We start from the raw sequence: 228394 nt of genomic DNA on the forward strand, positions 1-228394 counted from the left end.
GTGTCAAGACCCCGGGGCCGCCGCGCCCCCCGGGGGGGGGGGGGGGGGGCCGCCCCCCCCCCGGCCCCGGCGGCCCCCCCCCCCCCCCCCCCCCCCCCCCCCCCCCGGTGACGAGACTTCTCTTTCAGCACGAGACGGCACGCATGCCGGGCTGTCTCATGCTGGAAGAGAAGTCTCGCGGCTTAGGCGGGGGCGGGGGCGAGCGTCAGGTCAGGGGTTTGAGGTCGGAGGTGCCCGGGACGTCGCCGGCGCGCACCGACGCGAAGGCGGTGTAACCGTCGGCGGCGGCCCGCTCCAGCAGCCCCTTGAAGTTCTTGTTGCGACGCTCCAGGCGTACCCGCCCGCCGTCCGGCAGGGAGCGCAGCAGCGCCGCCTTGTGTGCCAGCAGCTCGGCGACCGGCACGTCGGCGTCGTGCACGAGGACGACGGCGGGTGCGGCATCCGCCTCCCGCTCGGCGACGAGGTCGACGATCCGCTCGAAGCCGATCGAGAAGCCGACCGCCGGCACCTGCTGGCCGAGGAACCGGCCGATCATGCCGTCGTAGCGGCCACCGCCGCCCAGCGAGTAGGCGACCGACGGGTGGGCGAGCTCGAAGATCGTGCCTGTGTAATACCCCATCCCGCGCACCAGGAACGGGTCGAACACGAGCGGGATCTCCCCCTCGGATGCCGTGGCGCGGGCGGCCGCGACGGCCTCTCCCAGCGCGACGAGGTGCCCGACGATGTGATCCGGCGCGTTCTCGGGCAGCGCCTTGCGGATCTGCCGCTCGCCGTACGTGTTGTACTCCATCGTCTGCGGCCGGGCGAGGAAGGCCGCGAAGGCGTCCACGGCGCCTTCTGAGCTGGGTCCCTGAGCCTGTCGAAGGGCACGCTCGCGCAGCTCGGCCGTCACGCCCTCCGCCCCGATCTTGTCGAGCTTGTCGATGGTGATCAGCACGCCGGGGCGTTCGTCCTCGGTGAACCCGAACGATTCCAGCATCCAGTCCAGCACCCGGCGGTCGTTCACCCGCACCTGCCCGCCCTCGAGACCGAGTGCGTCGAGGGTGTCCAGCGAGGCGGCGAGCAGCTCGGCCTCCGCGCGGGCCGAGTCGTCGCCCATGATGTCGATGTCGCACTGCACGAACTGGCGGTAGCGGCCCTTCTGCGGGCGCTCCGCGCGCCAGACCGGTCCGATCTGGATGGAGCGGAACACGGTGGGCAGCTGACCCCGGTTGCTGGCGTAGAAACGCGCCAGCGGCACCGTCAGGTCGTAGCGCAGGCCCAGATCCGAGAGTGCGGCGGGGTCGTCGGCGGCCTCGCGGATGGCATCCGCATCGAGCCCGCGGCGCAGGATGTTGTACGAGAGCTTCTCGTTGTCGCCGCCGATGCCGGCGTGCAGGCGGTCGTACTCCTCCACCACCGGCGTCTCGATCTCGTCGAAGCCGTGCGCGCGGTAGCGCTCGCGGATGACGGCGAGCACACGCTCGCGCCGGGCCTTGTCAGCGGGGAGGAAGTCGCGCATGCCGCGCGGCGGGTTCACGGTTGCCACCCGTCCATCTTCCCAGGTCGCTCCGCCCGGCCTCGAATCGCACGGGTCGGGCGACCACGGCCGTCACTGCTCGGCGGCGCGCACCTCGTCCTCGAGCCGGCGCAGCCGCTCGCGGAGCGCGCGCTCGGCGTCCCAGCCGTTCAGATGCGCCTGCGCGACGAGTGCGAGCAGTGCGTCGCCGAGCTCGGCCTCCGAGGCCGGAGCGGCGGGCTGCCCGGCCGGTGCGTCGACGACCCGCGCAGCGCGGCCGAGGAGCTTCTGCGCGAGAGCCAGAGCGGGCATTCCTCGCGGCACCCCGTCCAGCACGCTGCGCCGCTCGCGCTTCTCGGCGGCCTTCGCCGCGTTCCAGTGCACGAGCACTTCCTCGGGGGTGGTGGCCACGGCGTCGGCGAAGACGTGCGGATGCCGTCGCACCATCTTCTCGGTCAGCCCGCGGGCCACGTCGTCGATGTCGAACGGCGCCTCGGGGTCCTGCGCAGCGATGGCCGCGTGGAACAGCACCTGCCACAGCAGATCGCCGAGCTCCTCTCGGAGCTCGGCGCGAGAGCCGTTCTCGACCGCGTCGATCACCTCGTGCGCCTCTTCTACGAGGTACGGGACCAGGTCGCGGTGGGTGATCCGCTGCGACCACACGCACCGTTCCCGCACCGCCCTCATGGTCTCGGCGGCGTCGCGCAGCGGGTCGTGCTCCACGGGTGCGGTCATGTCGGCCCTCACTCGCTCGCAGCGGAGACCTGGCGGTACCAGCGTGCGCGGAGCGACACGAAGACCGCGGCGAGGGCGAGGGCGATCAGCGAGCCGCCCAGCACGCCGAGGATCGCCTGATCGCGGATGCCGGCGTCGTCGGCGAACGCCAGGTTCGCGAGCAGCAGCGACACGGTGAAGCCGATGCCGCCGAGCGTGCCCGCGGCGATGAGGTCGGCGAACACCAGCCCCGGCGCCGTGCCGCGAGGACGGATCAGCATGCTCACCCAGCCGAACAGCCCGATGCCGATGATCTTGCCGACGGGCAGCGCGATCACGATCCCCCAGAACGCCGGGGACAGCTCGCGCGGCGAGACCGAGGGGATGACCACGAACGCCGCGACGAACGCGAACACCGGCAGGATGAAGCCGTTCACGGTCGGCTCGAGGGCGTGCCGCACGCGTTCGGCCGGCACCGGCGCCATGACCAGCCCGAGCATCACGCCGGCGATCGTGGCGTGGATGCCCGATGCCGCTACGAGCCCCCAGGTGAGCACGCCGACCAGTCCCATGGTGACGGCGATCCCGAGGTGACCCGACGCGTGCAACCAGCGGCTCAGCAGCCAGAACACGGCGACGCAGACCACCGCGAGCAGGAACAGCAGCCAGTCGACGTCGTGCGCGAACAGCACGGCGATGAAGATGATCCCGATGATGTCGTCGAGGATGGCGAGAGCGAGCAGGAACACCCGCACTCCGGAGGGCAGGCCCCTGCCGAACATCGCCAGCACGCCGAGCGCGAAAGCGATGTCGGTGGCGGTGGGGATGGGCCAGCCACCGGCGGTCTCGGGTCCGCCCGCGATCATCAGGTAGACCGCGATCGGCACGATCACGCCGCCGGCCGCGGCGATGGCCGGCTGGACGGCCTTTCGCACCGAATTCAGTTCGCCGTGGGTCAGCTCGTGCCGCAGCTCGATCGCCACCACCAGGAAGAAGATCGCCAGCAGTCCGTCCGAGACCCAGTGCGCCACGGACAGGTCCAGGCCCGTGCCCGGGATCGCGATGTGCGCGTGCAGCACTGCGGCGAGCGCGTCGTGGGTGGGGATGTTCGCCAGCAGCAGACCGAGTCCGGCGGCGGCGAGCAGGAGGAACGCGGGGAACTGCTGACCGCGGAGAGGGTTGGCCGAGATGCGCATCTCCCCCATGCTAGGTGCACCCGGCGGTGCGGCGTCATGCGGGGAGGGGCCCCGGGCCGACCAGGTTAGTCTCGGAACGTGACCCCCGCACACTCCTTCACCGAGCCCACGAACACCGAGGCCATCCGCGTCATCACCCGCTTCGAGGCGTCGAACGGCATCCCCGATGCCATGCGCGCCGACGTGCGGATGCTGGGCGGGCTGCTCGGCCAGGTCCTGCGCGAGTCCGGTACGCCGGGCCTGTTCGAGGACGTCGAGCGTCTGCGCCTGGCTGCCATCCAGGCCGCGGATGCCGAGAGCGACGAGGCCTTCGAGCGCGCCGCCGCCATCGCCGAGTCGTTCACGATCGAACGAGCCGACGAGGTCGCCCGCGCCTTCACCTGCTACTTTCACCTGGTGAACCTCGCCGAGGAGCACCAGCGCGTGCGGGTGCTGCGTGAGCGCGCCGGCCGGCCCGATTCGTCGTCTCGCTCGTCGACGCGGATGCCGGACACCGTCGCCAGCGCGTTCGCGCAGCTGCGCGACGAGGTCGGCGAGGACGAGGCAGAGCGCCGGCTGCGCGGCCTCCGCTTCCACCCCGTCTTCACCGCGCACCCCACCGAGGCCCGCCGTCGGGCGGTGTCGAGCAGCATCCGGCGCCTGTCCGAGCTGCTCACTCAGCACGACACGGCCAGCGAAGGCGGCGCCGAGCAGCGCCGCGCGCGGCGGCGGATGCTGGAGGAGATCGACACGCTGTGGCGCACCGCGCCGCTGCGCGCGCAGAAGCCGACGCCCACCGACGAGGTGCGCACCGTGATGGGCGTGTTCGACGAGACCCTGTTCACCACGGTCCCGCACGTGTACCGGCGGATCGACGACGCACTCCGCGGCGAGGCGTCGGGTGCCAGCGCGCCGGTCGTCCCGGCATTCGTGCGCATCGGCTCGTGGGTCGGCGGCGACCGGGACGGGAACCCGTTCGTGACGGCATCCGTCACCAGGGAGGCGGCCGACATCGCGGCCGACCACGTGTTGCGCGGCCTGGAGCGCGCCCTCGACCGCATCGGCCGCACCCTCACCCTCGACGTCGAGAGCACCCCGCCCAGCGGCGAGGTGGAGGAGCTGTGGCGGCGTTTCGAGCAGGCCGAGCCCGGCCTCGCGGCCGACATCGCCAAGCGCTCGCCCGGTGAGCCGCACCGCCGGCTGGTGCTGTCGTTCGCGCACCGCGTGCATGCCACGCGCGTCGGCGCGTCGGGCGGGTACGGCGCCCCTGAGGAACTGATCGATGAGCTGCGCACGGTGCAGCGCTCGCTGGTCGCCGCTGGCGCACCGCGGCACGCGTTCGGCGGCCTGCAGCACCTCATCTGGCAGGTGGAGACGTACGGCTTCCACCTCACCGAGCTCGAGGTCCGCCAGCACTCCAAGGTGCACGCGCAGGCGCTCGCCGAGATCGAGGCGGGCGGCCCGCTCAGCGCCCAGACCGAGGAGGTGCTGGAGGTGTTCCGCGCCATCGCGGACATCCAGCGCCGGTACGGTCTGCGCGCCGCCGGGCGCTACGTGGTGTCGTTCACCCAGTCCGCCGCCGACCTGGCCGCCGTCCACACCCTGGCGCGGCACGCGCTCGGCGACGACGCCCCGGTGCTGGACGTCGTGCCGCTGTTCGAGACGTTCGCCGACCTGCAGGCGGCCCCCGGCATCCTGGCCGAGGCGGTGCAGTTCCCGCAGTTCCGGGCCCGGATGGCCGAGACCGGCAACCGCCTCGAGGTCATGCTCGGCTACTCCGACTCGTCGAAGGACGTCGGACCCGTGGCCGCGAACCTGGCGCTCTACGAAGCACAACGCAAGATCGCGCAGTGGGCGAAGGAGTCGGGCATCGAGCTCACCCTGTTCCACGGCCGGGGCGGGGCCCTCGGGCGCGGCGGCGGGCCGGCGAACTCGGCGATTCTCGCCCAGCCGCCGCACTCGGTCGACGGGCGGTTCAAGCTCACCGAGCAGGGCGAGGTGATCTTCGCCCGCTACGGCGAGCCGGCGATCGCGATGCGCCACATCGACCAGGTCGCGGCCGCCACCCTGCTGGCATCCTCGCCGACCGTGGAGCAGCGCACCAGCGGCGCGGCAGAGCGCTACGCCGAGATCGCGCGCATCATGGACGCCGCATCGCGGGAACGGTTCTTCTCCCTCGTGCGCGCCGACGGGTTCGCCCCGTGGTTCGCGACCGTCACGCCTCTCGAGGAGATCGGGCTGCTCGCGCTCGGTTCGCGCCCTGCCCGACGCGGACTCTCGGTGGAGTCGCTGGAGGACCTCAGGGCGATCCCGTGGGTGTTCGCGTGGACGCAGGCGCGCATCAATCTGGCCGGCTGGTTCGGTCTGGGCTCGGCGCTGGAGGCCGTCGGCGACGAGCCGGCCCTCCGCGAGGCGTACCGGGAATGGCCACTGCTGCGCACCATGATCGACAACGTCGCGATGAGCCTGGCGAAGACGGACGAACGCATCGCGCGCCGCTACCTCCAGCTCGGCGACCGCGACGATCTCGCGCAGCTTGTGCTCGACGAGCTGCAGCTCACGACGCGATGGGTCGTCAGCCTCACCGGCGGCGAGCAGCTGCTGCAGAACAAGCCGATCCTGCAGCGCGCCGTGCAGCTGCGCACGCCGTACGTCGACGCCCTGTCGCTGTTGCAGCTGCGGGCCCTGCGCGCCCTGCGATCGCAGGCTGAGGAGCCCGCCGAGGACCCCGAACTGCAGCGCCTGCTGCTGCTCTCGGTGAGCGGCGTCGCGGCCGGACTGCAGAACACCGGCTGATCGTCGGCCGTGCGGCCCCGGCGGATCGTGCCGCTAAAGTGAGTACCCGCGCCCATCCGGCGAAGCACTGCGCGACACGATCGCCTCCTTCAATCCCCCGTTTCAGAAAGCTTCCCGCGTGACCGACACCATCGCCGACTTCCATCCGCTCACCGCTCCCGTTCAGCCCGTCTTCGACACCGTGCGCACCCGCAGTGCGCACGAGCCGGAGTTCCACCAGGCCGTGCACGAGGTGCTGCACTCGATCGGGCCCGTGCTCGACGCGCACCCGGAGTACGTCGAGAACGGCGTGCTGGAGCGACTGGTCGAGCCGGAGCGGCAGATCATCTTCCGGGTGCCGTGGATCGACGATGCCGGGCGCCTGCAGGTCAACCGCGGTTTCCGCGTGCAGTTCTCGTCGGTGCTGGGCCCGTACAAGGGCGGCCTGCGCTTCCACCCGTCGGTGAACCTGTCGATCATCAAGTTCCTCGGCTTCGAGCAGATCTTCAAGAACGCGCTCACCGGCCAGGGCATCGGTGGCGGCAAGGGCGGGTCGGACTTCGACCCGCACGGCAAGAGCGACGCCGAGGTGATGCGCTTCTGCCAGTCGTTCATGAACGAGCTGTACCGCCACCTCGGCGAGCACACCGACGTCCCCGCCGGCGACATCGGCGTGGGTGGGCGCGAGATCGGCTTCCTGTTCGGCCAGTACCGCAAGATCACCAACCGCCACGAGTCGGGCATGTTCACCGGCAAGGGCACCGGCTGGGGCGGCGCCGAGGTGCGCACCGAGGCCACCGGGTACGGCGCGGTGTTCTTCGCCGAGGAGATGCTGGGCGTGCACGGCGAGTCCCTGGACGGCAAGCGCGTGGGCGTCTCCGGCTCGGGCAACGTGGCGATCTACGCGATCCAGAAGGCGCAGCAGCTCGGGGCGACCGCAGTCACGGCATCCGACTCCTCCGGCTACATCCTCGACGAGGATGGTGTCGACGTCGACCTGCTCCGGCAGATCAAGGAGGTCGAGCGCGGCCGCATCGTCGAGTACGCCCGCCGCAAGCCGACGGCGCGGTTCGTCGAGGGCGGCAGCGTCTGGGAGGTGCCGGTCGACATCGCGGTGCCGTCGGCCACGCAGAACGAGGTCAGCGAGGACGACGCCGAGGCCCTGATCGCCAACGGCGTGCGCGCCGTGTCGGAGGGCGCGAACATGCCGTGCGTGCCGGAGGCCGTCGAGGCGTTCCAGAGCGCCGGCGTGCTGTTCGCCCCCGGCAAGGCCGCAAACGCCGGCGGCGTGGCGACCTCCGCGCTGGAGATGAGCCAGAACGCGTCGCGTCAGCGGTGGAGCTTCGACGCCAGCGAGCGCAAGCTGCGCGAGATCATGGCCGACATCCACGACGCGTCGTTCCGTGCCGCAGAGCGCTACGGCTCGCCGGGCGACTACGTCGCAGGCGCCAACATCGCCGGCTTCGAGCGCGTCGCGGCCGCGATGCTGGCCCAGGGCGTGATCTGACCCGTCATCCGGCATCCGTCGCGAAGTGCCGTCGTCCCGCTGGGATCTCGGCACTTCGTGACGGATGGAGGAGCGGATGCCTCAAAGCTGGCGGTCGGCGGCGTGCCGCGCCAGCGACGACCCGTACCGCTCAGTGAGCTGCACCATCAGGTCGGGCGTCTCCCGGTCGACGCCGAAGACATGGCCGGGGAAGTCCAGCTCGGGTTCCGCCGCGGCGATCTCCTCGGCCTGATCCGGCGAGAACAGCCGCACCGGATCGCCCACGGCGACCCAGCCGATCGGCAGCACGGTCCCTTCCGGCAGCACGGCACGGCGCATCACGATCGCGTTCACGCGGATCTCGCAGTGCGCACCGACCAGCGCGCCGTTGAACACCCGGGCGCCCGAGGCGAAGAACACCTCCTCGCCGACGGTCGCGCCCGCGATGCTCGCGAGGGTTCCGATGAGGGTGTGGTCGCCGATGTGCACGGCGTTCGCCGCGGTGGCCCTGATCAGCGCGTTCTCCATCACGATGACGTGCTCGCCGAGGGTGATCGGTCCGCCCTCCGCGGTGATCACGGCGCCGTGCAGCACCTGGCAGTTCGGCCCGATCTCGACGTCGCCGGAGATCACGGCGGTCGGGGCGACGACGGCGGTGTCGTGGATCCGGGGCCGAGCCCCGAGGTGCTCGTACAACATGCCGCCAGACTAGTCCCGCCCGATAGCCCGTGCGCAGTCTTTCTGGCGTGCGGTGTTTCTGGCGTGCGCGTGCGGAGTGCGCGTGACGAATCCCGGATCGACCGGCGCATGCCCGGCGTGTCGCGCGGCGACACGCCGTCGGGCGCGCATGTCGTCCGGGATCTCCGCCACCCGGTATCCCGGGGTCGGCGCCGAGGGCTCCCGCACCACGTGCGCTGCAGATTCCGGCATCCGCGCCACCGATCGATGCAGCGGATGCCGGAAACTGGCGCAGACACGTGACGACGAGCCCGACGGATGCCGGAAACTGGCGCACACGCGCGACGCCCAGCGCGGCGGATTCCGCCGTCTACGCGGTCGTCTTGACGGGCTCCGGGAACAGCGCGGTGAACAGGTTCCCGACCCACTCCAGCAGGTCCGGGCCGTCCGGGCCGGGCATCGGCACGACCAGGGCCTCTCCCCCGCCGACCAGCTTCGCCTTCGGGTACAGCCGCTGCAGACGCACCTTCATGGAGTCCTCGAAGCGCGCCGGGGCGACCCGCAGGTTCGACCCCATCGCCACCACGTCGGTGAGACCCGCGCGCGCGGCCCGGCGCCGCAGGCGCGCCACCTTCACCAGGGTCACGACCTCCTCCGGCGGCGTGCCGTACCGGTCGGTGAGCTCCTCCACCACCAGGTCGATCGCGTCGTCCGCCGCGGATGCCGTGGCCGACGACGACAGCTTCTGGTAGGCCTCCAGGCGCAGCCGTTCGCTGTCGATGTAGTGCTCGGGGATGCGCGCATCCACCGGCAGTTCCAGACGCAGCTCGGCATCCGTCGCGGTGTCCTCGCCGCGGAAGGTCGCCACGGCCTCGCCGATCATCCGCAGGTACAGGTCGAAGCCGACGCCCGCGATGTGGCCGGCCTGCTCCGCGCCGAGCAGGTTGCCCGCGCCGCGCAGCTCGAGGTCCTTCAGCGCCACCTGCATGCCGGAGCCGAGGTCGTTGTTCACCGCGATGGTCTGCAGCCGGTCGGCGGCCGTCTCGGACAGGGGCCTCATGTCGTCGTACAGGAAGTACGCGTACGCGCGCTCGCGTCCGCGGCCGACGCGTCCGCGCAGCTGGTGCAGCTGCGACAGACCGTACTTATCAGCGCGGTCGATGATGATCGTGTTGGCGTTGGAGATGTCCAGGCCGGTCTCGATGATCGTGGTGGACACCAGCACGTCGTACTTGCGCTCCCAGAAGTCGTCGACGACCTGCTCCAGCTGGTGCTCGCCCATCTTGCCGTGCGCGACCGCGATGCGCGCCTCCGGCACGAGTTCGGCGAGTTCCGCGGCCACGCGCTGGATCGACTGCACCCGGTTGTGCACGAAGAACACCTGTCCCTCGCGGAGGATCTCCCGGCGGATCGCCGCCGCGATCTGCTTGTCGCTGCGCGGCCCGACGAACGACAGGATCGGATGCCGGTCCTCCGGCGGCGTCTGGAGGGTGGACATCTCCCGGATGCCGGTGACCGCCATCTCCAGGGTCCGCGGGATCGGCGTGGCGCTCATCGCCAGGATGTCGACGTTGGTCTTCAGCTTCTTCAGGGCGTCCTTGTGCTCGACGCCGAACCGCTGCTCCTCGTCGATGATGAGCAGGCCGAGGTCCTTGAACCGCACCTGCTCGGTGAGGATGCGGTGCGTGCCGATCACCATGTCGATCGAACCGTCCAGCAGACCCTGCACCACCTGGCGGGCCTCCTTGTCGGTCTGGAAGCGCGACAGCGAGCGCACCTTCACCGGGAACCCGGCGAAACGCTCGGTGAACGTCTCCAGGTGCTGCTTCACGAGCAGCGTGGTCGGCACCAGCATGGCGACCTGCTTGCTGTCCTGGATGGCCTTGAACGCTGCGCGCACGGCGACCTCGGTCTTACCGAACCCGACGTCGCCCGACAGCAGCCGGTCCATCGGGATCGGCCGCTCCATGTCGGCCTTGATCTCGTCGATGGTCTGCAGCTGGTCGGGGGTCTCCGCGAACGGGAACGCCTCCTCCAGCTCTCGCTGCCACGGGGTGTCCGGTCCGAACGCGTGCCCCTTGGCGCTCATCCGCGCCGAGTAGAGCTTGACCAGCTCGACGGCGATGTCGCGCACCGCCTTGCGCGCCCTGCCCTTGGCCGCGGCCCAGTCGCTGCCGCCCATCTTCGACAGGGTCGGCGCCTCGCCGCCGACGTACTTCGACAGCAGATCGAGCTGGTCGGTGGGCACGAACAGCTTGTCGCCCGGATAGCCGCGCTTGGACGGCGCATACTCCAGCACCAGGTACTCGCGGGTCGATTTCACGGCATTGCGGCCGCCGCTGGACACCTCGCGCTTGGTCAGTTCCACGAACCGGCCGATGCCGTGCGTGGTGTGCACGACGAAGTCGCCGGGCTTCAGCTGCAGCGGGTCGACGACGTTGCGGCGGCGGGATGCGAGCTTCTTGACGACGCGCTGGTCGCCGCCGATCGTGCGCCCGTAGAACTCGTTGTCGGTGAGCACCGCCAGCCGGGCGTCCGCGACCTGGAAGCCGGACTCGACCGACCCGGTGACGAGGGTGGCGACACCCGCCTCGGGCGCCTCAGCGAGGTCGTCGACCATGCGCGCGGCGATGCCGCGGTCGCTGAGCACGTCGCGGGCGCGTTCCACCAGTCCGTGCCCCGACGCGATGACGACGACGCGCCAGCCCTCCCGCAGCCGCCCGTCGACGAACGAGATCGCCCCGTCGACGTTGCCGTGGAAGGACGGGATGATGGACGCGCCGAGGTTCGCGGCATCCGCGTCGTCGATGGCGAAGGGGCTCAGCCGCCACCACACGCCGTCACGGTCGCGGACGATCTCCCGCAGCCGCGCGATGGAGAGGAAGTCGCCGGCGCCGAGGTCGATGGGCGCGGACGCCCCCGAGGTCGCCGCGCTCCACGCCGCGTCCAGGAACTCGCGGTTCGTCTCGCCCAGGTTCTGTGCGCGCGCACTGGCCCGCTCCGGGTCGACGACCGCGGCGGCCGTCCCCTCGGGCAGGTACTCGGCGAGGCTCACGAGCGGCCCGGCGACGGCGGGGAGCAGCGACTCCATACCCTCCACGGGGATCCCCTGGGCCATCTTCTCCAGCATCCCGGAGATCGCGGGGAAGCCGCCGACGAGCTGCGCGGCGCGCTCGCGCACCTCGGGGGTGAGCAGCAGCTCCCGGCTGGCGGGCAGCTCGACGACGTCGATGTCGCCGGGCAGCGAGCGCTGGTCGGCGACCGAGAACGCGCGGATCTGGTCGATCTCGTCGCCGAAGAACTCCACCCGCACCGGGTGATCGGCTGTCGGCGGGAAGACGTCGAGGATGCCGCCGCGCACCGCGAACTCGCCGCGCCGCGACACCATGTCCACCCGGGAGTACGCCCGTTCGACGAGGCTCTCCACGGCCTGCTCGAGTTCGGTGCCGCGTACTCCGACGCGCAGCTCGAGAGGAGCCGCGTCGCCGAGGTTCGCCGCCAGCGGCTGCAGGGCCGCGCGGACCGATGCGACGACGACGAGCGGGCGGCTGCCGTCCCACGTGGCGATGCGGCGAAGCGTCTCCAGGCGGCGGCCGACGGTGTCGGGGCTGGGGCTGAGCCGCTCGTGCGGCAGCGTCTCCCAGGCGGGGAAGGTCAGGATCTCGGCGTCGGCGAGGTAGCTGCCGAACGCCGCGGCGACGGTCTCGGCCCGGCGTCCGGTCGGGGTGACGACGAGAGCGGATGCCGGCAGGCCGGCCTGTCCGCGCCGCTCCAGGAGCCCGGCGATGACGGGCACGTCGAGTCCGTCCACGACGGAGATGTCGGCGTCGGTCTTTGCCCAGGCGAGCGCGTCACGGTACAGGTTCGCCTCTTCCAAGGCGCGCAGAATCCCCGGAACAGTCACCGGACGAGTCTAGTCACCACCGCCGACACGGGGGCTGCGGGTGCGACGGAAACCATCGGCGGCGAGGATCGCGAGTGCGACGGCGAGGATGCCGTACACGATCAGGTCCGCGCCTTGCATGCGCTCCCCCAGCAGCAGCGCCACCACCACCAGCAGGACCGGCTCCGCGTAGCTGAGCAGCCCGAACACCGGCATCGACAGCATCGAGGATGCCGCCAGGTACAGGGTCATCGCCAGGGCGCTGGCGAAGCCGATGCCGAGCAGGGCCGCCAGTTCCGCGCCGGGCAGCGGTCCGGGTGCGGCGGTGGCGAGGAACAGCACCGCGACCGGCAGCATCGCGGCCGTCTCCGCGCCGAACACGATCGGCGCGTCGAGGCCGAAGCGCTGGCGCAGCACGAAGTAGAGGGTGTACGGGATGCAGATCACCAGCGTGACCCAGGACAGCTCCGGTGTCCCGGCGAGCTTCACGGCGACGGCGACCGCCGCCATGGCCACCACGAGCCACTGCATCCGGCTGACGTGATGGCGCATCAGGAACCGCCCGCCCAGCACGAGGCAGATCGGCAGCAGCAGGTAGCCGAGCGAAGCGTCCAGCGCGTGGCCGTGCATGGGCGCCCACATGAACAGCCACAGCTGCACGCCCACGATGCCGGCCAACAGGAGCGCGAGCAGCGGCATCCACCACCGCGAGCGCAGCCGTCGCCACAGCACCAGCAGCGCGAGCCGCGCCCCGGGGTGGACCAGCGCGGCGGCATAGCACAGCAGCGTGATGAGCACCCGCCACGCGAACACCACTTCCGCGGACGACGAGACCAGCCCGGCGAGGTAGAAGATGCCGCCGAACAGCGCCGACGCGATCAGTGAGACGGCCACGCCACGCGGCGATGAGTGCTGCACCGGCACGGCCGTCCTCCTTGGTCGTCACGGCCGGCGGCCGCTGTACGGACAAGCCTACGCGGCGGCGGGAGGGGTACCGCTCACTACGCTGGTGCGATGCGCCCCGTGACCCTGCACACCGAACGGCTCGTCCTCAGCATCCCCACCGGCGACGACGTGGATGCGATCACGGCCGCCTGTCAGGATCCGGAGGTGCCGCGCTGGACCACCGTGCCGAGCCCGTACACCCGCGAACACGGCGAGGAGTTCGTCGAGAAGGTCGCAGCGTGGTGGGACGAGGGAGCGGAGACCGTGTGGGCGGTCCGCCGCGACGGCGAGCTCGCCGGCATGATCGGGCTGCACCGCATCACCGAGCACCCGCACGGCGGCGACGCGGAGATCGGCTACTGGGGCGTCGCGCGGTTCCGCGGTCAGGGCGTGATGACCGAGGCAGCCCACGCGGTGGTGAAATGGGCGTTCGGCGAGCTCGGGCTGGTGCGGTTGGGCTGGCGGGCGGTCGTCGGCAACGTGCCGTCTGCGCGCACCGCGCGCGCCGTCGGATTCCGCTACGAGGGGACGCTGCGGCAGGGGCTCACCAGCCCGCGCGGCCGGGACGACGGCTGGATCGGCGGCCTGCTGGCATCCGACGACCGCACCCCGGTCGACTGGCCGGTGCTGTCCTGACTCGAACCGGCCCGGGTCGTTCCCGAAGTCGGATGCCGGTGGCAGGATGAACCCATGCCGGAGATGCCGGAGGTCCAAGGCCTGGTCGACTTCCTGTCCGCCCGCGCGACGGGACGCACCATCACGCGCGTCAGCGTGGGCGCGATCGCGGCGCTGAAGACGTTCGACCCGCCCGTGCACGCGCTGCAGGACGCCACGGTGACCGCTGCGGCCCGGTACGGGAAGTTCGTCGACCTGGCGTGCGGCGACGGCCTGCACCTGGTCTTCCACCTCGCCAAGGCCGGCTGGCTGCGCTGGTACGACGAGCTGCCGAAGACCCTCATCCGCCCCGGCAAGAGCCCGATCGCCGTCCGTGTCGCGTTGAACGACGGGTCCGGGTTCGACCTCACCGAGGCCGGCACCAAGAAGTCGCTCGCGGTGTACGTCGTCCGCGACCCGCAGGAGGTCCCCGGCATCGCTCGGCTCGGACCCGACCCGCTCGACCCGGGGTTCACGCGGGAGGCGTTCGGCGGGATGCTGGCAGGCAAGCGCACCCAGATCAAGGGGCTGCTGCGGGATCAGGCAGTGATCGCGGGGATCGGCAACGCGTACTCCGATGAGATCCTGCACGCGGCGAGGATGTCGCCGTACGCGATCGCCGCCAACCTGGCCGAAGACGACGTCGACCGGCTCTACGAGGCGATGCAGACGACGCTGACGGATGCCGTGAAGGCCGCCTCCGGCAAGCCGCCCGCCGATCTGAAGGACGCCAAGCGCGCCGGCTTCCGCGTGCACGCCCGGCGGGGCGAGGCGTGCCCGGTGTGCGGGGACACCGTCCGCAGCGTGTTCTTCGCCGACCGTTCGCTGGAGTACTGCCCCACCTGCCAGACGGGCGAGAAGCCCCTCGCCGACCGCCGGCTGTCCAGGCTGCTGAAGTGATCGACGGCGCCTTCCGCATGCACGGGAATGAAAACCGATCCCGCGCGTTGAGTACACTCGGAGCATCAACGTGCTCCGGGGTCGGTGAGAATCCGAACCGGCGGTGACAGTCCGCGAACGCCTGCCACAGGCGCCGATCCGGTGGAAATCCGGAACCGACGGTGATGCGAGCAACCGCTCGCTAGTCCGGATGAGAGGCAGCACGCAGCGCGACCGCGCTCGTTCGGCGATCCCCGGAGCCTCGACGGAGGACGACGGATGACAGTGACCGGGGCCGAACGCGACGCCATGTCGCGTGCGCTGGCGCTCGCACTGCACGGACCGCGCGGCGTCAACCCGCAGGTCGGGGCCGTCATCCTGTCCCCTGCCGGCGAGATCCTCGCCGAGGGCTGGCACCGCGGCGCGGGCACCCCGCATGCCGAGGTCGACGCACTCTCTCGGCTTGCCCCCGACCAGGCACGGGGTGCGACGGCCGTCGTCACCCTTGAGCCGTGCAATCACACCGGGCGCACCGGGCCGTGCGCGCAGGCCCTGATCGATGCCGGCATCGCCCGCGTGGTGTACGCGTTGGACGACCCCGGCGCGGCGTCCGGCGGCGGAGCCGATCGTCTGCGCGCCGCGGGCGTCGACGTGGTCGCGGGCGAGCAGGCCGGCGACGCGCACGCGGTCATCGCGGACTGGCTCGAGGTGCAGCGCCTGGGCCGCCCGCATGTCATCGTCAAGTGGGCGCAGAGCCTCGACGGCCGCGCCGCGGCATCCGACGGCAGCAGCCAGTGGATCACCGGACCCGCCGCACGGGCCGACGTGCACCGCCGCCGGGCGCAGGCCGACGCCATCGTCGTCGGCACCGGCACCGTCCTCGCCGACGACCCCGCGCTCACCGCGCGCGACGGCGAGCGTCTACTGCCCGTTCAGCCCGTCCCCGTCGTGATCGGGACGCGCCCGGTGCCGACGGAGGCGGCACTGCGGCGGCATCCGCACGCCCCGCTGCTCTACCCGCACCACGACCTTGCCGCAGTGCTCGCCGACCTGCGCGAGCGGGGCATCCAGACCGTGTTCGTGGAGGGCGGGCCCACGCTGGCCAGCGCGTTCATCGCCGCAGGCCTCGCCGATACGATCCTCGCCTACATCGCCCCCGTGCTGCTCGGCGGCGACCGGCTCGCGCTCACCGACATCGGCGTCACCACCATCGCCGACGCCCGCCGCCTCACCGTCGCCGAGTGGCTGCCGCTCGGCGAGGACCTGCTCGCGATCGCACACCCCGCCGGACGGGAAGAAGGAGCCTGATGTTCACCGGAATCATCGAGGAGATCGGCGAGATCGCCGCCATCACCCCCGCGGGTGACGGCTGGCGGCTCACCGTCCGCGCACCGAAGGCGGCATCCGACGCCGTACACGGTGAGTCGATCGCCGTGTCCGGCGTGTGCCTCACTGTCGTCGACTCCACCGCCGACACCTTCGCCGCCGACGTCATGAAGCAGACGCTCGACGTCTCGGCTCTGGGAGACGTCGCCGTCGGCTCGCGCGTCAACATCGAGAAGGCGATGCCGGTGGGCGCGCGCCTGGGCGGACACATCGTGCAGGGCCACGTCGACGGCGTCGGCGTCGTGCAGGAGGTGCGCCCCGGCGACCAGTGGCGCGTGCTGCGCATCGGCATGCCCGCCGACCTCGCCCCGCTCGTGGTCGACAAGGGCTCGATCAGCGTCGCAGGCACGTCGCTCACGGTCAGCGCCGTCAGCCCCGCACCTTCGCACGGCGCGGGCGTCCAGGCGAGCGCGCACTGGTTCGAGGTGTCGCTGATCCCCGAGACCCTGGAAACCACCACCCTCGGCGCCCTCGCCCCCGGCGACCGCGTCAACCTCGAGACCGACGTCCTCGCCCGACACGTGGAGCGCCTCCTCGCGTTCCGCACCGCTCCGGAAGGAGGCTCCCGATGAGCCTTGCCACCATCCCCGAGGCCCTCGACGCGCTGCGCGCCGGCCGGCCCATCATCGTCGCGGACGACGAGAACCGCGAGAACGAGGGCGACGTGATCCTGTCGGCCGAGCTCGCCACCCCCGAGACGGTCGCCTGGCTGGTGCGCTGGTCGTCGGGCTTCATCTGCGCGCCGATGCCCGCCGACCTTGCCGACAGCCTGAACCTGCCGCCGATGGTCGAGACGAACGAGGACGCCCGCTCCACCGCGTACACGGTGAGCGTGGATGCCGCCGAGGGCATCACCACCGGCATCAGCGCCGCCGACCGGGCCCGCACCCTCAACGTGCTCGCCGACCCGAACTCGACCGCCACCAGCATCATCCGCCCCGGACACGTGCTCCCGCTGCGCGCCGTGGACGGCGGCGTGCGCGAACGCAGCGGCCACACCGAGGCGGCGGTCGAGCTCATGCGCCTCGCCGGACTGCATCCGGTCGGCGCGATCGCCGAGGTCGTGGCGGACGACGGCAGCATGATGCGCCTGCCTGGCCTGATGGAGCTCGGCGAGCGCGACAACGTCCCGGTCATCACCATCGAACAGCTCATCGCGTACCTGAACGTGCACGAACCGCTGGAGCCGAAGGCCCCCCGCTCGCACCCGCGCCGCCGCGTCAGCCTGCGCGCCGACGCCACCGTGCCCACCGAGCACGGCACGTTCCGCTTCCTGGCGTACAAGGACCGCGTCACGGGCACCGATCACATCGCGGTCGTCTCCGGCGAGCCGGGCGAAACGTCGCTGGTTCGGGTGCACTCGGAGTGCCTGACCGGCGAGGCGTTCGGATCGCTGAAGTGCGAATGCGGCCCGCAGCTGCAGGCCGCGCTGGACGCGATCGAACAGGACGGCGGCGTTGTGATCTACATGCGCGGCCACGAGGGTCGCGGCATCGGCTTGATCAACAAACTCCGCGCGTACAGCCTGCAGGAGGACGGCCTCGACACGGTCGACGCCAACCTCGCCCTCGGCCTTCCCGCCGACGCCCGCGAGTACGCCGCTGCGGCCGGCATCCTCGCCGACCTGGGCATCTCGAAGGTGCGCCTGCTGACGAACAACACCGACAAGGTGAGCAAACTGCGCGAGCTCGGCCTGGACGTCGTCGAGCAGGTGCCGCTGATCGTGGGCGTCGGCCCCAACAACCACCAGTACCTCGAGACCAAGCGTGACCGCATGGGCCACATCATCGGCGAGACCGAGTTGGCCGAGGCGCTCGCACAGCGAAAGGATCGCGCATGAGCGGCGCGGGAGCACCGAAGCAGGGCGACATCGACGCGAAGGGCATGCGGGTCGTGGTGGTCGCCGGCACCTGGCATGAAACCATCACGGACGGGCTCATCGCCGGCGCGCAGCATGTGCTCGACGAGGCCGGTGCGTCGCACTCGCTGGTGCGGGTGCCGGGGTCGTTCGAGCTCGCCGTCGCCGCGCAGGCGGCGTTCGCGGGCGGCGCGGACGCGGTGGTCGCGCTCGGCGTGATCATCCGCGGCGGAACCCCGCACTTCGAGTACGTCTCGTCGGCGACCACCGACGGCCTCACCCGGGTGTCGCTGGATGCCGGGAAGCCGGTCGGCTTCGGGGTGCTCACCCTCGACGACGAGAAGCAGGGCCTCGACCGGGCGGGGCTGCCCGGCTCGAAGGAGGACAAGGGCGCGGAGGCGGCGGATGCCGCGCTGCGCACCGCTCTGGTGGTCCGCGAACTCCACGCCTGACCCGTCGCGGTCGTTGAGGGCGCCCGCTTTCGTAGTCGTTGAGCGAGCACGCGCGCAGCGCGAGCGAGACGAAACAGGCTATGAAGCCGTAGTGCCGCGCGGGAGGGCCACGGGATACGCTGAGGGCATGGAGACCCTGCGCCAGATCGTCGTGTTCGTCCACCTCATCGGCTTCGCCACGCTGTTCGGCGCGTGGGCGGTCGAAGCGTTCGGAGGTCAGCGCCGCTTCACCCGCCTGATGCAGATCGGCCTCGCGATCGCCGGCGTGGCCGGGCTCATCCTGGCGGCCCCGTGGGGCCTGGCCGAGGGCGCCGACATGAACTACGCCAAGATCGGCACCAAGCTCGTCGTGCTCCTGATCATCGGGGCGCTGCTCGGCATCGGCTCCGCCCGTCAGCGCCGGGGGGACGCGGTCGCTCCGGCACTGTTCTGGGGCGTCGGCGTGCTCACCCTGCTGAACGCCGGCATCGCCCTGCTCTGGGGCTGACTCAGGCGTCCGACAGGTACTCCAGCTGCGCGCGTGCGGACGCCTCCGCCGCGAACCGGATCCGCCCGTCGACCTCCGGGTAGACCACGTCCACGACCGCGCTGACCGTGTCGTCGTCCGCCGAGGCCGCCCGTCCCAGGGTGCGCAGCGCGGCTTCGATCTCGTCCAGCCGCGCGCGGCGATGCGCGAGCAGCTCGTCGCATATCGCCCGCAGGCTGGGCAGCCGCTCGCCGTGAGCGGGGAGCACCGTCACATCGCCGAGCGCCCGCAGCCGCTCGAGGGTACCGAGGTAGTCCCCCAGCGTGCCGGTGTCGGCGATCACCGTGGTGCCCCGCCCGAGGATGGTGTCGCCGGTGAGCACGCTGGTCCCCTCGTCGTCGCGCAGCACGAAGCACACCGAGTCGGCGGTGTGTCCCGGGGTGGCGAGCACCTCGATCCGGCATCCGCCTGCCTCGATCGCCTCGCCGTCGGCGAGCGGCTCCGCCTCGGCGACCAGTGCGCGGTCCGCCGCCCGCACCGGCGCCCCCGTGCGCTCGTGCAGGGCCGTGGCCGCTTCGACGTGGTCGAGATGGTGATGGGTGAGCAGGATGAGCTCGACCGGCCCGACCGCCAGTACGCGGTCCAGATGCGCGTCGTCCGCCGGCCCGGGGTCGACCACGACCGCGGACGGCGACGACGGATGCCGGATCACCAGCGTGTTCGTGCCGTCGAGCGTCATCGGACCCGGGTTCGGTGCCAGCACCCGCGTGACGAGCGAGCCCCATCGGTCGGTTCTGTCCGTCATCCCGGCGTCCTTCCTCGTCTGCCGCGGCTTCGCCTGCCAGCATAGGCGTCGGGTCCGCACCGAACGGCCCGCATCGGATCCAAGGAGGCATGGTGGAGTTCGGCGACTGGCGGCCGCACACGGTCCGCAGCCAGGAGACGGTCGACGCGACGCGAGTGGCGGGTCTGGCCGCGATCCTCGACGACGGCCTGCCCGCGCCTGAGACCGGCGAGCCGCTGCCCGCGTTGTGGCACTGGGTGGCGCTGCCGCGCTGGGCCGGCTCGGGCGAGCTCGGTGTCGACGGGCACCCGCGACGCGGCGGGCTCCTGCCGCCCGTCGATCTGCCGCGCCGGATGATCGCCGGTGGCGAGGTGACGATGTACCGCCCGCTCCGCGTCGGCGAGACCGTGCGGCGCGAGTCGCACGTCACCGCCGTACAGCGCAAGCACGGCAGGTCCGGTCCCTTCGTCCTCGTCTCGGTCGGCACCCGCATCGCGGGCGAGGACGGCGATTCTGCGCTCACCGAACGTCTCGACCTCGTCTACCGCGAAGCGCCGCGCGACCCGGCATCCGATCGGCTGCCCACCGACGCCGTCCCCGCCCCGCCACTGCACCGCGACGACGATGGCTGGATGCTGCGCACCGACGCGACACTGCTGATGCGGTTCTCTGCACTGACCGCGAACGCCCACCGCATCCACTACGACTGGCCGTACGCGACCGAGGTGGAGGGCTACCCGGGGCTGGTCGTGCACGGCCCCCTCCAGGCGGTCGCCCTGGCCGAGACACACCGACTGGACGGCGGGCGTCCCCCGGCCCGGGTCGGGTACCGTGCGAACGCTCCGCTGTTCTGCGGGCAGGGCGCGCGCCTGCGGCACGAGGCCACCGCCGACGGCATCCGTCTCTCCCTCGTCGCCGACGGCGCGGGCCGGCCGGGTTTCGTCGTGCATCTTCACGGATGAACGCCGGCACGTCCCGACCCGCCACTATGATCGAGCCATCGCCGGCAGGCGCGCGTCGATGAGGCAGTGCGCGCCACCGCGGCGCCGCCGACCGGCGACGCAGCCCGGCTCGCATACCCGTCCTCGCCGTCGATCGGAGCAACCATGCGCAACGTCCTTCGCACCGCAGTCGTCCTGTCCGCCTCCGCCCTCGTCCTCGCCGGGTGCAGTTCGACCGACGGGGGCGGTTCCGGCGACGCCGCCGAGGGCCTGAAGGGCACCGGCAGCGGCGAGAGCTGCACCATCGAGGGGACCGTCCCGGTCGGCGCCGCGCTGAGCCTCACCGGCGGCGCCGCCAGCTACGGCGAGTCGCAGCAGAAGGGTCTCGAGCTCGCACTCGAGGAGCTGAACGCCGCCGAGGGCGTGAAGTACGACCTCACCGTCGAGGACGACGGTACCGACCCGCGCCAGGCCATCAGCGTGTTCGAGGGCTTCGTCTCCGACGGCGCGAGCGTCATCATCGGACCGACCCTGTCGAACACCGCCTTCCAGGCGCAGCCCATCGCACAGGAGGCCGGCGTGCCCGTGCTCGCGGTCTCGAACACCGCCACCGGCATCACCGAGCAGGGCGACTTCATCTTCCGCGACTCGCTCACCGAGGCGCAGGTCATCCCGCAGACCATCGAGGCGGCGACCGAGAAGCTCGGCCTCGAGAAGGTCATCGTGATGTACAGCAACGACGACGCGTTCACCGAGTCCGGGTACAAGGTGATGCAGTCGTCGCTCGAGGATGCCGGCGTCGAGGTGCTCGACACCCTGACGTTCTCGGTGAAGGACACCGACTTCCGCAGCCTCCTCACCGCCGCCAAGGAGCAGAACCCCGACGCGATCGTGGTCTCCGCCCTGATCGAGGCCGCCATCCCGCTCGTCACGCAGGCGCGCGAGCTGGGGCTCGACCAGCCGATCATCGGCGGCAACGGCTTCAACAACCCGCAGCTGATGAAGGACGCCGGCGACGCGGCGGAAGGCGTCATCGTGGGTGCCGCCTGGAACTCCGCCTCCGAGAGCCCCGAGAACACCGCGTTCATGAAGGCGTTCGAGGAGAAGTTCGGCGCCGGTCCCGACCAGTTCGCCGCACAGGCGTACACCGGCTTGAAGATCATCGACCACGCGGTGCGGGCGAACTGCTCCGCCGAGCGCGCCGACATCCAGAAGGGCCTGTCCGAGGTGAAGGACCTCGCCACGCCGCTCGGCTCGATCAGCATCAACGAGAACCGCGACGCCGAGCACGAGGCGGTCGTGCAGATCGTCGAGGACGGCAAGTTCGCCGTTCTGGACTGACCCCGCTCTCGGCTGAGGGGCCACTCCCATGCAGCAGCTGCTGAACGGCCTGTTCCTCGGCTCGATCTACGCGTTGTTCGCCATCGGCTTCACGCTGGTGTTCGGCATCCTGGATCGGCTGAATCTCGCCCACCCCGCCGCGTTCGCCGCCTCGGCGTTCGTCGGCATCTGGCTCACCGACAGCCTCGACCTGCCCATCGGGCTGGTCCTGGTGATCGTGTTCGTGTTCGGCGCCGTGCTGGGCCTGCTCATCGAGCGGATCGCGTTCCGCCCGCTGAAGGACCGCCCCGACGCGCACTTCGCAGGGCTGATCTCGTCGATCGCGGTAGGCGGCATGCTCATCGCGCTGCTGCAGGCGGCGTTCGGACCCAACACCCGGCGCTTCCCGGCCGGAACGTTCCCGGACGGCAACGTCGAGTTCGCCGGGCTCACCGCCGGCTACCTGCAGCTGCTGATCCTCGCCGTCTCGCTGGGGCTGATGATCGCCCTGACCGTGCTCGTCAGCCGCTCGTCGCTCGGGCGCTCCATGCGCGCAGTCGCCGAGAACCCCGCCGCCGCGCGTGTGCTGGGCGTCAACGTCGAGCGGGTCACCGCCATCACGTTCGCGATCTCCACCGCGCTCGGTGCGGTGGCCGGTGTGCTGTTCGCGCTGAACGTGAACAGCGCACAGCTCGGCATGGGCGGCGCCATCGAGCTGAAGGGCCTCGCCGTGATCATCGTCGGCGGGATGGGCTCGCTCCCCGGCGCGCTGATCGGCGGGATCATCCTGGGCATCGCCGAGGTCTTCGCCATCCAGTACATCGGCACGAGCTGGCGCGACCTGATCGCTTTCGCCCTGCTCTTCGCGATCCTGCTGCTGCGTCCGCAGGGGCTGTTCGGCAAGCGCAAGGTGCGTGAGGTGTGATGCTGCTCAGCGAGTCGACCCTCGTCTTCATCGCCCTGAACGGCGTCTTCGCCTATTCGTTCTACGCGGTGCTCGTCGCCGGGCAGCTCAGCCTCGCCCAGGCCGGTTTCGCCGGCATCGCCGCCTTCACGGCCGCAACCATCACTCCGGCGCCGACGCAGTGGGGGCCCGTCCCGACGCTGCTCTTCGCGATGGCGGTCGGGATGCTGGTCGGCGCGCTGGCCGCCGTCATCCTGGGCCTGCCCACCATGCGGCTGCGCGGAGTGTTCCTGGCGATCGCGACGCTCGGCTTCGCGGAGGCGATCCGCATCTTCATCCTGAACGCCGAGTGGACCGGCGGGGCGCAGGGGATGCCGGTCCCGAAGATCATCACGCCGCTGATGGCGTGGATCGTGCTCGCCGTCGTCGCGTACTGGTTCTGGCGACAGGGCCGCTCCCGGTACGGGCGCGCGCTGGAGGCGATCAGGGAGGACGAGCTCGCCGCCCGCTCGATCGGCATCAACGTCGGTGGCCACCGGCTCAGCGCGTTCGTCGCCGCCGGCGTCCTGGCCGGTCTGTACGGCGTGATGTGGGCGTACTACCTCCGTCTCATCGCCCCCGAAGACTTCGCGTTCGACAAGGCCATCGACGGCCTGGTCACCGCGGTCGTCGGCGGCACCGCGAACTTCTTCGGTCCGATCCTGGGCAGCGGCTTCCAGACGCTGATCCCCGAGATCCAGCGCGCGATCGGGATCGAGGCCGGCTGGATCCGGCCGTTCCTGTCCGGTCTGCTGCTGCTCCTGGTCATCCTGTACCTGCCGGGCGGCATCGCCAGCCTGATCCCCCGCCGCCGCCAGCGCATCGACGTCGCCGCGCTCGACACCGGCGCCGTCGTCGCCGGGCGTGTGCACCCCGCGAAGGGTGAGGTCGTTGCGGAACTGAACGGCCTGGGCAAGGAGTACGGCGGGGTGCACGCGGTGCGCGGCGTCGAACTGACCGTGCGCAGCGGTGACGTGGTCGGCCTCATCGGGCCCAACGGCGCCGGTAAGACGACCCTGGTGAACATGATCAGCGGGCTCATCCCGCCCTCGACGGGCACCGCGACCGTACTCGGCGTTCCGGTCGGTCGCACGCCCGTGCACCGCATCGCTGCCGCGGGAGTGACCCGCACGTTCCAGCACTCCAAGCTGTTCAACCGGCTCACCGCGCTGGAGAACGTGCTGATCGGGGCGCACCTGGTCGCCAAGCCGACGTTCCTGCGCCGGCTGCTCTGGCTGCCCTCCGCCCGCCGCGACGAGCGCCTCGCCCTCGAACACGCAGCCCGCTGCCTGCGCCGGGTCGGACTGCTCGACAAGGCCGACGTCACCGCGAAGGCGCTGTCGTACGGCGACCAGCGCCGGCTCGAGATCGCCCGTGCGCTGGCCGCCGACCCGTCGCTGCTCATCCTCGACGAGCCCGCCGCGGGCATGAACCACGTCGAGGCGGAGGGCCTGTCCAGCCTGATCCGCTCCCTCGCCGCCGACGGCCTGACGATCATCTTCATCGAGCACAACGTCGGCATGGTGCTCGACACGTGCGACAGCATCGTGGTGCTCAACTTCGGCGAGGTGCTCGCCGAGGGCTCCCCTGCCGAGATCGCCGCGGACGAGCGGGTCATCGAAGCGTACCTGGGGTCTGCCGACTCGGACTCCGGCGCCTCGGAACCGCACACCGAGGGGAGGGACTGAGATGGCGGAGCCACTGCTCAGCGTGAAGGATCTCAGCGTGTCGTACGGGCGCGTCGAGGCCGTACGCGGGGTGACGTTCGACGTCGCCGCGGGTTCGCTGGTCACGCTCGTCGGCGCCAACGGCGCCGGCAAGTCGTCGATCATCAACGCCGTCTCCGGCCTGGTACGGCCCTCGCACGGCACGATCCTCTTCGACGGCCAGGACATCACCCGCACGAAGTCGCACCGGCTCGTCCCCCGCGGCCTGGTGCAGGTGCCGGAAGGTCGCCAGGTGCTGGCCACGATGACGATCGCCGAGAACCTGCAGATGGGCGCGCGCACCCTGCCCCGGCGCGACGCGGCTGCCGCGATCGACGAGATGTACCAGCGCTTCCCCGTGCTCGGCGAGCGCCGCGCCCTCCCGGCGGGGTCGCTGTCGGGCGGCGAGCAGCAGATGCTCGCCATCGCCCGCGCCATGCTGGCCCGTCCCCGCCTGGTGCTGATGGACGAGCCGTCGATGGGTCTGGCGCCGAAGATCGTCGACGGCGTGTTCGCGGTGATCGACGAGATCCGCGCGTCCCGTGCGACGGTGCTGCTCGTGGAGCAGAACGCCCGGCGGGCGCTGCAGGCGGCCGACGAGGGGCACATCCTGCAGAACGGTGAGATCGTGCGCTCCGGCGCGTCCGCCGACCTGCTCGCGGACGACGACATCATCCAGGCCTACCTCGGCACGGGCAGGGCGAAGGAGTGAGCGCACCGGAGCGCCGACGCGTGCGGCGGCGCATCCCCACCTGGAGTGCGGTCGCGCCGCTGCTCGGGTTCCGCCGGCCGGTGCTCGACCCGGTGGAGCGTCGGCTGCGCAGCGCCCTGACGGTGAAGGACCTCGCCCGCGTGGCACGCCGCACCACCCCACGCTCCGTGTTCGACTACGTGCACGGCGCCGCCGAGGACGAACTGAGCCTGCGCCGAGCCCGCGCGGCGTTCGCCGCCGTCGAGTTCGAGCCTCGCGTGCTCCGCGACGTCACGGCCGTGGACACCTCGACGACGATCCTGGGCCGTCGCGCCGCGTTCCCGCTGATCCTGGCACCCACCGGCTTCACCAGGATGATGCACCACGAGGGCGAGATCGCGGTGGCGCGCGCGGCCGCCCGCGCCGGCGTGCCGTACACGCTATCCACGATGGGCACCACCTCGCCGGGCGAACTGCGCCGCGCCGTGCCGGACGGCGAGAACTGGTTCCAGCTGTACCTGTGGAAGGACCGCGAGGGCACGCTGAAACTGATCGACGATGTGCGCACCGCCGGCTACGACACGCTGGTGCTCACCGTGGACACCCCGGTGGCCGGCAACCGGCTGCGCGACGCCCGCAACGGTCTCACCATCCCGCCGTCGCTGAATCTGCGCACCATGTGGGACTTCGCGACGCACCCGGCGTGGTGGGTCAACGTGCTGACCACCGACCCCATCGAGTTCGCCAGCCTGCGCTCGTTCGACGGGACCGTGGCCGAGCTGGTGGCGAAGATGTTCGACCCGGCTCTCAGCTTCGCCGACCTCGCCTGGCTGCGCGAACGATGGGAAGGCAGGCTGGTGGTCAAGGGCATCCAGTCCGTCGACGACGCGAAGCAGGTGGTGGATGCCGGTGCCGACGCCCTCGTGGTATCCAACCACGGCGGGCGACAGCTCGATCGCGCCCCGACTCCGCTACGTCTGTTGCCCCGGGTCGCCGACGCGGTGGACGGACGCGCGCAGGTGTTCCTCGACACCGGCATCCTCTCCGGCGCCGACGTGCTGGCCGCCGTCGGGCTGGGCGCCGACGCGTGCATGGTCGGCCGCGCCTACCTGTACGGGCTGATGGCCGGCGGCGAGCGCGGAGTCGATCGGATGCTGGAGATCATGCGCGCGGAGGCCGTCCGCACGATGCAACTGGCCGGGGTTTCGGCGATCGCGGAACTGCGCGGACGGGTGCGCCTGGACTGACTCCGCCGCTTCCGCGCAGGCCCTCCCACAGAACGGTGCCGCGCAGAACCCCCCTTGACCCAGGCTCCACGGCTCGCTAGACCGGAGATCGCCTCTCGGGTCCGTCCCGGGAGGACGAGACAAGGAGGTACCACCATGGACTGGTCCGAAGCCGGCGCCGGGATCGGCGAGATGCTCGCGAATCTGGGGCGCTTCGTGCTGCAGCTGCTCGTGTTCCTCGTCATCCTGCTCATCGGATGGCTGATCGCCAAGAGCGTGTCGAAGGCGCTCGAGTTCCTGTTCAAGAAGATCGGATTCCAGCGGCTGCTCGACAGAGCCGGGATCACCAGACTGCTCGCCCCCACCGGCATCGACCCGCTGACGCTGATCGTCAAGCTGGTGTTCTACTTCATCCTGTTGATCGCACTCTTGCTCGCGCTCGGCGCGTTCGGACCGAGCAACCCGGTCGCCGGCATCGTCGAATCGATCATCGCGTGGCTGCCGCGGGTGTTCGTCGCCATCGTGATCGTCATCGTGGTCGCGGCGATCGCCAACTTCGTCGGCGACATCATGCGCCCGGCCCTCGCGAAGTTCCGGTTCGGTGCCGTCCTGACCAGGATCGTGACCATCTCGATCGTGGCCATGGGAGTGATCGCCGCCCTCAACCAGGTCGGCGTCGCCGTCACCGTGACGATGCCGATCCTCATCGCCGTGCTCGCCACCCTCGCCGGCATCGCGATCGTCGGCATCGGCGGCGGCCTCATCCGCCCCATGCAGTCGCGGTGGGAGAAGTGGCTGGGCACCATGGAGTCCGAGTTGGCGACGGCATCCGTCTCCTCGGGGGCACCGTCGTCGAGGGGCTCGATGCCGTCGGCATCCGCTCCGCAGGCGACGGCATCCAGCGACCCCGGTGTCCCGCCGTCGGCCCCGCCCTCTCCGCCGCCCGCGCCCGGCACGCCGCCGGCGCCGCCGGCGCCCCCGGTGCCTCCGCAGGCCTGAGCCGCTGAGCCACCCACGGACGCGGCCCTCCTCCCCCTGCCGGGAGGAGGGCCGCGTTCGTACACGACGTCACGGGCGCTGCAGCGTGCCGGCGAAGTCGGCTGTCATCGTGCGCCCGACGCCGTCCAGGCTGACCAACCCACCGTACGGCAGGATCCACTGCGGACGTGTGTGCCCGAAGGGCACGCCGACGCAGACGACGGCATCCGGGTTGTAGCGAGCCAGCGCGGCGAGCACGACGTCGCGCTGGGCCCGACGCAGCTCCGCTCGCTCGAACGCGTCCGGGCGGACGTCGAATCCGCTCACCGGCGGGCGCGCCACGACGACGCCGGCGACCGCCGCGAGCAGTCCTCGCTCGCCGAAGGCGCGCAGCTGCTCCGCCACGGCCGAGGCGGGAGTGAGCCGTTCGCTGGTCTCCAGCAGCAGGATGCCGCCGCGTAACTCGTCATTGGACGGCAGGCGATCGGCGAGTGCGAGCTGCACCAGCACCTCCAGGCATCCGCCCCAGGTGTGCGCGGTGACACGGCGGGCGGGCCCCGCCCAGGTCCACGGCTCGGCCGGCTCGCGGTCGCCGAACGCGGTGAGCGCGTCCGGGCTGTCCCAGTGCCGCCCGAAGTCCTCGGACTCGCCCGGTTCGGTGACTTCCAGCACCCCGCCGTCCAGCAGCGCCGCGCGCAGGGACCACAGGTGGACGTCGTCGACGCCAGGACCCGCTCCCAGATGCACCTGGGTGGAGCCGCCGTGGAAGCCGGCGATGCCGTGGCGCCACAGCCAGTTCAGGATGTTGGTGTTGTCGCTGTATCCCAGGAACGGCTTCGGGTCCGCGGTCGCGAGCGCCGCATCCAGGTGCGGGGTCACGAGGATCTGATCGGAGCCGCCGATCGTGGCTAGGATCGCTCGGATGTGCGGGTCGCCGAAGGCGGCGTTGATGTCGGCCGCCCTCGCCTCCGGTGTCGCATCCAGCCGACGCGTGGTCGGGTACTCGACCGGCACCAGGCCGGTGATGTCGGCGAGCCGCTGCATGGCCTGCGCGTGGACGGCCGGTCCGGCGGCAGGCGCCGCGAACGCCGGGGAGAGCACCGCGACGCGGTCGCCGGGTCGTGCCTTGGGTGGGAGCAGCATCCGTCCATCCCATCACAGCGGCGGCGGACAGGCGGCGCATAACCGGCACGGAGGAAGATGGAGGGGTCCCCAGCAGAACGAGGTCCCCATGTCGCGCACGGCGCCCCCACGCCGCCGCGGACGCGGTGCGCAGGAAGGTCCGCGCGCCACGTTCCGTCAGCTCCTCCCCTTCCTGTTCGAGCACAAGAAGGTGCTCGCGCTCGTCGCCGCCCTGAGCGTGATCGGCGCGCTCGCGTCGCTTGCGCAGCCGTTGCTGGTCGGGCAGGTCATCGAGCGGGTCCAGCGCGGCGAGACGCTCGGGATGCTGGTGCTGCTGCTGGTCGCGTTCGTGATCCTGGCATCCGTCATCTCCGGCTACCAGCACTACCTGCTGCAGCGCACGGGCACCGCCGTGGTGCACTCCAGCCGGCGCCGGCTGATCGCCCGCATCCTGCACCTGCCGGTCGCCGAGTTCGACGCACGCCGCACCGGCGACCTCGTCTCGCGGGTCGGCACCGACACCACCCTGCTCTACGCGGTGCTGACGCAGGGTCTTGCGGATGCCGTCGGCAGCGCGGTCCTGTTCGCCGGTGCACTGGTCGCGATGCTGTTGATCGACCCGCTGCTACTCCTGCTGATCGTCGTGGTGATCGGCGGCTCCGTCGTGGTCGTCGTCGTGCTCAGCGGGCGCATCCGCACGGCATCCGCCGCGCAGCAGGAGAAGGTGGGCGAGCTCGCCTCCGGTGTGGAGCGGGCGGTCAGTTCGATCCGCACGATCCGCGCGTCCGGCGCGACGGAGCGGGAGACACAGGCTGTGACCGGGCTCGCCGCCGAGGCGTACAGCCTGGGCGTGCGGATCGCGAAGATCTCGTCGCTGGTGGTGCCGGTCGCGGGCATCGCACTGCAGCTGTCCCTGCTGGTCGTGCTGGGTGTGGGCGGGTTCCGGGTCGCGGCCGGCACGATCTCGATCGCGTCGCTGGTGACGTTCATCATGTTCCTGTTCATGCTGGTGATGCCGCTGGCGACGACGTTCGGCGCCATCACGTCGGTCAATCAGGCGCTGGGCGCGCTGGGGCGCATCCAGGAGATCCTCGACCTTCCGGAGGAGACGGCAACTGACGAGCCCGACGGCGACGCGGTCGAGGCGCCGGTCGTGGGTGCGCCGGCCCTGGAGTTCCGAGACGTGCGGTTCCAGTACCCGGAGAACGTCGTCGCGGCGCGCGACGCCGCCGCACGCGAAGCCCGCACGCTGCTCGCCGATGCGCACGTCGAGGCGGATGCCGCCCCGGAGCAGTCGGCCCAGCGGGAGGTGCTGCGCGGCGTCACGTTCGCGGTGCCCCGGGGAGCCAGGGTGGCCCTGGTCGGACCGAGCGGCGCCGGCAAGAGCACGGTGCTGAGCCTGATCGAGCGGTTCTACGACCCGACGGGCGGGTCGATCCGGCTCGCCGGGCACGAACTGCGGACGTATCTCCGTGACCGGCTGCGGGCGCACTTCGGTTACGTCGAGCAGGACGCCCCCACGCTCGCCGGTACCCTGGCCGACAACCTGCGGCTGGCGGCACCAGATGCGACGGATGCCGACTGCGAGCGCGTGCTGCGGGCCGTGAACCTGGGCGACGTGCTCGAGCGCGGCACGCTCGGCCTGCAGACTCCCGTGGGAGAGGACGGTGTGATGCTGTCCGGCGGCGAGCGTCAGCGGCTCGCCATCGCCCGCGCGCTGTTGACCGAGGCGCCGATCCTGCTGCTGGACGAGTCGACGTCATCCCTCGACGGGGTGAACGAGCAGCGCATGCGCGCCGCGATCGACGCCGTGGCAGAGGACCGCACCCTGCTGGTGATCGCGCACCGACTGTCCACGGTCGTGGACAGCGACCTCATCGTGGTGCTCGAGGACGGCGTGGTGGTCGGCCAGGGCACGCACGACGAACTCGTCGAGAACGTGCCCCTGTACCGCGACCTCGCGCGCCACCAGCTGCTGGCCTGAACGGGCGCACCCCTGCGCCCGCTGAGCCCGCTTCGCGCGTCGCGCGGCGACACCCCGGGTACCCGCCGCACCGCGCGGCGACACCCCGGGTACGCGTCGACACCCCGAGGCACTGACGCCCGCACCCCGGGGTGTCGACGGAAACCCGGGGTGTCCGCACACGGCATCCCCCCGCGACAGCACAAAGACGCGACGGCGGGATGCCGGGACCACTCAGCCATGATTCGTCCCTGACATCCCGCCGTCGCGGGTCTTGAAGTGCGAGTGTCAGCCCGCAGTGCTCAGGCGGTACCGCAGCGCCTCCAGCTCGCTGCGCAGAGCGGCGGGAAGACGGTCGCCGAAGATGCCGTAGAACTCCTCGGTCGAGTCCGCCTCGCGCTGCCAGGCGTCGACGTCGATGGAGAACAGCTCGGCGAGGTCCTCCTCCGGAATGTCCAGACCGTCGAGGTTCAGGTCCTCGATTCGGGGCAGACGACCGATCGGGCTGTCGACGGCGTCGACCTCACCCGAGATGCGGCGGATGATCCAGTCGATCACCCGTGCGTTGTCACCGAAACCGGGCCACAGGAAGCGCCCGTCCTCGCCGCGACGGAACCAGTTGACCTGGAAGATCCGCGGAGCGCGGTCGAAGCGCAGCGTCCGGCCGACCTTGAGCCAGTGCGCGAAGTAATCGCCCATGTTGTAGCCGCAGAACGGCAGCATGGCGAACGGGTCACGACGCAGCTCGCCGAGCTTGCCTTCCGCAGCCGCGGTGCGCTCGGACGAGATCGTCGATCCCAGGAACACACCGTGTGTCCAGTCGGTCGCCTCGACCACAAGGGGCACGTTCGTGGCGCGACGACCACCGAAGAGGATGACGTCCAGCGGCACACCCTCGGGCGACTCCCAGTCCTCCGCGATCTGCGGGCACTGGGCGGCCGCGACCGTGAACCGCGAGTTCGGGTGCGCGGCGGGCCGGCCGGACTCGGGGGTCCACGGGTTGCCCTGCCAGTCGGTGAGCTGCGCCGGCGGGGTGTCGGTGAGGCCCTCCCACCACACGTCGCCGTCCGGGCGGAGCGCGACGTTGGTGAAGATCGTGTTGCCCCACAGCGTCTCGACGGCGGTGACGTTGGTGGACTCGCCGGTGCCCGGTGCCACGCCGAAGAAGCCGGCCTCGGGGTTCATCGCGTACATGCGGCCGTCCTCGCCCGGACGGATCCAGACGATGTCGTCGCCGAGGGTCTCGACCTTCCAACCAGGGATGGTGGGGCGGAGCATGGCCAGGTTCGTCTTGCCGCACGCCGACGGGAACGCCGCAGCGACGTGGTACGCGCGCCCCTTCGGGTCGATGACCCGGATGAGCAGCATGTGCTCAGCGAGCCAGCCCTCGTCACGGGCGATCACCGAGGCGATGCGCAGGGCGAAGCACTTCTTGGCGAGGATGGCGTTGCCGCCGTACCCGGAGCCGAAGGAGTACACCTCGAGCGTGTCGGGGAAGTGCACGATGTACTTCTCGTCGTTGCACGGCCACTCCACGTCCTGCTGGCCCGGCTCGAGGGGCGCGCCGACGGAGTGCACGGTCTTGACCCACGGGGCGCCCTCGGCGATCTGCCGGGTGACGGCGTCGCCGACGCGGGTCATGATGCCGATCGACGCTACGGCGTACGCGCTGTCGGTGACCTGCACGCCGATGTGCGAAAGCTTGCCGCCCACCGGCCCCATCGAGAACGGCACGACGTACATCGTGCGTCCGCGCATCGAGCCCTTGAACAGGCCGTTCAGCGTCGTGCGGATCTCGGCCGGGTCGGCCCAGTTGTTGGTCGGACCGGCGTCCTCCTCCTTCTCGGAGGCGATGAAGGTGCGCGCCTCGGTGCGGGCGACGTCGCTCGGGTGCGAGCGCGCCAGGTACGAACCGGGCCGCCACTCGGGGTTGAGCTTGATCAGCTTGCCCTCGTCCACGAGACCGCGCAGCAGCGCGTCGTTCTCGGCGCGCGAGCCGTCCACCCAGTGGATGCGGGCCGGCTCGGTCAGCGCCGCGATCTCGTCGACCCAGGCACGCAGCTCGGCCATCGCCGGAGTGTCATACGTCGGGGCAGCTCCGAAGGTGCGCGCGGGCGCGACGGACAGGACGCGGGGGACGTAGGTCTCGGCGATGGCCATGTCTGCTCCTTCTGAGGGGGTATGAATCCATGGTGACGGAGATTTTGCCCGCCTTATCGCCAAATCGGAGCTAAAGAAGTCCGAATCTTTCGCTACCATCAAGGAATGGCAAGCAGCGCACTGGAACTGACCACCCTGGGGCACCGCATCCGGCACCACCGGACCGCGCGTGGGATGACCCTCGACGAGCTCGGCGCCCAGGTGGGCATCGCCGGCTCCCAGCTGAGCCTGATCGAGAACGGCAAACGTGAACCGAAACTGTCGCTGCTGCAGGCCATCGCCACGGCGACAGGCACCGACGTCGCCGACCTCATCTCCGGTGAGCCGCCGAACCGCCGGGCGGCGCTCGAGATCGAACTCGACCGCGCCCAGGCGAGTCCCGTCTTCCGGCAGCTCGGCATCGCCCCGGTCCGCGTGACGAAAGGCATGAGCGACGAGACCATCGAGTCGATCCTCGGGCTGCACCGGGAGCTGGAGCGCCGGGAGCGAGAGGCGATCGCGACACCGGAGGAGGCGCGTCGCGCCAACACCGAGCTGCGCCTGAAGATGCGCGAGCACGACAATTACCTGCCCGACATCGAGAAGCTGGCCGAGAAGCAGCTGAAGGCGGCGGGGCACGTGTCCGGCGCGCTCACGCACCGCACGGTGAGCATCATGGCCGAGCGCCTCGGTTTCGAGCTGCTCTACGTCGACGACCTTCCGCACTCGACGCGTTCCATCACCGACCTCGAGAACGGACGCATCTACCTGCCCCCGGCATCCATCCCGGGCGGTCACGGGCTGCGGTCCATGGCTCTGCAGGCGATGGCCCACCGTCTGCTCGGTCACACCCGCCCCACCGACTACGCGGACTTCCTGCAGCAGCGCCTGGAGATCAACTACTTCGCCGCGTGCTGCCTGATCCCCGAGACGGCGGGAGCGGCCTTCCTGCAGCAGGCGAAGAAGGACAAGAACCTCGCGGTGGAGGACTTCCGCGACGCGTTCGGCGTGACCCACGAGGCGGCCGCCATGCGGCTGACCAACCTCATGACCCACCACCTCGACATGCGCCTGCACTTCCTGCGCGTGGACGAGAACGGGGCCATCACGCGGGTGTACGAGAACGACGACCTCCCGCTGCCGATGGACATCACCGGTGCCGTGGAGGGCCAGCCGGCGTGCCGCAAGTTCTCGGCCAGGGCGGCGTTCACCCAGCGCAACCGCACCACCGAGCACTACCAGTACACCGACACGCCGGCCGGCACCTACTGGTGCTCGACGCAGACGGGTTCGTCCAGCGACGGCGGTTTCTCGATCACCGTGGGCGTGCCGTTCGACGACGCCCGATGGTGGCGCGGGCGCGAGACGACGCATCGCGCCCAGTCGACCTGCCCCGACGAGTCCTGCTGTCGCCGAGCTCCTGCCGAGGCGAGCCGCCGCTGGGAGGGCAAGGCGTGGCCGAGCGCGCGGGTGCACACACACATGTTCTCCCCGCTGCCCCGCGGCGCCTTCCCGGGCGTCGACGACAGCGAGGTGTACGCGTTCCTGGATCGCCACGCGGTGGAGTGAGCCCGCGGCGGCCGACATCGCGCGCCCGCCGTGGTGGGCTGTGGGACCGAACCGGATGCCGTCAGCGCGGCCGGATCGTGAGCGTCTGCGACGACGTGCCGAGCGGCCCGGCCAGGTCACCGAGGACGGACTCGGTGACTCCCACGCCATCCGGGCCGAACGACACCGACGTGTCGAGGGCGAGCCACTCCCCCTCGGGCTCGCGGAACATGCTCGCGGTCAGGTCGACGTTCGGGTACAGCGCCTGGCGCGGGTCGATCCTGGTGGCGATTCCGTTGGCGAAGTCCACGGCACCGAGCAGTCGCGCCCGCGCTGACACGGGCTCGTCGTCCAGCAGCGGCACGCGCGGGCGCAGCCACACGCGCGAGCGTCCGGGCTCCACGAAGTCCCGCCGCACGTCGATGGAGCGCACCGCTCCTCCGGCCCAGATGTCGCCCGGCGACCACGTCGGCAGGACGTCGATGGCGGGCATCTCGGGAAGCGGACTGCCGGCGATGGCACCGGTGTCGGAGCGCTGCAGCATCCAGGCCCGCATCGTCACCGCCGCCCGTCCCGCATGGGTGACGGTCGCCTCGACCAGCTCGATCGTGCGACCGGGGCGCACGACCCGCAGCGCGACGTCGAACGCGGACATCGGGATGACGCCGAGGATGTCGTAGCTCGCCCTTGCGAGCGCCAGCGGCGCGTCCGCACGCCGCGCGGCATGATCCTGCTCGACCAGATGGGCGAGCAGCCCCAGCACCGGCGCGATGTGCTGCTCGTCAGGGTTCCACGCACCGCCGACGTGCGCGGTGGGCTCGAAGGAGGCGGCGGACAGGCGTCGGAAGTAGGGCACGGGCATCATTCTGCCAACCCGCGCGCCCCCACTAGCGGCCTCGACGAGTCCGCTAGTCGCTCCCCGTGAACCGCGCGTAGCGAGCGAGAGCGGATGCCACGGCATCCGCGTCCACACCCGGCTCGAGTGCGTCCACGCCGCCCGACGCGGACCAGGTGCCGACGACCCTGCCGCCGGCGACCAGGATCGGGCGGACCATCCCGTTCTTGCCGGGGCCGACGGCGTCCGATCGCTCCGGCGGGCACACGACGGTGCGGTCGGCGTACGAGATGTAGTACTCCTCGAACGCGCCGAGCGCGAACACCGTGTGCTCCGGCCGCGACCGCCGGGGCGCACGTACCGCAGCGAACACACCATCCTCGATCTGGATGACGCGATCGGCGGCCCGCTCGACGGCCTCGCGGGCGGTGCCGAGGGTGAGGCCCGACCACCAGGCGAAGTCGGCCGCGCCGGCGGGGCCGTGCCCGTCGATGTAGCGCACGAAGAACTCGGAGAGCGGATCCGACGGCGTGGCGGGGTCGCGCACCCACTCCTCCGTCAGCATGAACAGCTGGTCGCGGCTCACCGCGCCCGCCCGCTCGATCACCGGCCCCTGGCAGATCACGCCGTCGAAGGTCAACGCCGCCAGCAGGTGCACGCCGCGCTGACCGCGCGGGTCGATGCCGGCATCCGCCCACGCCGCGAACGCGTCGGCCCGGCTGAGGCCGCCGTCGCGCAGCCGCGGCCGGATCACCCGCTCCGCGGTGGAGAGCAGGTCGGAGTCGATGCCGAGCTGACGGTGCCGCGCGGCGGCCTGCCGCCGTTGGCGCTCGGCGGTGACCGACAGCATCCAGCCGAGGTCGCGCGCGGGAACGATGTGCAGGGTGCCGCGCATCGTCCAGGCGCGGACCAGATCCCCGCGCGCGAACGCGGCGTCCAGCTGCACGATCGTCGGCGAGCCCGCGCTGCGCGCCGCGAGCGCCCAGCGGCCGGCCAGGAAGTCCTGGCTCTGCACCGCGAGCATGTGCGTCGCGGCATCCGCCACGGTCCGCGCCGGCGCGGTGAGGCGATGCGAACGGAGGCGCCCGGCGAGGAGCGCGGCATTCTTCATGCCACCATCCTGCCGGGCGCCTCCGACGTTCACATCAGGCGCGACCCGCTCAGACCGGCAGTGCGACCTCGCGCTCCTCGTGCAGCGTCACCTCGCGCCGCTCGGGCAGCACGACCGGGTGCGACCCGGCCATGACCTCGAGCACGCGGATCACCTGGCAGGAGTAGCCGTACTCGTTGTCGTACCAGACATACAGCACGACGTCGCGGTCGTTCGCGATGGTGGCCAGGCCGTCGACGATGCCGGCACGGTGCGAGCCGACGAAGTCGGTGGAGACCACCTCGGGCGACTCGACGTAGTCGATCTGCTGGCGCAGCTTCGAGTGCAGCGACACGCGACGCAGGTAGTCGTTCAGCTCGTCCTTCGTGGCCGGGTTCTCCAGCGTGAGGTGCAGCACGGCCAGCGAGACATCAGGCGTGGGCACGCGGATCGCCGACCCGGTGAGCTTGCCGGCGAGCTCGGGCAGCGCACGGGCGACGGCCTTGGCGGCACCGGTCTCGGTGATGACCATGTTCAGCACGGCGGAGCGGCCGCGACGGTCACCCTTGTGGAAGTTGTCGATGAGGTTCTGGTCGTTCGTGAACGAGTGGACCGTCTCGACGTGCCCGCGGACGATGCCGTACGCCTCGTCGACCGCCTTGAGCACTGGGGTGATGGCGTTCGTGGTGCACGACGCGGCGGAGAGGATACGGTCGCCGTCCTCGATGGTGCCGTGGTTGATGCCGTGCACGATGTTCTTCAGCTCGCCCTTGCCCGGCGCGGTGAGCAGCACCCGGGCGACGCCCTTCGACTCGAGGTGGCGGCTCAGGCCCGCCTCGTCCCGCCAGCGGCCGGTGTTGTCGACGACGATCGCGTCGCGGATGCCGTACGCCGTGTAGTCGACGGATGCCGGGTCGTCGGAGTAGATCACCTGGATGCGGGTGCCGTTCGCGATGATCTGCGAAGCCTCCTCGTCGACGGTGACGGTGCCCTCGAAACGACCGTGCACGGAGTCGCGCAGCAGCAGCGACGCGCGCTTCACGATGTCGTTGTCCGAGCCGCGCCGCACCACGATGGCGCGCAGGCGCAGTCCGCTGCCGCCGCCGGTGTGCGCGATGAGGATGCGGGCCAGCAGACGACCGATGCGGCCGAACCCGTACAGCACGACGTCGGTCGGCTCGGCGGGCTCAGCGCCCAGTGCCGGGGCCAGCGTCTCGCGCAAGTACTCGGTGAGTGCCTGACCGCTCTCCTTGTGACCGTCGATCAGGCGTGCCACGTCGAGGGAGGAGGCGCCGGGTGCGATCTCTCGCAGCGCTTCGAGCACCGCGAGGGTGTCGTCGAGCGCGATCTGCCCGTGCCCGAGCTGCGCCACCCGCTCGTGCACCTCGAGGATGCCGGTCGCCGACAGCCCGAGCAGTCGGTGTCCGTGCAGAGAGGTGACCACGTCGTGGTCGCGGTTGAGTCCCCCGACGAGCGGGATAATGCGCTCGGCGATCTCCTGCTTGCTGTTCCAATCGTCGCGGTGTGCCGCGAAGTCGTCCATGTGCGTCCTTGCATGGGTGTTCGGGCGCCGTCGGGGGTACCAGCGCGATGAGGTGGGTGAGGCGGATCCGCCCCGTTAAGGGTATTCGCTGTCGGGAGTGGTTGCGACACGCCCGTCTACGATGAGGGCATGCGACGTTTCCCCCGGTCCGTGTACGAGCGCGGCGAGGAGCCTGATCCGCGGTTCTCGCTCGCCAACGAGCGGACCTTCCTCGCATGGACGCGCACGGGCCTCGCGCTGATCGCCGGCGGTGTGGCGCTGGAGGTTCTCGGCCTCGATCTGCACGCGGGACTGCGGACGGCTGCGTCGCTCGTGCTCATCGTCGCCGGCACCGCGGTGGCGCCGCTGGCGTTCTGGGAGTGGATGCGCACGGAGCGGGCGCTGCGCGAGTCGCAGCCGCTGCCGGGCGCCTACTCCGGGGTGGTCCTCGCGGTGGTGGTGCTCGTCATCGGCCTGCTGGTGACCGGCGGCATCCTGTGGCGATGAACGGCCCCGCGGACGCAGGCCTCCAGCCCGAGCGCACCGAGCTGGCCTGGCGGCGCACCGCTCTCGCGATCGCCATCGGCTCGCTGCTCTCACTGCGCATCTTCCCGGCCGTGCTCCCCGCCGAGATCGCGGCCTGGGGGTTCGCGCCCGGCGCGGTCGGGGTGGCGGCCGCCCTGGCACTGTGGATCGCCGGTCGGCGTCGACGGGTGCGGTTCCTCGACACGATGACCGGCGCCCTGCCCCCATCGGGCACCCCGGGTGGGGCCGCGCTCTTCGGGCTCAGCGCGCTGTGCGTCGGGTTCGGCATCGTCGCGCTCGGCGTCGTCGTCGGCGCCGCCGCCCGGTGAGACCGGCGCCCGGCCGGCCGTAGGCTGAGAGCATGGCCCACAGCATCCGCGCCCGCGCCGTCCTGCTGGACATGGACGGCACCCTCGTCGATTCGACCGCCGTCGTGGAGCGGCTCTGGCTGGAGTGGGCGAAGCCGCACGGACTCGACGAGGCGCGGGTCCTCGAGGTGGTGCACGGGCGCCAGGGACATCAGAGCATGGCGATTCTGCTGCCTGAGCGCGACCACGCCATCAACCTGGTCGAGAACCAGCAGATGCTGGCGCGGGAGAGCTCCGACGTGCACGGGGTGGTGGAGATCACCGGCGCCGCGGCCCTGCTCGAGGCACTCGCCGACGTGCCGCACGCGATCGTGACCTCCGCGAACGTCGAGCTGATGACCGCCCGGATGTCGGCCGCCGGGCTGTCGCTGCCGCATCTGACCGTCACCGCCGAGAACGTGTCGGCGTCCAAGCCCGACCCGGAGGGGTTCCTGCTCGCGGCGCAGCAGCTCGGTGTCGCGCCGGCGGACTGCGTGGTGTTCGAGGACTCCGAGGCCGGCATCCAGGCCGCCAAGGCCGCGGGGATGCGGGTCATCGGCGTCGGCACAGGATCCGTGGCGCACTCCCCCGATCACACCGTGGCGGACCTCTCCGGCATCCGGATCACGACAGCCGAGGACGGCGTCGTGATCGACCTGCCCTGACCGCGGTCAGCTTCTCGAGAAGTCCTCGAAGATCAGCGTGGTGCGCGTCGAGCGCACCGACGGGATGGCCTGGATGTCCTCCAGTACGATGCGTCGCAGATCCCGTGCGTCCCGCGCGCGCACCAGCAGGATCACGTCGAAGTCGCCGCCGACGAGTGCCATGTGCTCGACCTCGGGGATGGCGCGCAACCGCTCCTGCACGTCCTGCCAGGTGGCCTGCTCGATCGCGAGCATGATGTACGCCGACGCGTGGTGCCCGAGCAGCACGGGGTCGGTGCGCACGGTGTAGCCGGTGATGACCCCGGTCTCGGTGAGGCGCTTGATGCGGGCGTGCGCGCCCGCCCGTGAGATGTGCACGGCGTCCGCGATGGCCGTCATCGACGACCGCGCATCGCGGCGCAGCTCGGCCAGGATCGCCTCGTCCACCTCGTCGAGCTCAGCCATGACTCCCCTTCGATCCGTCAGCAAATGCTGACACTCTGATCTCATCAAGCGCAAGCAGAGAGCAAACGTCCACATTCGCCAGCCGACTCTTGGACGACTGCGTCCCGGGGGCGCATCCTGTCATCATCACGTTCGGCGAGGAAGGCGGACACGATGCGGCACGAAGAACTGCTCCCGCGCGACGCACCGGTGCGGCTCATCGACGAGACCGGCACCACCGTCGATGACGATCACTACGCGCTGCCCGACAACGGCACGCTGCTGCGCGCCTACCGCGGGCTCGTCGAGGGGCGCCGCTTCAACGACCAGGCCAGCGCGCTGGTGCGGCAGGGGCGGCTGGCGGTGTACCCGTCGTCGCACGGACAGGAGGCCTGCCAGGTCGGCGCGGCGCTCGCGCTGAGCGACGGCGACTGGCTGTTCCCCACGTACCGCGACGCGGTCGCCATCATCGGTCGCGGCGTCGCGCCGGCCGATGCGCTGGTGCTGCTCAAAGGCGACTGGCACTCCGGCTACGACCCCGCCACACACCGGGTCGCGCCGCAGGCCACCCCGCTGGCCACGCAACTGCTGCACGCGGTGGGCTTCGCGTTCGCCGCCCGGCACCGCGGCGAGGACACCGTCGTGCTGGCGCTGTGCGGCGACGGCGCTACCAGCGAGGGCGACTTCCACGAGGCGCTCAACTTCGCCGCCGTGTTCCACGTACCGGTGGTGTTCTTCGTGCAGAACAACGAGTTCGCGATCTCGGTGCCGTTGTCGCGGCAGACGGCGGCGCCCTCGCTCGCGCACAAGGCGATCGGATACGGGATGCCGGGGCAGCGCGTCGACGGCAACGACGTCGCCGCCGTGCTGGCCGTGCTCGGCGAGGCCGTGGACCGCGCCCGCTCGGGCGGCGGCCCTTCGCTCGTGGAGGCGCACACGTATCGGATGCAGGCGCACACCAACGCCGACGACGACACGCGCTACCGCTCGCGCGACGACGTGCGGGCGTGGGAGCAGCGCGACCCGCTGCTCCGGCTGCGCGCCCACCTGCGCGGCGCCGGTCTGCTCGACGATGCCGCCGAGGAGCGGATCGGGGCGGATGCCGAGCGGCAGGCCGCCGCGCTGCGAGACGCGCTGAACACGGATGCCGAGCACGACCCGGAGGACCTGTTCCGGTTCGTGACGACCGGACGCTCCCCCCAGCTGGAGGAGCAGTGGCGGATGCTGCACGACGAACTCCGTAGGGCGAGTGCCGCGGAGACGGGAGGGACGCGATGACGCTCGCACACGACGACATCGGTCTGGAGCAGGCCATCTCCAGGCCGTACGTCCAGACCCTGACGATGGCCGGGGCACTCAACCTGGCCCTCGCCGACGCGCTGCGGGAGGACCCCGAGGTCGTGGTCTTCGGCGAGGACGTCGGCGCCCTCGGCGGAGTGTTCCGCGTCACCGATGGACTGACGGCTCGGTTCGGGGACCGCTGCTTCGACACCCCTCTCGCAGAGTCCGGGATCGTGGGCACCGCCGTCGGGATGGCCATGAACGGCATGCGCCCCGTGGTGGAGATGCAGTTCGACGCGTTCGCGCTGCCGGCGTTCGAGCAGATCGTCAGTCACGTCGCGAAACTCGGCAACCGCACTCGCGGGGCGCTGCGGATGCCGCTCGTGATCCGCATTCCGTTCGGTGGGGGCATCGGCGGCGTCGAGCACCACTGCGACTCGTCGGAGGCGTACTACGCGCACACGCCGGGACTCACCGTGGTGAGCCCGTCCAGCCCGCAGGACGCCTACTCGCTGCTGCGCGCGGCGATCGCCTCACCCGACCCCGTCGTCTTCCTGGAGCCCAAGAAGCTGTACTGGACGAAGGGCGAAGTGGACACGTCGGTGACGGCGGCGATCGGTCGGGCGCGTGTGGTCCGCGACGGGACCGACGTCACCCTGCTCGCCTACGCGGCCATGGTGCCGGTCGCGCTGGAGGCAGCCGAGATCGCGGCATCCGAGGGGCGCAGCGTGCAGGTGGTCGACATCCGCACGCTGTCACCGTTCGACGACGCCACCGTGATCGCGGCGGTGCGATCGACGGGGCGCGCGGTCGTCGTCGCGGAGGCACCCGGGTTCGCGAGCGTGGCCTCCGAGATCCAGGCGCGGGTGTCGGAGCGGTGCTTCGAGTACCTCGAGGCGCCGGTGCGGCGGGTGACCGGCTTCGACACCCCGTACGCGCCGCCCAAGCTCGAGCACTGGTACCTGCCCGATGCCGACCGCGTGCTCGACGCGATCGACTCGCTGCACTGGGAGGACGAAACGTGAGCACCGCGACGACGCGGGTGTTCCGACTGCCCGATCTCGGCGAGGGCCTGACCGAGGCGGGCCTCGTGCAGTGGCTGGTGCAGGTCGGCGACACCATCCGCACCGACCAGCCGATCGCCGAGGTGGAGACCGCGAAGAGCGTCGTCGAGCTGCCCGCGCCCTTCGCCGGAGTGGTCACCGCGCTGCACGGCGAACCCGGCGACACGATCGCCGTCGGCTCTCCCGTGCTGGAGGTCGCGGATGCCGTCGCCGCCCCTTCCTCGTCGCTGAGCGAGCCCGGCTCCCCACCCCGGTCGTCGGCCGAGCCCGGCTCCCCTCCCCGGTCGTTGAGCGAGCGCGGCTCCCCTCCCCGGTCGTTGAGCGAGCCCGGCGAAGCCGAGCGAGACGAAACGCCCCAACCTCACGCAGCTTCCGAAAAGGAGACCTACCGCACGGAGGAGCGCGCCGGCTCGGGGAACGTGCTCATCGGCTACGGCACGTCCGAGGGCGCGACAAGGGGACGACGGCGGCGGGCTCGGTCGGGCCCTTCGATCCCCACGCCCCCGTCGGGCCCTTCGACGAGCTCAGGGACCCAAGGGGTTCCGTCGACAAGTTCAGGGCCCCAAGAGCCGCGACGGCCCGTCGCGGTGCGCTCGCCGCTCGTGCGGCGCCTCGCCCGCGATCTCGGGCTCGACCTGCACGCGATCACCCCGACGGGCGCCGACGGCGCGATCACGCGCGGCGACGTTCTCCGCGCAGCGGTCGACAACGCCGTGGACGGCGTGGCGGCGGGATCCGCTGCCCCGGCGCGACCCGTCGAGGACGGGACCCTCGACGGACTCGAGGTGCGCTCCCGCGAGCGCATGACCCCGCTCCGCAAGGCCGTGACCGCGAAGCTGACCCGCAGCCGCTCGGAGATCCCCGAGGCGACCGTGTGGGTCGACGTCGACGCCACCCGGCTGTGGCAGCTGCGCGCCGAGATGGCGACCGACGACGTCAAGGCGCCCTCGCTCACGGCGCTCGTCGCCCGGTTCGCACTCATCGCTCTCGGCGACTTCCCCCTGCTGGCCTCGCGGCTCAGCGAGGACGGCGAGGAGATCATCTCGTTCGACGGGGTGAACCTGGGCGTCGCGACCGACACACCGCGTGGCCTGCTGGTGCCGGTGCTGCCGCGCGCACACGAGCTGAGCGTGCAGGAGCTGGACACCGCCCTGCGCGGGCTCGCCGAGACCGCCAGGACCGGAACCCTGCCGCCCGAGCGGCTGCGAGGATCGACCTTCACGCTGAACAACTACGGCGGGCTCGGCGTGGACGGATCGGCCGCGATCATCAACCACCCGGATGTCGCGATCCTCGGCATCGGTCGGATGATCGAGCGCCCCTGGGTGGTGGAAGGCCAGATCGTCCCGCGCCGCATCGCCCAACTGTCGCTCGTGTTCGACCACCGGGTGTGTGACGGCGGCTACGCCGCCGGCTTCCTCCGCCGAATCATCGAGCTCATGGAGCATCCGCTGCGCGCGTACGGTCGCATCTGACCGTCCGTGCACGACATGAGAGGAGGCCGGGGGGTCGTCCCCCGGCCTCCTCCGTTCTGATCAGCGTGCCGCGGTGCTGTGCGCGCGGACGTCGACGCTGTGCGTGTCGAGCGGTACGCCCCGCGTCTCCTTCACGACCGAGACCGCCACGAGCGAGATGATCGTGATCACCAGCACGTAGACACCGATCGACCACGACACCCCGGTGTTCTGCAGGAGCAGCTGGGCGATCAGCGGCGCGAACGCACCACCGAGGATCGCGCCGAGCGCGTAGCCGATCGAGACGCCGGAGTAGCGCACGTCGGCCGGGAACATCTCCGCGTACAGCGCGGACTGCGGCCCGTACGACAGCCCGAGTCCGATGGTCAGCACGAACAGCGCGATGAAGAACAGCGCCACGTTCCCGCTGTCGATCAGGAACCACATCGGGATCGCCCACACCGCGATCAGCGCGTAGCCGATCTGGAAGGTGCGCACCCGGCCGAGCCGGTCGGACAGCCAGCCGCCCGCCATCGTGAAGATCAGCCACCCGAACGACGCGAGCGTCGTCATGAGCAGTGCGGTGGGCTGCGGCATCCCGACCACCGTCGACACGTAGGTCGTGAAGAAGGCGATCAGCAGGTAACCGGCGGCGTTGTTGGCGATGAAGATCAGCGCCGTGAGCAGCACCTCGCGGCCGTGGTGCCGGAACAGGATCGCGAGCGGTGCCGAAGACTCCCGCTTGCGCTCCAGCAGCTCCTTGAAGATGGGCGATTCCTCCACCGCGCGGCGGATGATGTAGCCGACCACGATCAGGACGATCGAGAACAGGAACGGCAGCCGCCAGCCCCACGCCAGGAACGCCTCCTCGGTCATGCTCGACCGCAGCACCCACATCGTGAAGGTGGCCAGGATCATGCCGATCGGCACGCCGATCTGCGGGAACGCGCCGAACAGCCCGCGCCGCCCGACGGGAGCGTGCTCGACCGACATCAGGGCCGCGCCACCCCATTCGCCGCCGGCCGAGAAGCCCTGCAGCACCCGTAGGAAGACGAGCATGACGGTCGCCATGATGCCGATGTCGGCGTAGGTGGGCAGGACGCCGATGAGCGAGGTCGCCAGCCCCATCAGGATCAGGGTCAGCACCAGCATCCGCTTGCGACCGAGCTTGTCGCCGAGGTGACCCGCGATGACCGCCCCCAGCGGACGGAACAGGAACGAGATGCCCAGCGAGGCCCAGGAGGCGATCTGCCCACCCGTCTCGCCCAGCGGAGCGAAGAACAGTCCGCCGAACACGAGTCCGGCAGCCTGCGCGTAGATGAAGAAGTCGTACCACTCGATCGTCGTGCCGACGAGGGTGCCGGCGAGGACCCGGCGCTCTTCGCGCCGGCGTTCGACAGTGTTGGCCATGAGAACTCCATTGTTCGGGTAGGGCTGACTGAACGACCGGTCAGTAAATCAGGAGATTACACCAGCGGAGCCGCCTGCGCACGGGTGCACGCCGAGATGCTTGCGACGGACTCGTCACGATGTCATGATTTACTGACCGATGGGTTGGTAAATGACGCGCCACGATCGCTGACGATCGCCCACCTGCACGTTCCACGCAATGGAGATGGATCATGACGGACGCCTTCCTGGTCGGCGGTGTGCGCACCCCCGTGGGGCGATACGGCGGCGCGCTCGCCGGCGTACGGCCCGACGATCTCGCGGCCCTCGTGGTGCGTGCGGCCGTGGACCGCGGCGGGGCTCCAGACGATGCGATCGAGGAGGTCATCCTCGGCGCGGCCAATCAGGCCGGCGAAGACAACCGCAACGTGGCGCGCATGGCTGTGCTGCTGGCCGGTCTTCCTGACGAGGTCCCTGGCATCACCGTCAACCGGCTGTGCGCCTCCGGCATGTCGGCCATCGCGCTGGCGGCGCAGGCGATCCGCGCCGGTGACGCCGACCTCATCGTGGCGGGCGGCGTGGAGTCCATGACCCGCGCCCCGTGGGTACAGGCCAAACCGGAGCGGCCCTGGGCGAAGCCGGGCGAGGCGTTCGACACCTCCATCGGGTGGCGCTTCACCAACCCGCGGCTGCGCGAACGCGACAAGGCGACGTTCTCGATGCCGGAGACCGCCGAAGAGGTCGCGCGACGCGACGGTGTCACGCGCGAAGAGGCCGACGCGTTCGCGCTGCGCAGCCAGCAGCGCGCCATCGCGGCGACCGACGCCGGCCGCTTCGACGCCGAGATCCTCGCAGTGCCGACCCCGAAGGGCGAGGTCACGGTCGACGAGGGTCCGCGCCGTGACACCAGCCTCGAGGCGCTCGCGGCGCTCCGTCCGGTCGTACCAGGAGGCAGCGTCGTGACGGCCGGCAATTCCAGCTCGCTCAACGACGGCGCCTCCGCCGTGCTGGTCGCCAGCGCCGAGGCGGTGCGCCGTCACGGTCTCACTCCTCGGGCGCGCATCGTCACCTCGACGTCCGCCGCGCTCGCTCCAGAGATCATGGGCCTGGGCCCGGTGCCGGCGACAGAGCGTGCACTGCGCCGCGCCGGGCTGTCGGTCGCCGACCTGGGCGCCGTGGAGCTCAACGAGGCGTTCGCCACCCAGTCTCTCGCCTCGATCCGCCGCCTCGGACTCGATCCCGAGATCGTCAACGCCGACGGCGGTGCGATCGCGCTCGGGCATCCCCTGGGCTCGAGCGGATGCCGGATCGTGGTGACCCTGCTCGGACGCATGGAACGCGAAGGAGCGGGACTCGGTCTGGCCACCATGTGCGTCGGCGTGGGGCAGGGCACCGCGATGATCCTGGAGCGGGTGGCATGACCGGCCCGCTGCTCATCGAGCGCGCCGACGATCGGGTCGTGGCGATGCTGAACCGCCCCGACAAGCGCAACGCCATCGACCAGGACACCATCGACGCGTTGCACGCGCTGTGCGCGGAGCTGGAAGCCGCCCCGCGGACGCTCATCCTCACCGGCGCGGGCGGCGTGTTCGCCTCGGGCGCCGATATCGCCCAGCTGCGCGAGCGCCGCGCCGAGGATGCCCGGCGCGCGATCAACGCGACCGCGTTCATCCGCGTCAGCGAGCTGCCGATGCCCGTGATCGCCGCCCTCGAGGGGTACGCGCTCGGCGGCGGAGCGGAGCTCGCCTATGCCGCCGACATCCGCATCGCCTCCGCCACCCTGAAGATCGGCAACCCCGAGACCGGGCTCGGCATCATCGCGGCCGCGGGCGCCACCTGGCGGCTGCCCGAGATCGTCGGGGGTGCGCGCGCCGCGGAGCTGCTGCTCACCGGCAGGGTGCTCGACGCGGACGAGGCGCTCGCGTGGGGGTTGATCTCGGGCATCCATCCCGCGGACGGCCTGCTCGCCGCCGCGCACGCCATCGCCGACCGGATCGCCGCGAACGATCCGCTCGCCACCCAGTACACCAAGCGGGCGCTGCGCGCGCCGCGCCATGAGCACCCGGTGATCGAGCGGGAGCTGCAGGCCGAGCTGTTCGACAGCGCCGAGAAGATGCGACGCATGACGGAGTTCCTGGAGCGGAGGGCCCGCAGATGAGCGCACCCGAATCGGTCGGTGTCCTCGGCGGCGGGCGGATGGGCGCCGGCATCGCGCACGCCTTCCTGCTGGCCGGCGCGTCGGTGACGATCGTGGAGCGTGACGCGGCGAGCGCCGATGCCGCCGCGCAGCGCGTCGCGGAGAGCATCCGCCGCTCCGCCGAGCGCGATCCGTCCCTCGACGGGCAGGCGACGGCGGGCCGGCTGCGCACCGGCACGGATGCCGCGCTGTTCGCCGGTCACGGGCTCGTCGTCGAGGCCGTGCCAGAGGACCGCGCGCTCAAGGAGGAGGCCCTCGCCCGTGCGGAGGCCGTGCTGGGCGCGGATGCCGTGCTGGCGACCAACACGTCGTCGATCTCGATCGACGACCTGGCCGCGGGCAGGCGGCGCCCCGAGCGCTTCCTGGGACTGCATTTCTTCAACCCGGTTCCGGCGTCGGCGCTGGTGGAGATCGTGCGCGGCGCGGCGACCGACGAGCGAGTGCTCGACGCGGCACGCTGGTGGGTGCGGGCCCTGGGCAAGACGCCGATCGTGGTGCGCGACTCCCCCGGCTTCGCCTCCTCACGGCTGGGGGTGATGCTCGGCCTGGAGGCGATCCGGATGCTGGAGGAGGGCGTCGCGACCGCCGCGGACATCGACACGGCGATGACCCTCGGCTACCGGCATCCGGTCGGCCCACTGAAGACCACCGACATCGTCGGCCTCGACGTGCGGCTCGGCATCGCCGAGGAGCTCGCCCGGGAGCTGGGCGACCGCTTCGAACCGCCCGCGCTGCTGCGCCGCATGGTCGCCGAGGGGCGGCTGGGCCGCAAGACGGGCCAGGGTTTCTACGAATGGGATGAGGAGAACCGATGACCGAGTACCTCCCGAGCTACGTGCAGAGCCAGTGGTGGGCCCCGGACCCGGCCCACATGCCCCAGAGCGCGTCTGAGAGCCGCGCCACCGAGGTGCGGGACGCCTCCACCGGCGAGGTGATCACCCGCGTCTCCACCGACGGCCTGGATCTCGCCGCCGCGCTGGAGTACGGCCGCACCGTGGGACACGCCAGCCTCGGCGCGCTCACCTTCCATCAGCGCGCGGTGCTGTTGAAGCAGTTCGCGCTGGCGCTCACCGAGCGCAAGGACGAGCTGTACGCCTTGTCCGCACGGGCCGGGGCGACCAGGACCGACTCCTGGGTCGACATCGACGGCGGCATCGGAGTGCTGTTCTCGTACTCGGGCAAGGGTCGCCGGGAACTGCCCAACAGCCGCGTGTACGTCGACGGCGCGGTGGAACCGCTGTCGAAGGACGGTTCGTTCCTCGGCCGCCACGTGTACACCACGCTGCCCGGCATCGCCGTGCAGATCAACGCGTTCAACTTCCCGGTCTGGGGTTCGCTCGAGAAGCTCGCCCCCGCCTTCCTCGCCGGGATGCCGACCCTGGTGAAGCCCGCCACTCCCACCGGGTACGTGACCGAGGCGATGGTGCGCATCCTCGTCGAATCAGGGCTGCTCCCCGACGGGTCGCTGCAGCTGGTCAGCGGCAGCGTGCCGACGCTGTTCGAGCACCTGCGTCTGGGCGACCTGGTCGCGTTCACGGGCAGCGCCTCCACCGCCGAGAATCTGCGCAGCCACCCGGCGGTGCAGACCGGCGGAGTGCGGTTCACCGCCGAGACCGACTCGATCAACGCATCCGTCCTCGGCACGGATGCCGTCGCCGGCACGCCCGAGTTCGACGCGTACGTCCGCCAGCTCGTGGTGGAGATGACCAGCAAGGCCGGGCAGAAGTGCACAGCGATCCGGCGTGCGATCGTCCCGGCGGCGTCCGCCGACGACGTGGTCGAGGCCGTGCGGGCACGGCTCGCGGAGAAGACCCTGGTCGGCGATCCGCGCGCCGAGGGCGTCACGATGGGCCCGCTGGCCTCGACTGCGCAACGCGACGAGGTGCTGCGTCAGGTGCAGCGCCTGACCGCGGGCGGGGGCCGGATCGTGCTCGGCTCGACGGACGCACCCGAAGTGCGGCGGGCGGACGGCACGACCGGCCCGGCGGACGACGGCGCGTTCGTCGCCCCGATCCTGCTGCGCTTCGACGACGCGGATGCCGACGCCGTGCACACCGTGGAAGCGTTCGGCCCGGTGTCGTCGCTGATCACCTACGACACGATCGACCAGGCCGCCGACATCGTCGCGCGCGGCGGCGGTTCGCTGGTCACCAGCGTCGCGACGCACGACCCCGTGCAGGCCGTGGAGCTCGCCACGCGCATCGCGCCGTTCAACGGCCGGGTGCTGCTGCTCGACCGCGACGACGCCCGATCCTCGACCGGCCACGGCTCCCCGCTGCCGACCCTCGTGCACGGCGGCCCCGGCCGTGCGGGCGGCGGCGAGGAGCTGGGTGGTATCCGCGCCGTGCTGCATCACATGCAGCGCACGGCCGTGCAGGGGTCGCCGTCGATGCTGACGGCGCTCACCGGGGTCTGGCACGCCGGGTCCGCGGCGAACTCCGGCGGACGGCATCCGTTCCGAAAGTCGCTGTCCGAGCTGCGCATCGGCGACCAGGTGGTCTCGCCCTCCCGCGAGGTCACTCTGGAGGACATCGAGACGTTCGCCCACTTCACCGGCGACACCTTCTACGCCCACATGGACGAGGAGGCGGCAGCGGCGAACCCGTTCTTCCCCGGCCGGGTCGCGCACGGCTACCTGCTGGTGTCGTGGGCCGCCGGACTGTTCGTCGATCCAGAACCCGGGCCGGTGCTGGCCAACTACGGGCTCGAGAACCTGCGCTTCATCACGCCGGTCTCCCCCGGCGACAGCATCCGCGTCGAGCTGACCGCCAAGCAGATCACGCCGCGCGAGACCGACGAGTACGGCGAGGTGCGCTGGGACGCGGTCATCCGCAACCAGAAGGACGAGATCGTCGCGACCTACGACGTACTCACCCTGGTGAGCAAGGAGCCGGCCGCCGCCACAGAGGCGGTGCCGGCATGAGGGCGATGATGCAGCGGGATGCCGCCTCTGCCGCGCTCGGCATGGTCGTCGAGCAGGACGAGCCGGGTCGCGCGGTGGTGTCGATGCGGGTCCGAGAGGACATGCTGAACGGTTTCGCGATCACCCACGGCGGACTCGTGTTCACACTGGCCGACACGGCGTTCGCGATCGCCTGCAACGAGGACGAGCGGATCACGGTCGCCGCCGGCGCCGACATCACATTCCTGAAATCCACGCGGGCAGGGCAGACCCTGACCGCGACGGCCGTCCGCCGCACCGTCACCGGTCGGACGGGCCTGTACGACGTGACGGTCGCGGACGAGACCGGCGACGTGGTCGCCGAGTTCCGCGGCCGCTCGATCACCACCAACCGCCCGGTGGAGTGACACCCCCACCCTCACCCGAAGGGAACGCACCGATGTCGACGATGACCGGCCCTGCACTCTCCGCCCTCGACCCTGCCGAGCGGCTGTCCCGCTCCGAGCTCGAGGCGCTGCAGCTGGAACGGCTGCAGTGGACCGTGCGGCACGCGTACCGCAACGTGCCGCACTACACCCGCGCGCTCGACGAGGCGGGGGTGTCGCCCGACGACATCCGCTCCCTCGCCGACGTCCGCCGTCTGCCGTTCACCACCAAGGAGGACCTGCGGCGCAACTACCCGTTCGGCATGTTCGCGGTGCCGATGGCCGACGTGCGCCGCGTGCACGCCTCCTCCGGCACAACGGGCCGCCCCACCGTGGTCGGGTACACCGAGACGGACCTGTCGAACTGGGCGGACCTCATCGCCCGGTCGCTGCGCGCCTCCGGCATCCGACCGGGGATGAAGGTGCACAACGCCTACGGGTACGGCCTGTTCACCGGCGGTCTCGGAGCGCACGCCGGCGTGGAGCGGCTGGGAGCCACCGTGATCCCGGTGTCGGGCGGCCAGACAGCACGGCAGGTGCAGCTCATCCAGGACTTCGAACCCGACGCGATCCTGTGCACCCCGAGCTACCTGCTCACCATCGCCGACGCCATGGAGGCGGCGGGCATCGACCCGACCTCGACCTCGCTCAAGGTGGCGGTGCTCGGCGCCGAGCCGTGGACCAACGAGATGCGCACCGAGCTGGAGGGCCGCCTCGACATCGACGCCGTCGACATCTACGGTCTGAGCGAGGTGATGGGCCCTGGTGTGGGCAACGAATGCGTGGAGACGAAGGACGGCCCGCACATCTGGGAGGACCACTTCCTCCCCGAGATCGTCGACGAGGACGGCCGGCCGGTGCCGGACGGGGAGATGGGTGAGCTGGTGTTCACCTCGCTGACCAAGCAGGCGTTCCCGGTGCTGCGCTACCGCACCCGCGATCTCACCCGGCTGCTGCCGGGCACCGCCCGCCCCGCGATGCGGCGCATCGAGAAGATCACCGGGCGCAACGACGACATGATCATCCTGCGCGGGGTGAACATCTTCCCCACGCAGATCGAGGAGATCGTGCTCGGGATCGAACAGCTCACGCCGCATTTCGTGATCGAGCTCACCCGCGAGGGCCGGCTGGATGCCATGACGGTGCGCATCGAGCGGCACCCGGCGCTGGAGCGCGACGTGTGCGAGGCGGCCGCCGCGGTGCTCGCTCAGCGCATCAAGACGCACATCGGGTCGAGCGTCGCGGTACAGGTGGAGGAGCCGGGGGTCCTGCCCCGCAGCGAGGGCAAGTACAAGCGGGTGTACGACCTGCGGAAGTAGGTCCGCGCGACGGGCGTCAGCCCAATGCGTCGGATGCCACCGCACGCGCCTCCTCCGCCGTACCGGCGGCGACGGCGGCGTCCGCCGCGCGCACGCAGTCGTCGACGGACAGCGCGCCCAGCGCCAGGGACACCCTGCCCAGGGCACGCGGGGTCATGGACAGGCTGGTCACGCCGAGCCCGACGAGCACCGGCGCCAGCCGAGGATCCCCCGCGGCCTCGCCGCACACCCCGACCGGTGCGCCGACGGCCTGCCCGGCGGAGCCGACGGCGGCGATGAGGCGCAGCACCGCCGGCTGCCATGGGTCGTTCAGTTCGCCCAGTGCCGGGTGCATCCGATCGGCCGCCATCGTGTACTGGGCGAGGTCGTTCGTGCCGATGCTCGCGAAGTCGACGACCTGGAACAGCTCCTCCGCCATCAGTGCGGCCGCCGGCGTCTCGATCATGACGCCCACCCGCGGCAGCCCGGCCGCGCGAGCCGCCTCGGCGAAGCGCGAGGCCTCGTCGACGGTGGCGATCATCGGCGCCATCACCTCGACCTGCGCGCCCTCGGACTCGGCCGCAGCGGCGAGGGCGCGCAGCTGGTCGTGCAGCAGCGCCGGCTGACGGAGCCCGACCCGCACACCCCGCACGCCCAGGGCGGGGTTCTCCTCGTGCCCGGCAGCGACGAACGGCAGCGGCTTGTCCGCACCCGCATCCAGCGTGCGGACCACGACCCTGCGCCCGGCGAAAGCCGCGAGCACGGGGCGGTAGGCCGCGATCTGCTCGCCGACGTCGGGCGCCGCAGCGCGCCCGAGGAAGCAGAACTCGGTCCGAAACAGCCCGACGCCCTCCGCTCCGGCATCCGCGGCGACCGCGGCGTCCTCCGCCCCGCCCACGTTGGCGAGCAGCGGCACCGGAGTGCCGTCGACGAGACGCCCCGGCGGCCGGAACGGCGGCGGCTCGGCGGCCGCTCGCGCTTCGGCGATCGCGTCCGCGGACGGCTCGACGCCGACCTCCCCGCTCTCACCGTCGACCAGAATCGTCGCGCCGTCGGGGATGCCGAGCGCACCGGGCACCGCCACCACCGCGGGCAGCCCGAGAGCCCTCGCGATGATCGCGGCGTGAGACGTCGGTCCGCCCTGCTCGGTCACCAGCGCCGCGCACCGACTGTGCGCGAGCGCCGCGGTGTCGGCCGGTGACAGATCGGCGGCGACGAGCACGAACGCGTCGTCGCGCTGCGGGATGCCGCCCGCCGCGACGCCGAGCAGCTCGGCCACGATGCGGTCGCGCACGTCGCGGATGTCCGCCGCACGCTCGCCGGTGCGGCCGCCGATCGTCTCGAGCGCCGCCGCCTGCTCGGATGCCACCTCCCAGACCGCCCGTGCGGCGGTCACGCCTTGCGACCGGACGCGCTCCGCCGCCTCCGACATCAGGTCGGGGTCGGATGCCAGCATCCGCGTGGCGTCGAGGATGGCGCGCGTCTCGCCGTGGGCGGCCTCGGCGCGATCGGCGAGACGCTTGGCGACGGCCGAGGACGCCGGCGCGATCCGTGCGGCCTCGGATTCGCGGTCCGCGGCGGGCACCGTCCCGCCTGCGGGAGGCTCCCCGACGGGCGTGGCGAGACGCACCACCGGGCCGACCGCCACGCCAGGGCTGACCCCGCGACCGCGGAGCACGGCGCCGGCGGGCACCCGAGGGTCCGCGCGCGCGTACGCGCCGGCGTCTCCGGCATCCGCGCCATCGATCGACGCAGCGGGTGCCGTGTCCTGCCGCGCGTCCGGTGCCTCCGGCGTGGCGACCAGTTGCTCACCGAAGCCCTCCTCGAACAGCGCGGCGATGCGCGCGACGGCCGCCTCCGCATCGTCGCCCGCGGCGCGCAGCTGCACCTCGTCGCCGCCGCGGACGCCGAGCGTGAGCAGACGCGACAAGCTTCCCGCCGAGGCCTCCGGGCCGGCGGGGAGGCGCCGGAGGCGGACCCGCGCACCGCGGGCGGCATCCGCGATCAGGGCCGCCGGCCGGGCGTGGATGCCGAGCGCGTTACGCACCCGGACCGTCCGCACAACTTCCGGCGCGGCGTCGGCGGGTGGCTCCGTCGCCGTCTCCGGGATGCCTGGCATTGCGGCGGTGTCCCCGCCGAGCTGGGCGGCCTTGGCTTCGAGGGCCGAGGCCGCCTCGCCGGCGACCGTATCGAGGTCGGCGCCGCCGGATGCCGACACCATCGCCGCCAGCAGGCCCTCCACGAACGGCGCGGGCACCAGCCGCACCGGAACGTCGCTCGTCCGCAGCTCGAGAGCGAGCTCCGCGCTCATCACGGCCGAGCCGAGATCCATGAGCACCAGCACGCCGTCGCACTCGGCCGCGAGGTCGTCGATGGCGCCGGCGACCAGCAGCGCATCCGTGCCCAGGACCGCCGCACCGTCGGCATCCATCCCGGCGCCCGCGGCGAGCCGCAACGGCACGGCGTCGCCGGGCACCATCTGCAAGGCGAGCTCGCTCGCCGCCTCCGCGAGCCGGGAGCTGTGGGAGACGGCGACGACCCCGATCATCATCCGGCGATGGCGTCGGCGAGGGCGCGGAACAACAGGGCGGTGGAGGCCGCGCCAGGGTCGAGATGGCCGGCGCTGCGCTCACCGAGGTAGCTGGCACGTCCCTTCCGCGCGACCAGCGGTGCGGTGGCATCCCGGCCGGATTCCGCGGCGTCCGCCGCGCTCAGCGCCGCCTCGGCGAGATCGCCGCCGTCCCCGAGCGCGGCGTCGAAGGCGTCGACAGCCGGCGCCATGGCGTCGAACAGCGTCTTGTCGCCGGCTTCCGCCTTGCCGCGCGCGACGATGCCGTCCAGGCCTGCCCGCAGCGCGGAGGCGAGACCGGCGCCGTCCAGTTCCGCGGCCGCGCCCGCCGTCATCCCCATCCGCAGGAAGAACGTGCCGTACAGCGGTCCGCTCGCGCCGCCGACCGAGCTCACCAGCGTCATCCCGACACTCTTCAGTAGCTCGTCGCAGGTCGAGGCTGATCCGGCATCGATCTTGGCGACGGCGGCCGTCATCCCCCTGGCCATGTTCGCACCGTGGTCGGCGTCGCCGATCGCGGAGTCCAGCTCGGTGAGCCACTCGCGCTTGTCGGTGACCGCGTCCCGGAACCGGTGCACCCAGTCGGTGAGCACCGCCGTGTCGATGGTGTCTGGCATCTCGTCCTCCGCCCCGGTCACATGCCCCAGCGGAGTCCCGGCGTGCGTACCGGCGCGTCCCAGAGCCGAAGCAGCTCGTCATCGGCCTTCAGCACGGTGAGCGAGCAGCCCGCCATGTCCAGCGAGGTGATGTAATCGCCAACCAGGTTGCGGGCGATCTGCACGCCCGCCTTCTCGAGCAGCGCGGCCACCTCGCCGTACATCAGGTAGAGCTCGATCAGCGGCGATCCTCCCATGCCGTTGAGCATGACGATGGCGGGTCCTCCCGCCGCATCCAGGTCTCCCAGGATCGGTTCCACGAGCATGCGCGCGATCTCCTTCGCCGGCGCGATCGGCTCCCGGTGCCGACCCGGTTCGCCGTGGATGCCGATGCCGATCTCCATCTGGTCCTCTGGCAGATCGAACGTGGGCTTGCCGGCCGCCGGCACCGTGCAGCTGGTCAGCGCCATCCCCATCGAGCGACCCTGACCGTTGATGCGGGTGGCCAGTTCGACGATGGATGCCAGGTCGCGCCCCTCCTCCGCTGCCGCGCCGACGAGCTTCTCCAGCAGCACCGTCAACCCGACGCCGCGTCGCCCGGCCGTGTAGAGCGAGTCCTGCACGGCGACGTCGTCATCCACGATGACCGTGCCCACCTCGATGCCCTCGGCCGCGGCGAGCTCGGCGGCCATCTCGAAGTTCATCACGTCCCCGGTGTAGTTCTTCACGATGTGCAGCACTCCGGCACCCCGGTCGACCGCGTGCGTCGCCGCCTGCACTCGGTCGGGCGTGGGGGACGTGAACACTTCGCCCGCCACCGCGGCGTCCAGCATCCCGTGTCCGACGTAGCCGCCGTGCAGCGGCTCGTGGCCGGACCCGCCACCGGACACGACGGCGACCTTGCCCTGCTCCTTGGGGGTCGCGCGCGTGATCACGTGGTTCTCGAAGTCGACGGACAGCTCCGGGTGCGCGAGGCTCAGCCCGCGCAGCGACTCGATGAGCACGTCCTCCGGGGCGTTGATCAGCTTCTTCATACTCGATCTCCCTTGATCCGGGCCGGCGAGGGATCTCCTCGCGGACGCGAGATGTGCGAACGTCATACGTCCAAGCCGAATCTGCTCGGGCGGGCACCGAAAGTCAATACGCTCCGGGCTCGGCGGCCGCGTTGGCGCGCTGACCGCCTAGCCTGGTGAGGTGATCACACGAGAGCTCGCCAGGGATCTCCGGGATGCCGGGCTCGTGTGGCATCCGGCGGCCGGCGATCGGTTCCAGCTGGATCTGCCCGAGCATGTGGAGCTCGACGTGGAGGCCGACATCTTCACCGTCAGCGACATGACCATCGAGGCGCGGCAGACGCCGACCGGAACGATCCTCGCGTTCAACGGCACCACCGAGTGGGCGCTGGACTCGGTGACGATCGCCGACGCGGTCTGGCTGCCCGACGAGGAGCAGCTGCGCCGCCTGCTGGGCGGAACGTTCCGCGCCCTGCGGCGCGTCGGCGACACGTTCGTGGTCGAGATCGAAGTGCTCGGCGAGGACATGTCGTTCGAGCATCCCGACCCGGACGAGGCCTACGGCAAGGCGCTCCTCGCCCTGCTGCGCCGCGCCCAGTGACCGGCTGACACCCGCATCAGTCCGGGCGGAAAAGGGCGGGGTTGCTTGCGGCGACCGAACGGTGCGAGAATAACCTAACGATCGGTCAGTAAACCGCCGTGGGGAGTCGATGATGACCAGCACCGCAGACCTCGCGATCGCTCAGGGTCCGGACGACCAGGAGCGCTTCGACGAACTCATCGCGCACGAGCAGCGCATCGAGCCGCGTGACTGGATGCCGGAGGCGTACCGCAAGACGCTGATCCGGCAGATCTCCCAGCATGCGCACTCCGAGATCATCGGGATGCAGCCGGAGGGCAACTGGATCACCCGGGCGCCCAGCCTGAAGCGCAAAGCGATCCTGATGGCGAAGGTGCAGGACGAGGCCGGCCACGGGCTCTACCTGTACTCGGCCGCGCAGACCCTGGGCATCACCCGCGAGGAGATGATGCAGCAGCTCATCTCGGGCAAGGCGAAGTACTCCTCGATCTTCAACTACCCCACCCCGACCTGGGCGGACATGGGAGCGATCGGCTGGCTCGTCGACGGCGCCGCCATCTGCAACCAGGTGCCGCTGTGTCGCGCCTCGTACGGTCCGTACGGACGCGCCATGGTGCGCATCTGCAAGGAGGAGTCGTTCCACCAGCGACAGGGCTTCGAGATCCTGCTCACCCTCATGCAGGGCACCGCCGAGCAGCGCGAGATGGCGCAGGATGCCGTCAACCGGTGGTACTGGCCGAGCCTGGCCATGTTCGGTCCGCCCGACGACCAGTCCCCCAACTCCGCGCAGTCGATGGCGTGGAAGATCAAGCGGTTCTCCAACGACGAGCTGCGCCAGCGCTTCGTCGGGATGCTGGTGCCGCAGGCCGAGATCCTCGGCGTCACCCTGCCTGACCCCGAGCTGCGCTGGGACGAGGAGGCCGGCCGCTGGCACATGGGCGAGATCGACTGGGACGAGTTCTACGAGGTCCTGCGTGGCAACGGCCCCTGCAACGCCGAGCGGCTGGAACGCCGCCGCACCGCGCACGAAGAAGGCGCTTGGGTGCGGGAGGCGGCGGCCGAGTACGCCCGGCGTCGGGCCCGTCGAGCGGAGGCGGCGTGATGAACGAGGACGTCTGGCCACTGTGGGAGGTGTTCGTGCGCGCGAACCGGGGCTTGAGCCATGTGCACGTCGGTTCCCTGCACGCCCCGGATGCCGAGATGGCGCTGCGCAACGCGCGTGACCTGTACACCCGCCGCGGCGAGGGCGTCTCGATCTGGGTGGTGCCGACGGATGCCGTCACGACCAGCGACCCGGATGACAAGGACGCGTTCTTCGAGAGCCCGGAGGGCAAGAACTACCGGCACGCGGTGTACTACACCGCGTCCGAGGGGGTGCCGCACCTGTGACCGGGCAGCCCCACGACGTGCACGTCTCGGTCGACGAGCTCCACCTCAGCGCCGAGCTCGCCGGCGAGGGCGGCCGCGCGCCTTCGGCCGACGTCGCCGAGTACGCGCTGTGGCTGGGCGACGACGCCCTGATCCTGTCGCAGCAGCTCGGCGAGTGGATCTCGCGCGCCCCCGAACTGGAGGAGGACGTCGCCCTCGCGAACATCGCTCTCGATCTGCTCGGGCACGCCCGGTCGCTGCTGCGCTACGCCGGCTCGTGGGACGGCCACACCGAGGACGACCTGGCGTACTTCCGCGACGAGCCCGAGTTCCGGAGCAGCTGGCTCGTCGAGCAGCCCAACGGCGACTTCGCGCAGACGATCGCACGCCAGTTCGCGGCATCCGCCTACATGTTCGAGCTGTACTCGGCGCTGCGCTCGTCGACCGACCCCGTCTTCGCAGCCATCGCCGGGAAGGCGCTGAAGGAGGTCGACTACCACCGCGACCACGCCGTGCAGTGGGTGCTGCGCCTCGCGGGCGGCACCGAGGAGTCGCGGAGGCGGATCATCCGCGGTCTCGCCGACATCTGGCCGTACGTCGCCGAACTGTTCCGCGACGAGCCGCTCATCGACCGGCTCGACGGCATCGCCGTGCGCCCGTCCTCGCTGCGTGCGGGGTTCGACGCCGTCGTGGACGCGGTGTTCGCGGAGGCGGAGCTGGAGACACCCGGGGTCGGTGACTCCTCGGCCGGTGGCCGGCGCGGAGCGCACGCCACGCCCTTCGGTCACCTGCTCGCCGAGATGCAGGTGCTCGCGCGACGGCATCCGGGGGCGACATGGTGACCCCGACCCGGTCGTTGAGCGAGGAGCGCAGCGACGAGACGAAACGCACCCGCACCCCCCGGTCGTTGAGCGAGGAGCGCAGCGACGAGACGAAACGCGCCCGCCGGCACGAAGCACGGACCATCGCGGCATCCGTCCTCGACCCCGAGGTGCCGGTGCTGACGATCGATGACCTCGGGGTGCTCCGCGCCGTGGAGGTCGATGAGCGCGACGGCCGCGAGCACGTGCGCGTAGACATCACCCCCACCTACAGCGGATGCCCCGCGATGGACGCCATCCGGTACGACGTGGTGCTCGCGCTCACCGCGGCCGGCTTCGACGACGTCGAGGTGCGGCTGGTCCTCTCCCCGGCCTGGACCACGGACTGGATGAGCGAGGACGGCCGGCGCAAGCTCGCCGAGTACGGCATCGCCCCACCCAACGGACGCGCCGCCGTGCGGCAAGGACCCATCCGCCTCGCACTGAGCGTGCGCTGCCCCCGGTGCGGCTCGCTCGACACCCGCGAGGTCTCCCGCTTCGGTTCCACGTCGTGCAAGGCACTCTACGAGTGCCGGGCATGCCTGGAGCCGTTCGACCACTTCAAGGTGATCTGATGGCGCTGTTCCGGCTCCCCGAGGCTGCCCCGGCTGCGGCGCCGCGGCTGCCCGCCGGAGAGGTGCGGCACCGGGCGCGCTTCCACACGCTCGAGGTGACCGACGTGCGGCGCCTCACCGACGACGCCATCGAGGTGACCTTCACCGTCCCGCCCGACCTCGTCGATGACTACCGGTACCTGCCCGGCCAGTACGTCGCCCTGCGGGTGCACCTGGACGGTGCGGAGGTGCGCCGCTCGTACTCGTTGTGCCGCCCGCCCGCCCCGGCGGCCGAGGGCGAGAGCACCACGCTGAGCGTCGCCGTCAAACGCGACGAGGGCGGTCTGTTCTCGACGTGGGCGCAGACCGAACTGAAGCCCGGTTTCCCCATCGACGTGATGAGCCCGCAGGGCACCTTCACGTCCGGCCTGGCGCAGCTCGACGGCGCGCACGTCGTCGGGATCGCCGCAGGCTCCGGCATCACGCCGCTGATGTCGCTCGCGCACGATCTGCTGACGGCATCCGACACCACCCGCTTCACCCTGCTGTACACCAACCGCTCCACCAGCGACGTGATGTTCCTCGAGGAACTCGCCGAGCTCAAGGACCGCTACCCCACGCGGCTGGTGCTGCACCACGTGCTGTCACGCGAGCAGCGCACCGCACCGTTGCTGTCGGGGCGGATCGATGAGAAGAAGCTGCGCACGATCCTCGACCCCCTGATCCTGCCATCGACCGTCGACGAGTGGTTCCTGTGCGGTCCGTTCGCCCTGGTCGACCTGTGCCGCGAGGTGCTCGCCGATATCGGCGTACCGCACGAGCACATCCGCTTCGAGCTGTTCACCACCGGTGACGCCCCGACAGAGCGCGGGCCGCGCCCGGTGACGGTGCACAAGGGCGAGAAGACGTACCGGATCGAGATCAGCCTCGACGGCGTCTCGTCCACGGTCGAGAGCCCGGTCGACGCGCACGAATCCGTGCTGAACGCGGCGCTGCGGGTACGTCCCGACGCGCCGTTCGCCTGCTCGGGCGGCGTCTGCGGCACCTGTCGTGCCCGCGTATTGGAGGGCAGCGTCACCATGACCGAGAACTATGCACTCGAGCCCGACGAGATCGAACGCGGGTACGTGCTCACCTGCCAGTCCCACCCCACCAGCGACCGTCTCGTGGTGGACTACGACGTCTGATCCGAAGGAGCCTGGGATGATCGACCTCCGCATCGCCGACGACGTCGCCCATGTGACGCTCAACGCCCCCGACAAGCTGAACGCCCTCGATGAGCAGGCCCTGCACGGCCTGGACGCCGCCTACAACGAGGCCGAGTCGGCCGGCGTACGGGCGCTGGTGCTGCGCGGCGAAGGACGCGCGTTCTGCGCCGGGCGGGACATCTCCGACGTCGACCCCCGCGACGACGACGTGATCGGCTACCTGGGTGGGCTCGTCACGCCGCTGCTGAAGCGGATGTCGGTGTTCCGCGCCCCCACGTTCGCCGTCGCGCACGGTGCGTGCCTGGGCGTCGGGCTCGGACTGCTCATCGCGACCGACGTCGTGTACGTCGCGGAGTCCGCGAAGATCGGTTCGCCGTTCGCCGCGCTGGGCGCCACGCTCGACTCCGGCGGGCACGCGCTGTTCCTGGATCGTCTCGGCGCGCACCGCACCCTCGACCTCATCTACACCGGGCGTCTCATGTCGGGAGCCGAGGCCGTGGCATCCGGCCTGTTCTCGCGGGTCCTGGCCGACGACGAGGTGCGGCAGGCCACCGAGGATGCCGCCGCCGCGGCCGCCCGCGGGGCGACGCAGGCGTTCCTCGCCAGCAAGCAGCTGGTCGCGCGCATCCGCGACGAGCGGCTCGCGCTGTGGGATGCCGTCGAGATCGAGAACGCCGCACAGGCGGCGCTCTGCGACACCGACGACTACCGGGAGGGGTTCGCGGCCTTCCAGCAGAAGCGGAAGCCGCAGTTCCGGGGACGCTGACACGTCGGCGCCGGCAGGCGGATGTCGGCAGGCCGATGTCGGCAGGCGGATGTCGGCGTGCGGTGCGAGAATGCCCGCATGATGCTCTCCGAGCTGGTCGCCACGTCCGAACAGGTCGGGGCCACGTCCTCGCGCCTGGCGAAGGTCGAGGCCCTCGCGCGCCTGCTGGAACGCGCGGAGCCCGACGAGATCGCCCCGCTCACCGGCCTGTTGCTCGCGGCGCCCCGACAGGGTCGGCTCGGCGTCGGCTGGCGCGGCATCGCCGCCCTCGCCGTCGAGCAGGCGTCCGACCCCACGCTCACGATCGGTGACGTCGATCGGGCTCTGGATGCGCTGGCGACGGCATCCGGCACCGGCTCCAACGCCGCCCGCTCGGGTCTGCTCCGCGATCTCGCCGCCCGCGCCACCGCCGACGAGTGGGACTTCCTGGCCAGGGCGATCCTCGGCGAGCTGCGGACGGGCGCGCTGTCCGGGGTGCTGGTCGACGCGATCGCCCGCGCCTCGGGCCGAGCCCCGGCAGCGGTGCGGAGGGCCGCCATGCTCTCCGGCGACCTCGGCGAGACGGCCCGGCTCGCGCTCACCGGCACGACGGAGGAGCTGAACGCCGTGGGGCTGGTGGTCGGACGGCCGGTGCTGCCCATGCTCGCCGCCACCGCCGCGACGCCGACCGCCGCCCTGGCGATCACCGGCGAGGCATCAGTGGAGTACAAGCTCGACGGCGCACGCATCCAGGTGCACCGCCACGGCGACGAGGTCGGCGTGTTCACCCGCAGCCTGGCCGACATCACGCACCGCGTGCCCGAGATCGTCGAGATCGTGCGGGGTCTTCCGGCGAACGACCTGATCCTCGACGGTGAGACGCTCTCGCTCGACGAGGATGGGGGGCCGCGCCCGTTCCAGGACACCATGTCGCGGTTCGGTGCGGACGTGTCGCGGCAGCTGCTGTTGCGCCCGTGGTTCTTCGACGTGCTGCATGTCGACGGCCGCGATCTCATCGACGAGCCGCTGTCGGTGCGGCTCGCGGAGCTCGAGCGCATCGCCGGCGAGTGGCGGATGCCGGGCATCGTGACCGCCGACGCGGACGCGGCCGAGCGCTTGTCCCGCGAGGCTCTCGCCGCCGGCCACGAGGGCGTGGTCGTGAAAGCCACGGACTCTCCGTACACCGCCGGACGCCGCGGGAAGTCGTGGGTGAAGGTGAAGCCGGTGCTCACCTACGACCTGGTCGTACTCGGCGCGGAGTGGGGGTCGGGGCGACGCCGCGGCTGGCTTTCCAACCTGCATCTGGGCGCGTACGACCCCTCCGGCGAGTTCGGCGAACCGGGCGGGTTCGTCATGGTCGGCAAGACGTTTAAAGGGCTCACCGACGAACTGCTGCGCTGGCAGACCGAGACCTTCCCCGCGTACGAGACACACCGCACGGGCGGCGCCGTGCTGCTGCGCCCCGAGATCGTCGTCGAGATCGCGATCGACGGCGTGCAGCGCTCACCGCGCTACCCGGGCGGGATCGCGCTGCGGTTCGCGCGCGTCAAGGGGTACCGCCGCGACAAGTCGGCGGCCGACGCCGACACGATCCAGACCCTGCGCGCGCTGCTGCGCGGGTGAGGTCGACCGGTCAGTCGGTCAGGCGCGGGCGGCGGTCAGGCCGAGGGAGCCAGGCCCTGGTCCTCCTCGATGACCGTGCCCTTGTACGACCACGGGAAGTTGATCCACAGATCGGTGTCCTTCCAGGCGTAGTCCGGCTGGATGACGGTGGTGGGCTTGGTGTAGATGGTGACCGAGCGGACGTCGGCGCCCTTGTCCTTCAGCAACTGCACGGCGAGGGCGAGCGTGCGGCCGGAGTCGGCCACGTCGTCGACGAGCAGCACGCGGCGGCCGTCCAGGTACGCCATGTCGAGCTCCGGCGGCAGCACCTCAGGGGCGTCCAGCACCGTGCCGATGCCGGTGTAGAACTCGACGTTGATCGCGCCGCAGTTCTTCGCGCCCAGTCCGTACGCGATGGCGCCGGCCGGCAACAGGCCACCGCGCGCGATGGCGACGACCACCTCCGGCACGAAGCCGCTGTCGATGATCCTGCGCGCCAGATCGCGCGTCGCCTCGCCGAAACCGTCCCAGGTGAGCGTCTCGCGCTCGATCACTGCATCCGTCACCCCTCGATTCTCGCCTACCCACCCGCTTCGCGCGAGCCACGGCCCCAACACGCCCGGGAATGCGGTAAAAACGTATGAGGGATGCCGCCACCCGACTTCCGGTATCCTCCCGAGGTTCCCTTCCATGTGCCGACTCTTCGCCTTCGTCTCACCCGACCGCTCCACCGCCGAGCGCGAACTCGGGGACAGCGGAATGGAGAGCCTCCGGTCTCTCGCGCGTCTGCACGGAGACGGATGGGGATGGGCCGGGGTCGCCTCCCCGGGCGATCACCCCGTGCTGCGCAAGGCCGCCAGTTCCGCGGCATCCGATCCCGCCTTCGCCGACACCATGGGCCGCAGCGTCCGCGCCGCCGTCGCCCACCTGCGCTGGGCGACGTCCGGGTTGCCGGTGCGCCCCGAGAACGCGCACCCGTTCTCGTCGGGGCGTTTCGCCTTCGCGCACAACGGGTCGCTGAAGCCGATCGGGCTGATCCGCGGCATGCTGACCTCGGAGCAGCTCGCCGGCCTCGAAGGCGACACCGACAGCGAGATGTACTTCACGCTCATCCGGGAACGCGTCGCCGCCGGCGTCCCTCTCGCCGAGGCGGCACTCGAGGTCGCTCGCCTGCTCCGCGAGGCGTATCCGCTGGCCAGCCTGAACGCACTGATCCTGGACCGCGATCAGCTGGTCGTCGTGCACGCCTGCGCGCTCAGCATCCTCTCCGACGACGACCTGGGCGCAATCGCCCGCTTCGACCGCCTGCCGGACGAGCACAACGAGGACTACTACGCCCTGCGCTGGAAGCACGCCGCGGACGGCACCGTCCTGGTCGGCTCCACCGGGGTGGCCGGACGGGGATGGCAGGCGATGCCGCCGGAGTCCGTCACGGCGATCGACCTGCGCGACCGCACCTCGGAGACGGTCGCACTGGCCGGGGCGCGCGTGCCCGCCACCGTCGGCTCCCGGTAGAATCGACGGGTCCGGCCGCTGCGGTCCGGTGCCCGAAAAAGGGGCACGAAGCTCTCCGCGATGACGCGCGAGGCGAGACACATACGGAAATGCACCATGTCCGTCCGTCTCGAAAGGCTCCGCCATGCCCAGCGTCTCCGCACACGTCGCGCTTACCCTCGCCCGCCACATCGACCACGTCTTCGGGGTGATGGGAAACGGCAACGCGTACTTCCTCGACGCGCTCGAGAAGCAGACGGATGCTGAATACACCGCCGTCCGTCACGAGCAGGGCGCCGTGGTCGCCGCGGACGCCCATTTCCGGGCGTCCGGACGCATCGCCGCCGCCACCGCCACGTACGGGGCCGGGTTCACCAACACCCTCACGGCCCTGGCCGAAGCCGTCCAGGCGCACGCGCCGCTGGTGCTCGTCGTGGGCGACGAGCCCACCTCCGGCCCCCGCCCCTGGGATGTCGACCAGATCGCCCTCGCCTCCGGCGTCGGCGCGCGCACCTACACCGCCGGGCATGCGGATGCCGCGGCGACCACGGTCATCGCGATCGAGCACGCCCTCACCTATCGGGTGCCCGTCGTGCTCGCGATCCCGTACGACGTGGCGACGCTCGAGGCGGGTCCCGTCCCGGAGGCGCCGGAGCCGCGGCTGCCCGCACCGCTCGCACCGCGAGGCGAGTTCGGCGAGGGGATGCTGGAAGAGATCGCTCGCGCGCTGCACGCCGCGGAGCGCCCCTTCCTGCTCGCCGGTCGCGGCGCGTGGCTGGCCGGCGCGGGCGAGGCGCTCGGAGCGCTCGCCGACACGACCGGCGCGCTGACGGCATCCACCGCCCTCGGCCGCGGGGTGTTCCCCGACGCCCGCTACGACCTGGGCGTGACCGGCGGCTTCGGCGCAGACGGCGCGATGGCGCTGGTCCGCGAGGCGGACGTCGCGGTGGTGTTCGGCGCGTCGCTGAACCAGTTCACGATGCGCTTCGGTGAGCTGTTCTCGCCCGGCACGCGCGTGTTCCAGGTCGACATCGCGCCCGCTGCGACGCACGCGCACGTGGGCGGGTTCGTGCGAGGAGACGCCCGCATCGTCGCCGAGCGGCTGGTCGAGCGGGTGCGGGCGGCCGCCGCGAGCGCGGCTGACGCGGCCTCGCGGATGCCGTGGCGCGAGAGCGTCGACGTCGCGGCGGCCCGCGGGTACGACGCGGGTGACGAGCTCGCGCCCGACGGGCGGCTGGACCCGCGCTCGGCGGCCCGCCGGATCGCGGAGCTGCTCCCCGAGGAGCGCGTGGTGGTCTCCGATGGCGGGCACTTCATCGGCTGGGCGAACATGTACTGGCCGGTCGCGTCGCCGGACCGGATGATGATGGTCGGCACCGCCTTCCAGGCGATCGGGCAGGGCTGGCCGAGCGTGGTCGGCGCCACACGTGCCCGCCCCGAGGCCACCGTGGTGCTGACATCCGGCGACGGCGGCGGGCTGATGGCCATCGCCGACCTGGAATCCGCCGTGCGCGCGGCGCGCGGACGCGGGATGGCGGTGATCTGGAACGACGCCGCCTACGGCGCGGAGGTCAACCTGTACGGCCTGAAGGGGCTCGCCGAGGAGCCGATGCTCATCCCGGAAGTCGACTTCGCCGCCCTCTCGCAGGCCGTCGGCGCCGAGGGGGTGGTGGTGCGCAGCCTCGCCGACCTGGAGCGCCTGCGCACCTGGACCGCGGAGGATCCGGCATCCCGCCGCTTCCTCGTGCTCGACCTGCGTGTGTCGGGTCGCGTGATCGCCCCCTACCAGCAGGAGATCATCCGCGTGAACTCCTGACCCGGCATCCCCTCGCCCTCCCCCTCCCCCGGGTTTCATCACCCCGGGTTTCATCACCCCGGGTTTCATCACCCCGGGTTTCATCACCCCGGGTTTGGGGCGGATTCTCGCGTTTGGGGCGGTGCACACCCGCCCCAAGGTCGAGAATCCGCCCCAAACGGCCGGAAAATGAGGGGGCGGGTCAGGATGCCGGGAGGAGAGCACCCTCGAAGAAGGCCCCGAGGGCTGCGACGTCGCCGAGCGGCAGGATCGCGGCGACATACTGATCCGGGCGCACCACGACGACCGCGCCGTCGCGGGAGATCTGCCGCTCCACGAAGATGTCCTTGTCGCACCAGATGGTCGGGCCAGCCGCGTACACCTTCTCCCAGTCGGTGAGGCCGAGCTGCCCCGTCTCGGGGAGGAACAGCCGCGGCGCCTGCGTCACCTCGATCTCGTCGTGGCCCTGCTGGTAGATCGCCTTGACGTCGAACACGGCATCCGCGTCGGCCCCGGCCGGGGTGAACCGGGCCAGCACCGGCTCGACCCGCTCGGCCCAGGCAGCGAGGCCCGACCCGTCCTGGTCGCCGAAGGCGTACACCCGCCAGCGCCCGTCGGCCTTGGCGTGGTGTCCCAGGTGGACGACGTTGCCGTCGGCCACTCGGGTGACCTCCGCCGACTTGAACCGCTTGCCGAGCGGGAAGCCGACCGCCAGATCCTGCTGCGACGCCCCTGCCACGATCATCGACGGCTCGTACTGCGTCATGAATCCGGATGGGAACTCGGCCGTGGCCAGGTAATACGTCGCGAGCTCCTGCGGATCGGTGATCTCGTGCGGCTTGCGCGCCATCAGCGTCGACCATTCCCGGTCGAAGTCGATCAGCTGCTGTGCCACCGGGCGGCGCTCGGCGGCGTACGTCGCCAGCAGCGACTCCGGTGCTCGCCCGGTGAGCACGTGGCCCAGCTTCCAGCCCAGGTTGAACCCGTCCTGCATGGACACATTCATGCCCTGTCCGGCCTTGGCGCTGTGGGTGTGGCAGGCGTCGCCGGTGAGGAATACCCGCGGCGAGCGCCCCTCCTGACCCCAGGCGTCGTCGAAGCCGTCGGTGACGCGGTGGCCGACCTCGTAGACGCTGTGCCAGGCGACCTGCTTCACGTCGAGCGTATAGGGATGCAGGATCGCGTTCGCCCGGCGGATGATCTCTTCGATGGGGGTCTGCCGCACCCGGTGGTGGTCGTCCTCCGGCACCTCGCCGAGGTCGATGTACATGCGGCTGAGGTAGCCGCCCTCGCGCGGGATGTGCAGGATGTTCCCGGCCTCAGAGGTGATGGCGCATTTGGTGCGCCAGTCGGGGAAGTCCGTGTTCACCAGCACGTCCATCACGCCCCAGGCGTGTGCAGCGCTCGCGCCGACGTGCTTGCGCCCGATCGCCTCCCGCACGCGGCTGCGCGCGCCGTCGCTTCCCGCGACGTACTTCGTCCGGATGGTGCGCTCCTCGCCGGCACGCGAGCCGGTGACGTGACGCACGCGTACCTCCACCGGGTGCTCCCCCGACTCGTGCACGGTCAGCCCGAGGAACTCGACGCCGTAGTCGGGGCGGATGCGCCCGGGGCCGTTGAGCGCCGCTTCGGCGAAGTAGTCCAGCACCCTCGCCTGGTTGACGATCAGGTGCGGGAACTCGCAGATCTTGTACGCGTAGTCCTCAGTGCGAGCGGTGCGCACGATGTTCTGCGGATTCTCGGGGTCGGGGCCCCAGAAGTTCATCCACCCGATGTTGTACGCCTCGGCGATGATCCGCTCGGCGAACCCGAACGCCTGGAAGGTCTCGACGCTGCGCGGCTGGATGCCGTCGGCCTGGCCCAGCACGAGCCGCCCCTCGCGCTTCTCGATGATGCGCGTGGAGACCTCGGGGAACTGCGACATCTGCGCGGCGAGCAGCATGCCGGCGGGCCCCGACCCGACGATGAGGACGTCCATCTCGTCGGGGAGCTCGTCAGGACGATCGGCCCCCAGGCCGGAGGCGGGCAGGATGCGGGGGTCTCCCGACACGTACCCGTGGTGGTGGAACTGCATCGTCTTCGATTCCTTCCTGACGTGCTGGGTGTCGACGCCGTTACGCCTCGGACAGTCCGTGGATCGGGCTGCGCGCCTGCTCGGCCTCGTGATCGGGGCCGAGCGGAATGCCAGAGCGGTCGCGCAGCAGGAGCGTCGCGACCAGGCCGAGGAGCGTCATGCCCGCGAGGTACCAGGTGACGGCATCCGTCGAGCCGGTCGCCGACACGATGGCTGTGGCGATGGTCGGCGCGAACGCGCCGCCCAGGATGGCGCCGATCGCGTACGAGATGGAGACGCCGGAGAAGCGGATGGATGCCGGGAACAGCTCGGCGTACAGCGCCGCCTGCGGCCCGTAGGTGAACCCGAGTCCGACGGTGAGGATCGCGAGCCCGAGAAACAGCAGCCCGATGTCGCCGGTGTTCACGAGCGGGAACAGCGCGAACACGCCGATCAGCTGCAGCACCCAGCCGAGGATGTAGGTGGTGCGCCGGCCGAGGCGGTCGGAGACGAAGCCGGCGGCGAGTGTCGAGAGCAGCCAGGTCACGGCCGAGCCGGTCACCGCCCACAGCACGGCCCCCCGGTCGAGTGCGAGAGGGCCTTCGGGGTTCGTCGCGTAGCCCTGGATGTAACCACCGGTCGTCATGTAGCCCACGGCGTTGTTGCCGGCGAACACGAACGCCGCGATGAGCACGAGCAGGGCGTGCTCGCGGAAGAGCTGCACGATCGGCATCCGCGCCTTCTCCTTGCGCTCGGCGAGTTCGGTGAACACCGGGCTCTCCTCGACACGACGACGCACGTAGTAACCGACCAGGATCAGCACCACGCTGAGCAGGAACGGGATGCGCCAGCCCCAGGCGAGGAACTGGTCGCCAGGCGCGACGATGGTCATCAGCGCCATCACGCCGGACGCCAGCAGGAGACCGAGCGGGACGCCGATCTGCGGCGAGGCGCCGAACGCTCCCCTCCGCCGCCTCGGCGCGTGCTCGACCGCCATCAGCACGGCGCCGCCCCATTCGCCTCCGGCGGAGATCCCCTGCAGGATGCGCAGCAGCACGAGCAGGACGGGTGCGGCGATGCCGATGGCCTCGTACGTGGGCAGCACACCGATCAGCGCGGTCGCGGCTCCCATCAGGATCAGCGTCCACATCAGCACAGTCTTCCGGCCGAGCTTGTCACCGAAGTGGCCGGCCAGGAACGCGCCCAGCGGACGGAAGAGGAAGCTCACCCCGACGGTCGCGAACGCGATCAGGGCGCTGTTCTGGCCGAGCGGCGCGAAGAACAGCTGACCGAACACCAGCCCGACGGCGGTGGCGTAGATGAAGAAGTCGTACCACTCCACGGTGGTTCCGACGATCGTAGCGAAGACGACCCGGCGACGATCGGCCGCGCTCGCGATGGTTCCGGTGGGAGTGAATCCGCCCGATGGCTGTTCGCTCATGGGGTGCTTCTCCTTAGATGACTGCTTCGTCGTTGGGGGCTCGCATCGCTGCTTGCCAGAGGTGCGACCGATGATATACGATTTCGGATACAACGCACAAGGCACCGGCATCCGCCCGGTGCGGCCAGCGCGAGGAGGCGCCCTGTGACGGAACCGATGCGGCCGGGAAAGATCGTCGCGATCCATCTGAACTACATCTCCCGCGCCGATCAGCGCGGACGGCGCCCCGACGCCCCCTCCTACTTCTTCAAGCCCGCGAGCTCGGTGGCCGCGACGGATGGCGTGGTCGAGCGGCCGGCCGGCACCGAGCTGCTGGCGTTCGAAGGCGAGATCGCGCTGGTCATAGGCACCGCGGCGCGGCACGTCGGCGTCGACGAGGCGTGGTCGTACGTGGCATCCGTGACGGCATCCAACGACCTCGGCCTGTACGACCTGCGCGCGAACGACAAGGGCTCGAACGTGAGATCCAAGGGCCGCGACGGGTACACGCCCCTCGGACCGAAGCTCATCGACGCCTCGATCGTCGACCCCGCTGCGCTGCGCGTGCGCGCCTGGGTGAACGGGGAGCTCCGACAGGATGACACCACCGAAGGGCTGCTGTTCCCGCTCCCGCAGCTCGTCGCGGATCTGTCGCAGCACCTCACCCTCGAGCCGGGCGATGTGATCCTCACCGGCACGCCGGCCGGCTCGAGCGTGATCGTGCCCGGCGACGTGGTCGAGATCGAGGTCGACACGGTGGCAGGGCCGCACGCCACGTCCGGGCGACTGCGCACCACTGTCGTGCAGGGCGATGTGCCCTTCGACCCCGCCCTGGGTTCGTTGCCGGCGGTGGACGACGTGCAGCGCGAGGAGGCGTGGGGCTCGCGGGAGGCCGCCGGCCTGCCTCGATCGGCCGAGCCCTCCCGGTCGTTGAGCGCGGACGCGCGAAGCGCGACCGAGGCGAAACGCCGCCCGGACACCTCCGCGCTCTCCCCCGAACTGCGCGCCAAACTCGAGGCCGCGCCCACCGCGGGCCTGTCCAGCCAGCTGCGCAAGCGCGGCCTGCACTCCTGTTTCATCGACGGTGTGTCGGCGAACCTCCCCGGCGCGAAGATCGTCGGCACCGCGAAAACGCTCCGCTTCGTCCCTGCGCGCGAGGACCTGTTCAAGACGCACGGCGGCGGGTACAACGCGCAGAAGCGGGCCTTCGACGCCGTCCGCGAGGGCGAGGTCATCGTCATCGAGGCGCGCGGTGAGGCCGGCACCGGCACGCTCGGCGACATCCTCGCGCTGCGCGCCAAGACCCGCGGCGCCGCGGGTGTCGTCACCGACGGCGGTGTGCGGGACTTCGACGCCGTCGCCGAGATGGGCCTACCGGTGTTCTCCCGCGGAGCCCACCCCTCGGTGCTCGGCCGGCGCCACGTCCCCTGGGACGTCGACGTCACGATCGCCTGCGGCGGCGCCACCGTGCAGCCGGGAGACGTCATCGTCGGCGACGGCGACGGCGTGATCGTCATCCCCGCCGCCCTCGCCGAGGAGGTCGCCGACGAGGCCCTCGCACAAGAGGAGGAAGACGCCTGGATCGCACAGCAGGTCGCGGCGGGCCACCCCGTGGACGGCCTGTTCCCGATGAACACGGCATGGCGTCAGCGGTACGAGAGCGAGCGGGCCGCACGCGCCGCACTGAGCGACCGAAGCGAGTCGAAGTGAGCACCCTCACCCGCGAGGGCAGCAAGTCCGAGCAGGCGTACACCTGGATCCGCGCCCGCATCTCAGGGCACGCGTTCGGTCCCGGCTACCGCCTCGTGCTCGGCACGATCGCCGAAGAGCTGGGCATGAGCGTCGTGCCGGTCAGAGAGGCGATCCGACGACTCGAGGCGGAGGGACTCGTCACCTTCGAACGCAACGTCGGCGCCCGTGTCTCTCTCGTCGACGAAAGCGAGTACGTCCACACCATGCAGACCCTCGGGCTGGTCGAGGGCGCCGCCACCGCCCTGTCCGCCCCGCACCTCGACGAGTCGGCCCTCGCCCGCGCCGAGGAGATCAACCAGCGCATGGCCCGGCTGCTCGAGCACTTCGACGCGCACGCGTTCACCAGTCTGAACCGAGACTTCCACTCCGTGCTGTACGAGCCGTGCCCGAACCCCCAGCTGCTCGACCTCGTGCACCGCGGGTGGGCGCGGCTGTCCGGCATCCGCGACTCCACCTTCGCGTTCGTGCCCGGTCGCGCCCGGCACTCCGTCGAGGAGCACACCCAGATCCTGCAGCTGATCCGTTCCGGCGCCGACCCGCTCGAAATCGAGCTCGCAGCCCGCAACCACCGCTGGCGCACGATGGACGAGTTCCTGCGTGCCCGGCATCCGCAAGCCGCCCCCGCAAGCCCGATCAACCACGGTTGATCGCTCCCACGACAGAAGGACGATGATGACCGACGTGTACGTTCCGGCGGACCTGCCGCAGAAGATCCAGCACTACATCGACGGCGAGTTCGTCGACTCCGTCGACGGCGACACCTTCGAGGTGCTGAACCCCGTCACGAACGAGACCTACGTCCACGCTGCGGCGGGCAAGAAGGCCGACATCGACCGCGCCGTGGCGGCCGCGAAGCGTGCCTTCGCCGAAGGGCCGTGGCCACGGATGCTGCCCCGTGAGCGCAGCCGCGTGCTGCACCGGATCGCGGACATCGTCGAGTCCCGCGACGCCCGGCTGGCCGAGCTGGAGTCGTTCGACTCGGGACTTCCGATCACGCAGGCCCTCGGGCAGGCGCGCCGCGCGGCGGAGAACTTCCGGTTCTTCGCGGACCTGATCGTCGCGCAGGCGGACGACGCGTTCAAGGTGCCCGGTAAGCAGATGAACTACGTCAACCGAAAGCCGATCGGCGTCGCCGGGCTCATCACGCCGTGGAACACCCCATTCATGCTCGAATCGTGGAAACTCGGTCCGGCGCTCGCCACCGGCAACACCGTGGTTCTGAAGCCGGCCGAGTTCACCCCGCTGTCGGCGTCGCTGTGGGCCGGCATCTTCGAGGAGGCGGGGCTGCCGAAGGGCGTGTTCAACCTCGTGAACGGTCTCGGCGAGGACGCAGGCGACGCCCTGGTGAAGCACCCGGATGTGCCGCTGATCTCGTTCACCGGCGAGAGCCGCACCGGGCAGATCATCTTCGGCAACGCGGCGCCGTTCCTGAAGGGCCTGTCGATGGAGCTGGGCGGCAAGAGCCCGGCGGTCGTGTTCGCCGACGCCGACCTGGACGTCGCGATCGACGCGTGCATCTTCGGGGTGTTCTCGCTGAACGGCGAGCGCTGCACGGCGGGCTCGCGCATCCTCGTCGAGCGGTCGGTGTACGACGAGTTCGTCGAGCGCTACGCCGCACAGGCCCAGCGCGTCAAGGTCGGCCACCCGCACGACCCGTCCACCGAGGTGGGCGCGCTGGTGCACCCCGAGCACTACGACAAGGTGATGAGCTACATCGAGATCGGCAAGTCCGAGGGTCGTCTGGTCGCCGGCGGCGGACGCCCCGACGGGTTCCCGGACGGCAACTACGTCGCACCCACCGTGTTCGCCGACGTGTCCCCCGACGCCCGCATCTTCCAAGAGGAGATCTTCGGGCCCGTCGTCGCGATCACGCCGTTCGACACCGAGGAGGAGGCGCTCGCCCTCGCCAACAACACCAAGTACGGTCTGGCCGCGTACATCTGGACCAACGACCTCCGTCGCGCCCACAACTTCGCCCAGGCGGTCGAGGCGGGCATGGTGTGGCTGAACTCGAACAACGTGCGCGACCTGCGCACCCCCTTCGGCGGTGTGAAGGCGTCCGGCCTCGGCCACGAAGGCGGCTACCGCTCCATCGACTTCTATACCGACCAGCAGAGCGTGCACATCACGCTCGGCGCCCCGCACAACCCCACCTTCGGCAAGCAGGACCCGTTGACGGGCTCAGTGACCCACGAGCCGACCGACCTGGACGACCCGGACCCCCGCTGACCCTGCCTCCCGGTCGTTGCGCGAGAACCGCAGCGACGAGACGAAACGCCACGAGCAAGGACGCTGACATGACCCACCGCGATGCGATGACGCTGACCTCCTCCGGCTTCTACGTGAGCCAGGAGGCGCCGATCCACCCCGACAATCCCACCCCGACGCCCACCAGCACCCCGCCGGACGTGCTCCGCTGCGCCTACATGGAGCTGGTGGTCACCGACCTGACGGCATCCCGGCAGTTCTACGTCGACATCCTCGGCCTGTACGTGACCGAGGAGGACGACGAGGCCATCTACCTGCGCTCCACCGAGGAGTTCATCCACCACAACCTGGTGCTGCGCAAGGGCCCGGTGGCGGCGGTCGCCACGTTCTCATACCGGGTGCGCACCCCCGAGGACCTCGACAGGGCCGTCGCGTTCTACACCGAACTCGGTTGCGACGTGCGCCGCAACCCGGACGGGTTCGTCAAGGGCATCGGCGACTCGGTGCGGGTGGTCGACCCGCTGGGATTCCCGTACGAGTTCTTCCACCAGACCGAGCACGTCGAGCGGATGTCATGGCGCTACGACCTGCACAAGCCGGGCGAGCTGGTGAGGCTCGACCACTTCAACCAGGTCACCCCCGACGTGCCGCGGGCGGTGAAGTTCATGCAGGACCTCGGGTTCCGCGTCACCGAGGACATCCAGGACGAGGAGGGCACCGTGTACGCCGCCTGGATGCGCCGCAAGCCCACCGTGCACGACACGGCGATGACCGGCGGCGACGGCCCTCGCATGCACCACGTCTGCTTCGCGACGCACGAGAAGCACAACATCCTCGCCATCTGCGACAAGCTCGGCGCGCTGCGCCGATCGGATGCCATCGAGCGCGGCCCCGGCAGGCACGGGGTCTCCAACGCGTTCTACCTGTACCTGCGCGACCCCGACGGTCACCGCGTGGAGGTGTACACGCAGGACTACTACACCGGCGACCCGGACAACCCAGTGGTGACCTGGGACGTGCACGACAACCAGCGGCGCGACTGGTGGGGCAACCCGGTCGTGCCGTCCTGGTACACCGACGCGTCGCTCGTGCTCGATCTGGACGGCAACCCGCAGCCGGTCGTCGCACGCACCGACAGCTCCGAGATGGCGGTGACGATCGGCGCGGACGGGTTCTCGTACACGCGTCCCGACGAGGGCGAGGAGTCCATGCCGGAGTGGAAGCAGGGCGAGTACAAGCTGGGACACCAGCTGTGAGCCTGTCAGCAGCGGCGATCGCCCAGATCGCTGCGGAACTCGCCGACGCCGACCGCACGCACGGCATGATCCCCCGCATCACCGCGCGGTACCCGGACGCCACCGTGGAGGACGCCTACGCGATCCAGGGGGTCTGGCGCGACGCGCAGCAGGCGGCCGGGCGGCGTCTGGTGGGGCGCAAGATCGGCCTGACATCGAAGGCCATGCAGCAGGCGACCGGCATCACGGAGCCCGACTACGGCGTGATCCTCGATGACACGGTGTACCGCTCCGGTGCGGAGATCCCGGTCGACCACTTCTCGAACGTGCGGATCGAGGTCGAGCTCGCGTTCGTCATGCGGGAACCGCTCGAGGGCCCCGACCGCACCCTGGCGGACGCGCTGGCGGCCGTCGAGTACGCCGTGCCCGCTCTCGAGGTGCTCAACTCGCACGTCGAGATGGAGGGACGCACGATCGTGGACACCATCGCCGACAATGCCGCGTACGGTGCGATCGTGCTCGGCGACGTCCAGAAGCGACCGGACGAGATCGACCTGCGCTGGGTGCCGGGAGTGCTGTCGAAGAACGGCGGGATCGAGGAGACCGGCGTCGCCGCCGGCGTGCTGGGCCATCCGGCCACCGGCGTCGCCTGGCTGGCGAACAAACTCCACCAGCACGGCGCACGGCTGGAGGCGGGCGAGATCATCCTGGCAGGATCGTTCACACGCCCGATGTGGGTGGCGCGCGGCGACGAGGTGCTGTGCGATTACCGCGAGATGGGAACCATCGCATGCCGCTTCGTCTAGAGCCCACCTTCCGCGACGTGCTGGCGGGCGCCGACCGGCCGCTGATCGGGATGTGGCTCAGCACCGGTTCGCCGCTGCTCGCCGAGATCGGCGCTGGCGCCGGACTCGACTGGCTGCTCATCGACATGGAGCACGGCCCCAACACGCTGACCACGGTGCAGCAGCAGTTGCAGGTGATCGCCGCCTACCGGGTGCCGGCCGTCGTGCGGGTGCCGTTCAACGACGCGGTGATTCTCAAGCAGGTGCTGGATGCCGGAGCGCAGAATGTGCTCGTGCCGATGATCGCGTCGGCGGATGAGGCCCGAGCGGCCGTCGCCGCCGTGCGGTACCCGCCGGACGGCATCCGCGGGGTCGGCTCGGCGCTGGCCCGCAGCGGGCGCTGGGGGCGGGTGGAAGACTACGTCGCGCAGGCGTCGCAGCACGTCTCGTTGCTCGTGCAGGTCGAGTCGGGTGAGGCGGTGGACGCCGCGGCGGAGATCGCCGCGGTGGACGGCGTCGATGGCGTGCTCGTCGGGCCGGCCGACCTGGCGGCGTCCATGGGCTTCCCCGGACGGCAGACGCACCCCGAGGTGAGGGAGGCCGTGCGCCGGACATTCCAGGCGGTGACGGCGGCGGGCAAGAAGGTCGGCGTGAACTCGTTCGATCCGACGATCAGCGACGCGTATCTCGCCGATGGCGCCCACTTCCTCTCCGCCGGCGCGGACGTCACGATCCTCGCCCGCGGGTCCGAGGCACTGGCGGCACGTTTCATCCCGGCATCCGGCGGGACCGCGAGCGAGACGTACTGAGCGCGCGTTCACAACTCAGGAGAAACCGGCCGGAATGCTGGTCAACGGGGGCCGCGGGCCGCCGTTCGGCTGATGTTTCCTGAGTTGTGAACAGCTCGGCGGGCTGTGCGCCGGTCAGGCGGTCGCGACGGCGGCCGCCGCCATGCGGGCGGCGAGTCCCCTCGCGGTGAGGGTGCGCGCGTCCGAAGCGTCCTGCACGATGGCGGCCATGCGCTCGGAGTAGCCGATGCAGTCCATGAAGATCCAGTCGCATCCGCTCTCGCCGAGCGAGCGGCCGGCGGCTTCGAACTCCTCGTCACCGGCGGTGTAGGGGTCGACGGCCACGACCGTCACCTCACGGCCGAGGTCGTCGCGCCAGCGCGCCGCGATGTCGTCGACCTGACGCGGCGTGGGGGCGAGCACGCCGAGGCGGTCGTCCCCGACGAGCGTCGTCGCCGCTCCCCTGGCCAGCCGCTCCGCCGTGTAGACCGGCACGGCGGCGCGGAGAGAGGGCAGGTGCCCCGTGCAGAGCACGAGCACGGCTCCCGCCCCGTCGGCCACGACGGCATCCACCGCGCGCTGCACGAGCGGCAGCATCCGTTCCTCGTCGAGCACGGCCGACCCGCCGTCGCGCAGCCGCGAGACGAGCGCCGGCCGCCCGGGCGCGGGTGCGAGACCGGCGATCTCGGACGCGCCGAGATCGTCGAGCGCTCCGCGCTCCACGATGCGGATGCCGGGCAGCAGCGGCTGGATGTCGGGCACCACGTCGACGCGCGGCGCCTGCCCGATCGTGACGCACCCGAGGATCATCAGGCCACCTCCGCGGCGGCCGCGCGCAGCCCGGCCTCGACCACGGCCCGGCGCGCGGCGCGGTCGCGCGCCGCGCCGGGATCCGGCTCCGGCACGGCGGCGAGCAGCGCCCTGGTGTATGGGTCCTGCGGATCGGCGAGCACGTCGGCGCAACGCCCTGACTCGACGACCTTGCCGTGGTTCATCACGATCACGTCGTCGGCCATGAACTCGACCACGGCGATGTCGTGCGAGATGAACAGGTAGCTCAGCCCGAACTCGTCCTGCAGGTCCTTCATGAGGTTCAGCACCTGCGCCTGCACCGACACGTCGAGCGCCGAGACGGGCTCGTCGCACACCACGAGGCGCGGCTTGAGCATGAGCGCCCGGGCGATGCCGATGCGCTGGCGCTGACCGCCCGAGAACTCGTGCGGGTAGCGGTCGGCGTGTGCCGCCTCGAGACCCACGGTCTCGAGCATCTCGCCCACGCGGCTGCGCACCTCGCGGCGCCCGATGCGTTCGTGCAGCTCGAGGGGCTCGGCGAGCAGGCGTCCCACGGTCCAGCGCGGGTCCAGCGATGCGTAGGTGTCCTGGAAAACGATCTGCATCTGCAACCGGCGCCGACGCATCTCGTCGGCGCTGAGGCCGATGAGATCGACGCCGTCGTACACGACGCTGCCGGCGGTCGGCTCGATCAGGCGCAGCGCGCAGCGGCCGGTGGTCGACTTCCCCGAGCCCGACTCGCCCACGATCGCGAGGGTGGTGCCCTCCTCGAGGTCGAAGTCGACCTCGTCGACCGCGCGGAACGGCGGTTCGCCCCGGCGGGCGCCGCGCTGACGATACTCCTTGACGAGCCCTCGGACGCTCAACAGCGTGCTCATGCCTGACCAGCCCTCTCGCTGACGGTGGGGAGCCGGTCCTTGCCTGCGTTGCGCGACGGCATCGACTCCAGCAGACCCCGGGTGTACGGATGCTCCGGAGCCCGGAACAGGGTGTCGACGTCGGCCTTCTCCACGATCTCGCCGCGGCGCATCACCACGACCCGCCGGCAGGTCTGTGCCACCACGCCGAGGTCGTGGGTGACCAGCAGGATCGCCGTGCCGTGACTCTCCTGCAGGTCGAGCATGAGGTCGAGGATCTGCGACTGCGTGGTCACGTCGAGAGCCGTGGTCGGCTCGTCGGCGATGAGCAGGTCAGGCTCGCACGACATGGCCATCGCGATCATGGCGCGCTGCCGCATCCCGCCCGAGAGCTGGTGCGGGTACGAGGCGGCGATGTGCGCGGCACGATGGATGCCGACCATCTCGAGCAGCTCGACGACGCGCGTCTTCGCCTGCGCGCGGTTCAGCTTCAGGTGCCGGCGCAGGGGCTCGGCGATCTGGAAGCCGATCGTGAAGGCCGGGTTGAGGGCCGTCATCGGCTCCTGGAAGATCGTGCCGATCCGGCGGCCCCGCACGTCGCGCATCCGCGCGGCGCCGAAGCCGGCCATGTCCTCCCCGTCGAACAGGATGCGGCCGCCGGTCATCCGCACCGCCCTGGTGGGCAGCAACTGGATGATCGACATGGCGGTGAGGCTCTTCCCCGAGCCGGACTCGCCGACGATGCCGACGGTCTCGCCGCGCTCGATGTCGAAGCTGATGCCGTCGACGGGAGTGCTGGTGCCGTGCTGCGCGCTGACCTGGACGGTGAGGTCCTCGACGCGGAGAAGAGCCGACATGGTGATCAGCCCGCCTTGCGCCCGAGGGTCTGCAGGTGGTGCGCGGTGCCGTACAGCTCGACGAGATGCGCGAACTGCTCCTCGTCGTGGAAGGCGACCTGACCCGCGCCGAAGTACTTCGCGGTCTCGACCGCGAACCGCGCGGCGAGCTCGATGTCGACCTCGTGGCTGGCGCCGGTGGCGCAGCCGGCCACCGGCACGGCGGTGGTGATGGCGACACCCACCACGGGTGCGCTGGTGGCGACGGCGGGCTGCAGGATCGAGTTCAAGTGGTGCAGGTCGTTGCCATAGGGGGTGATGTCCTGCGTGGCGAGGGGGAACACCACGGCCGAGACGCCGGTGACCGTCTCGACGATGCCGACCAGGTCCTCGCTGGGGCGCAGGATGTAGCCCTCCTTGACGGTGGGCGAGATCGCGATGCCGCGGTGGTTGATTGTGCGGTTGCCCTTGGTGGTGTCGATGGAGACGACGGCATCCATCTCGTCCGAGACCTCATGCGCGTTCATGGTGCCCATGTCGACCGGCGAGCCCATGAACGGCACCGGGTCGTGCGGCTCGGTCGGCGCCCAGCCGGTGACGTGGGTGGTGATGATGACGTCGCCGGGCAGCTCGTCGCCGCGCGCCTTCATCTGCAGCAGCTTCGCGGCGGCCGACAGCGCGGCGGCGGCGCCGTCGCCGTCGGATACGAAGCCGATGCGCTCGGGGCGGGCGCCCGCCCCGCCGAGCCGGCCGATGATGCCGAGGGTCGGAGCCGAGCCGCCGGAGCGCTTGCCCGCGGAGCCGGGGACGACCACGCGGATGAAGTCGGTGGACCGCCCCTCGTCGCCGGTGATCGTCTCGACGTGGATCTCGACTCCCTCGGCACCCTGCCCGCGGAGGTAGCCGGCCAGCGACTCCCCCGAGGTCTTCGGGGAGTCGAGCAGGTCGACGACGTCGAGTACCTGATTCAGCATGCGTTTCTCTCTCTTCTTCGTGTTCTGCGTGTCTCCCCGGACGTCAGGTGGACAGCCCGAGGTAGCGGATGGCGCTCAAGGCGTAGACCTTGGCGGCGAGGACGACGTCGGCGGCGAGCGCGCGCTCGTCGAAGCTGTGGATGGTCGCGAGGTCGGCGGGGCCGTACTGCAGCACGGGGATGCCGTGGCTGCGGAAGGTGCGGGCATCCGACGAGGCCCACTGGAGCACGCCCTGCGCTTCGGGGTCGGAGAGCTCGCGCAGCGCGCCGACGAGGGTCTCGACGATCGGGTCGGTGGGGACGGTCCAGTTCGGCTCGCTCATGAACCCGAGGGGCTCAAGCTCGGCCTCGATGCCCTCCTCCTCGAGGATCTCGTGCACGCGGGCCAGCACTTCGGCACGCGAGAGGCCGATCGGCACGCGGGTGTCGAACTCGATGACGCAGGTGTCGGCGACGACGTTGGTCGACGTGCCGCCCTGGATGGTGCCGACGTTGATGGTCACGTGCTCGAACACCTCGGCCACCTCGGGCGCGTAGCCCTCGCGCTGCACGGCGAAGCGCTTGGAGTCGGCGATGAGCTCGCGCACCTCCTCAGGTGCGTTCGGGGTCATCTCCCAGAGCTTCTGAAGAGCGATGATCGCCCTGGCGCCGAGCAGGTTGGCGCTGGTGCCGTGCACGGGCTGCAGGCTGCCGTGGCCCGGTTTGCCCTTGATGGTGAGCCGGAACCAGTTGCTGCCCTTCTGCCCGATCGTCGGGTGGTCGCGCTCGGCGGGCTCTGCGATGATGCCGCCGGTGGCACCGTCGAGCACGCCCTGGTCGAGCAGCCAGTCAGCGCCCAGGCGTCCGCCGGTCTCCTCGTCGGGGACGGATGCCAGCGACAGCCGGCCTGCGAAGGGCAGCCCGAGGCGCTGGAACAGGATGAAGACGTGGATGAGCCCGGCCAGGCCCGCCTTCATGTCGCTGGCGCCGCGGCCGCGCAGCCAGCCGTCGACCACGTCGCCGGCGAAGGGCGGGAACGACCAGCGGCTGACGTCGCCGACCGGCACCACGTCGTGGTGCCCGGCGAAGACGAGGTGCCGCTGCCCCTCGCCCTTCTCGCCGCGGTGGGCGACGACGCTCACGCGCCCCTGACCCGCGTCGAGGAGTTCGGCGTCCACGCCGGCACCGCGCAGGTGCTCGGCGATGACGTCGGCGATCGCGGTGCAGTCGCCGGGCGGGTTCTCGCTCGGGGTGCGGATGAGGAGCCCTGCGAGCTCGAGGAGCTCGTCACTGGTCTCGTCCACAGCGGCGAGGATCCGGTCCTCCCAGTCGGCCTGCGTCATGATCTCTCTTCTCTCTCGTCGGGTCAGGGGCGCGTGCGGCATCACTCGGACTTGCTCAGCTGGAAGAAGCGGATCAGTCCGTCGGGGTACGAGGTGTACCCCTCGAGTCCCTCACCGTGCGCGACCGCGATGTTGTACTCGTAGAGGTAGGCCCAGGGGGTCTCCTCGCTGATGATCTGCTGCATCTCGCCGTACTTCTCGTTGCGCACGTCGGCGTCGGGCTCGGAGGCGGCTTCCTTCCACAGCTGGTCGACACGCGGGTTCGAGTAGTTCATGTAGTTGCTCGTGCCGGCCGAGGTCATCAGCAGACCCAGGTGGTAGCCGGGGTCGTTCACGAACGAGGTCCAGCGGCTGATGTACGCCTGCACCTGCTTGCCTGCGAGGGCCTCGAGGAACTGGGCGCGGGCCATGTTGGTGATGTTCATGGTCACGCCGATCTTCGCGAGCTCGGCCTGGATCAGCACAGCGTCGTCGTTCCAGTCGGAGAAGCCCGAGCCGAGGGTGAAGTCGAAGGTGAAGCCGTCGGGGTACCCTGCCTCCGCCAGCAGCTCCTTGGCCTTGTCGAGGTCGTACTCGGCGTCGTTGCCCGCGTCGGTGAAGCCGGGGGTCGAGCTCGCGACCGAGGAACGCATCGGGCTCGCCTGACCCTTCATGACGTCGTCGATGAGCTTGTCGTAGGGGATCGCGTAGCTGATCGCCTCACGCACCTTGGCGTTGTCGAACGGGGCGATCTTGTTGTTCATGGCGAAGAACAGGATCTTGTTGCTGGGACGCGAGTCGACGACGATGCCGTCGCCGTCGAGGCCCTCGAGGTCCTTCGGCGCGATCTCGAGCGCCGCGTCGACGGAGCCCTTCTTCAGCAGCTGCAGGCGGTTCGAGGCGTCGGTGATGAACTTCAGGTTCACCGTGTCGAGCGCGGGCTCCTCACCCCAGTAGTCCTCGTTGCGGGTGAGCTTGGCCGCGCTGGCCGGGTCCCAGCTGTCGATCACGTAGGGGCCGGTGCCCGCGGTGTGGGTGGCGAGCCACTCGGCGCCGCCGTTCTCCTCGACGAGGTCCATGTCGAGGATCGAGAACGAGTACATCGGCAGGATCTGCAGGAACAGGTGGTTCGGCGCGGTCAGGGTCACGACGACGGTGTGCTCGTCGGAGGCCTCGACCGTGGAGATGCCGGCCATGCCGTACAGGAAGCTCGCCGAAGCGGACGCCTCGATGTGCTCGAAGGAGCGCACGACGTCGTCGGCGGTCAGCTTCTTGCCCGACTGGAAGGTCACGTCGTCGCGCAGCGTGAAGGTGTACACCGTGTCGGTGTCGTCGACCTTCCATTCGGTGGCGAGCATCGGTGCGATGGTCGCGGTGTCGGAAACCCGCTTGCCGTCGACCTCTTTGGTGCCGTAGGTGACGAGCTGGTCGTACGCCGCGACGACGAGGGTGTCGCTGGTGCCATCGTTCGCCTCGGCCGGATCGAGGGTCTTGCCGCCCTCGGAGTAGGCGATGGTCAGGGTCTGGTCGGTCTTTCCTCCGCCGTTGTTCGCGTTGGAGTTCGCGTTCGCCACGCAACCGGCGGTCGAGAGCACGACGGCGATGGCGAGTGCGGCGGCGGAGATCATTCTCTGCTTGCGCATGGTGGTGCCTTTCGTAGGGAGCGGTTCGGGTCACGCAGCGGTGCGGGGTCTTGTGGCCCCGCACGTCAGCGGGCTGAGGTCCTCAGACGTGGATCGAGCACGTCGCGGAGGCCGTCACCGAGCAGGTTGAATCCGAGGATCGACGAGGCGATCGCGATGCCGGGGAAGAGGGTCATCCACCACTCCCCCGAGATGATGTAGCCGCGGGCATCGGAGATCATCACGCCCCACTCGGCGAGGGGCGGCTGGGCGCCGAGGCCGATGAAGCTCAGGGCCGCCGCGGTGAGGATCGCATAGCCCATGCCGAGGGCGCAGCGCACGATGATGGGCACGAGGCCGTTCGGCAGGATGTGACGGAACAGGATCACGGCGTCCTGCAGCCCGATCGCGCGCGATGACTCCACGAACTCGCGCTCGCGCAGCGAGACGGTCTGGCCGTACATGATGCGGGCGAACTCGGGGATGCCCACGATACCGACCGCGATCATCGCGCTGGCCAGCCCCGGCCCGAGCGCGACGGCGAGCGCCATGGCGAGCAGCAGCGACGGGAAGGCGAGGAGCATGTCCATCACGCGCATGATGACCATGCCGACGGCGCCGCGGAAGTATCCGGCGATGGCGCCGAGCGGCACGCCGATCACCAGCGACACGGCGATCGCGATGACGCCGGTCCACAGCGACACGCGGGCGCCGGCGAGCACGCGCGAGAACAGGTCTCGGCCGTAGTTGTCGGTGCCGAACAGGTGCTCCGCCGAGGGCGGGGCGAGAAGCGGGCCCGCATCCGTCATGTTCGGCGGATACGGCGACCAGACCGAGGTGACGAGGCCGCCGAGGGTCCAGAACAGGATGATGCCGGCGCCGACCATGGCCGAGGGGTTGCGCAGCAGGAGGGTCAGGGCGGTGGTCCTGCCCCGGCGGGAGGCACCGGCCTGCTGCTGGGCGATGGAGAGCGTGGTGGTCTCAGACATTGCGCACCTTCGGGTCGAAGATCCCCTGCGACAGGTCGACGAGCAGGTTCACCACCAGGTAGATGATGGCCGCGAGCAGGGTCATGGCCTGCACGGGCGCGTAATCGGTGGCGTTGATGGACTCGACGACGTAGCCGCCGATTCCGGGCCAGGCGAAGATGGTCTCCGTGATCACGGCGCCGCCGAGCAGCTGCCCCAGTTCGAGGCCGATGATGGTCACGATCGAGGGCGCCGCGTTCTTCAGCGCGTGACCGCCGATGACGCGTGCAGGCCCCATGCCCTTGGCTGCCGCGGTGCGGATGTAGTCCTGGCCCAGTACCTCGAGCATCGAGGAGCGGGTCATGCGCGAGATGATCGCGACGGCGCCGACCGAAAGCACCATGGCCGGCCAGATGAGGTGGGCCAGCGAGCTCTGCAGGGCGGCGGTGTCACCGGTGAGGATGCTGTCGATCAGGTACATCCCGGTGACGCGCGTGGGCGGGTTCAGCGAGTCGTCGATGCGGCCGACCGGTGCGGGCGCCCAGCCGAGGCTGCCGTAGAACACCGAGATCACCAGCAGTCCCAGCCAGAACAGGGGCATCGACGCACCCAGCAGTGAGATCACGCGCGTAGCGTGGTCGGCGAAGCGACCGCGCTGCGTGGCGCCGAGGATGCCGAGCGGCACGCCGACCAGGATGCCGATCAGCAGCGCGGCGAGGCCGAGCTCGACGGTGGCGGGGAAGCGCGTGGCGAAGTCCTCGGCCACCGGGCGGCCGGTGTGCCAGGCGTAGCCGAGGTCGCCGCGGAACAGGCCGGTGAGGTACTCCCAGAACTGCACCAGGATCGGCTGGTCGACCCCCATCTGCTCGCGCAGCTTGGCGACGACGGAGTCGGCGGCGTTCTCGCCGGCGAGCGTGCGCGCGGGGTCACCCGGGAGCACGCGGGTGATCACGAAGATGCACACGACGACGCCCAGCAGGGTGGGAATCATCGCCAGCACTCGGCGAAGTATGGTGCGCACTGCTCTCCTCGTCGGGACGGCATCGGGCGGGTCGGACCCACTATCCGGGCAGCCGGGGAGCATGCGCAACTCTTTCTCACTATTTGATATGTCGGTGCGCATGGCGCGGCGTGACCCGTAGGCTGGCCTCACGAGGGGGAGGACACCATGGCCGATACGGGTGGACGCGCGCCGCTGCAGACCGTCGATCGAGCGCTCAGCATCCTGCTGTCGTTCACCGAGAGGCGCACCGACTGGGGCGTCACCGACCTCGCGAAGGAGTTCGACCTCGACAAGTCGGCCGCGCAGCGATTGCTCAGCACACTGGCCGGGCGCGGCTTCCTGCACGCCGACACGACGACGCGTCGATACCGCCTGGGCCCTGCTCTGTGGCGGATCGCCTCCACTTGGGAGCGGCGCGGCGGCATGGCCGCTCTCGTCGAGCCCTTCCTCGCCGATCTCGCCGACCTCTCCTCGCGCACCGCCGTCTTCGCACTGGCGGACGGCGCCTACGTGCGCTGCGTCGCCGCCGTCGACGGCGCCTCCAGCCCGATGCGCGACCATCCGCTCGTGGGAGAGCTGTACCCCGCCCACGCCGGCGCCACCTCGCGCGCCTATTTCGCGTTCCTCTCGGCTGGGCAACGGCAGCAGCTCATGTACCATCGCCCACTGGCCAGGTTCAGCGACCTGACCGCCCTCGACGCCGCCGAGATCGAGGCCGAGATGCAGAAGGTCGCCGAGGTCGGCTGGGCCTACTCCGAGGGCGAGTACGACCTGAACACCCGCGCACTGGCGGCCCCGGTGTTCGTGGCCGGTCGCCCGATCGGCTCCGTCAGCATCGGCGAGCACAAGCGCGAGCAGCTCGGCGACATCCACGACCACCTCGATGCCCTGCTGCGCACCGCGCAGCAGATCGGCGGCCTCCTCTCCTCGCACGCCCCTCAGCGAAAGACACCCGCATGAACCTGCTCCTGCTCTCCAACTCCACCAACGTCGGCCAGGGATACCTGGAGCACGCCTGGGACGCGGTCCTCCCGGTGCTCGACGGCATCGACGAGATCGTGTTCGTGCCGTACGCGCTCGCCGACCACGACGCCTACACCGCGAAGGTGCGCGAGGCGTTCGCCGCCCAGGGCGTGGCGGTCCGCGGGGCGCACGAGTCCGCCTCCCCTGCCGACGCGATCGCCGGAGCCGCCGCTGTGTTCGTGGGCGGTGGCAACACGTTCCGCCTGCTTGATCGCGTCATCTCGCTCCGACTCGATGTCGCGCTGCGCGCCCACGCCGAGGCTGGACGGCCGTACCTGAGCGCGAGCGCCGGCACGAACCTCGCGGCCCCCAGCATCCGCACGACCAACGACATGCCGATCGTGTTCCCTGGCCGCTTCGAGGCGCTCGGCCTCGTGCCGTTCCAGATCAACTGCCACTACCTCGACGCCGATCCTTCGTCCACGCACGCCGGCGAGACGCGCGCGCTGCGCCTGACCGAGTACCTCGAAGAGAACGACACACCGGTCGTCGCGCTGCGGGAGGGCACCTGGATCCGCGTGATCGGCGACAGCTTCACCATCGGCGGGCGAGCGGTCGCCGCAGACTGTGGCCCCGCGCTGCTCTTCACCCGCGGCGCGGAGCCCCAGGAGATCGCGGGCGACATCACGCGGCTGCTATCGGGCGGCGTCTGACGACTGTCAGCCGCGGCCCGCGGAGGCCGCGCGCGACACTCGCATCGCGAGCGCGTCGCTCAACTGTGTCGCCGCGCGCTCGAGCACCGGGAGGTGATCGAGGAGGTCGTCCTCGGGATGCGACGCGACGTCCTCGATGATCGCGACCGACGCCACGGGTCGAGCGCCCATCCGCACGGGCATTCCGAGCGCGCGAGTGCGTGCATCGTACTCCCCCTCCGAAAGGGCGTACCCCAGTCGGGCAGTGTTGTCGAACTCCGCCTCGAGCGCGGTGAGGTCTGCCGGAGTGTGCTCCGAGAAGCGGCCGAACGGCCGGTCATCGAGCAGCGCGCGGCGCTCGATCCGGTCCAGGAAGGCGAAGTAGGCCCGGGATGCCGCCCCAGCGTGCGCCGGGTAGAGCGCGCCCCGGAACAGGTGCGAGCGCGGAGGTCCGCTGACCCCGTCGACGGCAGCGACCACGCGCACGTGCGCCCCGTCTGGGATCGCGAACACGGCGGTGCGCCCGCTCGCCGCAGCGAGATCCTCGAGCACCGGTCCTGCGAGGGCCGCGAGCCCTCCGGTGCGCTCCCACAGCATCGCCATCCGCCACAGCGCGGCGCCGAGGCGGTAGCGGCGGCTGTACGGCACCACCCGGAGGAAGCCCTGTTCGGCCAGGGCTGCGAGCAGGCGCTGCGCGGTCGAGCGGCTCAGGCCGAACTCGGCGGCGAGCTCGGTGACGCCCCACTCCGAGCGGCTCTCGGAGTAGGAGAGCAGGATCGCGAGCGCCCGTTCGACGGTCTGCAGCGAGGACGTGGCCACACCGTCACTCTACGAGCGCGGCGCCGATATCGGGAAAGCATCCCAGATAACGGGATTTGCTTTCGTTCCGGACCATCGTGCTCCCACACTGGCAACGTCACCGCCGACACGTTAGGACCACCCGAATGAGCTCCCACACCACAACCGGCGCGTTCGTCACCGAGAACACGCCCTCCCGCCACCCTCGCGCCCTCGAACCCGCGACACTGATCTTCACCATCCTGCTGAGCGTCGGAGGCGCCGTCATCGGCCTCCACCTCGTCACCACGCTGGGGATTTCAGCGAACACGTCCGTCATCGGCGCGCTGGTAGCGATGGTGGTGGGGCGTCTGTCGTTCATGGGCCTGAGCCGCTTCCGCAGCATCCACCGGCAGAACCTCGCGCAGAGCAGCATCTCCGGCGCCACCTTCGCCGCCGCCAACTCGCTGCTCACCCCGATCGCCATCCCCTTCGCCATCGGCCGTCCCGATCTGGTCTGGCCAATGCTCATCGGCGCCTCGTTCGCGCTGCTGGTCGACGGGTTCATCCTGTATCGTGCGTTCGGATCGGAATTCCTGCCGGCCACAGCGGCATGGCCCCCTGGAGTCGCCGCGGCCGAGACCATCAAGGCGGGTGACCGCGGCGGCCGCCGGGCACTCATCCTCGCGGGCGGCGCTGCTGTGGGCGTCGGCGTCTCATTCTTCGGGCTGCCCATGTCGGCGTTCGGTGTCGCCTTCCTGGGCAACATCTGGGCGCTGTCGATGTTCGCCGTCGGGCTGCTCGCGAACCAGATCGTCCCTGCGACGACGGGCATCTCGCTGTCCGCCGCGTTCATCCCGCACGGCGTCATGATCGGCGCGGGCCTGGTGGCGCTGTTCCAGGCCGCACGTATCCTGCTGTCCAAGCGCAGCGAGAAGCTGGCGCCGGACGTCGAGGGCTCCGGGGATCCGTCCCTGGCCTCGACCGTCTCGCGCCGCACCCTGCGCGCTGTGCTGCGCAACGGCTTCGCCCTGTATCTGGGCGGCGCTGTCCTGATCGCGGTCGTCGGCGGGCTGTGGACGGAACTGCCGTGGTTCGCCCTGATCGGGTGGGTCGTGTTCGCGGCCGTCGCCGCCATCGTGCACGAGCTCATCGTCGGCCTCGCCGCCATGCACTCCGGATGGTTCCCGGCGTTCGCGGTGACCCTGATCTTCATGGTCATCGGGCTGCTCATCGGCATCCCCGTCGTGCCGCTCGCCATGCTCACCGGATACTGCGCCGCCACCGGGCCGGCCTTCGCCGACATGGGATACGACCTCAAGGCCGGCTGGATCCTGCGCCGCGGCGAGCGCCCGTACACGCGCTTCGAGCTGGAGGGCCGCAGGCAGCAGTTCATTGCATCCGTCATCGGCTTCCTCGTTGCGATCGCCATGGTGGCGATCCTGTGGCAGCCGTTCTTCGAGAATGCGCAGATCCCGCCGGTATCGAAGGTCTTCGCCGACACCATCACACAGGGACTCACCGACCCCGGGATCTGGCTCACCCTGGCACTGTGGGCGATCCCCGGCGCGCTGATCCAGCTCATCGGCGGCTCCGGTCGGCAGATGGGTGTGATGCTCGCCACGGGCCTGCTCATCGCCACCCCCTGGGCCGGGGTGCTCGTCGTCGTCGGCCTGATCGCCCGGGTGATCTGGGAGAAGTGGCGCGGGGAGAAGGGCCACAACGAGGTCGTCCTGTTCGGCGCCGGCGTCATCGCCGGAGACGCCGTCTGGGGCACCGCTCAGGTCTTCAAGTAAGTCAGCGGCCACCCAGGCCCCTACCCATCGGCCGGACGATCCGGCCTCGCACGAAGGAGAGACAGTGGAAGTCGTCAGCCGCATCGAAAGCCGGCCCGAGTACCTGAACTTCGAAGCCCAGCGCGGCGCTCGCACCCTGATCGAGGAGATCATGCTGGTGAAGCCGGGCGAGAACGTCGTCATCACGGCGGACACGGCATCCGACCAGCGCGTGGTCGACGTCACCGCGGCGGCCGCTTTCGCGGCGGGCGCGAACCCGGTCGTCATCCGCTACGCCACCAGCTCGACCAGCGCCGCCGAGCCGCCCGCTCCGATCGCAGCGGCGGTGGCCGCGGCGGACGTGTGGATCGAGTACCAGCTCGGCTACATCATGCACTCGAACGCGTTCCGCGCCGCGCTCGCCAACGGCGCCCGCTACATCAACCTCACCGGGATGGATGTGCAGATGCTGGTCGACACGGTCGCGCGCGTCGACTACGCCGAGGTGACCGAACTGGGCTGGGCGCTGGTGCGTCTGATCGAGAAGGCGGACGAGATCCGCATCACCAGCCCCGCCGGCACCGACGTGTCGGCGAAGATCGGCGGACGGCCGATCAACCTCCGCGGCCTGCCTGCCACCCAGCCAGGGCAGTCGGTCATGTTGTCCGGCCAGATCTCCTTCAACCCGCTCGAGGAGACCCAGAACGGCACCGTGGTGTTCGACGGCGGCGCGTGGCCGCCGAACGAGCTCGGCCTGCTGAACAGCGAGATCCGCTGCACGGTCGAGAACGGAGTCATCACGGAGATCACCGGCCCCGGCACGGATGCCGCCGTCTTCGCCAACTGGATGGCGTCGCATGACGACCCGAACATGTACCGGCTCGCGCACTGGAGCCTCGGTTTCAACCCCGGCGTACCGCAGCTGACCGGGCGCATCGTGGAGGACGAGCGCGTCTTCGGCACCGTGGAGTTCGGCATGGGCACCAAGGGCGCGTGGATCGGAGGAGAGCCGTGGGAGGCCGCCGCGCACACCGATGCGAGCATGAACCTTCCGTCCATCCACCTCGACGGCGAGCCTCTCGAAATCGACGGCCGTTACGTGCACCCTGACATCGTGGCGATCTGCGCAAGGATGGGCATCGAAGGGTACACGGCGTGAGCGCAGCACAGCTGGTGTCGTCCCCGGCCCGACGGGTGGGCGACCTGGTCGTGGTCGAGCACCGGCTTCGCGTGCCGCTCGACCACGCCCGGCCCGAGGGCGAGGCGATTGAGATCTTCGCGCGCGAGGTGGCGTCGGCGGCGGGAGCCCGGCGGAGCCTGCCGTTGCTGGCGTGGTTCCAGGGCGGTCCCGGTAACCGCGCCGACCGACCGCTGAACGCCTCCGGCTGGTTGGGGCGCGCGCTGGAGGACTTCCGGGTCGTGCTCATCGATCAGCGCGGAACCGGGCTGTCGTCGCCGGTCTCGCGCGCCACGATCGAGGGCATGAATGCGGAGCAGGTGGCCGACCGCCTGACCCACTTCCGTGCCGACGCCATCGTCGCGGATGCCGAGGCGCTGCGCGCCGCGCTCGGCGCCTCCACGTGGAGCATCCTCGGGCAGAGCTTCGGCGGCTTCATCGCCACGAGCTATCTCTCCCGTCATCCCGAATCCCTCGACCGCGTGCTGATCACGGCAGGCCTTCCAACCCTGAACGGCGATCCGGACGAGGTCTACCGTCGCACCTACGCGCAGACCGCGCGCCGCTGCGACGAGCTCTTCGAGACGCATCCGGGCCTGGAGCAGATCTGCCACGATGTCGTGCATCACCTCGCCGAGCACGACGAGCGGCTCCCCACCGGCGAACGCCTCACTCCTGAGCGCTTCCGTGCGCTCGGCATCCAGCTCGGTTCGCAGAGCGGGTTCGCGGCCATCGCCTATCAACTCGAGGGTGCGTTCGTGCAGACGCCTGCCGGGCGCCGTCTCAGCGACGCCTTCCTCGTCGAGGCGGGAGGGGTGCTGTCGTTCGGGCGCAACCCGCTGTACGCCGTGCTGCACGAGTCGATCTACTCCTCCGGACGACCCACCCGATGGTCCGCCCACCGCATGCAGGCCGTTGCTGGGCACGACGACGAGCGGTTCCGCTTCACCGGCGAGATGATCTTCCCGTGGCAGTTCGCCCAGGATCCTACCCTCGTCCCGTTCGCGGACGTCGCGGAGATCCTCGCCCAGCACGACGGATGGACCCCAATGGTCGACCGTGCATCGCTCACCGCGAACGATGTCCCGGTCGCCGCCGCGGTGTACCTCGATGACATGTTCGTGCCTGCGGACCTCTCCCTCCGAACGGCCGAGGAGATTCGCGGCATCCGCGTCGATGTGACGAACCGGTACCAGCACGATGGGATCCGTCAGGACGGCCCGGCGATTCTGAGCCGTCTGCTCGATCTCGTGCGCTGATCCACCGCCGCGAGGTGCCAGGATGAACGGATGCTGCAACTGGGGTACCCGTCGTGATCCGCGCGCTCGGGGCGATGGACGACCGCAACTTCCGCTGGTTCTTCCTCGCCCGCGCGATCACGATGATCACGGGATCGATGTCGGCGATCTCGCTCGCGTTCGCGGTGCTCGAGATCGACAACGACCCGGCGAGCCTGTCCTACGTGTTGACGGCGTTCACCGTCGCGAACGTCGTGTTCGTGCTGTTCGGCGGCGTGGTCGCCGACCGCCTCCCCCGCGCGCTGGTCATCCAGGCCTGCTACGTGCTGGACATCCTCTCGATCGGGACGATCGCAGTGCTGCTGTTCAGCGACAGCGCCACGATCCCGGCCATGATCGGGCTGGCGGCGGTGAACGGTGCGTCGACGGCGTTCGTGCTGCCGGCGATGCAGGGCATCATCCCGCAGCTCACCCGACCGGAGCACCTGCAGCAGGCCAACGCGATGCTGTCGTTCGTCCGGTCGGCGGTCACGATCGGCGGGCCCGTCGTCGCCGGCATCCTCGTCACCACCGTCGGCCCCGCGTGGGCGATGGTGGTGCAGGTCGCCGGCTGGGCGGCGGCGATTCCGATCCTGGCGCTGGTGAAGCTGCCCGCTCCGGCGGGAGCGGGCGCGTTCTCGCTCTTCGCCGATCTGCGCACCGGCTGGACGGAGTTCTGGAGCCGCTCGTGGCTGTGGACGATCGTGCTCGCCTTCATGATCATGAACGCCATCCACGTCGGGGCGTGGGGCGTCGTCGGGCCCTACATCGCGAAGAACGACGACCGGCTCGGCATCGCGGGCTGGGGCTGGGTGGTCAGCGCCGAAGGCGCGGGCGTGCTGCTGATGACGCTCGTGCTGATGTGGCTGCCGCTGCGGCGTCCGCTGCGGCTGGGCATGATCGGCATGGCCATGTTCGCGCTGCCGCTCACCATGCTCGGCGTGCACCCCGCCGTCGTGATGCTCGCGATCGCCGCGTTCCTCGCGGGCGCCGGAGCCGAGGTGTTCTCCACGGGGTGGAACGTCGCGATGATGGAGAACATCCCCGGCGACAAGCTCTCCCGGGTCTCCAGCTACGACATGCTCGGCAGCTTCGTGGTCATGCCGATCGGCACACTGGTGTACGGCTGGCTGATCACCAGGGCCGACCCCGCGACGGTCCTGGTCACCTCCGCCATCCTCTACGCCGCCATCGCCCTGGCCACGCTGCTGGTGCCCAGCGTGTGGCGGATGGGCCGGGCCGAGGCCTCGGCCCATCCGGCCGTCACAGGCTGACGAGGAACAGCGCGGCGGCCATCACGACGCCCGAACCGAGCAGCGTGACGAACGTGTAGCCGAGGATGTCCCGCATCTTCAGCCCCGCGATCGCCAGCACGGGCAGCGCCCAGAACGGCTGGATCATGTTCGTCCACTGGTCGCCGTAAGCCACGGCCATGATCGCGATGGAGGGGTCTACGCCGAGCTGATTCGCGGCGTCGAGCATGATCGGTCCCTGCACCGCGAACTGCCCGCCCCCGGAGGGGACGAAGAAGTTCACGATCCCGGCCGACAGCAGGGCGAGCACACCGAACGTGGTCGGTGTTGCGATCGACACGAAGGCGTCGGAGAACAGCTGAATGAGACCCGAGCTCGTCATGATGCCGAGGATGCCGGCGTAGAGCGGGAACTGCAGCAGGATCTCCCCGACGTTCGACGCCGCCTGCTTGGTCAGGTGGATCAGCTCGAACGGACTGCGCACGAGCAGCAGGATCAGCGCGAGGAACGACCAGTTCACGATGTCGAGCGTCAGCGTGCCGCCCTGCACGAAGTGCACCACGAGGTAGGCGACCAGGCCTGCGCCCAGCACGAGAGTGAGCACGCGCGAGGCATCGATTCGGTCCGCGGGCGTCTCTACGCGCTCGTCGACCTCTTCGACCCGCTCCGATCCGACCTGAGCAGGCAGCTCGTAGACAGGGTCCCCCTCCCGCGGTCGGATGAGGAAGAACAGCAGGGCGCACACGATCATCACGCCGAGGGCCGCGAGCATGTTCCACGTCGAGAACGTGGTCTGCGACACGGGCACGACCTCGCCGCCGAGGCTCGGCGCGAGGAAGGAGTCCGGTGTCGCGGCCGTGAGGGGGCCGGAGCCCGAGTAGCCCATGTGCCACACCACGAACCCGGAGTAGCCGGCCGCGACGAGCAGCGGGAAGTGCACCTTCATGCCGCGCTCGCGCGCCTGAACGGCGATCTCACGGGCCAGCAGCGTTCCGACGATGAGTCCGAGACCCCAGGTGATGAGGCTCGCGAGCGCGGCGACGATGAACACGAAGACGTATGCGGCGGCCGGGCTCGACGGCACCCGGGCCAGCCACGCGAGCAGCCGGCGGACCGGCCGGGTGTTGGCGAGCATGTACCCCAGCAGCAGGATCAGGCACATCTGGGTCATGAAGGCCAGCAGTCCTGCGAGCCCGTCGCCCCAGCCCTTCACCACGTCCACCGGGTTCGTCCGCGTCAGTGTCATCGCGAGCACGGCGACCACCAGGGTCAGCACGATCGCGAAGGTGAGCGCGGACGGCACCCAGCGTTCGAGGAATCGGTTCACGGGGCGCATCACGCTGCGCTTCTCGGTTCTGGTCTGCGTCGTGGGCATGACAGAAACTCCTTCGTTCCGGTTTGCCTCGACCATATCCAGGCCGTCGTGCTCAGGCTTTGCGGACGCTCCGGCGGTGGGTGACACTGGCTGCATGACCTTCGAGACGCTGCGTGCCCTCGCCGATCGCGCAGCCCTGTTCACGGCGCTGCGTCAGGATCAGCTCGCCGCGGCGACCGAAGCGCTCGGCCCGCATCGGTGGCACGTGGACCTCGCCGAGGGCCGGTTCACCTTCACCGCCGAGGACGACGACGATCGCGCACTGAGAGCGACCCCTCATCTGATCGCCTCGATCGCGCCTGGGCCGCGATCCCTGATGTGGGCCTGGGCGCTGCCGCAGGGCGATCGCACCGGGACGACCGCGCAGCTGCGCGCCTACGGTGAGCAGCACGGGGTCACCGAACTCACCTCACCGGAGGTGCCGTTCCCGGATGACACCGGCGACGACATCCAGGAGTGGATCGCGCAGCTCGCGCACGCCGTCGCCGGCGCGGCGGTCGAGATCACCGGGCTGTCGCCGTATTACTCCGCACCGGCCGGCGGGTCGCGCGCGGTGCTGCTGCTGGACGCGCCGCTCGAGCCGCTCACCGTGGCGGCGGCGGTGGCCGCGCTCCCCGGCATCCTGCCCGGTCTCCCACTCGCCGACCCGCGCGCATCGGTGTGGGATCTCGCCCGCCTCGCGGGCTGGCAGCTGGAGTGGGCGGACGACGCCTACTCGGCCGCGACGGTGCGCGACGACAGCGGCTCCGCACGGTTCCGCTTCGACGAGCGGGCCCGGATCACCAGTGTCGAGGGACACCTCAGCGGCTGACGCAGACCCGTCAGCCGATCCCGGCCGCCCGCTCTGCCGCCTCGACCACGTTCGTCATCAGCAGCGCCACGGTCATCGGCCCCACCCCGCCCGGGTTCGGCGAGATCCATCCCGCCACCGACGCCACATCGGGGTGCACGTCGCCGTGCACCTTCGACTTGCCGGTCTCCGGGTCCGTCTCACGCGTGACGCCCACATCCAGCACGGCGGCGCCCGGCTTGACATCCTCGGCGCGGATGAGGTGCTTCACGCCGGCGCCGGCGACGATCACGTCGGCCTGACGCAGGTATGGCGACATGTCCGGCGTGCCGGTGTGCACCTGGGTGACCGTCGCGTTGATGTCGCGCCGCGTCAGCAGCAGCCCCATCGGACGGCCGATGGTGACGCCGCGGCCGACGACGACGACGTGCTTGCCGTTCAGGTCGTAGCCGTTGCGCTGCAGCAGCTCGATCACGCCGCGGGGCGTGCAGGGCAGCGGTGTGTGGATCGGCGCGTTGACGTTCAGCACCAGCCGACCGAGGTTGGTCGGATGCAGTCCGTCTGCGTCCTTGGCCGGATCGATGCGCTCCAAGACGGCATCCGTGTCGATGTGCTTCGGCAGCGGGAGCTGCACGATGTAACCGTGGCAGGCGGGGTCGGCGTTCAGTTCGTCGATCAGCGCCTCGACGTCGGCCTGGGTGGCGTCGGCCGGCAGCTCGCGCTGGATCGAGTTCATGCCGATCGCCTCGGACTGACGGTGCTTCATCCCGACGTACAGCTGGGATGCCGGGTCGGCGCCGACCAGCACCGTGGCGATGCCGGGCACGACGCCCCGCGCGCGCAGCGCGGCGACCCGTTCGGCGAGCTCGCTCTTGATCGCGGCCGAAGCGGCCTTCCCGTCCAGGATCTTCGCGGTCATGGTCATTCCCTTCCGCGAGACTTCTCTTTCAGCGCGAGACATGACGCGTGGCGTGCAGTCTCGTGCTGAAAGAGAAGTCTCGGCGTGCGGATGCGGTTTACAGGCCGGGGTACAGGGGGAACGCGTCGGCGAGGGCGGTGACGCGGGCGCGCAGCGCCTCGACGTCCGCTCCGGGCTGAAGGGCGAGGGCGATGATGTCGGCGACCTCGGTGAACTCCGCGTCGCCGAAGCCGCGGGTGGCGAGCGCCGGAGTGCCGATGCGCAGACCCGAGGTGACCATCGGCGGACGCGGGTCGTTCGGCACCGCGTTGCGGTTCACCGTGATGCGGATGTCGTGCAGCAGGTCCTCGGCCTGCTTGCCGTCGATCTGGGCGTCACGCAGGTCGACGAGCACCAGGTGCACGTCGGTGCCGCCCGAGCGCACGGCGATGCCGGCATCCTTCACGTCCTGCTGCGACAGCCGCTCGGCGATGATCGCCGCACCGCGCAGCACGCGCTCCTGACGCTCCTTGAACTCCGGCGTGCCGGCGAGCTTGAACGCGGTGGCCTTCGCGGCGATCACGTGCATCAGCGGACCGCCCTGCTGACCGGGGAACACGGCGGTGTTGATCTTCTTCGCGATGTCGGCGTCGTTGGTGAGGATGAAGCCGGAACGGGGCCCGCCGATCGTCTTGTGCACGGTCGAGGAGACCACGTGCGCGTGCGGCACCGGGTTGGGGTGCAGGCCGGCGGCGACAAGACCGGCGAAGTGCGCCATGTCGACCCACAGCAGCGCGCCCACCTCGTCCGCGATCTCGCGGAACTTCGCGAAGTCGAGGCGGCGGGGATAGGCCGACCAGCCGGCGATGATCACCTTCGGCTTGTGCTCGAGGGCCAGCCGGCGCACCTCGTCCATGTCGATCATCGACGTCTCGGGGTCGACGCCGTAAGCGACGATGTCGTACAGCCGACCGGAGAAGTTGATCTTCATGCCGTGCGTGAGGTGGCCGCCCTGGTCCAGGGAGAGGCCGAGCAGCGTGTCGCCCGGGCGGGCGATCGCGTGCAGCACGGCCGCATTGGCGGTGGCGCCGGAGTGCGGCTGCACGTTCGCGAACTCCGCGCCGAACAGCTGCTTGGCGCGGGAGATCGCCAGCTCCTCGGCGACGTCGACCTCCTCGCAGCCGCCGTAGTAGCGACGGCCGGGATACCCCTCGGCGTACTTGTTCGTCAGCACCGAACCCTGCGACTCCAGTACCGACACCGGCACGAAGTTCTCGGACGCGATCATCTCGAGGAACCCGCGCTGGCGGTTCAGCTCGCGCTCGAGGACCTCGGCGATCTCCGGGTCGACCTCGGCGAGCGGGGCGTTGAAGTAGGCATCGGTCATGGCGGTCTCCTGTTCGCACAGCGGAAATGGGATGTCTCAGATCGGCCCAGGCGCGCGGTCGAATCCCGTCAGGTCGCTCCCCGGTGGTAGCCCACCCAGACGCCAGTCGCGACGCTGAAAGCATAGCGGATCGGCCTTCGCACCGACCATCGTGAGACGACGCCTGTGGCACTCTGAGAGGACCCGCACTCCGCCGACCATCGAGGAGCACCGATGAGCGCGACCACCGACGCCCGCGGTTCGCGGGTCATCCACTCCGCCCGTCTCGTCGAGGCGGACGGCCTCGTCGAAGACGCCTGGGTGCGCTTCGAGGACGGCATCGTCGCCGCGCGCGGCACGGGTTCGGACTGGACGCCCGCCGACGAGGTGGTCGACGCCGCCGCCGTCGCCGGCGAGGACGCGCTGCTCACCCCCGGCTTCATCGACATCCACGGTCACGGCGGCGCCGGCGCTGCCTTCGACGACGGAGCGGATGCCATTCGCACCGCCCGCGCCATGCATCGCGATCACGGCACCACCCGCGCGGTCGTGTCGCTGGTCACCGGCACCATCGACGCGCTCGCCCGCAGCGTCGCCGACATCGCCGAGCTGATGCGCACCGATCACGACGTCCTGGGCAGTCACCTCGAGGGGCCGTTCCTCGACCCCGGTCACCACGGCGCGCACGAGCCCACCCTGCTGCGGCATCCGGTCGCGGCCGACGTCGCCCGGCTGCTGGAGGCGGGCGACGGCACGATCCGGCAGGTCACCATCGCCCCCGAGCTGCCCGGCGGCATCGAGGCGGTGCGAATGATCGTCGACGCCGGGGCCGCCGCCGCCGTCGGTCACACCGATGCGGATGCCGCGGTCGCGCGCGCCGCGTTCGAGGCGGGTGCGTCCATCCTGACGCACGCCTTCAACGCCATGAACGGCATCCACCACCGCGCGCCGGGCCCCGTGCTCACCGCCGCCGCCGACCACCGCGTCGTGCTGGAGGCCATCGCCGACAACATCCACCTCGACCCTCGGGTGATCAAGCTGCTGTTCGACATCGCGCCGAGGCGCGTAGCGCTCATCACCGACGCCATGGCGGCCGCCGGAAGCGCGGACGGGCATTACGACCTGGGCGCGGTGAAGGTGACCGTGAAGGACGGCGTGGCCCGGGCCGACGACACCGGCTCGATCGCGGGTTCGACACTGACGCAGGATGTCGCACTGCGACGCGCCGTCGAGGCCGGAGTGGACCTGGTCGAGGCGGTCGGCGCGCTCACCGCCACCCCGGCGGAAGCGATCGGGTTCCAGCGCTCGCTGGGGCGGCTGCAGCCCGGGTTCATCGCGGATGCCGTCGTGCTGGACGCTGCGCTCGACGTCCGCGGCGTGTGGGTCGGCACGGCTCCGACCCGCTGAGAACCAGGGGACCGGGCCGCCGCGCTCCCCAGCGCGGCGGCCCCTCACTGCAGCGTCCCCAGACTTGGGGAGCCGGCGGGCCCCGGCACTCCTCCCCCGAGGCGCCGGAGCCCGCCCGAACCGATTGCGATCCGGCCCGACGCGACCGCCCCCCGGTGGCGCATCAGGACCGCTCCATGGGATGAGACGACGGCGCACCCGATTCATTACGCGGAATCGGCAGAAAGTTTTCGCCCAGCCGTGGGACCGCTCCCGCGAGTTGTCCACAACACTGGCCACAGACGCCGATTTGGGTTGAGAATGGACGAGGCGCGTAACGGATCGAGCGTTCATGCGTCTCACCCCCAGGGGACACACCCCAGCGCGGACGGGACGGCGCCGAAGAGAGCGAAGGTTTACCGTGCACCACGAGAGCACCGGAGAATCGGCATGCGCAGACGCCGATCTCGTTCTCCGCACCCGTTCCGGGGACGGTGAGGCCTTCAGCGAACTGTGGCGCCGCCACTACGCGTCCGGAATGGCTGTGGCCCGCTCGATCACGTCATCGATCGACCCCGATGACCTGGTACAGGAGGCGTACACCCGGATCTACCAGGCGATCCTCAAGGGCGGCGGTCCGAACGGCTCCTTCCGTGCGTACCTGTTCACCAGCATCCGCAACACGGCCGCGGCGTGGGGCCGCAGCCGGCGCGAGACCGCGCTCGACGACCTGGACGCGGTCGCCGACCCGGACAGCACGGATGCCGCTGCCGAGGAGGCGCTGGATCGCGGGCTCACCGCACAGGCCTTCCGCAGCCTGCCGTCGCGCTGGCAGGAGGTGCTCTGGTACTCCGAGATCGAGGGCATGAAGCCCGCCGAGATCGCACCGCTGCTGGGCATGAAGGCGGGTGCCGTTTCCCAGTTGGCGTTCCGTGCCAGGGAGGGCCTGCGCGAAGCCTGGATCCAGGCTCATCTGCGCAGCGCCGCCCCCGACTCCGAGTGCCACTGGAGCATCGAGCACCTCGGCGCCTACGCACGGGGCAACCTCGGAACACGCGATCTGAAGCGTCTGGAGCAGCACCTCGACGAGTGCGCGCGCTGCCTGATCGTCGCCGCCGAGGCGAAGGACGTCTCGAACCGGCTCGCCCTCGTACTGCTTCCCCTCGTCCTCGGTGTCACGGGCGCCAGCGGATACCTGGCCACCCTGCAGGGCGGCGGCACCCCCGTGGTCGCTCTCGCCGCGATGCCGTCGACCGTCATGGACGGCGCCGTGGTGGTCAACGGCGCCATCGGCACGACGGGCTCGATCGGGGTGCTCACCGGCGCTGCGACCGGGACGGGCGGAGCGACCGGATCGTCGAGCGGCGGATCATCCGGCGGCGGCGTGAGCGGCATCGGCGCGCTCGTCGGCGCGGGCACGGCGGCGCTGGTCGTCGCCGGCGCCGTGGCGGCGGCCGCCGTGCTGCCCGGCATGCTGCACACGGCGCCCGCCACCTCCCAGCCGAGCGCGGCCGAGTCCGATGCCTCGTCGATCGCCACCGAGGTGGCCCCCGACGCGTCGATGTTGCGGGAGCAGCCGATCACGATCGACGTCGGCGAGGAGGCGCCGGCACCACCGGATGCCGCGGAGCCGCCCGCCGCGCCGAAGCCGGTGCCCCTCCCCGAGGAGGCGGTGGTCGTGCCGCCCGCGCCCGTCCAAATCGAACCACCCGCCGACTCCGTCGACGCGGACGAGCCGGTCGCACCCGAGGAGCCGGGCGAGTCCGAGGAGCCCGTCGAGCCCGAAGATCCTGCAGACCCGGAGGATCCCCCTGCCGATCCGGAGGAGCCGGGCGGGTCCGAGGAGCCCGTCGAACCCGAAGAGCCCGTCGAGCCCGAGGAGCCGCAGGAGCCGGTCGACCCCGAGGAGCCGGCCGTGCTGCCGGAGGGGCGCCCCGCGATCGCGGACACCGAGAGCTCGTGCGTCGTCGACGCCGGGCACCCGCTCGGGATCGTGCGCCTCACGCTGACGATGTCCGGGGCTCCGGGCGCGACGGTGCGCGGCACCATCGACGGAGTGCTCACCGGCGGCGCCTCGGATTCGACGACGCTCGGCGGCGACGGCACCGGAACGCTCGAGCTGACCGCCGCCCTCGACGAGGTCGCCTTCAACTCCTGGGTCGAGTTCGTGTACGTGGCCGGCGACGAGGTGTCCGAGGCGCTGCGCGTGCGGCTGAACTCGCTCACCAAGGGTTGGCTGTGCCGCGAGGTCGCCGTGGACCCGGTCCCGGTGGACGACACCCTGCCCGTCGACGAGTCGCTCGTCACCGCCCCGGTCAGCCAAGCGGCCAAGACCGAGCCTGCCACCGCCGACGCCGTCTCCTCCCCGACCTCGGACGGCGCACCCGCCCCCGTCGCGCCGCAGACGGCACCCGCACCCGAAGAAACGACCGCCGCGGAACCGTCGTCAGAGCCGGCGCCGGCTCCCGCCGGGAACGACCCGGCAGAGGAGGCGACACCGCCCGAGATCGTCACGACGGTCGACGAGCTCGCCGGCGCCCTCCCGGACCCGCTGCCGACCGGCTGAACCACCGGGCGGCGCGGCTGAGCCACCTGACCCAGCGCCCGGCGCGGCCGGCCCCGCGCGCGGCCCGGCCGGCCCGGCGGGCTGCCCACCGGCGCCCGAATAGACTGGGAGCATGCCCAAGGAAGCCGCCGCCGAACCGGGCGTGACCCGTCCCGCCCTCACCCCGCTCGAGATCGTCCGTGCTCTCGTGCTGGTCGTCGCCCTCGCGTCGCTCGCTCTGTGGGGCTTCACCGCGTGGCCGCTGCCCTGGAACATCGTCGCCGGGATCGGCGCGCCGGTGGTGGTGCTGCTGGTCTGGGCGCTGTTCCTCTCGCCGCGGCCCGTCCTGCACCTGCATCCCTTCCTGCGCGCCGCGGTCGAACTCCTCATCTACCTCGGCGTGACCGTCGCCTGGTGGTCGATGGATCTGGCCTGGGCCGGCATCGCGTACGCGGTCGTCGCGATCACCACCGGTGTCGTCTCCGGCCGGCGGACACTGTCGTGAGCGTCGTCGATCTGCTGCAGCAGGAACTCGGCCACATCGTCGACATGTCCGACGAAGCGCTCGAGCAGGCGCGAGCCGATCGCAGCGGGCACCGCTCGCCGGGCCGGCCGCTCGCCGTCGTGCACGCCAACACCGTGGCGGACGTGCAGGCCACCATGCGCATCGCCAGCAGCACCGCCACCCCGGTGGTGGTCCGCGGCGCCGGCACCGGCCTCGCCGGAGCGGCCAACGCCGGCCCTGGCGAGATCGTCCTCTCCACGGCCCGCATGACGCGCATCCTCGAAGTACGCCCGGAGGACCTGATCGCGGTCGTCGAGCCCGGCATCCTCAACGCCGACATGAACGCCCAGCTCGCCGACCACGGCGTGTGGTGGGCGCCAGACCCGGCGAGCCGCGCCATCTCGACGGTCGGCGGCAACATCGCCACCGGCGCGGGCGGTCTGCTCTGTGCGAAGTACGGCGTCGTCCGCGACGCGGTGCTCGGCGTGGACATCGTGCTGGCCGACGGCCGGCTCATGAAGCTCGGGCACCGCACGGTCAAGGGCGTGACCGGACTCGACCTGACGTCGCTGGTGATCGGTTCCGAGGGTCGACTCGGCGTGATCGTCGGAGCGACGCTGAAGCTCCGCCCGGCCGTCGAGGGCACGCCGTGCACGATCGCCGCCGACTTCGCGACGGTGCGCGACGCCGCGGCCGCGTCGTCCGCGGTGACCGCCTCGGGGGTGCAGCCGGCGATCATGGAGCTCATGGACGCCCCGTCGCTTGCGGCGGTCCACGCCCTGCTGAAACTGTCGGCACCGGCATCCGGCACCGCCCAGCTGACCATCCAGACCGACGGCCCCGCCGCCCGCGACGAGGCCGAGCGCATCGCCCAGGTGCTGCGAGACACCGGCGGCGCCGTCGTGCTCAGCGAGGACCCCGCCGAGGGCGACCGGCTGCTGCATCTGCGCCGCTCCATGCACGCCGCGCTGGCATCGCTGGGGACGACGCTCATCGAGGACGTGGCCGTGCCGCGCAGTGCGATGGCGACGATGTTCGACGAGATCGCCCGCATCGAGCGCGACTACGGCGTGAGCATCCCGACGGTCGCGCACGCCGGCGACGGCAACCTGCACCCGAACTTCATCTTCGAGGGCGAGGTGGTGCCCGATCAGGTGTGGTCGGCGGCCGACGACCTGTTCCGTTCGGCCGTGCGACTCGGCGGCACGCTCACCGGTGAGCACGGCATCGGCGTGCTGAAGAGCCGGTGGCTGGCCGAGGAGCTGGGCGAGGACCAGTGGGAGCTGCAGCGCCGGATCGTGCAGGTGTTCGACCCGCAGGGCATCCTGAACCCCGGCAAGGTGTTCGCCGGTGCCTGACATCCACGTCAGCGCCGCCGTCGTGGTGGACGGGGAGGGGCGCGCCCTGGTCGTACGCAAGCAGGGCACCACCCGCTTCATGCAGCCGGGCGGCAAGCCGGAACCCGGCGAGAGCCCGGCGCAGACGCTGGTGCGCGAACTCGAGGAGGAGCTCGCCCTGCGGGTCTCCGAGTCGGACCTGGAACCGCTCGGCACATTCGTGTCCGCGGCGGCGAACGAGGCCGATCACCGGGTGATTGCGACCGCGTTCGCGCTGCGCGCGGAGCCTCAGGACGTCACGGTGCAGGCGGAGCTCGCAGAACTGCGCTGGCTGGCACCCGGCGACTGGGATGCCGTGCCGCTCGCGCCGCTGAGCGAGGAGCACCTGCTGCCGATCGCGTGGGGCTGAGCGGCGGGGGCTAGATCCCCTGCCAGGCGGGCTTGTTCGCGAACGTGTACCGGTAGTAGTCGGCGAGTTCCAGTCGCGACGCGGCCGCCTCGTCGACCACCACGGTGACGTGCGGGTGCAGCTGGATGGCGGATGCCGGGAGCATCGAGCTCAGGGGACCTTCGACGGCGCCGGCGACCGCCTGCGCCTTCCCCTCGCCGAAGGCGAGCAGCACCAGGTGCCGGGCCCGCAGGATCGTGCCGAGGCCCTGCGTGATGCAGTGCCGGGGCACCTCGTCGAGCGACGCGAAGAAGCGGGCGTTGTCGCGCCGGGTCTGCTCGGTGAGGGTCTTCACCCGGGTGGTCGACGCGAAGGACGAGCCCGGCTCGTTGAAGCCGATGTGCCCCGTGGTGCCGATGCCGAGGAGCTGCAGATCCACCCCGCCGGCGCCGAGGATCGCCTGCTCGTAGTCGTCGCCGGCGCGCTCGATGGTCTCCTCGGCGCCGTTCGGCACCTGGATCAGCGCCGGGTCCAGCCCGAGCGGTTCGACGACCTCCCGCGTGATCACCGACCGGTAGCTCTCCGGGTGCGCGGGGTCCAGGCCGACGTACTCGTCGAGCGCGAAGCCGCGCACGTGCGACACGTCGCGGCCGGCCAGCCGCTCGCGCAGCGCCTGGTAGACCGGGGTCGGCGTGGAACCGGTGGCGAGCCCCAGCACCGGGTCCGGCTTGGATTCGATCAGCCGGACCATCTCGTCCGCCACCAGTGCACCCGCTGCGTCCTTGTTCTCAACGATGACGACTTCGGCCATGAGCGGGCGAGCTCCTTCTCTGAGCGGCTGCACTGAGCGACTTCTGACAGCGGGCGGATGCCATGCGCCGGCGCGCACGCCCCCCGGTGCCGTCCGGACCGGGGGCACCGGTTCGATTCTGTCAGCAACCCGCGCCCACCATCGGGCCAGAGGCGGGTTACCGAAACGTTACGGTGTTCCCGGCGTTCCCAGGGCGGAACGCGGGCTGGCGCGACGTCCGATCCCGTACCATGAATTGACATCGTCACGTTGATCATTGGGGGGTGAGTCCGTGACCGATCTGATCTCCGGACCGGGCACCGACCAGAACACCACGCGTGTTCTGCCAGTCACGGGTTCCGTCGACCCCACGCCACCGGGCGATCAGCCCCTCGAGTGGGCTCCCATCGAGCCCGCGCCGAAGAAGCGCCGCGTCGGCCTGTGGGTGGGCCTCGCGGCGGGCGCGCTGCTGCTCGCCGCGGCCGGTGCGTCGACGATCCTGATCGCTCCCGGCACCACCATCGCCGGAGTGCCGGTCGGCTGGATGACGCCGGCGATGGCGGCCGAGGCCGTCAGTGCCCGTCTCGCAGCCACGGAGGTCGAGTTGACCGGCGCCGGCGACGGCACGGTGATCACCGGCGCCGACCTGGGCGCGAGCGTCGAGGCGACGGAACTCGCCGAGAAGGCGTTCGCCGACCGCCCGATGTGGAACCTCGGCACCTGGATGGGCGACCCGATCGCCGCGCCGGTCGCGCTGGACCCCGAGGCTGCGGAGCGCACGCTGAAGTCCGCCGTGCCGGGCAGCTACATCGACCCGGTCGACGCGAGTGTCGTCTTCGACGCCGCTGGCGGCAGCTACACGGTCACCCCCGCCGAGCCCGGCTCGGGCATCTCCGTCGATGAGCTCGCCACGGCGTTCACCGCCGCGAGCGAGAAGGGTGACACGTCGTTCGCGTTCTCCGCGGATGCCGCGCCCGTCGAGGCCGACATCACGACCGAGGAGGCCACCGCCACAGTCGACCAGCTCAACGGCATGCTCTCCACGATGGGCTTCTACGTCGGCGAGGAGCGCACGGTACCGGTGGCGCCCGCCGTCGCCGCGAGCTGGCTGACCGTCGAGCCCGTCGACGGTGAACTGAAGTTCTCCGCCGACCCGACCGCGATCCAGGCGGTCGTGGACACGCTGCCGCAACTGGTCAACCGCGAGGTCGTGAACGCCACGACCATCGTCGATTCCGCCGGCACCGTGCTCAAGGCGCTCACCGAGGGCAAGGACGGACGCGTCCTCGGAGACACGTCGGATGTCGCGTCCGAGTTCGCCGAGAAGCTGGGCGGGGGCGAGGCCGCGTTCCAGCTGCCGGTCACGTCCACCCCGTTCGAGACCACCGCCCTGTTCCGCCGGATCGAGGTCGACCTCAGCGAGCAGCGCACGTACCTCTACGAGAACGAGAAGCTCGTGAAGTCGTGGGCGATCTCGTCGGGCAAGTTCGGCTCGGACACCGACCAGGGCCGCTTCAAGATCTACGCCCAGCTGCGCTCGCAGAACATGGGCCGCCCCGACACCACGAAGGCGCCGTTCTACTACACGCCGAACGTCCCGTACGTGTCGTACTACAACGGCGACGAAGCCCTGCACGGCGCGTACTGGCACAGCAACTGGGGCACGCGCATGAGCCACGGCTGCGTCAACATGCCGGTCGACGCGGCGAAGTACGTGTTCGACTGGGCCACCAAGGGCACCGAGGTCTGGGTCCACAGCTGAGTCGCGCCGACGCGCGTCACCTGCACCGGGACAGCGAAGAGGGCGGATGCCGTACGGCATCCGCCCTCTTCCGTCTCAGATCAGGCGAGTGCGTCGACCAGGGCGTTCAGCGTGGCGGACGGGCGCATCACGGCCTCGACCTTGGCGGCGTCCGGCCGGTAGTAGCCGCCGATGTCGGCCGGCGAGCCCTGCACGGCGTTGAGCTCGTCGACGATCTGCTGCTCCTTGGCCGCGAGCTGCTCGGCGACGGGCGCGAACGCTGCGGCGAGGTCGGTGTCCTTGGTCTGCTGTGCCAGCTCCTGCGCCCAGTACAGCGCCAGGTAGAAGTGGCTGCCGCGGTTGTCGATCGTGCCGAGGGCGCGACCGGGCGAGCGGTCCTCCTCCAGGAAGGTGCCGGTCGCGGCATCCAGCGTCTCGGCGAGCACCCGCGCCTTCTCGTTGCCGGTGCGGTCGGCGAAGTGCTCGAGCGACGCGGCGAGCGCGAAGAACTCGCCCAGCGAATCCCAGCGCAGGTAGTTCTCGCCGACCAGCTGCTGCACGTGCTTGGGTGCTGAACCGCCCGCGCCGGTCTCGAACAGCCCGCCACCGGCGAGCAACGGAACGATCGAGAGCATCTTGGCCGACGTGCCGACCTCGAGGATCGGGAACAGGTCGGTCAGGTAGTCGCGGAGCACGTTGCCGGTGACCGAGATGGTGTCCAGGCCGTGGCGCATGCGCGCCAGCGTGTAGCGGGTGGCCTCCTCGGGCGCCAGGATCGTCAGCGTCAGGCCCTGCGTGTCGAGCAGGGCGAGGCCCTGGTGCACCTTGGCGATGATCTGCGCGTCGTGCGAGCGGTTGGCGTCGAGCCAGAACACCGCGGGCGCGCCCGTGGCGCGGGCACGGTTCACGGCCAGCTTGACCCAATCCATGACCGCGATGTGCTTGGTCTGCGTGGCGCGCCAGATGTCGCCCTTGGCAACGGTGTGCTCGATGAGCACGGTGCCCTCGCTGTCGAGGATCTGCACCACGCCGTCGGCGGCGATCTCGAACGTCTTGTCGTGGCTGCCGTACTCCTCGGCGGCCTGTGCCATCAGACCGACGTTGGGGACGGTGCCGATGGTGGCCGGGTCGAGCGGTCCGTTGGCGATCACGTCGTCGATGACCGCCTGGTAGACGGCGGCGTAGGAGGAGTCCGGGATCACCGCTATCGTGTCGTCCTCTCCCCCGTCGGCACCCCACAGCTTGCCGCCGTTGCGGATCAGTGCGGGCATCGATGCGTCCACGATCACGTCGCTGGGCACGTGCAGGTTGGTGATCCCCTTGTCGGAGTTCACGTACGACAGGCGCGGACCCTCCTGCATCGCCTGGTCGAACGCGGCGGCGATCTCGTCGCCGCCGGCGACGTCGGCCAGGCCGGTGAGGATCGATCCGAGCCCATCGTTGGGGCTCAGGCCCGCCTCGGCGAGCCGGTCGCCGTACTGCGCGAACACGTCCTTGAAGAACGCCTTCACTACGTGGCCGAAGATGATCGGGTCGCTGACCTTCATCATCGTCGCCTTGAGGTGCACCGAGTACAGCACGTCGTCGGCCTTGGCGGCCTCCAGCGTCTCGCCGAGGAAGGCGTTGAGGTGCTGAGCCGACAGGAAGGTCGCGTCGATGATCTCGCGCGGAAGGACCTTGAGCCCCTCCTTGAGCACCGTGACGGTGCCGTCGGTGGCGGTATGACGGATGGTGAGCACGTCGTCGTGCGCGGCGACCCAGGACTTCTCGTTCGACTTGAAGTCGTCGTGCCCCATGGTGGCGACGCGGGTCTTCGAGCCCTGCGGGAACGGCTTGTTGCGATGCGGGTGCTTCTTCGCGTAGTTCTTCACCGCGAGTGGTGCACGGCGGTCACTGTTGCCCTCGCGCAGCACGGGATTCACGGCCGAGCCCTTGATGCGGTCGTAGCGGGCGCGGAGGTCCTTCTCCTCGACCGACTCCGGCTCGTCCGGGTAGTCCGGGATGTCGTAGCCCTTCTCCTGCAGCTCGGCGATCGCGGCCTTCAGCTGCGGGATCGACGCTGAGATGTTCGGGAGCTTGATGATGTTCGCCTCGGGCAGGGTCGCCAGGCCGCCGAGCTCGGCGAGCGCATCGCCGACCTGCTGCTCGGGGGTCAGCCGCTGCGGGAACGCGGCGAGGATGCGGCCGGCCAGGGAGATGTCCCGCGTCTCCACCTCGACGCCCGCCTGCCCGGTGTAGGCCTTGATGATCGGCAGGAAAGAGGCGGTGGCCAGAGCCGGTGCCTCGTCCGTGTAGGTGTAGATGATGGCGTCGTCGGTCACCGGTACTCCGTTCGCGAGGGCTGTTATCTCGATACCAAGATACCCGGTCGCCTCGACGCGCCCTCGACCCTCTTTTCCGCGGTCAGGCACGCTCGGTCGTCGAGATGATCGGACTCGTTCCGCCACGGACCGCGTCGAGGGGATAGCCTGTGTGCATGTCGGAACTGCGCGTTGTCGAACTGTCCGCCGCGACCATCGTCGCCGTCAACAACCTGTCGCTGAAGCCCGGACAGGAGCAGTTCCTCGCTCCGGTGTCGTACGGGATCGCCGCCACGGTGATGAACCCGCAGACCTCGTGGCAGCGCGTCGTGGTCGACGGCGACGAGGTCGTCGGGTTCGTCAGTGCCAGCTTCGACCCCGACGCTCCGGACGAGCAGTTCCGCAGCGTCCTCTGGCGGATCAACGTCGACGCCGACGACCAGGGTCGCGGTGTCGGCCGGTTCGCCGTGGAGGCCCTGATCGACGAGGCGCGGCGGCGCGGCGTCGATCACGTGAACGTGATCTATGAAGCCGGTGAGGGCGGTCCCGAGGCGTTCTTCCGCCGCGTGGGGTTCGAGCCGGTCGGCGAGACCGAGTACGGCGAGGTCGTCGCCGAGATCCGCGTCACGGACTAGACCGGCGGCGGGGTCTCGGATCCCCTCCCCCACCGAGGCTCCGTCGTCGCTTCGTCAGTCGCCCCGGCGGCGCGCGTTCCACGCGCCGATCACTCCGCCGGTGCGGCTGATCACCTCGGTCGAGCGCACCACGATCGTGCGCGCGGCGTCGCGCAGCATCACCGGCAGGTCCGGCGGGAGCGCGTCTCCGCGCGCGGTGCGCTCGGCCGCGTCGAACGCGCGCTCGAGCTCCTCGACGGCGTCGCGGTACGCGGCGAAGTCGGCGGGGGTGGGCCGCCCCTGGCCGCCGGGACGCAGGTCGCGCGCGCGTTGCAACGCGGAGAGGAAGGATGCCGTGGCCGGCTGCCGCCCGTCGCTCATCGCCGGGAACGCCAGGATCTTCGCCGGATCCGTCTCGTACTCCATCCAGCGCGCGAGCACCGCGTCGTGCCGTCCGCGCACGCGTTCGAGCGGCGTCTCCCCGTGCCCCGTGAGAGCGCGCCGCTCCGCGACCAGCCTCGCGCGGCACGCGCGCACGCGGGCGTGGGCCGCTTTCGCCGCCAGTTGCGCGTCGCGCAGCGCCCGCCGTGCGGCGGCCACGTGTCCGGCATCCGTTCGCGAGGCCGCGTGGTCGGCAACCACTCGAGCCAGCTCCGCACGCGCGAAGCGGACCGCGTCCGCCGCGGCCCTGGCATCCGCCTGCGCCTGCCGCAGCTCCAGACGGGCCGCGTCGTAGCCGAGACGGCGGCCGCTCACGGCATCCCTCCGACGCCGCAGGCCGAACCCGATCGCCCCCGCACCACCGGCGGCGGGGGCGATCCACCAGAGCTCCGTCGCGACGGCGAGGATCGGGTCCACACCCTCCACCTAACCACGGCGAGCACCCGGCCGGAACAGGATCAGACGAGCGACTCCTGCCAGGCGGCGTGCAGTTGCGCGAACTTGCCGTCGCCGCCGATGAGCGCCTGCGGGGTGTCGTCCTCGATGATCCGGCCGTGCTCCATCACCAGCACACGGTCGGCGATCGCGACGGTCGACAGACGATGCGCGATGATGATCGCGGTGCGGTCGGCGAGCAGGGTCTGCAGCGCGTTCTGGATCAGCCGCTCCGACGGGATGTCCAGCGAGGCGGTGGCCTCGTCGAGGATCAGCACCGCCGGGTCCGCGAGGAACGCCCGGGCGAACGAGATCAGCTGACGCTGCCCCGCCGAGACACGGCCGCCGCGCTTGTTCACGTCGGTGTTGTACCCGTCCGGCAGGGAGGAGATGAACTCGTCCGCGCCCACGGCACGTGCCGCCGCCCTGATCTCGTCCATGGTCGCCTCCGGCTTGCCGAGGGCGATGTTGTCGGCGACGGTCCCGCTGAACAGGTACGCCTCCTGGGTCACCATGACGATCGCGCGGCGGAGATCCTTCGGGTGCAGCATCCGCAGGTCGACGCCGTCGAGCGTGACCCGCCCCATGGTCGGGTCGTAGAACCGCGACACCAGCTTCGCCAGCGTCGACTTGCCGGCGCCGGTCGTCCCGACCAGCGCGATGGTCTGGCCGGCGGGGATGTCCAGCGAGAAGTGCGGCAGGATCGTCTTCTCGCCGTTGTAACCGAACGTGACGTCCTCGAACCGGATCGCGCCGCGCGCCTCCCACAGGTCGACGGGCTTGTCGGGGTCGGGCACGGTCGGCTGCTCGTCGAGCACGCCCGAGACCTTCTCCAGTGCCGCGGTGGCGGACTGGTAGGAGTTCAGGAACATCGCGATCTCCTGCATCGGCGCGAAGAAGTTGCGCACGTACAGCACCGTGGACAGCAGCACGCCGACGCCGAGAACGCCGTCGGAGACGCGCACCCCGCCCCACAGCACGACCAGCGCCAGGGTCAGCGCGGCGACGCCCATCAGGCCCGGCTCGAACGTGCCGAACAGCACCATCGAACGGCGGTTCACGTCGCGGTAGTCGCCGGCGACCTTGCGGAACGTCTCGTCGTTGCGCGGTTCCTTGCGGAACGCCTTGACCGCGCGGATGCCGGTCATGGTCTCGACGAACTGCACGATCACCTTCGCGCTGATGACGCGCGACTCGCGGTACACCAACTGAGAGCGCAGATAGAACCAGCGCATCAGGAGCACCAGCGGGATGCCGGCGACGGCGAGGATCAGTCCGGACTGCCAGTCCGCGATCACCAGCGCGATGAACGTGAACAGACCGAACAGCACGCCGGAGACGAGATTGTTCAAGCCACCGTCGAGCAGCTCGCGGATGGAGTCCAGGTCGCTGGTCTGGCGGGAGATGATCCGGCCGGACGTGTACGACTCGTGGAACTCGAGGCTCAGCCGCTGGGTGTGCAGGAAGATCCGCTTCCGGAGGTCGAGCAGCACGGCCTGGGTGATCCGGGCGGCGAGCACGACGTACAGGCCGATCAGCGCCGACCCGGTGATGCCGGCGAACAGGTAGACGAGGGTGACGGTGATCGCCGGCATCCAGTCCGACCGCTCGAGCAGCACCGGCAGGGCGCGGTCGAGTCCGATGCCGATCAGGATCGGACCAGACACCTGCAGCGCCGTGGAGACGACCAGCACCAGTGCGGCGACGACGATGCGCAGCCGCAGCGGGCGGATCAGCGAGCCGAGCAGGCGCAGCGAGCGCTGTCGGATCGCGCGGCTCTCCTCCTTGGTGTAGTCGGAGCGGTCCTCGCCCTGGGTTCCGGTGACGGTCATGCCTGCACCTCCTCTTCGATGTCGGATGCCGTGTCCGGCGTTTCCTCTCGTTCTGCGTCGGCGTCGCGGATCACCGGGATGGACCCGGTGCGCGCGGCCTCCTCGGCCTCCAAGCTGGAGATCACGTGCCGGTAGTGCGCGCTGGAGCGGAGCAGTTCGGCGTGCGTGCCCACCGCGGTGATCCGCCCCCGCTCGAGCAGCGCGACCCGGTCGGCGAGCGCGACGGTCGAGGGGCGGTGCGCCACGATGAGCGCGGTGGTGTCGGCGAGCACGTGCCGCAGGGCCTCCTCGACCAGCGCCTCGGTGTCGACATCGAGCGCCGACAGCGGGTCGTCGAGCACGAGCACCTTCGGCTTCGCCGCCACCGCCCGGGCGAGGGCGAGACGCTGGCGCTGTCCACCGGACAGGCTGAGCCCCTCCTCGCCGATGATGGTCTCGACGCCGTCGGGCAGCGAGTCCGCGAACCCGGCCTGCGCCACGTCGAGCGCTTCGCGCAGCACGCGGTCGGCCTCGGGACTGTGCGGGTCGAGGTCGGCGCGGCCGAGCAGCACGTTCTCGCGCACGGATGCCGAGAACAGCGTGGCGTCCTCGAACGCCATGGCGATGTGCGTGCGCAGCTCGGACAGGGCGAGGTCGCGCACGTCGACGCCGTCCAGGGTGACCCGGCCGCCAGTGGCGTCGTACAGCCGCGCCGGGAGCGTGGTGAGCGTCGTCTTGCCCGATCCGGTGAGCCCGACCAGCGCCATGGTCTCGCCGGGGCGCAGCACGAGGTCGATCCCGTCCAGCAGGTCGCGTTCGGCGGCGCCGGCGTCCTGATAGCGGAAGTGCGCGTCCTCGAAGGCGAGCTCACCGCGCGGCTCGGCGATGCGAACGGGGTGCTCCGGGTCGGTGATGCTGTTCGTGGCCTCGTAGATCTCGAAGACGCGATCGGTGGCGGTGCGGGCGTCGAGCATGAACGAGAACAGGAACCCGATCGACTCGATCGGCCACCGCAGCACGGTCGCCATCGCGAAGAACGCGAACAGCTGCGGCAGTTCGATGGCGCCCTGCCAGATCAGCCACATGCCGGTGATCAGGCTGAGGCCGAACGCGATCTGCGGCATGAGGTCGAGCCAGAACCAGATCTCGCCGATCGCCCTGGCCTTGCTCAGCTCCGTCTCGCGCAGCGTCTCCGCCTGCCGGCTGAACCGGCTGAGCGCGTGCTTGCCGCGCCCGAACGCCTTCAGCACGCGGATGCCGTGCACGCTCTCCTCCACGCTGGTGGCGAGGTCGCCGGCCTGGTCCTGGCTGCGCCGCGCGAGCGCGCCGTAGCGCTTCTCGAACAGGTAGCCCTGGATCCACATCGGCACACCGGTGACGAGGAAGATCACCCCGAGCAGCCAGTGCCACCGGAACAGCAGCACGGCGCCGATGATGATGGTCAGCACGTTGACGACGAGCAGGATGAGACCGAAGGCCAGCCACCGCCGGATGATGTTGATGTCCTGCATCATGCGGCTGAGCAGCTGTCCCGACTGCCAGCGGTCGTGGAACGCCACCGGCAGGGTCTGCAGCCGCGCGTACAGCTCCGAGCGCATCCGGTACTCCACCTCGGTGGCCGGCGTCAGCACGAACCAGCGACGCAGCCACACCATGGCCGCCTCGCCGAGGCCGAGAGCGAGCACGCCGAGCGCACCGGCGACGATGAGGCCGGTGACGCCGGATTCGATGGGCCCGCGGACGATCTGCTCCAGCAGCACGGGGATCATCAGCGCGATGATCGCGGCGGCGAGCGCGCTGAGCGCCCCTCCGGCGAGACGGCCGAGGATGGGCCGCACGAACGGCTTCAGGCGCCAGAGCGCGGCGAACGTGGACAGGGATGACGACGAAGACGTGGACATGACTCTCAGACGAGTTGCGAGCGGACGGCGAAGGCGAGGGGCGGATGCCCGAGGCACGGGGTCGATCGGCGGGGACGAGCGGAGCGCGCGGCGGCGTCAGTCGCGTGCGCTGATCACCCGCGAGCCCGGAGCGAAGAACGGAGTGACGGTCGTCTCGGTCATGGTGTCCCCCTCAGGCTCGGCTTCATCGGCCGGTCGGCGCGACAGCCTTCGAGCCTATTGCTGTGAACCTGCTGATGGCAAGCACTATTCCGGTTTTCGGGTCAGCGTTTTCCCGCACGGGCGGGAGGCGCCTCGTGCGGGTGGAGCGGGCTAGGAGGCGAGCGTCCCCGCCTCGCGGTCCAGCAGGCTGCGCTTCACCTCGATGCCCCACGCGAAACCGCCCATGCTGCCGTCGCCGCGCAGCACCCGATGGCAGGGCACGAACAGCGCCGGCGCGTTGCGCGCGCAGACGGATGCCGCCGCTCTGACCGCCCGCGGGCTGCCCAATGCGACCGCGAACTCGGTGTAGGTGAGCGGCGCACCGGGAGTGATGCGCCGCAGCGCCGCCCAGCCGGTGTGCTGCATGTCGGTGCCGAACTGGCGCACCGGCACGGTCTCGATCGCTTGCAGGTCGCCGTCGTAGTACGCGAGCGCCGCGTGCGCGGCATCCGTCTCCCCCTCCCGCACGTCGGCGGGGCGGTGCGCGGGCGACAGCCGGGCGAGGATCGCGTCGTACGAGTCGGTCCAGCCGGACGACAGCACGCGCTGCTCGGCGTCGGCGAGGATCGTGAACGGGCCGTCGGGGGTGCGGACGGTCTGGATCAGCGCGGTCATCAGGTCTCCTTCGGGGTCTTGGCACGCGCGGTTCGCACGGGAGCCGCGCGCCAGAGGTGAGCGGTCAGGTAGCTGCGCCACGGCGCGAGCCGTCCGGCCCACGCGGCGAGCGCGGCCGGCTCGGCGGGGATGCCGGCCGCGGCGGCGCCGGCGCGGACGGCGACATCACCGGGCAGCAGGACATCCGGGTCGCCGAGCACGCGCATCCGCACGTAGTCGGCGGTCCACGGCCCGACGCCAGGGAGGGCCAGCAGGGCGGCGCGTTGCTGCGGCCCGTCGTCGCCCACCGTGAGGGTGAGCGATCCGTCGGCGAGCGCTGCGGCGGCGCCGGTGATCGCGCGGATGCGGGCGGCGGGCCCTCGGAGGACCTCCGCGCCGTGCTCGGCGATCGCGGCCATGGTCGGGAACAGGATGCCGGACGGTGTGCGCTCCCCGAGCGCCTCCGCCAATGTGGTCAGCGCGGTGCGCGCCGCGGCGACGGTGATCTGCTGACCCACCATCGCGCGGATCAGCATCTCGTGCGGGTCGGCCGCCCCTGGGACACGGATGCCGGGGGTGCGCGTGACGAGGGATGCGAGTTCGGGGTGTGCGGCGAGCGCCTCGTCGACGGCGAGCGGGTCGGCGTCCAGGTCGAAGATGCGCCGCACCGTGGCGACCAGTGGCGCGAGATCGCCGAGCTGCGTCACACCGGCTCGCAGGCGCAGCCGCCCTTCTTCATCCTGGCGCACTTCGAACCAGGCCGGGCCCCCCGGCATCCGCAAGTGGCGGGCGAACGACGTCGGCGTCGCCTCCTCGACTCCGGGCAGGGCGCGGGCGGCCATCCAGGCGAACACCCCCGCCGCGTCCAGCGGCGCCCGGAACGGGAGGGCGAGATCGATCGGACCGGGACTCGAATGCGCGTCGGCGGCGTGCACGTCCTTGCGGCGGCGGGCGCGCAGCTCGCCGGGCGTGAGACCGAACACCTCACGGATCGTGTCGTTGCACTGCCGGATACTGGCGAATCCGGCCGAGAACGCGACGTCCGAGATCGGCATGTCGGTGCCGACCAGCAGCATCCGCGTCGTGTGCGCCCGGTGTGCCCTGGCCAGGGCGAGCGGACCCGCGCCGAGCTCGGCCGTGAGCAGCCGGGTCAGGTGGCGGCTGGAGTAGCCGAGGCGACGGGCGAGCCCCGGCACCCCCTCGCGTTCCACGACCCCCGCCGCGATGAGGCGCATAGCGCGGGCGGCGGTGTCACCGCGGAGGTTCCAGGCCGGAGAGCCCGGTGCCGCCTCGGGCAGGCATCGCTTGCAGGCACGGTAGCCGGCCTCGTGCGCGGCGGCGCTGGTCGGGTAGAACGTGACGTTCTCGGGCTTCGGGGTGCGAGCCGGGCAGCTGGGACGGCAGTAGATGCCGGTGGAGCGCACCGCCGTGACGAACTGCCCGTCGAAGCGGGTGTCCCGCGCGCGGATCGCGCGGTACCGCTCGTCGAAGTCGGTGACGGTGAAGCTCATGGCTCCACTCTGTCACGCTCACCCGACACCGACTAGCGGAAATCGGACACGGCAGTGACTTCGCCTGACTCGGGGACGGGGTGGATCATGGCGAGGGGTCACCGCCCCCGCCGCGGGGTCCGCGGGCGTCAGTGGAAGAAGTGACGCTCCCCGGTGAAGAACATCGTCACGCCGGCCTTGCGGGCGGCATCCACGACCTCGTCGTCCCTGACCGAGCCGCCCGGCTGCACGATCGCCGTGACTCCGGCGTCGATGAGCACCTGGGCGCCGTCCGCGAACGGGAAGAACGCGTCGGACGCGGCGACCGACCCCGCGGCGCGGTCACCCGCGCGCTCCACTGCCAGGCGGCACGAGTCGACGCGGTTGACCTGACCCATTCCGACGCCGACGGTCGCGTTGCCCTTGGCGAGCACGATCGCGTTCGACTTCACGGCACGGCACGCCTTCCACGCGAAGATCAGGTTCTCCAGCTCGTCGTCGTCCGGGCGCTCCCCCGACACGAGCTCCCAGTTCTTCGCGACCGACCAGATGTCGTCCGGGAACCGGTCGGCGTCCTGCAGCAGCAGCCCGCCGGACACCAGGCGAACGTCCATGCGCTCCTGCCGCCAGTCCTCGGGCAGCTTCAGCAGGCGCAGGTTCTTCTTCGCCTTGAAGACCTCGAGCGCCGCCGGCTCGAAGTCGGGCGCGACGATGACCTCGGTGAAGATGTCCTTCAGGTTCTCTGCCATTTTCAGCGTGACGGTGCCGTTCGCCGCGATCACACCGCCGTACGCCGACACCGGGTCGCACTCGTGGGCGCGCAGGTGCGCGCTGGCGATCGGGTCGAGGGCGTTCGGGGCGGTCGTGGCGATGCCGCACGGGTTGGCATGCTTGATGATCGCGACGGCCGGGAGCACCATGTCGTAGGCGGCGCGCAGCGCGGCATCCGCGTCGACGTAGTTGTTGTACGACATCTCCTTGCCCTGCAGCTGGGTGGCCTGGGCGATGCCGTGGCCGCCCGCGCGGGTGTAGATGGCGCCGCGCTGGTGGGAGTTCTCGCCGTAGCGCAGGGTGGCCAGCCGCTCCGCCTTGATGGTCAGATGCGCGGGCAGGTCTCCACCCTCGGCGAGCGTGCCCTCCGCGAACCACTGGGCCACGGCGGAGTCGTACGACGCGGTGTGCGAGAAGGCGCGGGCGGCGAGCTGGCGGCGCTGCGCCAGCGTCGTCCCGCCGGCACGGATGGCCTCGATGACGGCGCCGTACGACTCCGGCGAGACGACGATCGCGACGTTGGCGTAGTTCTTCGCCGCGGCACGCACCATCGCGGGGCCGCCGATGTCGATCTGCTCCACCACGTCGTCGCCCTCGGCGCCGGACGCGACGGTCTCGACGAACGGGTACAGGTTCACCACGACGAGCTCGAACGGCTCGATGCCGAGGTGCTCGAGCTGGCCCTCGTGGTCCTCCAACCGCAGGTCGGCGAGCAGTCCGCCGTGGATCTTCGGATGCAGGGTCTTGACGCGCCCGTCCAGCATCTCGTCCACGCCCGTGACGGCCGCGACGTCGGTGACCGGGTGGCCGGCCTCGCGGATCGTGGCAGCCGTCGACCCGGTCGACACGATCTCCACCCCGGCGGCGACCAGCGCCTCGGCCAGCGGGAGCAGGTCGGTCTTGTCGCTCACCGAGACGAGGGCCCGCCTGATCGGCACCGTGTCGCGGTGGCGGTACAGCGAGGGGTCCTGGCGGGGGCCGGCCATGGTCGTGCTCCTTCGTTCGTGCGTTCGGGTCTGCGTCGGATCGTGCGGGACGTCGGTTCGGTCGGGTCAACCGGTCAGCGCGAGCTCGCCGGTCGCGATGCGGCGCACCACGTCGATGAGCAGGCGCCGCTCGACCGGCTTGATGCGCTCGTGCAGGCTGTGCTCGGTGTCGCCCGGGTGCACGGGCACGCGCTCCTGGGCGAGGATCGGGCCGGTGTCGACGCCGTCGTCGACGACGATCACGCTGGCGCCGGTCTGGGTCACGCCCGCGGCGAGCGCGTCGCGCACGCCGTGTGCGCCGGGGAACTCGGGCAGGTAGGCCGGGTGGGTGTTGATGATCCGCGGCGCGTAGCGGGCGACGACGGATGCCGGCAGCAGGCGCATCAGGCCGCTGAGCACCACCAGGTCGGGCGTCCAGACGTCGAGTTCGCGGGCGAGCTCCTCGCCCCACGCCTCCCGGCTGTCGAACGACCCCCACGGCACGGTGAAGGTCGGGATGCCGAACTCCTCGGCGTGGGCGAGGCCTTCGGCTTCCCGGTCGGCGCCGACGACGACGACACGGGCAGGGAAGTCGGGGTGGCTCGCGGCATCGAGCAGGGCCCGAAGATTCGAACCGGTGCCCGAGATGAGAACGGCGAGCGTCAGCACCCGGTCAGTCTATCGGGGCGGTGAGCCCGGCCATCTCCGCGTTCCAGCGGTCGGTGCGCTCCTCGGCGAGCTCGTCGCGGTGCCGAGGGGTGAGCAGCAGGATGCCGGCGCCGAGCAGCACCTCCACACCGATCGCGAGGGCCAGTGCACCGGGCGCCGGCCCCGCCTCCGCGAGCCGGCCCGGTCCGATCGAGCCGGATGCCAGCACGGCGGCGAGCGCCGCAGCGCCCGCCGATAGCGCGGCGATACCGGCAGCGATCGCGGCGCGCGGAGCGAGCCCGGTTCCGAGCCCCTCCCAGACCAGGCGGGAACGGATCATCCACCCCGCGACCGCGCCGGCCGCGACCGGGACGAGGACGCTGATCAGCATCCACATCGAGGAGTTCTCCGGGATGAGACCGAGCACCGGGATGCCGGGGACGACCCCCAGTTCGGTGCCGGCCGGTGACACGGCCGTGCCGCTGCCGACCGCGAATCCGGGCCCGGCGAGCCAGCCCACCGACCAGACGATGAGCGTGGGCAGATAGGCGAGGTGCGCCAGCGTGAGCATTGCGGCGCCGAGCACGTCCACCCGCGCGGCCTCGAACAGCGCGATGACCTCGCCGCCGCGCAGCAGCGTCATGACCGCGATTCCCACCGCGCCGGCGCCGGTGAGCGCGACGAGGACCGCCGCCGCGCCTCTGAGCGATTCGGCGGTGACCGGAGCCCAGTCGCCGAGTCCGTCCACGATGTCGTGCAGGCGATCGATGAGACCGCCGTCGCCCTCCGACCATGCGTGCACCACGGCGCCGGCGAGCAGACCGACCAGGTACACGGCAGCCGGGATGACGATGCCCGCCCACAACTCCACTCGCAGCACTCCGGAGCGCGCAGTGAGTGCCACGACGGCACTGGCGGCGGTGAAGGCGAGGGCGCCGGACGCCACGCCGATCGGCCACGACCCGGCTGCCGAGGCGCGCCGCCCCGAGCGAGCGCCGAACAGCAGCGTGAAGAGCAGCACCGCCAGAGGCGGGACGGTCAGGTTGAAGGATGCCGCCGCCGTGGGGATGCCGAGCGACGAGAGCAGCGCGTCGGGCAGTCGCACCTCGACGGGCACCGCGTGCGCGAACTGCCACAGCGTGCCGCTGACCGGCCACAGCGCTCCCCAGTCCGCGGTCAGCCCGAAGGCGAGCAGCCACAGCAGCGTGAAGGGCGCCAGCAGCGCCACCAGGCCGACGGCCGCGGCGACGACGGCGTCGAGCGCGGCGAGGAGCGCGATGAGGAGGCGTTGCATGACGGATCGAGCCTACGACGGCATCCTGCACCCGGGCCGGGGCACGCGCGGAGCAGCGCCGACACGGTAGGTTTTCCAGGGAGGTTCCACCCGATGAAGACTGCCCCGGCGCACGCCACCAACCGACGCACGCCCGACCGCGAACCGGCCGGCGCACTCGACCGCTTCTTCGAGATCAGCAAGCGCGGCTCCACCGTCGGCGCCGAGATCCGCGGCGGGCTGGTCACGTTCGTGACGATGGCGTACATCGTCATCCTGAACCCGATCATCCTGTCCGGCAAGGAGGACGTCGCCGGCAACGCCCTGGCGTTCGGTGCGGTGGGCGCGGCGACCGCGCTGACCGCCGGTGTGATGACCATCGTGTTCGGCCTCATCACCCGTCTGCCGTTCGGTTTCGCCGCGGGCCTGGGAATCAACGCATTCCTGGCGTTCAGCGTCATCGGGCAGGTCACCTGGCCCGAGGCGATGGCGCTGGTGATGATCAACGGCGCGATCATCGTGCTGCTGGCGGCCACCGGCCTGCGGAAGCTGATCTTCGACGCCGTGCCGTTCCAGCTGAAGATGGCGATCACTGTCGGCATCGGCCTGTTCATCGCCTTCATCGGGTTCGTGAACTCGGGCTTCGTCACCACCACCGGCAGCCCGTCGCCGCCGGTCGGCCTCGGTGTCAACGGCTCCGTCGCCACCGTTCCGAGCCTGCTCTTCGTGGTGACGCTGATCATCACCGGCATCCTCGTCGCGCTCAAGATCAAGGGCGGGATGCTGATCGGCCTGGTGTCCGGCACCGTGCTGGCGGTCGTCGTCGAGGCCGTCTGGCACATCGGGCCGAAGACCGGTGCGGACGGCGAGGTCGCCAACCCGGGCGGCTGGGGCCTGACCGTGCCGGCGCTGCAGGGTTCGCCGGTCAGCGTGCCGGATCTGAGCCTGATCGGCGCCGTCGACTTCGGTTTCGATCTCGGCCGGGTCGGTGTGGTGACGCTCATCATGATCGTCTTCACCCTGCTTTTCACGAACTTCTTCGACGCCATGGGCACGATGACCGGCCTGGCCAAGGAGGCCGAGCTCGCCGACGCCAAGGGCGACTTCCCGCGCATCAAGTCCGCGCTGGTGGTCGAGGGCGTCGGCGCCATCGCCGGTGGTGCCACCTCGTCGTCGTCCAGCACCGTGTTCATCGAGTCCGGTGCCGGCATCGGCGAGGGTGCCCGCACGGGCCTGGCGAACGTGGTCACCGGCCTGGTGTTCCTGGCGGCGATGTTCCTCACGCCGCTCACCTCGATCGTTCCCACCGAGATCGCCGCCGCCGCGCTGATCATCGTCGGCGCGATGATGATGGCGCAGATCCGGCACATCGACTTCGCCGACTTCCGGGTGCTGCTGCCGGTGTTCCTCACCGTCACGGTGATGCCGCTCACCTACTCGATCGCGAACGGCATCGGCGCGGGCTTCGTGAGCTGGGTGCTCATCCACGCGTTCTCGGGGCGTGCGAAGTCGGTCAGTCCGCTGCTGTGGGTGGTGGGCGCCGGCTTCCTGATCTTCTTCGCCCGCGGCCCGATCGAAGCGCTGCTGGGCGCCTGACGACCGCGCCGCGTGCGACGGGCGCCGTTCGACGGCGTGCGCTCACTCCGTTGCCGCGTACGCGGCGGCGAAGGCGGGCGATGGCTCGATCGGTTCGATCACGTCGACGAGCACACCGCCAGGCGCCTCGATGATGAAGTGCCGCTGACCGAATTCCTCATCACGCAGGCTGAGCCTCTCCGGCAGGCCGAGGGTTCCCACGAGCCTGCGGTGCTCAGCGGCGGCGTCGGTGACCTCGAGGTTCAGCAGCAGGCCGGCCACGGCCTGCCGGAAACCGGCCGGAATGGTCTCGTGCGCATGGTGCAAGATGGCGAGCTCCCCGGCATCCGACGCGAGGCTGACGTACCACTCGCTCTCGAAGGCGCTGCGGAACCCGAGGTGATCGCGGTAGAACGCTGCCGAGGCCGCGACGTCCTCGACCATGACCACGGGATAGAGGCTGGTGACCGGCATCCGGCCCTCCTTTACGTACAGGCTGTATGTATCTCTTCCGGCTAGGATACATGCACAACGTACGTATGTGAAGAGGAGACGGGATGCCGCGAGCCAGCGCCGCTGACGCCGCGATGACCGCAGAACGGATCCTGCGGTCAGCGCTCACCCGATTCTCGGAGCACGGGTTTGCGGGGACCTCCGTCGATGACGTCGCCGCCGATGCGGCGGTGACGCGCGGTGCCGTCTACCATCACTATCGGTCCAAGACCGGCCTGTTCCTCGCCGTCGTCTCGCGGATGCAGCAGGACGTGGCGCACGCGGTGGTCGCGGCGGTGCGCGACCCGGACCCGGTGGCGGCGTTGCGTGCCGGCAGTCACGCGTTCCTGGATGCCATCACCGAGGCCGGTCGCGCCAGGGTGCTGCTGATCGACGGGCCTGCCGCGCTGGGGTGGTCGGCGTGGCGACGTGCCGATGCGGAGGCCTCGGCGGTGCACCTGCGTGAGGCGCTCGTGGACGTCGGCGTCCCCACCGACGCCGTGGACGCCACGACAGCCCTGCTGTCGGGCGCGATGAACGAAGCGGCCCTCTGGCTGGTGGAGAGCGGTGCGGACGCCACGAGCCGGCGGTCCGTGCACGACGCGCTCGACGGAATGCTCGTCGCGGTCGCCGCTTCCTCACACCGCACATGACGAAGGCCCTGGGGTGGAACCCAGGGCCTTCGCGTTCGAGTCTAGCGCGTCAGAGCGACTCGACGATCTCGCGCATCAGGTCGGCGGTCTCGGACGGGGTCTTGCCGACCTTGACACCGGCGGCCTCCAGTGCCTCCTTCTTCGCCTGCGCGGTGCCGGCGGAGCCGGACACGATCGCACCGGCGTGGCCCATCGTCTTGCCCTCCGGCGCGGTGAAGCCCGCCACGTAGCCGACGACCGGCTTGGTCACGTTCGCCTTGATGTACTCGGCCGCGCGCTCCTCGGCGTCGCCACCGATCTCGCCGATCATCACGATCGCCTTCGTCTCGGGGTCCGCCTCGAAGGCGGCGAGCGCGTCGATGTGCGTGGTGCCGATGACCGGGTCGCCGCCGATGCCGATGGCGGTCGAGAAGCCCAGGTCGCGCAGTTCGTACATCATCTGGTAGGTCAGCGTGCCCGACTTCGACACCAGGCCGATCGGGCCTTTGCCGGTGATGTTCGCCGGGGTGATGCCGGCGAGCGCCTCACCGGGGGTGATGATGCCGGGGCAGTTCGGGCCGATGATGCGGGTCTTGTTGCCCTTCGACTTCGCGTACGCCCACGCCTCGGCGCTGTCGCCGACCGGGATGCCCTCGGTGATGACGACCAGCAGCGGGATCTCGGCGTCGATGGCCTCGATCATCGCGTCCTTGGCGAACTTCGGCGGCACGAAGGCGACCGACACATCAGCGCCGGTCTTCTCGATGGCTTCGGCGACCGTGCCGAACACGGGCAGGTCGACCTCGCCCTCGTGCGGCTTCTCGTGCGTGACGGTGGTGCCGGCCTTGCGGGCGTTCACGCCGCCGACGATGTTCGTGCCGGCCTTCAGCATGAGCGCGGTGTGCTTGGTGCCCTCGCCGCCGGTGATGCCCTGGACGATGACCTTGGAGTCCTTGTTGAGGTAGATCGACATTTCTTCAGTCCTTAAAGATTGGGTCCCTGAGCCTGTCGAAGGGTCAGGCGTTCGCCAGCTCGGCCGCCTTGTCGGCACCCTCGTCCATGGTGGCGGCGAGCGTGACGAGCGGGTGGTTGGCCTCGGCCAGGATCGCGCGGCCCTCCTCGACCTGGTTGCCGTCCAGCCGCACGACGAGCGGCTTGGTGGCCGAGTCGCCCAGGATCTCGAGAGCCTTGACGATGCCCTCGGCGACCGCGACGCAGGAGGTGATGCCGCCGAACACGTTCACGAAGACGCTCTTGACCTGCTCGTCGCCGAGGATCACGTCGAGGCCGCTCGCCATGACCTGGGCGTTCGCGCCGCCGCCGATGTCGAGGAAGTTCGCCGGCTTGACGCCGCCGTGGTTCTCGCCGGCGTAGGCGACCACGTCGAGCGTGGACATGACGAGTCCAGCGCCGTTGCCGATGATGCCGACCTGTCCGTCGAGCTTGACGTAGTTGAGCCCCGCGGCCTTGGCCTTCGCCTCCAGCGGGTCGGTGGCGGCCTTGTCCTCGAGCTCCTCGTGCTCGGGGTGGCGTACCTCGCTGCCGTTGTCGTCGAGGGTGACCTTGCCGTCGAGGGCGATGATCTCGCCGTCCTCGGTGCGCACCAGCGGGTTGACCTCGACGAGGGTGGCGTCCTCACCCTTGTACACCTCGTACAGCTTCACGAACACGTCCGAGACCTTCTCGACGAGGTCCTCGGGGAAGTTCGCGGCCTTGGCGATCTCGACGGCCTTGGCCTTGTCGATGCCGGTGAGCGGGTCGACCTCGATACGGGCAAGGGCCTCGGGCTTCTCGACGGCGAGCTGCTCGATCTCCATGCCGCCCTCGACCGAGCACAGGCTCAGGTACGAACGGTTGGCGCGGTCGAGCAGCACCGAGAAGTAGTACTCCTCGGCGATGCGAGCACCGGCCGCGACCATGACCCGCTGCACGACGTGGCCCTTGATGTCGAGGCCGAGGATGGCCTTGGCCGCCTCGTACGCCTCGTCGGGGTTCTTGGCGACCTTGACGCCGCCTGCCTTGCCGCGTCCGCCGGTCTTGACCTGCGCCTTGACGACGACCACGCCACCCAGCTTCTCAGCCGCTGCCTTCACCTCCTCGGGGGTGTCGGCGACGATGCCGGCGAGAACCGGCACTCCGTAGGATTCGAAAAGGTCTCGTGCCTGGTACTCGTAGAGATCCACAGTGCAGTCCTTCGCTGGTTGCGGCGGATGGGACGCGACAGTTCTGTCGGGTGTGTCGACCTGAGTCGACCCGATTCCACAGCCTACTACCGCGGATCCCCCCTCCCCGTACGCGGTTTCGCGGGCGGTGCATGGCGAATGGCATCCCGTCACGCGCCGTCAGGGGCCGTGTCCAGCCGATCGCCCGGCGATAGGCTCGCCGGTATGACCGAGCATGCCGAGGTGTCGCCCACGCGCACCGCTGTCGTCGCCGCAGCGCTCGAACTGTTCGCGCGTCAGGGGTTCGACGCGACGTCGGTGGAGCAGATCGCCCGCGCCGCCGGCGTCTCCCGCTCCACGTTCTTCCGGCAGTTCGGCGGCAAGGAGGATGTGGTCTTCGCCGACCACGAGGGGCTCATCGCCGAGCTGCGCGCGTTCCTCTCCGAGCCGCACGACGACCCGTGGGAGGCGGTGTGCGCGGCATCCGAGCGGGTCTTCTCGCACTTCGCCCGCGATCCCGAACTGGCCCGGCGCCGGTACGAGATCGTCCGAGGCGTGCCCGGTCTGCGCGACCGGGAGATCGTGACGGTGTTCCGCTACGAGCGTCTGTTCGACGAGTACCTGCGCGAGTCGCTCCCTGGTCTCGCCCCCATCGACGCCGTGGGCTTCTCGGCGCTGGTGACGGCCGTCCACAACCACGTGCTGCGGCAGCTGCTGCGCGGCGAGAAGGTGCCGGTTGCGACGCTGCGCCGCGCACTCGACGACGTCCGGCGGCGGTACGGCGTCCTGCCCGGCGAGCCCGAGCCGCAGCCCGACGACGTCGTCGTCGCGGTGTTCCCGCGCGTCATGCCGATCGCCGAGATGTCCCGCCGGGTGCAGGCCAAGCTGTCCGACTGACCCGCACCGGCCCGAGGGTTCGTGAGACTCCGTTTCGGTTAGGCTGACACTCAGTACCTATCGAGTCCGCGAAGGAGCGCCATGACCGCCGACCCCGTCTTCCCCGGTGAGAGCGTCGACCGCTACGACATCCGCTCGCGCCTGGACACCGACTACTACGCCGTCTTCGCCGACATCCCCGACGCCGACCGGGCGGTCTGGGAGCGCGCCAGGGAGTACGTCGACGAGGTCGCGCCGATGATGACCGCCGCCTGGGACCGGGCGGAGTACCCTCTCCAGGCGGCGCGCCGACTCGGCGAGTACGACCTCATCGTGGACGGCATCGAGCACCCGGCCCTGACCCGCATGTCGCCTTTGGCTGCCGGACTCGTCAACATGGAGATCTCTCGCGGTGACGGCTCGCTGGGGACGATCGTCGCCGTCCAGGGCGGGCTGGCACTGCGCACCCTCGCGCTGTTCGGCAGCGCGCAGCAGCAGGAGCGCTGGCTGAAGCCGGTGGCGGATGCCAGTGTGCTGGCCGCCTTCGCCCTCACCGAGCCCGACCACGGGTCCGACTCGGTCTCACTGGAGACCACCGCCCGGCGGGTGCGGACGGACGGGTCGGATGCTTTCGAGTGGGTGATCCGCGGGTCGAAGAAGTGGATCGGCAACGGTGCGTCCGGTGGGATCACCCTGGTCTGGGCGCGGATCGACGACGAGGGCGCCGACGACCACGACGGGGTGCGGTGCTTCATCGTGCCGCAGGACTCCCCCGGCTATCAGGGCACGGTCATCGAAGGGAAGGCGTCGCTGCGCGGCATCCATCAGGCGCACATCCGTCTCGACGACGTCCGGCTGCCCGCCGACGCCGTGCTGCCGGGCACGCGCACCTTCAAGGACGCCTCGACGGTGCTGTACGCCACGCGGTCCGGGGTCGCCTGGTCAGCACTCGGGCACGCCACCGCCTGCTACGAGGCGGCGCTGTCGTACGCGATGCAGCGCATGCAGTTCGGCAGGCCCCTGGCGAAGTTCCAGATGGTCCAGGAACGGCTCACGCACATGCTCGAGGACCTCACCGCGATGCAGCTGTACTGCCGCCGGCTGGCGGACCTCGAGCTGGCCGGCGCGCTGCGGCCGACGCAGGCGTCGCTGGCGAAGTTCCACAACACGCGCGCCGCGCGCCGGATCGCGGCGACCGCGCGCGACCTGCTCGGCGGCAACGGCATCCTGCTGGAGTACGGGGTCATCCAGCACATGGCCGACATCGAGGCCATCCACACCTACGAGGGCACCGAGAGCGTGCAGGCCCTGTTGCTGGGCCGCGACATCACCGGGATGAGCGCCTTCGTCTGAGCTCGCGCCCGCGCTTCGCGTTCGATCTCCGGCCCCCGCGGGCGTGCGCACCATGTCCGCGCCAGCTTGCGGCATCCGCGCCATCGATCAACGCAGCGGATGCCAGAAACTACAGCCCACGCGTGACGGCGGGCGCCCCCGCTCAGTCGCAGCCGCAGTTGCCCGCGGCGTTGCGCACCATGAAGCACACGTCGCACACACCGTAGTCGCGCTCGACCGACTTCGGAGCGCGCGGCGGGCGCTCGGCGGTGGCCCGGGGCGTGGCGGGCTTGCGGACTGCGGTGCGCTTGCCCACCGGCGCCGCGTCGAGGAACTCACTCGGGTGCGTCGCGTACCAGTACGGCGGGCGGCCCTCGCTGGGCTGCAGCCGCAGCGGGCCGGAGCGCAGCACGACCTGCTCCCCCTCCGCGAAGCCGTTCGTGTACGTCCTGCCGATGTGCAGCGGCGCGCCCTCCCCGCGGCGCAGCGCCTCGATGTAGCGGCCGCGGTCGATCAGCGTGGTCACGCCGACGGCGTCGAGGATCTCGGCGATGAAGGCGTGGTTCTCCTCGGGCACACGGTGGGCGCGCAGCGCGTCGGCGAGGGACTTGTAGGGACGGGACGTGCCTGCGGGCGTCGGCCCCTGAACTTCTTTCATCACGTTCAAGGATCGCATGGAAGACTGGCGGGATGGCACGGGCGACGGTGATCGGAAGCGGACCGAACGGGCTCGTCGCGGCCGTCTCCCTGGCGCGCGCCGGCTACGACGTCGAGGTGCTCGAGGCGGCCGACACGGTGGGCGGTGGCGTCCGCACGCAGCCGGGCCCGCTTCCCGGCTTCGTCACGGATGTGTGCTCGGCGGTGCACCCGGCGGCCCCGGATTCGCCGTTCTTCCGCGCCTTCGGGCTCGCGGAGCGGATCGACTGGGTGCGCCCGGAGATCTCGTTCGCGCACCCCCTCGACGACGGCAGGGCCGGCATCGCCTGGCGCGACATCGACCGCACCGCCGAGGCCCTCGGGGTGGACGCGCGCGCCTGGTACGCGCTGCTGCGCCCGCTGTCCACGCACATCGAGGGCGTGCAGGACTTCACCGGCAACGCGCTGCTGCGCATCCCCCGGCATCCGATCACGGCGATCCGGTACGGGCTGCGGGTGCTCGAGCAGGGATCCCCGCTCGCGAAGCGCACGTTCCGCACACCGGAGGCAGCCGCCCTGCTGTCGGGCGTGATCGCGCACGCCAACGCCGCTCTGCCCGCCCCGAGCGCCGCGGCGGCGGGCCTGCTGCTGGCCGCGCACGCGCACGCCGGCGGGTGGCCCTACCCGCGAGGCGGCGCACAGCGCATCGCCGACGTCCTGCAGGCCGACCTCGAGGGGCACGGCGGCACGATCCGCACCGGCGAGCGGGTCGACGACCTCGCGACGCTCGACTGGGGGGACCCGGCGCACGGCGACGTGCTCGTGCTCAACACGTCGCCGCGGTTGGCGCTCACGCACCCCGACATCCCGCCGCACTACGCCAGGGCGATCCGCTCGTACCGCTACGGGTCGGGGGCGGCGAAGGTGGACTTCGCCCTCGACGGTCCGGTGCCGTGGACGAATCCGCTGGTCGCGCAGTCCCCCACCGTGCACGTCGGCGGCACGCAGGCGGAGGTGTGGGCCAGCGAGAACGCGGTCGTCCGCGGGGCGGTCAGCGACCGGCCGTACGTGCTCGTCGTGCAGCCATCCGTGCTCGACGAGAGCAGGGCGCCGGAGGGCAAGAGCGTGCTGTGGACCTACATCCACGTCCCGGCGGACTCGCCGTTGGATGCCACCGAGCTGATCATCCGGCAGATCGAGCGCTTCGCGCCAGGGTTCCGCGACCGCATCCTCGCCTCGCACGCGGTGCCGGCGTCGGCCCGCGAGATGCTGAACCCGGCCGAGATCGACGGGGACATCCTGGGCGGCGCGTTCAGCATGCTGCAGGCGGTGCGCCGCCCGGTGATCTCGCCGGCGCCGTGGCGCACGCCCTTGTCCGGCGTGTACCTCGCGTCGGCGTCGACACCGCCCGGGCCGGGAGTGACGGGGATGCCGGGTTGGCACGCCGCCCGCACGGCGCTCCGCGACGCCGGCATCCGCACCACCCCCGAGGAGCTGTTCGCCTGAGCGCCGCGCCCTGCTCGGCGCCCTGTAACGTGGCGCAGTTCGCCGCATCCCGCGCGCTCGCGTGCCCCGATGTGGCGCACCTTGCCGCATCCGGCGCCGTGAAGCGACCATGCGCGCCACATCCTGGTGGGGTGACGACCATGCGCGCCACATCCTGGTGGGGGGGTGACGACCATGCGCGCCACCTCCACGGGGCGCCAGGCGACGAACGCGCGCACGCGGGTGCCCCGATGTGGCGCACCTTGCCGCATCCCCCGCCGTGTAGCGACCATTCGGGCCACATCCTGGTGGGGGGCGACGACCATCTGCGCCACCTCAACCCGGAGCGCCGAGCAGGTCCACCACGCCGCGCGGGCTTCCCGCCCCGGCGCCGGGGCAGCAGGATGGGAGCATGCGTTACGACATCCCCGCCCCGATGTTGGCGAAGGCCGCGGCATCCGTCCCCGACCCGACGAAGAAGCCGATGCTGTTCGAGCCGAAGTGGGACGGCTTCCGAGGGCTGGTGGCGTGGGATGGCGAGACGCTCGAGATCGGCTCCCGCGGCGCCAAGCCGCTCACGCGCTACTTCCCCGAGTTGGTCGAGGCGCTGCCCGGCATCCTTCCGGGCCCGTGCCTGCTCGACGGCGAGATCGTCGTCGCCACCGGACCCGATGGTGCTCAGCGCCTGGACTGGGAGGCGCTCAGCCAGCGCATCCACCCGGCCGCATCTCGGGTCGCGAAGCTCGCCGTCGAGACGCCGGCGATGTTCATCGCGTTCGACCTGCTCGCCGAAGGCGATGAGGATCTGCAGCAGCATCCGTTCCGCGAGCGGCGGGCACGACTCGAGCGGATGCTGGCCGGCGCCAGGCATCCGCTGCACCTGACCCGCACGACCGAGGACGCCGACCTCGCCCGCCGCTGGCTGGCCGAGTTCGAGGGCGCCGGGCTGGACGGCGTGGTCGCCAAACCACTGGACGACCCTTACGCGCCGGGGAAGCGAACCCTGATCAAGATCAAGCACGCCCGTACCGCGGATGTCGTCGCGCTCGGCTACCGGGTGCACAAGAGCGGTTCCGGCGTCGGTTCGCTGCTCGTCGGCCTGTACGACGACTCCGGCGCGCTCCGTCAGGTGGGCGGCGTTGCGGCGTGGAGCGACGCGATGCGCCGGAAGCTGGTCGACGAGCTCGACCCGCTCGTGGAGCGGGATGCCGGCGGCGAGGCCGTCATGGGCGAGGGCGAACGCTCGCGCTTCAGCGGCGCGAAGGACGTGTCCTTCGTGCGCCTGCGCCCCGAGCTCGTGCTCGAGGTGCGCTACGACCAGCTCGAGGGCGCGCGCTTCCGGCACACGGTGCAGTTCGAGCGGTGGCGTCCGGACCGGGACGCCCGCTCGTGCACGTTCGACCAGCTGGACACCGTGGCCGGGTACGACCTCGCCGACGTGCTGGAGTGACGGTCAGTCCTCGACGGGCGTGCCGTCGGGGTTCCAGTTCGCTGCGACCTTCTTGCTGGGCTGCACCCGCGGCGGCTCGCCCGGCATCTTCGGGAACTCCGGCGGGAACGGCATCTCGCCGAGGCCGTTCTGCACGTCGCGCTCCCACCACTCCAGAAGCGTGTCGATGCGCCCCGGGTCCTTCTGCAGCTCGGCCCACGGGTCGCCGATGTCGGCCAGGCGTTGTGGGATCGTGCGGATCGTGAACCGGCGCGGGTCGACGTCATCCACCTCGTCCCAGTGCAGCGGCGTCGACACGGGCGCTCCCGGCTTCGCCCGGGGACTGTACGCCCCGGCCATGGTGCGGTCGCGGTTGGCCTGATTGAAGTCGACGAAGATCTTCTCGCCGCGCTCCTCCTTCCACCAGCTGGTGGTCACGCGCTCCGGCATCCGCCGCTCCAACTCGCGTCCCGCGGCGATAACTGCGTGCCGGACGGTGAGGAACTCCCATTCCGGCACGATCGGGCAGAAGACGTGCAGGCCACGGTTGCCGCTGGTCTTGATGAACGGCTCCAGGCCCGCCTCGCGCAGCACGTTGCGCAGCTCGTGCGCGGCGGGGATCGCCTGCTCGACGCCGGTGCCGGGCTGAGGGTCGAGGTCGATGCGCAGCTCGACCGGGTTGTCGGTGTTGTCAGCCAGCGACGCCCAGGGATGGAAGACGACCGTGTTCATCTGCACCGCCCACACGATCGCACTGGGGCGGTTCAGCACGATCTGCGGATGCCGTCGGCCGCTGTTGTAGGTGCACATGACGGCATCGACGAAGTCGGGGGTTCCCTTGGGCGGGTTCTTCGAGAAGAACTGCTCGCCCTGGATGCCGTCACGGAAGCGTTCCAGCGAGACCGGCCGGTTGCCGTTCGCGGCGAGGAACGGCTCGGCGACCTGCTGGGCGTACTCCGCGAACTCGGCCTTGGTGATCCCGTCGCCGGTGTCGCCCTCGGCGGGCGGCCACACCACCTTGTTCGGGCTGGAAAGCGCGACCTCGCGCTCACCGTCGGGGTCTGTCACGGTCAGGGTCACACGGTCAGCGGCCATGACTCCGACCCTAGAGCGAGAGACGGACGCCGCGACAGGGCTTGAACCGCGCCCGGTTGTGGCGGTATCTGTCAGTCGCCGATGTCGACGGCGAGTACGAGAACGGGCGCGAGATCGGCACGTTCGAGCGCGATCGACGGTCCGCCGATGTCGACCAGCACGCCTGCGATCTCGGAGTGCGAGCTGAGCACCTTGGCGAGCTGCTCGGGCGGGAACGGCATCGGCTTGTCCTTACGGCCGAGGGCGACGACCTCGAGCGGGTGCGAGAACACCTGCAGGAAGCGGCGGCCGTCGGTGGTGCGCGCCTCGGCGATCCCGACTGGCTGGCCGTTGCCGCCCTCGTTGACCGCCACCCAGGTGCGTGTGGTGGCGAGCGCCTCGGCGACCCGTGCCGCGGAGTCGGCCTGCCGCGGGGCGGCGAGGATCGTCTTGATCGTCATGTTCTCGTCGCCCTGCTCGAGCGCCCTCTTCAACAGCTCGGTCGGGAACACGGCGCGGTGCGGCGCGGAGGCGTTGTCGATGATGAGGCCGGTGAACCCCCCTGACACCACCTGCTGGTACACCGACGTGACCGGCTGGGCGATGGCGGAGGTGGCGGCCGCCTCCTCGTCACCTTGCACCGACGCGCGCAGGGCGGCACCGGAGCTGTAGGCGAGCATGAACGAGCGTTCGCCGTCGCGGATCACGCCCACCGACAGCGGCTTGCCCTCGCTGATCTGCTGGCGGGCATCGCCGTGCACGCGGAGGTAGAGGTGGCCCTGCAGCGACTGGCGCAGCACACCGAGGAACTGCTCGTTCGTCGCCCCTTCGGCGAGCTGGGCCAGGGCCTCACGCAGCAGGACGTTGTCGTTCAGCCCCTCGACAGTGTGCGTCTGCTCCGGCGGGAGCGCCGGGGCGAGGGGCAGCTTGGGCGGCTCCTGCGTGGCCTGCTGCTGCGCGGCGGAGGGAGCGGATGCCGGCGCGCTGGGCGCCGATGCCCGCTGCGCGGGCTCGTCCTCCGAGGACAGCGTCACCTCTGGGCCGGCGTCGGCTCCGACCCCGCGGAACGCCTGCACCGAGATGCCGACGCTGGGGACCGGCTCGGCCGGGGCGGCGGCCTCGGCGGATGCCGCGGATTCGGCGTCCGCCGGGTCGGCGTCGGCACCATCCGGGGTGCCGGTCTCGACGGCCTCGTCGATGAGTGCGTCGTCGGACTTCTTACGGCGGGAGAAAAGGCCCATATCTGCCAGCCTAACGCCGACGGCCTCCCCGGTCGTTGAGCCCTCCCCCGGTCGTTGAGCGAGGAAGCCGCAGGCGACCGAGACGAAACGCCCCCCTCAGCGGAGCCCCCGCCACAACGGGCGCGTTTCGTCTCGCTCCGCTCGCTCAACGACCGAAGATGGGCTCGCTCAACGACCGATGGTCACTCAGAGCTTGGTGATCGGGGCGATCTTGACCAGGAGCTTCTTCTGCCCCGCCGTGTCGAAGCGCACGTGCGCGATGCGCTTGGCGCCCTCGCCGGTGATGGCCTCGACGCGCCCCTCGCCGAAGTCGTCGTGGCGGATGCGGTCGCCGGCGGCCAGCTCCAGGTCGCCGTTGTCGCGCACCTTGCCGGTGACCCTGTTCGCGAACTTGTCCATCGCGGTCGACAGCGGCTTGAGCTGGCTCTTCGGCAGCGGGCTGACCCCGAACCGGTCGCCGCCCGACGACCCGAACCCGCCGGGACGCCGCGCGTTGAGCGCGCGCGACTGCATCCCGCCGCGGGAGTTCACGTCGCCCGGAGACTGCCGCCAGTCGATGAGGTCGGCGGGGATCTCCTGCAGGAACCGGCTCGGCATCGCGACCGAAACCTCGCCGAACTGCGCGCGGGTCATCGCCAGCGACAGGTGCAGCCGCTTGCGGGCGCGGGTGATGCCGACGTAGAACAGCCGGCGCTCCTCTTGCGGTCCACCGGGCTCCCCCGCGGAGATGCGGTGCGGGATGAGGTCCTCCTCGACGCCAGTGACGAACACCGCGTCGTACTCGAGGCCCTTCGCTGTGTGCATGGTCATCAACGACACCGTGCCGGACTCGTCGTCGAGATCATCGGCATCCGACACCAGCGCTACCTCGGTGAGGAAGTCGACGATGGTGCCGTCGGGGTTGTTCCGTGCGAAGTCACGGGCCACGGCGATGAACTCGTCGAGGTTCTCGAGGCGCGCCTCGTCCTGCGGGTCGCGACTGGCGCGCAGCGCGTCGAAGTAGCCACTCTTGGTCAGCAGCACCGTGAGTGCCTCGGCCACCGACGTCGGCGGAGGCACCTCGCCGGATGCCGGGGCGACGATCTCACTGGCCTCGGCGAGCACCGCGTCCAACTGACCGATCGCCGCCTGCAGCTTCGGCCCCACGCCGAGCTCCCCCGGGTGGCGCAGCGCGTCGCGGAAGCTGAGTCCGTGCTCGTCGGCGAAGCGGGCGATCGCGGTCTCGGTGACATCGCCGATGCCGCGGCGCGGCTTGTTCAGGATGCGGCGCACCGCCATGTCGTCCGCCGGGTTGGCGACGGCGACGAGGTAGGCGAGGGCGTCCTTGATCTCGGCGCGCTCGTAGAACTTGGTGCCGCCCATGATCTTGTACGGCACGGCGGAGCGGATGAAGATCTCCTCCAGCGCACGCGACTGCGAGTTGGTGCGGTAGAAGACCGCCATCTCGGAGTACGGGATGCCGGCGAGGCGCAGCGCCTCGATCTCGTCGGCGACGAACTGCGCCTCGTCGTGCTGCGAGTAGCCGGTGAAGCCGACGATCTTCTCACCAGGCCCCTTGTCACTCCACAGGTTCTTCGCCTTGCGGTCGAAGTTGTGCCCGATGACGGCGTTCGCCGCCGACAGGATGTTCTGCGTCGACCGGTAGTTCTGCTCGAGCAGCACTACTTTCGCGCCCGGGAAGTCGCGCTCGAACTCACTGATGTTGCGGATGTCGGCGCCGCGGAACGCGTAGATGGACTGATCGGAGTCGCCCACCACGGTCAGCGAGGCGCCCCCGACCGGGGCGTCTTCACCTGGCTGAGGCGAAGGGTCCGGCTCGAAGATCATCATGCCGTTCAGGGCATACGGCTCGGACGCCGAGCCCGACACCGGCCGCGTGAGCTCGTGGATGAGCGCGTACTGGGCGTGGTTGGTGTCCTGGTACTCGTCCACGAGGATGTGCCGGAACCGGCGCCGATAGGTGTCGGCGACCTGCGGGAACGCCCGGAACAGGAAGACCGTCTGTGCGATCAGGTCGTCGAAGTCGAACGCGTTCGCCTTCTGCAGCGCGCGCTGGTAGTCGGTGAAGATGTCGACGAACACCCGCTCGGCCGGGTCGCTCATGTTGGCCTGGCGGGCATAGCCCTCGGCATCGGTCAGCTCGTTCTTCAGCTTCGAGATCCGCGACTGCACGGATGCCGGAGTGAGCCCGAACGCGTCGGCCTCGTGCTCCTTCACCAGCCGCTTCAGCAGCGCACGGGAGTCGCCCGAGTCGTAAATGGTGAACGACTTCGTGAAGCCGAACTGCTCGGCCTCGCGACGCAGGATCCGCACGCAGGCGGAGTGGAACGTCGAGATCCACATGCCGCGGGCGGCCTGCCCCACCAGCGACTCGACGCGCTCGCGCATCTCACCGGCGGCCTTGTTGGTGAACGTGATGGCGAGGATCTGGCTCGGCCACGCCTCGCGCTGGCGCAGCAGCAGTGCGATCCTGCGGGTGAGCACGCTCGTCTTGCCGGATCCGGCGCCCGCGACGATGAGCAGCGCGTCGCCGCGGTAGGTGACGGCCTCGAGCTGCTGCGGGTTGAGTCCGGAGAGCAGCGGGTCCGGTCCGGCGCCGGTGGATCCGGGGCCGGCGGTGGTGGTGAGAGGCGCGTCGATCATGGCCTTACGAGTCTAGGTGCGGCATCCGACACCCGGATCCGGGCGGGAGTGCGAGAATCAGCACATGCGCACGATCCTCAACATCATCTGGGTCATCCTGGCCGGCTGGGCACTCTTCCTGGGCTACGTCCTGGCGGGGGTTCTGCTATGCATCCCGATCGTGACGATCCCGTGGGCGATCGCGTCGTTCCGCCTGGCCAACTACGCGCTGTGGCCGTTCGGGCGCGAGGTCGTCGACCGCGGCACGGCCGGCATCGGCTCGCTGCTCGGCAACGTGGTGTGGGTGGTGCTGGCCGGATGGTGGCTGGCGATCGGGCACATCCTGTCCGGCATCGCACTGTGCATCACAATCATCGGCGTCCCGATGGGCATCGCCGACTTCAAGATGGTGCCGATCTCGCTCATGCCGCTCGGCAAGGAGATCGTGCCGGCCCGCAGCGGCGCATTCGCGCGCTGATCCGGCATCCGGCCCGCGCCGCTCAGCCGCGGAAGAACGACACCGCCAGATCCGGGTGGTCGACGAACACGCCGTCGACCCCGGAGGCGGCGATGGCCGACCATTCCGACTCGTAGTCGCCGTATGCGGACTTGCCGCCCCCGGTGCGGTACTCCGGCGACAGGAACGCGTTCTCGGGCCGGGCCGTCCAAGTGAACACCTTCAGCCCGCGGGCGTGCGCGTCGGCCACGATCCGGTTGCCCTGCTCCAACAGCATCCGCTTGTTGACGCTGATGCCGTCCACCTTCCCCACCAGCGCGTCGAGTCCAGCGGGGGTGACCGCGTCGCGATACGACGGTGCAGCCTTGCCGTGGGCGGCGACGAGGTCGAACGGCTTTCCCGTGGCCTCGATGAGGTAGACGAAGGATGCCGCCACGCCACGCTCCCGCAGCTGGCGCAGCACGGTCGACTCGAACGCCTCGATGATCAGCGGCAACTCGCCATCGGCCCAACCGGATTCCCGCAGTTCCCGCTCGATCAGCGGCGCCAGAGCGAGCCCGATGCTCTCGAAGTACGTGGCGTGCTTGATCTCCAGCACCACGCCGATCTCACGGCCGTGCTCGTCGGACCCCTCCCGCACGAGGTCGAGGAGGTCACGCAGACGCAGGATGGGCTGCCCGTCGTCGAAGCTGGCGCTGGAGCGGCGGATCTTCGGCAGCCGCTCCCGCGTGCGCAGCGTCGAGAGCTCGTCCCAGGTGAAGTCCTCCGTGAACCAGCCCGTCAGCGCCACCCCGTCGATGCGCTTGGTGGTGCGACGCTCGGCGTACTCCGGGCGCTGAGCGACGTCCGTGGTGCCGGAGATCTCGTTCTCGTGCCGGATGACGAGCACGCCGTCCTTGGTAGCGACGATATCGGGTTCGACCGCGTCGACCCCCATCGCGAGGGCCAGTTCGTACGACGATCTGCTGTGCTCCGGCCGGTACCCGGGGGCGCCGCGATGACCGATGACGAGCGGCGATTTCCTGGGCACGCTCACAGCGTAAAGCACCTCTCTCATAGCCCCGCGCGGGTATCGTAAAGGAAAGCGATGACCGATCCCTCGGGAGTAGAGGCCACCATGAGCAACTTCGCATTCAACAACCCGGCGTTCCAGCAGCAGGATCCGCGCAATGTCGCGACCTACCCGGGCGGGCCGCAGGCCACTCAGGGCCCGTACACTCCCCCGCCCGCGCAGACCTCCGCGTTCACGCACGCCGGAGTCGACGCCGCCACCAACGCACACCTGGAGGGCATGTACGCCGCTCCCCCGGCCGGCGCGATCGAGACCGACCGAATGACGGTCGAGGACACCGTCTGGAAGACCGCCGGCCTGTTCGGCATCCTGCTCGTCACCGCCGTCGTCGGGTGGATGTGGACCTGGTCCAGCGCCATCGCCACCGGCCAGGCGAACATGATGCCGTGGATCATCGGCGCGCTGGGCGGCTTCGTGCTGGCGATGGTCGTCACGTTCACCTCGCGCAAGAAGGTCCGCCCCGGCCTGATCTGGGCGTACGCGGCCTTCGAGGGTCTGTTCGTCGGCGGCATCTCGGCGTTCTTCGAGCTGATCTGGCCCGGTGTGGTCGTGCAGGCCACCCTCGCGACCGTCTCGGTGGTCGGCGTCACCCTCGCCCTGTTCGCCAGCGGCAAGATCCGGGCCTCCGCGAAGATGACCAAGATCGTCATGATCGCGATGTTCGGCTACATGGCCTTCTCGGTGCTCAACCTCATCCTGATGTGGACGAACGTCCCGATGGCCGGTGGCGCGTTCGGCCTGTACAGCATGGACGTCGCCGGCATCCCGCTCGGTCTCATCATCGGCATCCTGGTCGTGTTCATGGCCGCATACTCGCTGGTGCTCGACTTCGACCAGATCCAGCAGGGCGTGCGCAACGGTGCTCCCCGCCAGTACGGCTGGCTGGGCGCCTTCGGCATCATGGTCACGGTCGTCTGGCTGTACGTCGAGATCCTGCGGATCCTCGCGATCCTGCGCGGCAACGAGTGAGACCGATCCGACTCTGAGAGAGGCGGTCGTCCCGATGGGGCGACCGCCTTTTTCGTGCGCCGATCACGCGAATAGCGCATTCTCGCGCATCGGCGCAAGGGGGTGCGGGCTGGGAGGACACCGGGAGCATGCTGGTGGAGACGGCACCCCGTCACCTACCAACAGAACGGAGACTCTCATGGGCTTCCTCGCTTTCCTCCTCCTCGGTCTCATCGCCGGTGCGATCGCCAAGCTGATCCTCCCCGGCCGGCAGGGCGGCGGCTGGATCGTCACGCTGCTGCTCGGTGTCGTGGGCGCACTCCTCGGCGGCTGGCTGGGCTCCGTGCTCTTCAACGCTCCCCTCGAGGAGTTCTGGAGCCTGCAGACCTGGCTCCTCGCCATCGGTGGTTCGATCGTCGTGCTGCTGATCTACGGCCTCATCGTCGGCCGCGGGGACCGCACCCGCGCCTGACCGACCGTCAGCCTCGGGCTTTGAGCTCGAGTGCGGACCGTTCGCGGTCGTTGCCCGCCAGTCGGGCAGCGGCCGCGAACTCGTTTCTGGCCTCCTCGGTGCGCCCCAGCCGCAGCAGCAGCTCGCCGCGGGTCGCCGGCAGCAGGTGGTAGCCACGCAGCTGTCCCGATGCGACGAGACGGTCGACGATGAGCAGAGCGGATGCCGGGCCGGTGGCCATCGCGACCGCAGCGGCCCGGTTCAGTTCGATCACGGGCGAAGGCGTCAGCTGCCCGAGCGCCTCGTACAGGATCACGATGCGCTCCCAGTCGGTCTCCTCGACGGATGCCGCCACGGCATGGCACTCCGCGATCGCCGCCTGCAGCGCGTACCCGCCGCGGCCTCGCCCCAGCGCGTCGGCGCGGGCGAGCGCAGCGCGCCCCCGGGCGATCGCGGACCGATCCCATCGGGTGCGGTCCTGATCCGCCAGCAGCACCGGATCGCCGTTCGCGTCGGTGCGCGCCGGGAAGCGGGCGGCGGTCAGCTCCATGAGGGCGAGCAGCCCGTGCACCTCGGGCTCGCGCGGCACCAGTTCGGCGAGCACCCGGGCGAGCCGGATCGCCTCACGGGCGAGATCGGGGCGCATCCAGTCGGGGCCGCTGCTGGCGGCGTGCGCCTCGTTGAAGATGAGGTACAGCACACCGAGCACGGCACTGAGCCGCCCGCGGAACTCCTCGCGCGGCGGCAGCTCGAACGGCGCGTGCGCCGCGCCGAGCGTCTTCTTCGCGCGGACGATGCGCTGCTGCACGGTGGCGACCGGCACCAGGAACGCGCGGGCGATCTCCTCGCTGCTCAGACCGCCGACCACACGGAGGGTCAGCGCGACCTGTGCCTCGCGGGAGAGGACGGGGTGGCAGGCGATGAAGATCAGCCGCAGGACGTCGTCGTCGATGGCATCCGGGTCCCACGGCAGCGCATCCGTGGCCTCGTCCTGCTCGCGTTCCAGGTCGTGCGCGATCGCGGCGATGCGTTCGTCGTGGCGCTCGCGCCGCCGCCAGCCGTCGATCGCCTTCCGCTTCGCGACCGCGGTGAGCCAGGCCGCCGGGTTGCGCGGCACACCGTCTGATGGCCACTGCTGGAGCGCCTCGGTCAGCGCATCCTGAGCGAGGTCCTCGGCGAGCGAGAAGTCGCCGACCATACGGGTGAGCGTCGCCACGATCCGGGCCGACTCGATGCGCCAGACGGCAGCGACGGCGCGCCCCGCGTCCGATGCGGGGCGCGCCGTCACGTCTCCGGTGGCCATGTCAGCCCTGGGCGCGCTGCGCCTGCTCCTCGCGCCAGCCCGCTTCCTTCTCGATCCACTCGTTGTCGGCCGGGAAGTCGGACATCTCGGTGACCCGGCGCACCTCGAGGAACGCGCCCGGACCGAGCGGGGCACGGCTGGCCCACTCCACCGCCTCCTCGCGCGACGCGACTTCGATGATCCAGAAGCCGTTGAACAGCTCCTTGGTCTCACCGTAGGGGCCGTCGGTGACGAGCGGCTTCTCAGCACTGAAGTCGACCACGAAGCCTTCGGCCGCGTCGGTCAGCCCCTCACCGGCGAGCAGCACGCCGGCCTTCATCATCGACTCGTTGTACTTGCCCATCGCTTCGATGACCTCTTCGAAGGGGATCTCCTCGTACGCCTTCACAGCCTCGTCGGTCGCGCGCATGATCAGCATGAACTTCATGATTCTGTCTCCTTGTAAAGGGGCCGTCTCTCGACCCTCTCATTGAAGACGTCGAACGAGAAGACGCCGGATCGACATCGGCGGGAAACTTTTTTCGCGAATCCCGGATCAGCGTCGCGGCGGCGCCGCGAGGGCCATGCGGGCGGCGTAGGCGAGGGCTGTCATCGCCGCGTCGGCACTCCAGACGGATGCCGCGGTGCGCGCCTCCCGGGCCAGGCGGCCGCGCAGCTCATGGTCGGTCAGGACGGCGCGAAGCGCCGCGGCGAGGGCCTGCTCGTCGCCGCTGGGAACCAGCACTCCCCCGCCGCCGCGGAGGATGTCGCCCGGCCCGTACCGGACGTCGTAGCTGATCACCGGGCACCCGGTCGCGAGCGCTTCGACGATCGACAGCCCCTGCCCCTCGAACGCCGTGGAGGTGACCATCACGGTGGCGCGGCGGAGCACCGCTGCCGGGTCGTCGGTCGCGCCCATCAGACGCACCCGGTCTGCGGCATCCGTCTCGGCGAGGAGAGCCGCGAGGCGGTCGCGGTCGGGACCGTCGCCCCAGATCTCCAGCACGGCGCCGTCGACGTCGGCGGCGAGGAAGGCGCGGATGCTGTGGTCGATGCGCTTCCCAGGGGCGAGGCGGGCCATGCTGACGACGAGCCCGGGCTCGCGAGCGCTGTCTTCGCGGGCGCCGTCTTCGCGGGCGCCGTCGTCGGTCGCGGTGGGCAGGTCGATGCCGTTCGGCGCGACGAGGTGCCGGGCACCGTCGCCGAAGCGCGCGACGACGTCGTCGCGCTGCGCCCGAGTGGGCCACAACACCGCGTCGAACCGGTCGGCGATGCCGAGCCATCGCGTCCACAGCGGGTTGAGCGGCGCGTCGGGGGTGTACGGCGGTTCGAGGTGCATCGTGTGGATGGTGTGCAGGATGCGCACGCGCGGGTCGCTCCAGCCGGCGATCAGCTCGCCGAGTTGGCGGGACTCGCAGATCAGGACCACCGGTCCGTCGCTGACGGCGACGACGTGCCGCAGCCAGGCCAGGTACAGGCCGCCGAACCCGGGGAGCGTGCCGACCTCCGCTCCGTCCGCGCCGTGCACCCGGACCGGCGCGGTACTGAGGTGCCAGTCCGGGTCACCCGTGATCACCGGCAGGGACAGGAACGCCCGCCCCTCGGCATCCGTCAACTCGCGGTAGTGCGCGGCGGGCGCCGAGTGCACGGCTTGCCGCCCACCGAACGGCTTGCCCGCGTCGGTATCCCGTGCGTTCGGCGAGATGCCGTGCACTGGGCGAGCGGATGCCGCGGTGCGTCGCAGCCACTCGGCGGCGCCGCCGGCCGGGGCCACCGCCTCGTCGAACAGGTTGCGCAGCGGGAGCCCGGCGGGCAGCATCCCCCGGCGGGTGAACTCGGCCCGGTGGGCGGCGTGCGTGACAGCATCCGCGGGGTCGAGGGTGAGCAGCTGCACGTCGGCGCCGCGCTCTGCCATCTGCCGGGCGCGGGCCAGGGTCGCGATCGTGTATCCACCGTCGAGGTCGGGGACGAGACGGCTCGACAGCACGAGATACGCCGCCTCGGGGAACGTCCCTGAGGCGGCGTCGATCTCTGCCCTTACTCCCACTCGATGGTCGCCGGCGGCTTCGAGGTGACATCGAGCACGACGCGGTTCACCTCGCGGACCTCGTTGGTGATGCGGTTCGAGATGCGGGCGAGCACGTCGTACGGCAGGCGGGTCCAGTCGGCGGTCATGGCGTCCTCGCTGGAGACGGGGCGCAGCACGATCGGGTGGCCGTAGGTGCGGCCGTCGCCCTGCACGCCCACCGAGCGGACATCGGCGAGCAGCACCACCGGGCACTGCCAGATGGTCTGGTCGAAACCGGCCTTGGTGAGCTCCTCGCGGGCGATCGCGTCGGCCTCGCGCAGCACCTCGAGGCGCTCCCGGGTGACCTCGCCGATGATGCGGATGCCGAGGCCGGGGCCGGGGAACGGCTGGCGGCCGACGATCGCCTCGGGGATGCCGAGTTCGCGGCCGATGGCGCGGACCTCGTCCTTGAACAGCGCGCGCAGCGGCTCGACGAGCTCGAAGTCCAGGTCCTCGGGCAGCCCGCCGACGTTGTGGTGCGACTTGATGTTCGCGGTGCCCGCGCCGCCGCCGGACTCGACGACGTCGGGGTACAGCGTGCCCTGGACGAGGAACTTGACCGGAGCGCCGCCCTCGGCCTTGGCCTCTTCGACGAGGTCGCGCTGCACCTGCTCGAACGCGCGGATGAACTCGCGGCCGATGATCTTGCGCTTGGTCTCGGGGTCGGTGACGCCGGCCAGATGCGCGAGGAAGGTGTCGGCGGCGTCGACGGTGATGAGGCGCACGCCGGTGGATTCGACGTAGTCCTTCTCGACCTGCTCGCGCTCCCCCTTGCGGAGGAGCCCGTGGTCGACGAACACGGCGGTGAGCTGGTCGCCGATCGCCTTGTGCACGAGGGCGGTGGAGACGGCGGAGTCGACGCCGCCGGACAGTGCGGAGATGACGCGGGCGTCGCCGACCTGGGCGCGGATGCGCTCGATCTGCTCGGCGATGACGTTGCCACTGTTCCAGTCGGCGGGAAGGCCAGCGCCACGGTGCAGGAAGTTCTCGATGATCGCCTGGCCGTGGTCCGAGTGCTTCACCTCGGGGTGCCACTGCACGCCGTAGAGCTTGCGCTCCTCGTTCGCGAACGCGGCGACCTTGGTGGCGTCGGTGGTGGCGAGCACGTCGAAGCCCTCGGGGGCACGGGAGACCTGGTCGCCGTGGCTCATCCACACGTTCTGCTCGGCGGGCTGGCCGGCGAGCAGGGTGCTGGAGGTGTCGGCGATGTGGGCGTCGGTGGCGCCGTACTCACGCAGGCCTGTGTTGGCGACCTCGCCGCCGAGGGTCTGCGCCATGTACTGGAAGCCGTAGCAGATGCCGAGGGTGGGCACGCCGAGGTCGAACACCTTCGGGTCGAGCTTGGGTGCGCCGTCCTCGTAGACCGAGGAGGGGCCGCCGGACAGGATCAGCGCCACCGGGTTCTTCGCCGCGATCTCCTCAGCGGATGCCGTGTGCGGCACGATCTCGCTGTAGACGCCCGCTTCGCGGACGCGGCGGGCGATCAGCTGCGCGTACTGCGCGCCGAAGTCGACGACGAGCGCCGGGCGCTGCTGGGTCTCGGTCTGTTCGGTCAACGGGCACCTTCCGTGGCGGGAACGGAGGCGGCGGCCGCCTCTCGGGAGTCGAGGTAGGTCTTCACGTCGCGCGCGACGCGCGTCTCCATGAAGAAGGACAGGAACGGGATGACGCCGCCCAGGGCGAGCAGGATGAAGCGCAGGAACGGCCAGCGCATCAGGCTCCACATCCGGAAGCAGGCGAACAGATACACGACGTAGAACCAGCCGTGTGCGATGAGGATGCCGAGCGAGAGGTTCGCTCCGTCACCGGTGGATTCGAGGCCCTCCGGACCCTCGACGACCTTCGCGAACCAGAGCGGTCCGCCGGAGCCGCCGGCGAACAGTTCGAGGTGGATCGGCGTGTACTTCAGCACCATCTCGGCCACGAGCAGCAGCAGCATGACGCCGGTGATGATCGATGCGATCTGGTAGAACTTCAGCGCTCCGCGGATCGCCGGGAAGCTGGCGACTTTGGGCTCGGGCATGGGTCCAGTCTAGTCGCGGCGGCGCTGGTGGTATGCCGGGCCGCGGGGCCGGTGCGGGTGCGGTCAGCGCTGTCGGTGGGTGGCGTCAGTCGGTAGACGAGAAGAAGTTGTCGACCTTCCACTCGCCGTCGATCTGGACGACGAAGTAGTCCCACGCTTCGTCGACGTCGACGGGTTCCTCCTGCTGGACGCCCTCCTCATCGAAGTAGCTGCTGTAGTGCTCGACGACGGAGACCTCGATGGCGTTGCCGACAGACGTCGTCGCGACGGTCTCGAGGCTGAACGTGACGTTTCCTTCACGGTAGGTGCGTGAGGAGAGGTAGAACGTCTCGCAGTCGGTGGTCTCAGTGATCTCCCGATATCCCTCGGTGGTGGTGGCGAAGTACGCGTCGCAGTCGGATCGCCACCACGCCTGGGTGAAGGCCTCGACGCCGGCGGCCGCTGCGGCCAGCTCCTCCTCGGTGTGCTCGCGCGCGGGAGGAGCACCGTCCTCACCCGAGGACGTGGCCGTGGTCGGGGCGTCCGACCCGAGCATGTCGCGCAGCGGGCCGAGGAGGATGAGCGCGCTCACGACGACCGCGGTGACCAGACCGGCGGTGACGCCGATCAGGATGGCGGGAAGCCAGCCGCGCACCGTGCGACGCGGGATGGGGGCGGATGCCGGTGTCGAGGGCGATCGGTGCGTGACGACGCCTGCCGGGAACGGCGAAGTGTTCTCCGGCCCGCCCGTCGGCGCGGCAGCGCCGACGTGGATGGCGCCGTCCGGCGGCACCCACGCTTGGACGTCCGCCGTCCACTGCGTGCCGTCCCACCACCGGGTGGTTCCGGTTCCGTCGTCGTACCATCCGGGGCTCGCCGATGCCATGGTTGATGCTACTGCGACTCGAGCGCCGGCAGCGCGGCGTTTCGTCTCTCGCTCCGAGGAGCCGGGGCTCCGGTGGAACGCCGGGGCGTTTCGTCTCGTCGCTGCGCTCCTCGCTCAACGACCGGGGAGGGAGGGCGTCCTCGCTCAACGACCGGGGGACGACGGAGGCCGCCGGGAGTCTCCCGGCGGCCTCCACCACGACCAGACCTAACGGCGGGCGCGGTTCACGATGACCTTTCTGGTGGCCTCATCGCCGTCGGCCTGCGACACCGCCAGGGTGTGCTTGCCGGGCTTGGTGCCCTGCGGAACGGCGAGCGTGGCCGAGAACGAACCGTCCTCACCCACCACGACTGTTCCGAGCTCGATCGGCTCGGTCTTCTTCCTGCGCAGCTCGACCGTCACGGTCTCCCCCGCCCGGTATCCGTCGCCGCTGATCGAGACCTCTCCGCCGGCCGCGACCGTCGACGACTCCAGCTCGACGCTTCCGTCGAACTCCGCCTCTTCCGCGAACGTCACCGGCACCTGAACGGTGGTGCCCGTCCCGGCGACCGTCACGGTGAGCGCCTGCGGCCCGTGCACGCCCTCGGGGACGACGAAGCCGAGCGTCGCACGACCGACCTCGTCACTGGCATCCACCACCGTCGTGTCGATCGTCGAGGTCGCGAGCTCGCGATCCCCGAGCGACAGCGACACCGACGTCGGTGCCGGCTCCCCGGCGCTGAACGCGAGCGACGACAGCGCGACCGACACCTGGTCACCGGCGCTGTAGCCGTCGGCATCCTCCGGGCTCAGCACCACGCCGACCGCGCGCTGCGCGTAGTCGGGCGACGCCGTCTGGTTCGCGGCGAACCAGTCGACCATGGACTGCAGATCCACCTTGCCGGTGTCGCGCTTGTTCGTGCCTTCCTTGAAGGTGACGAAGTTGTCGCCTCCCGCCGCCAGGAACGAGTTCGCCGCGACCGTGTAGCTCGCCGCGAGGTCGATCGGCACCCCATCCAGCGTGATGGTGGTGATCCGCGACCCCTGCGCCGCCGTCGGGTCGTAGGTGTACTGCAGACCCTTCGACACGCCCAGCTTCAGGAACGGACGGCTCGCGCCGGCCGGCTGCCACTGCTCCTCGAGTACGGCCTTCAGCTGCGCCCCGGTCAGCTCCAGCGTCACCAGCGTGTTGGCGAACGGCTGCACGGTCGCCGCCTCGCGATAGGTGACGTTGCCGTCGGGGTCGCTCGCGCCGGTCGACGCGAACGTCAGGTTGGCACGGATGCCGCCCGGGTTCATCAGCGCGATCTCCGCGCCCGTCGACCACTTCTGCACGTCGGCGACGAAGTTGCCGATCGTCGACTCTCCGCCGCGATTCTCGGTCTTGCCGTCGCTCTGACGCGCCCGGTTGAAGTCCGCGGTCACGTCGCCGACCTTGACCGAGCCGAGCTTGTCGGCCTCGACCTCGGCGGCGTCGACGATCGCCTGCACCTCGGGCACCGCCGGGTACAGCGCGTTCGTGCCGTCGGTGAGCGGCTTGATCTCGTTGACGATGGAGATGAGCTCCTTCGTCTCGCGGTCGACCTTGACGTTCATCAGACCGATGTTCTCGCCGTACTGACCGGCCGACACCACGGGGCGTCCGTCGATCACGTGGTTGTACGCCAGGTGCGTGTGCGCCGACACGATGGCATCCACGTCGCCGTCCACGCCGTACACGATCTCGCCGACCGGCGAATCCGGCGTGATGCTGGACAGTTCGACCGTCGCCGCGCCCTCGTGCACGAGCAGGATGACGACATCCGCCTCACCGTTGGCGGCGTCGCCGTCGCGCAGGTCGTCGGCCACGGCGTTCACCGAATCGACGATGCTGCGCACCTCGAGCTCCTTGATGCCGTCTGGCGACACCAGCGTGGGCAGGTCCTCGGTGACGGCGCCGACGAAACCGACCCGCACGCCCTCGAGCTCCTTCACCCAGGCCGGAGCGAGCGCCGGCTCCCCGGTCTCGGTGAGGAACACGTTCGACGAGATGTACTCCCACTCTGCGCGGTCCTGCACGCGGTCACGCAGATCCGCCCAACCCTGGTCGAACTCGTGGTTGCCCGCGGCGCTCACGTCCAGCCCCGCGAGGTTCAGCGCGTCGATCGTCGGATTGTCGTCCTGGATGAACGACGTGAAGGTCGACGCCCCGATCAGGTCGCCCGCTGCGGCGAAGATCAGGTTCGGGTTCGCCGCGCGGAACTGCTGCACGGCACCTGCCATCACCGCCGCGCCCGCGGAGGCGCGATCGGCCTCGATGCGGCCGTGGAAGTCGTTGATCGTGGCGATGTCGATGCTGACCGGCGGCTCGGTCGCCGAGACGCCCACCAGGATCGGGTCGTGGTCGCTGGACCGGAACGGCGTGCCCGACTCGGTGGCCGGGTACGCGAAGCCGCGGTCGCCCCACTCCGGCGAGTTGATCGCCCAGATCCCGGCGCCGGTGATCGAGCGCGCCAGCGACGGGGACGCGATCACGTGGTCGAGCGAGCCCACCTCTCCGTTGAACGTGTAGCTGTACTGACCCTTCGCCTTCTCGGCCGCGATGTCGCTCCACCCCTGCGAGGTGAAGACGTGGATCGGGTCCTCCTGCCCGTACGCGTTGAAGTCGCCGATCAGCAGCATGTCGTCGCTGCCGCTGTCCGCGGCGAGCTGCTCGGTGAACGCGAGCAGCGACTCGGCCTGCTTGACGCGGTCGGCGTTGAAGTGCCCCTGCCCGTCAGCCGGCTCTGCGCCGTCGCCGGACTTGGACTTGAAGTGGTTCGCGACCACCGTCACGGTGCGCCCGTCGACGTCGAACGCCTGCGCGATCGGCTCGCGCGCGTTGCCCCACACGCTCTCGTCGACGATCGTGGCACTGTCGCCTTTCGGGGTGACCTCGCCCTTCTTGTAGATGATCGCGTTGGTGATGTAGTCGGTGGTGGCGGCGTCCGTCAGTTCGTCCGGCGTCGGGACGAACTCCCACACCTCGCTGCCGGCGGCGGCGTTGAGCCCGTCGACCAGGTCGGCGAGCGCGGTGTCGACGGGCTTCCCGAGCTTGACCGAGTTCTCGATCTCCATCAGCGAGACGATCTCGGCGTCGAGTCCGTTGATCGCCGCGACGATCTTCGACTTCTGGATCGCGAACTGCGCCGCGGTCGCCGCGCCCCTGGCATCCGGGTTCTCCGACTTCAGCGTCGTGAAGTAGTTGTAGACGTTGAACGAGGCGACCTGCACGTCGCCGCCGACCGACGGCACCGCCGGCCGCAGGTTGTTCGTCGTGAACGTCACCTTCTCGGCGGCCGGGCTGGCGGAGTCGAGCGGCGTCACCGGCTGCAGGCGCCACTCGTCGAAGCCGTACTGCAGCACGAAGCCCTTGCCGCCGAAGTCGACCGCGTCACCGTTGCGAACCACGACGTCCTTGGTGAAGTAGGGCTGGTCGTCGACATGCTCAGCGCTGCTGGCACGGATCGAGAAGCCGTCGTCGAGGAGGAGCCGCTCGGCCCTGTTCGCCTGCGCGATGGCATCCGCTTCTGCGCCGGGGCGGGTCGTCTCGGTGCTCTTCACGTTCAGCTCGCCGGGGTTCAGCCACAGCGAGCCGAAGCTGTACAGCTCGTGGCTGGATGCCACCAGGTACGAGCCGGTGGGAGCGACGAGCATGTTCTCGTACGCCTCCCGTGCCGAACCGACGACGGACGTCGCCAGCGGCGCGGGCTGCGGCACACCCGCACCGGCCGTCACGAGGGTGACCTCGTCGGGGGATGCCGGGGTGATCTGCGTCTGGCCGAAGTGCTCGCCCACGGTTCCGGTGACCGACACGAGGTCGCCGATCTCGCCGGGGACGGTCTTGCCGTTCAAGTACACGAACACGCCGTCGGAGGCGCCGGGCGTGGCATCCGCCGCGCCACCCGAACCCGGCGTCTGGATCACCACACCCGCATAGCTGCCGGCTCGGCGGTGGTCGGCGGTGATCACGCCCTCGACCGTCACCCGAGTGCCGTTCAGCGGCGACACGTCGCCGGTGCCCTGCACCTCGGCGATGGTCGCCTTCTGCGCCTCGCCGCTGCCAGGGTCGGTCGCGCCGGAGTTCTGCGGGGTGATGGATGCCGAAAGGTCGAAGTCCGCGGCGTTGCTGTCGGTGTCCGATCCCTCGGCGCGGTTCAACGACTTCACGTCGGTGTTGCCGGCCGGGGCCGTCGCCGGGGCGGTCTCGAACGTGTTCGAGGTGCCGTAGCCGAGCACGTCGATGACGCCGTCCGCCCCCGCCACCGAACCGGTCTGGAGCGTGACCGCGGTGGTGCCCTCGACCAGCGCGATCGTGCCCGCGCTGCCGCTCGGGTTCAGGCTGCCGGTGGCGTCGGGGGCGGGCAGTGCCGCGCCGTTGGCGCCGTTGCTGCCGCCCTGCACGAGGAAGTGGCCGCCCGCGGGGATCTGCCCCTTCAGCGGCACGACGCCGGTGAACGCGGCCGTCCCCGATGCCGAGCGGTACTGCAACGACATGCCGTCCAGCGTGATCGGTGCGTCGGTGGGGTTGTACAACTCCACGAACTTGTGGGTGAACGCGGCGCCGCTGCTGCCTCCGGAGAGGTAGGCCTCGTTGATCACGACGGCGTCGCCGGCGGGCGTGGCGTAGGCGGGGGCCGCCGCGAGGCAGCCCAACGACAGGGTGACCACGGTGGTCGCGGAGAGGGCGATGGTGCGCCCCCGGTTTCGGTGCGAAGCGAGAACGCGGCGGTTCTCGTCGGGGGCGGACATCATCGGTGCTGTCTCCTCGGTGGTGTGGGCGGCGGATCTCGTGAAGCCGCCGTCGCGCGAACGCGCGGGTGCGCGCACGTACGAGTGTGACCCTAGAGCGGTCCTCCAACATCGGGCAAGAGCGTTCCCGATCCGGTCACCGGATCGTCACCGGGCGGAGGCCTCGGTCAGGCCGTGGCGTCCTCGAAGTCCTCGACTTCGCGCTCCCACTGGTCCTTCGCGAGCCGGTACCAGAGGTAGAACGCGAACCCGGCGAACACCGCCCACTCCGCCGCGTAGAAGATGTTCAGCCAGTTGATCGGGGATTTCTCGACCGGCGCCGGCGAGGAGATGTCGGTGAGTCCGGCGGGCGCCTCGACGGATGCCAGATACGGCCGGTACACGTCGAGCTGCTCCACGTCGTGCCAGCGGCTGAGCAGCGCCGCCGGCGACATGCGGCTCAGCTCCCACGGATCGTCGCGCGGAGGGACGGTGACGCCCTCGTCGTCGATCACGCGACCGACCACCTCGGTCTGTGCGGCGCCGGCCTGCGACAGAGCGGATGCCGCGGCATCCGCCTCCTCCCGCGTCGGAGCCCACCCGAGCGCGACGGCGATCGAGGTGCGCTCGGCGACCCGCAGCTGCCCGGTCACCCAGTACCCCTTCACGCCGTCGTTGAAGCGCGACGAGACGACGATGAAGTCCTCCGGCACCCAGGTGCCGGAGGTGTGCACCCGCTGACCTCCGCGCGCCTCCGGCAGGTACTCGCCGGGTTCGACCACGTCGGTCAGCGGCACGACCTTCTCCGTGGCGCCGGGCTCCGGCGGGTCGGTGTCGATGGCGCGGCCGAGCTGCCATTGGCCGAGCCAGGCGAACACGCCGGCGACGACCAGGCACAGTGCGAGCGTGCCGAGCCAACGGGCGCGCAGCATGACCTCGCGCAGCGTCGGCGGGAACTCCGGCAGAGCCGCGGGATCGGGGGTCGGTGCGGTCATCCCAGCTCGTAGGGCGCGAGCACGACCTCGACCCGCTGGAACTCCTTCAGGTCGGAGTAGCCGGTCGTCGCCATCGACTTGCGCAGCGCGCCGATGAGGTTCGCGGTGCCGTCCGCGACAGGGGCGGGACCGTACAGGATCTCCTCGAGCGTCGCGATGCCCTGCACAGCGACGCGACGGCCGCGGGGAAGCTGCGGGTGGTGCGCCTCGGCGCCCCAGTGGTACCCGCGGCCCGGCGCGTCGGTGGCGCGGGCGAGGGCGACGCCGAGCATGACGGCATCCGCTCCCATCGCGAGAGCCTTGACGATGTCGCCGGAGGTGCCCACGCCGCCGTCCGCGATCACGTGCACGTATCGTCCGCCGGACTCGTCGAGGTAGTCGCGGCGCGCCGCGGCGACGTCGGAGACGGCGGTCGCCATCGGGGCGTGGATGCCGAGGGTGGCGCGGGTGGTGGATGCCGCTCCCCCGCCGAAACCGACGAGCACGCCGGCCGCGCCGGTGCGCATCAGGTGCAGCGCCGCGGTGTAGGTGCCCGCGCCGCCGACGATGACGGGCACGTCGAGGTCGTAGATGAACTTCTTCAGGTTCAGTGGCTCGGCGACGCTGGAGACGTGCTCAGCGGACACGGTGGTTCCGCGGATCACGAACAGGTCGACACCGGCGGCGACGACGGTCTCGTACAGCTCCTGTGTGCGCTGCGGGGTGAGCGAGCCCGCGACGGTCACGCCGCCCTCGCGGATCTCGGCCAGTCGCTGCTTGATGAGCTCGGGCCGGATCGGCTCGGAGTACAGCTGCTGCATGCGCACGGTCGCCTGGTCCTCGGGCAGCGATGCGATCTCGTCGAGCAGCGGCTCCGGGTCGTCGTAGCGCGTCCACAGGCCCTCGAGGTCGAGCACGCCGAGGCCACCGAGCTTGCCGAGCATGATGGCGGTGCGCGGGCTCACGACGGAATCCATCGGCGCGCCGAGCACCGGGATGTCGAACGGGAACGCGTCGATCGACCAGGCGGTCGAGACGTCCTCGGGGTTGCGGGTGCGCCGCGACGGCACGACCGCGATGTCGTCGAACGTGTACGCGCGGCGGGCGCGCTTGCCCCGGCCGATCTCGATGTCCATGCTCACCCTTCCACCCTAGCGGGCGCCCCGGACGGCGTCCGGGTGGGATCGCGAGCCTGCGGGACGCGCGGCGCGGGCGCGGGGCGCATGTCAGCGCGGCTGGGACAGCCGGGCCAGCAGTTCCGACAGCAGCGCCTCCGCCACCGGGGCGGGCAGTGCCTCCACCAACGCCATGAGCGTCGCCATCGGCCGGTCGGCGGTGTCGCGGCCGACCCCGGCCAGGCGCAGCAGCGTCCACGCCGCCCGTGGACCGGGCACGCGGCCGCCCTCACGGTAGCCGAGCGCGGCCAGCATCCCGACCAGTGCCCCGGCATCGGCGGGCGGGCGACCGCGCACCTGATCGGATGCCGCCGCGAGCGCCCCGAGGAACTCCGGCAGCGACCGCTCCAGCACGGGCGTCAGGGTGAGGTGCGCGGTGCGCGGCAGCCGGATGCCGTTCGGCTGCCGTAGTCCGGGCTGGTGCTGCACGCGCCAGCCGAGCCGGGTGAGCGCGTCGGCGAGGTGGTGCGGGTCGACGCGCCCGGCGGCGGGGACCGTCGCGTCGGCGGCGAGCGCCAGCGCCGGGCCGACCGGGTCGCCGAGCATGACCAGACCCGGGATGGCATCGACGGCCGAGCGGATGCCGGATGCCGTCCGCACGATCGCCGCGGTGAGTTCCGCGTACCCGGCACGGCCGAGGTGCTGGGTGATCGCCCACGCGGCGGCGAGCGGCGAAGCCGACCGGGAGCCCAGCAGCGTCGGGTTCACGACCGGGTACCCTGGCCATCGGGTGGTGGCGAAGAACTGGGCGCGCTGGCGGTGCCGGCCGCGGTGCAGCAGCACCGAGATGCCCTTCGGTGCGTAGCCGAACTTGTGCAGATCGGCGGACACGCTCGTCACGCCCGCCACGCGGAAGTCCCACGCCGGAAGCTCCGGCCACCACGGCAGCGCGAACCCGCCGAAGCAGGCGTCGACGTGACAGGCGATGCCCCGCGCCCGCGCCGCTCCGGCCACCGCGCGCACCGGGTCGAGCGCACCGGTCGGATAGGCCGGCGCCGACACGACGACGAGCGCCACGTCCGGTCCCAACCGCGCCACGACGTCTTCGAGGCGCACCGCGCCGTCGGGCCCGCACGGCACCGGGTCCCAATCCAGGTCGAACAGCCGCGCCGCCTTCTGGAACGCCGCATGCGCGGTGACCGGCGCCACCAGCCGTGGCCGCCCGTCCCCGCCCGCGGCGCGCCACAGGTCGCGTGCGGTCTTCACCGCCAGCAGGCAGCTCTCCGTCCCGCCGCTGGTGACCGAGCCCACCACGCATCGGCCGGCGTGCAGCATCCGCTTGGTGAAGCCGACCAGGTCGCGCTCCATCGCCGCGACGGAGGGGAACACGGTGGGGTCGAGCGCGTTCACGGGCCGCGCCAGCGACGCAGCTGCGTCGGCGAGCGCGTCGAGGTCGTCGCGGCCCGGGTCGTACACGTACGACAGCACCCTGCCGCCGTGGGTGGGGGCGTCGGCGGCGCGCAGTCGCCGCAGCCGGTCGAGGACGCCGCCGGCCTCCGCGTTCATACCGGGATGCGCAACGTCGACGTGCCGATGATGTCCTGCTCGCGCAGCCGGTAACGGGCGAGCGAGACCAGGCTCAGCGCCAGCAGAACGGCGGGGACGAGGCTGAACGACACCGCGATCCCGGTCAGGGCGGCGGCCGGCTGCACCGCCTCGACGTCGGCGGTGGTCTCGATGTAGCCGGTCAGCGCGAGCACGATCGACAGCACCGTCGCGCCGAGGGCCATGCCGGCGGTCTCGCCCGCCGTCCACACGCCGCTGAACACCCCGGAACGGTTCTGGCCGCCGGTGGTGCTGTGGTCGTGTGCGATGACGTCGGGCAGCATCGCCATGGGGAGGGTCTGCATGCCGGCGTAGGCGGCGCCGGCGAGTCCGACCGGCGCGAGGATCCACCAGCCGGGCGCCCACACCATGATCGCGAGCACCATCGTGGCGAGCAGGAACAGCGCGGTGGCGAGACGGAAGCCGCGCTCCTTGCCGACGCGGTCGGCGATCAGCTTCCACACCGGGGCCATCAGCAGGGCCGGAGCGATCAGCGCGAGGAACAGGGCCGTCACCGCGGTCTCGTCGTTCAGGATCCAGCGGGCCACGAACTGGGCGGCCGCGAGCATCAGCCCGGTCGCGAGTCCCTGGAGCATGAAGGTGACGAGCAGCGCCCGGAACGGACGGCTCTCCCGCAGCACGAGGATGCCGTTGCGGTAGTGCGTGGCGATCGACGCACCGGCGCGTACCGGCAGCAGCGGGCGCTGCGGGGCGACCGTGCAGGCGACCAGCAGCCCGATCGCGAGCACCGCCGCGGCCCCGATCGCCATCACGAGGTAGCCGAGCAGCGGGTCGTCGGGGAACAGGGCGCGCAGTTCGGGCCCGCCGGCGCCGAACAGCAGGATGGCGACGGTCAGCAGCACCACCCGCCAGCTGAGGATGCGGGTCCGCTCCCGGTAGTCGTCGGTCAGCTCGGCGGGCAGGGCGATGTACGGCACCTGGAACATGCTGAAGAACGTGGCGGCGAGCATGAACGCCACGAGCACCCAGACGCCCGACGCCACCGGGCCGAGGCCGCCGGGAACCGCGAAGGTGAGCACGAACGCGACCGGCAGCCCGAGCGCGCCGATCAGCATGAGCCGCCGTCGGCTGCCGGTGCGGGCGAGCACGCGGTCGCTGACCCCGCCGATGACCGGGTCGATGAGCACGTCCCACACCTTCGCGGCGGTGACGATCGCGCCGGCGGCGAGCGCGGCGACACCGAGGGAGTCGGTGAGGTAGTACACCAGCACGAGTCCCGGGAGCGTGGCGAACCCGCCCGTGCCGAGTGACCCGATCGCGTACCGTGCGACCTGGCCCCGCGGCATCCGATTCACCCCTGAACCCATGCCGTCACTCTAGTGCGATGCCGCTCTGAGCCGTTTGGGGCGGATCTTCGCGTTTGGGGCGGGTCTCCCCCGCCCCAAACGCGAGAATCCGCCCCAAACCCGAATGGGGGCCGGTGAGGGAGGTCAGGCCAGGCGGCCCGAGGTGGGGACGGGGTTGGCGAACAGGTCGAGCACCGGGCAGTGCTCCTCCACGACGGCGCGCAGCCGGTCGTACTCCTCGACGGTGTTCGGTCCGGTGATCTCGACGGCCACGCGCACGTCGTGGAAGCCCGCACGGCCGGACTCGTCGATGCCGAACAGCTTGCGCACGTCGAGGTCGCCCTGGGCGGTCACCTCGATGTCGTCGATGGTCAGGCCGAGCGCCTGCGCATACAGCCGGAAGACGACCACCTGACACGAGATCAGCGCACCGAGCGCATACTCGACGGGGCTCGCGGCCGCGTCATCCCCGGCGAGGCCGGCCGGCTCGTCGACGAGGAAGCGGTGCCGTCCCGCGCGGATCTCGGTGCCCACGGCGCCGACGCCGCGACCGGTCACGGTGTACGTGAGCTGCGCGTTGCCGGCATTCTTCGCGATGCGCTCGTTCCACGCCGCGCCGGCCGCAGCGAGGCGCTCGGCGCGCTCCTCGGCGGTCACGTCGGGAAGGGCTGCGGTCTGGTCCTGGAGAAGAGTCATGTCGCGACCGTAGCGAGACGAGCGGATGCCGTGCACGCGGCGTCGTCATGACGAGAAACGTCCCGTCACACGGTGAAACCGAATGTCACGCGGCGTAACGGCCCGAGGCCTCTGCGCGGGCCCTGGCCTTCGCCGCCTCCTCCTCGCGGTTCTTCGGAGGACGCGTGGCGACCAGATCGTTCAGCAGGTGCTGCGTGGCGTGCGCGATCTCTGCGACGGCGCGATCGAAGGCCTCCTGGTTGGCCTTCGACGGCTTGGTCGTCCCGGCGATCTTGCGCACGTACTGCAGTGCGGCGGCGTGCACCTCTTCGGAGGTCGCGGCCGGCTCGAAGTTGTGGAGGGTGTGGATGCTGCGGCACATACCCCGCACGCTACCCCCGGCTCCCGTCCTCCAAAACCCCTCCCTCACTCCCGACACGGGCCGTCCGGGGCGGGTTTTCGCGTTTGGGGCGGGTCTCCCCCGCCCCAAACGCGAGAATCCGCCCCAAACCCGGGGAAAGAGGAGAACGCGGGGGTCAGCGCTTGTAGTTGGGGGCCTCGACCACGATCTGCACGTCGTGGGGGTGGGACTCCTTGAGCCCGGCCGGCGTGATGCGCACGAACTTGCCGCGCTGCTTGAGCTCCTCGATGGTGCGCGCACCGACGTAGAACATCGACTGCCGCAGGCCGCCGACCAGCTGGTACGCCACCGCCGACAGCGGACCGCGGTAGGGCACCTGGCCCTCGATGCCCTCGGGGATCAGCTTGTCGTCGCTGGGCACGTCGGCCTGGAAGTAGCGGTCCTTCGAGTACGAGGTCTGCTTGCCGCGGGTCTGCATCGCGCCGAGGGAGCCCATGCCGCGGTACTGCTTGAACTGCTTGCCGCCCTGGAAGACGATCTCGCCCGGCGACTCGTCGGTCCCGGCGAGCAGCGAGCCCAGCATGACGGCATCCGCACCGGCGACCAGCGCCTTGGCGATGTCGCCGGAGTACTGCAGCCCGCCGTCGGCGATCACCGGCACACCGGCGGGACCGGCGGCCTTCGCCGCCTCGTACACCGCGGTGACCTGCGGCACGCCGACGCCGGCGACGACACGGGTGGTGCAGATCGAGCCGGGGCCGACGCCGACCTTGACGGCGTCCACGCCGGCATCCACCAGCGCCTGCGCCCCCTCACGGGTCGCGACGTTGCCGCCGATGATGTCGATCGCGTCGAACGACGAGTCGGCCTTGAGTCGCTTGACCAGGTCGATGACGCCCTGCGACTGCCCGTTGGCGGTGTCCACCACGAGCACGTCGACACCGGCATCCCGCAGCGCCTCGGCGCGCTCCCAGGCGTCGCCGAAGAAGCCGATCGCGGCGCCGACGCGCAGGCGGCCGTGCTCGTCCTTGGTGGCCAGCGGGTACTTCTCGCTCTTGTCGAAGTCCTTGATGGTGATGAGGCCGGCGAGGCGGCCGTCCTCGTCGATGAGCGGCAGCTTCTCGACGCGGTGCTGAGCGAACAGCGCGATGACCTCGCCGGCGGCCACGCCGACGGGAGCGGTCACCAGGTTCTCCGACGTCATGACGTCCTTCACGAGCGTGGACTGGCGCTCGAAGCCCGACACGAACCGCATGTCGCGGTTGGTGATGATGCCGAGCAGGCGGTTGTCCTCGTCCACGACGGGAAGACCGGAGATGCGGTACTTCGCGCACAGCGCGTCGACCTCTTGAACGGTCGCGTCGGGGCGGGTGGTGATGGGGTCGGTGATCATGCCCGATTCGCTGCGCTTGACGCGGTCGACCTGCGCGGCCTGGTCGGCGATCGACAGGTTGCGGTGCAGGATGCCGAGGCCGCCCTCGCGCGCCATGGCGATCGCCATGCGCGCCTCGGTGACGGTGTCCATCGCGCTGGAGAGCAGCGGCGTGGCCACCGAGATCCGGCGGGTCACGCGCGAGGAAGTGTCGGCCTCGCTCGGAATGACGTCGGTGTGGCCGGGAAGCAGCAGCACGTCATCGTAGGTGAGTCCGACGAAACCGAACGGGTCGTGCTGCTCCATGAAAGCTCCTCTGCGCCGGGGGGCGCGGTCGTGGGCGAGTGCGCTGGGGACGGCGGCCGGGGAGTCCGCGTTTCCATAGATTCTAAACGCCGTGACACTCCCGGTATTCCGATACGGCCACGGATGAGTGCGATCGGTCATCCGGCGGGTTACGCTCAGTGCGACGTCCATCGCCCGGACGGCCGCCCGAGGCCGCGCCGTGTGCACTCGATGTGGAGGATGCGTGGGACTCAGATCAACGGCGCTTCAGCGCCCCCGTCACGGGCTGCTCGCGCTGCTGGCGGCACTCGCGGCCGCATTCATCGTGCTCTGCCTGCCGGCCGGCTCGGCGTACGCCGACACGACCGACGACGGCCAGGAGATCACCGACTACTACTTCGGCGGCAACATCACCTTCGAAGGTGAGCCGATCGAGGGCGTCGTCATGAAGATCGAGGGCGGCGGCTTCGAGGCCGAGACCGAGACGGATGCCGAAGGCAAGTGGCGCCTGTACGTGCCGGAGAAGGACAGGTACACGCTGACCGTCGACGAGGAGACGCTCCCCGAAGGCGTGATCGTCGACCCTGCCACTCTTCCGGAGGGCACCCAGCCGATCGCCGGGACGACCGGTTCGTTCGAGGTGGAGTTCGGGCTGACCGGCACGAAGATCGTCAACCTGTTCCTCGGCGAGGGGGAACGCATCACCACCTCGTTCATCGATCAGCTGCTCTCGCGACTGGTCGGCGGGCTGAACTTCGGTCTGCTGCTCGCGCTGGCGTCGATGGGCGCTGCCCTCATCTACGGCACCACGCGGCTGTCGAACTTCGCGCACGCCGAGATGGTCACCTGGGGCGGGCTGGTCGCCCTGGTGATGACCTCCTTCTGGCACCTGCCGCTGTGGCTCGGCATCGTCGCCGCGGTGATCGGGGGCGGGCTGTTCGGCTGGGCGATGGATGCCGCGCTCTGGCGCCCTCTCCGCCACCGTGGCCTCGGCATCGTCCAGCTGATGATCGTCAGCATCGGCCTGTCGCTGGCGTTGCGCTACGTGTTCCAGTACTTCATCGGCGGTGCGACCCGTCAGCTGCCGGGCGCGAGCCCCCAGCCGATCCGGTTCGGCCCCGTCGCGCTGTCCTACATCGACCTGATAGGCATCGGCGTCAGCGTCGCCGTCATCCTCGGTGTGGCGTACTTCCTCACCCGCACCCGCATCGGCAAGGCCACCAGAGCCATCTCCGACAACCCGCAGCTCGCGGCGGCGTCGGGCATCGACGTCGACCGGGTCATCCGCTACGTCTGGATCCTGTCCGGCGTGCTGGCGGCGGTCTCCGGCATCCTGTGGGCGTACTTCCGCCCCGGCGTGAAGTGGGACATGGGCGGGCAGATGCTGCTGCTGATCTTCGCCGCCATCACCCTCGGCGGCCTGGGCACCGCGTTCGGCGCCCTGCTGGGCTCGCTCATCGTCGGCATCGCGGTCGAGGTCTCGACCCTCTGGATCCCGTCCGACCTGAAGTACGCGAGCGCGCTCGTCGTCCTCATCATCATCCTGCTCGTCAGGCCACAGGGACTGCTCGGACGCAGGGAAAGGCTGGGCTGATCGCCATGGACTTCGGAACCATCTTCTCCAACACCGCCGTCTACCTGTTCAGCCCGGTCACCCTGGCGTACGCCCTCGCCGCGACCGGCCTGGCCGTGCACTTCGGGTACGCCGGCCTGCTGAACTTCGGCATGGCGGCGTTCATGGCGCTCGGCGGCTACGGCTACGCGATCTCGGTACTCACGTTCGGCGCGCCCTGGTGGGTCGGCATGCTCATCGGGCTCGCCGCCGGCGCCCTGTTCGCAGTGCTGCTCGGCATCCCGACCCTTCGATTGCGCGCGGACTACCTCGCGATCGCGACCATCGCGGCCGGCGAGATCGTGCGGCTGCTGTTCACCACGCAGCTGTTCGACGAGTGGACGAACTCCGCCGACGGCCTCGCCCAGTACAACGGCGGCTTCCGCGACGCCAATCCGTTCCCGCAGGGCACCTACGGCTTCGGGCCGTGGACGTACAACGCCAACGACCTGTGGAACCGGGTGTTCGGGCTCATCGTGCTCGTCGTCGCGGTCCTGCTGGTGTGGGCGCTGATGCGCAGCCCGTGGGGGCGAGTGCTCAAGGGCATCCGCGAGGACGAGGACGCGGTGCGGTCGCTCGGCAAGAACGTGTTCGCGTACAAGATGCAGGCGCTGATCGTGGGCGGCGTCATCGGCGCCGCCGGCGGCATCGTCTTCGTACTGCCCAGTGCCGTGGTGCCGAGCAGCTACACCACGTCGCTGACGTTCTTCCTGTGGACGATCCTGCTGCTCGGCGGCGCCGCGACCGTCCTCGGACCCACGCTGGGCGCCGTGCTGTTCTGGCTGGTGTTCGCGTTCATGGCCAACCTGCTGCCCCAGATGGCCAAGGCCGGATACCTGCCGATGTCCGACAGCCAGGCGGCCACCCTGGTCAACATCTTCATCGGCATCGCGCTGATGCTTCTCGTGATCTTCCGCCCGCAGGGCATCCTCGGCGACAAGAGGGAGATGACCTTTGTCAAGTGAGAACACCCCGACCGGCAGCATCCGCCGGCCGAAGACGACCGGGCTGGCGAAGGGACCCGCCGCCCCTGGCGTGGCCAAAGTCGACCCGATCCTCGTGATCGACGGTGTCGAGCGCCGCTTCGGCGGTCTCACCGCGGTCGACGTCGACCACCTCGAGATCCCGCGCGGCGCGATCACCGCACTGATCGGCCCGAACGGCGCCGGCAAGACCACGCTGTTCAACCTGCTGTGCGGGTTCGACCGCCCCAACAGCGGAACGTGGAGCTTCGACGGCACCGAGCTGGCCGGCATCCCCTCGTTCAAGGTGGCCCGGATGGGTCAGGTGCGCACCTTCCAGCTGACCAAGTCGCTGTCGCTGCTCACCGTGCTGGAGAACATGAAGCTCGGCGCGAAGGACCAGCTCGGCGAGAAGTTCTGGCCCAGCCTGTTCCCGTTCCTGTGGCGCAAGCGGGAGGCCGCGATCGAGGAGCGCGCCCGCGAGCTGCTCACGCGGTTCAAGCTCGACGCCAAGGAGAAGGACTTCGCGGCGTCGCTGTCCGGCGGCCAGCGCAAGCTGCTCGAGATGGCGCGCGCGCTGATGAGCGAGCCCACCCTGGTGATGCTCGACGAGCCGATGGCCGGCGTGAACCCGGCGCTGACGCAGTCGCTGCTGGATCACATCCTGGACCTCAAGGACCTGGGCATGACGGTGCTGTTCGTCGAACACGATATGCACATGGTGCGTCACATCGCGGACTGGGTCGTGGTGATGGCCGAGGGCCGCGTCGTCGCCGAGGGTCCCGCCGAGGAGGTCATGGACGATCCGGCCGTGGTCGACGCGTACCTCGGCGCGCACCAGGACGTCGACCTGGGTGCGGTCACCGGGCGACTGCCGGTGATCGAGGACGCTGACGCGCGTCGACTGCGCGAGAAGATCGAGACCGAGGCCGAGGCCGAGCTCGAGAGTCCGAAGGAGGACGAATCATGACGGATGCCGCTTCGCCGGCCAGGTCCGACCACGAGGTCGTGGTCGAGCTGACCGACGTGCACGCCGGTTACCTGCCCGGAGTCAACATCCTCAACGGTGCGAACCTCGTCGCCCGCAAGGGCGAGCTGATCGGCATCATCGGCCCGAACGGGGCCGGCAAGTCGACGCTGCTGAAGGCGATCTTCGGCCTGGTCAATGTCCGCAGCGGCGAGATCACCGTGAACGGCCACAGCATCGTTGGGCTGAAGGCCGACAAGCTGGTCCGCCGTGGCGTCGCGTTCGTGCCGCAGACCAACAACGTGTTCCCGTCGTTGACGATCGCCGAGAACCTGCAGATGGGCCTGTACCAGAACCCGAAGATCTATGACGAGCGGCTGGAGTTCGTCACCGGCATCTTCGCCGAACTCGGCAAACGTCTCAACCAGCGCGCGGGCTCACTGTCGGGCGGCGAGCGCCAGATGGTGGCGATGTCGCGCGCGCTGATGATGGACCCGTCGGTGCTGCTGCTCGACGAGCCGTCCGCGGGCCTCTCGCCCGTCCGTCAGGACGACGCGTTCATCCGCGTCTCCGACATCAACAAGGCGGGCGTGACGACCATCATGGTGGAGCAGAACGCCCGCCGCTGCCTGCAGATCTGCGACCGCGGGTACGTGCTCGACCAGGGCAGGGACGCATACGAGGGCAGCGGGCGCGATCTGCTGAACGATCCGAAGGTGATCGGGCTCTACCTCGGCACGCTCGGCACCGACGCCGCCTGATCGCTCCGCGCATACGACGAGGGCCTCCGGATGCAGCATCCGGAGGCCCTCGCTGTGAGTCGGATCAGTTGATCCGCTCGTAGGTGTTGTCGGCGCCGTACTGGAAGACGCCGATGGCGGCACCCTTCGGGTCGCCGTTCTCGTCGAACGTGATGTCGCCGGAGTAGCCGTCGTAGTCGGCGACGTCCCCGTTGTTGATGATCTCCGCGCACTCCTTGAAGCTGGTGCACTTCTCACCGTCGCCGGAGCCGCCCGAGACCTCCTGCATCTTCTCGGCGATGTCGACACCCTCGGTGGAGCCTGCCGCGAGCGACGCGAGCGCCATCAGCACGACCGCGTCGTATGCCTCGGCCGCGTAGGTGAAGTCCTCGACCTCGCTGTTGCCCTCGCCGGTCCAGTACGCCTGGAGACGGTCGGTGAAGTCGTCCTCGAGTGCGGGACCGGGCTTGGTGCCCTTCGCGCCCTCGAGCTTGACCGCCGGCAGTTCCGTGTCGTACGTGTTCGACAGGTTGCCGTCGACCAGGTAGAACTTGCTCGGGTCGAAGCCGGCGTTCACCAACAGCGGCGCGATCGTCTTGAACTCGTCGTAGGAGACCACCGCGATCGCGTCGGGGTTGGCCGCCATGACCTCGGAGACCTGCGCGTCGAACTGCGCGTCACCGATGTTGAAGGACGCGTCGGCGACGACCTCACCGCCGGTGCCCTCGAACGTCGTCTTGATGGCATCGAACAGGCCGGTGCCGTAGGCGTTGTTCTGGTAGATGATGCCGAGCGACTTGTGGCCGTCCTCGGCGATCACGCTTCCCAGGACCTCGCCCTGCAGCAGGTCGCTCGGTGCGGTGCGGAAGTACAGGCCGTTGTCATCCCACTCGGTGAAGTCCGGCGAGGTGTTCGACGGCGAGATGGTGATGATGCCGGCGCCGATGTTGCCATCCAGGATCAGCTTGGACACGGCAGAGGACGCGGCGCCGACGATGCCGGCCACACCCTCGCTCTGCAGCTTCGTGATCGAGGTCTCGTACGCCTTGGTGTCAGTGTCGCCCTCGTCCTCGCTGGTCATCTCGATCGTGACGCCCGCCTCGGCCTCGTTGATCTCCTGCACGGCCAGGCCGACGCCCGACTCCATGGGCGGACCGAGGAAGGCCAGCGAACCGGTCTGCGGAAGCAGCGATCCGAGCTTCAGCGTCAGGTCGGCCGCTGGCTTGTTGTCGCCGTCTCCGCTCGGCTCTTCGGACGGCGTGCTGCTGCAGCCGGCGATGACGAGTGCGGAGACGCCGATCATCGCCGCCGCGGAGAAGATCCTCGCGGGTCGCGAGCCCCTCAATGCGTTCATGTTGCTCCCTTGCCTGAATGAACGTGGGTCCCGGTGTCGGGTGGTTCTTACCCTATGCGCTGGACTGCATACAGGCTCGCCCATTCTGTCTCGGTCGCCTAACGATCGAGCCGCGCGGCGTCGGCATCGGGTGGCGGCTCAGATCAGCTCGGCGGGCTTGTCGTGCGAGGCCGGCTTCTGGTGTTCGGCGACGGCCCGGCGGTGCCGCTCGCGGCGGGAGGCGAGCAGGATGTCCACGACGAAGACGGCGATCGCCACCCACACGATGAAGAACCCCGCCCACCGCTCCGGCGGCATCGGCTCGCCGCGCACCCCGGCGCCGATGACGAACTGCATCACCGGGGTGATGAACTGCAGGATGCCGACTGCGGCGAGGCTGATGCGGCGCGTGCCCGCCGCGAACAGCAGCAGCGGCACGGCGGTGGCGACGCCCGCGAAGGCCAGCAGGGCCGCGTGCAGGACGCCCTCCCCGCCGAACGTGATGCCGGTGTCCTGCTCGACGAGGACCAGTTGCACCACGGCGATCGGGATGAGCCAGAACGACTCGAGCGTCAGCCCGCTGACAGCGTCGACCGCCGGTCCGATCTTCTTCTTCACCAGTCCGTAGAGCCCGAAGGATGCTGTGAGGGTGAGCGCGATCCACGGGACGGTTCCGAGCGCCGCGACGATGACGATCACGGCGAGCGCCGCGATCGAGATCGCAGCCCACTGCAGCCTGCGGATCCGCTCCCGCAGCACGAACACGCCCAGCAGCACCGTGGTGATCGGGTTGATGAAGTAACCCAGGCTGGTCTCGACGATGTGGTCGCTGAGGGCGGCCAGCACGAAGACCTGCCAGTTGACGTAGATCAGCACGCCCGCGAGGGCTGTGAGCGCCAGCAGTCGCGGCTGGCGGACGACGGTGAGCAGCGGACCCCATCCGCGCGTGATCGCGAGCAGCAGCATGCAGAACACCAACGACAGCAGCACCCGCCAGGCGACGAGCTCCCACGGTCCGGTCGGCGTGAGCAGCAGGAAGTACAGCGGCAGGACGCCCCAGATGAGGTACGCGCCGATCGTGTAGGCCACACCGGCGCCGTTGTCGGCGCGCCGCGGCGCGTAGGTGATCACTGAACAACCCTAATCCGGCGTGGTGAGTCGACAGTGCCGGAAGGCGGAACGCGTCCCGGGTCATCGCAACGGCAACAACGCCTCCTGTCGGTAACCGGTGATCACTCTTACCCGACCTCGGAAGCGTTCGTTGAGTGCTGCGGTGGGTGCGTCGATGAGCAGGCCACGCCCCGCGAACGACGCGAGCTTGCGCGGCGAGGAGACGACCAGGAGGTCCTCGCGATGAAGGTGCTGCAGAAGCGACTCGTCGATCTGCTGGTTGCCACGGCCCAGCAGCACGCCCTGCCCGCCTATCGGTGAGAGCAGCACCTGGAAGCGTCGGGCCCCCACTGCGCGACGAAGACCAGCGGCATCCAGGTTCTCACCCGAGATCCTGCCGTCTTCGAGCACGTCCACGCCGAGAAGACTGGCCTGCACTCCCAACTGAGCGGCGACCTCCCGCACCGTGGTTCCGGGACCGAGCAGGCAGGGGACGCCGGGTGCCAGTCGCTCGGCGACCTCGCGTGCGATACCCCCGAGTGACGACGGATCGGCTGTTGAGCCGACTTTGCCGCGTTGAATCGCCTCCGGGGCTTCCGGTACCCGGAGATATCCATAGAGCCGTGCGCCGAGGACACCTCGGCGACGCGCCTCCTCATCGATGTCGACCACCTCCGCCAATGTCTCGCCTGTGGTTCCCGCCAGGAGACCGGACAACAACGGTCCGGCGTGCTCTGGCGTCACGGCGTAGACGCCCGAATGCATCTTCACGCCGGACGGGATGCCGAGCACGAGTGTTTCCGTTCCCACCGCCTCGCACACGTCCCGTGCTGTCCCGTCACCGCCGGCGAACAGGAGCACCTCGACACCGGCGTCCCGCAGGATCATCGCCAGGCGACGAGTGTCATCGGCCGTCGTGTGTTCGGACGCCCGATGCACCACGGTGTGGGGGATGCCCGCCCTGCGGCACGCCTCCTCGCCCATGGCGCCACCACCGGTGAGGACGTGGACCTCTGGTGTCAGTGCTACAACCGCACGGAGAGCACGCTCCGCACGTGCACCTGAGCGAGGACGGGCGCCGCGTGCCAGGGCCTGCTGTTGCACGTCCTCACCGTCGCTGCCGGCGAGTGCGGCCTCGCCGCCGATCCCCGCGACCGGGTTGACGATGAGGCCGCACACCCCGGTCATCTGTGGAACAGCTTCTCGCGCCGCTCACGCACCGGCGCGTCCTCGGCCGCCTGCCAATGCTGCGGAACCGTCGGACCGATGCCCAGGTACTTGCGCCGGTACGCGCGCCATGACGTGGCCCAGGTCTCGGGGTCGGTCACGGGATCCGGATCGACGTGGTGGATGCTCGACCGATGCGGGGCCGACCGGATGAAGTCGGGGTCTTCACGCGCCTCCGCCGCGACGGTGTGCAACGCGTCGATGTACTCGTCGAGCTCCCGCCGGGAATACGCCTCGGTGGGCTCGATCGTGGTGGGGTCGGGGACGACGTACGGGTGGTGGCTGGTCCACAGGTGCATGCCGAAGTCGGCCAGGCGTTGTCCCAATTCCCCCGAGCTGACGCCCGTGTCGCGGGCGAGTTCCGCCCAGCTGTAACGCACCTGCTCGATCGGAGGCGGCGCGCCTTCGAGATACGCCGCCTCGACGCCTTCCGCCGCCGTGAGCCGCGCCATGACGTAGTTGTTGTTGATCACGGCGATTTCGGCGACCTCGCGCAGCCCCTCAGGTCCCAGTGCCCTGATCCAGGCGTACGCGCGGATCAGGTTGGGGATCACACCCCAGAACGGGCGGATGGGAGCGGTGCTGAGCGGCCCGCGGTCCCGCAGGACGTACTCGCCGCCGTCGAGCACGACCCGCGGACCGGGCAGGAAGGGTTCGAGTTCGGCTGTGGCGCCGATCGCACCGGCGGCTGGGCCGCCGCAGGCGTGCGGTGTCGAGAACGTCTTGTGCAGGTTGAAGTGGCACAGGTCGAACCCGGCCTCACGGGCGCGGGTGATACCCAGGATGCCGTTGGCGTTGGCTTGGTCGTAGACGCAGAGCGCGCCGACTTCGTGAGCCATCTGGACGATCTCGGCGATGTGCGGGTTGAAGATCCCGGTGTCCTCGGGATTGGTGATCATAAGCGCAGCCGTGCGCTCAGACAGCGATGCCCGCAATGTCCCGACGTCGATCAGCCCGTCCTCCCCCGGATAGAGGGTGATCACCCGGTAGCCGGCGGTCTTCGCCGCAGCGGCGTTCGAGGGGTGCGAGAAGATGGTCGTGACCACCTCGTCGCGGGTCTCCCCCGCTCCGCGGCTCGCATGGTACGCGCGCACGATCTGCACATTCCCCCAGATAGCGGCGGACCCGGCCCCCGCCTGGAGGGATATCGCATCCATCCCCGACACCGCGCGGATGCAGCTCTCGAGGTCATGGATGATCTGCAGCGTCCCTTGCACGGTGGACGAATGCTGCAGGGGGTGCGTCTCCACGCTCTGCGGCGACCCGGCGAACTCCTCGTTGATCTTCGGGCTGTACTTCATCGTGCACGTGCCCTGACCGATGTCGACATTGAGGTCGGCGCCGAGCGTCTCCTGAGACAGCCGCAGGAAGTGCCGCAGCACCTGCGCCTGCCCGATCTCGGGCAGACTGCTGACGTCGTCGCGCCGCACGCCGGACTCCGGCGAGTTCCGTAACGCTGCCTCCACGGCATCGTCCGGCCTCGGGACGTGGATTCCGCGCTCGCCCGGCGAACCGAGACCGAAGATCAGCGGCTCGCTCCACCGCGCAGCGTGGTAGTCGCGCTGCGCGGTGGGACGCGAGCCGTCGGCGGCGACGAGAAGGGTTCGGGTCAATGCATCCGTCATCGGAGTACCTCCTGCAGTGCGAGTGCGAGCCTGTCGATGTCGGCAGCGGTGTGCATCTCGGTGACGGCGACGAGCACCACCTGTCCGAGTTCGGGGAACTCCCGAGTCAGTGGCACGCCACCGAAGATGCCGCGCCCGCGGAGGTCTGCGAGGATGTCCGCGGCGTCCCGCCCGGTGAACCGCACACCGAACTCGCGCCAGTGCGCCGCGTCCGCTGCCACCACCTCTACGCCATCGACCGCGCGTAGTCGTTCAATCGCGTAGCGGGTGGTCGCCGCCACGTAGTCGCCGATCTCCCGGAGACCCTGAGGACCGAGGAGCGAGAGGTAGACGCCGGCCGTGATGCCCCACAGTGCTGCAGCCGTGCCTACCCACTCGATTCCGTCCTCCCGCATGGCGAGCGACGTGCGTTCGTAGGCGACGTCGGTGAATCCGAGTTCGCCGTCGACGGAGGTGGGAGCGAGGCCGAACAGGCGGGAGGGGAACTCGTAGACGAACGCCTCCTCATCGTGCGTGGCGATGAATCCGCCGTGAGCGCCGCCGAAATGCATCCCGAGGCCGAGCGACTGGATGTCTCCGCACAGGATGTCGGCGCCGTATCGCGCCGGGCTTGCGATGAACCCCAACGCGAGCGGCTCCACACCGCAGATCAGAAGTGCCCCCCGCTCGTGCGCCAGGGAGGCGATCTCCGCAATCTCGGTCTCGATGACGCCGATGGCATTCGGCGTCTCGATGTAGATCGCGGCCGTGGAGTCGTCCAACATTTCCCGCACGGCTGCCAGGTCAGTGCGACCGGTGGACCGGTCGAGTGGAACGGACTCGGTCTCCGCGACGCCGGCGAGGTACGAGTCCACCTTTCGCCGCTTGTCGGCCAGCATCGCCTCGGTGACGAGCACGCGGGAGCGGCCGGTCATCCGCAGTGCCATCCGTAGCGAGGTCGCCGCGGCCTGGTAGCCGTCATAGTTCGGGACGTTCACGACGTCCATCTCCACGAGCTCCGCCATCAGGCTGGTGTACTCGAAGATGGCCTGCCATTTGCCGTGGTCCTCGTACGGCTCTCCGGCGTAGGCGGTCAGGAACTCGGCTCTGGAGTTGATCTCACCGCATACCGATGGGACGTGGTGGTGGTAGCACCCGGCCCCGAGGAACGACAGCGCACGAGAGACCGGCACGTTCTGGTCGAGCAGCCCTGTCATGTGGCGCCGCAGCTCCACCTCTGACGAGAGAGCGGGCGGGATGTCGAGGGGTGCGTTCAAGCGCAGTGCGGCAGGGATCGACGCGTACAGGTCTTCGACATCATCCACGCCGATGGCCTCGAGCATCTGTGCCTTGGCCATGGGGGCGGAGTTCGGGATATAGGGATGCGCATCCGGCGCGTCTTCGCGCATGTGCTCCTCCTTGGTCTGGTTGTCCCAAGACTAGAAAGGGAACCAGACCGTGGCAGCGTCCAACATGTACATCTTGCGTCGGGGGAGCGCCGATGTGGAGAGTCCTGATTGTTTGCGACCGGCTCCCGGGTGAGACAAGGTGAGGGAATGGTTCCTCTTCATTCGCTGCTCGTGCTCCCTGGTCTCGGGCTGCGGCTCGTGGTCGGCGTCGACTCCCCGGAAGTGGAGATCCGCTGGGCGCATGTCAGCGAGCTCAACGACCCCACGCCTTGGCTCGAGGGCGGCGAGCTGTTGCTGACCACGGGACTCAGCGCGTCGTGGGAGGGCGAGGACGCGTTGCGGTACTGTCAGCGGCTCGTCGATCGCGGTGTCGTGGCGCTCGGTGTCAGCACAGGCTCGGACCTCACCCACCAGGCCATTCCCGCAGACCTGCTCTCGGCCGCGGAGCGCACGGGACTGCGCCTCGTGCACGTACCGCATCTGACGCCGCTTCAGGCGGTAGTGCGCGCGGTGGCCGACGAGATCAGTTCCGCCAGCGAACGACCGTTGCGGTCACAGGTGGAACTGCAGCAGAAGCTGATGCTGGAAGCGGCGTCCGGGAGCGGGCTCAGCGGAGCGACCGAACGCATCCGCACGGCCAGCGGTCTCTGGGTCTCGGTGCACGATGCACGGCTCCGCAAGCTGGCAGGGCCCGCCGACTCCGTGCTGGGCGAAGAGCTCAGGCGTCGCATCCGGCGCCAGCTGATGCGGGACAGGCAGGGCTCGATCTCGATCCAGGAGGATGCCGACCGCTCGGCCTTCATACTCCCGCTGGTTGGCGATGGCCGGGTACGCGGTTATGCGGTCGCCACGAAGGACGCTCCTTTCACCGTCGAAGAGCGGTCTCTGCTGAAGGTCGCGGCTCCCATCCTCGGCCTGCTCCTCGATCTCAGGGAGGCAGCGGAGAGTCCGCTGCGCCAGGCCCGGGGCGCGGCGGCCGCATCCCTGATCAGCGCCCGTGAGGGAGCGGAGCACCTGCAGCAGATGCTTCGTGCGGCGAGGCTGGCACCCAGCCGCACTCAAGTCGCGCGGGTTCGCACCCGTTCCGTCGCCCAGCGACGGGCGCTGATGGCGGGTCTCATCGAACTCGCTGACGACGCTCTCGCACTCAACGACCAGGATCAGACGGCACTCGTGCTCTGCGACCCTGTGCCGGATCTGCCGGAGCGCTTCCTGGCGTTGGCTGAAGAGATCGAGCTCGAGGACGTGGGCTTGGGTGAGCCGGGTTCGATCGAGCGGACGCCGGAGAGCCACATCGAGGCCATGCGTGCACAAGGCGCGGCGCGGATGATGGGTATGCGCGTCGCCACCGCCCCGCAGCAAGGGTGTCAGTTGAGCCGGATCCTCTCTGACGCGGAGCGGCTGGCCGAGTTCTCCCGCAGCGTCCTCGCCCCGCTGGAGAGCCACGACCGTGACAACCCGCGGCTCGAACTGCTGCCGACGCTTCGGGCGTACTTCGATGCGATCGCCAGTATCGAGACAGCGGCGGGCGTACTCGGCATCCACCGGCACACGATGCGCGCACGGCTCCGGAAGATCGGCGAGGTCAGCGGATACGACCTGACTCAGCCGGGCCAGTATCTCGAACTGTGGCTCGCTGTCGAGCTGCGGGGCCGTCTGCCGGGCTGAACCCAGCCCGCCATCGGGCTGTCCACGATGGACAGGGCGAACCGCCGGATCGTCCGATCCGGACATTCCGCTTCGCAGGGGAGCCCGGGTAGCCTGCCGCGGAAGCCGCCGCAAGCCGGCATGGAGGGAGCGCCGTGGACTGGGATCGGGTATACCAGGTCGGGATCGTTGTGGCGGACATCGGGCGCGCCGCAGCGCATTACGCCCTAGCGGGAATAGGGCCGTTCGAGGCCGGTCCGTCCGAGAACGTGACGGCGCGGCGCGTGCACGGCGCGCCGTCGGATGCGGTGGTGCGCGGCGCCTGTGCACAGATGGGGCCGATCGAGCTGGAGCTGCTCCAGCCGGTCAGCGGCGCGAGCGTGCAGGCGGAGGCGTTGGCTGAGCGCGGGGAGCACACGTTGCACATCTGCGCCTACACCGACGACTTGGATGCCGACATCGCGGAGATGGCGGAGGCCGGATTCCCCGTCATCTCGGAGGGCACCCTTGCCGACGGCGGGCGTTTCGCATACTTCGACACCCGCGCCATCGGCGGACTCGTCCTCGAGCGTCATCAGCTCCCGCGGTGAGCGCCTGCCAGCGCACGTAGACGTGGCGCGAGTTGCGTCTGGAACTGCGCCATGAAGCGCCGCTGATCGTTGCCCGGAGCGTGGAAGACGAGGTGATCGAACCCGGCTTCGACGTACTCCATGATGCGTGCGACCGCGTCGTCAGGGTCTGCGCTGACGATCCAACGCGATGCGATTCGCTCGATCGGGAGCGCATCCGCGGCGCGCTCCATCTCCAGGGGGTCGGTGATGTCGTGCTTCTGCTCCTTCGACAGCGACAGCGGTGACCAGAATCGGGTGTTCTCGTACGCCTCGTCGATCGTGTCGGCGAATGAGAGTTTGATCTCGATCATCCTGTCGATGGACCCGGACTCGCGGCGTGACAGCGCCGCGCCCTCGGCGACCGCCGGCAGCAACTGCTCGGTGTACAGCTCCATTCCTTTGCCGGATGTGCAGATGAACCCGTCGCCGGCCCGGCCGGCGTAGCGCGCCACCGTCGGACCGCCCGCGGCGATGTACACCGGGATGGGTCGATCGGGGCGGTCGTAGATGCTGGCGTCGTGTGTCGAGTAATACTCGCCGTCGAAGGTCACCCGTTCCTCGCGCCAAAGCGCACGCATGAGCCGCACCGCTTCGCGCAGCCGCGCGAAGCGCTCGCGGAACTCCGGCCAGGTCTGGGCGCCTGGGCCCTGAAACCCGGTGGCGATCTCGTTCAGCGCCTCCCCCGAACCGACGCCGAGGAAGACGCGCTCAGGGTAGAGGCAGCCCAGCGTCGCGAACGCCTGAGCGAGCACGGCGGGGTTGTAGCGGAACGTCGGGGTCATCACCGAAGTGCCGAGCAGGATCCGCTCGGTCCTCTCGCCCGCCGCGGTGAGCCAGGAAAGCGCGAAGGGCGCATGCCCCCCGTTGTGCCGCCACGGTTGGAAGTGGTCGCTGACGGTGGCGGAATCGAATCCGTGGGCTTCGGCCTCCACTGCGAGCTCGACCAGTTCCCGGGGACCGAACTGCTCCGCCGACGCCTTGTACCCGAATCTCAATGCCATGTCATGTCTCCGCTCTCGTCATGCCACCGGGCTCGATCACCGCTCGCATCCGCGGCAGCACCTCCGCCACCACCGACTCGAGCTGGTCGGCCTCGTCGTACACCGGATTCAGGATGAGCAGGTCCGGACGTCCGGCCGCGACGAGCTCGTCGAGCGCCGCGGCGCACTGCTGGGGATTCCCGAACACCGCCACCTCCGCCGCGAGTTCCTGGGGCTCGCGAATCGTTCCCCAGTGTGCTGCGAACCAGTCGACGATGCGCGATCTGGCCCGGCCCGTGTCGTCTTCGACCGCCAGGTATACCTTCTTAGCGATGGTGAAGCCGTCGCGGTCGGCGCCGAGTTGGCGCAACCGCCGTGCCGCTCTCGCGAAGGACGCCGGTGAGCTGCCGCCCGCGCCGACCCACCCGCTGCCACGGCGTGCGGCGCGCGCCAGCGCTCCGGGCGATGCGCCTCCGAACCACAGCGGCGGGTGAGGCCGCTGCAGAGTCGAGGGACTCATCCGCGCGCCGTCCAGCTGTCGCTCGGTGTCGGCGTAGTGGACGGGTTCGCTCGACCACAACGCCGTCATGAGATCCAGCATCGCGTCCAGCCGCTGACCTCGGTGGCGGTGATCGACACCGGACGCGTCGAACAGCTGGGGCATGTCCCCGATACCGAATCCGGCGATGAGCCGACCTTCGCTGAGACGGTCAAGACTGCCCAGCTGCTTCGCGAGGACGATCGGGTTGCGAGCGGGGGCGATCACTGCTGCGGTGCCGAGACGCACTCGCCGCGTGACCGCTGACACGAACGCGAGATTGATGAGCGGTTCGATACTGGAATCCACGCCGAGCAGCTGCTCCTGCACCCACAGGCTGTCGAGTCCCAGTTCCTCGGCTCGGCATGCGAACCGCTCGGTGAACCCCGCGAAGCCCGGCTCACCGGCACTGCTCTGCGGGAGCGCGACGCCGATGCGCATCTCAGTCCCCGTCGCTCTGGCAGGACCGGATGAAGGCGAGCACGCCGTCCAGGTCGCCACCGGAGTCGAAGGCGATCTCCGTGATGCCGGCGTCCGAGAACGCCTCCACCGTGCGCCGACACTCGTCGGGTGTTCCTGCGACGCAGTACTGATCGACCAGCTCGTCGGGAATCAGCTCGTCGAGGGGGCGCCCTGCGTCGAACTCGGTGCGGATCCGCTTCATCCGTTCCTCATCGAGATCGCTCCAGTCCAGGAAGAGCCGCGACAGGAAGGCGACCTGTGACCACCTCGCGATGAAGTACCCGAGAACTCCCCGCATGCGCGACCGCGCCCGCGCGCCGTCGGCGTCGACCGCGATGGGGATGTAGGCCACCACGGGCACCGCTTCCCTGCCGGCATCCCGCGCCGCCGCTTGCACCTCCTGCGCTGCCCACCGTGCGTGCTCCTGCGAGCACATCATCGTCAGCACCGCACCGTCCATGCGCCTGCCCGCCTGCGCGAGTGCCTTGGGGCCGACGGCGGCGACGTACACCGGCGGAACCTCCATATGCTCCGCCGGGGACAGCCGCAGCCCATTCGCCGAGTGCAGCACCCCCTGTTGTGTCAGTGCGTCGCCGCTCAGCAGAGTGCGCAACGCCGTCACCGCCTCGTCGACGATCCGCAGCGGCGGCGAGGCGGGCTTGTCGATCAGCGCGCCGCGTTCGGCCACGCCGGCACCGAGTCCGACGATCACCCGTCCATGCCCGAGTTCGCAGAGGCTGCGGATGTCCATGGCGAGCGATGCCGGATGCCGGTGCTGCGACGCGAGCACGCCGAACGCGATTTCGATGTCGCGTGTCCGTGCCAGTGCCGCTGCCGCCGTCGGCATCGCCCCCCGGTGGAACAGGTCCTCCGACAGCCAGGCCCGCCGCACTCCTGCCGCCTCGGCGCGCACCACGTCATCGACCACGCGGGCAGCATCGCCGTGGTTGGAGAGCTGGATGCTCAGCGCGGGCAGTGTCATCGCCTCAACGGACCTCGAGCAGCTCGTCGCGGGGAATCGACGACAGCATCTCCGGAGCGTCGTCGGTGACGATGACGTGCTCCTCGAGGGCGAAGACGCCGAGTCCGCTGGGGTCGTAGAGCCACGGCTCGACCGAGAGCACCATGCCCTCCTGGAGGACTTCGTCGTTGTAGGGCGTCAGCATGATGGGCTCGTGCAGGTCCATCCCGATGCCGTGTCCTATCATGTCGAGCGTCGGCAGTCCGGACTCTTCGATGATCCGTGCGGCGGCGAAGAACACCTCCTTGGCTGGCACGCCGGGGCGGCACATCGACACGGCGGCGTCCTGAGCGCGGACCGTGATGTCATACACCTCGTGGTGCCGGTCGGTCGCCTTGCCCAGCAGGGTGGTGTACGCCACGTCGGTGCCGTACTGGCCGTACTTGGCGCCGGTATCGATGATGAGCAGGTCGCCTTCCTCGAAGGGCCGGGCCTGCGGCAGCGAGTCGCTGCAGTGGTACCGGTCGCTACCCGCGCGGATGTTGCGGAACGAGGTGTCATCACCGCCACGCTTCATGATCTCGAAAGCGATGCGGTTGCCGATCTCGCGTTCGGTCTGCCCGAGCGCCAGATCGTCGCGCACCGCGGTGATCGCCTCGTCGGTGATCCTGGTCAGCCATCGCATGCGATCCAGCTCGCGCGGAGACTTGATCATCCGCACACCCCAGATCACACGGGCGGCGCTGCGCATCTCGCCGGAGACGAGCTGTTCGGTGACGTACAGCAGGTCGTCGAGGTTCCAGCCTGGCGACATGTGCGTGCCGCGCTCGAAACCAACGACTGCCGTCCGTCCGCCGAGCCGGTGTACGGCTTCGACGAGGACCCGGCCGAAGTCGCGAGGCGCTGCATGCGGTTCGGGGAAGATGGCGAGCTCGTCCACCCACGACGTCGACCACGCCGTGCCCGAGAAGAATCGCGGGATCAGCAGCACCGGATCCTTCGAACGGTGCAGCAGGAGGGCGCCGGTCGGGAACGACTTGGAATTCCAGTGTCCATTCTGGAACCCGGAGAAGTACTCGACGTTCTCCCCCGACGTGATCACGACGACGTCCAGCCCGTCTTCACGCATGATCTCCTGCGCTCGGCGGACTCGTGACTCGTACTCGTCACGCGGGAAGTCTTCCCAGTTCAGCCGGTACGCTTCGGGAAATCCCATCTCTTCCTGCTTCCTCTTCTTCGAGCTTCCTGATGGTCGCGCCGGGGCGCCGTTACTGAGATCCGGGTCATTCACGGATGAACTCCCGATCGGCAAGGTCGACCTTCTCGACGAACTCGTTGGTGTAGTTCTTCGTGGGGTCCGTCTCAGGAAGCTCGCCCAGCGTCGTGAGCATCTCCGCCTGGAGGGCCCAGGCCTCCTCGTTGTGCAGGCCCAGCCCGTTCTCGTCCGTCCACTCCGTGGCGAGGAAGCGGCTGTCCATCTCGAAGGTGGCGGCCAGGGATTCGGCGTTCACGTTCGCGTACATGCCGGCCATCGCCTCGGCGGTCCCCTTCGGGTCTTCCAGAGCCGCCTTCAGACCTTTGAGGGACGCACGCACGAAGCGCTCGACGAGGTCCGGATCCTTCTCGATCAATTCGGGCGTGGTGAACAGGACGGTCGACGGGGTGATGTAGCCGGCATCCGAAACGGTAAGGATGTTCACCTCGTCTTTGAGGTCGGGCAAGCCGGCGAGGTTGCCGAGGAACGTTCCGGCCGCGTCCACCTGCCCTTCGGAGAGGGCTGCGAACTGGGCGCCGGGGCTGAGATTGATGAAGTCAATCTCGTTCTTGTCGATTCCGGCGAGTTGGAGGGCCGCCAGCGTGGCGAGGTGTCCCGACGAGGTCACCGAGCCGCCGATGGACTTGCCGCGCAGGTCCTCCCATGTCTCGATCCCCGAGTCCTTCAGGGCGATGACGGCGTTCGGGTTCTCCTGGTACTGCTGCATCACCGAGACCATGTCGATACCCTTGGTCTGCGCCGAGAGCAGGTGCGAGGCCTCGCCCGTGCCGAACATCACTTCTCCGTTCGCGACCAGCTGCACGGCGGTTGCACCTCCGTTGCCGGGCTGGTCGACCAGTTGGATGCCCTCCTCCTCATAGAAGCCGAGCGCCTTCGCCGCGGCGTACGGCAAGGTGATCTGGTCGGGAACCCAGGAGTGGCGGAGGGTGACGAGGTCGAGACCGTCCTCGCTTTTGGCCGCTTGGCCACCGCCCTGGTCGGCTGCGGCGCAGCCGCCGAGGGCGAGGGCGAGAGCAGCGGATGCTGCCGCGGCGCTGATCACACGGGACTTCGTTGTGCTGTGCATGAGGGGCTCCAAACGGGTGGGGTGGATGGTGCAGGGATGAGGTCAGCCGGATTCCCGGGCGAGTCGGGTGTTGGCCCGCGTGCCGACCATGAGGCGACCGAGAAGCCGGACGCCGAAGTAGAACAGCATTCCGATCGCGGAGATGAAGACGATGGCCGCGAACACCTCCGCGGTGTCGATACGGCTGTTGGCCATGAGGATCTGGTAGCCGAGTCCCGCTCTTGCCCCGATGAACTCGCCGACGATCGCACCGACGACGGCCAGCGACATGCCGACCTCGAGGCCGGCGAAGATCTCCGGAAGGCTGGAGGGCAGGTAGATCATGCGGAACTTCTGCCAACCGTTGGCCGACACGGAGTGCATCAGCTCGAGCAGGTTCACGTCGACGCCCTCGAAGCCCACCACCGTGTTGACCAGAACCGGGAAGAGGCAGATCAGCGCCGTGATCGCGATGATCGATGTCTCGCCGACGCCGAACCAGATGAGGAAGAGCGGAGCGAGAGCGACCTTCGGCACGGTCTGCAGGAAGACGACACCGGGATAGATGATGGTGCGCAGCGGCTTGGAGTAGAAAATGCCGAGGGCGAGCAGGAACCCGAGCAACGACCCGATGACGAAACCGATCACGATCTCACGAGCGGTGACGATGGTGTTCGACCACAGCGACGAGGAGTTCAGCTGCATGGACTGGATGATCATCGACGGGCCGGGCAGGATGAAGGCGCGCACCCACCCCAGCTGCGAGGCGATCTCCCAGAGGATGAAGAGCGCACCATAGAACAGCACTGCCGGCAGGCTGGTGAAGTGCCGCTTCCACGCGCCGCTCCGTGTGTTCGTCGCGATGATCGTCGCCGTACGCGGGCCGTCCGTGGCGATGGTGTCAGTCATGGGGTTCCAGCATCTGTCGGAGCTCATGGGAGAGCGCGATGAACGTCGGGTCTTCACGGTGGTCGGGCGTCCGGGGGCGGGGCAGCTGCACCCGCTCGTACTTCTGCACGACGGTGGGCCGCGGCCCCATCACCAGCACCTTGTCGGATAACAGAACCGCCTCATCGATGCTGTGTGTGACGAAGAGGATGGTTTTGCCCGCCTCCTCATGGATCCGGAGCAGTTCGAAGCCCATCCGGTCCCGTGTGATCAGGTCGAGAGCGCCGAACGGCTCGTCCATGATCAGCACGCCCGGGTCGTACGACAATGCGCGCGCAATCGCCACGCGCTGCTGCATGCCGCCGGAGATCTGATCGGGGCGGTGATCGGCGAAGTCCTCAAGACCGACGAGAGCGAGCAGTTCTCTGCCGCGGTCCTCCTTCGCCTTCTTCGACCAGCCGAGAACGTCCAGCGGCAGGGTGACGTTACGGAGCACCGAACGCCACTCCACCAGGGTGGGCCGCTGGAAGACGAATCCGAACTGCCGGGACGCGCGGGCTGCGGCCGGGGGCTGGTCATCGATGAGGATCTGGCCGGATGTGGGTGCAAGCAGGTCGCCGACCATTCGGACCACCGTGGTCTTCCCGCACCCCGATGGGCCGATCACGGACACGAAGCTGCCGGCTTCAATGCCGACGCTCACGGAATCCACGACCTGCATCGGTCCGGCCGCCGTGTGGAACGTCTTTGTGACGTCCCGCAGCGTCACTGCGGCGCCTCCTCCACCAGAGTTCATCAAAGAAACCTCTCCGTCGTTCGGATCGCCGCCCGTGCTCCGGGGAGATGGTCGACGATGACCGTTGTCTGAAAACTAGCCAGGCACTCCCGTAGCCCTCAATCGACAATTCGTACATTCCCGATCGTCCGCTGGACGCTTCGGAGCGTGAGGGGTGCAAACGGCTCCGATACTATCGACGCATCCCGTCGACGCTGCGGGACCAGCGGTCCTGATCTGGATCGTGCGCCGGACGCATCCCGTGACCTCGCCGACATCGGCGAGACCCAGCCTTGGGAACCACCGTGACCTCTCGCACCCTCCGCGCCGGCATCCCGGCTCTACTCCTGATCGTGTTTCTCGGCGGCTGCGCTCCCTCCCCGGGAGCCGCCCCTTCCTCGGAGCCCGGCGCCTCGACCGGCTTCCCCGTCCAACTGGAGAACTGCGGGACTGAGCTCGAGATCGCAGCACCGCCCGAGCGCGTGCTCGCCATCAAATCGACCTCAACCGAGATGCTGCTCGCCCTGGGGCTGGAGGACCGCATCGTCGCGACGGCTTTCCCCGACGGTCCCGTCCCCGAGCAGTGGCGTGAACGCGCCGACGGGCTCGTCGTGATCTCTGAACGCCTGCCCGGTCAAGAGAGTGTGCTCGAGCTCGCACCCGACTTCATCTATGCCGGGTGGGAGTCCAACGTCACCGCCGAGGGCGTGGGCGAGCGCGACAGCCTGGCCCAGCTCGGGATCGGGACGTATGTCGCGCCTGCCGCCTGCACCGGACCCGAGCGGCCGGATCGTCTGACATTCGAGGACGTCTTCGACTCGATCGAGGAGGTGGCGCAGATCTTCGACGTCTCCGACCGCGCGGCGCAGCTCATCGCCGATCAGCGCGCCCGGCTCGAAGCCGTCGCGCCTTCCGAGCTCGGCCTGCGGGCGCTCTGGTACAGCTCGGGCAGCGACACCCCGTTCGTGGGAGGCGGCACGGGTGCCCCTCAGATGATCATGGACGCCGTCGGTCTGGAGAACATCGCCGCTGACATCCCCGAACCGTGGGGTTCGCTGTCCTGGGAGGCGGCCGTCGCCGCCGACCCGGATGTCATCGTCCTCGTCGACTCTGCCTGGGGCAGCGCCGAGAAGAAGAAGTCTGTGCTCGCCTCCCATCCGGCCGCGTCATCGATGCGGGCCGTCGCCGAAGGCCGGTATCTGGTGGTGCCCTTCCCTGCCGGCGAGGCCGGCGTGCGCAACGTCGACGCGGTGGAGACCCTGCGAGCGCAGATCGACGATCTGCCATGACCGATGCGACGAGGTCCCTCGCCCGGCCGGTGGCCTGGTCGCCGGCATCCGCACTGCTGCGCGACGCCGCGATGATGAGCGCGCTGGCGGTCCTCGTCCCCGCGTCGATCGTCGCAGCCGTGACGATCGGTCCCGCCGAGATCTCTCCCGCCGCGACATGGGGCACCGTGCTCGCCCATGTGAGCGGAGGACCCGCCGTCCTCCCCCCGACTCTCGACGCGATCGTCTGGCAGATCCGCCTGCCTCGCGCGCTCACCGCGGCCGCCGTGGGCGCCGGCCTGGCTCTGTGCGGGGCGGTGCTGCAGTCCACCACCCGAAACTCGCTTGCAGACCCGTTCCTGCTGGGTATTTCCGCAGGGGCCTCCCTCGGGGCCGCCTGCGTCATCCTTCTCAGCGCGGCGATCGCCCTGCCGCTGGCGGCGTTCGCCGGAGCGTCGCTCGCGCTTGCGATGACCCTGGCGCTCGCACGTGACGGCACCACCGTCGTGCCCGGCCGGGCGATTCTGGCAGGAGTGGCCGTGTCGGCGTTCTTCGGGTCCCTGACGAGTCTCGGGATCTTCTGGTTCGCGAACGGCGACAGCTACCGAGAGATCCTCGGCTGGCTGCTCGGATCTCTCGCCGGTTCCTCCTGGACCGGCACGGCACTCGTCGCTGCGGCGCTGCTGCTCACGGCGCCCTTGCTGATGGGAAGCGCACGAACCCTGGACGCGTTCCTGCTCGGCGACCACGCGGCGGCGTCCCTCGGCGTCTCGGTCGTCCGCGCACGCTGGATGCTGCTGGTCGTCGCGACGCTGCTCACCGCAATCATGGTCAGCGTCAGCGGGTCCATCGGCTTCGTCGGGCTGGTCGTTCCTCATGCCGTCCGGCTGCTCGGCGCCGTCAGGCATAGGCTGCTTCTGCCCTGCTCCGCGTTGGGCGGAGCGGTGCTGATGGTCTGGGCTGACACCGCGGCGCGGTCGCTCTTCGAACCCCGGGAGCTGCCGGTCGGGGTCGTGACCGCGTTGCTGGGTGCGCCCGCCTTCGGACTGCTGCTTCTGCGGAGAGGCTCCGTGAGAGCGCGACGGGAGCAGCGGGCATGAACAGCCCTCCCGCATCCGATGGTTTCGCAGTCCGGCTCGAGGCGAAGGGGATCGTCGCCGTCACAGGCGGGCGCGCCGTACTCGCCGGAGTCACGATCACGGCGAATGGCGGCTGCGTGACGGCGGTGGTCGGTCCGAACGGCGCGGGCAAGTCGACGTTGCTGCGCATCCTGGCGGGAATCGAGCGGCCGGGCGAGGGGAGCGTCCTCCTCGGCGGAGCGGACCTGAAGGGCGTCCCCGGCAGGCAGCGCGCTCGACTCGTCGCGTTCGTCGAGCAGGAGCCGGCGACGGACCTTGACCTCCGCGCGCTCGACGTCGTGCTGCTCGGCCGCATCCCCTACCTCGGAGTCATGGGAGCCCCGGGCGCCCGGGACACCGACATGGCGCGTGCCGCGATGGACAGCATGGGCGTCGGGCATCTCGAGGATCGCAGCTTCGCCCACCTATCCGGCGGCGAGCGGCGCCGCGTGCTCCTGGCCCGTGCCATCGCCCAGCAACCGTCGGTGCTCGTCCTCGACGAGCCGACCAATCACCTCGACATCGGCGCGCAGCTGACCGTGCTTGAGTTCGCGCGGCGCGTCGCCCGCGGCGGCATGTGCGTGGTGCTCGCCCTGCACGATCTGACCCTCGCGGCCGCCTTCGCCGATCGGGTCGTGGTGCTCGCCGACGGCGTCGCCGCGGCCGCCGGCCCCCCGGATGAGGTTCTCACCCCGGACCTGATCGCCCGAGTGTTCGATGTCACGGCGAGCGTGTTGCGCCGCGCCGAGGACGATGCGCCGGTGTTCGCCTACTCGCGGTCGCCGCGGCTGCCGTCCGCCAGCCCGCGGCGGTAGGCCTCGGCGGTTCCCTCACGGAAGAGATCGTCTTCGCCTGTGCGCACGATGGTGGCGGCTCCGGGAAGGTCGAGTTCGCCGACGGCATGACCCAGCCCGCGCAGCACCGCGACGGGGGTGCCGTTCACCTTCCCCTTTACGAGGTCGCCTGCACCGGCGATCTCGTCGGCAAGGCACGGCCTGGTGACCCGAAGCTCCCGCCCTGTGGAGTCGCGCATTCCGTGCATCTCGTCGAACACCCGCACGCCGGCAGCGCCGATCGCGATGTCCGTCTGCCCACCCCGCCACGGACGCCCGAGCGTGTCGGTGATGACCACACCGATCCGAACGTTCCACCGCCGCCGCAGCGCTGCGCCGATCCGCCGGGCGGAATCGTCGGGATCGATCGGGAGCAGAAGCACCGTGCCCGCCTCGGTGTTCGAGGCGTCGACGCCGGCGGCGGCGCCGACGATTCCGAGCCGGTTCTCGACGATCCGCAGTGACGTGCCGTCGGTGCGTTCACGGGTGGCGACGACGCGCACTGTCTCAGAGGTGATCGCCGCCTCCCGGTCTTCCGCGCGAATGATGCGGCCTTCGGCCTTCGAGATGATCTTCGACGTGATGACCAGGATGTCACCGTCGATGAGGGGTTCGCCCGTGGCATCCACGGCCGTTGCGATGACCCCTGCGACGTCAGCGCCCGGCGCGATCTCCCCGATACCCGGCAGTGCCCAGACGCAGATCCTCTGCATCACGATCCTTCCTCACCGTCGGAGCCGCGGCTCGCCTGATCCACGACGCCAGGCCTGATCGCCGCCGCGAAGACGGCAGCCCAGTCGCGCTGATCGCGCAAGACATTGTGCACGAAGAATCGGCGGAACCCGAGTCCGGCGAGCCGGCGCAGTTCAGCCGTGATCACTGCGGGATCCGCTGTGACCGGCATCCGCGCTCGGATGTCGTCCACCGTGACATGCCTGGCCAGCCTGGCCACATCGAACGGAGAGCGGATGTCCCCTCCGGGGAACTGCAGGCCGCTCATGGGCCAGTCGGTCAGCACGCCGCGCAGGGCGTCGTTCTCCTCAGGTGCCCACGCGATCTGGACATAGGCGGCCGCCGTCACCGACTCCGGCGTCTTGCCGGCCTCGCGGGCGCCATCCCGTGCAGCGCGGATCAGAGCGGTCATGCGTTCTGAGGGGCCGGCGGAGGCGACGAACCCGTCCGCCACTCGTGACGCACGTCTCGCGGTCACCGGCCCGCCCGCCCAGACGAGCGTCTGCGGGGGACTCTGCGGTGCCGTCCAGAGACGAGCGGACTCCATCCTGGTCGATCGCCCCTCGTACCGGGTGTCGGCACCGCGCGCGCCGGTGTGGAATAACTTGCGGATGAGTTCGGCGGACTCGAGCATGCGTGACATGCGTTCGTGGCTCTCGGGCCAGTAACCACCCACGACGTGCTCGTCGATCGCGTTCCCGGCCGAGAGCACCAGGGTGTGGCGGCCGGGAAAGAGGTGACTCGTCGTCGCGCTGGCCTGCGCCACTGCGGCCGCGTGCATCCGGTACCCCGCCACGGCCGCCACCGTCACTCCGCCGGCGGTCTGTGCACCGAGCGCACCGGCGACTGTCCACGCGAAGGAAGCGTTGCCCTGCGTGGGCAGCCACGGCTGGAACCGATCCGACACGAACGTCCCGTCAAAACCATGCCGCTGGGCGGCGACGGCCGCCGAGACGGCCTCAGCAGGCGAGAGCTGTTCCAGCGAGGCGACATGGTCGAAGACGAGATTCGTCACAGCGCTCCTCTGGGCTGTCCGGCTCCGGCCGACTCGGCACGGCGCTTCCAGAGTAACGGGCGGAGGCCGCCCGCAGACGCACGAGGGCCCGGATGCCGAAGCACCCGGACCCTCGCAGGTCTCGTCGGACCCGAATCAGCGGACGACGACCGCCAGAACGTCGCGAGCCGACAGCACGAGGTACTCCTCGGCGCCGAACTTCACCTCGGTTCCGCCGTACTTGCTGTAGAGCACGCGGTCGCCGACGGCGACGTCCAGCGGAACACGGTTGCCGTTGTCGTCGATGCGGCCGGGGCCCACGGCCACGACCTCGCCGTCCTGGGGCTTCTCCTTGGCGGTGTCGGGGATGACCAGACCGCTTGCGGTGGTCTGCTCGGCCTCGACCTGCTTGATGACGATGCGGTCCTCGAGCGGCTTGATGGAAACCGACACGGTGTACCTCTGCTTTCTTGACTGAGATCAGAAGACTCGTTAGCACTCTCATACCGAGGGTGCTAACGCCAGTCTATGACGACCGCTGGCACTCACGCAATGCGAGTGCCAGCCCTCGGTCGTTGAGCGAGCACCGCCGCAGGCGGCGCGAGACGAAACGCCCCCACACCAACGGATCGTTTCGTCTCCGTCGCCCTCCGGGCTCCCTCGCTCAACGACCGGGGGAAACTCCCGCCGCCACCGTTCCCGGTCGTTGAGCGAGCACCGCCGCAGGCGGCGCGAGACGAAACGCACCCACATCAACGAACCGTTTCGTCTCGGTCGCCCTCCGGGCTCCCTCGCTCAACGACCGGCGGGAAGGTCCGGGCTCCCTCGCTCAACGACCGGGGAGGTCCGCCCGCGCCATAGGCTTACCGGGTGGAGATGACCCAGCTCAGCGCCCTGCTCACCCGCGAGGGCCTCGTCCTGCTCGACGAGCTCGGCACCATCGAATCCACCGCCGACGTCGCCGCGGCCGTCTCCCGGCTGCGCGCGGCCGGGCACTCCCCCGACCTCGTCTCCGCCGTCGTCGGCCAGGCGCACCTGCGGGCGAAGGGGCGGGCCAAGTTCGGCGAGTTCGCCGACCGGATGCTGTTCACCCGCGCCGGGCTCGAGCAGGCGACCCGTCTGCCGGTCGCGACCCTGCATGCCGTGCGGATGCGCCAGTCCGACATCACCGCGGTGTCCGACCTGGGCTGCGGCATCGGCGGCGACAGCCTGGCCTTCGCGGGCGCCGGGCTGACCGTGACCGCCGTCGACGCCGATCCGGTCACCGCGGCCCTGGCCGCGTACAACCTCGCGCCGTTCGGCGAAGCAGCCTCCGTCCGACAGGGCACCGCCGAGCAGGACCCCTCCGCCACCGCACCCGCCGACCCGTCTCACGCCATCTGGCTCGACCCTGCTCGCCGGACCGCAGGACACAGCGAGACGCGCCGCGTGACGGCATCCGACTACTCGCCGTCGCTGGACTGGAGCTTCGACGTCGCGCGACGGCATCCGACCGGCATCAAGCTCGGCCCCGGCCTCGATCGCGATCTCCTGCCCGACGACGTCGAGGCGCAGTGGATCAGCGTCGACGGAAGCGTCGTCGAGCTGGTGCCGTGGAGCGGGTCGCTCGCCAGGGACGGCATCCGCCGCGCCGCGCTGGTGATGCGCGGCGGCAGCACCCACGAGCTGACGGCGAGAGCGGATGCCGAGGACGCGCCGGTCCGCGAGCTCGGCGCGTTCCTGCACGAGCCGGACGGCGCCGTGATCCGCGCCCGACTCATCGGCGACGCGGCACGGATGCTGGATGCCGGGATGCTGGATCCGCAGATCGCGTACCTCACCGGTGACGCGGCGGTCACGAGCCCGTTCGTGCAGTCCTTCCGGGTGCGCGAGACGATGCCGGCGCACGTCAAGACGATCAACGCCGCGCTGCGCGCGCACGATGTCGGCCGGCTGGAGATCAAGAAGCGCGGGATGGATGTCGACCCGGCGGCGTTCCGGAAGAAGCTGGCGCTGCGTGGTTCGGGCGAGGCGACGCTGATCCTCACGCGCACACCGGCCGGACGGGTCGCGATTCTCGCCGACCGGGTCTGACCGCGGCGTTCAGCGGGTCTCGCCGGTCTTGTCGTCCACCGCGCACTCACCGGAATCGGGGTCGCAGACCCCGTCCGACGGGGCGTCGCCGCGAATGATCGTCAGCTGATTGCCGCGCCTCGTCGAGGACTGAAGACTGTAGGTCGTGCCGTCGACGGCGAGGTCGAGGCTCTCTCCCGTGTCGTAGAGGATGTCGGTGCATTCCTGGCCGAGGATCCTGGTGCTGTCCGCGACGATCAGGCACGTATCGCTGCTCTCGCTCACCCAGATCGGGGTGTCGCCGTCGTGCCCCACGATGCTGAGCGAAGCGCCCGAGTATCCGGCATCCTGGAGCACGCCTACGATGGCGAGCTCTTCCGGCGAGTACTGGTCCTGCCACCCGTTGCCACCGTCGACGGTATGCCGCTGCACGATGACGGTGCGTTCGCCGCCGATGTCGTCGGTCATGAAGGCCCAGATCATCACGCGCTCGCCGTCGTCGACGAGCTCGAGGTTGGTGCTCGGCGGCTGATTCTGGATGTCCTCGACCAGGCGGCAGTCGGCCGCTTGGTCCTCGCCGTGCACGAGGATGATGCAGCGCTGGGCGGCGGCCTCCCTGGTCGCCTCCCACACCGTCACCCCGTACTTCTCTCCGTGCACGAGGATCGAGCCCGGGTCGTAGTCGTCGGACGACTCCAGCGCGGTCAGCGCATCGCGCTGGGCACTCGACATCTGCAGCGGTCCGGGCGGGCGCGTCGCCATGTACATTCCCCCGCCGAACCCGATCAGGGCCGCCACGGCGAGCGCCACCGGGAGCAGCAGCCTTCGGCGCTTCGCCGTGACCTCGGTCGCAGAGGTCTCCGGCTGGGTCCCTGAGCTTGTCGAAGGGCCCGACGTCGCTTCGCCCGACGTCGCTTCGACAGGCTGAGCGACCCAAGAGTGGTCGCCCCCGTGATGGGTCCCTGAGCTTGTCGAAGGGCCCGACGTCGCTTGGACAGTCGCCTCCCCCGGCTCGACGACCCGCTGATGCGCGCCCCCGTGCCGGCTCCACCCCGCCACCTCTTCGTTCAGCCGTTGCAGTTCGTCGGCCTCGGCCGGGTTCAGTCCCCCACCCGGAGCGAAGGCCCGCCGCTGCAGGTCACGTCGTCGTGCACGCTGCTCGGCGTCCGGCATCCGTCAGCCCCCGCTTTCGAACTGCATGCCGGCCCAGATCAGCCAGCCTGAGCTGTACACGGTCGCGACGATCCCGAGCACGAGCGCCCACCGCGCCATGGCGCGGCTCTCGACCGGACGCCGCAGCGACATGATCGCGGCGATCACCGACACGATCGCGACCGGGATCCCCCACCCCACGAACAGCGACGTGGCGAGCGCGACGATCGCCGCGAACAGCGCCCACGGGGCGAGCCGGGCGTCGTCGACCGCCTCCGGCTCCTCGTGCGGCTCCCACGCCGCCGCGAACGCCTCGCCGTCGGCATCCGGTCCGCTCAGCGCCGGTTCGATGTCGACCGGATCCTTCGGCAGCGTGCCGTACCCGGCCGTCGCACCGGGGACGACCGGCGGGCTCTCGGGGCGCTCGACCTCGGGGGTCGGGCCTTCGATCTTGGGATCGCTCATGCCGGGCTCACCTGGATCTCGGTGACCGGCAGCGTCGAGTCCGCGCCGAAGGCGAACGTGGACGGGCCGCGTCCGCTCATGATGAGCTCGGCGGCGAGGGCGGCGATCATGGCGCCATTATCCGTGCACAGCGACAGCGGCGGAATACGTACGCTCACACCGGCGGCCTCCGCGCGCTCGATCACGACCTCGCGCAGCCGTCGGTTGGCGATCACACCGCCGCCGAGGAGCAGCCGCGGCACCCCCAGGTCGGCGCACGCCGCCAGCGCCTTGGTGGCGAGCACGTCGACGACGGCCTCGCGGAAGCTCGCCGCCACGTCGGCGACAGGCACCTCCACACCTTCCGCCTCGGCGCGTTCGATCCACCGGGCGACGGCGGTCTTCAGCCCCGAGAACGAGAAGTCGTACCGGTGCTTGACCAGATCGGACGCCTTCGACAGCCCGCGCGGGAACCGGATCGCCTTCGGGTCGCCGTCCGCCGCCGCGCGGTCGATCTGCGGGCCTCCCGGATACGGCAGCCCCAGGATGCGCGCCACCTTGTCGAACGCCTCGCCGGCCGCGTCGTCGACCGTCTCACCGAGAAGTTCGACATCGGTGGTGAGGTCGCGCACGTGCAGCAGCGACGTGTGCCCGCCGCTGACCAGCAGCGCGATGGTCGGGTACTCCAGCGGGGGCGCGTCGGCGTCGAGGATGTCCGCGGCGATATGCCCGACCAGGTGGTTCACCGCGTACAGCGGCTTGCCCAGCGACACGGCCAGACCCTTGGCCGCGCCGACGCCCACCATGAGCGCACCGGCAAGGCCCGGACCGCTGGTGACCGCGACCGCGTCGAGGTCGTCCAGGCGCACCTGCGCCTCGTCGAGGGCACGCTCGATCGACGGCTGCAGCGCCTCGAGGTGGGCGCGCGCGGCGACCTCGGGCACGACGCCGCCGTAGCGGGCGTGCTCGTCCATGCTCGACGCGATCGTGTTGGACAGCAGCGTGCGACCGCGGACGATGCCGATGCCGGTCTCGTCGCAGCTCGTCTCAATGCCGAGCACCAGGGGTCCACTCATGCCGTTGCCTCCGCCGTCGGCGTCCACCGCGCAAGATCCAAGCGCATCACGATGGCGTCCACCCCGTCCGGCTGGTAGTACCGGGGCCGGCGCACCAGCTCGACGAAACCCTCGGACAGGTAGAGCCCTTCGGCGACCGGGTTGTCGGCGCGCACGTCCAGGAACAGCTCCCGCGCGCCACGGCGCTTCGCCTCGGCTATGAGCGCCTCGAGCAGCGCACGCCCGCGCCCCTTTCCGCGGTGGGCGGCATCCAGCGCGATGGTCTGGATGTCGGCATCCGCTGCACCCGGCAGGGCGCGCAGCCCGCCGTAGCCGACGACGGCGCCGTCCTCCTCGTCGACGAGGTAGAAGTTGTGGATGCTGGAGACCTCGGTGCCCATGGTCTCCTCGCTCCAGGCATCCGTCGGGAAGCTGCGGCGCTCGAGGTCCATGATCGCGGGCAGGTCGTCGATCGTGGCCGGTCGAAGGGTCATCCGCTCACCCGCTTCGGAGCGCCGGGTTGCACGACGTCGGGCGAGCGCAGGTAGAGCGGTTCGCCGTCGGCGAGGGTGCGGCCGGCGGCGATGGCACGCGCGGCGACTCGCGCGAGGTCGGCGGCCGACAGCCGCCCCGTCTCGATCACGGGCACCTCGAGCGGGGTGCCCTGCTTCTCGAGGCGGGTGGGTTGGACGAGGTTCGGGATGCCGTCGGCGTCCGTCCCGTCGAAGACGCTGACCGCGATCTCGCGGCGGCGGGCGTCGGTGACGATCGCGAAGGTGCCTTCGATGCCGTCGTCGAGTGCGGCGAGGGCGGCGGCGTAGTGGCTGGGCACCGGCACGACCGGGATGCCGCGGCCGAGCGCGAAGGCGCGAGCGGCGGCGATCCCGATGCGCAGTCCGGTGAACGGACCCGGCCCCATGCCGGCGACGGCATACGCGATGCCGGGTCGAGCGACGCGGGCCAGCAGGTCCCCGATCACCTCGGCGTGGCCGAGCGGGTCGGGGCTGGACGCTTCCGCGACGACACGGCCGTCGAGGCCGGTCACGGCGACGGCCGTTCCGAGCGAGGTGTCGACGGCGAGGATCACCCCTCCAGGGTAGTCGGGCTCCGCCCTGCCCCGCCCCAGCGCCGGTCGCGGCCGCCCCCGGCGCCCCGGACCCCAGCGTGGGAGCCGAACGCAGGTCCCAGCGCCTCCGGACCGGACTTAGGCTCCCACGACGCCCGCCGCGCCGGCGTTCAGCGCTGCACGCGGGCGATGGTCACCACCCGTGGGGCGTCCGCATCCAGGTCCTCATCGTCCAGGCCCTGCGCGTCGCCGCCGACCGGACGCTCCAGCTCGATGTCCCACCACGCGTCGGCGACGGCATCCGCCATCGGCCGACCCCACTCGATGACGACCACCGACCGCGCGAAGTCGATGTCGAGGTCGTCGAGCTCCGCGGCCGAGCCGAGCCGGTATGCGTCGACGTGCACCAGCGGCGCCCCGCCGACGAGCGACGGGTGCGTCCGGGCGATGACGAACGTCGGGCTCTGCACGGGTCCGCGCACGCCGAGCCCTTCGGCAAGACCACGGGTGAACGTGGTCTTGCCTGCGCCGAGAGGACCCGTGAGCACGAGCAGATCTCCCGCGTCGAGCGAGGCGCCGATGGACCGGCCCAGTTCCTCCATCTGCTCCGCCGTGGCTATCTCGTGGCGTCCCGCCATCGCATCGAGCACACTCACGAGATCGCCCTCCGCGGCACGCGTGCGCCGATGCGCGTCACGATCTCGTAGTTGATGGTGCCGGCGGCATCCGCCCAGTCGTCCGCCGACGGGTGACCGAGCGTCGGGTCGCCGAACACGATCACCTCGTCGCCGACCGCGACCTCCTGGTCGCCGACGTCGACGACGAACTGGTCCATCGCCACCCGCCCGGCCACGGCGTGCGTGCGCCCGCCGATCAGCACCGGCCCGCGCGACGACGCCTGCCGCGGGATGCCGTCGGCGTAGCCGAGCGGCACGAGCGCGAGCGTCGTCTCGCCTGCGGTGCGGTGCACGTAGTCGTACGACACCCCGGTGCCCTCGGGCACGCGACGCACGGCCGCGACCGCGGCGCGCAGCGTCATGGCGGGCCGCAGGCCGAGCTCCGCCGAGGTCCGCCCGGCGAACGGCGACAGCCCGTAGAGCCCGATGCCCACGCGCACGGCGTCGAGCCGCGCCTCCGGCAGTGCGATGGCGGCACCCGTGGCCGCGAGATGACGGATCTCGGGACGGATGCCGACGGCATCCGCTCTGCCGAGGATGTCGTGGAATCGGAACAGTGCGGCACGGTCGTCGTCGAGGCTGGCGCCGGAGAGGTGGCTGAAGACGCCGATGATTCGGACCCGACCGATCCGTTCGAGGCGGGCGGCTTCGGCGAGGACCCGGTCGATGTCGTGCGTGGCGATGCCGTTGCGCGACAGCCCGGTGTCGAACTTGAGGTGGATCGGCGTCGGGGTGCCGACGGTGGCCGCCTCGGATGCTGCGACCAGCTGCTCCAGGGACGAGACGCCCAGTTCGATCCCTGATTCGACGGCGTCGTCGAAGCGGCGACCCGGCTCGTGCAACCAGGCCATCAGGGTGGCGGTGATGCCGGCGCGGCGCAGTGCGAACGACTCCTCGAGCGTCGCGGTGCCCAGCCGTGACGCGCCGCCGGCGAGCGCGGCCGCGGCGACCTCGGGCGCACCGTGCCCGTAACCGTTCGCCTTGACGACCGCGATCACCTGCACGCCGGTGAGGGCGCGGAAGTGGCGCACGTTGTCGGCGATAGCGTCGAGGTCGATGGTCGCCTCGCGGAACGGGGCCCCGCGGGTCACGCGATCACTCCGCGGCTCACGGGTTCGTTGCGCCGACACCCCGGGCTGCCGCCGACACCCCGGGGCGCGGACGCCGCGAACCCGGGGTCTCGACGCGAAACCGGGGTCTCGGGGAAAGAACGACGCGAAACCGGGGTCTCGGCGCGCGCCGCGCGTGAACCCGGGGTCTCGGCGCGGGAGAACCGATACCCCGGGCTGCCGCCGACACCCCGGGGCGCGGACGCCGCGAACTCGGGGTGTCGACGCGAAACCGGGGTCTCGGGGAAGAAGCGACGCGAAACCGGGGTCTCGGCGCGCGAGGACAGAGGCGCGGTCATACGGCATCCGCTCTCTCGGCGACGACGTAGGCGGCGGCGAGGCCGGCGTCGTGGGTGAGCGACAGGTGCAGGGCGGTGATGCCGCGCTCTGCGACCACCGCAGCGGTCGACCCGCTCAGCACGAAGTGCGGGCGGCCCGACGCCTCAGAAGCGATCTCGATCTCGGTCCAGTACACCCCGTCGCTGCCGCCGAGCGCCTTGATCAGCGCCTCCTTCGCGGCGTAGCGAGCGGCGAGCGAGCGCAGCCGCAGCTGCTGCTCGGCGGGGGTGAACAGGCGCTCGAGAAGCCGAGGCGTGCGGCCGACCGACTGCTCGAATCGCGCGATGTCGACGAGGTCGATTCCGGTGCCGATGATCACCCGATCAGCCTACTCGCCACGCAGCCCGCGACCCGAGAGGCCCGAACGAACGACGCCGCGCCACCATCGAGGAATGGCGGCGCGGCGATCGAACGGTACAGGTCACTCCACGGTGACCGACTTCGCCAGGTTGCGCGGCTGGTCGACGTCGAGGCCCTTGGCCGTGGCGAGCGCCATGGCGAAGATCTGCAGCGGCACGACGGCGAGCACGGGCTCGAACATGGCACCGGCGAGCGGGATGCGGATGACCTCGTCGGCATAGGGCAGCACGGCGGCATCCCCCTCTTCGGCGACGACGATCACACGAGCGCCGCGGGCGCGGATCTCCTGGATGTTCGACACCACCTTGGAGTGGATGAGCGCCGAGTGACGCGGCGATGGGACGATCACGAACACCGGCTGCCCGGGCTCGATCAAGGCGATCGGGCCGTGCTTGAGCTCGCCGGCGGCGAACCCCTCGGCGTGGATGTACGAGATCTCCTTGAGCTTCAGCGCGCCCTCGAGCGCGATCGGGAAGCCCACGTGGCGACCGAGGAACAGCACCGAGCGGGTGTCGGCCATCCAGTGCGCGAGCTGCTCGACGTGGTCGTGCTCCTCCGACAGGACGGTGGCGATCTTCTCGGGCAGCGCGGCGAGCTCGGCGACCTCTGCGGAGGCATCGCTGAGCGTCGCGCGGACGCGGCCCATGTGCAGGCCGAGCAGCAGCAGCGCGGTGATCTGTGCCGAGAACGCCTTCGTCGATGCGACGGCGACCTCGGGGCCGGCGTGGGTGTAGACGACGGCATCCGACTCGCGAGGGATGGTCGCGCCCTGCGTGTTGCAGATCGACAGGGTGCGCGCGCCGCGCTCGCGGGCATACTTGACGGCCATGAGGGTGTCCATGGTCTCGCCCGACTGGCTGATCGACACGACGAGGGTGTCGTCGCCGATCACCGGGTCGCGGTAGCGGAACTCGTGCGCGAGCTCGACGTCGACGGGCACGCGCGCCCACTGCTCGATCGCGTACTTGCCGACGAGGGCGGCGTAGGAGGCGGTTCCGCAGGCGGTGATGATGACGCGTCGGATGCCGGTGAAGAGCTCGTCCATGCCGTCGAGCTCGGGGATCACGACCTGGCCGTCCTTGATGCGGCCGCGGATGGTGTTGCCGACGGCCTCGGGCTGCTCGGCGACCTCCTTGGCCATGAAGCTCGACCAGCCGCCCTTCTCGGCGGCGGCGGCGTCCCACGACACGTCGAACGGCGCAGCCTCGACGGGGTTGCCGTCGAAGTCGGTCACGGTCACCTCGGACGGGGTGATCGCGACGATCTGGTCCTGCCCGATGGCGAGGGCCTTGCGGGTGTGCTCGACGAACGCCGCGACGTCGGAGCCCAGGAAGTTCTCGCCCTCGCCGAGGCCGATGACCAGCGGTGAGTTGCGGCGCGCGCCGACCACGAGGCCCGGGTGGTCCTTGTGCATCGCGAGCAGGGTGAAGGCGCCCTCGAGGCGGTTCACGACGTCGCGGAAGGCCTGCTGAAGGTCGCCGGTGCGGCGGTACTCGCGCCCGAGCAGGGCGGCGGCGACCTCGGTGTCGGTCTCGCTGCGGAAGGTGACGCCCTCAGCTGCGAGCTCGTCGCGGAGCGCGGCGAAGTTCTCGATGATGCCGTTGTGGATGACCGCGAGACGGTCGTCGTCGGCGAGGTGAGGGTGGGCGTTCACATCGGTCGGGCCGCCGTGGGTCGCCCAGCGGGTGTGCCCGATGCCCGTGGTGCCGTCGCCGAGCGCGGCCGTGGCCAGCGAGTCGCGCAGCTCCTTGAGCTTTCCGGCCTTCTTGCGCATGCCCAGCTCGCCGCTCTCATCGATGACGGCGATGCCGGCCGAGTCGTAGCCGCGGTATTCGAGGCGGGCGAGCCCTGCGAGCAGGATGTCCTGGCTGGGCCGCGGGCCCACGTATCCGACGATTCCACACATAGTCACCAGAATACTTGGCCGAGCTTGTGAGAATTCCCCGCCCGGATGCGGCCACCTGCGCCCCATCCACGGCGCACCACCTCGCGCGGGCTCGCCCCCGCCGCGCGCCGATGTGGCGCAAATGACCACTCCCCCTCGGCGAAGTGCCGCAAATGGTCGCTTCGCCCACCCGGATGCGACCACCTGCGCCACATCCATAGCCCTCGCGCGCCTGGATGCGGCCACCTGCGCCACATCCAGAGGCCTCGCCCGCCCGGATGCGGCCACCCGCGCCACATCCATAGCCCTCGCCCGCCCGGATGCCACGACCCACGCCCCGCGCGATGTGGCCCACTTGCCCGCACGCGCCCCACGAAGTGTCGCAAATGGTCGCTTCGCCCACCCGGATGCGACCACCTGCGCCACATCCATAGCCCTCGCGCGCCTGGATGCGACCACCTGCGCCACATCCGGAGGCCTCGCGCGCCTGGATGCGGCCACCTGCGCCACATCCATAGCCCTCGCGTGCCCGGATGCCACGACCCACGCCCCGCGCGATGTGGCCCACTTGCCCGCACGCGCCCGACGAAGTGTCGCAAATGGTCGCTTCCCCCACCCGGATGCGGCCACCCGCGCCACATCCGAGGGCACGCCGCCCGGATGCGACCACCCGCGCCACATCCAGAGGCCTCGCCCGCCCGGATGCGGCCACCCGCGCCACATCCCCAGCACTGCCAAGCCCGACGCCGCGCCCGCGCACCGCGCCGGCCCAGCGCCGCCCTCAGACCTTGCGGAGCAGCACCGTCTCCACTGCGTGATCCGCTCCCTTGCGCAGCACGAGGGTGGCGCGGTGCCTGGTGGGCAGCACGTTCTCCAGGAGGTTCGGCATGTTGATCTCGTTCCAGTACCCGAGCGCCGTGGTGACCGCCTCCTCGTCGGTGAGGTGCGCGAACACGTTGAAGTACGACGACGGGTTGCTGAACGCCCCCTGCCGCAGCGCGAGGAACCGGTCGATGTACCAGCGCTCGATGTGCTTCGCATCGGCGTCGACGTAGATCGAGAAGTCGAACAGGTCGCTCACGGCCACGTCGTTCGGCGCCGGCGGCGGCTGCAGCACGTTGAGCCCCTCCACGATCACGACGTCCGGCCGGCGCACGACCACGTGCGCATCGGGGACGATGTCGTACCGCATGTGCGAGTAGAACGGCGCGCGCACCTCGGCGGCCCCGCTCTTCACCTCGGTGAGGAACGACAGCAGCGCCCGCCGGTCGTACGACTCCGGGAAGCCCTTGCGGTCCATCAATCCGCGCCGCTCCAACTCCGCGTTCGGATACAGGAACCCGTCCGTAGTGACCAGCTCCACCCGCGGGGTGCCGGGCCAGCGGCTCATCAGCTCCCGCAGCAGACGCGCGATCGTCGACTTCCCCACTGCGACCGAGCCCGCGACGCCCACGACGAACGGCGTGGTGGAGTCGTCCTCCTGCAGGAACTCGCTGGTCGCCGCGCCCAGCCGCTTGGTCGCGGTGGCGTACAGGCTGAGCAGCCGGCTCAACGGCAGGTAGACCTCGCGCACCTCGGCGAGGTCGAGCCGGTCGCCGATGCCGCGCAGCGCCACGATCTCGGTCTCGCTGAGCGGCTGATCCAGGCCCGCCGCCAACCGCGCCCAGTCAGCGCGGTCGATCTCACGGTACGGAGACAGCGGCATGTTCGGGGCGGCGGTCACGGGGTACATCGTATCGGCGGCCCGCGCCCCCGCTCGCGCAGCAGGAGGCTGCCACGCTCACTCACGCGCATCTGAGCCCGCATGACCCCTGCTCGCCCCCTCCGCGCGAGTAGTCTCGTCCCGTGCGCCTCGGAGTCCTCGACATCGGCTCGAACACGGTCCACCTCCTGGTCGCGGATGCCAGAGCAGGCGGCCGTCCGCTCGGCACGACCAGCGACCGCACGGTGCTGCGCCTGATGCAGTACCTCACGCCCGACGGGGCGATCGACGAAGCCGGCATCCGCGCTCTCGAGGACGCCGTGCGGCGCGCCCGCGCCGTCGCGGACTCCGAGCGCATCGACACGCTGCTGGCCACCGCCACCAGCGCGGTGCGCGAGGCGCGCAACGGCGACGAGGTCATCACGCGCATCGAGGCGGCGCTCGGGCATCCGTTGCAGGTGCTCGCCGGCGACGACGAGGCCGCTCTCACCTTCCTCGCCGTGCGGCGCTGGTTCGGCTGGTCGGCCGGGCGGCTGATGCTGCTCGACATCGGCGGCGGCTCGTTCGAGTTCGCCGGCGGCTCCGAGGAGCTCCCCGAGGTCGCGGCATCCGCTCCGCTCGGCGCCGGCCGGATGACCGTGCAGTTCCTGCCGGACGACCCGCCCGGCGAGGATGCCGCCGCCCGGCTGCACGCACACGCCGTCGCGACCCTGGAGCCGGTCGTCGCGCGCTTCGCGCCCCTCCCCCGCCCCGACCACGTGGTGGGCTCCTCGAAGGCGATCCGCTCGCTGGCCCAGCTGGTCGGCTACCCGACACCGGGCTGGTCGGGCACCGAGCGGATGCTGTTGCCGCGTGCCTCCCTGGCGTCGTGGATCCCCCGGTTGGCGCGCATTCCGGCATCCGCTCGGCAGGAGCTGCCTGGCATCACCGCCGACCGCTCGTTCCAGATCGTGGCCGCCGCCGTGGTGCTGAACGCCGCGATGGAACTGCTCGACATCGCCGAGCTGGAGGTGTCGCCGTGGGCGCTCCGCGAGGGTGTGCTGCTGCGCTACATCGAGGCGCAGGCGACGTCCGCTCCGGCCGGTGCTGTGCAGATCGCGGGCCCGACCGCCCCTGGGTAGTCCTATGCTGTGCGCATGCACGAATCGCATCGCGATGCGGCGCGGCTGGGGATGACGCGCCGACAGCGACGAACGGCACAGGGGGAACCGGGATCCGATTCCACTCTGCAGCCGCGATCCCCGCTCTCATCGCTGTTCGACGCCGCGCCCGCGCCCGATCGTGCGCGCGACGGGGCACCGTCTCTGCTCACGATGTGCACCGGCAACGTCTGCCGCTCGCCGATGGCCGAGGCGCTGCTGCGCACGCGGCTCAGCGACCTCGGCGTCGTGGTGCGCAGCGCCGGCACGCACGCGCTGGTCGACGAGCAGATGACCCCGGAGGCGCTGCGCCTGGCCGTCGCCGGCGGCGCGGACGAGCACCACGCCGCCCGACATCGCGCGCGGCTGGTGCACGAGCGGATGCTGCTCGAGGCCGACCTGATCCTGACCATGACCCGCGAGCAGCGCGCCCTCGCCGTGCAGCTGGCGCCGAGCCGGCTGCATCGGGTGTTCCCGGTGCGGGAGTTCGCGCGCCTCGCGCGGTCGTTCAGCGACGACGAGCTGCTCGACGCGGCCGACGGCGGAGGCGACAACACTCGGGCGCGGCTCGGGTCCACGGTCATCACGATCTCGCACCGGCGCGGTCTGGAGACCGGCGGCGCGCTCGACGAGGACGACGTGATCGACCCGTACCGCCAGTCGGCCGACGTGTACGAGCAGTCCGCACGCGAGCTGATCCCGGCCCTCGACGAGGTGGAGCGGGTGGTGCGGCTGGCGCTGGAATGAGGAGCGGATGCCGTCGCGCCCCGCGCACGGCGGCATCCCGAACCCCGGCGGCATCCCGACCCACCGGCGCGTCCCAAGCCGCCGGTCGCTGAGCCGCCTCTCAGCCCAGCAGCGACAGCTCGCGGAACCGCCCGAGCGCGGCGTCGACGTCCGCCGCGATGTCCGACTCCGCGACCCCGAACGCCTCGGCGAGCGTGGCGAGCAGCTCCTCGCGGGTGAGCCCGTCGCCGGCGGCGATGGCCTCCCAGATCGCCGCCGCGGAGCCCTCCAGCGCCATCGGCGTGGCCCCGGGATCCGCCAGGTTCAGCACGACGGCGCGCTGCTCGCTCGACACCCACGCGACGTCGGGGCCCACCCGCAACCCGCCGGCCGATTCACTCACCATGGGCGCCCCCGATGACGAACCCGGCCTCGCGCAATTCGTCGATCGCCCCGCGCACGATCGCCGTCGCGTCACCGTGCGGCGGCGCCCCGAACCGGTCGACGACGGCCGCGGTGATGTCCTCCTCCGAGCGCTGCGCGTGGCGCAGGATGGTCGGCGCGATGCCGTCCAGCACGCGCAGCGTGCGCTCCGAGAGCGTGACCAGCACGTCGCCGTAGTCGACGGCATCCGCCGGCACGACACTGCCGACCGCATCCCGCACGCGCAGCGTCAGCGCCGCCCACGTCTCCGGCTCGGGATCTGCGACCAGCAGCTCGTCGATCATGTCGGGCACGTCGGTCGCTTCGGCGTAGCGCAGCCGGCGCACTCCCCCGGCGCGCTCGCACAGTTCGGCGAGGGTGCGCACGGTGCCGGGCAGCTCCATCAGGTAGCTGGTCTGCGTCACGAGTTCGGGGGCTGCGACCGCGAACGGCAGGTGCTCCACGGTCACCGACTCGGCTGATGCGTCGCGGTCGAGCAACACGATCCCCGCCAGCCGCAGCGGCACGTCGGGCAGCTCGCGCAGGCCGGCATCCTCGGGCGCGACCTGGTCCTTGGGCCGCCCGTCGCGCACGACCGACAGCGGTTTGCGGTACGGCAGCACGTTCAGGTCGCGGTCGAACGCGATGGTCTCGTCCGACACGTAACCGAACCGCTGCGCCAGCGCGCGGCTCAGGGTCGTCTTGCCGCGCCCGGAGGGCCCGACGAACGCGAGCACGCGTCCGTCCTCCATCGCGACGCCGGCGGCGTGCAGCATCATCAGCCGCCCCCTGCCGTGCGAGAGCGCCTCGAGCGTGACGCTCGTGGACAGGTGCTGCAGGAAGTCGTCCGCATCGAGGACGGTCGGCACGTCGACCAGCCGGTCCTCACGATCGGATGCCGTGCTCGCCCCGCTCCACGCCCGCCGGGCGCGCGCCACCACGTCGCCGGGTACGGCGTCGCCGAACGCCACGCGAACGTGCGCGCCGAGTGCGCGGATGGTGAGCGACGAAGCGGTCACCGACGGCCTCACGCCGCGGATCCGCTGCGGCGGCGCGGCGCCTCGACGGCTTCGGCCTCGTCTTCGGGCTCGTCGGAGCGGTAGTAGTCGCCGTGGTACTGGTAGCCGTAGTACGCGGCGCCGCTGCCGCGGCGTGGCACGCGGTTCAGCACGACGCCCAGGGCGCGGGCGTTGGCGCGCTGCAGGTTGCCGAGCGCCTTGCTGAGCACCTCGAACGTGGTCTTGCCCACGGTGGCGACGACGACGGCGCCGTCGGCGTGCTGGGTCAGCACGGCGGCATCCGTCACCGGGATGAGCGGCGGCGCGTCGACGATGACGACAGCCTCGCGCGAGACGGCGGCGAGCATGTCGTGCATCCGACCAGACCCGAGCACCTCGCTGGGGTTCGGCGGCAGCTTGCCCGCCGCGACCACGACCAGGTTCGGGTGGCCGGGCACGCGCTGCGCGATCTCGGCGATCTCGGCGCGGCCGACGAGCACGTCCGACAGACCGACGTCCTGCACCAGCCCGAAGATGGTGCCGATCATCGGGCGGCGCAGGTCGCCGTCGATGAGCACGACGCGTTCGCCGTTGGCGGCCAGGGTGATGGCCAGGTTCGACGCGGTGGTCGACTTTCCGTCGCCAGGGAGCGGGCTGGTGACGACGATCACACGCGGCGGGTTGTCGACGTCCATGAACTGGATGTTGGTGCGCAGCTCGCGCATCGACTCGGCGACGGCGAACAGGTGCGCGCTGCTGCTGCGCGACGAAGTGCCGCCGTCGGCCGGGATCAGCCGGTTCTCGGCGGTGAAGCTCTTCTCCTCGGGAATGGTGCCGACGACAGCGATCCCGAGTTCGCGCTCCACCGATTCCACCGAGCGGATGCGGCGGTCGAGCGTGTACCGCAGCATCGCGTATCCGAACGCGAGCGCCAGACCGATCAGGCCGCCGATCGCCAGCGCCAGGCGCGTGTTCGGCGACGCCGGCGCCGACGGGAGCACCGCGGAGTCGATCGGGGCGAGGTACACCGAGCCGGGCGTCTCCTCGTCACCGGTCTCGAGCAGGTTCACCTCGGCGGCCATGCCGCGCACCCACGCCTCGGCGATGTCGCGCGCCTGGGCGGGCGACGACGCCTGGGCGCTCACGCGCAGCGACACGGTGTCGATCGGGTTCGTGACCGTCACCTGCGACACCAGTCGCTCCGGCGTGGACTCCAGGTCGAGCTCCTCGATCACGCGTTCGGCGACGGAACGCGAGGTGCCGAGGTTGACGAACGTCTTCACGCGCGAGTTCGCGAGCTGGTTGCCGAGCGTCTTGGCACCGAGATCGTCGCCGGATGCCGTCGCCTGCACGATCGCGGTCGTGTCGGCGGCGTACACCTTGGGCTGCAGCAGTGTCCATCCGAACGTCACGACAAGGGCGCCGACGATGATGAGAAGCATCCCCAGCCAATGCGCGCGGAAGATACGCAGATAATGGCGCAGATCCATTGATGAGCTCTCTGTTCCTGGTTGCGGCACCCCAGGTCCCCCCGACTCGGCCGATATCCTCACCAAACTACTACAGTGAACGGCCCTGCCATGGCCCGCGGGTAAGGTGGCACTCACCCTTCCCGAGCCCGACCAGGAGCCGCCGTGAGCGCTGACGAGCCGATCTCCCTCCGCAGGCGGATCACCGGCAGCGTGTGGTTCCACCTGGCGCTGTCCTTCCTGATCGTCGGCCTGATCCTCTCGTTCGTCGCCAAGCCGTACCTGGTGCCGTCAGGGTCGATGGAGCAGACGCTGCAGCCGGGCGACCGCGTGCTGGTGAACCGGCTCGCCTACGTCGGGGCGGATCCCGGCCGCGGCGACGTGGTGGTCTTCGACGCCGACGAGACGTGGGGTCCGACCTCCGCCGACGACGACGGACCGGTCAAGGGCGCGCTGCGCTGGCTCGGCGAGGTCACCGGGTTCGGGCCGTCCGGCCCGCACACGTTGATCAAGCGGATCGTCGCCGGCCCGGGGCAGACGGTCAGCTGCTGCACGACCGAGGGGCGGCTGATCGTCGACGGGCAGCCGGTCGACGAGCCGTACGTCCACCAGGATCTGCCGTTCGACGCGAACCAGAACTGCACCACGCAGCCCGCGTCGCTGCGCTGCCTGCCCGAGATCGTCGTGCCGGACGACTCGTATCTGGTGCTCGGCGACCACCGATCCAACTCGTCCGACTCCGCCGCGCAGTGCCGCGGTGCGGGCGGCGCCGACCCCGGATGCTGGCGGTGGGTGAAGCGCGATCAGATCGTGGGGCGCGCCGTCGTGATCCTGTGGCCGGTGAGCCGCTGGACCGGACTCTGAGCCGGCTGCGCCGTACACCTACCGGAATCGGCGGTTGAGGGTTAGACTCACGACATTCCTTCGTCTGGGGACGGAGGACACGGCATTCCGTCGTCGGGAAACGACGGGATGACGCATCGCCTGTGGGAGGCGGTGAGGGGGCCCTGCGCTGCAGGGATCACTGGGGTATGTGCTCGTCCTCTGGGGAGGGAACGTGGCGTTTTCTGGGGACCTTGTCCTGCCGGGCCGGCGGGGCAAGACGATTCGGTATGTGCAACCGACCGCGGGGCGGCGCTCGACGCCACCCGCGCAGACAGTCGGGGCGCAGGCTGCCGCATCGCCCGCGCGCACGGTCCGCTGGCAGCGCGGCTACGCACGCCGCCTCCTGGCGACCGACACGCTCATCGTCGTCGCGGCGGTGTTCGGTGCCCAGGTGCTGCGGTTCGGCCAGACCAGCGCCGACCTGCACATCCCCGGTGTCACCGGCGACGGCTTCGGCGTCGCCTACACCGTGGTGTCGATCGTGTTCATCGCCGCTTGGCTGCTGGCGCTGCGCGTGCACGGCACGCGTGACGCGAAGGTCGTCGGCAGCGGCTGGCAGGAGTACCGTCAGGTCGCCGACGCGAGTCTGCGCGTCTTCGGCGTGCTGACGATCGGCGCTTTCCTGCTGCACATCGACGTCGCGCGCGGCTACCTGCTGCTCGCGCTGCCCGCGGGCGCCGGCCTGCTCGTGGTGAGCCGCTGGGTCTGGCGGCAGTGGCTCGGCACCCGGCGCGCACAGGGCGAGTGCCTGGCGCGCACCGTGGTCGTCGGCGAGCACGCCAAGTCGCAGCACATCGCGCGGGAGCTGCAGCGCGACCCCAGCACCGGCATGGTGATCACCGGCGCCGTCACAGAGTGCGGCACCGATCGGATGCTGCTGCCGGGTGTCCCTGTGATCGGCGGCCTCGACGACATCGTCGCGAGCGTGGAGCGGGCCGAGGCCGACGTGGTGGTGTACGCGGGCTCGGACCACATCACCCCCGCGATGCTCCGCCAGTTCGGCTGGGACCTGCAGACCCGGAACGTCGACCTCGTCGTCGCGGCCGCGCTCACCGACGTCGCGGGGCCGCGTATCCACGCCCGCCCGGTCGCCGGACTGTCGCTCATCCACGTCGACTATCCCGAGTTCACCGGAACCCGCTACGCCACGAAGCGCGCCTTCGACGTGGTCGTCTCGTCGCTCGCGCTGCTCGTCCTCGCCCCCGTGATGTTCATGGTCGGGGCGATGGTGCGCACCGACGGCGGCCCCGCCCTGTTCCGTCAGTCGCGCGTGGGCATGGACGGCCGCACGTTCTCGATGCTGAAGTTCCGCTCGATGGTGGTCGGCGCCGAAGACATGCTGCCCGCACTCGTCCCGGCATCCGACGGCAACGGCGTGCTGTTCAAGATGCGCGACGACCCGCGGGTGACGCGCCTGGGCCGGATCCTGCGTCGGCTCAGCGTCGACGAGCTGCCGCAGCTGCTGAACGTGCTGCGCGGAGACATGTCGCTCGTCGGCCCGCGTCCCCCGCTCATCAGCGAGGTCGAGTCGTACGAGGGCGGCGTCGAGCGCCGTCTGCTCGTCAAGCCGGGCATCACCGGCCTGTGGCAGGTGAGCGGCCGCTCCGACCTGTCGTGGGAGGACAGCGTCCGCCTCGACCTGTACTACGTCGAGAACTGGTCGCTGACCACCGACCTGATCATCCTGTGGCGCACGCTGCGCGCGGTCATCCAACGGCAGGGGGCGTACTGAGGGCTCACATGGAGCGCTCGAACGCCCGACCTACGATGGGAGCATGACGACGAGAGCCGAGCGCCGTGCCGAGAAGCCGCGCCGACCCCTTCTGCGCAGCTTCCGATTCTGGGTCCCGGTCGGGATCATCCTGATCCTCGTGGCCCTCGCCGTCGCGGGCGTGATCGTCGGAAAGCGCGTGTACGACCGGGGCATGGCCGCCAAGTCGTCACTCGAGCAGGCCATGCCGCTCGCCACCACCGTGCGGAACCAGATCCTCGCCGGAGACACCGAAGGCGCCAAGGCCACCGCGGCGCAGCTCGCGGCCCTCACCGCGGATGCCCGAAAGCAGACCGACGACGACGTGTGGAAGAGCCTGGAGTGGGTGCCGGTCGCGGGTCCGAACCTGCATGCGGTGCGCACCGCCGCGGCCGTGACCGACGACCTCGTCACCGGCGCCGTCACCCCGGCGACCGCCCTCTCGCTGGACGCGCTGAAGCCGAAGGACGGCGCGATCGACCTCGCCGGCATCACCGCGCTGCAGTCGACGGTCAGCCAAGCGGCGGATGCCGTGAAGAAGGCGGCCGCAGACCTCGACACGATCGACCGCGACGGTCTCATCGATGAGGTCGACTCCGCTCTGGACTCGCTGACGGACGCCGTCGACGAGCTGGAGCCGATGCTCGCGCCCGCCCAGGAGATCCTGGGCATCCTGCCCGCCGCGCTCGGCGCCGAGACGCCACGCAACTACCTGATGATCTTCCAGAACAACGCCGAGTCGCGTGGCACCGGCGGCAACCCGGCCGCCCTCGTGCTGATGAACGTCGACAAGGGGAAGATCAGCATCGCCGAACAGGCGTCGAGCACGGACTTCAAGAACGCGCGCCCCGACCCCGTGACGGCGCTCAACCCCGAGACCGAGGCGCTGTACGGCGACAAGGTGGGTCGCTGGGTCCCGGATGCCACGATGACACCCGACTTCATCGAGACCGCGAACATCATGCGCGCCTGGTGGGCAGAGGAGTTCGACGCTCCCGTCGACGCCGTGGTGTCCTTCGACCCCGTCGGCCTGAGCTACCTGCTCAAGGCGACCGGCCCGACCGTCGTGCCCGCCGAAGAGGTGGAGATCCAGGGCCGCACGGTGCGAGTGATCGATGAGCCGGTCACGCTCACCGCCGAGAACGCCGTCCCGCTGCTGCTGAACGAGGCCTACATCCGCTTCCCGACCGGTCTGGAGCAGGACGCCTTCTTCGCCGCCGCGGCGCGTTCGGTGTTCACCGCGCTGACATCCGGCACGGCCGAGCCGAAGGCGCTGCTCGACGCGCTGCTCAAGGCCGTCGACGAGAACCGCCTCCTGTACGCTCCCGCCTCCGAGGCCGAGGCGAAGCTCGTGGCCGAGTCCAAGCTGTCGGGCCGACTGCCCAGCACCAACGAGTCGACGACCGTAGTGGGCGTGTACGTCAACGACCGGACGCAGAGCAAGATGGACTACTACATGCAGCTCGACGTGAAGGCGGCGTCCACGCAGTGCACGGCACCGGACAGCCCGGCCTTCACCACGACGGCGACGCTGACGAACACGATCGGCGCCGACCAGGCCGCCAAGCTGCCCAAGGCCATCCACACGACCCGGTTCTTCCCTCGCGGCCACGTGGCCACCGACCTGGTGTTCTACGGCCCGGTCGGCTCGACCCTGAAGTCGGTCACGATCGACGGCAAGGCCGTGAAGGCGTCCAGCCTGCAGCACCTGGGTCGCAGCGCCGTGAAGGTGCCCGTGCACAACCCGCCCGGTCAGAAGCACACCGTGGTCGCCGAGTTCACCGGAGCCGCGGGCGAGTACGGCCCGCTCGAGGTGCGGCACACGCCGATGGTGCGCCCCGTGCCGGTCGACGCGCAGGCGCCCGGCTGCTGACGCCTCAGCCCGCCGAGGTGCTGCTCGGCGGACGTTCGCCGTGCAGCACCTCGTACACGTCACCGATGAACGCCTCGATCTCGTCGTAGCCGGAGACCGGCCCGCCCGCCAGATAGCCGTCCGCTCCGACGAGCACCGCCGCCGGAGTCGACCAGTCCGCGATCGACCCCTGCACGTACATGAACCGGTCGTGCAGCGACTGCGGCTCGTCGTACTCGGTGAGGCTGCTGTTCTCCGGCGCCGGCCAGAGCAGGAAACGCACCGCGACCTCGGGCAGCAGCGCGCGCCAGCGCGGCACCGCCTCGATCACCGGCCGACACGCCCCGCAGTCCTCCTTCACCGCCAGCAGCAGCATGGGCCCGCGAGCGGCGAGATCCCGCAGGTTCACGGTGCGCCCGTCGGCGAGCATGACCGGCACGGCGGGCGTCCTCGCACGCACGTACTCCCCCGGTTCAGCATCCGCCCCGCCCGCGCCGACGACGGGCACCCCCGCCTCCACCGCTGCGGACGCCGGGGCAGGATGCCACAGCGAGAGCGCGACCGTGAGCGCCGCCGCGGCGAGCGCGGGAAGCCACGACAAGTCGGCGCCGAGTGCGAGCGCCGGCCCACCGAAGACGGGCATCGTCCAGGTGGTGCCGGCCGTCGCCACCGCGAGCAGCAGGAACCAGGCGTTGCGCACCACGGTCACCGCGGTGATCGGCCGGCGCGCCCCGAAGCAGCTGCAGGACGCCCCCTCGTCCCGCATCCGGGCACGCACGACGAGCACGAGGTAGACCGTGAACAGGGCGACGGACGCGACCCCGGCGAGCAGGCCGAGCCCGCCTCCGAGCAGCGCCACGGCGCCCGCGAGCAGCAGCTCGCCCCACGGATGCAGTCGCTGCAGCCATTCGCGCCGCAGCACGGCCGGGACGCCGAGGGCGGCCCAGCCGTCGTCGTCGGGATGCCGCAGCTTCCCCACCGCTCCGGCGACGAGCACCGCCGATACGAGCAGCGGCGCGACCGCGAGAACCGTCATACGTCCTCCCCGTGCTCGGCGACCAGGAGGCCGGCGTCGACGAGTGCCGCGGTGTAGAGGGCGGCGTCGGACGCGGCCTCCTCCTGCGGGCCGGCGCCTTCGGTGACCAGTCGGGCGGTCGCCGTCGGCAAGTCGGCATCCAGCACGGCGCGCCACACCTCCGCACCGATCCCGGCCAGCACGACGATCGGTCCTTCCGGGAGCGCGGCGGCGAACACGCGCACGCCGTCGTCGATCACGCCCACGTCGGGCGCGAGGCGGTAGCGCGTCACGGCTGTCCCCTCCGTCCGAGCAGGTCCCGGCTCGCGGTGCGGATGCGGCGCAGGTATGCGACCGCGATGTCCCGACGGCCGGGCGGACGACCCAGTTCGTGCTCCAGGGAGGACCGGTTCACCAGGGGCGCTCGTGCAGCCGTGCGGATCGCGGCGGCGATCGTCGGAGCCGCCCTGATGCGGCCCCACCACTCGGCGACCCGGCCGCCGCCCTGCGACACCGTCTTCCAGAGCAGGTACTCCGGACGACCGCGATAGCGGTCCAGGTCGCCCAGGGCGGCTGCCACGGCCACCTCCGCCCGCAGGCGGCGGACCAGTTCGGTGCGCCGCGCCCGCTCCTCGGGCGTCTGCTGAGCCCAAAGCGTCGTGGCGTCGCTGCGGCGCTCCGGGTCGCGGGCGGCGTTCAGCGTCAGCAGCACCCCCTGCACGTCCGCCGAGGGCACCGCACAGGTGATCCCGGCCGTGACATGTTCGCCGCGGCCGGTCCAGAGCAGTTCGAACGCGTCCTGGTCGGGGATACGGATGCCGGGGAAGCGTCGGTGCAGGTCGAGGTACCCCCACTCCGGGTGGAAGTAGGTCTGCGCATGCTCGAACGGCGATCCCTCTACGAACGTGCTGTAGACACGCCATCCGCTTCGCAGCAGTTCCCAGTGCATCCGGTCGACGGCCGAGGGGTCGATCAGGACGTCGACGTCGGTGCTGCCCCGAACGGCGCCGCGCAGACGCCCCTCCACCGTGCTGCCCTTGATGTGCAGCAGCCGCGCATCGGCGCGGCGTCCGATCACCTGCACGGCCGCGCGGGTGAACGCCAGGCGCACCTCGAGGCTGATCGGCGTGGTGTCCCATGACTGCACGGGGCCAGCCTATGCCCGGCCGGTCCGTCCCCGACGGCGGATCACCTCGTGAAAGACGTCGGCGTGCGCCCGCGCCACAGCCGCGTCGTCGAGCAGACCGGGGGTCCGCACCGCCGCCGCCCCGAGCCGGGCCCGCAACTCCGGGTCGTCGGCGACCTCCTTCAACACCGCGGCGAGCGCGACCGGGTCGCGCGGGCGCACGCGGCGCCCGTTCACGCCGTCGTCCACCCATTCCACCGGTCCCCCCTCGTCGGCGACCACTGCGGCCGCTCCTGACGCGAGATACTGCAGCACGTTCTGACCCAGCGGCTCGGCGCGGGTGGAGTACTGCACGGCGATGTCCCACCCGCCGAGCAGGCCCGGCACGTCGTCGACGTGACCGAGCAGGCGCACTCGATCGGACACCCCGAGTTCCTCGGCCCGAGCGCGCAGCCGTTCGACGAACGCCTCGTGCTCGAAGGGCGCTCCGCCGGCGAACTCCAGCCGTGCGTCCCCGTCGGGGAACGCCGCGGCGAACGCCTCGAGCAGCTCCGCCTGCCCCTTCCACGGGTCGATCCGGGCCAGCATGCCGATCCGCACCGGACCGTCGCCGCGCGCGCCCCGCGGCGCGATGACGAGTCCGGCGGCGCTCGGGATCACGGCCCGCACCGCGTCCGGCCGCAGGAACGGTGCCGCCGTGGCCAGGGTGGTGCGCGAGTTCGCGATCACGCCGTCGGCGCGCGGCAGCACGAGTCGGGTCATCACCCGGTATCCGAACGCGCCCAGGCTGTCCGGCTCGACGAGGTCGCGCAAGTGCACGATCAAGGGCAGGCGGGATCCGAGCAGCGCCAGGGCGGCGTAGGCCGCGGCACGGCTGCTGTTCGCGGCCACCAGATCTCCGGAGCGCACGAGCGGGTGCATCCGCGTCACGACCGCCTGGTACATGAGCCGCAGCGCCAGACCGGCCAACCGGAGCGGCGAGCTGCCGCTGCCGCCGCTGCCCTGGCGCACTCCGCCCGTGCGGCGTACGACCGAGGGAGGCAACTGACTGAACGCGTCGACCTCGTCGACGGCGGGCACGAGCACGGCGGGCGTCCACGACGGCCCGGCGCGCAGCAGCCTGATCAGCGCCAGCTCGGCACCACCGCGCACGGTGGTGTGATCGAGGTGCACGACGCGAGGTGCACTCGTCCCCAGAATCCCCGCCTTCACAGAGGCCTCCCCAGAACCTCTGCCGCCGGGGCCTCCCCAGGCACTCGTCCGACGGCTATGGTTGCTCTCACAGCATATCTGGGGGAGGCCGCGTGCGGGTGCTGCGAATTTCGCACAGCGCCACTGTGTCCGCGTGGCGGGGCAGGGAGCGCGCGCTGCGTGCTGACGGTGTGGACGTCGAACTCATCACAGCCGCCTGCTGGCACGCCGGCGGCGTCCCGGTCGAACTCGATGCGGACCCCGACGAGCGGGTCCGCCCGGCGCGCACCTGGGGCTCGCACCCGGCGCTGTTCCTGTACGACCCGCGGCCGATCTGGCGCGCTCTCGCCGAACCCTGGGACGTCGTCGACGTGCACGAGGAGCCGTTCGCACTCAGCACCGCCGAGGTGCTGCTGCTGCGGATGCTGCGCCGCAACCGGTCCCCGATCGTGCTCTACACCGCGCAGAACCTGCGAAAGAGCTATCCGCCGCCGTTCCGCTGGCTGGAGCGGTGGGCTCTGCGCACGGCAGCCGGGGTGTCCGCCTGCAATGCGGAGGCGGCGCGGATCGCCCAGGACAAGGGCTTCCCAGGGAGGGCGCGGGTGATCCCGTTGGGCGTGGACGTCGAGCCGGCGGTCGGCGGCGAAGCGGATGCTGTGCCGGCCGAGGGGCCCGTGACGGTGGGGTTTCTCGGACGTCTCGTGCCCGAGAAGGGTGTGTCGGTGCTTCTGGACGCCCTCCGGCTGCAACCGCGGCTGCGGGCGCGCATCGCCGGCGCCGGCCCGCTGGCAGCCGAACTGCCCGCCCTGGCCGCCGCCCGGGGCGTGGCCGAGCGGGTGGAGCTCGCCGGCCCGCTGGCACCCGAGCAGGTGTCCGAGTTCTACCGGTCGATCGACGTCCTCGCCGTTCCGTCTGTACCCACACGCAGCTGGACCGAGCAGTTCGGTCGGGTCGCCGTGGAGGCGATGGCCCTGGGCGTGCCGGTCGTCGCCAGTGACGCCGGTGCCCTGCCCGACGTGGTCGGGGGTGCGGGGCTGATCGTTCCCGCCGGCGATTCCCGGGCGCTCGCCCGGGTGCTGCTCGACGCGGCCGGTCCGCAACGGGCCGAACTGATCGACGCCGGGCTCGAGCGGGCGCGCGCGTGTTCCTGGCCGGCCGTCGCCGCCGCCTACCGCGACCTGTACGACAGTGTGCTGCCCGTCGGGTCCCCGACCCCGCCGAACGGCCCCACTCCCGTCGGGTCCCCGACCCCGCCGAACGGCCCCACTCCCGTCGGGTCCCCGAGCTTGTCGCAGGGCCCCAACGGGGACGGACACTCCGTCGAGGTCGTCGTCGTCGCCTACGGCGCGATCGGGATGCTGCGCCGCGCCCTCGCGCCGGTCGCCGGAATGCCGGTGACTGTCGTCGACAACTCCTCCCTGCCCGAGATCGCCGCACTGTGTCAGGAACTCGGCATCCGTTACATCGACCCCGGCAGCAATCTCGGGTTCGGCGCGGCCGTGAACGTCGCGCTCTCCGATCGCCTGCTCCCCGACGCGGACGTGCTGCTGCTCAATCCCGACGCCGAGATCGACCGAGACGGCATCACGGCCCTGCAGCGCGCTCTGCGCGCGGATCCGAGGCTCGCCAGCGTCGGCCCCGCGCAGGCCGACCCCGACGGACACACGGCGCAGGTGGAGTGGCCCTTCCCGGCTCCGCACCGTGCGGTGCTGGAGGCCGTCGGTCTGGGCGGGCTGGCCGGCGGCCCGCGCTTCGTGATCGGGTCGGTGCTGCTGCTGCGCGCCGAAGCTCTCGCGCAGGTCGGCGGGTTCGACGAGCGGTTCTTCCTGTACGCGGAGGAGACCGACTGGGCGTACCGGGCGCACCTGCTCGGCTGGCGGCACGCGGCCGTGCCCGAGGTCACCGCCGTCCACGCCGCCGGCGGCACCAGCTCCGACCCGAGGCGTCGCGAGGCGCACTTCTACGCCTCGCTGGAGCGGTACCTGCGCAAGCACCACGGCGCCGTCGGGTGGGCCGTGGCCCGCTGGGCGAACTGGGCCGGCGCTTCCGTCCGTGCACTCGCGCTGCGGGGCGAGGAGCGCGTCCGCGCGCGACGGCGCGCCGCGATCCACCGCCTCGGCCCCGTGCGCGTCGAGGCCCGATTCCGCGCGAGGCCATGATGCACATCGTCCAGATCGCCCCGCAGATCGCCCGCGGCTCCGGTGTCGCCGGCGTCGCCTGGAACCTGGAGCGGGAATGGCGTGCGCTCGGGCACACCGTCGAGTCCTTCACGATGGCGCAGCTCGGCCGGCGTCCCGCCCCGGACTCCGGCAACCGCGTCGTGCGGGCGCTGCAGCGCATCGTCGAGGCGGTCGACTTCAGCGTGAACGGCACCCGGGCGGCGAAGCGCTTCCTCGCGGAGCGGCCGCACGCGGCATCCGTCTGCCACAACGCCGTCCTCACCGGGGACATCTACGTCAACCACGGCGTGCTGCTCGCCTCGTTCAAGGCGCGTGGCGGCGTGTGGTGGCGTGTGCTGCGCAACCCGCTGCACATATTCACCACGGTGCGCGATCGCATCCGCTACCGCAGTCGCGCCCATCGCGCGATCGTCGCGCTGTCGCAGAGCGAGGTCACCACCCTGCGGCAGGTGTACCCGCGGCTGCGTCCCCCGATCCACGTCATCCCGAACGCCGTCGACCTGGAGCGCTTCCGCCCGCCGACGGACGAGCAGCGCCGTGAGGCGCGCGCCGCGTTCAATCTCGACGACGAGGACCGCGTGGTGATCTTCGTCGGGCACGAGTTCGACCGCAAGGGCCTGCACCACGCCATCGACGCGCTCGGCGAGGCGACCACGGTGATGCTGCTGGTCGTCGGCGGCAACGAGGAGAGCATCGGGCGGATGCGACGACGTGCCGAGGCGCGCGGCGTCGCGGACCGGGTGCTGTTCGCCGGGCGGCGCGGCGACCTGCCGCTGCTGTTCGCGGCCTCCGACATGTTCACGCTGCCGAGTGCCTACGAGGCGAACGCGCTCGTCGTGCTCGAGGCGCTGGCGTCCGGCATCCCGGTGATCGCGACGCCGGTCGGCTTCGCGCCCGAGATCGTGCGCGACGGCGTGAACGGCGCACTGGTCCCGGCCGACCCGCACGAGCTCGCCGCTGCCTTCGAGCGGTTCGCGGCGGACGCACCCGGCGCGCGTCGCGACGCCTGCAGGCAGAGCGTGCTGCCGCTCACCTGGCGAGCCACCGCACAGGGGTACGTCGATCTGCTCGCCGAACTGCGACCCGAACTCGCGGAGCGGGCGCCGTGACCCCGCTGCGCATCGTGCACGCCGTCCGCTCGGACGGGTTCGCCGGGGTGGAGCAGTTCATGCTGCGGCTCGCGAGCGCACAGGCCGAGCAGGGGCACGACGTGACGGTCGTCGGCGGCGCGGCCGCGCGCATGCGCGACCCGCTCGCCGCGGCCGGCGCACGGTCGCTGCCGGCGGATCGCCTGACCGACGTGATCCGTCAGGTGCGGCGCCTCCCCGCCGACGTCGTCAACGCGCACATGACCGCCGCGGATGCCGGATGCGCGATCGCCCTGGCCGGCAGGCCGCGCGTCGCGCTGGTGTCCACCCGTCACTTCGCCGGCCGGCGCGGACGGCTGGGCCCGGTGCCGATCGACGCTCTGATCGGTCGTCGGGTGGACGCGGAGATCTCGATCAGCCGCGCCGTGGCGGCGGCGACGGGTCGTCCGTCGACCGTGGTGCACACCGGCATCCCGCCGGCCGCGACGGTGGCGGACGGCGAGTCGAAGACCGTGCTGATGGTGCAGCGACTGCAGCCCGAGAAGCGTGCCGCAGTGGGCGTGGAGGCGTTCCTCGCCTCCGGCCTCGCCGCCGACGGCTGGCGCCTCGACGTGGTGGGCAAAGGACCGGAACGGCCGCGTCTGGAGGCGCTGATCGCGGCGCACCCGCACGGCACGGCGGTGCGACTGCTGGGTGTGCGCGACGACGTCCCGCAGCTGCTCGCGCGTGCGGCTCTGCTGATCGCGCCGTGCCCGGTGGAGGGCCTGGGTCTCGCCGTGCTCGAGGCGATGGCGCACGGGGTCGCTCCGGTCGCCGCCGGCGCGGCCGGGCATCTCGACCTGCTGGACGGGCTCGACGACCGGGCGCGATTCCGACCGGACGATGTCGGCGACGCCGCCGCCGCGCTGCAGGCCTTCGCCCGCGACGCACCACGGCGCCGACGTCTGGCGGCGGCGGCGCGGGAGCGTGCCCAGACCGAGTTCTCGATCGCTGCGCAGGCCGCCGGCACCGAGGCCGTGTACCGCCAGGCGATGCGGAGGCGCGCCGGATGACGGATCTCGTGGTGATCTCCCTCGAGGGGTGGGATGCCGTGTGGCGGCGCAACCAGCATCTGGTCGCCGGTCTGCTCGCCGAGGACCGCGACCTGCGGGTGCTGTTCGTCGAGCCGCCCGACGACCCCCTGCACGACCTGCGCGGGCGTCGCCGCCCGCGGTTCGGTCACGCCGTCCGAGCGGTGGACGAGCGGCTGTGGACCTACCGCCCCGTGAAGTGGCTGCCCCGCCGTCTCGACCCGCACGGCGACGAGCGGCGCGCCGACCGTGTGCGGCGGGTCGCCGCGCGGCTCGGCTTCGCGGCGCCCCTGCTCTGGGTGAACGACCCGTCGGCGGCGCCGCTGCTCGTGCGCAGCGGCTGGCCGGCGCTGTACGACATCACCGACGACTGGCTGAGCGCCGACCGCGCCGACGCCGAGCTCACCCGGGTCGCCGACGGCGAGCGAATGCTGTTGACGCGGGCCGCACAGGTGGTGGCCTGCTCCCCGGAACTCGTCCGACGGAAGGCGCCCGTGCGCGCAGAGAGCGGGCGCCCCGGCATCCGCCTCATCCCCAACGCGGTCGATGTGACCGCCTATCGTGAGCCGGCCCCGCGGCCGGCGGGACTCGGCGACGGTCCGGTGGCGCTGTACGTGGGCACGCTGCACACCGATCGGCTCGACGTGCGTCTGTGCGCCGACGCCGCCCGCGCGCTCGCCGGGCGGGTACGGCTCGTGCTCGCCGGGCCCGACGCGCTCGGGCCCGCGGAACGACGGATGCTGGACGAGGCCGGCGTACGGCGGCTCGGGCCTCTCGCGCGCGCCGATGTACCGGCGCATCTGCGGCATGCCGATGTGCTCGTCGTGCCGCACGTCGTGACCCCGTTCACCGAGAGCCTCGACCCCATCAAGCTGTACGAATACCAGGCGGCGAACCGGCCGGTGGTGTCCACACCGGTGGCGGGCTTCCGCGACGCGGACGACCCGCGCGTGCGCATCGCCGACGGTGCCGGGTTCGCCGACGCCGTGCTGGATGCCGTCGCGGCACCGCTGCCGGATCGCGCACCTGCGCCGCCCGACTGGGGCGAACGCGTCGTCGAGATGCGCGAGGTCCTCGCCGCTCTGCAGCAGACACACTGAACTCGCCGGGGGTCGCAGCGACCCGCGGCGAGTTCAGCAGGCGTCGTCCGCTGCTTACTTGCAGCAGTCCGGCGGGGTCGCCGGAACCGTGACGGTGACCTGGATCGGGTCGTGCTCGGTGTCGGAGCCGTCCGAGGCGTGACCCCAGGTGACCGAGAAGCCGAGCTGGAAGTCCAGGTTGGCGCTGTTGTCGCTCGTCGCGTTGAAGTTGACGTCGATCGAACCGCCGGCCGGGACGAACCAGGGCAGAGCCGGAATCGGGTTGAGGCCGAAGCTGATGCCGCTGGTGTTGATGTTGATCACGATGGCCGTGATCCAGATGTCCTTGTTGGTCGGGTTGGACACCGTTGCCGGGACGCTGTAGCCCTTGCGGATCGGGTTACAGCTGTTGCCGGGCGCCTTGCAGGCGGCTCCGGGCGTGATGATCGGCCCCCGGCCGGACGCGGCGAACGCCGGAACCGGCGCGGCGACGGCGATCGCCGGCACCGCCCAAGCCATGGCCTTCGTCACGGTACGGCGACTGATGCCGGTGGACGTGGTCTCTACACTGTCAACCATCGTTGAACTCCCCAGAACGTGTGCCGCTTCGGCATCCCCCAGGGGCCGATGTCCCCAAACATCGGGCGGCTACCTGCGCAATGATAGCGTAGGACCGCTCGCCGCGTAACCCGCAAGTCGAGCACGGATTTTCAGGGGGAGCGGCATGGGGGCGGCGCCGGGGGGAATGATCGGTTCACTCCGAGAGATGCTGCGGCTGACCGGAGCGAATCCCAACCGCTGGCTCGCCACCACGGTCGTGGTGTCACTCATCCTGGCCGGCCTCGACATGGCCGGCGTGGTCGCGATGCTGCCGCTCATGCAGCTGATCACCAGCGGCGAGACCGACGGCCCGTTCCTGACCGCCGTGGCCGACGTCGTGGGCTCCTCGTCGCCCTCGGTGCTGCTGCCCGTCGTCGCAGGCCTCGTGGCGCTGGCGTTCATCGTGAAGAGCCTCGGGTCGATCACCTTCCGCTGGTGGCTGCTCGGCCGCACCACCCGCGTCTCCGCGCTCACCGCGACCGAGCTGATGCGCCGCTACGTCCTCGCCCCGTACGCCGCGCATCGCAGTCGCAGCATGAGCGAGATCTATCGCAACATCAATGACGCCTCGGCTCAGGCGGCGAGCGTGCTGCTGGCATCCGTCAGTGCGGCGACCGACATCGTGACCCTCGCCGCGATCGTCGCCGTGCTCTTCATCACCGCTCCCCTGCCGACCCTGTTCGCCGCCGGCCTGTTCACCGTGTTCGTCGCCGGCGTGCAGCGGCTGCTGCGGCGCCGTCAGCTCGCGCTCGGCGAGGAGCAGGCGGATGCCGCGCTGACCGCCTGGCAGTCGCTGATGCCGGGTATCGACGGCTTCCGCGAAACGCGCCTCACAGCCAGCGGCCGGGGCTTCGTGTCGGCGTTCCGCGATGCCAAACTGCGCGGCGCGCACGTCGGCCGGCAGACCGCGATCCTCTCCGACGTGCCTCGCTATCTGCTCGAGGTCGTGTTCATCGTGGCGATCATCGGCATCGCCGGGGTGATGGCCCTGATCGGCGCGCAGTCCGAGACCATCCCGGTGCTGGGAGTGTTCGCCGCGGCATCCATGCGCGTTCTGCCCCTGCTCACGCGCGTGACGGCGAACGTGGCGACAATGCGCACCGGCAACGCCGGGCTGCAGATCCTGCTCACCGCCGTCGCCGAACTGAAGCGCGAGGGTACGCACGACGAGACCCCGCGCTCGACCACGCCCTACGACGGTGACATCGTGTTGCGCGAAGTGTCGTACCACTATCCCGACGCCGACGCCCTGGTGCTGGAGGATCTGAGCCTGGAGATCCCACGGCACCGCACCACCGCGTTCGTGGGGTCGAGCGGGGCCGGCAAGAGCACGCTCCTCGACCTCGTGCTCGGCTTGCTGACCCCCACCTCGGGCGAGGTGCTCTGCGGCGGTCGGGCCATCGCCGACGATCCGGCGGGCTGGCACGCCTCACTGGGCGTGGTGCCGCAGGACGTGTTCCTGGCGAACCGCACCCTCGCCGAGAACATCGCGTTCGGACGCAGCGCCGACGAGATCGATCCGGATCGTGTCGCCGAAGCCTCCCGGCTCGCCCTGCTCGACGACCTCATCGCCGAACTGCCCGAGGGCATCCACACCATGGTCGGTGACCGAGGCGTCCGCCTCTCCGGTGGGCAGCGCCAGCGGGTCGGCCTCGCGCGCGCGCTGTACCGCCGCCCGCGCGTGCTCGTGCTGGACGAGGCGACCTCCGCCCTCGACAACGCCACCGAGTACCAGATCGCGCAGACGCTCGCGCAGCTGCAGGGCACGATGACGATCATCATCGTCGCCCACCGGCTCTCCACCGTCCGCTCGGTGGACCGCCTCTATTTCCTGCGCTCGGGCCGGGTGGCGGCATCCGGCACGTTCGACCAGGTGCGGGCGGCGGACGCCGAGTTCGCGCGACTCGTCGAACTCGGGTCGCTGGACTGAACGCGAGGGCGGGCTCACCCGGCCGGTGCGGTCCGCTCGTCGAGGGCGTCCATGAGCGTGTCGCTGACCCCGGCCTCCACCTTGCGGCAGAACGGCGAGCCGGAGGCGACGATCGCGTCCAGGTCGTCGAGTGTCCAGGTCAGCACGCGGTCGGCGTCATCGTCCCAGCGGTGGTGGCTGACCCGCGGCAGTGCGGCCGGCGGCGCGATCCAGCTCAGCGGTGTGACGAGGGCCGACTCGTCGGGGATGATCGAGCGGCGATAGACCCGCCGCAGGCGCGAGCCGGGGGCGAGGTCGACATCGAGCAGACGATCGAGCTCCTCCCGGCGCACCGCGACCCACTGGTCTCCGAACCAGCACGGCTGCTCGGCCGTGAACGGCGAGCGCAGCCGCCGGACGCCGTAGTGCACCCCTCGGCCGCGCGCGACGACCCGCGCCGAGACGAGCGGTTCGAGGCGCAGGGCGATCGCGCTGCGCACCCAGCGCCAGGCCGCGGCGAGTCGGACGGGCGGCCTCATGCCCCACCGGGATGCCGGCGATCGGAACCACCGATACGCGTAGCGCGTGAGCCGGTCGTCACCGTCGCCCCGCCGGCGCCCCCAGCGCGGGGTGTACCGCAGGGGCTGGGCGCGCCCGATCCAGCTGGGCGCGGCGAGCGCCTCCGCCTCCCACTCCCCGAGGGGGCGCGCCGGGTAGTCCTGGCCGGAGATCAGCACGACCAGCCGCGGATCGTAGGCTCGCCGCGCGTGCGCGAACGCGTCCAGCGTCGCCTCGACGAGCTCCCACGACCCCCAGTCCGTTGCGAGACCGTGCGTGCGGATCTCGATGCGGTCGTCGCCGGCGGTCGCGGGGAACGCCTCCTGCCGGTCGTCATGCACGACGACGACGCGCGCCGACGGACTGGAGCGGAGGATGGCACCGGCGAGTCGGCGCACTTGCGGCCAGTCGCGATGGGACAGCACGACATAGACCGCCCCGGCGGTCATCGCGCGTCCGTCTTGTACACCTGCCGTGCCCGGTCGTGCGGCCGCACCGCGGCGAGCAGTCCGGTGACCGTCCCCGCGACATCCGCCCCCGCGCGCACCACGCCGCCCGCTAGGCCGCGCAGACGCGCCGGCAGGCCACGCTTCTGCGGCCAGGAGCGGATGCCGGAGACCGCCTCGGCGAGCGCCCGCGGCGCGGTGCGGAGGAGGTGCCGGGCGAGGTGCGGGTCGCCCCAACCCAGGGTCGTGCGCAGCAGCACGACGTGGTTACGCGCGCCGTAGAAGCGGTAGCGCAGGTCGAAGCGGCGGCCGCGCGCGTAGTCGCCGGCGACGTGCAGCACGACGGCATCCGGCGCATAAACGATGCGGTATCCGGCCTTGCGCACTCGCAGCGAGATGTCACTGTCCTCACGCAGGCAGGTGCCGGGGTAGTAATCGTGGATGCCGCCGATCTCGCGGAGCACGCTGGTGCGCACGGTCATGTTGGCGCCGAGCATGTGGTCGACGTCGATCGTGCGCCCCGGGTCGGCGCCGAAGTTGCCGGTCAGTGAGCCGTCCGGCAGGAACCGGCCGATGCGATCGAGTCCTTCGCTCTCCTCGCCGTCGCGATTGTTCCGCGCGCGTCCGCCGACAGCACCGACGTCGTCCGGCGCGTACGCGGCGAGGATGCGCTCGAGCCACTCCGGCTCGGCGTAGGCGTCGTCGTCGATGAAGGCGACCACGTCCTCGTCGGCGTCGTGCGATCCGATCGCGCGGGAGGCGGCCAGGGTGCCGACACCGAGGTCGTTGCGGCGATAGTCGACATGCGGGAACTCACGCACCACTGCGGCTGTGAGGTCGTCGGGCGAGGCGTCCACCACGACGATGCGCGCCGGCGCGACGGTCTGCGCCTCCAGGTGACGCAGGCACGTGCGCACGTGCTCAGGGCGCCGGTAGGTGGCCACTACGACGACGGCGTCACGCACCATGCGCTCCCACTCCCCCTGCCGGCGGTTCCGCCCCCTGGGACCCGCGATGTCTCGACTATAGCGAGCGGTCTGCGGCGGGGCGCTAGATTCGTCAGCACACCTGCCACGAGAGAAGCGCATGCCTCAGCTTTCCATCACGACGATCGCGACCGACACGCCCATGGGCGCCCAGGCGTATCAGCGCCAGGTGACGTCACGCGCGGCCGAGGCGCTGGCGGCGATCGATCCGCGGTGGACGGTGCGTGAGCACACCGCGCGCTCGTTGCGCTCCCGCCTGCCGGGCGACCGTCGCCTGCCGCTGTCGAGGCTGGCCGCGGCTCCGGCATCCGTCCGGCGGGCAGTGGGACGGATGCTGTACGCCGGCGACACCGTCTCGCACCGGATGGCGCTGGAGCTGCCGCCCTCGCCGCACGCCGACGTCGCCACGCTGCACGACGTGGTGGCCTGGCGCTTCCCCGACGAGGCGGCTCCCGTGGCCGCGGCCGCGGAGGAGCTGCGGCGCAGCGCGGCGGTGATCTGCGTCTCCGCCTTCACGGCCGAAGAGGCGGTCCGCTTCCTCGGCGTCCGCGACCCGCACGTCGTCCTGAACGGCGTGGACCCGCGTTATCTCGACGCCGCACCGCTTCCCGAGCCGACGCTGCGCGAGCTCGGGCTGGATCGTCCGTACGTGCTGCACGCCGGCGGAGCGGCGCAGCGCAAGAACCTGGCGGGGCTCGCGGCGGCGTGGCGGCGCGTGCAACCCGAGCGTCACGACCTCGTGCTGGCGCTGGCGGGTCCCCCGCATCCGCGCCGCACGGCGCTCTTCGACGGCATACCGGCCACCCGCCTGCTCGGGCGCCTGCCCGACGACCTGATGCCGGGGCTCGTCGCCTCCGCGACCGCCGTCGTCGTGCCGTCGCTGTACGAGGGGTTCGGACTCCCCGTGCTCGAGGGGATGGCGGCGGGGGTGCCCGTGGTCGCGGCGAACACCAGCAGCCTCCCCGAGGTCGCCGCCGGACACGCGCTCCTCGTCGAGCCGGATGCCGACTCGATCGCGGCCGGCATCCTCGACGCGACCTCCGGGGACTCCGCGCTCGACGCGCTCGTCCGCGGCGGCCGCGCGCACGCCGCCGCGTTCACGTGGGAGCGCAGCGCCGCCGGTCACGCGCGCGTGTGGAGCGCGGTGCGATGACTGCGGGGCCGCCGGTGCTGGCGTTGGTGACGACGGTGCGGCATCCAGCGGCGAACCGCCCGACGTCCTTGCCCGACGATCCGCGCATCCACGAGGTCGTCGTCGACTTCGCTGCGCACCCGGATGCCGTCGGCTGACGATGACGGACGGCTGGCGCGCGCAGATGGAACGGCGCGCCGTCGTCGAGCGTCTCCCTCGCATCGCCGCGCGCCTCGATCGTCAGCGGTGACGACGCACGCGGAGCAGCCCGGTCGGGAACGGCTGCTGCCCGAGATCGAGCCGTCGTGCGCGCTCCAGCGCCGATTCCAGACCGTCGCACAGCCGCGCCACGTCCGCGGCATCCGCGGACCACGCGTCGGCGAGGAGATCGCCGAGGGAGGTCGCCTCCGCGAAGGAGCGGAAACGGGTGCGCCCAGGGGTCACGGCCGCCTCGTAGTCGCGGAACTTGAAATCCCCACCGCCCAGCGGCGGGTCGAGCGTGGTCCACACCGCCGGGATGCCGAAGGCGTCCGCAGTGATCAGCCCGTGCAGTGACGTCGTCACCACCGCCCGCGCTGACGCGATCTGCCGGACGGCGGTCGCGGCCCGCTGATGCACGTTGACCACGCGGGCGCCGGCCCGTGCAGCGAACTCCGCCAGGCCGACGTGCGCGCGGTGGTGCCCGTGCGGCACGACGACGATGCGGCCGTCACCGGGCGGCCGAGTCAGGTGCCGGGCGACCAGCAGTCCCGGGTCGCCGTACACCGGCTCGTCCGCAAGGCCGAGCCGTTCCGCCGTGAGCGGACCACGCACCGCGAGGGCGGTCGCGTCGGGCAGCGGATGGGCGGCGTCGTTCATCAGGCCGGTGCCCCAGATCGCCCCGGTGTAGTCGGTCGGCACGAACTCGAGCAGGCTGCCCACGCCGGTCAGTCGCGCCGCGCCTGGTCGGCGGTAGAACGGCAGGATGCCGTAGCGCGGCAGCAACCACGGGGTGAGGTCGTCACCGAAGTTGGGATGACCGTCCCACCAGAAGGTGCCGATGATCACGCCGTCGCGCCGGATGCGCGGCTGACCGAGTGACGCGATGATCCGCCGCGCCTGCCGGCCGCGCCGGCGCAGCGTCCCGTGGTACTTCACGCGCCGCCGCCCGCGCGGGCACCCGCGCCTTCCACCGCACCCACCCGAGAGCTGCGGACACGGGTGAACAGCCGTACGTAGGCGTCGGTGACGGCATCCCAGCTGAACTCCTGCACGCGGACGGCGCCGTTGCGGGCGAGCGGGAGACGCCGCTCGTCGTCGGCCATCACCCGGCGCAGCGCGGCGGCCAGAGCCGACGTGTCCTCGGGGTCGACGAGAAGGCCGTCTACACCGTCGCGGACGAAATCCGTCGCTCCGCCGCGGGAGGTCATCACCAGGGCGGCCCCGCCGCGCCAGGCCTCCAGCGCCACGATCCCGAACGATTCCGAACGGCTGGGGATGACGACGGCCGCGGCCTCGCCGATCCGCCGTGCGACGGTCTCCTCGTCCATCTCGCCGGCGAGCACCACCCTGTCGCTCAGGCCGGCGGCGTCGATCTGCTCCTGCAGCCGCTCGCGCTCCGGCCCGCCGCCGATGATCTCCAGGCGCACGCCATCGAGCGCGGCTCGCGCGAACCCGTCGATCAGCAGGTCGAAGCCCTTCATCCGACCCAGCCGCCCGATCGCCAGCAACAGCGCCCCGCGCGGTTCGGCGGGGTCGTGCACGCCGCGGGTCAGGTCGACCCCGTTCGCCACGATCTCGGCGTCGGCGCGCAGCCCGAACCGGGCACGCAGATCGTCGACCACGTAGCTGCTCGGTGCGGTCACCGCCGCTGCGGCATCCAGTCCGTGCCGCAGCCGTCGGCGCAGGAACGCGGAACGGACGTACGCATTGTTGTCGTCGCCGAGCGTCTCGCCGTGCGAGCTGATGATCATGGGGGTGCCGAAGGCGCGATGCAGCGCCGTGGCGTACACGCCGTTCGGTCCGAAGCACTGCACCGACAACACGTCGGGGCGGAGGTCGGCGTGCGCGCGGCGCCACTCCCGCCAGGCCCGTGGCATCGACCAGACCGTGCTGATCACGCCGTCCGGCGTCCGCGACGGCAAGGGTGCCGGCAGGTAGTGCACCGGCACCGGGAAGGTGCGCGAGGAGCGCATCCCCCGGTCGACGGTCCAGACCTCGACCGTGTGTCCGCGCTCGTGCAGCCCGGTCGCGACGCGCGCGACGTGGGTCTCCACACCGCCCACGTGCGGGATGAACGACGACGAGACCAATGCGACGCGCAGCGGTCGGCCGTCGCCCGCGTCAGCCGTCGTCACCTGTACCGCCCGCCGTCCGCTTGGGCGCCGGCGTGACGACCGTCTCGTCGCCGAACAGTTCCTGCAGGGCGGCCTCGTCGTCGATCGCGTCGATCGGCTGCGGCGGCATCGCCACACTCGAGCGCCCGCGCCGCGCCTGCGGGCGCCGGGAGCGAGATTTCGGCCGGGACGCAGTCGGGGTCTTCTTCGGCTCGGCCGGCGGCTGCTCCTCGGCCTCCGGGGTCTCAGCGTGCCGGGAGCGGTACTGGTATGCGTAGTTCTTCGCCCCGGCGCCGGTCAGCGGGGCGCGGTTGAGCACGACGCCGAGTAGACGCCCACTCACCTTCTCGAGTGCGCTGAACGCCTTCTCCACGAGGTCGTAGGTGGTCTTGCCGACGGTGACGACGAGGATCGCACCGTCGGCCTGATGCGTGAGGATCGCGCCGTCGGTCACTGGCAGCAGCGGCGGAGCGTCGATGATGACGATGGCGTGCTGCGCCAACTCGTCGAGCACCGCCCGCATGCGCGCCGAGCCGAGCAGCTCGCTGGGGTTCGGCGGGATGGTCCCCGCGCCGAGCACGACCAGACCGGGGGATTTCGGTGCGCGCTGCAGCACCTCGATGAGCTCGGCGCGGCCCGCGAGCACGTCGGTGAGACCGGCGCCCGGCACCAGGCCCATCGTGTTCGCCACCGTCGGACGACGCAGATCACCGTCGACGAGGGCCACGTGCTCGCCGTTGGCCGCGAGAATCGCCGCGAGGTTGGCCGCGACCGTGGACTTGCCTTCTCCGGGCAGCGGGCTGGTGACCACGATCCGACGCGGCGGGTTGTCGACGTCCATGAACTGCAGGTTCGTGCGCATGGTCCGCAGCGACTCGGTCACCGCGAAGCCGGACTTCGAGTGGGTGTCGTTCGGGTCGATCAGACGCTGACCGGCGCCCATCGAGGTGACCTGCGGGATCGTGCCCAGAACCGAGACGCCCAGCCGCTGCTCGACGTCGTCGCCAGGCCGGATGCGCCGGTCAGAGATCGCGCGCATGATGGCGAACGCGATGCCGGCGCCGAGGCCGAGAAGCCCGCCGATCAGCAGCGAGGTCGTCGTGTCGGGGAAGGCGGGTGAGGTCGGCAGGGAGGCCGACTCCCCCAGGATCACGGTCACCGGCGCGGACCCCGGGGTTCCGTCACCGTCGTTCGTGTCGATCGTCACGATGAGGCCGTTCACCCACGCCTCGGCGAGCGCACGCGCCGACTCCGGCGTGGTCCCGGTCGCGGTGATCTTCAGGATCGCCGTCCCCTCCGGGTTCGTCACGCTGATGCGCCGGACCAGGTCCTCGGGTCGGGTGTCGAGGCCGAGCTCCTCGGCCGCGTGCTCGGCGACGGTGCGCCAGGTCGCCATGTCCACGAAGGTCGGCACCTTCGACTTCGCCAGGCTGTCATTGGCCGCGGGCGTGATCGCGGTGCCCTCCTCCGCGAGCAGCGTCGACTTGGCGAACCCGCTGGCGGACGCCTCGTAGATCGGCGTCTGCATCTTCGTCCAGCCGTAGGCCGCCCCCAAGCCCACCGCCACCAGCAGGACGATCGCTATCGCGTGACGCCTCAACGCCAGGAAATAGTCGCGAAGCTCCATCCCCACCCCCGTGTGTTTGGACCGATCATACGCGCGCCTCATCGCCGTGCGGCGACCTCTCGCGTGCGGCCGTGTGCTGCGCCCGCCGCAGCATCCGCTCCCGCGCCACCGTGGACGCGTGCACTCGCCCCACCGGACGCCGTGGCCGCCGGACGTTCCTGAACCCGGCGGCGTCCCCGGTGTTCACCGCCAACGCCTGCGCGCCGAGGCAGATGCCGGCGATGAAGAACGGGATCGAGACGCCGGCCGACACCCAGAACAGGTCGAACTGGGTCTGCACGATGCGTGCCAGCACCGAGCCCAGAGCGAGCATCCCGAACCGGAGATCGAGGCGCCACAGCACCACCACGATGCCGATCCACATCACGATGAAGCCGGCCAGCCCCACCATGCCCGCCGACGCGACGACCTCGAGCTCGGCCTGCGGCGGCTGGAACGCGGCCGTGGGGTGCACGTACCAGTAGCGCAGGCCGTGCCCGAAGAACGGCGAATGCTTCCACAGGGCGTACACCTCCTGCATCCAGGCGAGCCGCTGGTAGACGGAGTTGAACCGGTTCTGCGACTCGATCTGTTCGATCACGCTCTGCACGATCAGGATCGCGCCCGGCACGGCGATCACGGTGATCAGAAGCCAGTGCCGGGCCGCACCCTGCCGGATCACGAAGATGAGCAGCGCCACGAGGAATCCGACCATGGCCTGCCGCGACTGTGTGAGTGCCAGCGCGACCAGGAACAGCACCATGGCCGCGCGCGCCCACCGTTTGGGGATCTGCGCCCAGTCCGGGTTGACGTATGCGACGAACGCGGCGAACGCGAGCGCGCCGCCCGCGAAGTTCTTGTGCATCACCCACGGCCACTGCGGGTAGACGGCACCGAACTGACCGGACAGCAGCATCGGGACCGCGGTGCCGATGGTGCCCACCGCGATGAGCGCCACCATGAGGTGGATCAGAATGAACGCCGTCCGCGCCTTGCCGGCGCGCCCGAGCGCCCAGCCGGCGAGGAGCGCGCCCGAGACCAGCAACCACGCGTGGAACCACTCCACCGTGTTCTGGATGAAGGGGTTCGCGATCACGGTGAACAGGGTCGCGAACTGGTAGACGAGGTTGAGCCGCAGCAGCGCCTTCAGCGGCGGGCTGATCTCGCGGTCGCCGAGGAACACCGCCGAGGCGAAGGCGGCGGCGAGCGCCGCGTCCGACACGGTGAGATCACCGGCGCCGAGGCCGACGCGTTCGGTGATGAACAGGGCGGGCGTGGCGAGCAGGGGGATCGCCATCGGCTTCGCCGACGACAGCACCGCGCCGATGGTCAGCACGCCGATCGCGGCGGCTGTGACCGCGCCGTTGGTGATCCCGCGATCGAGCAGCAGGTAGGCACCGATCGCGACACCGGCGGCGAAGAAGGTCCAGCGCCAGGCGTGCGCCCAGACGTCGCCGAGGCGCGCGAGTGCGTCGGTACGGCTCCGCAGCCCCAGCCCCATGTTCGCCCCCTCAAGCGTGAGTTCAGTATGTCACCGGGGCGCCGCCCTGCACAGCGTCAGGATCGTTCACCTCTGCGCCACTCCGATGGGGCATGATGAGGGTTGTCGGCGCCTGGGGAAGAGGGACGTATGCGACTGTCGGTGATCGGCTGCGGCTACCTGGGGGCCGTGCACGCGGCGGCGATGGCATCCATCGGCCACGAGGTGGTCGGTATCGACATCGACCCCGGCAAGGTCGCCGCGCTGTCCCGTGGCGAGGCGCCGTTCTTTGAACCGCGCCTGCCCGAGCTGCTGGAGGAGGGCGTCGGGTCGGGCCGTCTCGCCTTCACGACCGACATCTCCGCCGCTGCCGGGGCGGCCGTGCATTTCGTGGGGGTCGGCACTCCGCAGCAGCAGAGCGGCCACGCCGCCGACCTCAGCCACGTCGACGAGGCGTTCGACTCGCTGCTGCCGCACCTGCGACCCGGCGACGTCGTGGCGGGCAAGTCGACGGTGCCGGTGGGAACGGCCGCCGACCTGGCGGAGCGGGTGGCGACCACAGGGGCGACACTGGTGTGGAACCCGGAGTTCCTGCGCGAGGGCTGGGCCGTGCAGGACACCATCGACCCCGACCGACTGGTCGTCGGCGTGCCGGAGGGCGACGAGGGCGAGCGCGCCGCCGGCATCCTGCGCGAGGTGTACCACCCGGCGGTCGCGAAGGGCACGCCGTTCATCATCACCGACTTCGCCACCGCCGAGCTCGTGAAGGTGGCGGCGAACGCGTTCCTCGCCACGAAGATCTCGTTCATCAACGCGATGGCCGAGATCGCGGAGGTGACCGGCGCCGACGTGACGCTGCTCGCCGACGCGATCGGCCACGACGTGCGCATCGGCCGCCGCTTCCTCGGCGCCGGCATCGGTTTCGGCGGCGGATGCCTGCCCAAGGACATCCGCGCGTTCGCGGCCCGCGCCGAGGAGCTCGGGCGGCGCGAATCGGTCAGCTTCCTGCGCGAAGTGGATGCCATCAATCTGCGCCGCCGCGACCGCGCGGTGCAGCTGGTCATCGACGGGCTCGGCGGCAGCGTGTTCGGCAAGCGGGTCGCCGTACTCGGCGCCGCGTTCAAGCCGTTCAGCGACGACGTGCGCGACTCCCCCGCCCTGGACGCGGCGGTGCGGCTGCGCGGCCTGGGCGCCGACGTGGTGGTCACCGATCCGCAGGCCATCGAGAACGCCCGGCGACTGCACCCGCAGCTGACCTACATCGCCGACCGCGACGAGGCGCTGCGCGACGCCGACGCGGTGCTGCTGGTCACCGAGTGGGACGAGTACCGGCGGCAGCTCACTCCCGAGCACGCGGCGTCGCTCACCCGCGGCCGGGTCGTCGTCGACGGCCGCAACTCGTACGACCCGAAGGCGTGGCGGGCGGCCGGCTGGACCTATTTCGGCATGGGGCGACCGTAGTGACGGGACTCCTCGTCCACGAATGGATCGAGTCGTCCGGCGGCGCGGAGAACGTGCTCGAGACGATGGCGAGGGCGTTCCCGGATGCCGGCATCCGCTGCCTGTGGAACGACGCACCGCACCGGTTCGCGCAGCGCGACGTCCGCGAGACGTGGTTGGCGGGCACGCCGCTGCGCCACCACAAGGCGCTCGCACTGCCGTTCATGATCCCGACGTGGCGGCGGCTGCGCGCCGACGCCGACTGGATGCTGGTCAGCTCGCACTTGTTCGCCCATCACGCCCGGCTGGCCGGACGCGATGTGCCGAAGTTCGTGTACGCGCACACACCGGCGCGCTACATCTGGAACCCCGAGCTGGACAGCCGCGGTGATCCTGTCGCGGTGCGCGCCGTGGCTCCTCTACTGCGCCGGATCGACCGCCGCCGGGCGCAGGAGGCGACCGCGATCGCGGCCAACAGCGCATTCGTGCGCGATCGGATCCGCCGTGCGTGGGACCGTGATGCGACGGTCATCCACCCGCCGGTGGCGGTGGAGCGGATCATGTCGCGGCCGGATTGGCGCACCGAGGTCACCGGCGACGCCGAGTGCCGCGTGTTGGACGGGCTGCCGGAGACGTTCGTGCTCGGCGTCTCGCGGTTCGTGCCGTACAAGCGCCTCGACCTGGTGATCGAGTCGGCGGCGCGCGCGGGGCTGCCGGCGGTGGTCGCGGGCGGCGGACCCGACGAGGCGCGGCTGCGCGCCGCGGCGGCGAGCGCCGGGGTGCCGGTGCGGTTCGTGACCTCGCCGTCGACGGCGCTGCTGTACGCGTTGATGCAGCGAGCGGCCGTGTTCGTCTTCCCCGCCGTGGAGGACTTCGGCATCGTTCCCGTCGAGGCGCAGGCGGCCGGCACGCCCGTGGTCACCGGCCCGGTGGGTGGTCAGGTCGAGACATACACGCCCGGCGTCAGCGGAGTGACGGCCGAGGCGGCGGATGCCGGGGCGCTCGCCTCCGCGATCGAGTACGCTCTCTCCCTTGCACCCTTCGACCCCCGCACGGCCGTCGCGCGCTTCGGCGACGACGTCTTCCTCACCCGCATCCGCTCCTTCGTGTCCCCCCATGCCTGACCCCGACGACTGGTTCTCCGAACTCTTCGGGGACCCCGAGAAACGCTGGGTCCCTGAGTCGGGCCCACGCGCCCCCGAGGCTCCGGACGGCGCTCAGCGCCGGCCGGAGTGGGGCGCGGGGATCGAAGGGCCCCAGCCGCACCGCCCCGCCCAAGACCCCCTCCTCTTCCTCCCCCGCTTCATGCTCGTCCCCTACGCCGTGGTCCTCCTGCTGCTGACCTGGCTCCCCGGCGAGCAGGCCTCGGTGGCGACGGGAATCGTCAACCGCATCGCGCGCTTCCTCGCGGCCCGCGACATCGTGCCCTACTCCCTCGGCTATCCGATGCTCGAGTTCCTCGCCAACATCGCTCTGTTCGTCCCGCTCGGCCTGCTGCTCGCGGCCGGATGGCCGCGCCTGCCCTGGTGGAGCATCGCGGCGACCGGCCTCGCGACCACCGTGACCATCGAGGCCGTGCAGATCCTGATCCCGTCGAGGTACCCGTCGTTCTCCGACCTGGTCGCGAACACGCTCGGCGGCATCATCGGCTGGACCGTCGTCGCTGTGGTGCGCACTCTTGCCCAGTGGTCTCGCCGTACGCTGGAGGAATGAGCGATCCCGACGGCGACACCGTGCCGCGCATGAGCCGCCGAGAGCTGCGTCAGCTGCGCGAGGCGCTGCCCGATGCCCCTCCTCAGCCGCAGTCTCCCGGTCTGTTCCCGCCGGCCCAGCCCAGCATCCCGACCCCGGCGGCCCACCCGGCCGCCGCCACCATCCTCACGGTCTGCACCGGCAACATCTGCCGCTCCCCCATGGCCGAGGCGCTGCTGCGCGCCCGGCTGCGCGACCTCGGCGTGCGCGTGCACAGCGCGGGCACGCACGCGCTGGTCGGGCACGCCATGACCGAGCAGGCCCTCGCACTCGCGACCCGGTTCGGCGCCGCCGAGACCGACGCCCGCGGGCACGCTGCGCGGCTGCTCACCGAGGCGATCCTGACCGAGAGCGACCTGGTGCTGGCGATGACGCGCGAGCACCGCTCCTACATCGTCCAGCTCGCCCCTTCGCTGCTGCGGCGCGCGTTCACGGTGCGCGAGTTCGCGCGGTTGGCCGCCACGCTGTCCGACGCGCAGATCCGCAGCGCCGCCGACGCAACGGGCTCCGCCGCCGGCGACCGCCTGCGCGCGCTGGCGGCGCTCGTCGGCGGACAACGCGGACTGGTGCTGGCGCAGGCCGACGAGGACGACGTGATCGACCCGTACCGCCGTTCGCAGGAGACCTACGAGCTCTCCGCTTCGCAGCTGGGCCCGGCCATCGATCAGGTGGAGCGCGCCGTGCGCGCCGCGCTGGAATGAGGCGCTGATGCTGGTGCCGGGCAAAGACGACGTACGCGTCATCGCTGCGCATCGGGTGCGCGGAACCGCGGGTGCGCCGCGCATCACGACCAGACAGCGCGTGTGCGGCAGCGTCACCATCTGGACCATCGAGACGGACGCGGCCGAGTACCAGGTGCAGCCCGAGCCCGACGACGACCAGTTCTTCACCTTCGCGTTCATCGAGTCGGGCCGCGTGCTGTCGAAGTTCCACGACGAGCCCTGGCGCAACATCGGTCCGTCGCTCGTCATCGCCCCGGAGGGGCTCGAACGTCGGCTGCGGTTCGAGGGCACGTGCCGCTTGACCGTCGCGAAGGTGCCGAAATCCGCGATCGCCGGCTTCGTGACGGAGCTCCCCGGTTCGGCACGCGTGCTCGAGGACCAGCGGCTGCTCGATCGTGCGCTGCTCGCCTTCCTCACCGCCGTGATGGATGCCGAGGGCGAAGGCTCAGCCATCGACCGCTACGCGATCGAACACCTCGTGCTGGAGATGTGCGGAGCGATTCTGCTTGATCGTCTGGGGACGGTGTGGGCGCAGGGCAATCCCGCGGCGGCGCTGCGCGACCGTGCGCTGGCGGTAATCGCCCAGCAGTGCGAGGACTCCGACCTCACGCCCGAGCGGGTCGCGAAGGCGGTGCAGTCGTCGCTGCGGCATCTGCAGTCGCTGTTCGCGGATGCCGGCACGACGGTCGCCGGCGAGATCCGCCGGCATCGGGCACGGCTCGCCCGTGCGACCCTGCTGGACAGCCGCTACGACGTGCTGTCGGTGGAGCAGGTCGCGCAGCGCTCCGGGTTCCGCAACACGATGAGCCTGCGGCGTGCGCTGCACGAGATCTACGGCACCGGTCCCCGCGAGCTGCGGCGGTGCCGCGGCGGCGAGGTGTCCGGCGTCGCGCAGGGCACCGATCTCCCCGCGTAGAACAGTTTGCGCAGGTATAGCGCACAATGCGCGGAAAACCTGCACGCGGCCTGAATGACGCCCGACCGTTCCCTATGTTGATCCTCAGGAGAGGCTCTGGGGGACAGAGCATGTCGCCTCTCTCGCACTACACATCATTTCGTGTTTACACAGGAGGGTCGTCAATGACCGAAGAGAACAAGGGCCTCACCCGCCGTACCGTCGTCAAGGGTGCCGCCTGGTCCGTCCCCGTCATCGCAGTCGCTGTCGGGACTCCGCTGGCATCCGCGAGCGTTGCCCCGTTCAACGCGACGGTGACCGCGAACTGCAGCAACGACTACGACCTCTCGGTGCTCGAGGGCATCGTGGGCAGCGGCCTGCTCGGCACGGTGCAGGCAGCGCTCGGCCTGCTCGGCATCACCCCCGGCGCCACGCGCGGCTTCACGATCACCGCGACCACGGGCACCATCCCGGCCGGCACGCAGTACACCCTGCAGGACCCGAACGCGATCCTCACGATCGGCGGTCTCGAGACGGTTCTGGCCGCTCACGCAATCGGCGTCGTCGCGACGGCGGGCGGCTACACGCTGACCCTCTCCAACCCGATCCCCGAGGGCAGCTCGGTGTTCGTCGACCTGTACGACGCGATCGTCAACGTCGGCGCGCTCAGCAGCCTGACGCTGACCCAGGTGCAGTCCGACGCGAACAACGGTGACAACAGCGCCACCGCCAGCACGCTCCTCGCTGCAGCGGTCGACCTCGGCACGCTCGGCATTCCGCTGGTTGACGGTTCGCTGGCCGTCCAGACCTGCGATCTGATCTGACGCTAGTCTGAGGTTCATGCAGTCGAGCCCCGTCGAGTTCATTTTCTTGTTCTCGACGGGGCTCGTCGCGTTCGTGCTGCTCCTCTCCGGAGCGACCAAGGCGACACGCACAGCCGCGACGCTCGAAGCGATGGCGGCGCTGCGCGTGCCGGACTTCCTCCAGCGCCACTGGATCGCCGCAGCCGTTCCTGCATGGGAGATCCTGCTCGGCACCGCACTCCTGCTGACGGCGGACGCGCCGCTCATCGTGGCCGGCGTGCTGACTCTCGGCACCTTCGCCGTCTTCACCGTTCTCCTCGCGCGCGTGCTCGCCCGCGGTGAAGAGGTCGACTGCGGATGCTTCGGGGCGCTGTCTGCGGACACGCGCGTCACGGGCTGGACCGTCGCGCGGAACGTCGCCCTCATCGTGGCGACAGTCGCGACCCTGTCCACATCGCCTGGACGACCCCCGTTCGTCGTAGACATCGCGGGCGCGGAGCCCGCCACGATCTTCGCCATCGGGCTCGGCTGGGCGCTGGTCGCGCTGGCCGTCGTGCTCACGACCCTGGTGCGTCTGCGGAGTCGCTCCACCGGCACAC

At 70.7% G+C, this 228394-nt stretch carries 201 protein-coding genes and 2 riboswitches (1 of these 203 running past the window's edge); of the genes, 98 read left to right on the forward strand and 103 right to left on the reverse strand.

All coding sequences use genetic code 11. The annotated features are described in order from the left end of the window. Positions 1-205 precede the first annotated feature (205 nt). The 3 genes from hisS to RIF65_RS00605 form a co-directional block, all read right to left on the reverse strand. Positions 206-1501 (reverse strand): histidine--tRNA ligase, encoded by a 1296-nt coding sequence (gene hisS, locus RIF65_RS00595; protein ID WP_309064769.1) that lies wholly within the window; start codon positions 1499-1501, stop codon positions 206-208. A gap of 90 nt (positions 1502-1591) precedes the next feature. Beyond that, positions 1592-2233 (reverse strand): MazG family protein, encoded by a 642-nt coding sequence (locus tag RIF65_RS00600; protein ID WP_309064753.1) that lies wholly within the window; start codon positions 2231-2233, stop codon positions 1592-1594. 8 nt (positions 2234-2241) lie between these two features. Beyond that, the gene (locus tag RIF65_RS00605; protein WP_309064752.1) at positions 2242-3408 is read right to left on the reverse strand and encodes a Na+/H+ antiporter NhaA; all 1167 of its coding nucleotides are present in this window, start codon (positions 3406-3408) and stop codon (positions 2242-2244) included. Between the two features lie 78 nt (positions 3409-3486). Between RIF65_RS00605 and RIF65_RS00610 the strand changes: the two genes are divergently transcribed. Together RIF65_RS00610 and gdhA are read left to right on the forward strand one after the other, a co-directional pair. Next, the gene (locus tag RIF65_RS00610) at positions 3487-6183 is read left to right on the forward strand and encodes a phosphoenolpyruvate carboxylase (protein WP_309064751.1); all 2697 of its coding nucleotides are present in this window, start codon (positions 3487-3489) and stop codon (positions 6181-6183) included. A 118-nt stretch (positions 6184-6301) separates the two neighbouring features. After that, complete coding sequence (gene gdhA, locus RIF65_RS00615) at positions 6302-7669, forward strand: NADP-specific glutamate dehydrogenase (RefSeq protein ID WP_309064750.1); 1368 nt, start codon at positions 6302-6304, stop codon at positions 7667-7669. Positions 7670-7750: 81 nt separating this feature from the next. Here the strand turns inward: gdhA and RIF65_RS00620 are convergent, their stop codons facing one another. The 3 genes from RIF65_RS00620 to RIF65_RS00630 all read right to left on the reverse strand — a co-directional run bounded on the left by RIF65_RS00620 (position 7751) and on the right by RIF65_RS00630 (position 13133). Then, positions 7751-8347, reverse strand: coding sequence for a gamma carbonic anhydrase family protein (locus tag RIF65_RS00620; RefSeq protein WP_309064749.1), 597 nt, complete (start codon positions 8345-8347; stop codon positions 7751-7753). Between the two features lie 349 nt (positions 8348-8696). Next, positions 8697-12230, reverse strand: coding sequence for a transcription-repair coupling factor (mfd, locus tag RIF65_RS00625; RefSeq protein WP_309064748.1), 3534 nt, complete (start codon positions 12228-12230; stop codon positions 8697-8699). 9 nt (positions 12231-12239) lie between these two features. Continuing rightward, positions 12240-13133, reverse strand: a complete 894-nt coding sequence (locus RIF65_RS00630) for an EamA family transporter (RefSeq protein ID WP_309064747.1) — start codon at positions 13131-13133, stop codon at positions 12240-12242. Between the two features lie 90 nt (positions 13134-13223). Between RIF65_RS00630 and RIF65_RS00635 the strand changes: the two genes are divergently transcribed. From RIF65_RS00635 to RIF65_RS00665, 7 genes are all read left to right on the forward strand, one after another. Further along, positions 13224-13790 (forward strand): GNAT family N-acetyltransferase, encoded by a 567-nt coding sequence (locus RIF65_RS00635; RefSeq protein ID WP_309064746.1) that lies wholly within the window; start codon positions 13224-13226, stop codon positions 13788-13790. Between the two features lie 54 nt (positions 13791-13844). After that, positions 13845-14708 carry an Fpg/Nei family DNA glycosylase gene (locus tag RIF65_RS00640; protein WP_309064745.1) on the forward strand — a complete coding sequence of 288 codons (864 nt, stop codon included), beginning with the start codon at positions 13845-13847 and terminating at the stop codon, positions 14706-14708. 67 nt (positions 14709-14775) lie between these two features. Beyond that, a riboswitch (FMN riboswitch) is annotated at positions 14776-14915 on the forward strand. Positions 14916-14966: 51 nt separating this feature from the next. Continuing rightward, on the forward strand, positions 14967-15995 hold the full coding sequence (gene ribD / locus RIF65_RS00645) for a bifunctional diaminohydroxyphosphoribosylaminopyrimidine deaminase/5-amino-6-(5-phosphoribosylamino)uracil reductase RibD (protein ID WP_309064744.1): 1029 nt from the start codon (positions 14967-14969) through the stop codon (positions 15993-15995). Further along, positions 15995-16645, forward strand: a complete 651-nt coding sequence (locus tag RIF65_RS00650; RefSeq protein WP_309064743.1) for a riboflavin synthase — start codon at positions 15995-15997, stop codon at positions 16643-16645. The genes ribD and RIF65_RS00650 overlap by 1 nt, the downstream gene beginning before the upstream one ends. Next, a complete protein-coding gene (ribA, locus tag RIF65_RS00655) occupies positions 16642-17913 on the forward strand; it encodes a GTP cyclohydrolase II (protein ID WP_309064742.1) in 1272 nt (423 codons plus the stop codon). The genes RIF65_RS00650 and ribA overlap by 4 nt, the downstream gene beginning before the upstream one ends. Further along, positions 17910-18383, forward strand: a complete 474-nt coding sequence (gene ribH, locus RIF65_RS00660) for a 6,7-dimethyl-8-ribityllumazine synthase (RefSeq protein WP_309064741.1) — start codon at positions 17910-17912, stop codon at positions 18381-18383. Before ribA ends, ribH begins: the two co-directional genes overlap by 4 nt. A gap of 127 nt (positions 18384-18510) precedes the next feature. Further along, positions 18511-18870 carry a Fe-S protein gene (locus RIF65_RS00665; protein WP_309064740.1) on the forward strand — a complete coding sequence of 120 codons (360 nt, stop codon included), beginning with the start codon at positions 18511-18513 and terminating at the stop codon, positions 18868-18870. 1 nt (position 18871) lies between these two features. Here RIF65_RS00665 and RIF65_RS00670 read toward each other — a convergent pair whose 3' ends face one another. Beyond that, positions 18872-19654, reverse strand: coding sequence for an MBL fold metallo-hydrolase (locus tag RIF65_RS00670; RefSeq protein WP_309064739.1), 783 nt, complete (start codon positions 19652-19654; stop codon positions 18872-18874). Between the two features lie 89 nt (positions 19655-19743). Here RIF65_RS00670 and RIF65_RS00675 point away from each other — a divergent pair, with 89 nt between their 5' ends. The 7 genes from RIF65_RS00675 to RIF65_RS00705 all read left to right on the forward strand — a co-directional run bounded on the left by RIF65_RS00675 (position 19744) and on the right by RIF65_RS00705 (position 27459). Then, entirely contained in the window at positions 19744-20595 is an 852-nt protein-coding gene (locus tag RIF65_RS00675) for an FAS1-like dehydratase domain-containing protein (RefSeq protein ID WP_309064738.1), read from the forward strand. Between the two features lie 144 nt (positions 20596-20739). Continuing rightward, a complete protein-coding gene (locus tag RIF65_RS00680) occupies positions 20740-21915 on the forward strand; it encodes an ABC transporter substrate-binding protein (RefSeq protein ID WP_309064737.1) in 1176 nt (391 codons plus the stop codon). A 28-nt stretch (positions 21916-21943) separates the two neighbouring features. Next, positions 21944-22819: a branched-chain amino acid ABC transporter permease gene (locus RIF65_RS00685; protein WP_309064736.1), complete on the forward strand. Its 876-nt coding sequence runs from the start codon at positions 21944-21946 to the stop codon at positions 22817-22819. Further along, on the forward strand, positions 22819-24525 hold the full coding sequence (locus tag RIF65_RS00690) for a branched-chain amino acid ABC transporter ATP-binding protein/permease (RefSeq protein WP_309064768.1): 1707 nt from the start codon (positions 22819-22821) through the stop codon (positions 24523-24525). The genes RIF65_RS00685 and RIF65_RS00690 overlap by 1 nt, the downstream gene beginning before the upstream one ends. 1 nt (position 24526) lies before the next feature. Beyond that, positions 24527-25255: an ABC transporter ATP-binding protein gene (locus tag RIF65_RS00695; RefSeq protein WP_309064735.1), complete on the forward strand. Its 729-nt coding sequence runs from the start codon at positions 24527-24529 to the stop codon at positions 25253-25255. Beyond that, a complete protein-coding gene (locus tag RIF65_RS00700; protein WP_309064734.1) occupies positions 25252-26481 on the forward strand; it encodes an alpha-hydroxy acid oxidase in 1230 nt (409 codons plus the stop codon). The genes RIF65_RS00695 and RIF65_RS00700 overlap by 4 nt, the downstream gene beginning before the upstream one ends. Before the next feature lie 135 nt (positions 26482-26616). Beyond that, positions 26617-27459, forward strand: a complete 843-nt coding sequence (locus RIF65_RS00705; protein ID WP_309064733.1) for a mechanosensitive ion channel family protein — start codon at positions 26617-26619, stop codon at positions 27457-27459. Positions 27460-27528: 69 nt separating this feature from the next. Here the strand turns inward: RIF65_RS00705 and RIF65_RS00710 are convergent, their stop codons facing one another. After that, a complete protein-coding gene (locus tag RIF65_RS00710; protein WP_309064732.1) occupies positions 27529-28581 on the reverse strand; it encodes an LD-carboxypeptidase in 1053 nt (350 codons plus the stop codon). A gap of 88 nt (positions 28582-28669) precedes the next feature. Here RIF65_RS00710 and RIF65_RS00715 point away from each other — a divergent pair, with 88 nt between their 5' ends. Next, entirely contained in the window at positions 28670-30544 is a 1875-nt protein-coding gene (locus tag RIF65_RS00715; RefSeq protein WP_309064731.1) for an ABC transporter ATP-binding protein, read from the forward strand. A 267-nt stretch (positions 30545-30811) separates the two neighbouring features. Here the strand turns inward: RIF65_RS00715 and RIF65_RS00720 are convergent, their stop codons facing one another. Further along, positions 30812-32683, reverse strand: a complete 1872-nt coding sequence (locus RIF65_RS00720; RefSeq protein WP_375142103.1) for a phosphoenolpyruvate carboxykinase (GTP) — start codon at positions 32681-32683, stop codon at positions 30812-30814. Between the two features lie 105 nt (positions 32684-32788). Here RIF65_RS00720 and RIF65_RS00725 point away from each other — a divergent pair, with 105 nt between their 5' ends. After that, on the forward strand, positions 32789-34231 hold the full coding sequence (locus RIF65_RS00725; protein ID WP_309064730.1) for a helix-turn-helix domain-containing protein: 1443 nt from the start codon (positions 32789-32791) through the stop codon (positions 34229-34231). Between the two features lie 61 nt (positions 34232-34292). Here RIF65_RS00725 and RIF65_RS00730 read toward each other — a convergent pair whose 3' ends face one another. The 3 genes from RIF65_RS00730 to RIF65_RS00740 are packed head-to-tail and all read right to left on the reverse strand — an operon-like array spanning position 34293 to position 37678. After that, positions 34293-35066, reverse strand: coding sequence for a thioesterase family protein (locus tag RIF65_RS00730; RefSeq protein WP_309064729.1), 774 nt, complete (start codon positions 35064-35066; stop codon positions 34293-34295). Between the two features lie 52 nt (positions 35067-35118). Next, positions 35119-36156 carry a winged helix DNA-binding domain-containing protein gene (locus RIF65_RS00735; RefSeq protein WP_309064728.1) on the reverse strand — a complete coding sequence of 346 codons (1038 nt, stop codon included), beginning with the start codon at positions 36154-36156 and terminating at the stop codon, positions 35119-35121. Positions 36157-36205: 49 nt separating this feature from the next. Continuing rightward, positions 36206-37678: a glyceraldehyde-3-phosphate dehydrogenase gene (locus RIF65_RS00740; RefSeq protein WP_309064727.1), complete on the reverse strand. Its 1473-nt coding sequence runs from the start codon at positions 37676-37678 to the stop codon at positions 36206-36208. Between the two features lie 129 nt (positions 37679-37807). Here RIF65_RS00740 and RIF65_RS00745 point away from each other — a divergent pair, with 129 nt between their 5' ends. The 3 genes from RIF65_RS00745 to RIF65_RS00755 are packed head-to-tail and all read left to right on the forward strand — an operon-like array spanning position 37808 to position 39194. Continuing rightward, a complete protein-coding gene (locus RIF65_RS00745) occupies positions 37808-38164 on the forward strand; it encodes a YidH family protein (protein ID WP_309064726.1) in 357 nt (118 codons plus the stop codon). Continuing rightward, complete coding sequence (locus RIF65_RS00750) at positions 38161-38511, forward strand: DUF202 domain-containing protein (RefSeq protein WP_309064725.1); 351 nt, start codon at positions 38161-38163, stop codon at positions 38509-38511. Before RIF65_RS00745 ends, RIF65_RS00750 begins: the two co-directional genes overlap by 4 nt. A 32-nt stretch (positions 38512-38543) precedes the next feature. After that, complete coding sequence (locus tag RIF65_RS00755; RefSeq protein ID WP_309064724.1) at positions 38544-39194, forward strand: HAD-IA family hydrolase; 651 nt, start codon at positions 38544-38546, stop codon at positions 39192-39194. A gap of 6 nt (positions 39195-39200) precedes the next feature. Here the strand turns inward: RIF65_RS00755 and RIF65_RS00760 are convergent, their stop codons facing one another. Then, positions 39201-39638: an Lrp/AsnC family transcriptional regulator gene (locus tag RIF65_RS00760; protein ID WP_309064723.1), complete on the reverse strand. Its 438-nt coding sequence runs from the start codon at positions 39636-39638 to the stop codon at positions 39201-39203. Positions 39639-39791: 153 nt separating this feature from the next. Here RIF65_RS00760 and pdhA point away from each other — a divergent pair, with 153 nt between their 5' ends. From pdhA to RIF65_RS00775, 3 genes are read left to right on the forward strand one after another with little or no spacing between them, the layout of a single operon-like run. Then, positions 39792-40895, forward strand: a complete 1104-nt coding sequence (gene pdhA, locus RIF65_RS00765) for a pyruvate dehydrogenase (acetyl-transferring) E1 component subunit alpha (protein WP_309064722.1) — start codon at positions 39792-39794, stop codon at positions 40893-40895. Then, positions 40892-41923, forward strand: a complete 1032-nt coding sequence (locus tag RIF65_RS00770; protein WP_309064721.1) for an alpha-ketoacid dehydrogenase subunit beta — start codon at positions 40892-40894, stop codon at positions 41921-41923. Before pdhA ends, RIF65_RS00770 begins: the two co-directional genes overlap by 4 nt. Further along, positions 41920-43437 (forward strand): dihydrolipoamide acetyltransferase family protein, encoded by a 1518-nt coding sequence (locus RIF65_RS00775; protein ID WP_309064720.1) that lies wholly within the window; start codon positions 41920-41922, stop codon positions 43435-43437. The genes RIF65_RS00770 and RIF65_RS00775 overlap by 4 nt, the downstream gene beginning before the upstream one ends. Before the next feature lie 60 nt (positions 43438-43497). On the opposite strand, the gene RIF65_RS00780 is transcribed toward RIF65_RS00775, so the two are convergent. Continuing rightward, entirely contained in the window at positions 43498-44826 is a 1329-nt protein-coding gene (locus tag RIF65_RS00780) for an MFS transporter (protein ID WP_309064719.1), read from the reverse strand. Positions 44827-45038: 212 nt separating this feature from the next. Between RIF65_RS00780 and RIF65_RS00785 the strand changes: the two genes are divergently transcribed. Genes RIF65_RS00785 through paaK form a run of 6 tightly spaced genes read left to right on the forward strand, consistent with a single transcriptional unit; the run spans position 45039 to position 51648 of the window. Beyond that, positions 45039-46226 (forward strand): thiolase family protein, encoded by a 1188-nt coding sequence (locus tag RIF65_RS00785; RefSeq protein ID WP_309064718.1) that lies wholly within the window; start codon positions 45039-45041, stop codon positions 46224-46226. After that, positions 46223-46963, forward strand: coding sequence for an enoyl-CoA hydratase/isomerase family protein (locus tag RIF65_RS00790; protein ID WP_309064717.1), 741 nt, complete (start codon positions 46223-46225; stop codon positions 46961-46963). Before RIF65_RS00785 ends, RIF65_RS00790 begins: the two co-directional genes overlap by 4 nt. Continuing rightward, positions 46960-47817 carry a 3-hydroxyacyl-CoA dehydrogenase family protein gene (locus RIF65_RS00795; protein WP_309064716.1) on the forward strand — a complete coding sequence of 286 codons (858 nt, stop codon included), beginning with the start codon at positions 46960-46962 and terminating at the stop codon, positions 47815-47817. Before RIF65_RS00790 ends, RIF65_RS00795 begins: the two co-directional genes overlap by 4 nt. After that, positions 47814-49925, forward strand: a complete 2112-nt coding sequence (paaZ, locus tag RIF65_RS00800; protein ID WP_309064715.1) for a phenylacetic acid degradation bifunctional protein PaaZ — start codon at positions 47814-47816, stop codon at positions 49923-49925. Before RIF65_RS00795 ends, paaZ begins: the two co-directional genes overlap by 4 nt. Further along, positions 49922-50311, forward strand: coding sequence for a hydroxyphenylacetyl-CoA thioesterase PaaI (gene paaI / locus RIF65_RS00805; protein ID WP_309064714.1), 390 nt, complete (start codon positions 49922-49924; stop codon positions 50309-50311). The genes paaZ and paaI overlap by 4 nt, the downstream gene beginning before the upstream one ends. Positions 50312-50343: 32 nt before the next feature. Beyond that, complete coding sequence (gene paaK / locus RIF65_RS00810) at positions 50344-51648, forward strand: phenylacetate--CoA ligase PaaK (RefSeq protein ID WP_309064713.1); 1305 nt, start codon at positions 50344-50346, stop codon at positions 51646-51648. A 16-nt stretch (positions 51649-51664) separates the two neighbouring features. On the opposite strand, the gene ptsP is transcribed toward paaK, so the two are convergent. Genes ptsP through dhaK form a run of 3 tightly spaced genes read right to left on the reverse strand, consistent with a single transcriptional unit; the run spans position 51665 to position 55826 of the window. Next, on the reverse strand, positions 51665-54178 hold the full coding sequence (ptsP, locus tag RIF65_RS00815) for a phosphoenolpyruvate--protein phosphotransferase (RefSeq protein WP_309064712.1): 2514 nt from the start codon (positions 54176-54178) through the stop codon (positions 51665-51667). Continuing rightward, positions 54175-54813, reverse strand: coding sequence for a dihydroxyacetone kinase subunit DhaL (dhaL, locus tag RIF65_RS00820; protein WP_309064711.1), 639 nt, complete (start codon positions 54811-54813; stop codon positions 54175-54177). Before dhaL ends, ptsP begins: the two co-directional genes overlap by 4 nt. Before the next feature lie 17 nt (positions 54814-54830). Then, positions 54831-55826, reverse strand: a complete 996-nt coding sequence (gene dhaK, locus RIF65_RS00825; protein ID WP_309064710.1) for a dihydroxyacetone kinase subunit DhaK — start codon at positions 55824-55826, stop codon at positions 54831-54833. Positions 55827-55986: 160 nt separating this feature from the next. On the opposite strand from dhaK, the gene RIF65_RS00830 reads away from it, so the two are divergent. The 8 genes from RIF65_RS00830 (at position 55987) to RIF65_RS00865 (ending at position 62743) form a co-directional block, all read left to right on the forward strand. Continuing rightward, positions 55987-56406 (forward strand): pilus assembly protein CpaE, encoded by a 420-nt coding sequence (locus RIF65_RS00830; protein WP_309064709.1) that lies wholly within the window; start codon positions 55987-55989, stop codon positions 56404-56406. A 112-nt stretch (positions 56407-56518) separates the two neighbouring features. Beyond that, complete coding sequence (gene paaA / locus RIF65_RS00835) at positions 56519-57487, forward strand: 1,2-phenylacetyl-CoA epoxidase subunit PaaA (RefSeq protein ID WP_309064708.1); 969 nt, start codon at positions 56519-56521, stop codon at positions 57485-57487. Further along, a complete protein-coding gene (paaB, locus tag RIF65_RS00840) occupies positions 57487-57774 on the forward strand; it encodes a 1,2-phenylacetyl-CoA epoxidase subunit PaaB (RefSeq protein WP_309064707.1) in 288 nt (95 codons plus the stop codon). The genes paaA and paaB overlap by 1 nt, the downstream gene beginning before the upstream one ends. Continuing rightward, complete coding sequence (gene paaC, locus RIF65_RS00845) at positions 57771-58595, forward strand: 1,2-phenylacetyl-CoA epoxidase subunit PaaC (RefSeq protein WP_309064706.1); 825 nt, start codon at positions 57771-57773, stop codon at positions 58593-58595. The genes paaB and paaC overlap by 4 nt, the downstream gene beginning before the upstream one ends. Beyond that, positions 58589-59188 (forward strand): 1,2-phenylacetyl-CoA epoxidase subunit PaaD, encoded by a 600-nt coding sequence (paaD, locus tag RIF65_RS00850; RefSeq protein WP_309064705.1) that lies wholly within the window; start codon positions 58589-58591, stop codon positions 59186-59188. Before paaC ends, paaD begins: the two co-directional genes overlap by 7 nt. Continuing rightward, positions 59188-60354, forward strand: a complete 1167-nt coding sequence (paaE, locus tag RIF65_RS00855) for a 1,2-phenylacetyl-CoA epoxidase subunit PaaE (RefSeq protein WP_309064704.1) — start codon at positions 59188-59190, stop codon at positions 60352-60354. Before paaD ends, paaE begins: the two co-directional genes overlap by 1 nt. A 16-nt stretch (positions 60355-60370) precedes the next feature. Further along, the gene (locus RIF65_RS00860; protein WP_309064703.1) at positions 60371-61141 is read left to right on the forward strand and encodes an enoyl-CoA hydratase/isomerase family protein; all 771 of its coding nucleotides are present in this window, start codon (positions 60371-60373) and stop codon (positions 61139-61141) included. Between the two features lie 78 nt (positions 61142-61219). Further along, complete coding sequence (locus RIF65_RS00865) at positions 61220-62743, forward strand: ATP-dependent DNA ligase (protein ID WP_309064702.1); 1524 nt, start codon at positions 61220-61222, stop codon at positions 62741-62743. A gap of 35 nt (positions 62744-62778) precedes the next feature. On the opposite strand, the gene RIF65_RS00870 is transcribed toward RIF65_RS00865, so the two are convergent. Beyond that, a complete protein-coding gene (locus RIF65_RS00870; RefSeq protein ID WP_309064701.1) occupies positions 62779-63288 on the reverse strand; it encodes a phosphoribosyltransferase in 510 nt (169 codons plus the stop codon). A 124-nt stretch (positions 63289-63412) separates the two neighbouring features. On the opposite strand from RIF65_RS00870, the gene RIF65_RS00875 reads away from it, so the two are divergent. Together RIF65_RS00875 and RIF65_RS00880 are read left to right on the forward strand one after the other, a co-directional pair. Further along, complete coding sequence (locus RIF65_RS00875; RefSeq protein WP_309064700.1) at positions 63413-64237, forward strand: class II glutamine amidotransferase; 825 nt, start codon at positions 63413-63415, stop codon at positions 64235-64237. A 124-nt stretch (positions 64238-64361) separates the two neighbouring features. Then, positions 64362-66032, forward strand: a complete 1671-nt coding sequence (locus tag RIF65_RS00880; protein ID WP_309064699.1) for a thiamine pyrophosphate-binding protein — start codon at positions 64362-64364, stop codon at positions 66030-66032. 181 nt (positions 66033-66213) lie between these two features. Here RIF65_RS00880 and RIF65_RS00885 read toward each other — a convergent pair whose 3' ends face one another. After that, positions 66214-68085: an FAD-dependent monooxygenase gene (locus RIF65_RS00885; protein WP_309064698.1), complete on the reverse strand. Its 1872-nt coding sequence runs from the start codon at positions 68083-68085 to the stop codon at positions 66214-66216. A gap of 40 nt (positions 68086-68125) precedes the next feature. After that, positions 68126-69505, reverse strand: a complete 1380-nt coding sequence (locus RIF65_RS00890; protein WP_309064697.1) for an MFS transporter — start codon at positions 69503-69505, stop codon at positions 68126-68128. A 156-nt stretch (positions 69506-69661) separates the two neighbouring features. Between RIF65_RS00890 and RIF65_RS00895 the strand changes: the two genes are divergently transcribed. The 6 genes from RIF65_RS00895 to RIF65_RS00920 all read left to right on the forward strand — a co-directional run bounded on the left by RIF65_RS00895 (position 69662) and on the right by RIF65_RS00920 (position 76273). Continuing rightward, positions 69662-71194: a fumarylacetoacetate hydrolase family protein gene (locus RIF65_RS00895; protein WP_309064766.1), complete on the forward strand. Its 1533-nt coding sequence runs from the start codon at positions 69662-69664 to the stop codon at positions 71192-71194. Beyond that, the gene (locus tag RIF65_RS00900) at positions 71191-71883 is read left to right on the forward strand and encodes a GntR family transcriptional regulator (protein ID WP_309064696.1); all 693 of its coding nucleotides are present in this window, start codon (positions 71191-71193) and stop codon (positions 71881-71883) included. Before RIF65_RS00895 ends, RIF65_RS00900 begins: the two co-directional genes overlap by 4 nt. A gap of 25 nt (positions 71884-71908) precedes the next feature. Further along, positions 71909-73465, forward strand: coding sequence for a 5-carboxymethyl-2-hydroxymuconate semialdehyde dehydrogenase (gene hpaE, locus RIF65_RS00905; RefSeq protein ID WP_309064695.1), 1557 nt, complete (start codon positions 71909-71911; stop codon positions 73463-73465). Positions 73466-73533: 68 nt separating this feature from the next. After that, the gene (gene hpaD, locus RIF65_RS00910; protein WP_309064694.1) at positions 73534-74700 is read left to right on the forward strand and encodes a 3,4-dihydroxyphenylacetate 2,3-dioxygenase; all 1167 of its coding nucleotides are present in this window, start codon (positions 73534-73536) and stop codon (positions 74698-74700) included. A 2-nt stretch (positions 74701-74702) separates the two neighbouring features. After that, positions 74703-75485, forward strand: coding sequence for a 2-keto-4-pentenoate hydratase (locus tag RIF65_RS00915; RefSeq protein ID WP_309064765.1), 783 nt, complete (start codon positions 74703-74705; stop codon positions 75483-75485). Then, the gene (locus RIF65_RS00920) at positions 75470-76273 is read left to right on the forward strand and encodes an HpcH/HpaI aldolase family protein (RefSeq protein ID WP_309064693.1); all 804 of its coding nucleotides are present in this window, start codon (positions 75470-75472) and stop codon (positions 76271-76273) included. Before RIF65_RS00915 ends, RIF65_RS00920 begins: the two co-directional genes overlap by 16 nt. A gap of 114 nt (positions 76274-76387) precedes the next feature. Here the strand turns inward: RIF65_RS00920 and RIF65_RS00925 are convergent, their stop codons facing one another. From RIF65_RS00925 to RIF65_RS00960, 8 genes are all read right to left on the reverse strand, one after another. Beyond that, the gene (locus RIF65_RS00925; protein ID WP_309064692.1) at positions 76388-77062 is read right to left on the reverse strand and encodes an AroM family protein; all 675 of its coding nucleotides are present in this window, start codon (positions 77060-77062) and stop codon (positions 76388-76390) included. After that, on the reverse strand, positions 77062-77922 hold the full coding sequence (locus RIF65_RS00930; RefSeq protein WP_309064691.1) for an ABC transporter ATP-binding protein: 861 nt from the start codon (positions 77920-77922) through the stop codon (positions 77062-77064). The genes RIF65_RS00925 and RIF65_RS00930 overlap by 1 nt, the downstream gene beginning before the upstream one ends. Continuing rightward, positions 77919-78758 (reverse strand): ABC transporter ATP-binding protein, encoded by an 840-nt coding sequence (locus RIF65_RS00935; RefSeq protein ID WP_309064690.1) that lies wholly within the window; start codon positions 78756-78758, stop codon positions 77919-77921. The genes RIF65_RS00930 and RIF65_RS00935 overlap by 4 nt, the downstream gene beginning before the upstream one ends. A gap of 5 nt (positions 78759-78763) precedes the next feature. Continuing rightward, on the reverse strand, positions 78764-79711 hold the full coding sequence (locus RIF65_RS00940; RefSeq protein WP_309064689.1) for a DUF1177 domain-containing protein: 948 nt from the start codon (positions 79709-79711) through the stop codon (positions 78764-78766). Positions 79712-79754: 43 nt separating this feature from the next. Further along, the gene (locus tag RIF65_RS00945) at positions 79755-81032 is read right to left on the reverse strand and encodes a M20 family metallopeptidase (RefSeq protein ID WP_309064688.1); all 1278 of its coding nucleotides are present in this window, start codon (positions 81030-81032) and stop codon (positions 79755-79757) included. Positions 81033-81073: 41 nt separating this feature from the next. Then, a complete protein-coding gene (locus RIF65_RS00950; RefSeq protein ID WP_309064687.1) occupies positions 81074-82654 on the reverse strand; it encodes an ABC transporter substrate-binding protein in 1581 nt (526 codons plus the stop codon). A 65-nt stretch (positions 82655-82719) separates the two neighbouring features. After that, positions 82720-83622: an ABC transporter permease gene (locus tag RIF65_RS00955; RefSeq protein ID WP_309064686.1), complete on the reverse strand. Its 903-nt coding sequence runs from the start codon at positions 83620-83622 to the stop codon at positions 82720-82722. Then, positions 83615-84622: an ABC transporter permease gene (locus RIF65_RS00960; RefSeq protein WP_309064685.1), complete on the reverse strand. Its 1008-nt coding sequence runs from the start codon at positions 84620-84622 to the stop codon at positions 83615-83617. Before RIF65_RS00960 ends, RIF65_RS00955 begins: the two co-directional genes overlap by 8 nt. A gap of 147 nt (positions 84623-84769) precedes the next feature. Here RIF65_RS00960 and RIF65_RS00965 point away from each other — a divergent pair, with 147 nt between their 5' ends. Continuing rightward, on the forward strand, positions 84770-85564 hold the full coding sequence (locus RIF65_RS00965; protein WP_309064684.1) for an IclR family transcriptional regulator: 795 nt from the start codon (positions 84770-84772) through the stop codon (positions 85562-85564). Continuing rightward, complete coding sequence (gene pepE, locus RIF65_RS00970; RefSeq protein ID WP_309064683.1) at positions 85561-86280, forward strand: dipeptidase PepE; 720 nt, start codon at positions 85561-85563, stop codon at positions 86278-86280. Before RIF65_RS00965 ends, pepE begins: the two co-directional genes overlap by 4 nt. A gap of 6 nt (positions 86281-86286) precedes the next feature. Here the strand turns inward: pepE and RIF65_RS00975 are convergent, their stop codons facing one another. Next, positions 86287-87078: an IclR family transcriptional regulator gene (locus tag RIF65_RS00975; protein WP_309064682.1), complete on the reverse strand. Its 792-nt coding sequence runs from the start codon at positions 87076-87078 to the stop codon at positions 86287-86289. A 125-nt stretch (positions 87079-87203) separates the two neighbouring features. Between RIF65_RS00975 and RIF65_RS00980 the strand changes: the two genes are divergently transcribed. The 4 genes from RIF65_RS00980 to RIF65_RS00995 all read left to right on the forward strand — a co-directional run bounded on the left by RIF65_RS00980 (position 87204) and on the right by RIF65_RS00995 (position 92539). Then, a complete protein-coding gene (locus RIF65_RS00980) occupies positions 87204-88832 on the forward strand; it encodes an OPT/YSL family transporter (RefSeq protein ID WP_309064681.1) in 1629 nt (542 codons plus the stop codon). Positions 88833-88896: 64 nt separating this feature from the next. Then, a complete protein-coding gene (locus RIF65_RS00985) occupies positions 88897-89970 on the forward strand; it encodes a hypothetical protein (RefSeq protein WP_309064680.1) in 1074 nt (357 codons plus the stop codon). After that, positions 89967-91247 carry an alpha/beta fold hydrolase gene (locus tag RIF65_RS00990; protein WP_309064679.1) on the forward strand — a complete coding sequence of 427 codons (1281 nt, stop codon included), beginning with the start codon at positions 89967-89969 and terminating at the stop codon, positions 91245-91247. The genes RIF65_RS00985 and RIF65_RS00990 overlap by 4 nt, the downstream gene beginning before the upstream one ends. A 53-nt stretch (positions 91248-91300) precedes the next feature. After that, positions 91301-92539: an MFS transporter gene (locus tag RIF65_RS00995; RefSeq protein WP_309064678.1), complete on the forward strand. Its 1239-nt coding sequence runs from the start codon at positions 91301-91303 to the stop codon at positions 92537-92539. Here RIF65_RS00995 and RIF65_RS01000 read toward each other — a convergent pair. After that, on the reverse strand, positions 92529-93893 hold the full coding sequence (locus RIF65_RS01000) for a short-chain fatty acid transporter (protein WP_309064677.1): 1365 nt from the start codon (positions 93891-93893) through the stop codon (positions 92529-92531). The two genes, RIF65_RS00995 and RIF65_RS01000, sit on opposite strands and share 11 nt — an antisense overlap. A gap of 94 nt (positions 93894-93987) precedes the next feature. Here RIF65_RS01000 and RIF65_RS01005 point away from each other — a divergent pair, with 94 nt between their 5' ends. Further along, positions 93988-94704, forward strand: a complete 717-nt coding sequence (locus RIF65_RS01005; RefSeq protein WP_309064676.1) for a DUF6882 domain-containing protein — start codon at positions 93988-93990, stop codon at positions 94702-94704. A 10-nt stretch (positions 94705-94714) separates the two neighbouring features. On the opposite strand, the gene RIF65_RS01010 is transcribed toward RIF65_RS01005, so the two are convergent. Both RIF65_RS01010 and glyA read right to left on the reverse strand, forming a co-directional pair. After that, a complete protein-coding gene (locus RIF65_RS01010; protein WP_309064675.1) occupies positions 94715-95602 on the reverse strand; it encodes a bifunctional methylenetetrahydrofolate dehydrogenase/methenyltetrahydrofolate cyclohydrolase in 888 nt (295 codons plus the stop codon). A 97-nt stretch (positions 95603-95699) separates the two neighbouring features. Continuing rightward, on the reverse strand, positions 95700-96968 hold the full coding sequence (gene glyA, locus RIF65_RS01015; RefSeq protein ID WP_309064674.1) for a serine hydroxymethyltransferase: 1269 nt from the start codon (positions 96966-96968) through the stop codon (positions 95700-95702). A 37-nt stretch (positions 96969-97005) separates the two neighbouring features. Then, a riboswitch (ZMP/ZTP riboswitch) is annotated at positions 97006-97088 on the reverse strand. A gap of 93 nt (positions 97089-97181) precedes the next feature. On the opposite strand from glyA, the gene nagA reads away from it, so the two are divergent. The 5 genes from nagA to RIF65_RS01040 all read left to right on the forward strand — a co-directional run bounded on the left by nagA (position 97182) and on the right by RIF65_RS01040 (position 103129). Next, a complete protein-coding gene (gene nagA / locus RIF65_RS01020) occupies positions 97182-98354 on the forward strand; it encodes an N-acetylglucosamine-6-phosphate deacetylase (protein WP_309064673.1) in 1173 nt (390 codons plus the stop codon). Between the two features lie 331 nt (positions 98355-98685). Then, a complete protein-coding gene (locus RIF65_RS01025; protein WP_309064672.1) occupies positions 98686-100899 on the forward strand; it encodes a sigma-70 family RNA polymerase sigma factor in 2214 nt (737 codons plus the stop codon). Positions 100900-101011: 112 nt separating this feature from the next. Continuing rightward, positions 101012-101383, forward strand: a complete 372-nt coding sequence (locus RIF65_RS01030) for a YrdB family protein (protein WP_309064671.1) — start codon at positions 101012-101014, stop codon at positions 101381-101383. Between the two features lie 44 nt (positions 101384-101427). Next, on the forward strand, positions 101428-102741 hold the full coding sequence (locus RIF65_RS01035; RefSeq protein ID WP_309064764.1) for an FAD-binding oxidoreductase: 1314 nt from the start codon (positions 101428-101430) through the stop codon (positions 102739-102741). Continuing rightward, the gene (locus RIF65_RS01040) at positions 102734-103129 is read left to right on the forward strand and encodes an NUDIX hydrolase (protein ID WP_309064670.1); all 396 of its coding nucleotides are present in this window, start codon (positions 102734-102736) and stop codon (positions 103127-103129) included. The genes RIF65_RS01035 and RIF65_RS01040 overlap by 8 nt, the downstream gene beginning before the upstream one ends. A gap of 10 nt (positions 103130-103139) precedes the next feature. Here the strand turns inward: RIF65_RS01040 and RIF65_RS01045 are convergent, their stop codons facing one another. Beyond that, positions 103140-103919, reverse strand: a complete 780-nt coding sequence (locus RIF65_RS01045) for a glucosamine-6-phosphate deaminase (RefSeq protein WP_309064669.1) — start codon at positions 103917-103919, stop codon at positions 103140-103142. 271 nt (positions 103920-104190) lie between these two features. Between RIF65_RS01045 and RIF65_RS01050 the strand changes: the two genes are divergently transcribed. Continuing rightward, positions 104191-105660: a L,D-transpeptidase family protein gene (locus RIF65_RS01050; protein WP_309064668.1), complete on the forward strand. Its 1470-nt coding sequence runs from the start codon at positions 104191-104193 to the stop codon at positions 105658-105660. A gap of 80 nt (positions 105661-105740) precedes the next feature. On the opposite strand, the gene RIF65_RS01055 is transcribed toward RIF65_RS01050, so the two are convergent. After that, a complete protein-coding gene (locus tag RIF65_RS01055; RefSeq protein ID WP_309064667.1) occupies positions 105741-107960 on the reverse strand; it encodes an NADP-dependent isocitrate dehydrogenase in 2220 nt (739 codons plus the stop codon). Positions 107961-108115: 155 nt separating this feature from the next. On the opposite strand from RIF65_RS01055, the gene RIF65_RS01060 reads away from it, so the two are divergent. Then, on the forward strand, positions 108116-108574 hold the full coding sequence (locus RIF65_RS01060; protein WP_309064666.1) for a GNAT family N-acetyltransferase: 459 nt from the start codon (positions 108116-108118) through the stop codon (positions 108572-108574). A 54-nt stretch (positions 108575-108628) separates the two neighbouring features. Here RIF65_RS01060 and RIF65_RS01065 read toward each other — a convergent pair whose 3' ends face one another. From RIF65_RS01065 to RIF65_RS01100, 8 genes are all read right to left on the reverse strand, one after another. After that, positions 108629-109411, reverse strand: coding sequence for a hypothetical protein (locus RIF65_RS01065; protein WP_309064665.1), 783 nt, complete (start codon positions 109409-109411; stop codon positions 108629-108631). Positions 109412-109452: 41 nt separating this feature from the next. Then, positions 109453-111261 (reverse strand): ABC transporter ATP-binding protein, encoded by a 1809-nt coding sequence (locus RIF65_RS01070; RefSeq protein WP_309064664.1) that lies wholly within the window; start codon positions 111259-111261, stop codon positions 109453-109455. Then, the gene (locus RIF65_RS01075; RefSeq protein ID WP_309064663.1) at positions 111258-113141 is read right to left on the reverse strand and encodes an ABC transporter ATP-binding protein; all 1884 of its coding nucleotides are present in this window, start codon (positions 113139-113141) and stop codon (positions 111258-111260) included. Before RIF65_RS01075 ends, RIF65_RS01070 begins: the two co-directional genes overlap by 4 nt. Before the next feature lie 312 nt (positions 113142-113453). Further along, positions 113454-113957, reverse strand: a complete 504-nt coding sequence (locus tag RIF65_RS01080) for a methylated-DNA--[protein]-cysteine S-methyltransferase (protein WP_309064662.1) — start codon at positions 113955-113957, stop codon at positions 113454-113456. Then, complete coding sequence (locus RIF65_RS01085; protein ID WP_309064661.1) at positions 113957-115447, reverse strand: DNA-3-methyladenine glycosylase 2 family protein; 1491 nt, start codon at positions 115445-115447, stop codon at positions 113957-113959. Before RIF65_RS01085 ends, RIF65_RS01080 begins: the two co-directional genes overlap by 1 nt. Positions 115448-115575: 128 nt before the next feature. After that, positions 115576-117183, reverse strand: a complete 1608-nt coding sequence (gene purH / locus RIF65_RS01090; protein WP_309064660.1) for a bifunctional phosphoribosylaminoimidazolecarboxamide formyltransferase/IMP cyclohydrolase — start codon at positions 117181-117183, stop codon at positions 115576-115578. Positions 117184-117249: 66 nt separating this feature from the next. Beyond that, on the reverse strand, positions 117250-117831 hold the full coding sequence (purN, locus tag RIF65_RS01095; RefSeq protein WP_309064659.1) for a phosphoribosylglycinamide formyltransferase: 582 nt from the start codon (positions 117829-117831) through the stop codon (positions 117250-117252). Between the two features lie 4 nt (positions 117832-117835). Then, positions 117836-119104: a cell division protein PerM gene (locus tag RIF65_RS01100; protein ID WP_309064658.1), complete on the reverse strand. Its 1269-nt coding sequence runs from the start codon at positions 119102-119104 to the stop codon at positions 117836-117838. A gap of 93 nt (positions 119105-119197) precedes the next feature. On the opposite strand from RIF65_RS01100, the gene RIF65_RS01105 reads away from it, so the two are divergent. Further along, complete coding sequence (locus RIF65_RS01105) at positions 119198-120679, forward strand: NCS2 family permease (RefSeq protein WP_309064657.1); 1482 nt, start codon at positions 119198-119200, stop codon at positions 120677-120679. 42 nt (positions 120680-120721) lie between these two features. On the opposite strand, the gene RIF65_RS01110 is transcribed toward RIF65_RS01105, so the two are convergent. Beyond that, positions 120722-121132, reverse strand: a complete 411-nt coding sequence (locus RIF65_RS01110; protein ID WP_309064656.1) for a VOC family protein — start codon at positions 121130-121132, stop codon at positions 120722-120724. An 83-nt stretch (positions 121133-121215) separates the two neighbouring features. Between RIF65_RS01110 and RIF65_RS01115 the strand changes: the two genes are divergently transcribed. Next, positions 121216-121803: a TetR/AcrR family transcriptional regulator gene (locus RIF65_RS01115; RefSeq protein WP_309064655.1), complete on the forward strand. Its 588-nt coding sequence runs from the start codon at positions 121216-121218 to the stop codon at positions 121801-121803. Positions 121804-121852: 49 nt separating this feature from the next. Here the strand turns inward: RIF65_RS01115 and sucD are convergent, their stop codons facing one another. Next, a complete protein-coding gene (gene sucD / locus RIF65_RS01120; RefSeq protein WP_309064654.1) occupies positions 121853-122755 on the reverse strand; it encodes a succinate--CoA ligase subunit alpha in 903 nt (300 codons plus the stop codon). A gap of 43 nt (positions 122756-122798) precedes the next feature. Then, positions 122799-123965: an ADP-forming succinate--CoA ligase subunit beta gene (sucC, locus tag RIF65_RS01125; protein WP_309064653.1), complete on the reverse strand. Its 1167-nt coding sequence runs from the start codon at positions 123963-123965 to the stop codon at positions 122799-122801. Positions 123966-124169: 204 nt separating this feature from the next. Here sucC and RIF65_RS01130 point away from each other — a divergent pair, with 204 nt between their 5' ends. Continuing rightward, on the forward strand, positions 124170-124841 hold the full coding sequence (locus RIF65_RS01130; RefSeq protein WP_309064652.1) for a TetR/AcrR family transcriptional regulator: 672 nt from the start codon (positions 124170-124172) through the stop codon (positions 124839-124841). An 81-nt stretch (positions 124842-124922) separates the two neighbouring features. Beyond that, positions 124923-126173, forward strand: a complete 1251-nt coding sequence (locus RIF65_RS01135; protein ID WP_309064651.1) for an acyl-CoA dehydrogenase family protein — start codon at positions 124923-124925, stop codon at positions 126171-126173. 142 nt (positions 126174-126315) lie between these two features. Here the strand turns inward: RIF65_RS01135 and RIF65_RS01140 are convergent, their stop codons facing one another. Then, positions 126316-126810: a hypothetical protein gene (locus tag RIF65_RS01140; RefSeq protein ID WP_309064650.1), complete on the reverse strand. Its 495-nt coding sequence runs from the start codon at positions 126808-126810 to the stop codon at positions 126316-126318. 32 nt (positions 126811-126842) lie between these two features. Between RIF65_RS01140 and RIF65_RS01145 the strand changes: the two genes are divergently transcribed. Further along, positions 126843-128294: a phytoene desaturase family protein gene (locus tag RIF65_RS01145; RefSeq protein WP_309064649.1), complete on the forward strand. Its 1452-nt coding sequence runs from the start codon at positions 126843-126845 to the stop codon at positions 128292-128294. A 391-nt stretch (positions 128295-128685) separates the two neighbouring features. Continuing rightward, the gene (locus tag RIF65_RS01150) at positions 128686-129723 is read left to right on the forward strand and encodes an ATP-dependent DNA ligase (protein WP_309064648.1); all 1038 of its coding nucleotides are present in this window, start codon (positions 128686-128688) and stop codon (positions 129721-129723) included. 3 nt (positions 129724-129726) lie between these two features. On the opposite strand, the gene ligD is transcribed toward RIF65_RS01150, so the two are convergent. The 3 genes from ligD to RIF65_RS01165 all read right to left on the reverse strand — a co-directional run bounded on the left by ligD (position 129727) and on the right by RIF65_RS01165 (position 134660). Then, positions 129727-130797: a non-homologous end-joining DNA ligase gene (gene ligD, locus RIF65_RS01155; protein ID WP_309064647.1), complete on the reverse strand. Its 1071-nt coding sequence runs from the start codon at positions 130795-130797 to the stop codon at positions 129727-129729. A 71-nt stretch (positions 130798-130868) separates the two neighbouring features. After that, the gene (locus RIF65_RS01160) at positions 130869-132017 is read right to left on the reverse strand and encodes an SseB family protein (protein ID WP_309064646.1); all 1149 of its coding nucleotides are present in this window, start codon (positions 132015-132017) and stop codon (positions 130869-130871) included. 186 nt (positions 132018-132203) lie between these two features. Then, a complete protein-coding gene (locus RIF65_RS01165) occupies positions 132204-134660 on the reverse strand; it encodes an ATP-dependent helicase (RefSeq protein ID WP_309064645.1) in 2457 nt (818 codons plus the stop codon). 64 nt (positions 134661-134724) lie between these two features. On the opposite strand from RIF65_RS01165, the gene RIF65_RS01170 reads away from it, so the two are divergent. Beyond that, entirely contained in the window at positions 134725-135117 is a 393-nt protein-coding gene (locus RIF65_RS01170) for a YccF domain-containing protein (RefSeq protein WP_309064644.1), read from the forward strand. A gap of 22 nt (positions 135118-135139) precedes the next feature. Here RIF65_RS01170 and RIF65_RS01175 read toward each other — a convergent pair whose 3' ends face one another. After that, positions 135140-136126 carry a glycerophosphodiester phosphodiesterase family protein gene (locus tag RIF65_RS01175; RefSeq protein WP_309064643.1) on the reverse strand — a complete coding sequence of 329 codons (987 nt, stop codon included), beginning with the start codon at positions 136124-136126 and terminating at the stop codon, positions 135140-135142. 87 nt (positions 136127-136213) lie between these two features. On the opposite strand from RIF65_RS01175, the gene RIF65_RS01180 reads away from it, so the two are divergent. Together RIF65_RS01180 and RIF65_RS01185 are read left to right on the forward strand one after the other, a co-directional pair. Further along, complete coding sequence (locus RIF65_RS01180; RefSeq protein WP_309064763.1) at positions 136214-137137, forward strand: Bax inhibitor-1/YccA family protein; 924 nt, start codon at positions 136214-136216, stop codon at positions 137135-137137. A gap of 178 nt (positions 137138-137315) precedes the next feature. Next, positions 137316-137588 (forward strand): GlsB/YeaQ/YmgE family stress response membrane protein, encoded by a 273-nt coding sequence (locus tag RIF65_RS01185; RefSeq protein ID WP_309064642.1) that lies wholly within the window; start codon positions 137316-137318, stop codon positions 137586-137588. Between the two features lie 7 nt (positions 137589-137595). On the opposite strand, the gene RIF65_RS01190 is transcribed toward RIF65_RS01185, so the two are convergent. The 14 genes from RIF65_RS01190 to guaB form a co-directional block, all read right to left on the reverse strand. Further along, a complete protein-coding gene (locus tag RIF65_RS01190) occupies positions 137596-138870 on the reverse strand; it encodes an RNA polymerase sigma factor (RefSeq protein WP_309064641.1) in 1275 nt (424 codons plus the stop codon). 1 nt (position 138871) lies between these two features. Beyond that, positions 138872-139297: a YciI family protein gene (locus tag RIF65_RS01195; protein ID WP_309064640.1), complete on the reverse strand. Its 426-nt coding sequence runs from the start codon at positions 139295-139297 to the stop codon at positions 138872-138874. A gap of 108 nt (positions 139298-139405) precedes the next feature. Continuing rightward, positions 139406-140896, reverse strand: coding sequence for a glycosyltransferase (locus RIF65_RS01200; RefSeq protein ID WP_309064639.1), 1491 nt, complete (start codon positions 140894-140896; stop codon positions 139406-139408). Further along, positions 140887-142473 carry a glutamine-hydrolyzing GMP synthase gene (gene guaA, locus RIF65_RS01205; RefSeq protein WP_309064638.1) on the reverse strand — a complete coding sequence of 529 codons (1587 nt, stop codon included), beginning with the start codon at positions 142471-142473 and terminating at the stop codon, positions 140887-140889. Before guaA ends, RIF65_RS01200 begins: the two co-directional genes overlap by 10 nt. Then, the gene (locus RIF65_RS01210) at positions 142470-142940 is read right to left on the reverse strand and encodes a DUF3817 domain-containing protein (RefSeq protein WP_309064637.1); all 471 of its coding nucleotides are present in this window, start codon (positions 142938-142940) and stop codon (positions 142470-142472) included. The genes guaA and RIF65_RS01210 overlap by 4 nt, the downstream gene beginning before the upstream one ends. An 85-nt stretch (positions 142941-143025) precedes the next feature. Further along, on the reverse strand, positions 143026-143805 hold the full coding sequence (locus tag RIF65_RS01215; protein WP_309064636.1) for a DUF2510 domain-containing protein: 780 nt from the start codon (positions 143803-143805) through the stop codon (positions 143026-143028). Positions 143806-144012: 207 nt separating this feature from the next. After that, positions 144013-148557, reverse strand: coding sequence for an ExeM/NucH family extracellular endonuclease (locus RIF65_RS01220; RefSeq protein WP_309064635.1), 4545 nt, complete (start codon positions 148555-148557; stop codon positions 144013-144015). A 164-nt stretch (positions 148558-148721) separates the two neighbouring features. Further along, complete coding sequence (locus RIF65_RS01225; protein ID WP_309064762.1) at positions 148722-149465, reverse strand: SURF1 family protein; 744 nt, start codon at positions 149463-149465, stop codon at positions 148722-148724. A gap of 59 nt (positions 149466-149524) precedes the next feature. Then, positions 149525-150643: a GuaB3 family IMP dehydrogenase-related protein gene (locus RIF65_RS01230; RefSeq protein WP_309064761.1), complete on the reverse strand. Its 1119-nt coding sequence runs from the start codon at positions 150641-150643 to the stop codon at positions 149525-149527. Between the two features lie 90 nt (positions 150644-150733). Continuing rightward, positions 150734-152188: a pyridoxal phosphate-dependent decarboxylase family protein gene (locus RIF65_RS01235; protein WP_309064634.1), complete on the reverse strand. Its 1455-nt coding sequence runs from the start codon at positions 152186-152188 to the stop codon at positions 150734-150736. After that, on the reverse strand, positions 152185-153555 hold the full coding sequence (locus RIF65_RS01240) for an MFS transporter (RefSeq protein ID WP_309064633.1): 1371 nt from the start codon (positions 153553-153555) through the stop codon (positions 152185-152187). The genes RIF65_RS01235 and RIF65_RS01240 overlap by 4 nt, the downstream gene beginning before the upstream one ends. Before the next feature lie 123 nt (positions 153556-153678). Continuing rightward, positions 153679-154230, reverse strand: coding sequence for an OsmC family protein (locus RIF65_RS01245; protein WP_309064632.1), 552 nt, complete (start codon positions 154228-154230; stop codon positions 153679-153681). A gap of 85 nt (positions 154231-154315) precedes the next feature. Further along, a complete protein-coding gene (locus RIF65_RS01250; protein WP_309064631.1) occupies positions 154316-154591 on the reverse strand; it encodes a DUF2277 domain-containing protein in 276 nt (91 codons plus the stop codon). A 154-nt stretch (positions 154592-154745) separates the two neighbouring features. Beyond that, positions 154746-156248: an IMP dehydrogenase gene (gene guaB / locus RIF65_RS01255; protein WP_309064630.1), complete on the reverse strand. Its 1503-nt coding sequence runs from the start codon at positions 156246-156248 to the stop codon at positions 154746-154748. 223 nt (positions 156249-156471) lie between these two features. On the opposite strand from guaB, the gene RIF65_RS01260 reads away from it, so the two are divergent. Genes RIF65_RS01260 through RIF65_RS01275 form a run of 4 tightly spaced genes read left to right on the forward strand, consistent with a single transcriptional unit; the run spans position 156472 to position 160529 of the window. After that, positions 156472-157821 carry a branched-chain amino acid ABC transporter permease gene (locus RIF65_RS01260; protein ID WP_309064629.1) on the forward strand — a complete coding sequence of 450 codons (1350 nt, stop codon included), beginning with the start codon at positions 156472-156474 and terminating at the stop codon, positions 157819-157821. 5 nt (positions 157822-157826) lie between these two features. Continuing rightward, on the forward strand, positions 157827-158804 hold the full coding sequence (locus RIF65_RS01265; RefSeq protein ID WP_309064628.1) for a branched-chain amino acid ABC transporter permease: 978 nt from the start codon (positions 157827-157829) through the stop codon (positions 158802-158804). Further along, positions 158794-159771 carry an ABC transporter ATP-binding protein gene (locus tag RIF65_RS01270; protein WP_375142104.1) on the forward strand — a complete coding sequence of 326 codons (978 nt, stop codon included), beginning with the start codon at positions 158794-158796 and terminating at the stop codon, positions 159769-159771. Before RIF65_RS01265 ends, RIF65_RS01270 begins: the two co-directional genes overlap by 11 nt. Continuing rightward, a complete protein-coding gene (locus RIF65_RS01275) occupies positions 159768-160529 on the forward strand; it encodes an ABC transporter ATP-binding protein (RefSeq protein ID WP_309064627.1) in 762 nt (253 codons plus the stop codon). Before RIF65_RS01270 ends, RIF65_RS01275 begins: the two co-directional genes overlap by 4 nt. A 64-nt stretch (positions 160530-160593) precedes the next feature. Here the strand turns inward: RIF65_RS01275 and RIF65_RS01280 are convergent, their stop codons facing one another. The 5 genes from RIF65_RS01280 to gcvPA form a co-directional block, all read right to left on the reverse strand. Beyond that, positions 160594-161862 carry an ABC transporter substrate-binding protein gene (locus tag RIF65_RS01280; RefSeq protein WP_309064626.1) on the reverse strand — a complete coding sequence of 423 codons (1269 nt, stop codon included), beginning with the start codon at positions 161860-161862 and terminating at the stop codon, positions 160594-160596. A 138-nt stretch (positions 161863-162000) separates the two neighbouring features. Continuing rightward, positions 162001-162969: an EamA family transporter RarD gene (gene rarD, locus RIF65_RS01285; RefSeq protein ID WP_309064759.1), complete on the reverse strand. Its 969-nt coding sequence runs from the start codon at positions 162967-162969 to the stop codon at positions 162001-162003. Between the two features lie 63 nt (positions 162970-163032). Then, entirely contained in the window at positions 163033-164139 is a 1107-nt protein-coding gene (locus RIF65_RS01290; RefSeq protein WP_309064625.1) for an ATP-NAD kinase family protein, read from the reverse strand. Beyond that, the gene (gcvPB, locus tag RIF65_RS01295) at positions 164136-165803 is read right to left on the reverse strand and encodes an aminomethyl-transferring glycine dehydrogenase subunit GcvPB (RefSeq protein ID WP_309064624.1); all 1668 of its coding nucleotides are present in this window, start codon (positions 165801-165803) and stop codon (positions 164136-164138) included. The genes RIF65_RS01290 and gcvPB overlap by 4 nt, the downstream gene beginning before the upstream one ends. Further along, positions 165800-167191 carry an aminomethyl-transferring glycine dehydrogenase subunit GcvPA gene (gene gcvPA, locus RIF65_RS01300; RefSeq protein WP_309064623.1) on the reverse strand — a complete coding sequence of 464 codons (1392 nt, stop codon included), beginning with the start codon at positions 167189-167191 and terminating at the stop codon, positions 165800-165802. The genes gcvPB and gcvPA overlap by 4 nt, the downstream gene beginning before the upstream one ends. 147 nt (positions 167192-167338) lie before the next feature. On the opposite strand from gcvPA, the gene RIF65_RS01305 reads away from it, so the two are divergent. Both RIF65_RS01305 and RIF65_RS01310 read left to right on the forward strand, forming a co-directional pair. Then, on the forward strand, positions 167339-168859 hold the full coding sequence (locus tag RIF65_RS01305; protein ID WP_309064758.1) for a PucR family transcriptional regulator: 1521 nt from the start codon (positions 167339-167341) through the stop codon (positions 168857-168859). A 134-nt stretch (positions 168860-168993) separates the two neighbouring features. Beyond that, complete coding sequence (locus RIF65_RS01310) at positions 168994-169428, forward strand: VOC family protein (protein ID WP_309064622.1); 435 nt, start codon at positions 168994-168996, stop codon at positions 169426-169428. Here RIF65_RS01310 and fgd read toward each other — a convergent pair. The 7 genes from fgd to RIF65_RS01345 form a co-directional block, all read right to left on the reverse strand. After that, entirely contained in the window at positions 169413-170450 is a 1038-nt protein-coding gene (fgd, locus tag RIF65_RS01315) for a glucose-6-phosphate dehydrogenase (coenzyme-F420) (RefSeq protein ID WP_309064621.1), read from the reverse strand. The genes RIF65_RS01310 and fgd overlap by 16 nt on opposite strands. A gap of 1 nt (position 170451) precedes the next feature. Then, the gene (locus tag RIF65_RS01320) at positions 170452-171408 is read right to left on the reverse strand and encodes an LLM class flavin-dependent oxidoreductase (RefSeq protein ID WP_309064620.1); all 957 of its coding nucleotides are present in this window, start codon (positions 171406-171408) and stop codon (positions 170452-170454) included. 1 nt (position 171409) lies between these two features. Beyond that, positions 171410-172411 carry an LLM class flavin-dependent oxidoreductase gene (locus tag RIF65_RS01325; protein WP_309064619.1) on the reverse strand — a complete coding sequence of 334 codons (1002 nt, stop codon included), beginning with the start codon at positions 172409-172411 and terminating at the stop codon, positions 171410-171412. A 4-nt stretch (positions 172412-172415) separates the two neighbouring features. Further along, entirely contained in the window at positions 172416-173606 is a 1191-nt protein-coding gene (locus RIF65_RS01330) for a M24 family metallopeptidase (protein WP_309064618.1), read from the reverse strand. A 67-nt stretch (positions 173607-173673) separates the two neighbouring features. Beyond that, positions 173674-174732 carry an ABC transporter substrate-binding protein gene (locus tag RIF65_RS01335; protein WP_309064617.1) on the reverse strand — a complete coding sequence of 353 codons (1059 nt, stop codon included), beginning with the start codon at positions 174730-174732 and terminating at the stop codon, positions 173674-173676. 42 nt (positions 174733-174774) lie between these two features. Further along, a complete protein-coding gene (locus RIF65_RS01340) occupies positions 174775-175620 on the reverse strand; it encodes an ABC transporter permease (RefSeq protein ID WP_309064616.1) in 846 nt (281 codons plus the stop codon). Continuing rightward, on the reverse strand, positions 175613-176368 hold the full coding sequence (locus RIF65_RS01345) for an ABC transporter ATP-binding protein (RefSeq protein WP_309064615.1): 756 nt from the start codon (positions 176366-176368) through the stop codon (positions 175613-175615). The genes RIF65_RS01340 and RIF65_RS01345 overlap by 8 nt, the downstream gene beginning before the upstream one ends. A gap of 311 nt (positions 176369-176679) precedes the next feature. Between RIF65_RS01345 and RIF65_RS01350 the strand changes: the two genes are divergently transcribed. The 3 genes from RIF65_RS01350 to RIF65_RS01360 are packed head-to-tail and all read left to right on the forward strand — an operon-like array spanning position 176680 to position 179575. After that, on the forward strand, positions 176680-177663 hold the full coding sequence (locus RIF65_RS01350) for a putative F420-0 ABC transporter substrate-binding protein (protein WP_309064614.1): 984 nt from the start codon (positions 176680-176682) through the stop codon (positions 177661-177663). Beyond that, positions 177660-178742 (forward strand): iron chelate uptake ABC transporter family permease subunit, encoded by a 1083-nt coding sequence (locus RIF65_RS01355; RefSeq protein WP_309064613.1) that lies wholly within the window; start codon positions 177660-177662, stop codon positions 178740-178742. The genes RIF65_RS01350 and RIF65_RS01355 overlap by 4 nt, the downstream gene beginning before the upstream one ends. Further along, positions 178739-179575, forward strand: coding sequence for an ABC transporter ATP-binding protein (locus RIF65_RS01360; RefSeq protein ID WP_309064612.1), 837 nt, complete (start codon positions 178739-178741; stop codon positions 179573-179575). Before RIF65_RS01355 ends, RIF65_RS01360 begins: the two co-directional genes overlap by 4 nt. On the opposite strand, the gene cofE is transcribed toward RIF65_RS01360, so the two are convergent. The 3 genes from cofE to groES all read right to left on the reverse strand — a co-directional run bounded on the left by cofE (position 179530) and on the right by groES (position 181772). Next, positions 179530-180306 carry a coenzyme F420-0:L-glutamate ligase gene (gene cofE / locus RIF65_RS01365; RefSeq protein ID WP_309064611.1) on the reverse strand — a complete coding sequence of 259 codons (777 nt, stop codon included), beginning with the start codon at positions 180304-180306 and terminating at the stop codon, positions 179530-179532. The two genes, RIF65_RS01360 and cofE, sit on opposite strands and share 46 nt — an antisense overlap. Then, entirely contained in the window at positions 180306-181340 is a 1035-nt protein-coding gene (locus tag RIF65_RS01370; protein ID WP_309064610.1) for an LLM class flavin-dependent oxidoreductase, read from the reverse strand. Before RIF65_RS01370 ends, cofE begins: the two co-directional genes overlap by 1 nt. 135 nt (positions 181341-181475) lie before the next feature. Beyond that, the gene (gene groES, locus RIF65_RS01375) at positions 181476-181772 is read right to left on the reverse strand and encodes a co-chaperone GroES (RefSeq protein WP_309064609.1); all 297 of its coding nucleotides are present in this window, start codon (positions 181770-181772) and stop codon (positions 181476-181478) included. Between the two features lie 423 nt (positions 181773-182195). Here groES and RIF65_RS01380 point away from each other — a divergent pair, with 423 nt between their 5' ends. After that, positions 182196-183392 (forward strand): class I SAM-dependent methyltransferase, encoded by a 1197-nt coding sequence (locus tag RIF65_RS01380; RefSeq protein ID WP_375142115.1) that lies wholly within the window; start codon positions 182196-182198, stop codon positions 183390-183392. A gap of 9 nt (positions 183393-183401) precedes the next feature. Here the strand turns inward: RIF65_RS01380 and RIF65_RS01385 are convergent, their stop codons facing one another. The 10 genes from RIF65_RS01385 to coaA form a co-directional block, all read right to left on the reverse strand. Further along, positions 183402-184544 carry a hypothetical protein gene (locus RIF65_RS01385; protein ID WP_309064607.1) on the reverse strand — a complete coding sequence of 381 codons (1143 nt, stop codon included), beginning with the start codon at positions 184542-184544 and terminating at the stop codon, positions 183402-183404. 3 nt (positions 184545-184547) lie between these two features. Then, positions 184548-184988 carry a hypothetical protein gene (locus RIF65_RS01390; RefSeq protein WP_309064606.1) on the reverse strand — a complete coding sequence of 147 codons (441 nt, stop codon included), beginning with the start codon at positions 184986-184988 and terminating at the stop codon, positions 184548-184550. After that, positions 184985-186043 (reverse strand): tRNA (adenosine(37)-N6)-threonylcarbamoyltransferase complex transferase subunit TsaD, encoded by a 1059-nt coding sequence (tsaD, locus tag RIF65_RS01395; RefSeq protein ID WP_309064605.1) that lies wholly within the window; start codon positions 186041-186043, stop codon positions 184985-184987. The genes RIF65_RS01390 and tsaD overlap by 4 nt, the downstream gene beginning before the upstream one ends. After that, positions 186040-186516: a ribosomal protein S18-alanine N-acetyltransferase gene (gene rimI, locus RIF65_RS01400; RefSeq protein WP_309064604.1), complete on the reverse strand. Its 477-nt coding sequence runs from the start codon at positions 186514-186516 to the stop codon at positions 186040-186042. The genes tsaD and rimI overlap by 4 nt, the downstream gene beginning before the upstream one ends. Next, positions 186513-187109, reverse strand: a complete 597-nt coding sequence (tsaB, locus tag RIF65_RS01405) for a tRNA (adenosine(37)-N6)-threonylcarbamoyltransferase complex dimerization subunit type 1 TsaB (RefSeq protein WP_309064603.1) — start codon at positions 187107-187109, stop codon at positions 186513-186515. Before tsaB ends, rimI begins: the two co-directional genes overlap by 4 nt. Before the next feature lie 149 nt (positions 187110-187258). Then, complete coding sequence (tsaE, locus tag RIF65_RS01410) at positions 187259-187744, reverse strand: tRNA (adenosine(37)-N6)-threonylcarbamoyltransferase complex ATPase subunit type 1 TsaE (protein ID WP_309064602.1); 486 nt, start codon at positions 187742-187744, stop codon at positions 187259-187261. Beyond that, the gene (gene alr, locus RIF65_RS01415) at positions 187741-188856 is read right to left on the reverse strand and encodes an alanine racemase (RefSeq protein ID WP_309064601.1); all 1116 of its coding nucleotides are present in this window, start codon (positions 188854-188856) and stop codon (positions 187741-187743) included. Before alr ends, tsaE begins: the two co-directional genes overlap by 4 nt. 313 nt (positions 188857-189169) lie before the next feature. Further along, positions 189170-189532 (reverse strand): holo-ACP synthase, encoded by a 363-nt coding sequence (locus RIF65_RS01420; RefSeq protein ID WP_309064600.1) that lies wholly within the window; start codon positions 189530-189532, stop codon positions 189170-189172. A 102-nt stretch (positions 189533-189634) separates the two neighbouring features. Beyond that, positions 189635-191479, reverse strand: coding sequence for a glutamine--fructose-6-phosphate transaminase (isomerizing) (glmS, locus tag RIF65_RS01425; protein WP_309064599.1), 1845 nt, complete (start codon positions 191477-191479; stop codon positions 189635-189637). Positions 191480-192239: 760 nt separating this feature from the next. Continuing rightward, a complete protein-coding gene (gene coaA, locus RIF65_RS01430; RefSeq protein ID WP_309064598.1) occupies positions 192240-193190 on the reverse strand; it encodes a type I pantothenate kinase in 951 nt (316 codons plus the stop codon). 113 nt (positions 193191-193303) lie between these two features. Here coaA and RIF65_RS01435 point away from each other — a divergent pair, with 113 nt between their 5' ends. Both RIF65_RS01435 and RIF65_RS01440 read left to right on the forward strand, forming a co-directional pair. Continuing rightward, entirely contained in the window at positions 193304-194281 is a 978-nt protein-coding gene (locus tag RIF65_RS01435; protein WP_309064597.1) for a Ppx/GppA phosphatase family protein, read from the forward strand. A 15-nt stretch (positions 194282-194296) separates the two neighbouring features. Beyond that, positions 194297-195046 carry an arsenate reductase/protein-tyrosine-phosphatase family protein gene (locus tag RIF65_RS01440; protein WP_309064596.1) on the forward strand — a complete coding sequence of 250 codons (750 nt, stop codon included), beginning with the start codon at positions 194297-194299 and terminating at the stop codon, positions 195044-195046. 100 nt (positions 195047-195146) lie between these two features. Here the strand turns inward: RIF65_RS01440 and RIF65_RS01445 are convergent, their stop codons facing one another. Genes RIF65_RS01445 through RIF65_RS01455 form a run of 3 tightly spaced genes read right to left on the reverse strand, consistent with a single transcriptional unit; the run spans position 195147 to position 197936 of the window. After that, a complete protein-coding gene (locus RIF65_RS01445) occupies positions 195147-195431 on the reverse strand; it encodes a PqqD family peptide modification chaperone (RefSeq protein ID WP_309064595.1) in 285 nt (94 codons plus the stop codon). Then, the gene (locus RIF65_RS01450; RefSeq protein ID WP_309064594.1) at positions 195421-196467 is read right to left on the reverse strand and encodes a hypothetical protein; all 1047 of its coding nucleotides are present in this window, start codon (positions 196465-196467) and stop codon (positions 195421-195423) included. Before RIF65_RS01450 ends, RIF65_RS01445 begins: the two co-directional genes overlap by 11 nt. 8 nt (positions 196468-196475) lie before the next feature. Continuing rightward, positions 196476-197936, reverse strand: coding sequence for a polysaccharide biosynthesis tyrosine autokinase (locus RIF65_RS01455; RefSeq protein ID WP_309064593.1), 1461 nt, complete (start codon positions 197934-197936; stop codon positions 196476-196478). A gap of 144 nt (positions 197937-198080) precedes the next feature. On the opposite strand from RIF65_RS01455, the gene lepB reads away from it, so the two are divergent. The 3 genes from lepB (at position 198081) to RIF65_RS01470 (ending at position 202423) form a co-directional block, all read left to right on the forward strand. Then, a complete protein-coding gene (lepB, locus tag RIF65_RS01460; RefSeq protein ID WP_309064592.1) occupies positions 198081-198779 on the forward strand; it encodes a signal peptidase I in 699 nt (232 codons plus the stop codon). Between the two features lie 250 nt (positions 198780-199029). Continuing rightward, positions 199030-200532 carry a sugar transferase gene (locus tag RIF65_RS01465; protein ID WP_309064591.1) on the forward strand — a complete coding sequence of 501 codons (1503 nt, stop codon included), beginning with the start codon at positions 199030-199032 and terminating at the stop codon, positions 200530-200532. Positions 200533-200575: 43 nt separating this feature from the next. Continuing rightward, a complete protein-coding gene (locus RIF65_RS01470) occupies positions 200576-202423 on the forward strand; it encodes a DUF4012 domain-containing protein (RefSeq protein ID WP_309064590.1) in 1848 nt (615 codons plus the stop codon). A 4-nt stretch (positions 202424-202427) separates the two neighbouring features. On the opposite strand, the gene RIF65_RS01475 is transcribed toward RIF65_RS01470, so the two are convergent. From RIF65_RS01475 to RIF65_RS01490, 4 genes are read right to left on the reverse strand one after another with little or no spacing between them, the layout of a single operon-like run. After that, positions 202428-203438 (reverse strand): MauE/DoxX family redox-associated membrane protein, encoded by a 1011-nt coding sequence (locus tag RIF65_RS01475; protein ID WP_309064589.1) that lies wholly within the window; start codon positions 203436-203438, stop codon positions 202428-202430. Then, positions 203435-203710, reverse strand: a complete 276-nt coding sequence (locus tag RIF65_RS01480; protein WP_309064588.1) for a hypothetical protein — start codon at positions 203708-203710, stop codon at positions 203435-203437. The genes RIF65_RS01475 and RIF65_RS01480 overlap by 4 nt, the downstream gene beginning before the upstream one ends. Next, positions 203707-204564 carry a 2-nitropropane dioxygenase gene (locus tag RIF65_RS01485; protein ID WP_309064587.1) on the reverse strand — a complete coding sequence of 286 codons (858 nt, stop codon included), beginning with the start codon at positions 204562-204564 and terminating at the stop codon, positions 203707-203709. The genes RIF65_RS01480 and RIF65_RS01485 overlap by 4 nt, the downstream gene beginning before the upstream one ends. A gap of 9 nt (positions 204565-204573) precedes the next feature. Next, positions 204574-205755: a glycosyltransferase family 4 protein gene (locus RIF65_RS01490; RefSeq protein ID WP_309064586.1), complete on the reverse strand. Its 1182-nt coding sequence runs from the start codon at positions 205753-205755 to the stop codon at positions 204574-204576. 125 nt (positions 205756-205880) lie between these two features. On the opposite strand from RIF65_RS01490, the gene RIF65_RS01495 reads away from it, so the two are divergent. Genes RIF65_RS01495 through RIF65_RS01510 form a run of 4 tightly spaced genes read left to right on the forward strand, consistent with a single transcriptional unit; the run spans position 205881 to position 211172 of the window. Continuing rightward, the gene (locus tag RIF65_RS01495) at positions 205881-207893 is read left to right on the forward strand and encodes a glycosyltransferase (protein ID WP_309064585.1); all 2013 of its coding nucleotides are present in this window, start codon (positions 205881-205883) and stop codon (positions 207891-207893) included. Beyond that, entirely contained in the window at positions 207890-209023 is a 1134-nt protein-coding gene (locus tag RIF65_RS01500; protein WP_309064584.1) for a glycosyltransferase family 4 protein, read from the forward strand. The genes RIF65_RS01495 and RIF65_RS01500 overlap by 4 nt, the downstream gene beginning before the upstream one ends. After that, positions 209020-210054, forward strand: coding sequence for a glycosyltransferase (locus tag RIF65_RS01505; protein ID WP_309064583.1), 1035 nt, complete (start codon positions 209020-209022; stop codon positions 210052-210054). The genes RIF65_RS01500 and RIF65_RS01505 overlap by 4 nt, the downstream gene beginning before the upstream one ends. Then, positions 210051-211172 carry a glycosyltransferase gene (locus tag RIF65_RS01510; RefSeq protein WP_309064582.1) on the forward strand — a complete coding sequence of 374 codons (1122 nt, stop codon included), beginning with the start codon at positions 210051-210053 and terminating at the stop codon, positions 211170-211172. Before RIF65_RS01505 ends, RIF65_RS01510 begins: the two co-directional genes overlap by 4 nt. A gap of 54 nt (positions 211173-211226) precedes the next feature. Here RIF65_RS01510 and RIF65_RS01515 read toward each other — a convergent pair whose 3' ends face one another. Next, positions 211227-211730 (reverse strand): hypothetical protein, encoded by a 504-nt coding sequence (locus RIF65_RS01515; protein WP_309064581.1) that lies wholly within the window; start codon positions 211728-211730, stop codon positions 211227-211229. A gap of 1273 nt (positions 211731-213003) precedes the next feature. On the opposite strand from RIF65_RS01515, the gene RIF65_RS15115 reads away from it, so the two are divergent. Then, positions 213004-213681, forward strand: coding sequence for an ATP-binding cassette domain-containing protein (locus RIF65_RS15115; protein ID WP_375142116.1), 678 nt, complete (start codon positions 213004-213006; stop codon positions 213679-213681). 14 nt (positions 213682-213695) lie between these two features. Here RIF65_RS15115 and RIF65_RS01525 read toward each other — a convergent pair whose 3' ends face one another. Continuing rightward, on the reverse strand, positions 213696-214667 hold the full coding sequence (locus RIF65_RS01525; protein ID WP_309064579.1) for a hypothetical protein: 972 nt from the start codon (positions 214665-214667) through the stop codon (positions 213696-213698). Next, positions 214664-215629, reverse strand: coding sequence for a glycosyltransferase family 2 protein (locus tag RIF65_RS01530; protein WP_309064578.1), 966 nt, complete (start codon positions 215627-215629; stop codon positions 214664-214666). Before RIF65_RS01530 ends, RIF65_RS01525 begins: the two co-directional genes overlap by 4 nt. Positions 215630-215750: 121 nt before the next feature. On the opposite strand from RIF65_RS01530, the gene RIF65_RS01535 reads away from it, so the two are divergent. Then, positions 215751-216803, forward strand: a complete 1053-nt coding sequence (locus RIF65_RS01535) for a glycosyltransferase family 4 protein (protein WP_309064577.1) — start codon at positions 215751-215753, stop codon at positions 216801-216803. Next, on the forward strand, positions 216800-216940 hold the full coding sequence (locus tag RIF65_RS01540) for a hypothetical protein (protein ID WP_309064575.1): 141 nt from the start codon (positions 216800-216802) through the stop codon (positions 216938-216940). The genes RIF65_RS01535 and RIF65_RS01540 overlap by 4 nt, the downstream gene beginning before the upstream one ends. Before the next feature lie 82 nt (positions 216941-217022). Here the strand turns inward: RIF65_RS01540 and RIF65_RS01545 are convergent, their stop codons facing one another. The 4 genes from RIF65_RS01545 to RIF65_RS01560 are packed head-to-tail and all read right to left on the reverse strand — an operon-like array spanning position 217023 to position 222204. Beyond that, positions 217023-217919, reverse strand: coding sequence for a polysaccharide pyruvyl transferase family protein (locus RIF65_RS01545; protein ID WP_309064574.1), 897 nt, complete (start codon positions 217917-217919; stop codon positions 217023-217025). Continuing rightward, a complete protein-coding gene (locus RIF65_RS01550) occupies positions 217916-219118 on the reverse strand; it encodes a glycosyltransferase family 4 protein (protein WP_309064573.1) in 1203 nt (400 codons plus the stop codon). Before RIF65_RS01550 ends, RIF65_RS01545 begins: the two co-directional genes overlap by 4 nt. Then, a complete protein-coding gene (locus RIF65_RS01555; protein ID WP_309064572.1) occupies positions 219105-220724 on the reverse strand; it encodes a polysaccharide biosynthesis tyrosine autokinase in 1620 nt (539 codons plus the stop codon). Before RIF65_RS01555 ends, RIF65_RS01550 begins: the two co-directional genes overlap by 14 nt. A gap of 25 nt (positions 220725-220749) precedes the next feature. After that, on the reverse strand, positions 220750-222204 hold the full coding sequence (locus RIF65_RS01560; RefSeq protein ID WP_309064571.1) for an O-antigen ligase family protein: 1455 nt from the start codon (positions 222202-222204) through the stop codon (positions 220750-220752). A 129-nt stretch (positions 222205-222333) separates the two neighbouring features. Between RIF65_RS01560 and RIF65_RS01565 the strand changes: the two genes are divergently transcribed. The 7 genes from RIF65_RS01565 to RIF65_RS01595 form a co-directional block, all read left to right on the forward strand. Beyond that, a complete protein-coding gene (locus tag RIF65_RS01565; protein ID WP_309064570.1) occupies positions 222334-223644 on the forward strand; it encodes a UDP-glucose dehydrogenase family protein in 1311 nt (436 codons plus the stop codon). Beyond that, positions 223644-224747 carry a glycosyltransferase gene (locus RIF65_RS01570; protein WP_309064569.1) on the forward strand — a complete coding sequence of 368 codons (1104 nt, stop codon included), beginning with the start codon at positions 223644-223646 and terminating at the stop codon, positions 224745-224747. Before RIF65_RS01565 ends, RIF65_RS01570 begins: the two co-directional genes overlap by 1 nt. Further along, entirely contained in the window at positions 224740-225336 is a 597-nt protein-coding gene (locus RIF65_RS01575; protein WP_309064568.1) for a VanZ family protein, read from the forward strand. The genes RIF65_RS01570 and RIF65_RS01575 overlap by 8 nt, the downstream gene beginning before the upstream one ends. Beyond that, positions 225333-226076: an arsenate reductase/protein-tyrosine-phosphatase family protein gene (locus RIF65_RS01580; protein ID WP_309064567.1), complete on the forward strand. Its 744-nt coding sequence runs from the start codon at positions 225333-225335 to the stop codon at positions 226074-226076. Before RIF65_RS01575 ends, RIF65_RS01580 begins: the two co-directional genes overlap by 4 nt. A gap of 7 nt (positions 226077-226083) precedes the next feature. After that, the gene (locus RIF65_RS01585; RefSeq protein ID WP_309064566.1) at positions 226084-227013 is read left to right on the forward strand and encodes a helix-turn-helix domain-containing protein; all 930 of its coding nucleotides are present in this window, start codon (positions 226084-226086) and stop codon (positions 227011-227013) included. A 164-nt stretch (positions 227014-227177) separates the two neighbouring features. Continuing rightward, positions 227178-227816: a hypothetical protein gene (locus RIF65_RS01590; protein ID WP_309064565.1), complete on the forward strand. Its 639-nt coding sequence runs from the start codon at positions 227178-227180 to the stop codon at positions 227814-227816. A gap of 16 nt (positions 227817-227832) precedes the next feature. After that, positions 227833-228394, forward strand: partial view of a MauE/DoxX family redox-associated membrane protein gene (locus tag RIF65_RS01595; RefSeq protein ID WP_309064564.1) — the 5' portion only. 449 nt of this gene lie beyond the right edge of the window; the window shows 562 of its 1011 coding nt (coding positions 1-562); it begins with the start codon at positions 227833-227835; the stop codon falls past the right edge of the window.

It is taken from the genome of Microbacterium sp. (assembly GCF_031180975.1).
Lineage (GTDB): Bacteria > Actinomycetota > Actinomycetes > Actinomycetales > Microbacteriaceae > Microbacterium.

Coding starts and splice junctions, on each gene's coding strand:
- hisS (WP_309064769.1), bottom strand. CDS start 1,501: ATGCGCGACTTCCTCCCCGCTGACAAGGCCCGGCGCGAGCGTGTGCTC.
- RIF65_RS00600 (WP_309064753.1), bottom strand. CDS start 2,233: ATGACCGCACCCGTGGAGCACGACCCGCTGCGCGACGCCGCCGAGACC.
- RIF65_RS00605 (WP_309064752.1), bottom strand. CDS start 3,408: ATGCGCATCTCGGCCAACCCTCTCCGCGGTCAGCAGTTCCCCGCGTTC.
- RIF65_RS00620 (WP_309064749.1), bottom strand. CDS start 8,347: ATGTTGTACGAGCACCTCGGGGCTCGGCCCCGGATCCACGACACCGCC.
- RIF65_RS00635 (WP_309064746.1), top strand. CDS start 13,224: ATGCGCCCCGTGACCCTGCACACCGAACGGCTCGTCCTCAGCATCCCC.
- RIF65_RS00640 (WP_309064745.1), top strand. CDS start 13,845: ATGCCGGAGATGCCGGAGGTCCAAGGCCTGGTCGACTTCCTGTCCGCC.
- ribD (WP_309064744.1), top strand. CDS start 14,967: ATGACAGTGACCGGGGCCGAACGCGACGCCATGTCGCGTGCGCTGGCG.
- RIF65_RS00650 (WP_309064743.1), top strand. CDS start 15,995: ATGTTCACCGGAATCATCGAGGAGATCGGCGAGATCGCCGCCATCACC.
- ribA (WP_309064742.1), top strand. CDS start 16,642: ATGAGCCTTGCCACCATCCCCGAGGCCCTCGACGCGCTGCGCGCCGGC.
- ribH (WP_309064741.1), top strand. CDS start 17,910: ATGAGCGGCGCGGGAGCACCGAAGCAGGGCGACATCGACGCGAAGGGC.
- RIF65_RS00665 (WP_309064740.1), top strand. CDS start 18,511: ATGGAGACCCTGCGCCAGATCGTCGTGTTCGTCCACCTCATCGGCTTC.
- RIF65_RS00670 (WP_309064739.1), bottom strand. CDS start 19,654: ATGACGGACAGAACCGACCGATGGGGCTCGCTCGTCACGCGGGTGCTG.
- RIF65_RS00675 (WP_309064738.1), top strand. CDS start 19,744: ATGGTGGAGTTCGGCGACTGGCGGCCGCACACGGTCCGCAGCCAGGAG.
- RIF65_RS00680 (WP_309064737.1), top strand. CDS start 20,740: ATGCGCAACGTCCTTCGCACCGCAGTCGTCCTGTCCGCCTCCGCCCTC.
- RIF65_RS00685 (WP_309064736.1), top strand. CDS start 21,944: ATGCAGCAGCTGCTGAACGGCCTGTTCCTCGGCTCGATCTACGCGTTG.
- RIF65_RS00690 (WP_309064768.1), top strand. CDS start 22,819: ATGCTGCTCAGCGAGTCGACCCTCGTCTTCATCGCCCTGAACGGCGTC.
- RIF65_RS00695 (WP_309064735.1), top strand. CDS start 24,527: ATGGCGGAGCCACTGCTCAGCGTGAAGGATCTCAGCGTGTCGTACGGG.
- RIF65_RS00705 (WP_309064733.1), top strand. CDS start 26,617: ATGGACTGGTCCGAAGCCGGCGCCGGGATCGGCGAGATGCTCGCGAAT.
- RIF65_RS00710 (WP_309064732.1), bottom strand. CDS start 28,581: ATGCTGCTCCCACCCAAGGCACGACCCGGCGACCGCGTCGCGGTGCTC.
- RIF65_RS00715 (WP_309064731.1), top strand. CDS start 28,670: ATGTCGCGCACGGCGCCCCCACGCCGCCGCGGACGCGGTGCGCAGGAA.
- RIF65_RS00720 (WP_375142103.1), bottom strand. CDS start 32,683: ATGGCCATCGCCGAGACCTACGTCCCCCGCGTCCTGTCCGTCGCGCCC.
- RIF65_RS00725 (WP_309064730.1), top strand. CDS start 32,789: ATGGCAAGCAGCGCACTGGAACTGACCACCCTGGGGCACCGCATCCGG.
- RIF65_RS00735 (WP_309064728.1), bottom strand. CDS start 36,156: ATGAAGAATGCCGCGCTCCTCGCCGGGCGCCTCCGTTCGCATCGCCTC.
- RIF65_RS00740 (WP_309064727.1), bottom strand. CDS start 37,678: ATGGACGACTTCGCGGCACACCGCGACGATTGGAACAGCAAGCAGGAG.
- RIF65_RS00745 (WP_309064726.1), top strand. CDS start 37,808: ATGCGACGTTTCCCCCGGTCCGTGTACGAGCGCGGCGAGGAGCCTGAT.
- RIF65_RS00750 (WP_309064725.1), top strand. CDS start 38,161: ATGAACGGCCCCGCGGACGCAGGCCTCCAGCCCGAGCGCACCGAGCTG.
- RIF65_RS00755 (WP_309064724.1), top strand. CDS start 38,544: ATGGCCCACAGCATCCGCGCCCGCGCCGTCCTGCTGGACATGGACGGC.
- RIF65_RS00760 (WP_309064723.1), bottom strand. CDS start 39,638: ATGGCTGAGCTCGACGAGGTGGACGAGGCGATCCTGGCCGAGCTGCGC.
- pdhA (WP_309064722.1), top strand. CDS start 39,792: ATGCGGCACGAAGAACTGCTCCCGCGCGACGCACCGGTGCGGCTCATC.
- RIF65_RS00770 (WP_309064721.1), top strand. CDS start 40,892: ATGACGCTCGCACACGACGACATCGGTCTGGAGCAGGCCATCTCCAGG.
- RIF65_RS00780 (WP_309064719.1), bottom strand. CDS start 44,826: ATGGCCAACACTGTCGAACGCCGGCGCGAAGAGCGCCGGGTCCTCGCC.
- RIF65_RS00785 (WP_309064718.1), top strand. CDS start 45,039: ATGACGGACGCCTTCCTGGTCGGCGGTGTGCGCACCCCCGTGGGGCGA.
- RIF65_RS00790 (WP_309064717.1), top strand. CDS start 46,223: ATGACCGGCCCGCTGCTCATCGAGCGCGCCGACGATCGGGTCGTGGCG.
- RIF65_RS00795 (WP_309064716.1), top strand. CDS start 46,960: ATGAGCGCACCCGAATCGGTCGGTGTCCTCGGCGGCGGGCGGATGGGC.
- paaZ (WP_309064715.1), top strand. CDS start 47,814: ATGACCGAGTACCTCCCGAGCTACGTGCAGAGCCAGTGGTGGGCCCCG.
- paaI (WP_309064714.1), top strand. CDS start 49,922: ATGAGGGCGATGATGCAGCGGGATGCCGCCTCTGCCGCGCTCGGCATG.
- paaK (WP_309064713.1), top strand. CDS start 50,344: ATGTCGACGATGACCGGCCCTGCACTCTCCGCCCTCGACCCTGCCGAG.
- ptsP (WP_309064712.1), bottom strand. CDS start 54,178: ATGATGATCGGGGTCGTCGCCGTCTCCCACAGCTCCCGGCTCGCGGAG.
- dhaL (WP_309064711.1), bottom strand. CDS start 54,813: ATGCCAGACACCATCGACACGGCGGTGCTCACCGACTGGGTGCACCGG.
- dhaK (WP_309064710.1), bottom strand. CDS start 55,826: ATGAAGAAGCTGATCAACGCCCCGGAGGACGTGCTCATCGAGTCGCTG.
- paaA (WP_309064708.1), top strand. CDS start 56,519: ATGACCAGCACCGCAGACCTCGCGATCGCTCAGGGTCCGGACGACCAG.
- paaB (WP_309064707.1), top strand. CDS start 57,487: ATGAACGAGGACGTCTGGCCACTGTGGGAGGTGTTCGTGCGCGCGAAC.
- paaD (WP_309064705.1), top strand. CDS start 58,589: ATGGTGACCCCGACCCGGTCGTTGAGCGAGGAGCGCAGCGACGAGACG.
- paaE (WP_309064704.1), top strand. CDS start 59,188: ATGGCGCTGTTCCGGCTCCCCGAGGCTGCCCCGGCTGCGGCGCCGCGG.
- RIF65_RS00860 (WP_309064703.1), top strand. CDS start 60,371: ATGATCGACCTCCGCATCGCCGACGACGTCGCCCATGTGACGCTCAAC.
- RIF65_RS00865 (WP_309064702.1), top strand. CDS start 61,220: ATGATGCTCTCCGAGCTGGTCGCCACGTCCGAACAGGTCGGGGCCACG.
- RIF65_RS00875 (WP_309064700.1), top strand. CDS start 63,413: ATGTGCCGACTCTTCGCCTTCGTCTCACCCGACCGCTCCACCGCCGAG.
- RIF65_RS00880 (WP_309064699.1), top strand. CDS start 64,362: ATGCCCAGCGTCTCCGCACACGTCGCGCTTACCCTCGCCCGCCACATC.
- RIF65_RS00885 (WP_309064698.1), bottom strand. CDS start 68,085: ATGCAGTTCCACCACCACGGGTACGTGTCGGGAGACCCCCGCATCCTG.
- RIF65_RS00890 (WP_309064697.1), bottom strand. CDS start 69,505: ATGAGCGAACAGCCATCGGGCGGATTCACTCCCACCGGAACCATCGCG.
- RIF65_RS00895 (WP_309064766.1), top strand. CDS start 69,662: ATGCGGCCGGGAAAGATCGTCGCGATCCATCTGAACTACATCTCCCGC.
- hpaE (WP_309064695.1), top strand. CDS start 71,909: ATGACCGACGTGTACGTTCCGGCGGACCTGCCGCAGAAGATCCAGCAC.
- hpaD (WP_309064694.1), top strand. CDS start 73,534: ATGACCCACCGCGATGCGATGACGCTGACCTCCTCCGGCTTCTACGTG.
- RIF65_RS00920 (WP_309064693.1), top strand. CDS start 75,470: ATGCCGCTTCGTCTAGAGCCCACCTTCCGCGACGTGCTGGCGGGCGCC.
- RIF65_RS00925 (WP_309064692.1), bottom strand. CDS start 77,062: ATGATCCTCGGGTGCGTCACGATCGGGCAGGCGCCGCGCGTCGACGTG.
- RIF65_RS00930 (WP_309064691.1), bottom strand. CDS start 77,922: ATGAGCACGCTGTTGAGCGTCCGAGGGCTCGTCAAGGAGTATCGTCAG.
- RIF65_RS00935 (WP_309064690.1), bottom strand. CDS start 78,758: ATGTCGGCTCTTCTCCGCGTCGAGGACCTCACCGTCCAGGTCAGCGCG.
- RIF65_RS00940 (WP_309064689.1), bottom strand. CDS start 79,711: ATGCTGAATCAGGTACTCGACGTCGTCGACCTGCTCGACTCCCCGAAG.
- RIF65_RS00945 (WP_309064688.1), bottom strand. CDS start 81,032: ATGACGCAGGCCGACTGGGAGGACCGGATCCTCGCCGCTGTGGACGAG.
- RIF65_RS00950 (WP_309064687.1), bottom strand. CDS start 82,654: ATGCGCAAGCAGAGAATGATCTCCGCCGCCGCACTCGCCATCGCCGTC.
- RIF65_RS00955 (WP_309064686.1), bottom strand. CDS start 83,622: ATGTCTGAGACCACCACGCTCTCCATCGCCCAGCAGCAGGCCGGTGCC.
- RIF65_RS00965 (WP_309064684.1), top strand. CDS start 84,770: ATGGCCGATACGGGTGGACGCGCGCCGCTGCAGACCGTCGATCGAGCG.
- pepE (WP_309064683.1), top strand. CDS start 85,561: ATGAACCTGCTCCTGCTCTCCAACTCCACCAACGTCGGCCAGGGATAC.
- RIF65_RS00980 (WP_309064681.1), top strand. CDS start 87,204: ATGAGCTCCCACACCACAACCGGCGCGTTCGTCACCGAGAACACGCCC.
- RIF65_RS01000 (WP_309064677.1), bottom strand. CDS start 93,893: ATGCCCACGACGCAGACCAGAACCGAGAAGCGCAGCGTGATGCGCCCC.
- RIF65_RS01005 (WP_309064676.1), top strand. CDS start 93,988: ATGACCTTCGAGACGCTGCGTGCCCTCGCCGATCGCGCAGCCCTGTTC.
- RIF65_RS01010 (WP_309064675.1), bottom strand. CDS start 95,602: ATGACCGCGAAGATCCTGGACGGGAAGGCCGCTTCGGCCGCGATCAAG.
- glyA (WP_309064674.1), bottom strand. CDS start 96,968: ATGACCGATGCCTACTTCAACGCCCCGCTCGCCGAGGTCGACCCGGAG.
- nagA (WP_309064673.1), top strand. CDS start 97,182: ATGAGCGCGACCACCGACGCCCGCGGTTCGCGGGTCATCCACTCCGCC.
- RIF65_RS01025 (WP_309064672.1), top strand. CDS start 98,686: ATGCGTCTCACCCCCAGGGGACACACCCCAGCGCGGACGGGACGGCGC.
- RIF65_RS01030 (WP_309064671.1), top strand. CDS start 101,012: ATGCCCAAGGAAGCCGCCGCCGAACCGGGCGTGACCCGTCCCGCCCTC.
- RIF65_RS01035 (WP_309064764.1), top strand. CDS start 101,428: ATGTCCGACGAAGCGCTCGAGCAGGCGCGAGCCGATCGCAGCGGGCAC.
- RIF65_RS01045 (WP_309064669.1), bottom strand. CDS start 103,919: ATGGCCGAAGTCGTCATCGTTGAGAACAAGGACGCAGCGGGTGCACTG.
- RIF65_RS01060 (WP_309064666.1), top strand. CDS start 108,116: ATGTCGGAACTGCGCGTTGTCGAACTGTCCGCCGCGACCATCGTCGCC.
- RIF65_RS01070 (WP_309064664.1), bottom strand. CDS start 111,261: ATGACCGTCACCGGAACCCAGGGCGAGGACCGCTCCGACTACACCAAG.
- RIF65_RS01075 (WP_309064663.1), bottom strand. CDS start 113,141: ATGTCCACGTCTTCGTCGTCATCCCTGTCCACGTTCGCCGCGCTCTGG.
- RIF65_RS01080 (WP_309064662.1), bottom strand. CDS start 113,957: ATGACCGCGCTGATCCAGACCGTCCGCACCCCCGACGGCCCGTTCACG.
- RIF65_RS01085 (WP_309064661.1), bottom strand. CDS start 115,447: ATGAGCTTCACCGTCACCGACTTCGACGAGCGGTACCGCGCGATCCGC.
- purH (WP_309064660.1), bottom strand. CDS start 117,183: ATGGCCGGCCCCCGCCAGGACCCCTCGCTGTACCGCCACCGCGACACG.
- RIF65_RS01100 (WP_309064658.1), bottom strand. CDS start 119,104: ATGCAACGCCTCCTCATCGCGCTCCTCGCCGCGCTCGACGCCGTCGTC.
- RIF65_RS01105 (WP_309064657.1), top strand. CDS start 119,198: ATGAAGACTGCCCCGGCGCACGCCACCAACCGACGCACGCCCGACCGC.
- RIF65_RS01110 (WP_309064656.1), bottom strand. CDS start 121,132: ATGCCGGTCACCAGCCTCTATCCCGTGGTCATGGTCGAGGACGTCGCG.
- RIF65_RS01115 (WP_309064655.1), top strand. CDS start 121,216: ATGCCGCGAGCCAGCGCCGCTGACGCCGCGATGACCGCAGAACGGATC.
- sucD (WP_309064654.1), bottom strand. CDS start 122,755: ATGTCGATCTACCTCAACAAGGACTCCAAGGTCATCGTCCAGGGCATC.
- RIF65_RS01130 (WP_309064652.1), top strand. CDS start 124,170: ATGACCGAGCATGCCGAGGTGTCGCCCACGCGCACCGCTGTCGTCGCC.
- RIF65_RS01135 (WP_309064651.1), top strand. CDS start 124,923: ATGACCGCCGACCCCGTCTTCCCCGGTGAGAGCGTCGACCGCTACGAC.
- RIF65_RS01140 (WP_309064650.1), bottom strand. CDS start 126,810: ATGAAAGAAGTTCAGGGGCCGACGCCCGCAGGCACGTCCCGTCCCTAC.
- RIF65_RS01145 (WP_309064649.1), top strand. CDS start 126,843: ATGGCACGGGCGACGGTGATCGGAAGCGGACCGAACGGGCTCGTCGCG.
- RIF65_RS01150 (WP_309064648.1), top strand. CDS start 128,686: ATGCGTTACGACATCCCCGCCCCGATGTTGGCGAAGGCCGCGGCATCC.
- ligD (WP_309064647.1), bottom strand. CDS start 130,797: ATGGCCGCTGACCGTGTGACCCTGACCGTGACAGACCCCGACGGTGAG.
- RIF65_RS01160 (WP_309064646.1), bottom strand. CDS start 132,017: ATGGGCCTTTTCTCCCGCCGTAAGAAGTCCGACGACGCACTCATCGAC.
- RIF65_RS01165 (WP_309064645.1), bottom strand. CDS start 134,660: ATGATCGACGCGCCTCTCACCACCACCGCCGGCCCCGGATCCACCGGC.
- RIF65_RS01170 (WP_309064644.1), top strand. CDS start 134,725: ATGCGCACGATCCTCAACATCATCTGGGTCATCCTGGCCGGCTGGGCA.
- RIF65_RS01180 (WP_309064763.1), top strand. CDS start 136,214: ATGAGCAACTTCGCATTCAACAACCCGGCGTTCCAGCAGCAGGATCCG.
- RIF65_RS01185 (WP_309064642.1), top strand. CDS start 137,316: ATGGGCTTCCTCGCTTTCCTCCTCCTCGGTCTCATCGCCGGTGCGATC.
- RIF65_RS01190 (WP_309064641.1), bottom strand. CDS start 138,870: ATGGCCACCGGAGACGTGACGGCGCGCCCCGCATCGGACGCGGGGCGC.
- RIF65_RS01195 (WP_309064640.1), bottom strand. CDS start 139,297: ATGAAGTTCATGCTGATCATGCGCGCGACCGACGAGGCTGTGAAGGCG.
- RIF65_RS01210 (WP_309064637.1), bottom strand. CDS start 142,940: ATGCCCGAGCCCAAAGTCGCCAGCTTCCCGGCGATCCGCGGAGCGCTG.
- RIF65_RS01215 (WP_309064636.1), bottom strand. CDS start 143,805: ATGGCATCGGCGAGCCCCGGATGGTACGACGACGGAACCGGAACCACC.
- RIF65_RS01220 (WP_309064635.1), bottom strand. CDS start 148,557: ATGATGTCCGCCCCCGACGAGAACCGCCGCGTTCTCGCTTCGCACCGA.
- RIF65_RS01225 (WP_309064762.1), bottom strand. CDS start 149,465: ATGCTGCGCGCCCGTTGGCTCGGCACGCTCGCACTGTGCCTGGTCGTC.
- RIF65_RS01230 (WP_309064761.1), bottom strand. CDS start 150,643: ATGGACATCGAGATCGGCCGGGGCAAGCGCGCCCGCCGCGCGTACACG.
- RIF65_RS01235 (WP_309064634.1), bottom strand. CDS start 152,188: ATGAACGCGGAGGCCGGCGGCGTCCTCGACCGGCTGCGGCGACTGCGC.
- RIF65_RS01240 (WP_309064633.1), bottom strand. CDS start 153,555: ATGGGTTCAGGGGTGAATCGGATGCCGCGGGGCCAGGTCGCACGGTAC.
- RIF65_RS01245 (WP_309064632.1), bottom strand. CDS start 154,230: ATGACTCTTCTCCAGGACCAGACCGCAGCCCTTCCCGACGTGACCGCC.
- RIF65_RS01250 (WP_309064631.1), bottom strand. CDS start 154,591: ATGTGCCGCAGCATCCACACCCTCCACAACTTCGAGCCGGCCGCGACC.
- guaB (WP_309064630.1), bottom strand. CDS start 156,248: ATGGAGCAGCACGACCCGTTCGGTTTCGTCGGACTCACCTACGATGAC.
- RIF65_RS01265 (WP_309064628.1), top strand. CDS start 157,827: ATGGACTTCGGAACCATCTTCTCCAACACCGCCGTCTACCTGTTCAGC.
- RIF65_RS01275 (WP_309064627.1), top strand. CDS start 159,768: ATGACGGATGCCGCTTCGCCGGCCAGGTCCGACCACGAGGTCGTGGTC.
- RIF65_RS01280 (WP_309064626.1), bottom strand. CDS start 161,862: ATGAACGCATTGAGGGGCTCGCGACCCGCGAGGATCTTCTCCGCGGCG.
- RIF65_RS01290 (WP_309064625.1), bottom strand. CDS start 164,139: ATGACCGGGGTGTGCGGCCTCATCGTCAACCCGGTCGCGGGGATCGGC.
- gcvPB (WP_309064624.1), bottom strand. CDS start 165,803: ATGACGGATGCATTGACCCGAACCCTTCTCGTCGCCGCCGACGGCTCG.
- gcvPA (WP_309064623.1), bottom strand. CDS start 167,191: ATGCGCGAAGACGCGCCGGATGCGCATCCCTATATCCCGAACTCCGCC.
- RIF65_RS01305 (WP_309064758.1), top strand. CDS start 167,339: ATGGTTCCTCTTCATTCGCTGCTCGTGCTCCCTGGTCTCGGGCTGCGG.
- fgd (WP_309064621.1), bottom strand. CDS start 170,450: ATGGCATTGAGATTCGGGTACAAGGCGTCGGCGGAGCAGTTCGGTCCC.
- RIF65_RS01320 (WP_309064620.1), bottom strand. CDS start 171,408: ATGCGCATCGGCGTCGCGCTCCCGCAGAGCAGTGCCGGTGAGCCGGGC.
- RIF65_RS01325 (WP_309064619.1), bottom strand. CDS start 172,411: ATGACACTGCCCGCGCTGAGCATCCAGCTCTCCAACCACGGCGATGCT.
- RIF65_RS01330 (WP_309064618.1), bottom strand. CDS start 173,606: ATGGGATTTCCCGAAGCGTACCGGCTGAACTGGGAAGACTTCCCGCGT.
- RIF65_RS01335 (WP_309064617.1), bottom strand. CDS start 174,732: ATGCACAGCACAACGAAGTCCCGTGTGATCAGCGCCGCGGCAGCATCC.
- RIF65_RS01340 (WP_309064616.1), bottom strand. CDS start 175,620: ATGACTGACACCATCGCCACGGACGGCCCGCGTACGGCGACGATCATC.
- RIF65_RS01355 (WP_309064613.1), top strand. CDS start 177,660: ATGACCGATGCGACGAGGTCCCTCGCCCGGCCGGTGGCCTGGTCGCCG.
- RIF65_RS01360 (WP_309064612.1), top strand. CDS start 178,739: ATGAACAGCCCTCCCGCATCCGATGGTTTCGCAGTCCGGCTCGAGGCG.
- cofE (WP_309064611.1), bottom strand. CDS start 180,306: ATGCAGAGGATCTGCGTCTGGGCACTGCCGGGTATCGGGGAGATCGCG.
- RIF65_RS01380 (WP_375142115.1), top strand. CDS start 182,196: ATGACCCAGCTCAGCGCCCTGCTCACCCGCGAGGGCCTCGTCCTGCTC.
- RIF65_RS01385 (WP_309064607.1), bottom strand. CDS start 184,544: ATGCCGGACGCCGAGCAGCGTGCACGACGACGTGACCTGCAGCGGCGG.
- RIF65_RS01390 (WP_309064606.1), bottom strand. CDS start 184,988: ATGAGCGATCCCAAGATCGAAGGCCCGACCCCCGAGGTCGAGCGCCCC.
- tsaD (WP_309064605.1), bottom strand. CDS start 186,043: ATGAGTGGACCCCTGGTGCTCGGCATTGAGACGAGCTGCGACGAGACC.
- rimI (WP_309064604.1), bottom strand. CDS start 186,516: ATGACCCTTCGACCGGCCACGATCGACGACCTGCCCGCGATCATGGAC.
- glmS (WP_309064599.1), bottom strand. CDS start 191,479: ATGTGTGGAATCGTCGGATACGTGGGCCCGCGGCCCAGCCAGGACATC.
- coaA (WP_309064598.1), bottom strand. CDS start 193,190: ATGTACCCCGTGACCGCCGCCCCGAACATGCCGCTGTCTCCGTACCGT.
- RIF65_RS01440 (WP_309064596.1), top strand. CDS start 194,297: ATGCACGAATCGCATCGCGATGCGGCGCGGCTGGGGATGACGCGCCGA.
- RIF65_RS01445 (WP_309064595.1), bottom strand. CDS start 195,431: ATGGTGAGTGAATCGGCCGGCGGGTTGCGGGTGGGCCCCGACGTCGCG.
- RIF65_RS01455 (WP_309064593.1), bottom strand. CDS start 197,936: ATGGATCTGCGCCATTATCTGCGTATCTTCCGCGCGCATTGGCTGGGG.
- RIF65_RS01470 (WP_309064590.1), top strand. CDS start 200,576: ATGACGACGAGAGCCGAGCGCCGTGCCGAGAAGCCGCGCCGACCCCTT.
- RIF65_RS01475 (WP_309064589.1), bottom strand. CDS start 203,438: ATGACGGTTCTCGCGGTCGCGCCGCTGCTCGTATCGGCGGTGCTCGTC.
- RIF65_RS01500 (WP_309064584.1), top strand. CDS start 207,890: ATGATGCACATCGTCCAGATCGCCCCGCAGATCGCCCGCGGCTCCGGT.
- RIF65_RS01510 (WP_309064582.1), top strand. CDS start 210,051: ATGACGGATCTCGTGGTGATCTCCCTCGAGGGGTGGGATGCCGTGTGG.
- RIF65_RS01515 (WP_309064581.1), bottom strand. CDS start 211,730: ATGGTTGACAGTGTAGAGACCACGTCCACCGGCATCAGTCGCCGTACC.
- RIF65_RS01525 (WP_309064579.1), bottom strand. CDS start 214,667: ATGACCGCCGGGGCGGTCTATGTCGTGCTGTCCCATCGCGACTGGCCG.
- RIF65_RS01535 (WP_309064577.1), top strand. CDS start 215,751: ATGCCTCAGCTTTCCATCACGACGATCGCGACCGACACGCCCATGGGC.
- RIF65_RS01540 (WP_309064575.1), top strand. CDS start 216,800: ATGACTGCGGGGCCGCCGGTGCTGGCGTTGGTGACGACGGTGCGGCAT.
- RIF65_RS01555 (WP_309064572.1), bottom strand. CDS start 220,724: ATGGAGCTTCGCGACTATTTCCTGGCGTTGAGGCGTCACGCGATAGCG.
- RIF65_RS01560 (WP_309064571.1), bottom strand. CDS start 222,204: ATGGGGCTGGGGCTGCGGAGCCGTACCGACGCACTCGCGCGCCTCGGC.
- RIF65_RS01565 (WP_309064570.1), top strand. CDS start 222,334: ATGCGACTGTCGGTGATCGGCTGCGGCTACCTGGGGGCCGTGCACGCG.
- RIF65_RS01575 (WP_309064568.1), top strand. CDS start 224,740: ATGCCTGACCCCGACGACTGGTTCTCCGAACTCTTCGGGGACCCCGAG.
- RIF65_RS01580 (WP_309064567.1), top strand. CDS start 225,333: ATGAGCGATCCCGACGGCGACACCGTGCCGCGCATGAGCCGCCGAGAG.
- RIF65_RS01585 (WP_309064566.1), top strand. CDS start 226,084: ATGCTGGTGCCGGGCAAAGACGACGTACGCGTCATCGCTGCGCATCGG.
- RIF65_RS01590 (WP_309064565.1), top strand. CDS start 227,178: ATGACCGAAGAGAACAAGGGCCTCACCCGCCGTACCGTCGTCAAGGGT.